The 230,686-nt window shown below is 66.4% G+C and carries 206 protein-coding genes, 1 tRNA gene and 9 pseudogenes (2 of these 216 only partly in view); 123 read left to right on the top strand and 93 right to left on the bottom strand.

Going from position 1 to position 230,686, the window contains the following annotated elements; genetic code table 11:
• Together ACQP1G_RS43245 and ACQP1G_RS43240 are read left to right on the top strand one after the other, a co-directional pair.
• A protein-coding gene (locus tag ACQP1G_RS43245; protein ID WP_433196095.1) for an SPOR domain-containing protein crosses the window boundary here: on the top strand, positions 1–14 show its final stretch. Its footprint begins 184 nt before the window's first position; only the last 14 of its 198 coding nucleotides appear in the window; its start codon lies off the left edge, out of view; its stop codon occupies positions 12–14.
• A gap of 250 nt (positions 15–264) precedes the next feature.
• Positions 265–984, top strand: a complete 720-nt coding sequence (locus tag ACQP1G_RS43240) for a polyprenol monophosphomannose synthase (RefSeq protein ID WP_433196093.1) — start codon at positions 265–267, stop codon at positions 982–984.
• On the opposite strand, the gene ACQP1G_RS43235 is transcribed toward ACQP1G_RS43240, so the two are convergent.
• Both ACQP1G_RS43235 and ACQP1G_RS43230 read right to left on the bottom strand, forming a co-directional pair.
• A complete protein-coding gene (locus ACQP1G_RS43235) occupies positions 981–2,453 on the bottom strand; it encodes an HAD-IB family hydrolase (RefSeq protein WP_433196091.1) in 1,473 nt (490 codons plus the stop codon). The genes ACQP1G_RS43240 and ACQP1G_RS43235 overlap by 4 nt on opposite strands.
• Positions 2,453–4,906, bottom strand: a complete 2,454-nt coding sequence (locus ACQP1G_RS43230) for a glycerol-3-phosphate 1-O-acyltransferase (protein ID WP_433196089.1) — start codon at positions 4,904–4,906, stop codon at positions 2,453–2,455. Before ACQP1G_RS43230 ends, ACQP1G_RS43235 begins: the two co-directional genes overlap by 1 nt.
• Positions 4,907–5,061: 155 nt before the next feature.
• Between ACQP1G_RS43230 and ACQP1G_RS43225 the strand changes: the two genes are divergently transcribed.
• Positions 5,062–5,826, top strand: a complete 765-nt coding sequence (locus tag ACQP1G_RS43225) for a DUF2127 domain-containing protein (RefSeq protein ID WP_433196087.1) — start codon at positions 5,062–5,064, stop codon at positions 5,824–5,826.
• Between the two features lie 104 nt (positions 5,827–5,930).
• Positions 5,931–7,244, top strand: a complete 1,314-nt coding sequence (nbtS, locus tag ACQP1G_RS43220) for a nocobactin biosynthesis salicylate synthase NbtS (RefSeq protein ID WP_433196085.1) — start codon at positions 5,931–5,933, stop codon at positions 7,242–7,244.
• 121 nt (positions 7,245–7,365) lie between these two features.
• Here nbtS and ACQP1G_RS43215 read toward each other — a convergent pair whose 3' ends face one another.
• Positions 7,366–8,985 carry a (2,3-dihydroxybenzoyl)adenylate synthase gene (locus ACQP1G_RS43215; protein ID WP_433196083.1) on the bottom strand — a complete coding sequence of 540 codons (1,620 nt, stop codon included), beginning with the start codon at positions 8,983–8,985 and terminating at the stop codon, positions 7,366–7,368.
• 150 nt (positions 8,986–9,135) lie between these two features.
• On the opposite strand from ACQP1G_RS43215, the gene ACQP1G_RS43210 reads away from it, so the two are divergent.
• From ACQP1G_RS43210 to ACQP1G_RS43195, 4 genes are all read left to right on the top strand, one after another.
• Positions 9,136–12,663: an amino acid adenylation domain-containing protein gene (locus ACQP1G_RS43210; protein WP_433196081.1), complete on the top strand. Its 3,528-nt coding sequence runs from the start codon at positions 9,136–9,138 to the stop codon at positions 12,661–12,663.
• Positions 12,664–12,726: 63 nt separating this feature from the next.
• The gene (locus tag ACQP1G_RS43205) at positions 12,727–13,605 is read left to right on the top strand and encodes an oxidoreductase (RefSeq protein ID WP_433196079.1); all 879 of its coding nucleotides are present in this window, start codon (positions 12,727–12,729) and stop codon (positions 13,603–13,605) included.
• A 138-nt stretch (positions 13,606–13,743) separates the two neighbouring features.
• Positions 13,744–14,214 carry a carboxymuconolactone decarboxylase family protein gene (locus ACQP1G_RS43200; RefSeq protein ID WP_433196077.1) on the top strand — a complete coding sequence of 157 codons (471 nt, stop codon included), beginning with the start codon at positions 13,744–13,746 and terminating at the stop codon, positions 14,212–14,214.
• A 267-nt stretch (positions 14,215–14,481) separates the two neighbouring features.
• Positions 14,482–15,624 (top strand): 3-deoxy-7-phosphoheptulonate synthase, encoded by a 1,143-nt coding sequence (locus tag ACQP1G_RS43195; protein ID WP_433196075.1) that lies wholly within the window; start codon positions 14,482–14,484, stop codon positions 15,622–15,624.
• Positions 15,625–15,711: 87 nt separating this feature from the next.
• Here the strand turns inward: ACQP1G_RS43195 and ACQP1G_RS43190 are convergent, their stop codons facing one another.
• Positions 15,712–16,305, bottom strand: a complete 594-nt coding sequence (locus ACQP1G_RS43190) for a GNAT family N-acetyltransferase (protein ID WP_433196073.1) — start codon at positions 16,303–16,305, stop codon at positions 15,712–15,714.
• A 106-nt stretch (positions 16,306–16,411) separates the two neighbouring features.
• Here ACQP1G_RS43190 and ACQP1G_RS43185 point away from each other — a divergent pair, with 106 nt between their 5' ends.
• The gene (locus ACQP1G_RS43185) at positions 16,412–17,329 is read left to right on the top strand and encodes a sigma-70 family RNA polymerase sigma factor (protein ID WP_433196071.1); all 918 of its coding nucleotides are present in this window, start codon (positions 16,412–16,414) and stop codon (positions 17,327–17,329) included.
• A gap of 50 nt (positions 17,330–17,379) precedes the next feature.
• Here the strand turns inward: ACQP1G_RS43185 and ACQP1G_RS43180 are convergent, their stop codons facing one another.
• The gene (locus ACQP1G_RS43180; RefSeq protein ID WP_433196069.1) at positions 17,380–17,583 is read right to left on the bottom strand and encodes a hypothetical protein; all 204 of its coding nucleotides are present in this window, start codon (positions 17,581–17,583) and stop codon (positions 17,380–17,382) included.
• 174 nt (positions 17,584–17,757) lie between these two features.
• Here ACQP1G_RS43180 and ACQP1G_RS43175 point away from each other — a divergent pair, with 174 nt between their 5' ends.
• Positions 17,758–18,936, top strand: a complete 1,179-nt coding sequence (locus tag ACQP1G_RS43175; protein WP_433196067.1) for a pyridoxal phosphate-dependent aminotransferase — start codon at positions 17,758–17,760, stop codon at positions 18,934–18,936.
• 20 nt (positions 18,937–18,956) lie between these two features.
• Here the strand turns inward: ACQP1G_RS43175 and ACQP1G_RS43170 are convergent, their stop codons facing one another.
• Together ACQP1G_RS43170 and ACQP1G_RS43165 are read right to left on the bottom strand one after the other, a co-directional pair.
• On the bottom strand, positions 18,957–19,607 hold the full coding sequence (locus ACQP1G_RS43170) for a trimeric intracellular cation channel family protein (RefSeq protein ID WP_433196065.1): 651 nt from the start codon (positions 19,605–19,607) through the stop codon (positions 18,957–18,959).
• A gap of 52 nt (positions 19,608–19,659) precedes the next feature.
• Positions 19,660–20,304: a LysE family translocator gene (locus tag ACQP1G_RS43165; RefSeq protein ID WP_433196063.1), complete on the bottom strand. Its 645-nt coding sequence runs from the start codon at positions 20,302–20,304 to the stop codon at positions 19,660–19,662.
• A gap of 304 nt (positions 20,305–20,608) precedes the next feature.
• Here ACQP1G_RS43165 and ACQP1G_RS43160 point away from each other — a divergent pair, with 304 nt between their 5' ends.
• The 4 genes from ACQP1G_RS43160 (at position 20,609) to ACQP1G_RS43145 (ending at position 25,148) form a co-directional block, all read left to right on the top strand.
• A complete protein-coding gene (locus tag ACQP1G_RS43160) occupies positions 20,609–22,267 on the top strand; it encodes a DNA repair helicase XPB (RefSeq protein ID WP_433196061.1) in 1,659 nt (552 codons plus the stop codon).
• A gap of 97 nt (positions 22,268–22,364) precedes the next feature.
• The gene (locus tag ACQP1G_RS43155) at positions 22,365–23,033 is read left to right on the top strand and encodes a DUF3239 domain-containing protein (RefSeq protein WP_433196059.1); all 669 of its coding nucleotides are present in this window, start codon (positions 22,365–22,367) and stop codon (positions 23,031–23,033) included.
• A 39-nt stretch (positions 23,034–23,072) separates the two neighbouring features.
• Positions 23,073–23,708 carry a LysE family translocator gene (locus ACQP1G_RS43150; RefSeq protein ID WP_433196057.1) on the top strand — a complete coding sequence of 212 codons (636 nt, stop codon included), beginning with the start codon at positions 23,073–23,075 and terminating at the stop codon, positions 23,706–23,708.
• Positions 23,709–23,756: 48 nt separating this feature from the next.
• Positions 23,757–25,148, top strand: coding sequence for a M1 family metallopeptidase (locus ACQP1G_RS43145; RefSeq protein ID WP_433196055.1), 1,392 nt, complete (start codon positions 23,757–23,759; stop codon positions 25,146–25,148).
• Positions 25,149–25,161: 13 nt separating this feature from the next.
• Here ACQP1G_RS43145 and ACQP1G_RS43140 read toward each other — a convergent pair whose 3' ends face one another.
• Entirely contained in the window at positions 25,162–25,995 is an 834-nt protein-coding gene (locus tag ACQP1G_RS43140) for a hypothetical protein (RefSeq protein WP_433196053.1), read from the bottom strand.
• Between the two features lie 315 nt (positions 25,996–26,310).
• Between ACQP1G_RS43140 and ACQP1G_RS43135 the strand changes: the two genes are divergently transcribed.
• Positions 26,311–26,838 (top strand): LppU/SCO3897 family protein, encoded by a 528-nt coding sequence (locus ACQP1G_RS43135; RefSeq protein ID WP_433196051.1) that lies wholly within the window; start codon positions 26,311–26,313, stop codon positions 26,836–26,838.
• Here ACQP1G_RS43135 and ACQP1G_RS43130 read toward each other — a convergent pair whose 3' ends face one another.
• Positions 26,839–29,130: a helicase-associated domain-containing protein gene (locus ACQP1G_RS43130; RefSeq protein WP_433196049.1), complete on the bottom strand. Its 2,292-nt coding sequence runs from the start codon at positions 29,128–29,130 to the stop codon at positions 26,839–26,841. It lies immediately after the preceding gene.
• 214 nt (positions 29,131–29,344) lie between these two features.
• Here ACQP1G_RS43130 and ACQP1G_RS43125 point away from each other — a divergent pair, with 214 nt between their 5' ends.
• Entirely contained in the window at positions 29,345–29,533 is a 189-nt protein-coding gene (locus ACQP1G_RS43125) for a hypothetical protein (protein ID WP_433196047.1), read from the top strand.
• Between the two features lie 87 nt (positions 29,534–29,620).
• On the opposite strand, the gene ACQP1G_RS43120 is transcribed toward ACQP1G_RS43125, so the two are convergent.
• Both ACQP1G_RS43120 and ACQP1G_RS43115 read right to left on the bottom strand, forming a co-directional pair.
• Positions 29,621–30,241, bottom strand: a complete 621-nt coding sequence (locus ACQP1G_RS43120; RefSeq protein ID WP_433196045.1) for a resuscitation-promoting factor Rpf1 domain-containing protein — start codon at positions 30,239–30,241, stop codon at positions 29,621–29,623.
• 366 nt (positions 30,242–30,607) lie between these two features.
• Positions 30,608–30,850: a hypothetical protein gene (locus ACQP1G_RS43115; RefSeq protein WP_433196043.1), complete on the bottom strand. Its 243-nt coding sequence runs from the start codon at positions 30,848–30,850 to the stop codon at positions 30,608–30,610.
• A 198-nt stretch (positions 30,851–31,048) separates the two neighbouring features.
• Here ACQP1G_RS43115 and ACQP1G_RS43110 point away from each other — a divergent pair, with 198 nt between their 5' ends.
• Positions 31,049–31,474, top strand: coding sequence for a cold-shock protein (locus ACQP1G_RS43110; RefSeq protein WP_433209317.1), 426 nt, complete (start codon positions 31,049–31,051; stop codon positions 31,472–31,474).
• 128 nt (positions 31,475–31,602) lie between these two features.
• On the opposite strand, the gene ACQP1G_RS43105 is transcribed toward ACQP1G_RS43110, so the two are convergent.
• From ACQP1G_RS43105 to ACQP1G_RS43095, 3 genes are all read right to left on the bottom strand, one after another.
• The gene (locus ACQP1G_RS43105; protein WP_433196041.1) at positions 31,603–32,112 is read right to left on the bottom strand and encodes a DUF2771 domain-containing protein; all 510 of its coding nucleotides are present in this window, start codon (positions 32,110–32,112) and stop codon (positions 31,603–31,605) included.
• Positions 32,109–33,851, bottom strand: a complete 1,743-nt coding sequence (locus tag ACQP1G_RS43100) for an MFS transporter (RefSeq protein WP_433196039.1) — start codon at positions 33,849–33,851, stop codon at positions 32,109–32,111. The genes ACQP1G_RS43105 and ACQP1G_RS43100 overlap by 4 nt, the downstream gene beginning before the upstream one ends.
• A 77-nt stretch (positions 33,852–33,928) precedes the next feature.
• Positions 33,929–34,702 (bottom strand): glutaminyl-peptide cyclotransferase, encoded by a 774-nt coding sequence (locus tag ACQP1G_RS43095; protein ID WP_433196037.1) that lies wholly within the window; start codon positions 34,700–34,702, stop codon positions 33,929–33,931.
• Between the two features lie 17 nt (positions 34,703–34,719).
• On the opposite strand from ACQP1G_RS43095, the gene ACQP1G_RS43090 reads away from it, so the two are divergent.
• Both ACQP1G_RS43090 and ACQP1G_RS43085 read left to right on the top strand, forming a co-directional pair.
• Positions 34,720–37,113, top strand: a complete 2,394-nt coding sequence (locus tag ACQP1G_RS43090) for a DUF3027 domain-containing protein (RefSeq protein WP_433196035.1) — start codon at positions 34,720–34,722, stop codon at positions 37,111–37,113.
• Positions 37,114–37,127: 14 nt separating this feature from the next.
• Complete coding sequence (locus ACQP1G_RS43085; protein ID WP_433196033.1) at positions 37,128–40,283, top strand: sacsin N-terminal ATP-binding-like domain-containing protein; 3,156 nt, start codon at positions 37,128–37,130, stop codon at positions 40,281–40,283.
• A 166-nt stretch (positions 40,284–40,449) separates the two neighbouring features.
• On the opposite strand, the gene ACQP1G_RS43080 is transcribed toward ACQP1G_RS43085, so the two are convergent.
• On the bottom strand, positions 40,450–41,064 hold the full coding sequence (locus ACQP1G_RS43080; protein ID WP_433196031.1) for a TetR/AcrR family transcriptional regulator: 615 nt from the start codon (positions 41,062–41,064) through the stop codon (positions 40,450–40,452).
• A gap of 127 nt (positions 41,065–41,191) precedes the next feature.
• Here ACQP1G_RS43080 and ACQP1G_RS43075 point away from each other — a divergent pair, with 127 nt between their 5' ends.
• A complete protein-coding gene (locus tag ACQP1G_RS43075) occupies positions 41,192–43,252 on the top strand; it encodes a neutral/alkaline ceramidase (protein WP_433196029.1) in 2,061 nt (686 codons plus the stop codon).
• A 17-nt stretch (positions 43,253–43,269) separates the two neighbouring features.
• Here ACQP1G_RS43075 and ACQP1G_RS43070 read toward each other — a convergent pair whose 3' ends face one another.
• Entirely contained in the window at positions 43,270–43,506 is a 237-nt protein-coding gene (locus tag ACQP1G_RS43070; protein WP_433196027.1) for a DUF2530 domain-containing protein, read from the bottom strand.
• A gap of 143 nt (positions 43,507–43,649) precedes the next feature.
• On the opposite strand from ACQP1G_RS43070, the gene ACQP1G_RS43065 reads away from it, so the two are divergent.
• Entirely contained in the window at positions 43,650–44,087 is a 438-nt protein-coding gene (locus ACQP1G_RS43065; protein WP_433196025.1) for a MarR family winged helix-turn-helix transcriptional regulator, read from the top strand.
• Between the two features lie 37 nt (positions 44,088–44,124).
• Here the strand turns inward: ACQP1G_RS43065 and ACQP1G_RS43060 are convergent, their stop codons facing one another.
• The 3 genes from ACQP1G_RS43060 to ACQP1G_RS43050 form a co-directional block, all read right to left on the bottom strand.
• On the bottom strand, positions 44,125–44,553 hold the full coding sequence (locus tag ACQP1G_RS43060; RefSeq protein WP_433196023.1) for a YccF domain-containing protein: 429 nt from the start codon (positions 44,551–44,553) through the stop codon (positions 44,125–44,127).
• Positions 44,554–44,647: 94 nt separating this feature from the next.
• Entirely contained in the window at positions 44,648–45,853 is a 1,206-nt protein-coding gene (locus ACQP1G_RS43055) for a GNAT family N-acetyltransferase (protein ID WP_433196021.1), read from the bottom strand.
• A 427-nt stretch (positions 45,854–46,280) separates the two neighbouring features.
• A complete protein-coding gene (locus ACQP1G_RS43050) occupies positions 46,281–46,865 on the bottom strand; it encodes a helix-turn-helix domain-containing protein (protein ID WP_433196019.1) in 585 nt (194 codons plus the stop codon).
• Between the two features lie 87 nt (positions 46,866–46,952).
• On the opposite strand from ACQP1G_RS43050, the gene ACQP1G_RS43045 reads away from it, so the two are divergent.
• The 5 genes from ACQP1G_RS43045 (at position 46,953) to ACQP1G_RS43025 (ending at position 50,851) form a co-directional block, all read left to right on the top strand.
• Positions 46,953–47,579 carry an SAM-dependent methyltransferase gene (locus ACQP1G_RS43045; protein ID WP_433196017.1) on the top strand — a complete coding sequence of 209 codons (627 nt, stop codon included), beginning with the start codon at positions 46,953–46,955 and terminating at the stop codon, positions 47,577–47,579.
• A gap of 22 nt (positions 47,580–47,601) precedes the next feature.
• Positions 47,602–48,096, top strand: coding sequence for a DinB family protein (locus ACQP1G_RS43040; protein ID WP_433196015.1), 495 nt, complete (start codon positions 47,602–47,604; stop codon positions 48,094–48,096).
• 27 nt (positions 48,097–48,123) lie between these two features.
• Positions 48,124–49,149 carry an alpha/beta fold hydrolase gene (locus tag ACQP1G_RS43035; protein WP_433196013.1) on the top strand — a complete coding sequence of 342 codons (1,026 nt, stop codon included), beginning with the start codon at positions 48,124–48,126 and terminating at the stop codon, positions 49,147–49,149.
• Positions 49,150–49,725: 576 nt separating this feature from the next.
• Positions 49,726–50,529 carry a TrmH family RNA methyltransferase gene (locus tag ACQP1G_RS43030; protein ID WP_433196011.1) on the top strand — a complete coding sequence of 268 codons (804 nt, stop codon included), beginning with the start codon at positions 49,726–49,728 and terminating at the stop codon, positions 50,527–50,529.
• Positions 50,530–50,539: 10 nt separating this feature from the next.
• Positions 50,540–50,851 carry a DUF2537 domain-containing protein gene (locus ACQP1G_RS43025; RefSeq protein ID WP_433196009.1) on the top strand — a complete coding sequence of 104 codons (312 nt, stop codon included), beginning with the start codon at positions 50,540–50,542 and terminating at the stop codon, positions 50,849–50,851.
• A gap of 3 nt (positions 50,852–50,854) precedes the next feature.
• On the opposite strand, the gene ACQP1G_RS43020 is transcribed toward ACQP1G_RS43025, so the two are convergent.
• The 3 genes from ACQP1G_RS43020 to serC all read right to left on the bottom strand — a co-directional run bounded on the left by ACQP1G_RS43020 (position 50,855) and on the right by serC (position 54,513).
• Positions 50,855–51,601 carry a DUF6928 family protein gene (locus ACQP1G_RS43020; RefSeq protein WP_433196007.1) on the bottom strand — a complete coding sequence of 249 codons (747 nt, stop codon included), beginning with the start codon at positions 51,599–51,601 and terminating at the stop codon, positions 50,855–50,857.
• A 447-nt stretch (positions 51,602–52,048) separates the two neighbouring features.
• Entirely contained in the window at positions 52,049–53,188 is a 1,140-nt protein-coding gene (gene sepH, locus ACQP1G_RS43015) for a septation protein SepH (RefSeq protein ID WP_433196005.1), read from the bottom strand.
• A 200-nt stretch (positions 53,189–53,388) separates the two neighbouring features.
• Positions 53,389–54,513: a phosphoserine transaminase gene (gene serC / locus ACQP1G_RS43010; protein WP_433196003.1), complete on the bottom strand. Its 1,125-nt coding sequence runs from the start codon at positions 54,511–54,513 to the stop codon at positions 53,389–53,391.
• 64 nt (positions 54,514–54,577) lie between these two features.
• Here serC and ACQP1G_RS43005 point away from each other — a divergent pair, with 64 nt between their 5' ends.
• On the top strand, positions 54,578–55,222 hold the full coding sequence (locus ACQP1G_RS43005; protein ID WP_433196001.1) for a hypothetical protein: 645 nt from the start codon (positions 54,578–54,580) through the stop codon (positions 55,220–55,222).
• Between the two features lie 57 nt (positions 55,223–55,279).
• Here the strand turns inward: ACQP1G_RS43005 and ACQP1G_RS43000 are convergent, their stop codons facing one another.
• The 4 genes from ACQP1G_RS43000 to ACQP1G_RS42985 all read right to left on the bottom strand — a co-directional run bounded on the left by ACQP1G_RS43000 (position 55,280) and on the right by ACQP1G_RS42985 (position 61,544).
• Complete coding sequence (locus tag ACQP1G_RS43000; protein ID WP_433195999.1) at positions 55,280–55,870, bottom strand: GTP-binding protein; 591 nt, start codon at positions 55,868–55,870, stop codon at positions 55,280–55,282.
• Complete coding sequence (locus tag ACQP1G_RS42995; RefSeq protein ID WP_433195997.1) at positions 55,867–58,563, bottom strand: ATP-binding protein; 2,697 nt, start codon at positions 58,561–58,563, stop codon at positions 55,867–55,869. Before ACQP1G_RS42995 ends, ACQP1G_RS43000 begins: the two co-directional genes overlap by 4 nt.
• A gap of 258 nt (positions 58,564–58,821) precedes the next feature.
• Entirely contained in the window at positions 58,822–59,667 is an 846-nt protein-coding gene (locus tag ACQP1G_RS42990; RefSeq protein WP_433195995.1) for a polysaccharide deacetylase family protein, read from the bottom strand.
• Positions 59,668–60,395: 728 nt separating this feature from the next.
• Positions 60,396–61,544, bottom strand: coding sequence for a citrate synthase 2 (locus tag ACQP1G_RS42985; protein WP_433195993.1), 1,149 nt, complete (start codon positions 61,542–61,544; stop codon positions 60,396–60,398).
• 275 nt (positions 61,545–61,819) lie between these two features.
• Between ACQP1G_RS42985 and pdxH the strand changes: the two genes are divergently transcribed.
• The 4 genes from pdxH (at position 61,820) to ACQP1G_RS42965 (ending at position 65,678) form a co-directional block, all read left to right on the top strand.
• The gene (gene pdxH / locus ACQP1G_RS42980; protein ID WP_433209314.1) at positions 61,820–62,476 is read left to right on the top strand and encodes a pyridoxamine 5'-phosphate oxidase; all 657 of its coding nucleotides are present in this window, start codon (positions 61,820–61,822) and stop codon (positions 62,474–62,476) included.
• A 55-nt stretch (positions 62,477–62,531) separates the two neighbouring features.
• Positions 62,532–63,833 carry an MFS transporter gene (locus ACQP1G_RS42975; RefSeq protein WP_433195991.1) on the top strand — a complete coding sequence of 434 codons (1,302 nt, stop codon included), beginning with the start codon at positions 62,532–62,534 and terminating at the stop codon, positions 63,831–63,833.
• A 138-nt stretch (positions 63,834–63,971) separates the two neighbouring features.
• Positions 63,972–65,273 carry a citrate synthase gene (locus ACQP1G_RS42970; protein ID WP_433195989.1) on the top strand — a complete coding sequence of 434 codons (1,302 nt, stop codon included), beginning with the start codon at positions 63,972–63,974 and terminating at the stop codon, positions 65,271–65,273.
• A gap of 45 nt (positions 65,274–65,318) precedes the next feature.
• A complete protein-coding gene (locus tag ACQP1G_RS42965; RefSeq protein ID WP_433195987.1) occupies positions 65,319–65,678 on the top strand; it encodes an FKBP-type peptidyl-prolyl cis-trans isomerase in 360 nt (119 codons plus the stop codon).
• A 154-nt stretch (positions 65,679–65,832) separates the two neighbouring features.
• On the opposite strand, the gene ACQP1G_RS42960 is transcribed toward ACQP1G_RS42965, so the two are convergent.
• The 4 genes from ACQP1G_RS42960 to ACQP1G_RS42945 all read right to left on the bottom strand — a co-directional run bounded on the left by ACQP1G_RS42960 (position 65,833) and on the right by ACQP1G_RS42945 (position 71,794).
• Positions 65,833–67,005, bottom strand: coding sequence for a hypothetical protein (locus ACQP1G_RS42960; protein ID WP_433195985.1), 1,173 nt, complete (start codon positions 67,003–67,005; stop codon positions 65,833–65,835).
• Between the two features lie 159 nt (positions 67,006–67,164).
• Positions 67,165–69,021, bottom strand: a complete 1,857-nt coding sequence (locus ACQP1G_RS42955; protein ID WP_433195983.1) for an ATP-binding cassette domain-containing protein — start codon at positions 69,019–69,021, stop codon at positions 67,165–67,167.
• 28 nt (positions 69,022–69,049) lie between these two features.
• Complete coding sequence (locus tag ACQP1G_RS42950) at positions 69,050–70,234, bottom strand: type III polyketide synthase (protein ID WP_433209311.1); 1,185 nt, start codon at positions 70,232–70,234, stop codon at positions 69,050–69,052.
• A gap of 90 nt (positions 70,235–70,324) precedes the next feature.
• A complete protein-coding gene (locus ACQP1G_RS42945; RefSeq protein WP_433195981.1) occupies positions 70,325–71,794 on the bottom strand; it encodes a cytochrome b5 domain-containing protein in 1,470 nt (489 codons plus the stop codon).
• Positions 71,795–72,225: 431 nt separating this feature from the next.
• On the opposite strand from ACQP1G_RS42945, the gene ACQP1G_RS42940 reads away from it, so the two are divergent.
• Entirely contained in the window at positions 72,226–73,059 is an 834-nt protein-coding gene (locus ACQP1G_RS42940; protein ID WP_433195979.1) for an LppX_LprAFG lipoprotein, read from the top strand.
• 88 nt (positions 73,060–73,147) lie between these two features.
• Here the strand turns inward: ACQP1G_RS42940 and ACQP1G_RS42935 are convergent, their stop codons facing one another.
• The 4 genes from ACQP1G_RS42935 to ACQP1G_RS42920 form a co-directional block, all read right to left on the bottom strand.
• Complete coding sequence (locus ACQP1G_RS42935) at positions 73,148–74,542, bottom strand: sensor histidine kinase (RefSeq protein ID WP_433195977.1); 1,395 nt, start codon at positions 74,540–74,542, stop codon at positions 73,148–73,150.
• A 7-nt stretch (positions 74,543–74,549) separates the two neighbouring features.
• A complete protein-coding gene (locus ACQP1G_RS42930; RefSeq protein ID WP_433195975.1) occupies positions 74,550–75,269 on the bottom strand; it encodes a response regulator transcription factor in 720 nt (239 codons plus the stop codon).
• 174 nt (positions 75,270–75,443) lie between these two features.
• Positions 75,444–75,830, bottom strand: a complete 387-nt coding sequence (locus tag ACQP1G_RS42925) for a hemophore-related protein (protein WP_433195973.1) — start codon at positions 75,828–75,830, stop codon at positions 75,444–75,446.
• A 146-nt stretch (positions 75,831–75,976) separates the two neighbouring features.
• Positions 75,977–77,974: an AMP-binding protein gene (locus tag ACQP1G_RS42920; RefSeq protein ID WP_433209308.1), complete on the bottom strand. Its 1,998-nt coding sequence runs from the start codon at positions 77,972–77,974 to the stop codon at positions 75,977–75,979.
• Positions 77,975–78,379: 405 nt separating this feature from the next.
• Here ACQP1G_RS42920 and ACQP1G_RS42915 point away from each other — a divergent pair, with 405 nt between their 5' ends.
• From ACQP1G_RS42915 to ACQP1G_RS42890, 6 genes are all read left to right on the top strand, one after another.
• The gene (locus tag ACQP1G_RS42915; RefSeq protein WP_433195971.1) at positions 78,380–82,444 is read left to right on the top strand and encodes an ATP-binding protein; all 4,065 of its coding nucleotides are present in this window, start codon (positions 78,380–78,382) and stop codon (positions 82,442–82,444) included.
• Positions 82,441–82,854: a roadblock/LC7 domain-containing protein gene (locus tag ACQP1G_RS42910; protein WP_011207200.1), complete on the top strand. Its 414-nt coding sequence runs from the start codon at positions 82,441–82,443 to the stop codon at positions 82,852–82,854. The genes ACQP1G_RS42915 and ACQP1G_RS42910 overlap by 4 nt, the downstream gene beginning before the upstream one ends.
• 7 nt (positions 82,855–82,861) lie before the next feature.
• Entirely contained in the window at positions 82,862–83,236 is a 375-nt protein-coding gene (locus ACQP1G_RS42905; protein WP_040686485.1) for a DUF742 domain-containing protein, read from the top strand.
• Entirely contained in the window at positions 83,217–83,819 is a 603-nt protein-coding gene (locus ACQP1G_RS42900; RefSeq protein ID WP_174414979.1) for a GTP-binding protein, read from the top strand. The genes ACQP1G_RS42905 and ACQP1G_RS42900 overlap by 20 nt, the downstream gene beginning before the upstream one ends.
• Before the next feature lie 32 nt (positions 83,820–83,851).
• Positions 83,852–85,390: a carboxyl transferase domain-containing protein gene (locus tag ACQP1G_RS42895; RefSeq protein WP_433195969.1), complete on the top strand. Its 1,539-nt coding sequence runs from the start codon at positions 83,852–83,854 to the stop codon at positions 85,388–85,390.
• A 106-nt stretch (positions 85,391–85,496) separates the two neighbouring features.
• Entirely contained in the window at positions 85,497–86,348 is an 852-nt protein-coding gene (locus ACQP1G_RS42890) for an aldo/keto reductase (RefSeq protein WP_433195967.1), read from the top strand.
• An 8-nt stretch (positions 86,349–86,356) separates the two neighbouring features.
• Here ACQP1G_RS42890 and ACQP1G_RS42885 read toward each other — a convergent pair whose 3' ends face one another.
• Entirely contained in the window at positions 86,357–87,484 is a 1,128-nt protein-coding gene (locus ACQP1G_RS42885; RefSeq protein ID WP_433195965.1) for an NAD(P)-binding domain-containing protein, read from the bottom strand.
• A gap of 90 nt (positions 87,485–87,574) precedes the next feature.
• Here ACQP1G_RS42885 and ACQP1G_RS42880 point away from each other — a divergent pair, with 90 nt between their 5' ends.
• The 5 genes from ACQP1G_RS42880 to ACQP1G_RS42860 all read left to right on the top strand — a co-directional run bounded on the left by ACQP1G_RS42880 (position 87,575) and on the right by ACQP1G_RS42860 (position 92,385).
• Complete coding sequence (locus ACQP1G_RS42880) at positions 87,575–88,300, top strand: enoyl-CoA hydratase (protein ID WP_433195963.1); 726 nt, start codon at positions 87,575–87,577, stop codon at positions 88,298–88,300.
• Positions 88,300–89,442 carry an MBL fold metallo-hydrolase gene (locus ACQP1G_RS42875; protein ID WP_433209305.1) on the top strand — a complete coding sequence of 381 codons (1,143 nt, stop codon included), beginning with the start codon at positions 88,300–88,302 and terminating at the stop codon, positions 89,440–89,442. The genes ACQP1G_RS42880 and ACQP1G_RS42875 overlap by 1 nt, the downstream gene beginning before the upstream one ends.
• A gap of 33 nt (positions 89,443–89,475) precedes the next feature.
• Positions 89,476–89,733, top strand: a complete 258-nt coding sequence (locus ACQP1G_RS42870; protein ID WP_433195961.1) for an antitoxin — start codon at positions 89,476–89,478, stop codon at positions 89,731–89,733.
• Between the two features lie 49 nt (positions 89,734–89,782).
• Positions 89,783–92,092: an ATP-dependent DNA ligase gene (locus ACQP1G_RS42865; protein WP_433195959.1), complete on the top strand. Its 2,310-nt coding sequence runs from the start codon at positions 89,783–89,785 to the stop codon at positions 92,090–92,092.
• Between the two features lie 113 nt (positions 92,093–92,205).
• Positions 92,206–92,385, top strand: a complete 180-nt coding sequence (locus ACQP1G_RS42860) for an antitoxin (protein ID WP_433195957.1) — start codon at positions 92,206–92,208, stop codon at positions 92,383–92,385.
• Positions 92,386–92,470: 85 nt separating this feature from the next.
• Here the strand turns inward: ACQP1G_RS42860 and ACQP1G_RS42855 are convergent, their stop codons facing one another.
• Complete coding sequence (locus tag ACQP1G_RS42855; protein WP_433195955.1) at positions 92,471–93,118, bottom strand: cysteine hydrolase family protein; 648 nt, start codon at positions 93,116–93,118, stop codon at positions 92,471–92,473.
• A gap of 339 nt (positions 93,119–93,457) precedes the next feature.
• Here ACQP1G_RS42855 and ACQP1G_RS42850 point away from each other — a divergent pair, with 339 nt between their 5' ends.
• Positions 93,458–94,642 carry a lipase family protein gene (locus ACQP1G_RS42850; protein ID WP_433195953.1) on the top strand — a complete coding sequence of 395 codons (1,185 nt, stop codon included), beginning with the start codon at positions 93,458–93,460 and terminating at the stop codon, positions 94,640–94,642.
• Positions 94,643–94,709: 67 nt separating this feature from the next.
• Here ACQP1G_RS42850 and ACQP1G_RS42845 read toward each other — a convergent pair whose 3' ends face one another.
• The 5 genes from ACQP1G_RS42845 to ACQP1G_RS42825 form a co-directional block, all read right to left on the bottom strand.
• On the bottom strand, positions 94,710–95,384 hold the full coding sequence (locus ACQP1G_RS42845; RefSeq protein ID WP_433195951.1) for an ammonium transporter: 675 nt from the start codon (positions 95,382–95,384) through the stop codon (positions 94,710–94,712).
• Positions 95,385–95,564: 180 nt separating this feature from the next.
• Complete coding sequence (locus tag ACQP1G_RS42840; protein ID WP_433195949.1) at positions 95,565–96,248, bottom strand: hypothetical protein; 684 nt, start codon at positions 96,246–96,248, stop codon at positions 95,565–95,567.
• A 17-nt stretch (positions 96,249–96,265) separates the two neighbouring features.
• The gene (locus ACQP1G_RS42835; protein WP_433195947.1) at positions 96,266–97,003 is read right to left on the bottom strand and encodes a CbiQ family ECF transporter T component; all 738 of its coding nucleotides are present in this window, start codon (positions 97,001–97,003) and stop codon (positions 96,266–96,268) included.
• The gene (locus ACQP1G_RS42830; RefSeq protein WP_433195945.1) at positions 97,003–99,138 is read right to left on the bottom strand and encodes an ABC transporter ATP-binding protein; all 2,136 of its coding nucleotides are present in this window, start codon (positions 99,136–99,138) and stop codon (positions 97,003–97,005) included. The genes ACQP1G_RS42835 and ACQP1G_RS42830 overlap by 1 nt, the downstream gene beginning before the upstream one ends.
• Before the next feature lie 126 nt (positions 99,139–99,264).
• Positions 99,265–100,731 carry a flavin-containing monooxygenase gene (locus ACQP1G_RS42825; RefSeq protein ID WP_433195943.1) on the bottom strand — a complete coding sequence of 489 codons (1,467 nt, stop codon included), beginning with the start codon at positions 100,729–100,731 and terminating at the stop codon, positions 99,265–99,267.
• A 108-nt stretch (positions 100,732–100,839) separates the two neighbouring features.
• Between ACQP1G_RS42825 and ACQP1G_RS42820 the strand changes: the two genes are divergently transcribed.
• The gene (locus tag ACQP1G_RS42820) at positions 100,840–101,898 is read left to right on the top strand and encodes an AraC family transcriptional regulator (RefSeq protein WP_433195941.1); all 1,059 of its coding nucleotides are present in this window, start codon (positions 100,840–100,842) and stop codon (positions 101,896–101,898) included.
• Here ACQP1G_RS42820 and ACQP1G_RS42815 read toward each other — a convergent pair.
• Positions 101,895–102,674 (bottom strand): metallophosphoesterase, encoded by a 780-nt coding sequence (locus tag ACQP1G_RS42815; RefSeq protein ID WP_433195939.1) that lies wholly within the window; start codon positions 102,672–102,674, stop codon positions 101,895–101,897. The two genes, ACQP1G_RS42820 and ACQP1G_RS42815, sit on opposite strands and share 4 nt — an antisense overlap.
• 180 nt (positions 102,675–102,854) lie before the next feature.
• Positions 102,855–103,292: a MarR family winged helix-turn-helix transcriptional regulator gene (locus ACQP1G_RS42810; protein WP_433195937.1), complete on the bottom strand. Its 438-nt coding sequence runs from the start codon at positions 103,290–103,292 to the stop codon at positions 102,855–102,857.
• 86 nt (positions 103,293–103,378) lie between these two features.
• Here ACQP1G_RS42810 and ACQP1G_RS42805 point away from each other — a divergent pair, with 86 nt between their 5' ends.
• Positions 103,379–104,032 carry a TIGR03086 family metal-binding protein gene (locus ACQP1G_RS42805; RefSeq protein WP_433195935.1) on the top strand — a complete coding sequence of 218 codons (654 nt, stop codon included), beginning with the start codon at positions 103,379–103,381 and terminating at the stop codon, positions 104,030–104,032.
• Positions 104,033–104,412: 380 nt separating this feature from the next.
• Here the strand turns inward: ACQP1G_RS42805 and ACQP1G_RS42800 are convergent, their stop codons facing one another.
• The 4 genes from ACQP1G_RS42800 to ACQP1G_RS42785 all read right to left on the bottom strand — a co-directional run bounded on the left by ACQP1G_RS42800 (position 104,413) and on the right by ACQP1G_RS42785 (position 109,925).
• Positions 104,413–105,204, bottom strand: coding sequence for an RluA family pseudouridine synthase (locus ACQP1G_RS42800; RefSeq protein ID WP_433195933.1), 792 nt, complete (start codon positions 105,202–105,204; stop codon positions 104,413–104,415).
• Between the two features lie 602 nt (positions 105,205–105,806).
• Positions 105,807–106,808: an adenylate/guanylate cyclase domain-containing protein gene (locus tag ACQP1G_RS42795; protein ID WP_433195931.1), complete on the bottom strand. Its 1,002-nt coding sequence runs from the start codon at positions 106,806–106,808 to the stop codon at positions 105,807–105,809.
• A 111-nt stretch (positions 106,809–106,919) separates the two neighbouring features.
• Positions 106,920–109,250, bottom strand: a complete 2,331-nt coding sequence (locus ACQP1G_RS42790) for a galactose oxidase-like domain-containing protein (RefSeq protein WP_433195929.1) — start codon at positions 109,248–109,250, stop codon at positions 106,920–106,922.
• A 69-nt stretch (positions 109,251–109,319) separates the two neighbouring features.
• On the bottom strand, positions 109,320–109,925 hold the full coding sequence (locus ACQP1G_RS42785) for a PadR family transcriptional regulator (protein ID WP_433195927.1): 606 nt from the start codon (positions 109,923–109,925) through the stop codon (positions 109,320–109,322).
• Positions 109,926–110,043: 118 nt separating this feature from the next.
• Here ACQP1G_RS42785 and ACQP1G_RS42780 point away from each other — a divergent pair, with 118 nt between their 5' ends.
• A complete protein-coding gene (locus tag ACQP1G_RS42780) occupies positions 110,044–110,505 on the top strand; it encodes a hypothetical protein (RefSeq protein ID WP_433195925.1) in 462 nt (153 codons plus the stop codon).
• 21 nt (positions 110,506–110,526) lie between these two features.
• Here the strand turns inward: ACQP1G_RS42780 and ACQP1G_RS42775 are convergent, their stop codons facing one another.
• The gene (locus tag ACQP1G_RS42775) at positions 110,527–111,072 is read right to left on the bottom strand and encodes a protein-tyrosine phosphatase family protein (RefSeq protein ID WP_433195923.1); all 546 of its coding nucleotides are present in this window, start codon (positions 111,070–111,072) and stop codon (positions 110,527–110,529) included.
• A 378-nt stretch (positions 111,073–111,450) separates the two neighbouring features.
• On the opposite strand from ACQP1G_RS42775, the gene ACQP1G_RS42770 reads away from it, so the two are divergent.
• The gene (locus tag ACQP1G_RS42770; RefSeq protein WP_433195921.1) at positions 111,451–111,654 is read left to right on the top strand and encodes a hypothetical protein; all 204 of its coding nucleotides are present in this window, start codon (positions 111,451–111,453) and stop codon (positions 111,652–111,654) included.
• Between the two features lie 234 nt (positions 111,655–111,888).
• Here the strand turns inward: ACQP1G_RS42770 and ACQP1G_RS42765 are convergent, their stop codons facing one another.
• From ACQP1G_RS42765 to ACQP1G_RS42745, 5 genes are all read right to left on the bottom strand, one after another.
• Entirely contained in the window at positions 111,889–112,407 is a 519-nt protein-coding gene (locus ACQP1G_RS42765; protein ID WP_433195919.1) for a hypothetical protein, read from the bottom strand.
• A gap of 128 nt (positions 112,408–112,535) precedes the next feature.
• The gene (locus tag ACQP1G_RS42760) at positions 112,536–113,519 is read right to left on the bottom strand and encodes an aldo/keto reductase (RefSeq protein ID WP_433195917.1); all 984 of its coding nucleotides are present in this window, start codon (positions 113,517–113,519) and stop codon (positions 112,536–112,538) included.
• A gap of 87 nt (positions 113,520–113,606) precedes the next feature.
• Complete coding sequence (locus tag ACQP1G_RS42755) at positions 113,607–114,182, bottom strand: TetR/AcrR family transcriptional regulator (RefSeq protein ID WP_433195915.1); 576 nt, start codon at positions 114,180–114,182, stop codon at positions 113,607–113,609.
• Positions 114,183–114,276: 94 nt separating this feature from the next.
• Entirely contained in the window at positions 114,277–115,497 is a 1,221-nt protein-coding gene (locus tag ACQP1G_RS42750; protein ID WP_433195913.1) for a cytochrome P450, read from the bottom strand.
• Positions 115,498–115,551: 54 nt separating this feature from the next.
• Positions 115,552–115,926: a metalloregulator ArsR/SmtB family transcription factor gene (locus ACQP1G_RS42745; RefSeq protein WP_433195911.1), complete on the bottom strand. Its 375-nt coding sequence runs from the start codon at positions 115,924–115,926 to the stop codon at positions 115,552–115,554.
• Between the two features lie 113 nt (positions 115,927–116,039).
• On the opposite strand from ACQP1G_RS42745, the gene arsM reads away from it, so the two are divergent.
• From arsM to ACQP1G_RS42730, 3 genes are all read left to right on the top strand, one after another.
• Positions 116,040–116,849 (top strand): arsenite methyltransferase, encoded by an 810-nt coding sequence (gene arsM / locus ACQP1G_RS42740; protein WP_433195909.1) that lies wholly within the window; start codon positions 116,040–116,042, stop codon positions 116,847–116,849.
• 88 nt (positions 116,850–116,937) lie between these two features.
• A complete protein-coding gene (locus ACQP1G_RS42735) occupies positions 116,938–117,465 on the top strand; it encodes a permease (RefSeq protein ID WP_433195907.1) in 528 nt (175 codons plus the stop codon).
• A 112-nt stretch (positions 117,466–117,577) separates the two neighbouring features.
• Positions 117,578–117,895 carry a hypothetical protein gene (locus tag ACQP1G_RS42730; RefSeq protein WP_433195905.1) on the top strand — a complete coding sequence of 106 codons (318 nt, stop codon included), beginning with the start codon at positions 117,578–117,580 and terminating at the stop codon, positions 117,893–117,895.
• A 602-nt stretch (positions 117,896–118,497) separates the two neighbouring features.
• Here the strand turns inward: ACQP1G_RS42730 and ACQP1G_RS42725 are convergent.
• From ACQP1G_RS42725 to ACQP1G_RS42715, 3 genes are read right to left on the bottom strand one after another with little or no spacing between them, the layout of a single operon-like run.
• Positions 118,498–119,184: a hypothetical protein gene (locus tag ACQP1G_RS42725; protein ID WP_433195903.1), complete on the bottom strand. Its 687-nt coding sequence runs from the start codon at positions 119,182–119,184 to the stop codon at positions 118,498–118,500.
• 8 nt (positions 119,185–119,192) lie between these two features.
• Positions 119,193–120,005, bottom strand: coding sequence for an SGNH/GDSL hydrolase family protein (locus ACQP1G_RS42720; protein WP_433195901.1), 813 nt, complete (start codon positions 120,003–120,005; stop codon positions 119,193–119,195).
• 33 nt (positions 120,006–120,038) lie between these two features.
• Entirely contained in the window at positions 120,039–120,719 is a 681-nt protein-coding gene (locus ACQP1G_RS42715; protein WP_433195899.1) for a hypothetical protein, read from the bottom strand.
• 67 nt (positions 120,720–120,786) lie between these two features.
• On the opposite strand from ACQP1G_RS42715, the gene ACQP1G_RS42710 reads away from it, so the two are divergent.
• Positions 120,787–121,287, top strand: coding sequence for a MarR family winged helix-turn-helix transcriptional regulator (locus ACQP1G_RS42710; protein ID WP_433195897.1), 501 nt, complete (start codon positions 120,787–120,789; stop codon positions 121,285–121,287).
• 1,076 nt (positions 121,288–122,363) lie between these two features.
• Here ACQP1G_RS42710 and ACQP1G_RS42705 read toward each other — a convergent pair.
• The 4 genes and pseudogenes from ACQP1G_RS42705 to ACQP1G_RS42690 all read right to left on the bottom strand — a co-directional run.
• Positions 122,364–122,516: pseudogene (locus ACQP1G_RS42705) on the bottom strand (DUF899 family protein); the annotation flags it as partial.
• Positions 122,517–122,546: 30 nt separating this feature from the next.
• Positions 122,547–123,254 carry a hypothetical protein gene (locus ACQP1G_RS42700; protein ID WP_433195895.1) on the bottom strand — a complete coding sequence of 236 codons (708 nt, stop codon included), beginning with the start codon at positions 123,252–123,254 and terminating at the stop codon, positions 122,547–122,549.
• A 62-nt stretch (positions 123,255–123,316) separates the two neighbouring features.
• Positions 123,317–124,108 carry an SDR family NAD(P)-dependent oxidoreductase gene (locus tag ACQP1G_RS42695; RefSeq protein WP_433195893.1) on the bottom strand — a complete coding sequence of 264 codons (792 nt, stop codon included), beginning with the start codon at positions 124,106–124,108 and terminating at the stop codon, positions 123,317–123,319.
• A gap of 19 nt (positions 124,109–124,127) precedes the next feature.
• Positions 124,128–124,886: an SDR family oxidoreductase gene (locus ACQP1G_RS42690; RefSeq protein ID WP_433195891.1), complete on the bottom strand. Its 759-nt coding sequence runs from the start codon at positions 124,884–124,886 to the stop codon at positions 124,128–124,130.
• Positions 124,887–126,255: 1,369 nt separating this feature from the next.
• Between ACQP1G_RS42690 and ACQP1G_RS42685 the strand changes: the two are divergent.
• Both ACQP1G_RS42685 and ACQP1G_RS42680 read left to right on the top strand, forming a co-directional pair.
• Positions 126,256–126,426: pseudogene (locus ACQP1G_RS42685) on the top strand (hypothetical protein); the annotation flags it as partial.
• Between the two features lie 116 nt (positions 126,427–126,542).
• Positions 126,543–126,725, top strand: coding sequence for a hypothetical protein (locus tag ACQP1G_RS42680; RefSeq protein ID WP_433195889.1), 183 nt, complete (start codon positions 126,543–126,545; stop codon positions 126,723–126,725).
• 229 nt (positions 126,726–126,954) lie between these two features.
• Here ACQP1G_RS42680 and ACQP1G_RS42675 read toward each other — a convergent pair whose 3' ends face one another.
• From ACQP1G_RS42675 to ACQP1G_RS42665, 3 genes are read right to left on the bottom strand one after another with little or no spacing between them, the layout of a single operon-like run.
• The gene (locus ACQP1G_RS42675; protein ID WP_433195887.1) at positions 126,955–127,308 is read right to left on the bottom strand and encodes a YbaB/EbfC family nucleoid-associated protein; all 354 of its coding nucleotides are present in this window, start codon (positions 127,306–127,308) and stop codon (positions 126,955–126,957) included.
• A gap of 52 nt (positions 127,309–127,360) precedes the next feature.
• A complete protein-coding gene (locus tag ACQP1G_RS42670; protein ID WP_433195885.1) occupies positions 127,361–127,732 on the bottom strand; it encodes a DUF6188 family protein in 372 nt (123 codons plus the stop codon).
• Complete coding sequence (locus ACQP1G_RS42665; RefSeq protein ID WP_433195883.1) at positions 127,732–128,586, bottom strand: hypothetical protein; 855 nt, start codon at positions 128,584–128,586, stop codon at positions 127,732–127,734. Before ACQP1G_RS42665 ends, ACQP1G_RS42670 begins: the two co-directional genes overlap by 1 nt.
• A gap of 444 nt (positions 128,587–129,030) precedes the next feature.
• On the opposite strand from ACQP1G_RS42665, the pseudogene ACQP1G_RS42660 reads away from it, so the two are divergent.
• Positions 129,031–130,343: pseudogene (locus ACQP1G_RS42660) on the top strand (IS256 family transposase).
• Positions 130,344–130,585: 242 nt separating this feature from the next.
• Here the strand turns inward: ACQP1G_RS42660 and ACQP1G_RS42655 are convergent.
• Complete coding sequence (locus tag ACQP1G_RS42655) at positions 130,586–131,296, bottom strand: hypothetical protein (RefSeq protein ID WP_433195882.1); 711 nt, start codon at positions 131,294–131,296, stop codon at positions 130,586–130,588.
• 938 nt (positions 131,297–132,234) lie between these two features.
• Here ACQP1G_RS42655 and ACQP1G_RS42650 point away from each other — a divergent pair.
• The gene (locus ACQP1G_RS42650; RefSeq protein WP_433195880.1) at positions 132,235–132,768 is read left to right on the top strand and encodes a hypothetical protein; all 534 of its coding nucleotides are present in this window, start codon (positions 132,235–132,237) and stop codon (positions 132,766–132,768) included.
• Positions 132,769–132,886: 118 nt separating this feature from the next.
• On the opposite strand, the pseudogene ACQP1G_RS42645 reads toward ACQP1G_RS42650, so the two are convergent.
• The 7 genes and pseudogenes from ACQP1G_RS42645 to ACQP1G_RS42615 form a co-directional block, all read right to left on the bottom strand.
• A pseudogene (locus ACQP1G_RS42645) lies at positions 132,887–133,452 on the bottom strand (CHAT domain-containing protein).
• Between the two features lie 60 nt (positions 133,453–133,512).
• A pseudogene (locus ACQP1G_RS42640) lies at positions 133,513–133,617 on the bottom strand (IS5 family transposase); the annotation flags it as partial.
• Between the two features lie 554 nt (positions 133,618–134,171).
• Entirely contained in the window at positions 134,172–134,744 is a 573-nt protein-coding gene (locus ACQP1G_RS42635; RefSeq protein WP_433195878.1) for a TIGR03086 family metal-binding protein, read from the bottom strand.
• Between the two features lie 175 nt (positions 134,745–134,919).
• Positions 134,920–135,339: an ester cyclase gene (locus tag ACQP1G_RS42630; RefSeq protein ID WP_433195876.1), complete on the bottom strand. Its 420-nt coding sequence runs from the start codon at positions 135,337–135,339 to the stop codon at positions 134,920–134,922.
• A 216-nt stretch (positions 135,340–135,555) separates the two neighbouring features.
• Entirely contained in the window at positions 135,556–136,269 is a 714-nt protein-coding gene (locus ACQP1G_RS42625) for a TetR/AcrR family transcriptional regulator (RefSeq protein WP_433195874.1), read from the bottom strand.
• A 224-nt stretch (positions 136,270–136,493) separates the two neighbouring features.
• Positions 136,494–136,643 (bottom strand): hypothetical protein, encoded by a 150-nt coding sequence (locus tag ACQP1G_RS42620; RefSeq protein ID WP_433195872.1) that lies wholly within the window; start codon positions 136,641–136,643, stop codon positions 136,494–136,496.
• Between the two features lie 208 nt (positions 136,644–136,851).
• Positions 136,852–137,322 carry a YybH family protein gene (locus ACQP1G_RS42615; RefSeq protein ID WP_433195870.1) on the bottom strand — a complete coding sequence of 157 codons (471 nt, stop codon included), beginning with the start codon at positions 137,320–137,322 and terminating at the stop codon, positions 136,852–136,854.
• 253 nt (positions 137,323–137,575) lie between these two features.
• On the opposite strand from ACQP1G_RS42615, the gene ACQP1G_RS42610 reads away from it, so the two are divergent.
• The 7 genes and pseudogenes from ACQP1G_RS42610 to ACQP1G_RS42580 all read left to right on the top strand — a co-directional run bounded on the left by ACQP1G_RS42610 (position 137,576) and on the right by ACQP1G_RS42580 (position 141,833).
• Positions 137,576–138,490 carry an NAD-dependent epimerase/dehydratase family protein gene (locus ACQP1G_RS42610; RefSeq protein WP_433195868.1) on the top strand — a complete coding sequence of 305 codons (915 nt, stop codon included), beginning with the start codon at positions 137,576–137,578 and terminating at the stop codon, positions 138,488–138,490.
• A gap of 114 nt (positions 138,491–138,604) precedes the next feature.
• Positions 138,605–139,009 (top strand): Dabb family protein, encoded by a 405-nt coding sequence (locus tag ACQP1G_RS42605; RefSeq protein ID WP_433195866.1) that lies wholly within the window; start codon positions 138,605–138,607, stop codon positions 139,007–139,009.
• Positions 139,010–139,031: 22 nt separating this feature from the next.
• Complete coding sequence (locus ACQP1G_RS42600) at positions 139,032–139,580, top strand: hypothetical protein (RefSeq protein WP_433195864.1); 549 nt, start codon at positions 139,032–139,034, stop codon at positions 139,578–139,580.
• Positions 139,577–139,810, top strand: coding sequence for a hypothetical protein (locus ACQP1G_RS42595; RefSeq protein WP_433195862.1), 234 nt, complete (start codon positions 139,577–139,579; stop codon positions 139,808–139,810). The genes ACQP1G_RS42600 and ACQP1G_RS42595 overlap by 4 nt, the downstream gene beginning before the upstream one ends.
• 258 nt (positions 139,811–140,068) lie before the next feature.
• On the top strand, positions 140,069–140,437 hold the full coding sequence (locus ACQP1G_RS42590; protein ID WP_433195860.1) for a nuclear transport factor 2 family protein: 369 nt from the start codon (positions 140,069–140,071) through the stop codon (positions 140,435–140,437).
• Between the two features lie 149 nt (positions 140,438–140,586).
• Positions 140,587–141,412, top strand: a pseudogene (locus tag ACQP1G_RS42585) (IS5 family transposase).
• Between the two features lie 13 nt (positions 141,413–141,425).
• Positions 141,426–141,833 carry a hypothetical protein gene (locus ACQP1G_RS42580; protein WP_433209563.1) on the top strand — a complete coding sequence of 136 codons (408 nt, stop codon included), beginning with the start codon at positions 141,426–141,428 and terminating at the stop codon, positions 141,831–141,833.
• Between the two features lie 44 nt (positions 141,834–141,877).
• On the opposite strand, the pseudogene ACQP1G_RS42575 reads toward ACQP1G_RS42580, so the two are convergent.
• A pseudogene (locus ACQP1G_RS42575) lies at positions 141,878–142,156 on the bottom strand (DUF4238 domain-containing protein); the annotation flags it as partial.
• A 269-nt stretch (positions 142,157–142,425) separates the two neighbouring features.
• Between ACQP1G_RS42575 and ACQP1G_RS42570 the strand changes: the two are divergent.
• Entirely contained in the window at positions 142,426–142,875 is a 450-nt protein-coding gene (locus ACQP1G_RS42570) for a GNAT family N-acetyltransferase (protein ID WP_433195858.1), read from the top strand.
• Positions 142,876–143,416: 541 nt separating this feature from the next.
• Here the strand turns inward: ACQP1G_RS42570 and ACQP1G_RS42565 are convergent.
• Both ACQP1G_RS42565 and ACQP1G_RS42560 read right to left on the bottom strand, forming a co-directional pair.
• A complete protein-coding gene (locus tag ACQP1G_RS42565) occupies positions 143,417–144,430 on the bottom strand; it encodes a hypothetical protein (protein ID WP_433209560.1) in 1,014 nt (337 codons plus the stop codon).
• A 90-nt stretch (positions 144,431–144,520) separates the two neighbouring features.
• Positions 144,521–144,727: pseudogene (locus ACQP1G_RS42560) on the bottom strand (helix-turn-helix domain-containing protein); the annotation flags it as partial.
• A 306-nt stretch (positions 144,728–145,033) separates the two neighbouring features.
• On the opposite strand from ACQP1G_RS42560, the gene ACQP1G_RS42555 reads away from it, so the two are divergent.
• From ACQP1G_RS42555 to ACQP1G_RS42510, 10 genes are all read left to right on the top strand, one after another.
• Positions 145,034–146,335, top strand: a complete 1,302-nt coding sequence (locus tag ACQP1G_RS42555) for a nucleotide sugar dehydrogenase (protein ID WP_433195856.1) — start codon at positions 145,034–145,036, stop codon at positions 146,333–146,335.
• The gene (locus ACQP1G_RS42550) at positions 146,332–147,360 is read left to right on the top strand and encodes an NAD-dependent epimerase/dehydratase family protein (RefSeq protein ID WP_433195854.1); all 1,029 of its coding nucleotides are present in this window, start codon (positions 146,332–146,334) and stop codon (positions 147,358–147,360) included. Before ACQP1G_RS42555 ends, ACQP1G_RS42550 begins: the two co-directional genes overlap by 4 nt.
• 32 nt (positions 147,361–147,392) lie before the next feature.
• Positions 147,393–148,085 (top strand): polysaccharide deacetylase family protein, encoded by a 693-nt coding sequence (locus ACQP1G_RS42545; RefSeq protein ID WP_433195852.1) that lies wholly within the window; start codon positions 147,393–147,395, stop codon positions 148,083–148,085.
• 4 nt (positions 148,086–148,089) lie between these two features.
• Complete coding sequence (locus ACQP1G_RS42540; protein WP_433195850.1) at positions 148,090–149,319, top strand: glycosyltransferase family protein; 1,230 nt, start codon at positions 148,090–148,092, stop codon at positions 149,317–149,319.
• On the top strand, positions 149,316–150,503 hold the full coding sequence (locus ACQP1G_RS42535; RefSeq protein ID WP_433195848.1) for an N-acetylglucosamine-6-phosphate deacetylase: 1,188 nt from the start codon (positions 149,316–149,318) through the stop codon (positions 150,501–150,503). The genes ACQP1G_RS42540 and ACQP1G_RS42535 overlap by 4 nt, the downstream gene beginning before the upstream one ends.
• Positions 150,500–151,606 carry a Gfo/Idh/MocA family protein gene (locus ACQP1G_RS42530; protein ID WP_433195846.1) on the top strand — a complete coding sequence of 369 codons (1,107 nt, stop codon included), beginning with the start codon at positions 150,500–150,502 and terminating at the stop codon, positions 151,604–151,606. The genes ACQP1G_RS42535 and ACQP1G_RS42530 overlap by 4 nt, the downstream gene beginning before the upstream one ends.
• Positions 151,603–152,352 carry a 5-deoxy-glucuronate isomerase gene (locus tag ACQP1G_RS42525; RefSeq protein ID WP_433195844.1) on the top strand — a complete coding sequence of 250 codons (750 nt, stop codon included), beginning with the start codon at positions 151,603–151,605 and terminating at the stop codon, positions 152,350–152,352. The genes ACQP1G_RS42530 and ACQP1G_RS42525 overlap by 4 nt, the downstream gene beginning before the upstream one ends.
• Positions 152,353–152,419: 67 nt before the next feature.
• A complete protein-coding gene (locus ACQP1G_RS42520; protein ID WP_433195842.1) occupies positions 152,420–153,187 on the top strand; it encodes an SDR family oxidoreductase in 768 nt (255 codons plus the stop codon).
• Between the two features lie 59 nt (positions 153,188–153,246).
• Entirely contained in the window at positions 153,247–154,368 is a 1,122-nt protein-coding gene (locus tag ACQP1G_RS42515; RefSeq protein ID WP_433195840.1) for a glycosyltransferase, read from the top strand.
• Between the two features lie 109 nt (positions 154,369–154,477).
• Complete coding sequence (locus tag ACQP1G_RS42510; protein WP_433195838.1) at positions 154,478–155,542, top strand: phosphotransferase enzyme family protein; 1,065 nt, start codon at positions 154,478–154,480, stop codon at positions 155,540–155,542.
• A 66-nt stretch (positions 155,543–155,608) separates the two neighbouring features.
• Here ACQP1G_RS42510 and ACQP1G_RS42505 read toward each other — a convergent pair whose 3' ends face one another.
• Complete coding sequence (locus ACQP1G_RS42505; RefSeq protein ID WP_433195836.1) at positions 155,609–155,989, bottom strand: DUF397 domain-containing protein; 381 nt, start codon at positions 155,987–155,989, stop codon at positions 155,609–155,611.
• On the bottom strand, positions 155,986–156,858 hold the full coding sequence (locus ACQP1G_RS42500; protein ID WP_433195834.1) for a DUF5753 domain-containing protein: 873 nt from the start codon (positions 156,856–156,858) through the stop codon (positions 155,986–155,988). Before ACQP1G_RS42500 ends, ACQP1G_RS42505 begins: the two co-directional genes overlap by 4 nt.
• Before the next feature lie 249 nt (positions 156,859–157,107).
• On the opposite strand from ACQP1G_RS42500, the gene ACQP1G_RS42495 reads away from it, so the two are divergent.
• From ACQP1G_RS42495 to ACQP1G_RS42455, 9 genes are all read left to right on the top strand, one after another.
• Positions 157,108–157,554 (top strand): hypothetical protein, encoded by a 447-nt coding sequence (locus ACQP1G_RS42495; protein WP_433195833.1) that lies wholly within the window; start codon positions 157,108–157,110, stop codon positions 157,552–157,554.
• A gap of 134 nt (positions 157,555–157,688) precedes the next feature.
• Positions 157,689–158,129, top strand: a complete 441-nt coding sequence (locus ACQP1G_RS42490) for a hypothetical protein (protein ID WP_433195831.1) — start codon at positions 157,689–157,691, stop codon at positions 158,127–158,129.
• Complete coding sequence (locus tag ACQP1G_RS42485; protein WP_433195829.1) at positions 158,126–159,103, top strand: hypothetical protein; 978 nt, start codon at positions 158,126–158,128, stop codon at positions 159,101–159,103. The genes ACQP1G_RS42490 and ACQP1G_RS42485 overlap by 4 nt, the downstream gene beginning before the upstream one ends.
• Positions 159,100–159,324, top strand: coding sequence for a hypothetical protein (locus ACQP1G_RS42480; protein WP_433195827.1), 225 nt, complete (start codon positions 159,100–159,102; stop codon positions 159,322–159,324). Before ACQP1G_RS42485 ends, ACQP1G_RS42480 begins: the two co-directional genes overlap by 4 nt.
• Positions 159,325–159,434: 110 nt before the next feature.
• On the top strand, positions 159,435–159,899 hold the full coding sequence (locus ACQP1G_RS42475; protein WP_433195826.1) for a hypothetical protein: 465 nt from the start codon (positions 159,435–159,437) through the stop codon (positions 159,897–159,899).
• Positions 159,896–160,375, top strand: a complete 480-nt coding sequence (locus tag ACQP1G_RS42470; protein ID WP_433195824.1) for a hypothetical protein — start codon at positions 159,896–159,898, stop codon at positions 160,373–160,375. Before ACQP1G_RS42475 ends, ACQP1G_RS42470 begins: the two co-directional genes overlap by 4 nt.
• Positions 160,376–160,404: 29 nt before the next feature.
• Positions 160,405–160,911: a hypothetical protein gene (locus tag ACQP1G_RS42465; protein ID WP_433195822.1), complete on the top strand. Its 507-nt coding sequence runs from the start codon at positions 160,405–160,407 to the stop codon at positions 160,909–160,911.
• A 125-nt stretch (positions 160,912–161,036) separates the two neighbouring features.
• Complete coding sequence (locus tag ACQP1G_RS42460; RefSeq protein WP_433195820.1) at positions 161,037–161,519, top strand: hypothetical protein; 483 nt, start codon at positions 161,037–161,039, stop codon at positions 161,517–161,519.
• Positions 161,520–161,593: 74 nt separating this feature from the next.
• Positions 161,594–161,800, top strand: a complete 207-nt coding sequence (locus ACQP1G_RS42455) for a hypothetical protein (protein WP_433195818.1) — start codon at positions 161,594–161,596, stop codon at positions 161,798–161,800.
• A 127-nt stretch (positions 161,801–161,927) separates the two neighbouring features.
• Here the strand turns inward: ACQP1G_RS42455 and ACQP1G_RS42450 are convergent, their stop codons facing one another.
• Both ACQP1G_RS42450 and ACQP1G_RS42445 read right to left on the bottom strand, forming a co-directional pair.
• The gene (locus ACQP1G_RS42450) at positions 161,928–162,458 is read right to left on the bottom strand and encodes a GNAT family N-acetyltransferase (RefSeq protein WP_433195816.1); all 531 of its coding nucleotides are present in this window, start codon (positions 162,456–162,458) and stop codon (positions 161,928–161,930) included.
• A 35-nt stretch (positions 162,459–162,493) separates the two neighbouring features.
• Entirely contained in the window at positions 162,494–163,870 is a 1,377-nt protein-coding gene (locus ACQP1G_RS42445) for a hypothetical protein (RefSeq protein ID WP_433195814.1), read from the bottom strand.
• A 659-nt stretch (positions 163,871–164,529) separates the two neighbouring features.
• Here ACQP1G_RS42445 and ACQP1G_RS42440 point away from each other — a divergent pair.
• From ACQP1G_RS42440 to ACQP1G_RS42395, 10 genes are all read left to right on the top strand, one after another.
• Entirely contained in the window at positions 164,530–165,366 is an 837-nt protein-coding gene (locus ACQP1G_RS42440; protein WP_433195812.1) for a cytochrome P450, read from the top strand.
• Between the two features lie 15 nt (positions 165,367–165,381).
• On the top strand, positions 165,382–166,638 hold the full coding sequence (locus ACQP1G_RS42435) for a cytochrome P450 (RefSeq protein ID WP_433209302.1): 1,257 nt from the start codon (positions 165,382–165,384) through the stop codon (positions 166,636–166,638).
• 10 nt (positions 166,639–166,648) lie between these two features.
• Entirely contained in the window at positions 166,649–167,158 is a 510-nt protein-coding gene (locus tag ACQP1G_RS42430) for a hypothetical protein (RefSeq protein ID WP_433195810.1), read from the top strand.
• 154 nt (positions 167,159–167,312) lie between these two features.
• Positions 167,313–169,121: an acyl-CoA dehydrogenase family protein gene (locus tag ACQP1G_RS42425; RefSeq protein WP_433195808.1), complete on the top strand. Its 1,809-nt coding sequence runs from the start codon at positions 167,313–167,315 to the stop codon at positions 169,119–169,121.
• Between the two features lie 28 nt (positions 169,122–169,149).
• Positions 169,150–170,082 (top strand): SAM-dependent methyltransferase, encoded by a 933-nt coding sequence (locus ACQP1G_RS42420; RefSeq protein ID WP_433195806.1) that lies wholly within the window; start codon positions 169,150–169,152, stop codon positions 170,080–170,082.
• 287 nt (positions 170,083–170,369) lie between these two features.
• Positions 170,370–170,846 (top strand): hypothetical protein, encoded by a 477-nt coding sequence (locus ACQP1G_RS42415; RefSeq protein ID WP_433195804.1) that lies wholly within the window; start codon positions 170,370–170,372, stop codon positions 170,844–170,846.
• A gap of 71 nt (positions 170,847–170,917) precedes the next feature.
• Complete coding sequence (locus ACQP1G_RS42410; RefSeq protein ID WP_433195802.1) at positions 170,918–171,817, top strand: hypothetical protein; 900 nt, start codon at positions 170,918–170,920, stop codon at positions 171,815–171,817.
• 15 nt (positions 171,818–171,832) lie between these two features.
• Positions 171,833–172,096 carry a hypothetical protein gene (locus ACQP1G_RS42405; protein WP_433195800.1) on the top strand — a complete coding sequence of 88 codons (264 nt, stop codon included), beginning with the start codon at positions 171,833–171,835 and terminating at the stop codon, positions 172,094–172,096.
• A 535-nt stretch (positions 172,097–172,631) separates the two neighbouring features.
• Positions 172,632–173,006: a hypothetical protein gene (locus ACQP1G_RS42400; RefSeq protein ID WP_433195798.1), complete on the top strand. Its 375-nt coding sequence runs from the start codon at positions 172,632–172,634 to the stop codon at positions 173,004–173,006.
• A gap of 429 nt (positions 173,007–173,435) precedes the next feature.
• Positions 173,436–174,146, top strand: coding sequence for a hypothetical protein (locus ACQP1G_RS42395; protein ID WP_433195796.1), 711 nt, complete (start codon positions 173,436–173,438; stop codon positions 174,144–174,146).
• Between the two features lie 2,474 nt (positions 174,147–176,620).
• Here the strand turns inward: ACQP1G_RS42395 and ACQP1G_RS42390 are convergent.
• Both ACQP1G_RS42390 and ACQP1G_RS42385 read right to left on the bottom strand, forming a co-directional pair.
• Positions 176,621–177,508, bottom strand: a complete 888-nt coding sequence (locus tag ACQP1G_RS42390; RefSeq protein ID WP_433195794.1) for a helix-turn-helix domain-containing protein — start codon at positions 177,506–177,508, stop codon at positions 176,621–176,623.
• Between the two features lie 128 nt (positions 177,509–177,636).
• Positions 177,637–178,467 carry a helix-turn-helix domain-containing protein gene (locus tag ACQP1G_RS42385; protein WP_433195792.1) on the bottom strand — a complete coding sequence of 277 codons (831 nt, stop codon included), beginning with the start codon at positions 178,465–178,467 and terminating at the stop codon, positions 177,637–177,639.
• Positions 178,468–179,746: 1,279 nt separating this feature from the next.
• Between ACQP1G_RS42385 and ACQP1G_RS42380 the strand changes: the two genes are divergently transcribed.
• The 13 genes from ACQP1G_RS42380 to ACQP1G_RS42320 all read left to right on the top strand — a co-directional run bounded on the left by ACQP1G_RS42380 (position 179,747) and on the right by ACQP1G_RS42320 (position 195,312).
• On the top strand, positions 179,747–180,511 hold the full coding sequence (locus tag ACQP1G_RS42380) for a hypothetical protein (RefSeq protein WP_433195790.1): 765 nt from the start codon (positions 179,747–179,749) through the stop codon (positions 180,509–180,511).
• Positions 180,508–181,746: a cutinase family protein gene (locus ACQP1G_RS42375; RefSeq protein ID WP_433195788.1), complete on the top strand. Its 1,239-nt coding sequence runs from the start codon at positions 180,508–180,510 to the stop codon at positions 181,744–181,746. Before ACQP1G_RS42380 ends, ACQP1G_RS42375 begins: the two co-directional genes overlap by 4 nt.
• Positions 181,743–182,882 carry a lipase family protein gene (locus tag ACQP1G_RS42370; RefSeq protein WP_433195786.1) on the top strand — a complete coding sequence of 380 codons (1,140 nt, stop codon included), beginning with the start codon at positions 181,743–181,745 and terminating at the stop codon, positions 182,880–182,882. Before ACQP1G_RS42375 ends, ACQP1G_RS42370 begins: the two co-directional genes overlap by 4 nt.
• A gap of 427 nt (positions 182,883–183,309) precedes the next feature.
• Entirely contained in the window at positions 183,310–183,510 is a 201-nt protein-coding gene (locus tag ACQP1G_RS42365; protein ID WP_433195784.1) for a hypothetical protein, read from the top strand.
• 606 nt (positions 183,511–184,116) lie between these two features.
• On the top strand, positions 184,117–184,992 hold the full coding sequence (locus ACQP1G_RS42360) for a hypothetical protein (RefSeq protein ID WP_433195782.1): 876 nt from the start codon (positions 184,117–184,119) through the stop codon (positions 184,990–184,992).
• Positions 184,993–185,156: 164 nt separating this feature from the next.
• Positions 185,157–185,936: a hypothetical protein gene (locus tag ACQP1G_RS42355; RefSeq protein WP_433195780.1), complete on the top strand. Its 780-nt coding sequence runs from the start codon at positions 185,157–185,159 to the stop codon at positions 185,934–185,936.
• 70 nt (positions 185,937–186,006) lie between these two features.
• Positions 186,007–187,863 carry a BTAD domain-containing putative transcriptional regulator gene (locus ACQP1G_RS42350; protein ID WP_433195778.1) on the top strand — a complete coding sequence of 619 codons (1,857 nt, stop codon included), beginning with the start codon at positions 186,007–186,009 and terminating at the stop codon, positions 187,861–187,863.
• A gap of 794 nt (positions 187,864–188,657) precedes the next feature.
• Positions 188,658–189,842, top strand: a complete 1,185-nt coding sequence (locus ACQP1G_RS42345; RefSeq protein ID WP_433195776.1) for an AAA family ATPase — start codon at positions 188,658–188,660, stop codon at positions 189,840–189,842.
• Positions 189,843–189,888: 46 nt separating this feature from the next.
• A complete protein-coding gene (locus ACQP1G_RS42340; protein WP_433195774.1) occupies positions 189,889–191,589 on the top strand; it encodes a VWA domain-containing protein in 1,701 nt (566 codons plus the stop codon).
• 131 nt (positions 191,590–191,720) lie between these two features.
• Positions 191,721–192,227, top strand: a complete 507-nt coding sequence (locus ACQP1G_RS42335; protein WP_433195772.1) for a hypothetical protein — start codon at positions 191,721–191,723, stop codon at positions 192,225–192,227.
• Between the two features lie 246 nt (positions 192,228–192,473).
• Positions 192,474–193,289, top strand: a complete 816-nt coding sequence (locus ACQP1G_RS42330) for a hypothetical protein (protein WP_433195770.1) — start codon at positions 192,474–192,476, stop codon at positions 193,287–193,289.
• Positions 193,290–193,405: 116 nt separating this feature from the next.
• Entirely contained in the window at positions 193,406–194,743 is a 1,338-nt protein-coding gene (locus ACQP1G_RS42325; RefSeq protein ID WP_433195768.1) for a hypothetical protein, read from the top strand.
• A 140-nt stretch (positions 194,744–194,883) separates the two neighbouring features.
• The gene (locus ACQP1G_RS42320; protein WP_433195766.1) at positions 194,884–195,312 is read left to right on the top strand and encodes a hypothetical protein; all 429 of its coding nucleotides are present in this window, start codon (positions 194,884–194,886) and stop codon (positions 195,310–195,312) included.
• A 97-nt stretch (positions 195,313–195,409) separates the two neighbouring features.
• Here ACQP1G_RS42320 and ACQP1G_RS42315 read toward each other — a convergent pair whose 3' ends face one another.
• From ACQP1G_RS42315 to ACQP1G_RS42295, 5 genes are all read right to left on the bottom strand, one after another.
• Positions 195,410–196,849 carry a cutinase family protein gene (locus tag ACQP1G_RS42315; protein ID WP_433195764.1) on the bottom strand — a complete coding sequence of 480 codons (1,440 nt, stop codon included), beginning with the start codon at positions 196,847–196,849 and terminating at the stop codon, positions 195,410–195,412.
• A gap of 398 nt (positions 196,850–197,247) precedes the next feature.
• Entirely contained in the window at positions 197,248–198,246 is a 999-nt protein-coding gene (locus ACQP1G_RS42310) for an NlpC/P60 family protein (protein WP_433195762.1), read from the bottom strand.
• A 7-nt stretch (positions 198,247–198,253) separates the two neighbouring features.
• Complete coding sequence (locus tag ACQP1G_RS42305; RefSeq protein ID WP_433195760.1) at positions 198,254–199,273, bottom strand: replication-relaxation family protein; 1,020 nt, start codon at positions 199,271–199,273, stop codon at positions 198,254–198,256.
• A gap of 78 nt (positions 199,274–199,351) precedes the next feature.
• On the bottom strand, positions 199,352–201,892 hold the full coding sequence (locus ACQP1G_RS42300; protein ID WP_433195758.1) for a helicase HerA domain-containing protein: 2,541 nt from the start codon (positions 201,890–201,892) through the stop codon (positions 199,352–199,354).
• Complete coding sequence (locus tag ACQP1G_RS42295; RefSeq protein ID WP_433195756.1) at positions 201,889–202,917, bottom strand: TRM11 family SAM-dependent methyltransferase; 1,029 nt, start codon at positions 202,915–202,917, stop codon at positions 201,889–201,891. The genes ACQP1G_RS42300 and ACQP1G_RS42295 overlap by 4 nt, the downstream gene beginning before the upstream one ends.
• A 283-nt stretch (positions 202,918–203,200) precedes the next feature.
• On the opposite strand from ACQP1G_RS42295, the gene ACQP1G_RS42290 reads away from it, so the two are divergent.
• The 3 genes from ACQP1G_RS42290 to ACQP1G_RS42280 are packed head-to-tail and all read left to right on the top strand — an operon-like array spanning position 203,201 to position 206,290.
• A complete protein-coding gene (locus ACQP1G_RS42290) occupies positions 203,201–204,274 on the top strand; it encodes a tyrosine-type recombinase/integrase (RefSeq protein ID WP_433195754.1) in 1,074 nt (357 codons plus the stop codon).
• Complete coding sequence (locus ACQP1G_RS42285; RefSeq protein ID WP_433195752.1) at positions 204,275–204,598, top strand: helix-turn-helix domain-containing protein; 324 nt, start codon at positions 204,275–204,277, stop codon at positions 204,596–204,598. It abuts the gene before it with no gap.
• 36 nt (positions 204,599–204,634) lie between these two features.
• Entirely contained in the window at positions 204,635–206,290 is a 1,656-nt protein-coding gene (locus ACQP1G_RS42280; RefSeq protein ID WP_433195750.1) for a hypothetical protein, read from the top strand.
• Here the strand turns inward: ACQP1G_RS42280 and ACQP1G_RS42275 are convergent.
• Entirely contained in the window at positions 206,176–206,970 is a 795-nt protein-coding gene (locus ACQP1G_RS42275) for a hypothetical protein (protein WP_433195748.1), read from the bottom strand. The genes ACQP1G_RS42280 and ACQP1G_RS42275 overlap by 115 nt on opposite strands.
• Positions 206,971–207,443: 473 nt before the next feature.
• Between ACQP1G_RS42275 and ACQP1G_RS42270 the strand changes: the two genes are divergently transcribed.
• From ACQP1G_RS42270 to ACQP1G_RS42255, 4 genes are read left to right on the top strand one after another with little or no spacing between them, the layout of a single operon-like run.
• Positions 207,444–208,367: a hypothetical protein gene (locus ACQP1G_RS42270; protein WP_433195746.1), complete on the top strand. Its 924-nt coding sequence runs from the start codon at positions 207,444–207,446 to the stop codon at positions 208,365–208,367.
• Positions 208,358–208,756: a pilin gene (locus ACQP1G_RS42265; RefSeq protein ID WP_433195744.1), complete on the top strand. Its 399-nt coding sequence runs from the start codon at positions 208,358–208,360 to the stop codon at positions 208,754–208,756. Before ACQP1G_RS42270 ends, ACQP1G_RS42265 begins: the two co-directional genes overlap by 10 nt.
• A 5-nt stretch (positions 208,757–208,761) precedes the next feature.
• Complete coding sequence (locus ACQP1G_RS42260; protein WP_433195742.1) at positions 208,762–210,663, top strand: hypothetical protein; 1,902 nt, start codon at positions 208,762–208,764, stop codon at positions 210,661–210,663.
• Positions 210,660–213,662: a PrgI family mobile element protein gene (locus ACQP1G_RS42255; RefSeq protein WP_433195740.1), complete on the top strand. Its 3,003-nt coding sequence runs from the start codon at positions 210,660–210,662 to the stop codon at positions 213,660–213,662. Before ACQP1G_RS42260 ends, ACQP1G_RS42255 begins: the two co-directional genes overlap by 4 nt.
• 495 nt (positions 213,663–214,157) lie before the next feature.
• Here ACQP1G_RS42255 and ACQP1G_RS42250 read toward each other — a convergent pair whose 3' ends face one another.
• Positions 214,158–214,913 carry a hypothetical protein gene (locus ACQP1G_RS42250; RefSeq protein ID WP_433195738.1) on the bottom strand — a complete coding sequence of 252 codons (756 nt, stop codon included), beginning with the start codon at positions 214,911–214,913 and terminating at the stop codon, positions 214,158–214,160.
• Between the two features lie 18 nt (positions 214,914–214,931).
• Between ACQP1G_RS42250 and ACQP1G_RS42245 the strand changes: the two are divergent.
• A pseudogene (locus ACQP1G_RS42245) lies at positions 214,932–215,195 on the top strand (recombinase family protein); the annotation flags it as partial.
• A gap of 835 nt (positions 215,196–216,030) precedes the next feature.
• On the opposite strand, the gene ACQP1G_RS42240 reads toward ACQP1G_RS42245, so the two are convergent.
• The 3 genes from ACQP1G_RS42240 to ACQP1G_RS42230 all read right to left on the bottom strand — a co-directional run bounded on the left by ACQP1G_RS42240 (position 216,031) and on the right by ACQP1G_RS42230 (position 218,638).
• A tRNA-Arg gene (locus ACQP1G_RS42240) sits at positions 216,031–216,103 on the bottom strand.
• A 448-nt stretch (positions 216,104–216,551) separates the two neighbouring features.
• Positions 216,552–217,394, bottom strand: a complete 843-nt coding sequence (locus tag ACQP1G_RS42235; protein ID WP_433209299.1) for a DUF1542 domain-containing protein — start codon at positions 217,392–217,394, stop codon at positions 216,552–216,554.
• A gap of 101 nt (positions 217,395–217,495) precedes the next feature.
• Complete coding sequence (locus tag ACQP1G_RS42230; protein ID WP_433195736.1) at positions 217,496–218,638, bottom strand: acyl-CoA dehydrogenase family protein; 1,143 nt, start codon at positions 218,636–218,638, stop codon at positions 217,496–217,498.
• A gap of 218 nt (positions 218,639–218,856) precedes the next feature.
• On the opposite strand from ACQP1G_RS42230, the gene ACQP1G_RS42225 reads away from it, so the two are divergent.
• From ACQP1G_RS42225 to ACQP1G_RS42200, 6 genes are all read left to right on the top strand, one after another.
• Positions 218,857–219,582 carry a ParA family protein gene (locus ACQP1G_RS42225; RefSeq protein ID WP_433195734.1) on the top strand — a complete coding sequence of 242 codons (726 nt, stop codon included), beginning with the start codon at positions 218,857–218,859 and terminating at the stop codon, positions 219,580–219,582.
• Positions 219,583–219,617: 35 nt separating this feature from the next.
• A complete protein-coding gene (locus ACQP1G_RS42220; protein WP_433195732.1) occupies positions 219,618–220,487 on the top strand; it encodes a hypothetical protein in 870 nt (289 codons plus the stop codon).
• A gap of 762 nt (positions 220,488–221,249) precedes the next feature.
• Positions 221,250–222,407 carry a C40 family peptidase gene (locus ACQP1G_RS42215; protein WP_433195730.1) on the top strand — a complete coding sequence of 386 codons (1,158 nt, stop codon included), beginning with the start codon at positions 221,250–221,252 and terminating at the stop codon, positions 222,405–222,407.
• Positions 222,408–222,516: 109 nt separating this feature from the next.
• Complete coding sequence (locus tag ACQP1G_RS42210) at positions 222,517–222,912, top strand: ArsR/SmtB family transcription factor (RefSeq protein ID WP_433195728.1); 396 nt, start codon at positions 222,517–222,519, stop codon at positions 222,910–222,912.
• Between the two features lie 107 nt (positions 222,913–223,019).
• Positions 223,020–224,039, top strand: a complete 1,020-nt coding sequence (locus ACQP1G_RS42205) for a cation diffusion facilitator family transporter (RefSeq protein WP_433195726.1) — start codon at positions 223,020–223,022, stop codon at positions 224,037–224,039.
• 211 nt (positions 224,040–224,250) lie between these two features.
• Entirely contained in the window at positions 224,251–225,888 is a 1,638-nt protein-coding gene (locus tag ACQP1G_RS42200; protein WP_433195724.1) for a long-chain fatty acid--CoA ligase, read from the top strand.
• 15 nt (positions 225,889–225,903) lie between these two features.
• On the opposite strand, the gene ACQP1G_RS42195 is transcribed toward ACQP1G_RS42200, so the two are convergent.
• The 3 genes from ACQP1G_RS42195 to ACQP1G_RS42185 form a co-directional block, all read right to left on the bottom strand.
• Positions 225,904–226,452: a hypothetical protein gene (locus ACQP1G_RS42195; RefSeq protein ID WP_433195722.1), complete on the bottom strand. Its 549-nt coding sequence runs from the start codon at positions 226,450–226,452 to the stop codon at positions 225,904–225,906.
• 110 nt (positions 226,453–226,562) lie between these two features.
• The gene (locus ACQP1G_RS42190; RefSeq protein ID WP_433195720.1) at positions 226,563–226,955 is read right to left on the bottom strand and encodes an SCO5389 family protein; all 393 of its coding nucleotides are present in this window, start codon (positions 226,953–226,955) and stop codon (positions 226,563–226,565) included.
• 60 nt (positions 226,956–227,015) lie between these two features.
• Complete coding sequence (locus tag ACQP1G_RS42185) at positions 227,016–228,062, bottom strand: NAD(P)H-dependent flavin oxidoreductase (protein ID WP_433195718.1); 1,047 nt, start codon at positions 228,060–228,062, stop codon at positions 227,016–227,018.
• Between the two features lie 307 nt (positions 228,063–228,369).
• Here ACQP1G_RS42185 and ACQP1G_RS42180 point away from each other — a divergent pair, with 307 nt between their 5' ends.
• The 3 genes from ACQP1G_RS42180 to ACQP1G_RS42170 form a co-directional block, all read left to right on the top strand.
• Positions 228,370–229,194 carry a M23 family metallopeptidase gene (locus tag ACQP1G_RS42180; protein ID WP_433195716.1) on the top strand — a complete coding sequence of 275 codons (825 nt, stop codon included), beginning with the start codon at positions 228,370–228,372 and terminating at the stop codon, positions 229,192–229,194.
• Between the two features lie 73 nt (positions 229,195–229,267).
• On the top strand, positions 229,268–230,251 hold the full coding sequence (locus ACQP1G_RS42175; RefSeq protein ID WP_433195714.1) for a DNA-binding response regulator: 984 nt from the start codon (positions 229,268–229,270) through the stop codon (positions 230,249–230,251).
• Positions 230,252–230,494: 243 nt separating this feature from the next.
• Positions 230,495–230,686 carry the 5' portion of an amino acid adenylation domain-containing protein gene (locus ACQP1G_RS42170; protein ID WP_433195712.1) on the top strand. The gene runs 7,224 nt beyond the window's last position, so only the first 192 of its 7,416 coding nucleotides appear in the window; the start codon lies at positions 230,495–230,497; its stop codon lies beyond the right edge, outside the window.

Raw genomic sequence — 230,686 nt, 5'->3', positions numbered from 1 at the left:
ACAGGGAGAAGTAAGCCCATCAGGGGTGGTGTGGGGCAACTGATTTCGTTGCGCGTTCGCCGACTTCGGGCTGGGGTGCTCGGGTGGCCTACCGCGCGATCCGCGAGGTAGTCGGCACATCGCTGGAAAACGGGCGGCAGCGCGAGCGCATATGCGCTCAGGAGCTCTTTAGGTCGATCAAGTACGGTTCTTTGCAATCAGACGAATGCTCGGGGTCCTGTCGTGGGTCAGCGGGCTGGAACAGGTGAGCAGGGAGGGCGACCCTTGAGGGTTACCGTTGTTGTGCCGACCTACAACGAGCGGGAAAATCTGCCGGTTGCGGTGGAGCGGCTGACGGCGCTGCCGGTGCCCGACCTGCATGTGCTCGTGGTGGATGACAATTCGCCGGATGGCACCGGTGAGATCGCCGACAAGCTGGCGGCCGAGCTGCCGAACGTCGTCGGCGTGCTGCACCGGACCGAGAAGGACGGATTGGGCCGCGCCTACGTCGCCGGGATCACCCGGGCGCTGGACGAAGGCGCCGACGTGGTGATCCAGATGGACGCCGATCTGTCGCATCCGGCCGAGGTCATTCCAGCGATGCTGGAGAAGCTGAACACCACCGACGCCGGTGTCGTGCTCGGGTCGCGCTACGTGCCTGGTGGTTCGACCGCCGAGGAGTGGAAGTGGTACCGCAAGGCGCTGTCCGCGTGGGCCAACTTCTACGTGAACCTGATCCTGCGGCTCGGCGTGAAGGATGCGACCGCCGGATTCAAGGCGTGGCAGGCCGACACCCTGCGTGCCATCGATGTGGCCTCGATCCGCAGCAACGGGTACTCGTTCCAGGTCGAAATGAACTACCGGACCGCGAAGAAGGGCATCGCGATCGCGGAGGTACCGATCCGGTTCGAGGAGCGCACCCTCGGCGCCTCCAAGATGAGCCTCAAGGTGCAGTTGGAATCGGCACTGATGCCGTGGAAGTTGCTGTTCGGCCGCTCGGTCTAGTCCGGCGCTGGCCAGTTCAGCAAGGTGTCCAGGTAGCGCTGACGGACGGCCTCGACCTTGTCGTCGAGATCGTTCGGATCCCAGCCGCTGACGTCGATCGGGTCGAGGATGGCGACATCCACTGTGCCCTTGCGCGCGATCATCGAATTGCGCCAGTTGATTTCGCCCGCATTGCGGATCACCACCGGGATCACCGGCACCCCCGCCTGTATCGCGATGTGGAAGGCGCCCTTCTTGAACGGGCCGACACCCGGCGTGTAGGAGCGGGTCCCCTCGGGTGCGACCGCGATCGACAATCCGTCGCGCAATGTCCGCACCACCGGGGCGAGGGCCGCCTTCGCCTGCGCGGTATTCGCGCGGTCGATGAAGGTGACCCCGACGAACCGCATCAACGGACCGAAGATCGGATTCTTCGTCAGCTCCTTCTTGCCGATTCCCGTCACACCACCCTCGAGCACCTTGGGCAGGATGATGACGTCGAATTGGCTCTGATGGTTGAACAGGAAGACGGCCGGCCTCGGCGCACGGGCGTTTTCCGCACCGGTCACCCGCAGCCGGATCCCGGTCGCTCCGAGTGTCGCACCGGTCCCATAGGCCATCAGCGCATCGGCCATCTTCCGGCGCTGACGGGTGTACGACTTGGTCAGCACGCCGAATAGCGCTCCACCCAGCAGTCCGACGAATCCGGCGATGGTGCGCAGATAGTCGCTCGGGCGCGGCGGCTGCCGGGGCCGGAAGGTCACGGTCGGCCAATGCTGTTCGACGGCAGCGATACCGAGCTTGCGATCGGGATTGACCACGACCGGATGCCCGACCACCGACAGCAGTGGCAGATCGGCGATGCTGTCGGCGTAGAAGTAGCTGCGGGTGATATCCAGACCGTGCGCCGCGGCGAATTCGCGGACCGCATCGGCTTTGCCATTGCGCCACAGTGTCTTTCCATCGGCATAACCGGTCAGTACGCCTTCGGTCGTCGCCATCCGGGTGTACAGCACATGCTCGATACCCAGCTCTGCCGCGGCGGGCTCGACCTGGAATCGGGTCAGCGCGGTGACGAGCACGACGGTATGTCCCGCGGCCTCGTGCGTCCGGATCAGCTGCCACGCTTCGGGATACAGGTGTCCGTAGATGGCGCGCCGGAACAGTCGTTGGCCCAATGTCTGCAGTTCGGCTTCCGGCTGGTCGGCCAGCGAGCGCATGGCCTGCTGCAGAAAACGCCCGTATTCGCCGTCGGTGAGCCCGTTGCGGATGCTGCCGAGCAGTATGCTCGCCGGAGTTCGGGCCTCGTCGCGCCGAAATACCCGCCGCGACCACGACGGTCGTGCGAAACCGTCCACCACGGTGCCGCCGAAGTCGAAAACCGCGGCGACTTCCCGTCCCTGTGGACCGGATCGGATCGTGGCGATCGCCGCGGCCAGATTCGCTGGGGCCGCTCGACTCTGCGGCTCCGCGGTATTCGGTACTCCCATCAGGCCCCCGGTCCGGGCCGATTGGACGGATCCAGCGCCGCGGCCTGCGAGATCAGGGCGGCGATGGTCCGCAGCTGGTCGGCGAACTCGATTCTGCGCCGGGTCAATTCGGCCCTCCGCTTGGCCGAATCATGACTCACCCGAGTCAGCAGGCCGTGATTGTCCGCGAGCTTCAGTGCGCTGGTGAACAGTTCGGTGGAGACCGACTCCGGACTGTGCAGCCGCTGCTGCAACATCATCTGCTTGCCGACCGCGACGCATTCGTCGATGAACTCCTTGCGGTCGATCTCCTCACCGCTGTCGCGGGCCGCCAGCCGCTCGGCCACCACCAGTTGCGCGTCGACGAACGGGCGCAGCGCACGCTGGGCCATCATGAATCCGGAGGCGGTGAGCTTGTGCAGAATGTCCTCCCCGAGGGTGTCCTCGGCGGTGTGGGTGTACCAGTCCGGGTCGACCAGCAGCATCTCCGCGGTCATCTGCGCCGAGAATTCGGCCCGTTCCGGGAAGAAGAATTCGAACTTCAGCAGGTCACGCAGCCGGAAGGCCTCGTCCCATCCGGCCCGCAGCTGATCCGGCGCCCGCATCTCCAGCGCTGCCAGGATGGACAATTCGAGGATGGCGCGATTGATGAACCAGTGCACCGTGTTATTGCGATAGAACGCGGCCTCCAGATGCGCACCCGCCTCGATCGAGTACACCGGTTCCAGCCCACCGCGATACACCGTCACGACCTTGGCCAGCGACAGCTGCTCGAGCACGACCGCGAGGCTCTGTTCATCGCGCAACGCCGCCAACTCGCCGTGCGGCAGGTCGCGCTTCTCGATATAGCGCAGCACCGGGGTCAGTACGGTGCGCACCTCGCCGAGGGTGAGCGCGCGCTCGTGTACACCGAGCAGTGCCAGCGTGACCAGCGCGTTGACGGTAATCGGGGTGACCGCGTTGATGCCGACGGCGACCTCGAAGGCCAACCGCTGCACCGCCTTTCGCTCCAGCTCGTCGACGTCGACAGACTCCGTCGCATCGGTCGGCTCGGTCCCGGTCGGCTCGGTGCCGTGCAACGGAATGACCACCGCCGGCGGCCAGAGCGGATCACCGAATGCCGCAAGGCGATCGCGCGCCGACAGCGGGGCACCGAACCGCACATAGACGTGTCCGGCCGAATGCTGTTGGCTGCGAACATAACGCGCCAGCCAGGCCAGCCCCTCCGGCTTCTTCTTCCCGCCCACCTGTTCGGTGGCGATGGCGCCGAGTTCGTTGAGCCGCTCATAGGTGATCGAGACGGGGACGAGCATGACATCGTCGATCCGATTCGAACGGACCGCGGCGGCAAGATAGTTCAGCAGTCCGTAGCGTGGCGGGCGCAGCTTTCCGGTGCGCGTGCGGCCGCCCTCGAAGTACCACTCCAGATTGAATCGCTTGGCCAGCAGATAGGCGAAGTACTCCTCGACCACCGCTTTGTAGACCTCGTCGTCACCGAAGCTGCGGCGAATGAAGACGGTGCCGGTGCGTCGGGCGATCGGTCCCATCGGCCAGAAGCTCAGATTCGCACCGCCGATCACATGATTCGGTGGGAAGTCATTGCGGGCCAGCACATCACCGAGGACGAACGCGTCGACATAGGATCGGTGCGAAGGCAGGAAGACCAGTGGATAGCGCCGGTTGAGCGCGCGCAGTCCGTCCAGACCGGAGTCGTCGGAGTCCACATTCCAGGTCGAGGCGTGGACCGGGCGCATGGCCTGGGTGAACAGATCCGAGACCAGTCTGCTCTGCGCGGCGACGAGTTCGCGCAGCCCCTTCTCGGCCCGCCGGTACACCTCGTGCGGACTGACGCCGAGCTGATCGGCGATCAATTCGAGTCTGCGCAGGAATTCGGGGGAGTCCAGGATCTCCTCGGCCACCAGCCGCGGCACCTTGTACCGGTCGCCGATGACGGAGCGTTCGGCGCGTTCGAGCGCGACCACCGCCGCGCGCACGATGGCGCGGGCGAACGGCTCGGCGGAGCCCTTGAAGAGCAGTGCCGCCGCCTCCGGATTGTTGGCGCGCAGTTCGCTGAGCAGGGCGGGTTGACCGGTGAGCACCACGTGCCGGTCCGGCATGCCGACCAACCGGCGCTGCGCAAAGCGGTTCGGCTTGCGTGGATTGGTCAGCATGGCCAGGTCGGCGAAGGTGATGCGCCGGACCCCGTCGCGCTCGGGCGGTAGCCATAGCACCCGGATCGGCACCACGAGTGGATCGTCGCGCCGCCCGACCAGCCGGCCGCCGATCGCGCCCGCGTCCAGATCCAATTGGGTGACGGGTGCGTCGACGCCGAGTTCGTGCTTGATCCCGCCGTCGGCGAGCCAGGTGCCGACGAGTTCGCGTTCCACTCCGGAGCCTGCGTCGATCAGCGCCACCACCGATTCGGGTGCTGTCGCTCGAGCCGGAGCGGGCGAATCCCCGCGGTGATCGATCATGCTTGTCCTCCGCAACTGCCGATCCCCCTATTGAAGCCCGCCAGGGGATTCCGCGCAGGAACTCCGGCGGGCGAGTTGCCCACGAGCTTTGTGCGCGGCGTCCGACACGAGGCTTTCGATCGCTGCCGATCGTGATCGCGAACTAGGCTGCGCGCATGGATTGGGCGTTACGCGCGTGCGGCTGGCACGGCCATTACACCTACGCGCCGGACGAGCAGGATCTGGCGGATCGTTTGCATGTGCAGACCGTGGCGGGGGTCGCGTGGCGGTGTCTGCGCTGCGGCACCTTCGTGCCGGGCGAACCGGTGGGCACCGGGCCCGCCGACCACGCGCCCGAGGTGCCGCGCGGGCGGCTGCTGCGGGACCGCTGGCTGATGCGGGCGCTGGCGATCGAGCGGTTGGTGCGCGGATTGCTACTGGTGGGGGCCGCGCTCGCCGTTTTCAAATTCCGTTCCTCGCGCGAGACCATGCGGGCGGACTTCGACCGGGATCTGCCCTTGCTGCGGCCGCTGGCCGATCAGATCGGGTGGGATATCGACCGATCCAAGATCGTGCATCTGATCGATCAGGCGTTCTCGCTGTCGAATACGACGTTGCTGTGGGTGGGCATCGGCGTCCTGTGCTACGCGGCGCTGCAGGCAATCGAGGCGGTCGGGCTGTGGTTGGTCAAGCGCTGGGGCGAGTACTTCGCGGTCGTCGCGACCAGTATCTTTCTGCCGTTGGAGATCTACGAGCTGACCGAGAAGATCACCGTCCTGCGCATCGGCGCGTTGCTGATCAATATCGCGGCGGTGGTCTGGCTGATCTACAGCAAGCGGCTGTTCGGCCTGCGCGGCGGTGGGGCCGCGTACCACGCGGAGCACAGTACGGAGAGTCTGTTGAGCGTCGAGCGTTCCGCGCTCGCGGTGCCTGTGGAGTAACGGTTTTCGCGATCGGTGCTGTGTCAGTCGGCACAGTAGCGGCCTAGACAGGTAATGCTAACCTTACTTTTCAAAGTTAGGTCAGCATAACCTTTGGAGGACCGTTGTCGACCACGGAGCGCCTGCGCGTCGAGTATGTGACCGATCCGGCGTCAGCGATGTCCCGGCTGGCGGCGGCCGAGCGCTTCGGCGAGTACGTGATGTACGAGCGGCCCGGCGAATGGGTATTCGCCGCCGATCCGCTCGGCGGCGTCGAACTCGATGCGAACGAACTGCGCGTGAGCTGGGACGGGCGCAGTACGGCCAGTGCGTGGGAGGGCAGTCCGGCCAGCGTCCTCGACCGTGCACTCGGCACGCTGCCACTGGGTGGGCGACAGGCCTACGGCTGGATCGGATTCGAGTTCTGCGCATGGGCATTGAACGCGACCGCATATCTGCATCCGCGAACGACACTGGCCCATCTGATGATTCCGCGCATCGAGGTGCGGGTCGGCGCATTCGGTGTCCGGATCTCCGGTGCGACACCCGCCGAGGCCAATGATATTCACGATCTCATCGCCGCCTCGCAGGACGCCGAACTGCCGCAGGCGCATCCGGTCGATGTGCGCCTCGATCCGACCGGCTATCGCGATCGGGTCACCGAGGCGGTCGCGGAGATCCGTGCCGGCCGCTACCAGAAGGTCATTCTGTCCAGGAAGGTCGATCTGCCGTTCGCGGTCGACGTGCCGGCCACTTACCGGCTCGGCCGCGGCAACAACACTCCGGCACGGTCGTTCCTGCTGCGCCTCGGTGGGCTGGAGGCCGCGGGATTCAGCCCGGAACTGGTCGCCGCCGTCGATGAGGATCGGGTGGTCACCACCGAGCCGCTGGCCGGGACCCGCGCCTTCGGCCTCGGTGCGGCCATCGATATGGCGGCTCGCGCCGACCTGGTCACCGATCCCAAAGAGATCGTGGAGCATGCGATTTCGGTTCAGACCTCCTTTGCCGAGATCACCGAGGTTGCCGATCCCGGCACGCCCGCGGTCTCCGACTTCATGGCGGTTCGGGAGCGCGGCAGCGTGCAGCATCTGGCCTCGACGGTGCGGGGGCGCCTGGCCGCGGACCGTTCCAGTTGGGACGCGCTGGAGGTGCTCTTCCCGTCGGTGACCGCCTCCGGCATTCCGAAGCGTGCGGGCGTGGATTCGGTATTCCGACTCGATGGCGCGCCGCGCGGCCTGTACTCGGGTACCGTTGTGACGGTTTCGCCGTCCGGTGCGCTGGAGGCCACGCTGGTGCTGCGCGCGGTCTACCAGACCACCGAGGGCGCCTGGCTGCGTGCTGGCGCGGGCATCGTCGGGCAGTCGCGGCCGGAGCGGGAATTCGAGGAGACCTGCGAAAAGTTGGGCAGCATCGCCCCCTATGTCGTCAAGGCGCAATAGCGGACCCATCAATATCGGGGTGTGCTCCGAATATCTGCCGGGGCAACCCGGTTTATCGGCGACAACCGGGTATCGATCGGGGGTGGCGTACTTCGGACTCACGCCACCCCCGATCGTCCGGTCAGTTGTGACCGGCGCGCAGAGCCTTCTTGTCGATCTTGCCGACGGCGGTGACCGGGAGCCTGTCGGCTTGGCGCACAAGGTCCGGGAGCTTGTAGGTGGCCAGACCGCGATCGGTCAGGAAGGTCTTGAGCTGGGCCAGGGTCGGCATCTCGCCGTCGGCGACCAGAACGGCACATACCTTTTCGCCGAGCGCGGCATCGGGGATGCCGACCGCGGCGGCATGGCGGACGGACGGGTAGGCGAGCAGATGTTCCTCGAGTTCGTCGCAGGAGATGTTCTCGCCGCCGCGGTTGATGACGTCCTTGATGCGGCCGGAGACGATCAGGTGTCCGCTGGGGAGGCGGCGCACGAGGTCACCGGAGCGGTAGTAGCCGTCTGGGGTGAAGGCGCGAGCGTTGTGTTCGGGGGCACGGTAGTAGCCGCGGATCGTGTAGGGGCCCTTGGTGAGCAGTTCGCCCTCCTCGCCGGGTGCGACATCGTTGCCGTCGGCATCGACGACACGGACCTCGTCGGCGGGGGATAGCGGACGGCCCTGAGTGGTGCAGACGAACTCGGCGGTGTCGTCGAGACGGGTGTAGTTGAGCAGACCCTCGGCCATGCCGAATACCTGTTGAAGTTGTGCGCCGAGTGCTGGTTCCACCTCGCGGGCATTCACCTCCGCCAGTCGGGCGCCGCCGACCTGAAGCAGTCGCAGCGAGTCGAGATCGGCGTCCTCCCATTCGGTTGCCGCACACCAGAGTTGGGCCAGCGGCGGCACGACCGCGGTGACCGTGACTCGATGGCGTGCGATCGCCGCGAAGGCGCTCTCCGGACTCGGATCGGTGGTGAAGGCAACGGCCGCGCCGACCGCCACGGTGCCGAGGATGCCGGGACAGGCGAGTGGAAAGTTGTGTGCGGCGGGCAATGTCGCGAGGTATACATCGTCCTCGGTCAGTCCGCAGATCTCGGCGCTCGCGGTGGCGTTGTAGACGTAGTCGTCATGGGTGCGCGCGATCAGCTTCGGCAGGCCGGTGGTGCCGCCGGAGACCAGCATCAGCGCGATATCGCTCGGGTCGATGGTCGGGAGTGAACCGCCGTCGCGGGGAATCGAATTCAGATCGGTAAAGGCGCCGGGATCGCCGAGTACGAGAATGTGGCGCAGGGTGGGCACGGCCGCGCGGACGGTGTCGGCCAGTTCGCGGTAGTCGAAGTCGCCGAGCCGGTCGGCGACGATGTAGGCGACCGCCTCGGAAAGTCCGGCCAGCTGCTCGATTTCGGCGCGGCGGTGGGCGGGCAGGGTCAGTACGGGAATGATTCCGGCGCGCAGCAAGCCGAACAGGACGGTCAGGAACCGCGGCACATTCGGCAGTTGGACAACCACCCGATCGCCCGGTTCGATCCCGAGCGCGAGTAAGCCGTGCGCCATCCGGTCGGCTTCGGCGTCCACCCACGCGTAGCTGCGTACGCCATCCGCATCGAGCAATGCGGTTCGGCCCGGGTGCTGGGTTGCCGTCGCGCGCAACAGGTCGCCGAGCGGTCGGCCGGTCCAGTAACCGGCCGCTCGATATGTCGCGGCGTCGGCGGCCGGATAGGGGACGTAGCCGTCGCGATGGGTGGGCGAGGTGGGTATCGAAGTCACGGTCTGCCTCACAGATGCCTGGTAAGGGGATCTACTGCATGATCAGGGTCTCATAACATAGGTTAGGCAACCCTATCTCGGTGCGATAGGCTACCGCCGAGCAGTCTCGATCCGCCGGATGCGGCGGCGACCAAGGAGTGGCAGCGCCAGATGGAGCCAGCACAGCGACCGGGGAACGGGGCGGGGACAACGATCGGTCGGGAGGAAATCCGCGCCGCAATCGCGAAGCAACTCGACGTGTCCGTCGAGACGATCGCCGACGGTGACGATCTGATCCAGTTGGGGCTCGACTCCATCCGCACCATGAAACTCGCGGGCGGCTGGCGTAAGCGCGGCATCGATATCAACTTCGCGCTGTTGGCCGCGAATCCCACGGTGGACGGCTGGTACGAGTTGCTCGGCGGATCCGCCGGAGATAGTGCTCAGCCGGGTTCGGAGGTGTCGGATGCGGTCGTGGATCGGGCCGACGATGAGACTCCCTTCGCGCTCGCGCCGATGCAGCACGCGTACTGGATCGGGCGGTCCGAGTCCCAGGAGCTCGGTGGCGTCGCGGCACATCTGTATGTCGAATTCGACGGTGCGGGAGTCGATCCCGCGCGACTCGAGCGGGCCGTCGACGCGCTGGTGCGGCGGCATCCGATGCTGCGCACGCGGTTTCTGCCGGATGGCACCCAGCAGACCATGGCCCGGCCGGGTCGCTCGGTGTGGACCTGCACCGATCTGCGTGATCTGCCGTCGGAGGAAGCCGAGCGCAAGCTGGAGTCCTTGCGGGACGGCAGAACTCATCAGCGGATGGCGGTCGAGGACGGCCAGGTCATCGATATCGCACTGACGCTCTTGGCCGACGGCCGGACCCGGCTGCACCTCGATGTCGATATGCTCGCGGCCGATGCGATGAGCTATCGCATCCTGATCAGCGATCTGGCTCGGCTCTATCACGGCGAATCGCTGCCGCCGCAGACCTATACATTCCGGCGCTACCTCGAGCAGAACCCGAGCGGTACCGGTGCCGAACACGAGCGGGATCGACAGTGGTGGCAGCAGCGCCTGCCCGAGCTGCCCGGCGCGCCCGAACTGCCACAGGCATCCGCGGCTTCGGGGGCAAGCCGCACCGTGCGGCACCACCGCTGGCTCGCGCCCGAAGCGAAAGCACGGGTGTTCGAGGCCGCGCACGCCCGCGGCATCACCCCGGCGATGGCACTGGCTTCGGTGTTCGCCGAGACCATCGGTGGCTGGTCGGCACAGCGTCGGTTCCTGCTGAATCTGCCACTGTTCCACCGGGAACCGGTGCATCCGGAGGTCGACGGCGTGGTCGGCGATTTCACCTCCTCGGTACTGCTCGAGGTCGATGTGGCCGAACCGGCGACCGTCACCGAACGCGCGCGGGCAGTGCAGGAGAATCTGCATGCGGCGGGCGCGCATACGGCGTATTCAGGACTGGAGGTGCTGCGCGACCTCGGGCGCCAGCGCGGTGAACCGGTACTCGCGCCGATCGTCTACACCAGTGCGCTCAATCTCGGTGAACTGTTCGCCGATACGGTGACCGAGACCTTCGGCGATCCCGTCTGGATCATCTCGCAGGGTCCGCAGGTGCTGTTGGATGCGCAGATCACCGAGGTGCGCGGTGGGCTGCTGCTGAACTGGGATGTGCGCGAATCCGCCTTCCCCGTAGGTGTGATCGAGGCGATGTTCGCGCGCTACATCGACGCCATCATGCGGCTGGCCGGAGATATCGGCTCCGGTGAAATATCGTCGGCGGCCGGTTGGGATGCCGAGGCCGCGCTGCGGATTCCGCTGGAGCAAGCCGAAACTCGCGCCCGGGTCAATGCCACCGCCGGACCTGTAAGCGGACGACTGCTGCACACCAGCTTTTTCGCCAATGCCGTGACGAATCCCGATGCGCCCGCGCTGATCTGGGAACCGGGCGGCGTCATTTCCTACGGCAAGCTCGCCGCCGAGGCGCTGTCGGTCGCCGGTGCGCTGCGCGATGCCGGTGTGCTGCCGGGGGATTCGGTGGCGGTACAGCTGCCGAAGGGACCGGACCAGGTGGTGGCGACCCTCGGTGTGCTGGCCGCGGGTGCGGTCTATGTACCGATCGGCTTCGATCAACCCGCCGCCCGGCGCGCGGAGATTCTGCGCACCGGTAACGCGGTCGCTGCCGTGACGGTCGGTGTCGAGCCGATCGCGGAGGTCGGCACCGTCGCTTTGGCGGAGGCTCGCGCCTATTCGAAGCCGTTGGCGCGTCCCATCTTCGGCGATCCGGAAACCCTCGCCTACGTCCTGTTCACCTCCGGATCGACCGGTAAGCCCAAGGGCGTGCAGGTCCCGCATCGCGCGGCCATGAACACCATCGACGATCTGAACGAACGCTTCCTGGTCGGTACCGCGGATCGCGTGCTCGCCCTCTCGGCACTGGAGTTCGACCTGTCGGTGTACGACATCTTCGGCCTGCTCAGCGCGGGCGGCGCGGTGGTCGCGGTCGACGACGCGCAGCGCAGTGAACCGGCCGACTGGGTGGAACTGATTCACCGCCACCAGATTTCGGTGCTCAACTGCGTGCCGAGCCTGCTCGACATGCTGCTCACGGCCGCAGCCGGGGCGCCGCTCGGCTCGCTGCGCACCGTCATCCTCGGCGGTGACTGGGTCGATATCGCGTTGCCGGGTCGGCTCGACGCCGTGGCGCCCGCGGCCCGCTTCGCCGGGCTCGGCGGCGCCACCGAAACCGCCATCCACTCCACCATCTGCGAGGTCGTCGACGGTACGGTGCCCGCGGAATGGACCGCCGTCCCCTACGGCACTCCGCTGCGCAATGTGCGCTGTCGCGTCGTCGGCCCCACCGGCCACGACTGCCCCGATTGGGTGACCGGTGAACTGTGGATCGGCGGCGACGGCGTCGCTGCGGGCTATCGCGGCGATCCGGAACGCAGCGCCGAGCGCTTCGTCGTACACGACGGCATGCGCTGGTACCGCACCGGCGACCTGGCCCGCTATCTGCCCGATGGCGCACTGGAATTCCTGGGGCGCGCCGATCATCAGGTCAAGATCCGCGGCTACCGGGTGGAACTCGGTGAAGTCGAGAGTGCGCTGCGCCAGGTTCCCGGTGTACATCACGCCATTGCCGCCGTAGTGGGTTCCGCCGCACCGAAACTCGTGGCCGCCCTGGTCCCCGGGGCGCAGACCGAACTGGTCTCCGAGTCCGTACTCGCGGCCGCGGCGGAACTCTTGCCCGCCTACATGATTCCGACGCGGCTCGAAATTCTTGCGGAACTGCCGCTGACCTCGAATGCCAAACCGGATCGCAAGGCGGTGCAGGCGGTACTCGAACGCGCCGATGACGCAGTCGAATTCGTCGAGCCGCGCACCGGCTTGGAACGCGCACTCGCCGATATCGTCGGCACGGTCCTCGACACCGCACGGGTCGGTGCCACCGACGACTTCTTCGCCCTCGGCGGTGATTCCGTCCTCGCTACGGCGGTGATCGCCCGCGTCCGCGAGTGGCTGGACACACCGGACGCGATCGTCGCCGACCTCTTCACCGCCCGCACGGTGGCGGGTCTGGCCGCACGTCTGCTCGACCGCGAAGCCGACCAGGGCTCGACCGGAAGGCTGGAGACGGTCGCCGTGATGTATCTGGAGGTGGCGGCGATGAGCGACGACGAGGTGCTGGCCCAGGTTTGATGGTTGTCATCCGCTGCGGCGCAGCGGATGAGACTCACCCCGCACAGGACTAGACTTCCCCGTATGAGCAGGTGGGATACCTCGAACATATCCGACCAGAGTGGCCGGACGATCATCGTCACCGGCGCGAACAGCGGGCTGGGGGCGGCGACCGCGCGTGCGCTCGCGGGGGCCGGTGCACAGGTGATCTTGGCCTGTCGGAATGTGGCCAAGGGTGAGCACGTGGCCGGGGAGATCGGGCCGCTGGCCTCGGTGCGCAAGCTGGACCTCGCGGATCTGGCCTCGGTGCGCGAGTTCGCCGATGCGGTGGACCAGGTCGACGTCCTGATCAATAACGCCGGTGTGATGGCGCTGCCGGAGCAGCGCACCGCCGACGGGTTCGAAATGCAGATCGGCACAAACCATCTCGGACACTTCGCGCTGACCGGGCTACTGCTGGACAAGATCTCGGATCGGGTGGTCACGGTGTCCAGCGGCGCGCACCGCGCCGGGAAGATCGATCTCGACGACCTGAACTGGGAGCACCGCAGGTACCAGCGTTGGTCCGCCTACGGTCAGGCCAAGTTGGCAAACCTGATGTTCGCCTACGAGTTACAGCGCAGGCTCACCTCGGCCGGTTCGTCGAAGATCTCGGTGGCCGCGCATCCCGGTTATGCCGCAACGGAACTGCAGTCGCACACCGAATCCGTCCAGGACACGGTCATGGCGCTGGGGAACCGGCTGTTGGCGCAGAGTGCCGAAATGGGTGCGCTGTCAGAGATTTACGCGGCCACCGAATCGGTCGAGCCGGGCGGGTTCTATGGTCCGGTCGGCTGGGGTGGCCTGCGTGGCTATCCGGGGCGCTCCGGATCGAGTGCAGCGGCCAAGGACGAGCAGGTCGCGCGCGGCCTGTGGGAGTTGTCGGAGAAGCTGACCGGCATCACCTACACATTCGGCGAATAAGGACCTACGGCCGAATCGGTTGCGGTGCGGCACATGGCGTTGCTCACTGCCGTGAGCCACGTCACAATCGGTGATGTCACACTCCGTCGCGTCGCGTCGTCCTCTCTGTGAACCCAACCGAATGGAAAGGCACAGATCATGGAACAGCGCTTCAACCTCTTCGCCAACCCGGTCGCCAGCAGCTTCGTCAAGCGTCTCACCACCGCGGGCAAGGTGGTAGACGGATCCGACCTGCCCGCCGCCACCTACGAACTGGTCAAGATCCGCGCCAGCCAGATCAACGGCTGCGGCTACTGCACCGATATGCACACCAAGGACGCCGCGCACAAAGGCGAAACCTCCGTGCGGCTCAACCTGGTCGCCGCCTGGCACGAGGCCACCGTCTTCACCGAGGCCGAGCGGGCCGCCCTCGCCCTCACCGAGGAGGCCACTCGCATCGGCGACGGTCGCGCCGTCAGCGACGAAGTGTGGGAGCAGGTCCGCAAGCACTACAACGACGATCAGACCGCGGCGCTCATCGCCGCCATCGCGATGATCAACGCGTGGAACCGGCTGAACGTCATCGCCCGCACCCCGGCGGGCGACTACCAGCCCGGTCAGTGGGGGTGAGCCTGCCGGGATCCGCGGCTCGGCGTGGGGCCGGACCGCGTGCGGCAGTGTCGCAGTGCTGAAAATTGGCCCCAGCGTCACCGGGAAGTTGCACCTGGTACTGTCGGCGTCGTGCAGCGCGTCTATTTCTGGTTTAGCAAGCTGGCCCTGGGTGGGCCGGTCGGCAACCAGCTGCGCTGACATCTCTTCCACCCCGAGCCGGATGATGGACCGGCTCGACGGGTTTCTGTCCGTGGGTCGGCCTTGAAGTAAAGGAACCCACCGAAAATGACAACCGCAGCCGACGCCGACGCGCGGCATGCCCACCCGTCGCCCGACCACCACCCCTCATCGAATCGCTCCGCGATGCATTCCGATCTGGACGACCAACGCACCCTGAGTGTGAGCCCGTTGCGCTCACCGGCCGAGGTGCGCCAGGTGCACCGGATCACCGATCCGCTGGCGGACGTGGTCCGTTCAGGTCGCAAGGCCACCATCGATGTGCTCAACGGCGACGACGATCGCCTGATGGTGATCGTCGGGCCGTGCTCGGTCCACGATCCCGCCGCCGCGCTGGACTACGCCCGCCGCTTGGCGGCCAAAGCGGCCGAGCTGAACGACCGGCTGCATGTGGTGATGCGGGTCTACTTCGAGAAGCCGCGCACCACCCTCGGCTGGAAAGGGCTGATCAACGATCCGCACCTGGACGGTTCCTTCGACGTCAACACCGGCCTCGGTATCGGCCGCAAGGTGTTGGTCGATATCACCGCACTCGGCCTGCCGGTAGCCTGTGAATTCCTCGACCCGATCACCCCGCAGTACATCGCGGATCTGGTCTCCTACGGTGCCATCGGCGCGCGTACCGCGGCCAGCCAGGTGCACCGCCAGTTGAGCAGCGCGCTGTCCATGCCGGTCGGTATCAAGAACGGTACCGACGGCGACGTGCAGGTGGCCGTCGACGGTGTCCGCGCCGCCGCCGCCAGCCACGTTTTCCCCGGCACCGATCTGACCGGTCGCTCGGCCCTGATCCGCACCACCGGCAATCCGGACTGTCATGTGATCCTGCGCGGCGGTAGCAGCGGCCCGAACTACGACGCCGCCTCGGTCGCCGAGGCCTGCATCCGATTGGAGAAGGCTGCACTGCCGCAGCGGATCGTGGTCGATGCCAGCCACGGCAATAGCAACAAGGACCACAACAAGCAGGTCGATGTGGTTACCGATCTCGCGGGCCGGTTGGCCGCGGGTGAACCGGGTGTGGTCGGGGTGATGCTGGAGAGCTTCCTCGTCGCGGGCCGCCAGGATCTGACCCTCGGTCACGCCGACGCGTTGACCTACGGCCAGTCCATCACCGATGCCTGCATCGATTGGGACACCACGGCCGCCCAGCTCGACCGACTCGCCGACGCGGTGCAGCAGCGTCGTCGTCGCTGATCTCGGAGCCCGCCGCCCCGGTGCGAGCCGGGGCGCGGCTACGGGTTTCGGTGCGGTTCGGCCCACCCGTCTCCCGGCCGCCACCCCTCATCGAATCGCTGCGCGATGCCGACTGATCTCGGGCGGCCAATCCGCGGCCGGTCCGGGCGGATCGGTGGCCAGTCGCCCGGCCAGCCAGGTATCGCGGCGTACACCGCGCTGCATGCTGCCGAGCCGCGCCATGCCCTCGTAATGAAAGCCATTGCGGCGCACGGCCGCGGCCGACGGATGGTTGCCGACGAAGGCGCGCCATCGGATCCGCGCCAGCGCCAATCCGTCCGGGTGGAAACCGAATTCGCACACCAGGGCGATCGCACGCGACATCAGCCCGCGTCCGCGTTGCGCGGTCCGCAGCCAGAAGCCGATTTCGGAGCCGGATCGGTCATATGCGTTGAGGTCGATCATGCCGACCACCGGACCGTCGGCACTCAGCCGGATCGCCCAGATCGGGCTGCGGGTGGCCCAGCCCGGCGCGACCATATCGTTGAGGAAGGATTCGGCATTCTCCCGGTGATATGGCACCGGAATCGTCACCCACTCGGCGATGGTGGGCTCCTGGCAGCATTCGACGATGTCGTCGATATCGGCCTCGGTCGGCCGCGACAGCCAGACGGTGCCATCGGTGAGCGGGTGATCCTCCATTCGATCATGGTGTCATGCGACTCCGGGGCGACTCATGTGGATTTCGCATAACAGTCTGCCCATCCCGCGATCGGTGGGCAATCGCGCGGAACGTAGAATGGGCGCGATGGTTGCCGCTCTTCTCGCCGACTTGTTCGAATCGCATCGGGCGCATCTGCTCTCGGTCGCATACCGGCTGACGGGCAGCGCGGGTGACGCCGAGGACGCGGTGCAGGAGAGTTGGCTGCGGCTGGCCGGTGCGCATCAATCCGAGATCGAGGATCTGCGGGCCTGGCTGACCACCGTGGTCGGTCGAATCTGTCTGGATCACTTGCGCAGTGCCGCGGTGCGCCGAGAAAGCTATGTGGGGCAGTGGCTTCCGGAACCGGTGGTGACCGGCATTACGGCGTCGAGCACGCCCGACCCGCTGGAAGCGGTGGTGCGCAAGCAGGAATGCAGCCTCGCCGCCATGGTGGTATTGGAAAGTCTGACGCCGCCCCAGCGCGTGGCCTTCGTACTACACGACGGACTTTCGGTGCCCTTCGGCGAAATCGCGGAAATCCTGGATGTTTCGGTGGAGGGGGCGCGCCAGCTGGCCGTGCGGGCACGGAAATCCGTCGCGCAGGCCCCGCCGCCCACTCCGAATGCCGAGCACGCGGCGGCGGTGCGGAAGTTGATCGACGCGCTGTCAGCCGGTGATATCGGCGCGGTAACCGCGGCGCTGCACCCGGATTCGGTCATGATCGGCGATGCCAACGGCACCACCAGCACCGCGGTCAATGTCATCGGTGGCGCGGACAAGATCGCCCGCTTCTTCCTCGGACTGACGCGCAAGTATGGGATGGACGGTTCGGCCGAGCCGACGCTCGAGTACGAATTCGCCACGGTCAATGGGCAATTGGGTTTGGTCGTGCATCGGGTCGGCCCGGGATACGGGCGCATCGAAGGCTCGGTCCGTGTTGTCGGGTTCGCCGTTCGCGACGGATTGGTCTGGGGTGCCTACGATTTCGCGAATCCCCGAAAACTGTCCCGGGTCCGCCTCTGAGGCGGTGCCAGGCCGTGCCCTCATCGCCAGGCCTGACACCGCCGATCGGGCTACGGCGTGGACGAGCCCAGGAACCAGTTCCCGGTGGACGATCCGGTGCCGCTATTGCCGGTCGATGAGCCGTTGAACCAGTCTCCGGTGGAGGAGCCGAATCCGGAGATCAGTTCATGTGCGACATTTCGAAGAAAACCCAGTACGGTTCCGGCGACCTCCGACGCGGCCGGATTCAGTACCAGGTCCAGATACGAGGCCATTAGCGCCCCTTTCGAGATACCGCCTTGTGAGCGGTTTGTGAGGTAGAACACGGCGAGGCTAGCCGCCGGTGGGAAAACGCACAACCATGCAGGTAGAAGCCTCGATCCAAAAGTGAAACATAGCTGTTCGCTATCTGAGGGCAACAATAGCGATCACTGGGCTACGCTCCGGATATGCCCTCGCAACCCGCGACCGTCACTCGCCTGCGCCCCTTTGCCTCCACGATCTTCGCGGAGATGACCGAATTAGCCGTCCGCCACGACGCGGTCAATCTGGGGCAGGGTTTTCCGGACACCGACGGACCCGCTGGCATGCTCGAGGTCGCGCGTCAGGCCATCGCCGACGGGCTCAACCAGTACCCGCCCGGGCGCGGTATGCCGATCCTGCGCCGGGCCATCGCCGCCGACCGGGCCCGCCGCTACGGCACTCAGTACGACCCGGACACCCAGGTGCTGGTCACCGTCGGGGCGACGGAGGCGATCAGCGCCGCCGTGCTCGGTCTGGTGGAGCCGGGCCAAGAGGTCGTGCTGATCGAGCCCTACTACGACTCCTACGCCGCCGCGGTCGCGCTGGCCGGTGCGCGGCGGCGCACAGCCCACCTCGTCGCCGACGGGGACCGCTTCGTACTCGACCTGGACAGCCTGCGCGCCGCGATCACACCCGCGACCAAGATGCTGATCGTCAATTCCCCGCACAACCCGACCGGCACGGTGCTCGACCGCGCCGATCTGACCGCAATCGCCGAAATCGCCTGCGAGCACGACCTGTTGGTGCTCACCGACGAGGTGTACGAACATCTCGTCTACGACGGCAACGCGCACATCAGCCTCGCCACCCTGCCCGGTATGGCCGATCGCACCGTCGTGGTGTCCAGCGCCGCAAAGACTTTCAGCGTCACCGGCTGGAAGACCGGCTGGGCCTGCGGCCCGGCGGATCTCATCGACGGTGTGCTCGCGGCCAAGCAGTTCATGACCTTCGTGGCCGGCGGGCCGTTCCAGCCCGCCGTCGCCCACGCGCTCAGGAATGAACTCGGCTGGGTCGCCGGACTGCGAGATACGCTGTCGGATAAACGACTCCGCCTCGCCGCCGCCCTGTCGGATACCGGTTTCGGGGTCAGGCAGAGCGCCGGCGGCTACTTCATCTGCGCCGATATCACGCCGCTCGGCGGCACCGACGGCCTGGCTTTTTGCCGGGAACTTCCGGCTCGGCTGGGTGTCGCGGCCGTGCCCATCAGCGTCTTCGCCGACCATGCCGAGGCATGGAATCACCTGGTGCGCTTCACCTTCTGCAAGCGAGACGAGACTCTCGACGAGGGCGTGCGTCGACTCCGCGCGGGTGTTCGAGTGAGCTGAGTGCTGGGCGAGCGACTGCCTCAGGCGCGATCTTGCGGCCGACGCCGAGCCTGCGGCGCGTGCCAGTCGTACCGGAGCGCGAGTAACCGAAATGCGATGGCGCCGAGTGCGGCACACCCGCCGGTGATCGGGTTGTAGGCATTGAAATGCAGCAGCGTCGCCGTCGCGGCGGCACCGAAAAGTGCTGGTACCGCGTAGATCTGTTCGGGTATGAGCACACTCGGCGTCTGCCCGCCGAGCAGATCCCGGATCACCCCGCCGCCGATCGCGGTGACCAGCCCGAGCAGCGTGGCCGATGGCGCACCGAGACCGTGATTGTAGGCGATCACCGTGCCGGTGACGCAGAACAATCCGAGCCCGAACGCATCGGCCACCTCCAGCGGTCCGCCGGTCACCCGCGGCGACGGATGCCAGAAGAAGATCACCGCGGCCGCGAGCAGTGCGGTCCACAGATAGCTGAGATCGACGAACGCCGCCGGTGGGGTCCGGCCGATCACCAGATCCCGGATCACACCACCACCCAGTGCCGTACTGCAGGCCAGCACCACGATCCCGAAAACGTCGAACCCCCGCCGCGCCGCGAGCAGTGCTCCCGAGGTCGCGAAGGCGACGACGCCGAACAACTCCCCGATGTGCTGCGCGGTATTCACCGCGGAATCGAAATGCGCCATGCGGACACGATCACATATCCCGCGTCAACCGCCGCACCGGCACCGCGCATGTTCAGGCAGGCATTGGGCGGGCGCGGTCCGTCGCGAGCTGCAACGCTATCGCGCCGAGCATGGTGCCCATGACATAGCGCTGCATCCGCAGCCACAGCGGGCGACCGGTCAGGAACGCGGCGATGGTGCCCGCACCCAGCACGATCAGCCCGTTCACCGTCAACGCCACCGCGATCTGCACCGCCCCGAGGCTCAGACTCTGCAACCACACCCGCCCGTGTTCGGGCACCACGAACTGCGGGATCAGCGCCATGTAAATGATCGCGATCTTCGGATTCAGCAGATTGGTGACCAGCCCCATGGCGAACAACCGCCGCGTCGGATCCGCGGGCAACGCGGCGGGCGCGAATACCGAGGTTCCGCCGGGCCGCACCGCCTGCCAGGCCAGCCACAACAGATATCCGGCCCCGGCCAACTTCATTGCCAGATACAAACCGGGCACCACCGCGAACACCGCGGTGATCCCCGCCGTGGCCGCCGCCAAATACACCCCGAACCCGGCAGCCACGCCCCCGAGCGACACCAACCCGGCCCGCCGCCCCTGCGAAACACTCCGCGAAACCAGATACATCATGTTCGGCCCCGGCGTCAGTACCATCCCCAACGCGGCTGCCGCCACACCCAACACCGCCGCAGTCTCGATCATGCTCCCGATCCTCACGCACCCGCCCTGCACCTGTCTCGGTCCAGTTGAGCGGCGGTGGACCCGGAACAAATCAGGCGGCCTGGACGCTGTATGTACGAAGCCGACGCGAGCTACGCCCGTCGGCATCGGCCGGATCGATGCCGCACCCGATGGGTGTCGGTGGTGTCGGGGAGAATGGGCCGAAGTCGCACGCGCGATCGGATATGGATGCCGAGCGCCGTATACGAGGAGAGACTGTGAGCGAGCGAACCATAGGCGCAGCACTTCCGGTCGCAGCGGAGCTGAGCCCCAGCGAGGCGGAGCTGTGACCGACGGTCCGCTGATCGTTCAGAGTGACAAGACGCTGCTGCTGGAGGTCGACCATGAGTTGGCCGGGGTGGCGCGGCAGGCCATTGCGCCGTTCGCGGAGTTGGAGCGGGCGCCCGAGCATGTGCACACCTATCGGGTGACACCGTTGGCGCTGTGGAATGCGCGTGCGGCGGGGCATGATGCCGAGCAGGTGGTGGATGCGCTGGTCAGTCACTCGCGTTATGCGGTGCCGCAGCCACTGCTGGTCGACATTGTGGACACCATGGCCCGATATGGTCGGTTGCAGCTGGTGAAGAATCCGGCGCACGGGTTGACGCTGGTCAGTCTGGATCGGGCGGTGCTCGAGGAGGTGCTGCGGCACAAGAAGATCGCCCCGATGCTCGGTGCCCGCCTCGATGAGGACACCGTCGTCGTGCATCCGTCCGAGCGCGGCCGGATCAAACAGATGCTGCTGAAAATCGGTTGGCCCGCCGAGGATCTCGCGGGCTACGTCGACGGCGAGGCGCATCCGATCGAGCTGGACTACACCGGCGGTAAGTGGCATCTGCGCGATTACCAGGAGATGGCCGCGGATTCGTTCTGGGCGGGTGGTTCCGGTGTTGTCGTGCTGCCGTGTGGCGCGGGCAAGACCATGGTCGGCGCGGCCGCGATGGCCAAGGCGCAGGCGACAACGCTGATCCTGGTCACCAATACCGTGGCCGGGCGGCAGTGGCGGCGCGAACTGCTGGCGCGAACCTCGTTGACCGAGGACGAGATCGGCGAATACTCCGGTGAGCGCAAGGAGATCCGTCCGGTCACCATCGCCACCTATCAGGTGATCACCCGCCGGACCAAGGGTGAGTACAAGCACCTCGAACTCTTCGACAGCCGCGACTGGGGACTGGTCATCTACGACGAGGTACACCTGCTGCCCGCACCGGTTTTCCGCATGACCGCCGATCTGCAATCGCGGCGCAGGCTCGGTCTCACCGCGACCCTGGTCCGCGAGGACGGCCGCGAGGGCGATGTCTTCTCGCTGATCGGACCGAAGCGCTACGACGCCCCGTGGAAGGATATCGAGGCCCAGGGCTGGATCGCCCCCGCCGAGTGCATCGAGGTCCGGGTCACCCTCACCGATGCCGAGCGAATGGCGTACGCCACCGCCGAGCCGGAGGAGCGCTATAAACTCTGCTCGACCGCACGCACGAAAATCCCTGTGGTGGAATCGATTCTGGCCAAGCATCAGGATGCGCAGACCTTGGTCATCGGCGCCTACCTCGAGCAACTCGACGAACTCGGCGCCGATCTCAATGCCCCGGTCATTCAGGGTTCGACGAAAACCAAAGAGCGCGAAGAACTTTTCGATGCTTTCCGGCGCGGTGAGATTCCGGTACTGGTAGTGAGCAAGGTCGCGAACTTTTCCATCGATTTGCCCGAAGCATCTGTCGCGGTACAGGTTTCGGGAACATTCGGTTCGCGCCAAGAGGAAGCGCAACGGCTCGGTCGGTTGCTGCGGCCGAAACACGATGGCGGCCAAGCCCACTTCTATTCGGTCGTCGCACGTGACACCCTGGATGCCGAATACGCCGCGCACCGACAGCGTTTCCTCGCCGAACAGGGGTACGCCTATCGCATCACGGATGCCGATGACTTGCTGGGACCAACTATCGGATAAGCGGTGCCCTCGGCTGCGCTCGTGCACGCTCAGGCTGTCGACGGCAGCGCCATTTATGCGGAGGAACCGGCTCCGATACGTGTGCTAGGAATAAGACGTGCGACGCTTCGAATTCGCGGTGGACCGTAACCATGCGCATGCGGTCAACGAAGTCTTCGCCGACTTGCGTCGACTGCGCGTCATGGCGATCGCGGCCGCCGTCATCGCCGCGACCGGTACCGCGTACCTGATCTGGCTGAATCATCCGTGGGCCTATCTGCTGGCGATCGCGTTCGCGCTCGGTGCGGTCGTCGCGCTGTGGGTGGCGTTCTGGACGCCGCACCGCTCCAGCATCGACAAGCTCTACGCCGACGGTGAGCTGATCCCCGCGGTCGTCTCCGAGACTCATCCGAGCGGGGTGGTGCTGCTCGCCCTGGTCGATGTCTCGAGACCGGAGACTCCCGACCCGCGCTATGCCCTGGTGATCAGGAAGGTGCGTGATCTGCCGGGACATGAGAAGCGCGCGGGTGAGCGGGTGCCGTCGGTCGCGGTGCGCACGGATCGGGCGCCGCGCCAGGTGGGCGAGCGCTGGCAGTCGGTCAGCGCGATGCCGATCGCCTGGGGCACCCGGGACGGCACGGTGATCGAGCGGGCTCGCGCGGCCATCAGCGAGGTCGAATGGCGGCTGCTCACCGATAACCTCGCGCTCGCGGACAAGGTGCGGCGCACCTCCGCCAAACGGTTGCTGCTCGACCCGCATCAGCTCCCCGGTGACCTGGGTTCCTGATCATCGGAATTCCCTTGCGCCGCCCAATAGACTCGGTAGATGGTTCCGGCGTCAAATCTGCTGGCTTTCACCGCCGCATCGATTGTCATCATTGTCATCCCCGGACCGGGTGTGCTGTTCACCATCGGTCGCGCGCTGGCGCTCGGCCGCCGTGCCGCCCTGGTCTCGGTACTCGGCCATGCGGCAGGCGTTTTCGTCGCACTGCTGCTGGTCTCGGTCGGGCTCGGCACCCTGCTCGCGGCGTCGGCGCTCGCGCTCACCGTGGTGAAGTTCGCGGGTGCGCTGTATCTGATGTACCTCGGTATCCAGGCGATTCGGGAGCGCAAGACGCTGCGTGCGGCGCTGAATGCCAAGGTCGACCCCGGCGATTCCAGAGTCTTTCGGCAGAGCGTCTTCGTCGGGCTGACCAACCCGAAGGCGATCGTCTTCTTCTCGGCGGTGCTGCCGCATTTCGCCGATCCGGCGGCAGGCTCGCTGCAGTGGCAGTTCTTGATTCTCGGCAGTATCTTCCTGGCGATCGCGCTGGTCTCCGATAGTGCGTGGGGCCTGCTCGCCGCATCGGCGCGCGCCTGGTTCGCCCGCTCACCGCAGCGGCTGGAGGCGGTCGGCGGCGCGGGGGGTGCGATGATCTTCGGCCTCGGCGCATCGGTGGCGCTCAGCGGTAGCGCCGACTAAAGCGGCTACCATCCACCGAGGTCAGGTGGGTCGGAAAGGGGTGGTCGAATGAGGTTATCCGGCTTGCTGTGCGCGGCGGTGGTTGGCGCGTTGGTCGTGGCTGCGGTGCCAGCGAGCGCCGATCCGCTGGTCGGCGCGCCCGGAGCGGGAGACCCGTACTACCCGCTCGACGGTAACGGCGGCTACAACGCCGGTCACTACGACGTCACCATCGACTACGACCCGCCGAGCCACCAGCTCACCGGCACCGCCCGGATGGATGCCACCGCTACCCAGGCGCTGCGGATATTCGATCTCGACTTCGATGGCCCGGACGTGCGCATGGTCTCGGTGAACAACCTGCCCGCCGCCTTCGACCGCAACGGCGAACACGAACTGACCGTGACGCCACTGCTGCCGCTGCTGCCCGGCCTGCCGTTCACCGTGACCGTCGACTACGCGGGCACGGCCGCGAACACCGAGGGTGACGGCTGGACCTATGCGCCGAGTGGCGGCGCCTTCGTCTCGGGTGAACCGCATTCGGCAACCACCTGGTATCCGCTCAACGACACCCCACTGGATAAGGCCACCTTCACCCTGCACGCGTCGGTTCCCGCAGAGTGGGAGGTGGTCTCCACCGGGGTGCGGACGCAGAATACGGTCACCGGTGCGAAGCGCAACGTCACCTGGGAGACGCACCAACCGGTGCTCGGTTACCTGACCACCGTCGCGATCGATCACTACAGCTATCTCGAGCAGCGCCGCGCCAACGGTACCCCGCTGATCAGCGCCTTCGCGCCGAATGCGGCGAGCAACTGGGAGACCGAGCAGCGTCTGCCCGAGATCCTCGACTTCGCGGAAGCGCTCTACGGGCCCTATCCGTTCGATACGGCGGGCGGCATCTACGTCGACGCGGATGTGAAGTTCTCGCTGGAGACCCAGACCCGACCGATCTACGCGCCCTGGACCGACCTGCCCACCGTGGTGCACGAGATCGCGCACCAATGGTGGGGCGATTCGGTATCGGTGCGGCAATGGTCCGATATCTGCCTGAACGAATGCTTCGCCAGCTATACCGCCGACTATCTGTGGCCCGAGCGTATGGAAGGCAAGGACATCGACGCCGACTACCGCGAAACCATTCGGAAAAACCGTGATGACCCGAAGTTCTGGGACATTCCCCTGGAGAATCCGGGCGCCGGAAATGAATTCACCTCCGTTTACTATCGCGGCCCGCTCTTCCTGCATGCGCTGCGCAAACAGGTGGGCGATGACATATTTTTCACCGCCGTCCGGGAATTCAATGTCGCACACGCCTACGGCAATGCCTCGATGCCGGAGTTCCGTGCGTTCATGCAGTTGAAATCCCACACCGATCTGACGGGGTTCCTCGACGCCTGGTTGAACAGCACATCCCCGCCCCCGGACGTATACCTGTTCCCCGGCACGCTGAGCGACTGACGCGGCGCCGCTCTTATTCGTTCTCCACCCGCTCGCGGGCCCGTTCCACCCAGCGCTCGACCCGATCGAGTTGCTTTTGGGCCGAACGCAACTGGTCGTGCGCGCCGCGATCGGCGGTGCGCGCGAACTGCTTCTGCTGCTCGGCATGCGCCAGCTCCTCGCGCAGAGCCTCGATACGAGATTCGCTCTCGGTCAACAGGTTCGCCGCTTGGTCCGCCTCGGATTGCGCCGAATCCCGTGCCGCCCGGGCTGATTCGAGAGCTTCGAGCGCATCGGCCAGCTCTTGGCGCGCGTTGTCCTCGGATTCGGCTGCAGTCGGTTCTGCCGCGGATTTCGTTGTGTCCGTTTCCTTCACGGCGGTAAGCGAGGCCCCGCTCGGTCCGAAACCTTCGTAACTCGCCGACGTCGCCAACGTCCCGGTGCGCACCCGATCGGCCACCGTGTCATCGGCCAGCGCCGCTGTCAGCGTCTGTCCCACCTCGCGCAGCGCCCCTTCGGTGACCGAATGTCCGCGGTCGCTGGCCAGCGCACCGGCCCGTTTCGCCAGGGCATTCACCACCTGCTGTCGCTGCGTGGTCAGGGCGCGCAACTGATCGCCCGACAGTTCCCGCTGTGCCGCACGCAAGGCCGCACCGAGCCGCAGCAGCGCATCGATATCATCGGGCGCCGCGCGGGCCAGCAGATTCACCGCCCACGCAACCATTGTCGGCTTGCGCAGTTTGCCGATGGCGGCCGCGAGTTCCTTATCGCCCGCATCCTTGGCCTCGGCGACGCGCACCGCTCTCGCGGCGACGAAGGCACCGGGGTCGAGTCCGTACAAGTCGACGGCGACGTCCTGCAGCGTCATACTTTCCAAGCGTAACGACAAGCCCCCTGGGAACGACAGAGTGCGTGTACTGGACGAACGTCCACGTTTGTATTCGGAATGCGAAAGGCATTGATAGTGAACTATTTAGGACTCCAGGTCCTCGCTAGCCTGATCCCGAAATTCGTCGGCCTCGCGCTGCAGGGGCTGTCCGGACTGTACGGGCTGTACTGAGCCGGGTCTCGCGGTCGCATCGTCACGGTCGCCCGAACTGCCGATGCGGCTCGGGCGACCGTGACGGTATTCTCACCGCGTTCACGACTACCGTGAACGCGTTCGGTGAGAGAGGGTTTCACGTTGAAGTTCCCAGGAACGAGGCTGCTGGCACGTCTTGTGCTCGCCCTCCTGGCGGTGGGCGCATTGGTGGCCGCAGTGACCGGTTGTTCGGCGCTCGACAATGCAAGCAAGTCCGACACCGCCAAGGCGAAGGTCGGTGACTGCATCAATGTCACCGACAGTTCGTCGACGGCCACCAAGTCCGAGCCGGAAGACTGCTCCTCGGCGAAGGCGGTCTACAAGGTATTCCAGACCGCGGACAAGAAGCTCGACTGCGCGGCCGAATACACCACCTACACCGAGGATCTGGCGAGCGGTGGTAAGGCCTACATGTGCCTGGCGCCGAACTTCAAGCAGGGCAGCTGCTATGCCGATGTCGGCACCAACCCGTACAAGTACGCGGACTGCTCCGCATCCGAAGCCACCTTCAAGGTGGTCAAGCGCATCGACGGCCAGACCGACGAGCTGCTGTGCGATGCCAACGCGACCAGCTTCGTGACCGTCCCGGACCCGAAGGTCACCTTCTGCCTCGGCGCGGCCAAGGGCTGATTACTCGAGTAGGGCGACCGACGCGATCCGGTGCAGTGTGAAGTGCCGGACCGCGCCGGTCACCGGGTCCAGCGCGTCGAGCTGGCCGTTGCCGACCTTCAGCGGTTCGACCACGCGCTGCGACGCGACGCCCTGGGCGTCGACATAACCGATATTGACCGACCGCCGCACCCGCGCCGCCAATTGCAGCAGCGCCAGGGTCGCGGCGGTACTGGTTCGGGTGCCGTCGGTGCGCACCGACTGGCCGTGGCGGGCGCTCGCGGCCCGCTCGCCCGCGCGCAGTTCCGCGACCAGCAGTTCCAGCTGTTCGGTGCTCGGCGGCGTCGGACGATACGGCTGCCTGGCATGCGGGCGGACCGCGATCCGGGCGCCGCGCGGGCGCAGATCGACGATGGTGCCCGCCGAATCCTCACCGGCCGGTGCGAATCCGGCCGCGCGCAGCCGTTCGAGCAGTTCGCCGAGCGGCGCTTGGGCGATGGCCACGGTCGGTGCGATACCCCGCAGCGCCAGTTCGCTCGCCACCGGCGAGGCCAACACCTGAGCCAGCAACGCCGGATCGTCACTGCGCACGAACGACTGCGCCATTCCGGCCCGTAGCTGTCCGTGTCTGCGTGCCACGTCATCGATCAGATAGGTCAGCGACTGGGGGATCGGCGTGCGGGAGTGCGTGGTGAACAGCGTATGCAGTTCGGCCGCCGTCATTCCGGCGTCGAGCGCGCGCCGCACCGACGTTTCGCTGATCCGGTAAACCGTTGCCGCGCCGGCGGATTCGACATCGGCGACGAGTGCGACCTGGTTTTGCAGCTCGGGGGTCAGCGGGCCGGGTGCGATAACCGTCAGATCCGCCTGGACCAGCACGTGATCGATCGGTTCCGGCAGGGCCGACTCCATCGCGGTTTCGGCATCGGATGCGCTGGTCGGCAAACCGCGCAGCAGCGCCCTGGCCGGTGAGCCGAGCGCGCCGCGCCCGACGAATCCCAGCGTCGCGGCCTCGTGCAGCGTGTGCTCGACCGCCTCGACGCGAAAGTGCCTGCGCCATCTCGGTTGCCGCCAGGCCAGGATCCGGCCGATGTCGGCGGGATGCAGTTCGGCGCCGGTCGGATATTCGGCGAGCAGATTCAGCATGGTGCGCCGGTCACGCGGTGCGTGTGGGGTGCGCAGTTCGATCGACAGTGCCGCCAGCGGTTTGTCGTTGGCGTCGCGCATGCCGATCATCCACGGCATACGGTCCAGGTCGAGCCAGGCCAGTGCCAGCGCCACCCAGCGACGGGCGGGCGGCGCGTCCCGCCAGCCATCCGCGGCCGGGGTCGGCGCCCAGAAGTCGTCGGTGGAGTCGAATTCCGGCGGCGGGTCCGGCATACCCTTCTCGATGAGCTTGGCCGCGGCGAGCAGTTCGACGAGCAGTCCCGCGCGCGGTTCGTCGATACCGGTCTGTTTGGCGACGCGGCGTAACTCCCGCACCCCGAGCCCACCCGCCCGCAAGGCGGGCGCGGGCGCTTGGCCGAGTGCGTCCAGGATGTCGGCGCAATGCCGGAGCAGCTCGCCCACTTCGCCCGCCGCGACCGCATTCACTTCGGCGGGGGTGCGCTCGGTCGGTGTCGGCTCCGGTGGTTTCAGTGCGTGTGGATGGGTCACCGGCTCCCGGCGCAGCACTTGGCCAACCGTGACCGGGAGTTCGACCGTCTCGTCGTCGATCCAGTGCAACAGTCGGCGACTGAGCAGTTGCTGGATCGGTCGGTCGATGGGGGTGCCCGGTGCGGCGTCCCTGGTGCGCCCGCGCGGGCCGGTGCTGGCCAGTTTGTCCAGCAGCGCTCGTTCGGCGGGGGCGGCCACCGCAAGGGCGGCCACCACCTCGGGCTCGGTCAGCGCATCCGGAATCTCGGTTGTGGCGCCGATCGGCCATGGCAGCGCCTCGGCGGCGGCCGGGATCAGATGTAGGTCGTCACCGTCGTTCCACATCAGCGCGCGATCGGACAGGCGGGTCAGTGCGGCATCGATTGCCGCGACCCGGACACGATCTTTCAACTGCGAGCGCAGCGCCTTGCGACTCATCGGCGTCCCACCGGACCCCGTGGACCGATGCACCGCAAGGGTTTCCACGATCGCGAACTCGAGCGTGTCGAGGTCGTCGGTGGCGCGCAGAACCGACGCACGCTGCTCGGCGCGGGCTGCGAGCACCGCCATCGAGGAGGGCAGCGGTACGGCCAGATCGGGCCGCAGTTCGAGCAGGGCCACCAGCTGCGCATCGCTACGGGCCGCGAACCAGCCCGTCAGTGAATCGGTCGCAGTCATCCGATCCAGCCTACGGTGCTGTCGTTTTGTTTGCCGGTCTGCCTAGACACATCGAACGGCGACGTGACGACTGATTTCGCTCGCACATGGGTAACTCGTCGGGAACGCCGATAACTGGTCCGGCAACCAGCCACCGATCCGCGACGTGACTCGTTGAGCACTTACGACCGGCCAGAGGTTCGGGGAGGTGGGGGAGCCGCGTTAGCATGTGGGCGTGGTGAACAAATCGAAGAAACCCTATGTCGACAATGGCTGGCCCGCAGTGGACGACGGTGGCCACGCGGTCACCGAACTATCGTCGACCCGTTCCGGTGGGCTTTCGCCGTTCGGCGAAGACACCGAGTTTCCGGTCCCGGCCGATCAGCTGCCCTACATGCACCCGAATACGGTGATCAACCGCTGAGAACCCGAACGGAAAACCCGCCGATACGACGAAGGTCCCCGCATATTGATGCGGGGACCTTCGTCGTACGGTCTGCTCTGTGGCGACTCAGGAGGGCAGCAGGCCCTGGTTCGCCTCGTAGAAGTTCACGATCGCCGGGTCGAGCTGAGTGCCCTTGGTGGCGTTGAAGAAATCGAGGGCTTCCTTCGGGATCTGAACGCCCTGCCCCTGCACGACGGCGACGGCGCGGTCGATCGCGTCGAAGACCTGCTGGCTGGGGTCGGCGATGGCCTGCTCGGGGGCGGCCGGGGCCGGGTTCCAGCGCGGTGCGTCGGCGGCGGGGGCGGTGCGCGGGGTGGAAGCGCTGCTCAGGCCGAGCGAGGACGAGCAGGAGGGCCAAGCGCCCCAGCCCTGGCTGGCGAGGACCTTCTCGGCGACCGTGATCTGCTGTTCGCGGCTGGCCTGGTTGGCGGTCGAGGCGAATTCGCCGCCGCCGTGGGCGTTCCAGGTGCTGGGGGAGAACTGCAGTCCGCCCTGGAAACCGTTGCCGGTGTTGATGCCCCAGTTACCGCCGGCCTCGCACTGTGCGAGGCGATCCCAGTCCTGATCGGGTGCCGCGCTGGCGTTTCCAGCGAGAGCAACACCTGCGGTGCCGATGATCGCGCCGGTGACGGCGACCTTGGCTACGGTGCGCCCAGTGGAGGTTGGCTTGCGATGGCGTCCACTCATTGCGGGTTCGTCTGCCTCTCGTACGCATCTGCAAGTGGTCCGGACTGAGAGGTCGTCCGTCCCGCCCCCACCCCTGATTCCGTTGGGGTCCGGTATCCGCGGGGTGAGGTTTGATGCGGCGGGCCGGTGGTTGCCGGTTGTCCCGGCTGGGTAAGACCGTACGACGATCGCCGCGAAAAATCACTATTTGGTAACCGGCGGGTCTGCGCGGGTCTCGGACCGGTATCGGTTGCGGCGGTGATGCTTCCGCGCAGATGAGAGATGGTGCGGCGGGGTCGGTATTGGCCAGCCGCCACTCCGTGACCGTGCTGTTATGTGACGAGGATCACATCGACGGTTCGGTAACGTTTAGCAGGGGTAACCGGTTCACCGCGACCGTCGGCCCGACCACAGCGCGAAGCCGACCGAGCACAAGAACCCGAGCGGCGCCAGCATCGCCGTCAGATACAGCCACAGGGCCGGGTCCGAATCACTGAAAATCGGCGTCAGAAATATCGCGACGATCGCAAGCAATCCGATCGCGAACAGGCCGAGTGCCACGTACAGCAACCGATCACTTGCGTGGCGCGGCGAGTGGCCGGGGGGCGGTGGCGCGGATGGGTTCGTCACTGCTCGACCGTAAAACTGATGTGCTTGCGTTATTCGCACCGGGGTAGACTCGATGCAATCGCGTCCTGCACAGCTGTGGGGCGCGTTCTTTTCGCAAACTGACAGGATCCGTCCGTGCGCTTCGCCGGACGGATCCTGGGCAGACGGATGTGCTCGGGCCAATGTGGCCCGAGTTTCGATGATGAACGGGTGAGCGCAGTGCCGACCGGCAGGGTGAAGTGGTACGACGTCGAAAAGGGCTTCGGCTTCCTTTCCCAAGACGAGGGTGAGGACGTCTATGTCCGTTCATCCGCGCTGCCGGATGGCGTGGAGGGTCTCAAGCCCGGTCAGCGCGTCGAATTCGGGATGGCAGCCGGTCGTCGCGGGCCGCAGGCGCTGAGCCTGAAGGTGCTCGAATCCCCGCCCTCGGTCCGACAGGGCCAGGAGCGCGATCGTGGCGCACACAGGGAACCGGCCGCGCGCAAGCACACGCCGGATGAACTGCACGGGATGGTCGAGGACATGATCACCCTGCTCGAGGCCAAGGTGCAGCCGGATCTGCGCAAGGGCAGGTATCCGGATCGCAAGACCGCGCAGCGCATTTCGGAAGTGGTGCGGGCGGTCGCGCGCGAACTCGATCACTGACGTTCGCGGACACCGAATTTCGCGCGCTGCCCGGACCTACGGGCAGCGCGCGAATCGTTTCGGCTGATCTTTCCGAGCGACCTGCAAGCAGTCGCTACGGACCCTTTCGAGCGACCTGCAAGCAGTCGCTACGGTGCGGTGCTGATCGACCAGGCCGCGTGCGGGACGTAGAACTCCCGGCCGGTGTCATCGCGTGCGAGGATCGGCAGCTGCAATTCGACACCGACGAGCCGAAGTTCGGGCTCCGGCTTCGAGTCGATGGTCACGGCCAGCGCGCCTGCGGGAAAGTCGTTGCGGCTCACCACCCGATCCACCTTTTCGCCGGTGGGCAGGGCGTAGACCAGCTGGGCCAGCCAGGGCGCGTCGGCGATCTTCTTCGGCAGCGACAGCTGCAGCGGATATCCGGCGGGGACGTCGAGTACGACGGTTTCGCCGTACTTGCACTCCTCCAACTTCACCGTGCAGTACAGGAACGGCTCGACCGTGACGGTCCTGCCGTGGGCGTAGGCGGTGACAGTCGGATCGGGGTGGCCGGCTTTGTGGACCAGCACCGTGAGCACGCCGACGAAGGCGACAGTGAACACCAATAGTGCCGCCACGGCTAGCGCGACGACGGTGCGGGTATTTGGCTTGTTCACCAGATCGGGTCTCCTGTGCCTCGTTGCATGTGCTTAGTGTCGCCACCGCGCTCCCTACCGCGTTGCGCGGCTCGGTCGGTGTCGGCGTGTCGGGGTGTCGCGACTTCCTGCTCCGCGTGTTCGGGGCGGTGGCCGCCGAGGCCGGGCAGCAGGGAGTGGCCGCGGTCGCTTATGAAGGTCTGCAGCAGGCCGAACAGCAGGATCGCGGAAATGAACGCGAAACCCTGCCAGTAGGTGGTCGGCAGCAGCACGCCGGCCGCACCGCCGATGACCCAGCTGAGCTGCAGTACGGTTTCGGACCGGCCGAAGCCGGACGCGATCGATTCGGGCGGCAGATCGTCCTGGATGGAGGCATCGAGTGACACCTTCGCCAGCGCGCTCGCGCCCGCCGCGACCAGGGTCGCCAGCGCGGCGCCGAGCAGATTGTTCAGGAAGACCGCGAACAGGGCGACCGCGCAGCAGGCCGCGGTGCAGCCGAGCACGATCAGTGACGGCTTTCCGAGTTGGATCCTGGCGCCGGTCGCGTTGCCGGCGAAATTGCCGACGGCCGCGGCGACGCCGACCACGCCGAGCATGGCCGCCTGCTGCCAGCCGCCGTGCTCGGTGGATTTGGCGACGAAGGCCACATAGAACGTCAGGAACCCGGTCAGCACCCGGATGGCGCTATTGCCCCACAGTCCGGTGACGACCGCGCGGCCGAGTGGCTGCCTGCGCTTGCGCGGCGGAACCGTGGTTTCGGTTGTCGGATCGAGGACTTCGGTATTGGCGTGATAGCTCAGAGTCGCCGGGACTTCGCCCTCGGTGACCTCGACCCAGCGTGGGATGCGCAGGCTCAGCAGGGTGCCCGCCACCGCGATGGCGATGGCGAAGACCAGTGCGCCATTGGACCCCGCGATGGCGGCGGCGAGTGCGGCGACCGAGCCCGCGCCGATGGTGCCGCCGACCAGACCGAAGACGGTGAGCCGAGAGTTGGTGCGCACCAAGTCGATTTCCGGTGGCAGCACGCGCGGCGTCACCGCGCTCTTGAGCACCGAGAACGATTTGCTGCCGATCATCATGCACAGGGCGAGCGGGTACAGCGCCCAGCTGTCGAAGGCGATGATCAGCACCACCGCGACCACCGCGCGCAGGGCGAACGAGGTGGCCAGTGCGAGTCGGCGGCCGCGCTGCAGGCGGTCGAGCATCGGTCCGATGAGCGGGGCGATCACCGCGAACGGGGCGATGGTGATCAACAGGTACAGCGCCACCTTCGTCTTGCTCTCCGCGGTGGCGCTGGCGAAGAACAGCGTATTGGCCAGGGCCACCGCGATCGCGGCGTCGAGGGCGAAGTTCGCCATGGTGGCGTAGGTCAGCGCGGTGAGGCCGGATTTGTCGGCGCCGTCGGCCTTGGCGGCGCGCTGGAAGGAGGCGACGCCGCGGGAGGTGAGTTGGCGGCCGCGCATCGCGGCGACGCGGGTGACGGTCAGCTTGCGTGGGATCCGCTGGGGATCGTCATCGCCGGATGCGGTTGCGGGCTCCGGTTGCGGGGCAGACGGTTTCGCGGATCCGTCGGGCAGTGGTCTGGTGGCGGGTGGTTCGCGGCGTTGTGGCTCGGGCGGCAGCGAAGGTAGCGATGACCGGCGGGGCGGCGTATGGGGTGGCGGGTAGCGGTCGTAGCCGGGGTGACGCTGGATCGGTGGGGACTCCTCGCCATCCCACGGACCGCGGTCGGAACCGGAGGGATCGCGGGGAGTAGTCACGCACTCAATTCTGTCGTACATCGGCGACTTGGGTTCACTTGCCGCTCCAAGCCGTCCGGAAAGGTGACCCGGCACGCTCAGTCCGGTACGAATCTGACCTCGAATATGGTCGGCCAGTATTTGCCGGTGACCAGGAAGTGGTCGGTGCCGGGGAGTTGGGCGATGCCGTTGAGTACGTCGGTGCCCGCGCGGACGGTGGCCGGGAGCAATCCGCTGGCATCGATGACCGCGAGGACGCCCCCGGTTTCCGGATCGATGCGCAGGATCTCGTCGGTCGGATAGGAATTGGCGTAGATCGAGCCGTCGGCGGCGCAATCGAGTTCGTTGAGGTGGACCCGGTTTCGGCCGGTGATGGTGACGGTGCCGGTCGGGGCGAAGCTGACCGGGTCGCGGAAGGTGAGGGTGTCGGAGCCGTTGCTCATCACCAGCCTGCCCGCGCGGGTGCACAGACCCCAGCCTTCGCCGTCATAGGACGCGCGGGATCGTTCGGTCAGTGTGGCCGGATCGCGGGCGATCGCCACCCGGTCCTGCCAGGTGAGCTGCCAAACGGTGGCACCCGCCTTGGTGACGCCTTCGCCGAAGTAGGGCGCGGGCAGGTCGACTCGGGTCAGTTCGTCGCCGGTGTTCAGATCGACGGCGCGCACGCTCGACGCGCCCGGCATACCGGTGCCTTCGTAGAGCACCGTGCCGTCGACCTCGAGGCCCTCGGTAAACGCCTTCACATCATGCGGACGGGTGCCGATCACCTCGATGCGTAGTCGCGGCGGATCGTCGCCGGAGCCGCCGCACCCGGTGATTCCGAGCAGGCTGACCAGGACAACGACGGCCAACGAACGCCGATTGCGCTCCATACGGCAAAATGTAGGCCGTGAGCGCAGTTTCTGTTTCGCAGTCCGGCGTGCGGCCGATCCTTGCCGATGCCGTCGACGTGGCCCGCCGCGCGCTCCTGGAGCTGGAACCCACCGGCGTCGGCGCGCATCTCGGTGTCACGGCGGAGGACGAGGCCGCGGCGACGCACCGATTCGAGGCCACCCTGTCCGGCTACCGCGGCTGGCAGTGGGCCGTCGTGGTGGCGGCCCCGCCCGACGCGACCTACGCGACGGTGAGCGAGTCGGCGCTGCTGCCCGGTCCGGACGCACTGGTCGCGCCCGATTTCATTCCGTGGGAGCAGCGGATCCGCCCCGGCGATCTGGCGCCCGGCGACCTGCTCGCCCCGTCCGTCAACGATCCGCGCCTGGTGCCCGGGTACGTGGCCAGCGGCGATCCGGCCGTCGACGAGGTCGCCATGGAGATCGGCCTCGGCCGCACCAAGGTGCTCAGCCGCGAGGGCCGCGAAGAAGCCGCTGAACGCTGGTTCTCCGAATTCGGCCCAGAAACCGATATGGCCAAGGCTGCCCCCTCCACCTGCGGCCGCTGCGGTTTCTACCTCCCGTTGGCGGGTTCGCTGCGTGCCGCCTTCGGCGTCTGCGGCAATGCCATGGGCGCCGACGGGCGAGTGGTCCACGCCGAATACGGCTGCGGCGCCCACTCCGACGTAGAAGCCCCCACCGGCGGCGGCTCTCCGCTGTACGAGGCCTACGACGACGCCGCCTTCGATGTGATCCCGGCGGAGGCGCTGCGAAAGCCGGACGGTGGTGCCGGTGCGTCCGTGGAATCCGCGCCGGAAGCCGTGACCGACATTGCCGCCGAGGCACCGCAGGGTGCGCCGGGCGCGGGCAACACTGTTGCCGAGTCGAACACGGCTGTTGAGCAGAGCGTCGAGGTGCCGAATGGACAAGATCCTGTCGCATCGAGCGAGTCCGTCGAGGCTGCTCCGGACCTGACCGCGGTCGAGCCCAGCGCTGGGCTCGCGTCAGGTGATGTCGTCGCCGAACCGATCACTGCGGACGAGTCGGGTGCCGAAGCCGTGCAGGGTGATGCTGTGGTCGAGTCGGGCGATGTGCTCGAGTCGGGTGCTGAAGTCGCGCAGGGTGACGCTGCGGCTGAGTCGAATACGGCGGTTGACCAGACCGTCGCGGCGCCAGGCGAACAGCAGACGGTCGCGACGACCGCGGCCAGCGAGTCCGTTGTCCAGGCCGCCGCGGATCCGACCGCGTCAAACACGATCGAGCCCGGCGTGCTCTCTGCATCGGCCGATGTCGTCGCCGAATCCCACTCCCCGGTCGCGCCGAGTGCCGCCACCGCATCGGGTGAGGTTGCGACCGAGTCGGATACAGCAGTTGAGCAGGTTCCTGCTGCGCCGACCAGTGCTGAGGCCGTGGCGGGTCCGGCACCTGCTGCCACGGCCGAGCCGATCAGCGTCGAGGCGGATGTTCGGTCCGCGTCGGGCGATGTTGTCGAGTCGGACGATCAGGTGGCCGATGGTGTTGTGGCCGAGGTGACCTCGGTTGAACCGGGCCCAGCGGCCGCATCCGGTGATGTGGCCGAGTCACGCACTGCGGTCGAGTCCGGAACCGACGCTCTGTCAGGTGGTGCGGGGGCTGGCGCCACCGCTTCGGTTGAGCCGAATGTCGTTGTGCCAGGTGCGGACAGCGGTTCCGATATTGCGCCCGCATCTGATGTGACTAATGGTGGTGAACCTGAGTTGCCCGCTGTGGTCGCCCCAACCAGTGTGGCCCGCGATGCCGTTGCCGAGCCGAGTGCGGCGGTTGAGCCGACCGCGTCCGGTGCTGGCAGTGAGTCGATCGGCGACGCAATATCCGGTCCGGATGCGGTCAACGCTGCTGCCGCGGCACCGACCGCCGGTGTCGAGCCGGGTTCTCGCGTAGGTGGCGAGGCCGAGTCGAACGGTGTTACCGCCGTTGATGCTTCGGCGACGATCGGAGCCGAAGGTGATACCGCTGCGGTTGAGCGGAGTACCGAAGCTGCTGTATCGGAGCCGGTGGCAGTTGCTGACGCGGCGTCGACCGATCGAGACGTGGTCCAGTCGGGCACCGATGCCGTCGTGTCCCAGCCAGGATCGGATGCCAACGCCGTGGGCGATGCTCAGGCTGCTGTGTCGCAGCCGGAATCGGGCGCGGGTGCGGCCGCCGGTGCTGCGGAAGCGGTCTTCGGCGGTGCGGCCGCGGCGGCTGATGGTGAGGGCACGGATGCTGATGGCGAAGCCACGGCTGCTGACGGTGAGGCCGCAGCGGCTGATGGTGAGGCCACGGCTGCTGATAGCGAAGCCACGGCTGCTGACGGTGGCGCATCGGGGGCTGAGGATCGGAGTGGGCCGGGGGCTGCGGGACGGCCGGGGTTCGGGTCATCGTTGCAGGGCTGAGCGGCGGGGGCGGGTTGTCCGATCCGTTCGGGACGTCGCGGCTGCGGGCGGGGGTTCTCGCGGCGTGGCGTGATTCGCCGACTCGATTGCGTGAGGATGCCACGACTGAGGCGGATCTGGTGCGGGCGGGGTACCGGGATCGGCTGCTGACCGAGCTGGCGCAGAATGCCGCGGACGCGGCGGCCAAGGCCGGTGTGCCGGGGCGGCTGGTGGTATGGCTGGTCGACGACGTTGTGCATATCTCGAATACCGGTGCGCCGCTGGATATTTCCGGCGTACACGCGCTCACCGCGCTGCGCGCCTCCGGTAAGGCCGATCCATCAACGAGTGTCGGCCGCTTCGGCGTCGGCTTCACCGCGGTGCGCACGGTAAGCGACGAGATCGAGGTGCGATCGACCACCGGCTCCCTCCGCTTCTCCCGCGATCTCACCGGGAAAGCCCTGCGCGACAACGCGATCACTGTCCCTGACCCGGCCGACACCTTTGCTCCACCGGTCCTGCGCCTGGCCTGGCCGATCGAATCCGTCCCAGCCCCGGGCGCGGACACCGAGATCGTGCTGACCCTGCGCCCGGATATCGATCCCCACTCCTTACTCGCCGAAATGCGTGCCGAAGCAGTGGACCTCCTGCTGGAGCTACCTGCCTTGCAGAGCATCCGAATCGGCGATGACGAGGTCACCGCCACGGTCACCGAGCCGAGTGGCGATGATCGGGCGGGGCTGTGGGAGGTGCGTATCGACGGGCCCGAATCGGAGCGGCGGGTCTGGTGGGAATACCGAACGACGCGCGCGCGCTGGCTGCTGCCGCTGCGCGATGGCAGGCCGGTGCCCGCCGCGCACGATGTGCTGCGCGCACCCACCCGATCCGATGAGGAGCTGTCGCTACCCGCGCTACTCATCGCCGATATCCCCATGCAGCCGGATCGTCGACGCGTCCTGCCCGGTGCCCGCCTTGCCGAATTAGCCGAGGGCTATGCCGATTTCGCCCGCGCACTACCGCCTCGCGACCGCCTCGTCTTGGTCCCCCGTCCGGGGTTCGCCCGCAGCGAGGTCGATGGCCTTCTGCGCGAGGCCCTGGTCCGAGAACTCCAGACCCACCCGTGGCTCCCGATCGGAACCGCACGCCCGAACCCTGTTGGCGGGCCGCTGCTCGGTTTCGATGTGGCGGAATTGTCCGAAGGCCCGGCATTTCTGGATGACTCGTCTGCTGCTGACGCGGTCGGCGGTCCGCTCACCTCATCGCCCACGGACATCGCAGCGGCGCAGGGCATTACGACGCCTCGCGAGAGCGTTGCGGTCGATGGGATCAGCGTCGGCAAGGACGCCGGTCCGCTCGGCACCGCAGTTGCCGAGTCCGAGGACCTGGCTGCGGGCACTCCCGTTGTCACGCGATTGCCCGATAGCCCGGGAGCGACCGCGGTGCCGACGCGCGCGAGCGTATTCACCGGTCTGAGCCGGGAATTGGCCGGGTTGCTCGATGATGTGGTCGGACCGTTGGTGATTCCCGAACTGTCGGGGCGGGCGCACAGCGAAGCGCTGGGTGTGCTGGATGTGCATCGGCTGGGGTTGGCTCGGCTGGCGGAGCTGTCGGGTGGCCTGGAGCGGTCGCCGAAGTGGTGGCAGTCGCTGTACACGGCATTGGAGCCGTTTGTCGTCGATCCATTGGCGGCCGAGGAGTTGGGGGCGCTCGCGGTGCCCCTGGCCGACGGTCGGCTGGTAACCGGTCCGCGCACAGTGGTTCTGGATGACCAGCTCGAGGTCGCGATCCCGGTGCACTGGGCGCGGCTGGTGCATCCGGAGGCGGTGCATCCGCTGCTCGCGCGGCTCGGTGCACGTTCGGCCACCGCCGAGGATCTGCTGACCGATCCAGGTTTGCGCGCCGAATTGGCGGATCAGCCGGGCGATCCGGACACTGTCGACGCTGTACTGCGGCTCGCCGCGCATGCTGATCCGACAGCGCTTCCCTCCTGGCTCGGGCTGCTCGAATTATCGGACAGCACCGGGGAATTGCTGCCTGCCGACGAATTGCTGCTCCCCGATGCCCCGCTGAGCGCATTGCTCGTGGCGGACTCGCCATTCGGCACCGTCGCGCAGGACATCGTGGACCGATACGGTGCCGAGGCGCTGCGGGCGGTCGGCGTGGGGTGGGATTTCAGCATCGTCGTCGAGACCGATCCCACCGGCCCCGACCATCATCTGGATGACGAAGAGCGGTGGTGGTCGGGCCTGCCCGAGGACCCGCCGCAGCTGGCCGCCGTCCGTGACCTGGACCTGGTCGACGAGTCGTGCTGGCCGGAAGCCTTGCGGCAGTTGGCATCCAGCCCACGTACCCGCGCACTGCTCACTGATCCCGAGGGGTACACCGCCTGGTGGTTGCGCAGATACGCGCGCATCGAGGGCACCCCACTCGGCCTGTTCCGCCACCCGGCCGATAGCGAATTCGCCGACCTGCTCCCCGCATTCGAGCTTTCCGGACCCATCCGCTCGGAGTCCGAATCCGAGGGCTTCGACCGCGGCAGCCGGGATGCCGTATCCGAGCGTTTCGGCCTGGGCCGCCCGTCCGAGGGCTATGTTCTGGGCCGCCCGGATGCCGACGCCTTGCGTGCTGTCCTGGCGGATCCGAATGTCATCACCCAGGAATTGGCCGCCGCCCTGCTGGACGCCCTCGCCGATCCCTCGAAATCCCCTACGCCCGAGGTGGTTTCCCGAACCCATGCCCGCCTGGCCGCCGCCGTCGCCGCGGATCACCTCGATCTGACCGAACTCGATCTACCCGACCGCGTGCGCGCCCTGTCTTCGGCAGTCGTCGACCCCAACGATGTCTGGGTACTCGATCAGCCTTGGTTCGGCCTCGCCCTTCCACCGGATCGCCTGGTTGCCGGCGATATCTCCACCGCACCGGCCCTCGCGACCCTGCTCGACCTGCCCCTGGTCTCCGAGGCGATCACCGCCGAGGTAACCAGTCAGGGTCGCCCCACCACCTGGTCGGCCGAACCGCTGGGAATCGTACTGCGCCAACTGTTCACACTGCCCGACCAAGAGGGCGACCTGGTGCTGCACGACGACCTGCGAGTACACCTGCGCGGCGCTGTCGAATCCACAGTGTCGGTCCCCTGGTGGCGCGACGGCACAACCACCCACATCCGAACCCCGTACCACCCTGCCCAGTGATCGGTCACCGCATACGCCGCTTCGGCACCGCGCCGGTGCAATCGTGCAGGTGTGGTCACGAACAGGCGTGTGCCGTACCCGCAAGTGGGCGCGGATTGCCGTGTGCCGGGGTGCGATTCACGTCAAGTGGCCGGCACCCCGCCCCGGCCGGCGCGCTCCTGTCGAGCTATAGCGCGTAGTTGGTGACCATGTCGCTGAGCAGATCCAGTTGCCCGCGCACGCTTTCGCTGTCGTTGTCGACCAGCCAGCGCAGTACGATCCCGTCGATCACGTTGAGGGTGAAACGGCTCAGTGTCTGCACCGGTACGGACCAACGGCAACCGGTGGCGTCGCGGGCATGGTCGAGGATGTCGGCGACGGTGGTGTCGTTGAATGCGTACTGTTCGCGCGCGATGGCGAGTTTCGCCGGGGTCGATTCCCCTTCGCGCAGCGCATATGTGGTGGTTTCGTAAGTGAGTAGTTGTCGTTCCGGTGTGGCTTCAATGTTGAGCCACATCAGTTCGAGTCCGGCGCGCACCAATTTTTGAAGCGCTTCTTTTCCACTTCCGACGTCTTGCCAAACTGTTTCATTGGCATCGACAGAATCGCGTAATTCCATCGATAACGCCTTGACCAGCTCGGTCATCAGCGCGTCCTTGTTTTCGAAACAGTAATGCACCACACCGAGCGAAACACCGGCTGCCTGAGCGACATCGCGCGTGGTCACGCCCGCGACGCCCTTTTTCTCGGCAAGGCCGATGGCTGCCTCGATAAGGTGGGCCCGTCGTTCTTCGACGCTCAATCGGGAGGACACCTCAGGGAGTTAAGTCTCCAACTTGGCCACAGTCAATTCGCAGGGCCGAAAATCTCGACTGGACGAGCGTCCAGTTGTGTGGTTCGCTTCACCACGGGATCGAAGGGAGACGCGTATGCCGCTGTCACGCAGAACGGTGTTGGCCCGAACCGCGGCGGGTTCGGCTGCGCTGGCGACAGCCGCCGCCACGGTGCCAGGTATGACGGCGGCGCTCGGCCCGCAGGCCGCAGCGGCGCCCGGGTCGAACGGCTATCTCATCGGACTCGGACTCTCCGACATCACCGGTCCCGCCGCCGAATGCGGAATGATGGGCTATTCGCAGTTCGAACAGCAGACTGCGGGCATTCATCTGCGTCCACGCGCTCGCGCATTCATCATCGACAGCGGTGCGCGCCGGATCGTGTTCGCGGTCGCGGAGAACGGGATGATATTTCAGTCCGTACACCGCGGCGTCATGCTCGAACTCGCCCGCCGCTTCGGTGATCTCTACACCGAACAGAACGTTCTGCTCACCTCGACGCATTCACATGCGACCTGTGGCGGCTCCAGCAACGATTACGCATACAACCTGTCCATCCTCGGATTTCAGCAGCAGGTCTACGACGCAGAGGTGAACGGCATTGTCGAGGCGATCGCCGCCGCACATGCCGATCTCGGACCGGGCTCGCTCTCGCTCGGCCGCGCGGAACTGCACGACGCCAGCGTCAATCGATCGCGCGTCGCCTTCGAACGCAATCCGGATGCGGATAAACAACACTTCCCGAATGCCATCGACCCGGCGGTCACCGCGTTGTCATTCGTCAAGGGTGGCAAACAGGTCGGCGCCATCACCTGGTTCGCCACCCACAACACCTCGATGACCAACCAGAACCGGTTGATCAGCGCGGATAACAAGGGTTACGCCTCGTTCTCCTATGAGCACACCGAGCACGGCGTCCGATATCTGGACGGCCCAGCCGATTTCATCGCGGCCTTCGCGCAGACCAATGCGGGTGATATGTCCCCGAACCTGAACCTGCGACCCGGCTCTGGCCCGACCGAGGACGAGTTCGACAACACTCGCATCATCGGCGAGCGGCAGTATCAGGCCTCGAAAACCGCACTGGCGGGCGCACAGTCTATCGACGGCCCGGTCGATTCGATGCTCTGTTATATCGACCTGGCCGATACCGCCGTCGACGGCAAGTTCACCCCGGACGGTCAGCCGCGCCACACCGCACCCGCCGCCGCGGGCGTCTCGCTCATCGCGGGCAGCACCGAGGACGGTCCCGGTCTGCCGGGCATCCCGATCCCGGAGGGCGTGCGCAACCCGTTCATCGATGCTCTCGGCGATCCGCGCCAGCCGGCACCGTCCTGGCTCGCCGATGCTCAGGCGCCCAAGGCGATCGTGGCCCCGCTCGGGCTGCTGCCGCCGGTGCCGTGGGTGCCGAATGTGGTGCCCATTCAGATCGTTCGGATCGGTGAGCTCTACTTGGCCTGCGGGGGTGGGGAATTCACCATCGTTTCCGGACTGCGCATCCGGCGCACCGTCGCGGCTGTACTCGGCGTTGCGCTGGAGCAGGTGCTCCTGCAGGGGTATGCGAACGCGTACCACGAATATGTCACTACCCCAGAGGAATACGACGCCCAGCAGTACGAGGGTGGCTCGACCCTGTTCGGCCGCTACACATTGCCCGCCTACCAGCAGGAGTTCACCCGGTTGGCAACGGCTTTCGCTGCTCGCCAACAGATTCCGCGCGGTCCGGCGCCCCGCGACGTATCCAACCTGCAGCCGAACTTCCAGCCCGCGCCGGGCCCGGATGCCACACCCCCGGGGCGTGGCTTCGGTGATGTCCTGACCCAACCCGCCGCCGCCTACCCGCCCGGCACTCAGGTAGGCGCCGAATTCGTCTCAGCCCACCCGAAACACAACCCCCGCCGCAATGGCACCTTCTTGGAAGTGCAGCGCCGCACCGCATCCGGTGACTGGGAGCGCGTCGCCAACGAGGGCGAATGGGCGGTGCGCTTCTACTGGAGCAAACGCGGCACCGCCGAATCCGTGGCCCGTTTCACCTGGGATATCCCCGCCGACGCCACGCCGGGCCGCTATCGCATGCGGCACTTCGCCGACAGTCTGGGCGCTGACGGCGTGCTGCGGCCCTGCACCGGCACCACCGACGAGTTCGACGTGGGCTGACACGCCCAACGTGCGACTTATAGCCCGGTCTGCGCGCCCTTGTCGCCGCGGCGGGCGCCGCGGCGCTGGATCGCGAAGATCGTATAGCCGAGCAACCCCACCGCGACTCCCATCAGACACACCGGGCGCGCCGATTCCCAACGGTCGCTGGTCCACACCACGACGGTGGCGATCAGCCAGAGGGTGCTGCCGACCGCGAGGACCGGCCGAGGATCGGTGAAGCGCGGCGGTATCTGCGGGACATTCCGGGTCACAGCTCCGCCTCGCTGGCGCTCGGCTCCGCTGCGACCCAGCGGGGTGCTGTGTCTTTGGTTCCCTCGCTGCGCTCGATCACAATCACAGCGTAGCCGCGGGAACAGGCGTCCACCGGCCAGCGTGTCCCGTATCGTTCTGCTCTGTGACCACGCCATCGGATGTTCGAGCTCTCGCTGGTGAGCTGTCGCTCGCGGTGGTGCGCTTGACGCGACATCTGCGGGGACGGCGCGCTGACGCGCAGATTTCGCTGACGCAGCTCTCCGCACTTGCCACCCTGCATCGGGAAGGTGCGATGACGCCGGGCGCCCTGGCGGCCAAGGAACGCGTACAGCCACCGTCGATGACGCGCGTGATCGCCTCGCTCAGCGATCTGGAACTGGTTGAGCGCAAACCGCACCCGACCGACGGACGCCAGATCATCGTCTCGCTCTCGGACGCGGGCCGCGCGTTGATCGCCGATGAGACCAGCGCCCGCGAGGCCTGGATGACCGAACAGCTGTCCACCCTGACCGACGATCAGCTGGTCGTGCTGACCCGCGCCGTCGGCATCATGAAGCAGCTGGTCACCGACTCGGAGTAGATGCTTCGATGAACCGGACCCCGGCAGTGCGGGGCCGCTAGCGAGGTACGTACCCGCCGCGTGCGTACTGCGCGCCGAACGGCTGATCGCTGTCGACGATCTCGCGCCCGAGCGGGAACAGCGAGACCGGGATGAGCTTGAGGTTTGCCCAGCCGAACGGGATGCCGATGATCGAGATGAACAGCGGGATGCTGGTGAGCAGGTGCCCGAGCGCCAACCACCAACCGGCGACGAGGAACCAGATGATGTTGCCGATCATCGACCCCACACCGGCGGACGGCTTTTCGACCGTGGTCCGCCCGAATGGCCACAGCACATAGGCCGCGATCCGGAACGACGCGATACCCCATGGGATCGTGATGATCAGGATGCAGCAGATGATGCCCGCCAGGATGTAGCCGAGAGCCATCCAGAACCCGACGAATACTAGCCACAGGACATTGAGCACCAGCTGAATCGGCTTCATAACTCCAGCATGCCAGCCCACCGCGTATCCGGGCATCACTCCCGAGTACGACGGTGGGCTCAGGGACAACCCCGATCCGGAGAATCAGCCCAGCTCAGAAGAACCAGCCCAGTACCGCGTCCCGCTCCGCGCCGAACGCCTCGTCGAGTGCGCGCAGCTGACCGGCATCCTTGGCCTGCAACCGGTTGGCTCCCGCGAAGACGCGCGCCGGATACGCACCCAGGTACATGCTGGCGAGCACGTCGATCCCGAGTTCGAAGTCGGCCGCCCGGGTGGTCGGTGCGCATTCGGCGATACCGTCGCGCACCGTGAGTTCGACAGTGCCGCCCGCATCCCGGAACGGATCCTGTACCGCGAGTACAACATTCAGATCGCGCAGGTACGAACGTGCCATCAGCGCGGCGGGAACGTCCATCAGCCGCAACCACAATCCGTCGTAACGTGCCTGCGTGCGCACCAGCCGGAGATCGGTGAGCAGATACGGGAGCGGATCGTGATCGGTGAGCACCGCCTCGACGTGGCTGCACAGCTCCAAACCGAATAGCGCCCGCCACAACGCGATATGCGCATCCGGGGTCACCGCGCGCATCTCCTCGACCACCGCGGTCATGCTGCGCTCGCGGCGGTTGTACCGGTACAGCGCGTACCCGTCCGGGTGCAGGAACGCGAAAAGTTCGGTGCTTCCGTTACGGAAGGCGGGCGAATCGGCGAGGTCCATTTGCCAGCGGGCCTCGGGACGACGCTGTGCGCCGGGTACCAACCGGCGCCACCGGTCGTAGATCGCGCGTATCGGCTCGCCCGCATCCGCCATGGTGCTGAGCACCACGCCGCCCGGGTCGGGTGCGGACGGTAGGAATTCGACGAACCGCCGATCGATCGAGACCGCGTTCTCGCGAATCGTCGGCCCATATCCGAATCGGCCGTAGATGGCGCCCTGACTCGCGGTGAAAATGGTCAGCGCGAGCCCGGCCGCCTCGGTGCGCCGATGCTGCTCGGTATAGATGGCCCGCAGAATCCCGCGCCGCCGGTGGGTCGGCGCGACGCCGACCCCGGCAATGCCGCAGACCTCGACCGTGCGCTCGCCGGGCACCGTCAGCGTCATCCGGGTGGACCTGGCATGTCCGATGACGCGCCTGTCGTCGATGGCGACGATCGCCTCCTCCATCGGAAAGACCTGCGCCCGCAGGTCCGCATACGCCTCTTCGGTACGTGTGCCGAACGACGTATCGCCGAGCAACTGGATGGCCGCCACATCGTCCTGGGTGGCCGACCGAATGGTGATGCCGGGTATCAGCGTCATCCCTCGACCATCGCACGCCGCCCACCGACCCGCATTCGAATTACTGGGCTCGCACCGGATCCGCGCCCGCTCGGATCGGCCGGTGCCCGGCCCGTACAGCCGGTCGACGACGTCGACCTGCGTGCATACCGGGCGTGATCCCAGCGAGTGCATCAGATTGCGACAGTTGGATAGCCGTCTCGTTCGGCGGTGCTCCGGTCTCGCTCGAACAGCGCTGTCACACAGTGCCACAGCCCTGTCGACCCATCCTTCGGCGTGGGGCGACGAATTGAATTTCGGTCACCCTGGTCGGCCAGTTCGCCGCGCGGGCGAACAGATTTCATCCACGATGAACGCCGAGGGGGTGGGTTGGCGCTGGCGGTGGTCCGGTTGCTGCGCGAACCGCGGGGACCGAAGTAGTGATGCAGTGGTGATCGGTCTCGCGAAATCACGACCGATGCGGGTCGGCGCGTACGTGCGCACGCGTCCCCTGCGTACCGAACAGGATGAGCAGCTCGACCGCGCCGCCGTCGGCGCTGCCCAGCCAGTGCGGCAGGGACGTGTCGAACTCGGCGGCCTCACCGGGCGGCAGTGTCAGGTCGCGCTCGCCGAGCACGAGCCGTAGGCGGCCGTTCAGCACGTACAGCCATTCGAAACCGTCGTGCGTCTGCGGCGTCGGTTCGAGCGGTTCCGGCCGGGCGGGGATGATCATCTTGAACGCCTGCGTCCCGCCTGGCCGCCGGGACAGCGGGACGAAGATCATCCCGAACCGCCGGATCGGCTTCAGGTGTATCCGGGGATCGCCCGTGCGCGGAGCACCGACGAGGTCGTCCAATGGAACGTCGTAGGTGCGAGCCAGCGGCAGCAGTAACTCCAGGGTCGCCCGGCGCTGCCCACTCTCCAGCCGGGACAGGGTGCTCTCCGAGACCCCGGTCGTGGCCGCGAGATCGGCGAGGGTGATGCCGCGGTCGCGCCGCAGCGCACGCAGCCGCGGCCCTACCGCGTCGAGCACATCTTCGGTTCCGCGATCCACGAGACCATCTTGCCAGAACCGCAAGATTTCGTGCCAAATCGTGGTGGGTCCAGCAACACTGGCCGCATCACGACAGAAGGAGCCTCGATGAGCACCACCGATGCGGTCGCGTTCTGGAACGGCGTATACGCGACCCGGCCGGCAGCCACCGACCCGCCGCGGAACGACCGCCTCGCCGAGACGGTCCGGTACCTGCCACCCGGCGACGCGATGGACCTCGGCTGCGGCGACGGTGGCGACGCGCTGTGGCTCGCCCGCCGGGGGTGGTGTGTCACCGCCGTCGACATCTCGGCCGTGGCGGTCGATCGGCTTGTGGCCCTTGCCCGTTCACACGGCCTGGGCGACCGGGTCACCGCCGAGCGGCATGATCTGCGCGAGTCGTTCCCGCAGGGCGCGTTCGACCTGATCTGCGCCCACTACCTGCACACCCCCTTCGACCTGGATCGGGCAACTGTCCTGTGCGTGGCCGCGCATGCCCTGCGCCCGGGTGGGCGGCTGCTGGTCGTCGACCACGGCTCGACCGCGCCGTGGTCGTGGAATCAGGATCCCCACCTCCGGTACCCGACCCCACGGGAGCTCGCCGCCGATCTCGAGCTGGACCCGGCGACCTGGATGGTCGAGCGTGCCGACGCACCCCGCCGGATCGCCACCGGACCGGGCGGGCGCACCGCCGAGGTCACCGACCATGTCCTGCTCATCCGCCGCGCGGCTTGACCCGGCGACGAAGGAGATCACGATGCCCACCGCCACCCGCCGCCCCCGCCGCCGCGATACCCCGCCGCCCCGGACCGGAAGCAGCGAGACCGAGGTCCTACGCGGCTTTCTCGACTACCTGCGGGCCTCGATCGCCGCGAAGGTTGATGGTGCTCCCGAACCACAGGTCCGAACGGCCGCGGTGCCGTCGGGTACGAACCTGCTCGGCCTGCTGACTCACCTCACATTCGTCGAGCGCGCCATATTTCTGGGGGACAAGGTCACCGACTGGCAGACGACGTTCCAGGCCGCACCGGCCGACAGCGTGGCCAACGTCGTCGCCCGCTATCGGCAGACGGTCGAGCGCGCGAACGAAGTTCTCGACGGGTGCACCGACCTCGGCGCACCGGTGCCGCGGCCGGGAGGTTCCGCCCCCAGCTTGCGCTGGGCACTCACCCACCTCATCGAAGAGACCGGCCGCCACGCCGGTCACGCGGACATCCTCCGCGAGCTGATCGACGGCGCGACCGGCCGCTGACTTCACCATCTCCCAGAACAGGACATCATGATCCCCGCACCACGGCCGCCGCGACGCGCCCTGCGATACGCCCGGGCGGTGGCGGCCGCCACGCTCGCCTTCCTGCTCATGATCGGCACCGCGGCCTGCTCCACACCGACCACGGATCACGTTCCCCCGTATGCTGCGGCCACCCGGGACGACCCCCGGTTCCAGGGCACCTTCCGGCACGAGTTCGCCGATGTCGACGGCGTGCGGATGCACTATGTGACCGGCGGCAGCGGCTCGCCGGTAGTGCTGCTGCACGGCTGGCCGCAGACCTGGTTCGGCTGGTTGCCGATCATGCCGGCACTCGCCGCGCATCACACCGTCTACGCCGTCGATCTCCCCGGGCTCGGCGACAGCACCGGCTCTCCGACCGGTTACGACAAGGCCACGCTGGCGCGGTACGTGCACACCCTGATCGCCGATCGGCTCGGGGTGCGTGACGCCGGTGTCGTCGGGCACGATCTCGGCGCCGCGGTGGCGTTCGAGTACGCCGCGCGCTTCCCCGCCGACACCGCGCGTCTCGGTTACCTCGACCTGCCGCTACCCGGGCCGGCGATCGACGCGTCCACCTACCGCGCACTGAGCTGGCATATCGCCTTCCATTCCCAGCGACGGGTCCCCGAGATGCTGGTCGGCGACCACGTCCGCGAGTACCTGGCACAGTTCTATCCCCAGGTATCGTTCGGCGGTACCGCGTTCGGCGGCACCTCGGATCGATCCCCGTTCACCGCCGCCGAGATCGACGAGTACGCACGGACCTACCGCCGGCCCCAGGCGTTGTCAGGCGGCTTCGAGCTCTACCGCGCCCTCGACCAGGACGTCCGCGATACCGTCGCGGCAGCACCGGTACAGGTGCCGACCCTGCTCATGACCGCCCAGGGCCAGCTCGACGCGATCCGGGCGACCGTGGCGCCGCGCATCACCGACATCGTGCGCGCGGTCGACGTACCGAATGCCGGACACTGGCTCGTCGAGGAGAATCCCCAGTTCGTCACTGCGGAACTGCTGCACTTCCTCGACGGATGACACCAGCGTGGTGTAGGGCGCCCGCCGGCGACATCGAGACACGGCGTATGTCAGGCGGCGTCGAGAGCAGGCATGTGGGTCCAGTGGCGTAAGGAGTCGCGCCGAAGGTCCAACGACGTTTGGCTAGATGTCTTGCACGGCAGCGTATTTCGAGCGAATCAGATGGATCACTGTCCGATTCGCCCAATTCGACCTGGAGGATCACACTGCCCGCCGACAGCTATCGGGTCGGGAGCATCGGCCGGAAATCCGGTGCCAAGGAGTCGGCGTGACTCTTCCCGCGAACGGACGAGGCCCGCTGCGACGCGATTCAGAACGTCCGGCGAGCGGCACACCGGTCGAACGTGACTTCGGCCAGGTCCTCGAGGACCCCGGCTACCGGTTGCTGGAGGGCTTTGTCCGCACAGTCCGTCTGCCGACCCGGTGCTCGCTTCCGGTTCATGCTGCCGACCACGCGGCCGCAGCCGGAAATGTCGACCCTGCAGGCCGTTTTGGTGTCGGAGATCTCGGCGACGGGTGTCCATTGAGGATGGATCCGGTTGTGGCGGGCAGCGGTCGGCGCGGCAGGATGATGTGGTGGCCGAAGTGATCGATATCGATGATCCCGCTGACCCGCGGGTTGCTGACTTTCGCGACCTCAAGTCGGCTGATCGGCGGCCGGATCTGCCGGGGCGCAAGGGGCTGGTGATCGCGGAAGGGGTGGTGGTCGTCCAGCGGATGCTGGATTCTCGGTTTCGGCCGGATGCGCTGTTCGGGGTGGAGAAGCGGCGCACCGAACTCGCGGCAGATCTGTTGGGTATCGACGTGCCGTACTACCGGACGTCCGCCGAGGTGATGGCGGCGGTGGTCGGGTTCCATCTCAATCGTGGGGTGCTCGCGGTGGCGCGCAGGCCCGCGGAGTTGAGTGTGGACGAAGTCGTCGAGCAGGCCAGGACGGTGGCGGTGCTGGAGGGGGTGAACGATCACGAGAACCTCGGCTCGATGTTCCGCAATGCGGCGGGACTCGGCGTCGAGGCGATCCTGTTCGGTGATCGGTGCGCCGATCCGTTGTACCGGCGGGCGGTGCGGGTGTCGATGGGACATGTGCTGCGGGTGCCGTTCGCGCAACTGCCACAGTGGCCGGGTGGGTTGGATATGTTGCGGAACAAGGGTTTCCAGATCATCGCGCTGACCCCGGACCCCGCGGCCGTGAACCTGGCGACGGCGATGACGGGGGACCGGGTGGCGTTGCTGCTGGGGGCGGAGGGCCCCGGTTTGACCGAGGAAGCCATGCGAGCCACCGATATTCGGGCGCGCATCCCGATGTCACCGGGCACCGATTCGCTCAATGTGGCGACCGCGGCCGCGATGGCGTTCTATGAACGAGTGAGGACGTCATGAGGGGGAGGTCGTGAGCTATTTCCCGAACGGGGCGTACCGCCCCTATCAGCCCTATCGCGATCCGACTCCGTGGGCCGCCGGGCTCACCGTCGCAACCATGGTGGCATTGTTGACGGCCGTCGCGGTCTACGCCTTCGGCTCGGCACTGGCACAGGTACATCCGTTGCTCGCGGTCCTGGTCAACCTGGTCGCCGTCGGTGGCGCCGCGCCCACCGCCTGGCGCTGGCGCCTGGCGCCGGTAACCCGCTGGGTCATCGGCGGCGGCACGGCCGGAGTGTTGCTCGGCTGGCTGGTCCTGATCATCGACGGACTGTCGGGCTAGACCTCAGGAGACGCGGTCTTTGCCGCGCAACCAGTTGAGCAGGCCGCGTCGGGGTTTCATATGACCGTTCTTCAGCTCATCCATCGGCATCAGGTCGGCGGGGTCGGGGGCGTGGCCCTTCGGATAGAGGGTGAATCCGCAGACCGCGATATCGCGAGGGATCAGCGCGCCGTCCGGGGCGGGGGCGCGATAGTGGAAGCCGAGCCATTCGTTATTGGCGGCGTCGGCGAAATCGGGTGGTTCGAAGGGCAGGGTCTGGGGGTCGGGCAGTTCTCCGGCCCGCCATCGCACTGGATGATCACCCGCCCAATACGAACGCTCCCACACCAGCGGCAGGCCCTCGTCTTCCAGGATGTTCACCCGTGTCGAACTGAACGAGCGCCGGAATTCACCACGTTCCCAATGCGCGAACGCGCCCCAGCCGTGATTGGCGTCGAACGCGACCAGATAGGTGTGCTCCGAGGCCAGCGGGCGGACCAGCAACTCCGGTAGCGCCGTAGGATGCGCCCGCGCCGCCTGCGTCGAGCAGACCACGGTGACCCCGGGATAGCAACCGATGTACACCTCGTCGGCATCCGGCCCCGCGCAACCGCCCAGCGTGCCGACCATGATGGGCAGCACGTCCCGGTCCCCGTGCAGCTGTTTCGCCAGTGCGAGTGCGGCATCCGGATCCGGATCGTGGTTCGCGCGGAGTACCGCCAACGGATCCTGTGCGTCGACGTACCAGAGAGACGAAGCCTTGGACAGCATTTCCGGCACCTCCCGATGGTTGCACCAAACAGCTCCGCGAACTTTGAGCAACCCACGGCGTCCTCGACCGACTTCCCACTACCGTGAACCGCCCGACGTCGACAAACCGAGTCGACGACACACCGAAAAATCTACCCGCTCTGCCGCGTCGGCGATGGACCTTCCGCCTCCGAACACGCCAGCGGGCCCCAGAAATTCGCAGCAAACAATTAGCTGGCAGCCTGCCGATCAAGATCGGGTGGAACCGGCGGTGGGGTCTTCTCAACGGATGCCGCCACCAGTGCCACCTGATCTTGATCGGCAGCTGAGGCAGGTGGCGACTGATCCTGATCGGATACGGAAGGCGGACGGCGGCCGACCTCGAGCGATACCTACGGGGCGCCGAATGCGTCCGCCTTGGACCACCTGCTGGACCCGGACCCGAAACCCGGCTCGCTGGAACCTAACTCAGTGGCCCGAGCTGCGAACTCCGAGCAGCACGTCTTCCCAAGACGGCATCGGCGCCTTGCCTCGCTTGTTCCGCGCCGTCTTCGCAGGCGCTGCCTTGGTCTTCGGCGCTTCTTCCGGGGTGGCGGGCTTCGCCGAGGCGGCGGGCTTGGCCGGAGTCGCGGGCGTGGATGGGGCGGTGCCCGCACCGGTTGTCGGGGCCGGCGGCGCGCCACCGGCGGCAGGGGCCGTGTTCGTCCCCGCGGCGGCCGCAGCGGAACCACCCGCGGCCGGAATGGCATTCGTGCTCGCGGCGGCCGGAATCGCGGCGGCTCCACCGCCGGCACTCACCGACGCACCATTACCACCCGCGGCGACGGAACGCTGCTCGTAGTACTCGTCCAACGTCGGCTGGCTGCGCGCCGTCGTGCGCGCCGGTGCCGCCGCGGTCTCGCGCGCCGGACGCGTCTCGACCGGACGGGTCTCCACGGGCCGAGTCTCTACCGGCGGTTCGGGCGCGACGGGCGCCTCGATCTCGGCCTGCGGCGGGAGGATGGTCGCGAGACCGCGTAGGGCACGGCCGAAGTCGGGATCGATCAGATCCGAGGCCGGATCATCGAGCGGGGAGACCGAACCGCCGTGCGCGTCGGGCTGATAGCGCCAATGCGCGGCGATCTCCGAACGGCCGTTCTGCCACTGCAATTGGGCGACCCAGAAGCCCTTTTCGTCCTTCCAGGCATCCCACTCGGCGTTCTCGAGGGTGTGCCCGCGTTCGGTGAAGGCGGCGGTGACGATATCGATGAGGATTTCCACGGCCGGACCGTCGGCGCGTACCGGATGCGCCTTCTGCGCTAGTTCGGCGGCGCGGGCCCGTTCCAGCAGCACGGGATAGGCGAACCGTTCGACCCGGCTCAGCGGCATCCCGGATTCCGCGGTGACCTGTTCTACGGATGCCCCGGCGCGGATACGAGCTTGAATATCGCGGGGACGCATAGTTGCTTCCATCTCGATCTCAATCTGGCCGAATCGGGCAAGGTCTCCGCGTGCTGCGGCTCGAAGCTTGTCGTCGGCGGGAAGCCGGTACTTGTTGCCGGTCTCGGTGTCGATACACACGATGTGCGTGGAGTCGGGCGTCACCCCGATCACTCGAAGTTCACGCACCGTTACCTCCTTATCGCGTCGGCTCGCGACACCGCCCACTTTCCGAAACAGTAGTGCACTACTGATGATCTCGAGGCGAGACACGCGGGGCGGAAATGTGCGAAAGACCCTCCGCGCCCCGCTAGTCTGCTCTATTCGACACGCCGCACCCTAAGATGCGGCGTGTTGAAAGTGGGCGTGTCGCAATAGCCGAGCTCGAATTACCCCAGTTTTTCGACAACCCAGTCGATGCTACGCGTCAGCTGCGAAACGTCCTCGGGGTCGATGGCCGGGAACATGCCGACACGCAGTTGGTTGCGGCCGAGCTTGCGGTAGGGCTCGGTGTCGACGATTCCGTTGGCGCGCAGGACCTTCGCCACCGCGGCCGCATCGACCGAATCGGCGAAGTCGATGGTGCCGACGACCTGCGAGCGGTGCGCCGGATCCGCGACGTACGGGGTGGCGAAGGAACTCGACTCGGCCCAGGAGTACAGCCGCGACGACGAATCCAGCGTCCGCTTGACCGCCCAGTCCAGTCCGCCGTTGCCGTTGAGCCATTCGATCTGGTCGGCGAAAAGCAGCAGGGTGCCCAGTGCGGGGGTGTTGTAGGTCTGGTCCTTGGTGCTGTTGTCGATCGCGATCGGCAGCGAAAGGAATTCGGGGGTCCAGCGACCCGAGGCCTTGATCTCCTCGACCCGAGCCAGTGCGGCCGGGCTCATCAGCGCGACCCACAGACCGCCGTCGGAGGCGAAGCACTTCTGCGGGGCGAAGTAGTAGACGTCGGCGTCGGTGATGTTCACCGGCAGACCGCCCGCACCGGAGGTGGCGTCGATGGCGATCAGCGCGTTTTCCGAACCCGCCGGACGCTGCACCGGGATCGAGACGCCGGTGGAGGTTTCGTTGTGCGCCCAGCCGATCAGGTCGGCCGAAGGATCCGAGACCGGCTCGGGTGCACTGCCCGGCTCCGAGGAGACCACGATCGGATCGCCGATGAACGGGTTGCCCTTGGCCACCGCGGCGAACTTCGAACTGAACTCACCATTGGTCAGGTGCAGCGAGCGCTCGCGGATCAGACCGAAGGCGGCGGCATCCCAGAACGCCGTGGTGCCACCGTTGCCGAGTACCACCTCGTAGCCGTCGGGCAGCGCGAAGAGTTCACGCAGGCCCTTGCGCACGCGCGCGACCACGTCCTTGACCGGCTTCTGCCGGTGGCTGGTTCCGAATACCGAGGCGCCGACGGAAACCAGAGACTGCAACTGCTCCGGGCGCACCTTGGAGGGGCCACAGCCGAACCGTCCGTCGGCGGGCTTGAGATCGTCGGGAATGGTCGGGAACTCAGCGGTCATGGCCAACAGGGTAGTCGGTGGTATTGCTGTGACTCTGACCACACTCCGGCTAACGTTGACGCCCATGAACCTGGCGTCGGCTAACTCGGGGTGGCTACTGCGCAGTCGGGGGTCACGGAACTTCGCGCTACGCGCGGGCACGTTATCGGATGGGCAGCGGCGGGAGTTGCTCATGCGCGGCGCGGCCGGGTCGGCGACGATCCTCGGCGTGCGGGCCTGCCGCGGTGAACCCGGACACGTTTTCTGGGTCCGCGTGCAGGTGGATGGTGCGCTGCCGTACGAAACCCGGGTCCGGCAATGGATGCGCGCGCAAGACCTGGAGTGGATGCAACCCGGGGATGTGATCTGCTGCCGCGTCGATCCCGGCGACCGGGACCGGCTGGTCCTCTATGTGCCCGATATCGAGGAAACCGGCCGGACGAGCATTTCCAAGATCCTCTCCGACGGCCGTCGCGCCGATGCCATCGTGCTGGCCGCCGCGCCGGTGGCGGCCGATTACGCCGGTCGCGACGATCCGGTGCTGCGCCTGGACCTCGAACTACACGCCTGGGACGAGGCGAAACCGTGGCGTGTGCGCCTGATCCAGCCGGTCCCGCTGGCCGCTATCGGTCTCGTCGATCTGGGGCAGCACCTCGAGGTCGCCTTCTTCGCTGTCGACCGCGGCGAATCCGTTGCCGTCGACTGGCTCGCCTCCCTCGGCGAGGACTAGCGCGTCCAGGCCGGTCGAATGGCGGCTCGGTGCTCATGCCGAGCCGCCCCTCGACGGTTAGCTCTTCGCCTTCACCCGGGCCAGGGCGTGGCCGGTGAGCGCGATGAGTGCGGTTTTGGCGGACTCCCGGTCTCTGGCGTCGATCATCATCACCGGGACGTCGTCGGAGAGCGAGAGCGCGTCCCGGATGGCCTCTTCGGGGAATTTGGGGGCGCCTTCGAATTCGTTCACCGCGACCAGGAACGGCAGACCGAGTTCCTCGAAATAGTCGACCGCGGCGAAACTTTCGTCCACCCGGCGGGTATCGACCAGCAGGATCGCGCCGATCGCGCCGAGGCTGAGGTCGTCCCACATGAACCAGAACCGGTGCTGGCCAGGGGTGCCGAATAGGTAGAGCACCAGATCGTCGGACAGGGTGATCCGGCCGAAGTCCATGGCCACCGTGGTGGTCGTCTTATCCGGGACCGCCGTGGTGTCGTCGATTTCGGAGCTCAGATCGGTCATCAGCGCTTCGGTGCGCAGCGGAACGATATCCGAAACCGCTCCGACCAGTGTAGTTTTACCGACCCCCATCTCGCCGGCTATCACGATTTTCGCCGAGACCGCGCGGGACGTGGCTTCGGGTGGTGCTTGTTCAGGTGCGGTCATCGAACATCCTCGGCTGCAAGGGGTTTCAACTTACCAGTGGCTCTTCCGTCACGTACCCCCCGCTGATACTGGTTCAATCCTGTGCGGATCGTTTCCGGGTTGCGGCGCGTGCTCGCCGCGGATTCCGTTGCCGCCGACCCCGATTCGGCCCCACCCGGCACCAACTGATTCCCTGGATCTCGTTTCGGTAGCCCGGATCTCGTCCTTTCCGTGATCGGCGGATCCGCCGCCCGCTCTGCCGCGGACCAGCCTGCATCCGCCGCCGAATGCCAATTCGTCAAAACCGGTAGCTCCCCTGTAGTCGGATCCGCCAACCACGCCGACATCATTCCAGCGAAAATCGGCGTCGCCGCTTCCCCCTCAGTGTGCTGCGCCGACCCGTTCGAAGTCGATTCGGCGGACTCCGCCGAATCCCCATCTTCGGATTGGAAGAACGAGGTCGCCTTGGCCACACGCTCCTGCGGCCCGGTCGGGGGACCCGAATCGGCGACGCCAGCGGACGGCGGTGCAGTAGCCGCGGTTGTGCCCGGCGTCTTCGCGGCCCCACCCGCTTTGCGTCGACCCTTGCGATTGACGCCCGGAACCCGTTTCGGCAGACCATAACTGGTGATCACCGGCGGTGCGGCGGGCGCATCGTCGGCGGGCTCCGTCGGTTTGGGCAGGGCCGAGGGCGGCGCACCGATCCGCCGTGCCGCAGGGGCGGCCTTGGCAACCGGCGTATCCGCCTTGGCCGCGGGCTTGGCGATACCCGCGCCTGCCTCGGCCGAAGCCTTGGTGCCGAGGGCGTCCCGATGCACCGGAATCACCGGCTTCAGTGTCGCCGGATCATCCGGATCTTGTGACGGCACCTCGATCAGCGCGGGCGGAATGTGCAGGCTCGCGGTGATTCCCGGACTGAGCGCACGATCGTGGGTCCGCCGCAGTCGAACCGTGATGCCGTGCCGCTCGGCGAGTTTGCCGACCACGAACATGCCCATCTGCCTGGTCGTCGCGACAGTGACAGCGGCCGGTGTCGCCAATCGCTTGTTGATCTCGGTCAGTTCGGCCGCCACGATGCCGATGCCCTCGTCGATGACCTCGACCAGCAGGCCACCCTCAGAGGTTCGGCTGTAGGAGAACGTGACATCGCTATCGGGCGGTGAGGCCCGCAGCGCGTTCTCCAACATCTCCGCGATCAGGTGCACCACGTCGGTGGCCGCGATGCCCGCGACCCAACCATCGGGTGTCGCACCGGATTTGACGCGCTGATAGTCCTCCACCTCGGAGACCGCGGCGCGCAGGATATCGCGCACCTCGACCGGCCCGGACCGATCGTGGCGCGACCGCGTTCCGGCCAGCACCAGCAGGTTGGCGCTGTTGCGGCGCATGCGCGCGGCCAGGTGGTCGAGGCGGAACAGGTGGCCGAGCCGTTCGGGATCCTTCTCCTCGAATTCGAGCGTCTCGATCATGCTGAGCTGGCGATCCACCAGCGTCTGGTTGCGCCGAGCCATCGTCTCGAACATGTCGTTGACCTGATCGCGGAGCAGTTGCTGCTGTGCGGCGAGTTTGAGCGCCTGCGCGTGCAAACCATCAACGGTGCGGGCGATTTCGCCGATCTCCTCACCGGTGTGCACCGGCACCGGTTTGACCGCGATGTCCTCGAGCTGGGCGCCGAGCATGATCCGCTCGACCTCGTTCGGCAGGTCCTGCTCGGCGAGTTCGGCCGCGCCCGCCCGTAGCCGGCGCAGCGGTCGCAGCAGCGAGTGTGCGACCAGCAGTGCCAAGCCGAGCGCCGCGACCACCGTCGCGAGCACCACCAGTGAGGCCTGTACGGCCGCCGACCGGGCCGCCGCGACCTTATCGTCGACGTCGCTGATCACGCCCTGCACGATCTGGCGGGTCAATCCGGTGAAGACATCGCGGGATTCGATGGCCATGCGCCGCAGCTCGAACAGGTCCACGATGTGGGTGCGGATTCCCACCTCGATCATGTCCTTGAGCACGATGTTATTGGGGCGCACCACCCGATCGAGATCGGCCTTGGCAGCGGGCATCGCCCGCTCGACCGCATCGGTGGTGGCCAGGAATCGGCCCTGCGCGGTGTGGAAACCCTCGGCCTGCGTCGGCTGCTGGATCGCCTGCACCGCCGCCATCAGCCAGTTGAAGCCCTCGACCTTGCCGACGAGCACATCGGAGAGCTGCGCCTTCGCGACCACGACCGAGCCGACCCGGATCGGCGTGAGCAACTTGTCCACGGTGCCGATCGCATCGACGACGATCGCGTTGTTCAATTCGACGGCCCGCACCGGATCACCGCCGCCCTTGCCGCCCGAGCGGATGACCTCGCTGGTCGCGGTCATCTGCTTGAGCGCCCTGGCGACCGTCGCATCGATGCCCTTGCGTCCGGCGCGCACGGTGGCTTCGGTAATAGCCGTTGACAATTCGACCAGGTCCTGGTCGGTAGTGGTGCCATAAACCTGGCCGCCCGCGACCGTGGAGGCGGCGGATTCGAGCGCGGTGATCGTCGGAATATCGGCGATCCGATCGGCCGCTCCGTCGTATTCGGAGTAGTCGTTGAAGAAGATCGTCAGGCGCAGGCCGCCCAGCAGGATGGCCGCGGCCAGCGGAAGCGCAACGGCCGCGCCCACTTTCCAGCGGACCCGCCATTGCTCGAGGTGCCGCCACCGAGTGTGCGCCAATATGCCCTGCGCCACCCTACCTACCGCCTTCCGCTCGGATCGGCCCGATCAGGTCACTTCGCGGTCGGCGAAATGCCCAGTGATCAGCCACGATCCGTCTCACCAATGTGTTGCGCCCGAACTGGTCGGGCAGGTTTGTTCATGAGCGACCGGCAGGCGGTCGGCTGACGTCGGGATAGCAGTCAGCATCGGTACCATACTGGCTCGCCGCCGAGGGCTGCGCGTTATTGGCGCGATCCTCGGGGCGTCCAGTCCATTCCGTGATCTTTGTGCTCAAAGATGGACAAAAGTGAATCCCGCCGAACGCAGCGCGGGCAGCGCCGCGGTCATCCCGGCGGCCGTCCCCGAGTTCGGCCGGTGCATATGCGCCAGCGAGATCGTGCCGGGTTCGGCGGCTTTCATCGCCTTCTGGACCTGCGCCGCGCTCGCGGTGGCGCCGTAGTCGGCGTTGATACTGAAACCGATGGGCCGCTCACCCAACTCGTTGACGATCGACACCGCGACATCGTCATAGTGTGCGGTACCCGTGCGGAAGAACCGCGGCGGTTTGCCGAGCAGGGTGGTGAGCCGTTCGTGATTGGCCCAGACCTCGTCGGCCGCCTCCTGCGGTGATCCAGTGCCCGCGATGCCGTAGGCGGCCCGGCCGGTCACCGAAAGCGGCTTATGGGCCACACCGTGATTGGCCAGCTCGAACAGCGGATTCGCCGCCAACTGCGCGGCCCGCCCCGGATTCGCGTCGATCCAACGTTTATTGAGAAAGAGCGTGGCCGGAATCTGCTGGGAGATCAGCAGATTGAGCAACACCTCGTCGATATCGTTATTGCCCGGCCCGCCGCACGCGTCGAAGGTCACCGCCATCTGCTTGCCGGTTGCCGCGAAAGTGCTTGTGATGCCGTCCATTGCCATGCCCCACTGCTGCGGCTGCGCACCCGCGTGCCGGGCGGCCACCACGGCGGCCGAATTGGCGGCCTGCTGCTGCGGGGCCTTCGGAATGGCCTGCACGTCAACGGCGTTCGCGGTTTTCGGTGGTGCGACAGTGGTCTTGTCATTGTCCGTACCGCACCCAGCGACGAAAGCCGCGGCTGCGGCACCGAACCCGATCAGCCGCCGCCGCGACATGTTCCTATCCAGCATTCCCCGTTAGCTCTCTCTCACAGCGTCCCCCGGATGCTACCGGTGTTTTCGGCCGCGCGGGCGGCTCTGTTTTTGGCGGCGCGGGCGCCGCGTGTTCGCGGCCCCCTTGGTCTCGCGTCCGAGCCGTCGAGACTCGCGCCTGCGGCGCATCGCTTCGACGACTCGGACGCGAGACGGGCCGCGAACGGGTCGCTCGTAAGACTCGCTCCGTTGGGGTTGGTGAGGTGCGGATCGTTAGCGCCCGGCGTGTACCGGCCCAGTCGTCGGGTCGAGACCTCGGTCATGCTCTTCGAGGGCTCGGGCGTGAGATGGGCCGCGAACGGGTCGCTCGTAGGACTCGCTCCGTTGGGGTTGGTGAGGTGCGGATTGTTAGCGCCCGGTGTGTGCTGGCCCAGTCGTCGGGTCGAGACCTCGGTCATGCTCTTCGAGGGCTCGGGCGTGAGATGGGCCGCGAACGGGTCGCTCGTAGGACTCGCTCCGTTGGGGTTGGTGAGGTGCGGATTGTTAGCGCCCGGTGTGTGCTGGCCCAGTCGTCGGGTCGAGACCTCGGTGCATGCGCTTTGAGGGCTCGGGCGTGAGATGGGCTGTGAACGGGTCGCTTGTGGGGCTCGCTCTGTGAGGTTGCGACGGTGGCGATAGTCGCGGTCGACTGAACACCGTGGCGGGTAATGGATTCCGGCACGGTGTTCGGGTCGCGGCTGCGCTTGTTCGACCTAGACGTGTGCGATGGTGGACCAGCCGGCGACTTCCTGCGGCTGGCGCGGGCCGGGGCCGGTGTAGATGGCGGCCGGGCGGACCAGTTTGCCCAGCTGCTTCTGCTCCAGGATGTGGGCACACCAACCGGCGGTGCGGCCGCAGGTGAACATCGCGGGCATCATATGCGCGGGAACCTCGGCGAAGTCCAGGATGACCGCGGCCCAGAATTCGACATTGGTCTCGATGGCGCGGTCCGGACGACGTTCGCGCAGCTCGGCCAGCGCAGCCTGCTCCAGCGCGGCGGCGACCTCGAAGCGTGGAGCGCCGAGGCGCTGAGCGGTGGCGCGCAGCACGCGGGCGCGCGGATCCTCGGCCCGGTACACCCGGTGGCCGAAGCCCATCAGCTTTTCCTTGCGGTCCAGGATGCCCTTGACCAAAGCGCGTGCGTTACCGGACTTTTCGACGGACTCGATCATCGGCAGCACGCGGGCCGGTGCGCCGCCGTGCAGCGGGCCGGACATCGCGCCGATCGCACCGGACAGCGACGCGGCGACATCGGCACCGGTAGAGGCGATCACGCGTGCGGTGAAGGTGGAGGCATTCATGCCGTGTTCGGCGGCGGAGACCCAGTAGGCGTCGATGGCCTCGGTGTGCCGCGGATCCGGGTCGCCCTTCCAGCGGGTCATGAACCGCTCGGTCACCGTGGTGCACTCGTCGATCTTCTTCTGCGGCACTGCGGGCTGGTAGATGCCGCGCGCGGACTGCGCGACGTAGGACAGCGCCATCACCGAGGCGCGCGCCAGATTCTCCCGCGCGGTCTCGTCGTCGATATCGAGTAGCGGCTGGTACCCCCAGATCGGGGCGAGCATGGCCAGCCCGGCCTGCACGTCGACGCGCACGTCACCGGTGTGCACCGGCAGCGGGAACGGTTCGGCGGGCGGCAGACCGCGACCGAATTCGCCGTCCACCAGCAGGGCCCACACGTCGCCGAAGGTCACCTGCGAGCCGACCAGGTCCTGGATATCGACACCGCGGTAGCGCAGCGCGCCGCCGTCCTTATCGGGTTCGGCGATATCGGTGGTGAACGCCACCACGCCTTCCAGTCCGCTGACGAAGTCGGGGGGTACGGCGGTCTGCCCATTGGGCACCGCGGGGCTGGTAGTCATGTTGTGACTCTCCTTGCACTTCGGTTTCGCATTCCGTAGCGACTGCTTTGCTGGTCGCTCGAAAAGGTCGCGAGCGACGGCTTGCTGGTCGCTCGAAAAGGCCTGTTCTCGTCGATGAGGGTGTGGCTCGCCGAGCACATGCCGATCAACAAAACCTTAGCTCCTTGCTACCGCGGAGTAACGTCTGCCCCATGCGTGACCTGGACAATTCATCTGTCGGTCAGGAAACGACCGTGACCGATCCGACCCTGCTCCCGGCGACCGATCTGGCCGCCATGCGAGTCGACTACGGCGGCATGCCGTTCGGCAGTGGCGAGGACACCGATCTGGACGAGACCTGGCTGGCCGGGGGGTGGGAGCCGCTGTTGCGACATTGGATCGAACAGGCCACCGCCGTCGGGATCGCCGAGCCGAACGCCATGGTTGTCGCCACGGTCGCGCTCACCGATGCCGGTCCGCGCCCGGTCGCCAGGACGGTGCTGTGTAAAGGCCTCTCACCCGAGGGTGTGACTTTTTACACGAATTACGACTCGGCCAAGGGCAACCAGCTGGCCGGTGTCCCGTTCGCCGCGGCGACCTTCGTCTGGCCCGTGCTCGGCCGTCAGGTCCACGTGCGCGGTCCGGTCGAGCTGGTCTCCGCCGAGACGACCGCCGTCTACTGGCGCTCCCGGCCGCGGGATTCGCAGTTGGCCGCCTGGGCCTCGCGCCAGTCGCGGCCGATCGCCTCGCGTGCCGAACTCGATCGCACGCTGGCCGAGACCACGGCCCGCTTCGCCGATGTCGACGAGATCCCGGTGCCACCGCATTGGGGCGGCTACCTGATCCGCCCCGATGAGGTGGAGTTCTGGCAGGGCCGCCGGGGTCGGCTGCACAACCGGATCCGGGTGCGCGTCAGCGCAGATGCCATGACCGTGGACCGACTACAACCCTGAATCGTGATGATCCCAACATTGTTGGGCCGCTGACCGACTCATTACGCTCCGGCCGGTGAAACTGCTCGCCGACACCACCCCGCTGCGCTATCCCGATTTCCGACGGTTGTGGACCAGCAACATCGTCACCGTGATCGGTTCGCAGCTGGCCGTGGTGGCGGTGCCGCAGCAGATCTTCCAGATCACCGGCAGCTCGGGTTACGTCGGTCTGGCCGGTCTGTTCGGCCTGATACCGCTGATCGTATTCGGTCTGTGGGGCGGTGCGCTCGCCGATGTGATGGACCGGCGCAAGCTGATGCTCATCACCAACTGCGGTACCGGCGCGACCGCGCTCGCCTTCTGGGCGCAGGCCGCGGCCGGACTCGACAACGTGTGGATCGTGCTCGGGCTCTTCGCGATGCAGCAGGCGCTGTTCGCGGTGAATCAGCCGACCCGCAGCGCCGCCATCCCGCGGCTGCTCCCCACCGAACACCTGGCCGCCGCCAGCGCGCTCAGCATGACCGTGCAGCAGATCGGCGCCATCGCCGGGCCGGTGCTCGCGGGTGTGCTGATCCCGGTCGTCGGCCTGTCCACCCTGTATCTGATCGACGCCATCGCGCTGCTCGCCACCGTCTGGGCGGTGTGGAAGCTGCCGGCCATCGCACCGGCCGGAACCGCGCGCAAGGCCGGATTCCGCACGGTCCTGGACGGTTTCACCTATCTGGCGACGCAGCGCATCCTGCTCGCCTCGTTCGTCGTCGATGTGATCGCCATGGTCTTCGGCATGCCGCGGGCGCTGTTCCCACAGATCGCACACGAAACCTTCGGTGACCCGACCACCGGCGGTGTCGCACTCGGGCTGCTGTTCGCATCCATGTCGATCGGCGCGGTGTTGGGTGGGGTGTTCTCCGGCTGGATCTCGCATGTGCGCCGCCAGGGTCTGGCGGTGGTGGTCTGCATCGCACTCTGGGGTCTGGCCATGATCGGCTTCGGTCTCGCCGTCGGACTGACCGGCCATGGCCTCGGTATCGGTGCGGGACTGTGGATCGCGCTGGCCTGTTCGGCCTTCGGCGGTGCGGTCGATATGGTCTCGGCCGCACTGCGCGTCGCCATGCTGCAGACTGTCACCACCGACGAGATGCGCGGGCGGTTGCAGGGCGTGTTCATCGTGATCGTCGCTGGCGGCCCGCGCATCGGTGATGTTGCCCACGGTTTTGCCGCGGCCAGCCTGGGTACCGCGGTCGCCGCGGCCGGCGGCGGTGTGCTGGTGGTTATCGGAGTGGTGCTGGCGGCACTGGCTTTCCCGGCATTCGTGCGTTATCGGATCGCCAGGTCGCCCTCGGTGCCGGTGTCGGACAGCGCGACAAACCTCACGTGACGGGAACGCGTTTGTGAGGTCGGCCGGTGGGCACCCTCGTTCTCGGGCCGTGCGAGCAACGACTAGCGTCTACCTGAGTGCACCGCCGTGCCGACCGCACCCCGATGCCGACGGTCCTAGCCTGAGAGGGATCCTTCCGTGCCCGAAAAACACATCAACGACGCCAAGCCGGTGCTGACGTACCCCGGCGGCGAATACGCGATGACGATCGCCGAAGCCTCCGAAGGCAATGACGGCGTCGACCTCGGCAAAATGCTGGCCAGTACCGGGTACGTGACCTACGACCCCGGTTTCATGAATACCGCCCCCACCAAGTCGGCGATCACCTATATCGACGGCGAAGCGGGCATCCTGCGCTACCGCGGCTACCCGATCGACCAGCTCGCAGAGTCCTCGACCTTCATCGAGGTCAGCTACCTGCTGATCTACGGCGAGCTGCCGACCCAGGCGCAGCTGGACGAGTTCACCGATCGGATCCGCCGCCACACCCTGCTGCACGAGGACCTCAAGCGGTTCTTCGACGGCTTCCCGCGCAACGCGCACCCGATGCCGGTGCTCTCTTCCGCGGTGAACGCGCTCTCGGCGTACTACCAGGACTCGCTCGACCCGCGCGATCCCGAACAGGTCGAGCTATCCACCATCCGACTACTGGCCAAGCTGCCCACCATCGCGGCCTACTCGTACAAGAAGTCGGTCGGTCAGCCCTTCCTCTACCCGGACAACTCGCTGAGCCTGGTGGAAAACTTCCTGCGGATGACCTTCGGCTTCCCGGCCGAACCCTATGAGGTCGACCCGGAGATCGCCGCCGCACTGGACATGCTGCTCATCCTGCACGCCGATCACGAGCAGAACTGCTCCACCTCGACCGTGCGCCTGGTCGGCTCCTCGGACGCCAACCTGTTCACCTCCGTCTCCGGCGGTATCAACGCGCTGTGGGGCCCGCTGCACGGCGGCGCCAACCAGGCCGTACTGGAAATGCTGGACGGCATCAAGGCCGACGGCGGCAACGTCAAGGAATTCATCCGCAAGGTCAAGAATAAGGAAGACGGCGTGAAGCTCATGGGCTTCGGGCACCGCGTCTACCGCAACTACGACCCGCGCGCCTCGATCGCCAAGAAGCACGCCGATGCGATCCTGTCCAAGCTCGGCGGCGATGACGAATTGTTCGATATCGCAAAGTCTCTCGAAGAGGCCGCGCTCACCGACGAGTACTTCATCTCGCGTCAGCTGTACCCGAACGTCGACTTCTACACCGGCGTCATCTACAAGGCCATGGGCTTCCCGACCCGCATGTTCACCGTGCTGTTCGCGATGGGCCGACTGCCGGGCTGGATCGCGCACTGGCGTGAAATGCACAGTGAGCCGTTGAAGATCGGCCGTCCGCGCCAGATCTACACCGGTTACGGTCACCGCGACTACCACGAGATCATCGGGCGTTAGTTTTTCCGTCCAATTTCACCGTCACCTATCAGAGGGGATAGCCGAATGACCAAGCCGGAGATCGAATTCCAGGAGGGCCCCGCGCCCACCGAGCTGGTGATCAAGGATCTCACCGTCGGTGAGGGTAAGGAAGCGGTGCCGGGCGGCATCGTCGAGGTGCACTACGTAGGCGTGGAATTCGACAGCGGCGAGGAGTTCGACTCGTCCTGGAAGCGTGGCGAGTCCATCAGCTTCCCGCTACGCGGCCTGATCCAGGGCTGGCAGGACGGCATTCCGGGCATGAAGGTCGGCGGCCGCCGCCAGCTGACCATTCCGCCGGAGCTGGCCTACGGCCCGGCCGGTGCCGGCCATCACCTCTCGGGCAAGACCCTGGTCTTCGTGATCGACCTACTGAACGTCAACTAGGCGAAACCGCTTACCGCGGCCCGTGTTCCACTTCCGTGGAGCGCGGGCCGCGGTCATTTCACCTGCCGCGCACCGATGGCTAGGTTTCTGCGTCCCCGGGACGGGGCGAGGGTTGGGTCCCGCCACCGCCGTCCCGACGGATGCCCCGTGCGACTCAGTTGCGGACGACCTCGACCGGATCGGTGAGTGCCAAGGCGAGGGTGGACTGCTGGCTGGCGCTGCGCTGAGGCAGGGCTGCCACGGCCTTATCGGTTTGGGTGCTGAGGTTGGTCACGATCTGCTGGAGCTGGGTGACGCCGCCGGTGAGTTGGCTTATGGCGCTGACCAATTGAGCGCCACCCTGGTCGGCCAGCTGGGGTAGGCCCTCGGCGAGTTCGGCACCCTTGTTCAATTGCGCACTGGCACTGCTCAATCGGTCGACCACGGTGCGTAGCAGGGTGCCGAGATCGGTGTTCGGGTCGACAGCGCCGCCGACCAGGTCGCCGAGGCCGTCGAGTTGCGATCCGGCCTGCCCCGAAACATTACGCAACCCTTCGAGTTTCGTGATGATGTCGGCAAGCCGTGGATCGCCCGCGAACGGGAGCGCGCGCAGCAGCAGCAGGATCTGGTCCAGGCCGCCGCTGACCGTGCTCGCGGTCTGCTGCACCTGTCCGATTGTGACGCCCGTCGAATCCAGCGCCGAGGCAAGCTGATTCGCCTGCGCGGCCGCGCCGGATACGGTCTGGTTCAGTATCGCGATGGCCGAAGTCAGCTGGGCCGAACCCTCTTTGGCGAAGTTGAGAAAGCCGAGCAGCTGATCCGCTCCCGAGCTGAACTGATCGGCACCGGCGGCTGCGGCATTCACCCCGGCATTGAGCAGCTGGGTGGTGAACTGCACCGAGGTCATCTGCGTACGCACCTGCGCGACCGCGGCAAGGGCGGCGTCGACTCCGGCCGCACCGACCCGATGCGTCACGGTATTCACCGCGCCGTTCACCAGGTCCGCATCGGCGCCCTTGTGCGTATCCACCGTGACCTTCGCCCGTTTCGGCTGCGCGCTGGCCAGCGTGCCCATGGATTCGGTCAGATCGGCGGGCAGGGTGATCACCGCCGCATAGTCGTCGGGATTGATGTCACCGGGTTTGCCGACGGTCCACTCGTAACCGCCGCCCTCCTGCTGCAGACCCTGTGCGATGCGAGCACCAGTTGGCCCGGTATCGGCGTTCACCAATGCGATACCGCTCGGTGAACTCGATGATCGGGTGCAAGCGGTGACGGCGCTCCCGAGCGCCCCGGCGATGAGAACGGCAACGGCGAGCAGGGCCCAGCGGGCGCGATTTCCGATCACGACTGCGCCTCGCTGGCGCTCGGCTCCGCCGTGACCGGCGATGCTGTGTCTTTGGTTCCTTCGCTACGCTCAGTCACACCTGCAGACCCTAGAGGTCCGCAGTGGCCTCATAACTGGCCCAACTGTGAGAGTTCGGTAAGGGCCGTAGGTGAATTCGGGTCACGAAAGCTCGAGGCCGGTGCGCTCCTCGATCGGTGTCACATCGACCATTCGGCCGAAATCGAGCTTGACCAGCTGGTCGGCGCAGTCGAAATACCGGTCGTCGTGGGTGATCACGATGACGGTCTTCCCGCGCTTCTGGAGGTCGACGAGGATCTCCCGATAGAAGACGTCGCGGAACTTGGGCTCCTGATCGGCGGCCCACTCGTCGAAGACATAGATCTGCCGATCCTCGAGCAGGGCGGTCAACAGCGCGAGCCGTTTGCGCTGGCCTTGGGACAGATCGATGGTGGACAACCGCCCGTCCTGCACCGTCACCTTGTCCGCGATCTGCAACTGTTCGAGATGGCGGCGCACTGCACCGTCGAGTCCGGGCCGATCGAAGCCCAGGTACTCCTCGAACAGGTGGAAGTCGGTGAAGATGGCCGAGGAGTTCTGCCGGAACCATTCGATGTTCTGGTGGTCGATCGGCTCGCCATTGAGTGACAGCGTCCCGGACTGCGGCACGTACAGGCCCGTGATGAGCTTGGCCAGTGTGGATTTGCCGCTGCCGTTACCGCCGACGATGAAGGTGATCTGCCCGGGTTCGAAGACCAGGTCGAGCGGGCCGAGTCGGAATCCGGACCCGCCGTTGCCAGCCTCCGGTGGCGGCCCGAGAGGTACCGGGCGGTTGTCGTGCCCGCTGTGGTCGACGAATCGATGGCCGTTGACATCCGGTCGCGGCCCGCCGGGGCGTGGACCACGGCCGGGCGGATGCGCGCCCCGACCCGGTCCGCCGGGACCCGGTGGCGGCGCGCCGGGAGCGGGCGCACCCGGACGAGGCGGAAACGGCGGTGGCGGTTCCATCCGGTAGCTGTAGCTCACATTCGTCAGCGCCAGCCGCGCCTCGCCGACGGCGGGACGCTCGGTGAACGGCAACTGCTCCTCGTTGTGCATGGTCTCCATGGACAGGTTCATGGCGCGGATCTTCGCCAGCGCCACATCACCGCGCAGCAGGTCCGGAATGCGGTGCATGAAATTCTGCATCGGCATCGCCAGGAACGTCGTCACCAGGACGTAGCCGACCATGACATCGCGCGACAGATCGAGCGGTGCGACGAGTACGAACAGGATCAGCGCCATCGTGGTGAGCTGCAACGCCTGCCCGAATCCTTGCGCCACCGAGAATTTGGATCCGGCATCCACGTTCTGCGCGCGCAGTGTCGCGGCCGAACCGAGCAGATGCCGATCCATGAAGTCCCGGCGCCGCCCGCGATGCAGCTTCAACTCTTTGATGCCGAGCGTCACGGCCTGGTACGACCGCAATAGCGCGTCCTCGTTCTCGCGCGCCTCGCGATAGATTTTGCGCACCCGCCCGAGAATCAGCTCGACACAGGCGATCCCGAGCAGCGTGCCCGCCACGGTGACCGCGAACAGCGGACCCGAGACCACCAAGAGGAAGACGAAGCAGCCGACGATGGTGGCCACATCGATGCAGATGCTCGGGATGGCGGTCACCGCTTGCGAGAGCGAGCGCACATCCTCGGTCAGCGTCGCCATCAGGCGATGCATGCCGAGCCGTTCCAAATGCTCGAGCGGGGCCGAGACGATCCCGGAACTCAAATCCGCACGCAGCCGGTAGATCGCGTCCTGGGCGAGGTGGATCAGCAGCACCTGCGATGCCACGCCACTGATCAGAATGACCAGTCCCGTCATGGCGAAGCTCTGCAGGTTGACGTTCGGATGCGGTTCCGGCGATACGACACCCCGGATGAGTGTCACCAGATAGGTGTTGGCCGCACCGCAGATGAGGCCCGCGGCGATGACGGCCGCGATCCGCATCCAGGAGATCGAGATGAGGAATCGGATGAGTTGCATGGTTGCTGCGCTCCCTGAGACCGGTGCGTTACCGGCGAATGACGTCGAAGATCATGCCTTCGAGGGTGACCCCCGGCGCGAAGGAGAACGCCACACCGGTCGAGATCGGCTTCGCCGTCTCTGCCTGCTGAATCATTTGTTCCAGCACGAAGATCAGCGATACGCTCAGCATATTGCCGAACCTGGCAAGGACATCCCAGCTCAGCGCCGCCCGCTCCGGCGCGATTCCCAGTGAATGCACGGACTCCTCGATGATCTTGGGCCCACCTGGATGGATCGCCCACAGATCGACATCGGACTTCCGCAATCCATTGCGTCGCAAGACGTCGGTGACAACGGGATCGACCCCGCTGTAGATGTACTCGGGCAGATTCTCCGACAGCTCACAGGTGATGCCGTTGTGGTTGACGCCGAGCACGATGCCGTCCTCGGCGCCGTCGAAGAGCTGGCTGAAGCTGTCTCGGATCACCACTTTGCCGGGTGCCAGCGGCTGTTGGACCTGACCCGCGCCGATGACGACCGCCCCGCACCCGTCCCCGAACAGGCTGTGGATGATCACATCGTTGACATTGTCGTCGAAGACGGCGTTCACCGAGCTGAGCTCGATGCACACCACCATCGCCTTCTTATCCGGATGCGCCCGAACGTAATCCACGGCGGTGCGAATACCGTTCATAGCGGCCGCACATCCCATGAAGTTCACCACCACCCGGCCCACCGTCGGCGACAGACCGAGCTGCTTCACCATGGCGACGTCGACTCCGGGGGCGATGAAACCGGTGCTGGTCACGAAGACGAGCAACCCGATTTCCGCCGCCGCGTCGTCGAGACCGGCGAGTGCCCGCCCGGCGACATCGACCGCCAGCGGCACCGCGTGCCGGTAGTACAGGTTCATCCGGTCCCGGATCGTGCCGGGATCCCTACTGAACGGCAGGAATTCGGGGTCGAGCGGATCGACGACCATGCGACGGGTGTCGATCTTGGTCTTCTGGTAGATCCGTGAGATCCGTGCCCGCTGCCGCGGATCGGTGAACAGCTCGGCGACCCGGTCGGCGGCGTCGTCTTGATCCACGAGCCGACTCGGTGCACCGGTCGCGATGCTCTCGATCACGCCGACCGTGGTCGGTGGCGCCGGCGGCAGCCCGTGCTCGGCGAGGTTGTGGCCGTGCTCGTTCCCCTGGCGAGCCGCCGACGGTCCCTCATCGATGGTGATAGACACGAAATTCTCCCCGTTCTTATGAAATGGTGATCGGCGCCGCCGTCGGAATGCGGCTCGATCGGTCGATCGGTCAGCGGAATCGGTTCAGACCGTGCCGATGCCGGTGAACCCCTGAACCGTGTAGACCGCGCAGGTCTTCAACGCCGCGGGCGCACAATGCTCGCGGAGGAAGCCCCACTTCCGCTCCTCCGCTTCGTGCGAAGGCGCCAAAAGGTATGTGCGGCAGAGTTTCGGGAACCGATCGGTGAAGAAGCTCTTCGCTGGAAGCCACTCGACACCGAATTTCGCCGACTCCTCACGCAATACGTCCTCGGTGGCGATATTGGCGAATCCGCTGCGCTGGAACGGCAGGACGTGATGTACGCGGTGTGAACTCAGACCTGCCGCGAGAAAGCAATCGACATAACGGTTTCCGATCACCTGGAGGTCGTAGGCCTGCTCGATTTGGTTGACCGCCCAGTCCTCGGTATCGGGAGCCGGGAGTTCCTCGGTCTCCACCTCGAAATCATGGCTCGCGACGACCAGGAAGGTGCTGATCCACAGTGTCATAACGAATTGCAGTGCCCAGGCCCAGAAATCGCCCGCGAGGGTGAATACCACCAACTCGCCGAGCAGTAGTGCGCGCACCCCGAACGATCCGATGAAGTGTGGCAGCGCTCCGCCCCACGTCCCGTACATGTCCTTGATGCCGACTTTTCGAGTGAGTCGGCAGACATCGAGCAGTCGAATCGTCATACCGGTCACCGTGTGCCCGAACTTGTGGATGGTGTGAATAGGCACTCGGTACAACCGGGGCACCCGCATCATCATGGTGAAGACGTTCTTCTTGATATCGACTTCACTCTGGGTATGCGGGTGGTGCAGCAGCGCGTGTCCATCCGCGGTGACGAAAGCCAGTGCCACGTAGTTCAAATCGAAGGCATTCGTATAGATCTTGTTGAGGCCCTTCTGCGCCCGATGGATCGCGTAGTGGCCGAATCCGGCCAGCGAACTGCGCAGCAGCACCATCGCGATCACGAAGACCGGCAACGGCATCCAGCTGCGCTCGAACAGGCGCAGACCCTGTACCGCGAAGTACGCGACAGCCAGCACCGCGACCACGATGTTGAAGATCGTGTCCATGCGCCGCAAGCGCGCGGCCAGCTGCGGCTCTTTCAGGCGAGCCTTCACCTTGTGCAGCAGATCGTCTTTATTGTCGAATCGGTACTTCGGGGTGTCCTGCCAGCTGTCGAAGCCTTCTTTGAACAGGAAATCCGGTGCATTGTTCTTCGGATGGATGTCCTCGGGCAATGCGTCGCGGCCGAGCGCATACCGCTCGAGCATTCGTCCGATGCGTTCCGGATCACGATGGTAGGACCCGATGATGGAGGTGATATCGCGATTTTTCGTTCGCCCGATGAAGAACTCCCCGCCGGGATGCTTGGATATCCAGTCGCTCAGATCGTAGGCTTTTCCGTTGTAAACCCACACATTTGAGATTTGCGGGCCACCAGGAGGCGGGCCGGGCGGTCGACGGAAGTCCCGCTCCTCCGCTTCTGGCCGGCTGTTCGTCATCGCATTCCTCCGTGTCTGATCCGCGGTTCGGTGGCCGTTCTCGGCCCCGGGGTTATGGCGTGTATCGCGGACAGGCGCGGGGGCGCATCACCCGGCGTACCGGATGTCCCCCCGAAGTCGCACGCGTTGCTCGAGTGTTCATGACAGCATCGTGCTTCCAGCGCCTTACATCTCACCAAACAATCCCTTAACCCGGTAACTTTCGCGTCGGATTCCCCCCGATCTCTGCGAGAAGACCGAACCAAGGGTAACGTCGGCACCCGCAGCATGCGCGGTTCGCCTGGACTTCGCCTTGCGAACCGGGTCGAGTTGGCCTGCGGGACAGGCTAATCTGGCGGGGCAAAATGCTGCACTACACCGGGCGGCAGCACCAGCTGTCCCCGTCAAACCACCGGGTCGTATCGACCTCGCACTCTTCTGGGGGCAGAACATTGAGTGATCTGACAGCGCGAGCACGCACCTCGCACCGAATCCGGCTTCGCCGACCGGGACTCGTGCCCGCCGTGGTCGCGGCGTCGATGTTCGCGGCACTGGTGACGGGTTGCAGCTCCAGCTCCGACTCGAAGTCCACCACTTCGTCCGCGCCGCCTTCGGGCCAACTGCCCGATGCGGCGCAGATCGTGCAGGAGTCCGCCAGAACCACCCAGACTCTGCAGGCCGTGCACCTGAATCTGAAGGTGGACAATCTCACCAGCCTCCCGGTCGAGACCGTGTCGGCGGATGTGACCAACCAGCCGCAGGGCGCCGGTCAGGCCATCGGTGAGGCGAAGGTCAGGACCAAGCCCGAGGCCGACTTCATCCAGGCCAAGTTCCTGGTCGTCGACAAGGTCATGTACGCGCAGACCGGTGGTTCCTCCGCCTACGCCAAAGTGGGTCCGGCCGAACAGATCTACGACCCGGGCGTAATCCTCGACAAGGACAAGGGTCTGGCCAACCTCATCGCCCAGGTGAAGAACCCGAAGGTGGAGGGTCGGGAAAAGCTCGATGGCACCGACACCGTGAAGATCTCCGGAACTATCGACTCCTCGGTGATCGATCCCATCGTGCCCAAGTCGGGCGACCCGGCCGGTACCTTCCCGATCACCCTGTGGATCGCGGATGTCGCGCCGCCGTCGGGTTCGGCATCGGCACTGCCGTCGCAGGCCGCCTCGCCCGGCACCGGCCCGAATCTGGTTCAGGCGGTTGTCAAGCGGGATCCGGGCACCATCAAGGTGACGCTGTCGGCGTGGGGTAAGCCGGTCAAGGTCACTGCGCCCCCGAAGTAGGGCATCGACTCGGCGAACCGGCCCGGGAAGTGCGAAGCGGCAATAGTTGTCGCCGGCATCCCGGGCCGGTTCTCGTTTCCCGGTTCGGTCAGACGTTGGTCCGGCGTTCCGGCAGATCCAGCACCAAGCGCACGCCACCGAGTGGACTGTCATCGAAAAAGGCTCGGCCGCCGTGTAGTTGGGCCTGCTGGGCGACGAGGGCGAGGCCGAGACCGGATCCGCCCTTACTGGCCCGACTGCCGCGGAAGAACCGTTCGAAGACGGCACTGCGTTCCTCGACGGGGATGCCGTGGCCGTTGTCGTCGACGGTGATCAGTATGTGGCCGTTGGGAATCCGGTGCGCGGAGACCACTGCCTCGGTCGCGCCACCGTGTTTGACCGAGTTCGCCAGTGCGTTGTCCACGGCAAGGCGCAGTCCCGCGGGCAGGCCGCGGGTGATCAGCTCGGCATCGGTATCGATGCGTACGGTCAGTCCGGGGAAGTGCCGCATGGCATCGTGTGCGGCTTGATCGCACAGGTCGCCGACGTCGGTATCGACGTGATCGCGCTCATGTGTGAGATCGCCCGAAGCCAGACGTTCCAATGCGGCCAAGGTGGTTTCGACGCGGCCCTGGCTGCGCTGCACGTCGGCGAGGATTTCGGCGCGCTGAGCCTCGTCCAGGTCGAGGGTGCGCAACACCTCCAGATCGGTGCGCATCGCGGTGAGCGGCGTGCGCAATTCATGTGCAGATACGGCCGCGAAATCCCGCGCGGTCTCCAGCGCGGCGGCGGTTTCGCTCTGCGCCTGATCCACCCGCTGCAGCAGGGTGTTCACCGCCTCGGCGAGCTTCTCCGCCTCTCTGACTCCGGATCCGTCGACCGGAGCCTGTGGGTTGTCCGGATCGCGATAGCCGCTGCGCGTGCCGACCTGTCGGGTGAGATCGACGATCGGACGCACCGCGCGGCCCGCGAGCAGCCAGCCGAGTGCGGCCGCGGTGGCGATCGCCAAACCGGCTCCGGCCAGGACCCAGCGCTGTTGCTCGGCAGTTGCGCGCGCCGCCTCGGTGGCTGGAATGCCCAGGGAGACAACCCGTCCCGCCGGCTGGTTCTCGGTGGTGGTCAGCACGCGGAACGGGGTGCCGTTCACGGTCACGGAATGCGATCCGATCGGCTGTTCGGGTAGACGGATCGGTGTGCTCGCCACGATCGTGTTGTTATCGCGGACCGTCACCGCCATGTCGTAGGTCGGACCGACCAAACCGAGGACGCCGACGGCCAGCACCGAATCGATGAGCACCAGTCGCGATGCGATGGTCAGTTGCTGATCGGTCTGGGCCAGATTGTTGCGCTCGATGGCCTGCGAGGAGAGCACACCGATGATCGTGACGATGATGATCGCCCCGACCGCGGCTGCTCCGGCCACCCGGGTGCGCAGCGAGAACGTGCGCCGCCGCGGTGTGGTGGGAGTCGTTGTGCTGGAGGATAGCTGAGACTCTGAGGTCATCGCGAGCTCACTTGGGCGCTCGCAGTACGAATCCGACACCGCGGACCGTATGCAGCAGCCGCGGCGTGCCCTCCACCTCCAGCTTGCGCCGCAGATACCCGACGAAGACATCTACGACATTGGTATCGGCGGCAAAGTCGTAGCCCCACACCAATTCCAGTAGCCGCTCGCGGCTCAGCACCACGCCCACATTGCGCGCCAGAGTGGACAGCAGCTCGAATTCACGCTTGGTGAGCTCGATTTCGCGTCCGTCGAGCAGTGCGCGGTATCCGGCGACATCGACCTCGAGCGGCCCTACGGCGATCGCACCGGGGGTGACCGGAGCGGGGACGTCCGAGCGGCGGCGCAGCAGTGCTTTGATCCGCGCCACCAATTCGGCTAGGACGAACGGTTTGGTCAGATAGTCGTCGGCGCCGGATTCCAGTCCGGAGATCCGGTCGTCGACGGAGGCGCGGGCACTGAGCACACAGATCGGGACGTCATTGCCGAGGGCGCGCAATGCCGTCACCACGCCCGCACCGTCGAGCACCGGCATATTCATATCGAGCACGACCGCATCCGGCGCCTGCTCGGTCACGCTGCGCAGTGCCTCGGCGCCGTCCCGGGCCACCCGCACCTGAAAGCCGGACAGGCGCAGCCCGCGCTCGACCGAGGCGAGCACATCCTCGTCATCGTCGACGACGAGGACGGTCGGGTTCGCATTGCGCTCGTTGGTCACATCGTTCATTCTGCTCCCCGCCTCCCCGGATGCTCGTGCATACCAGCAGGTGCCGCTATGTTTGCGTACCGTTCCCGCGTCGGATGCCCCGGGACCATCGGGCGCACCCGACGCGTCACCGATGTCTTGCCGAACCGGTCGGCCGATCGGCATCCGGGGAGTCACTCGGCGTGTCGGAAGCCGTCAGTAGTTGTGGCAGGACTCGGCGACTGTGCGGATCGTCTCGGCGAGACTGCCTGAGCGCTGGTCGTTCTCGGCGTCCTTCGCGGCGTCGGGGTTCGCGTCGATGGCGGCCTGCAGTTCGGCGCGCCGCTGTTCGACCGGCTGGTCGAACTTGCGCTGCAGTTCGGCCTTCTGGGTCGGGTTGGCGTCGAGCATCGCCGCCAGTTGCGGAGCCTTGGCGTGCAGCGCCGCATCGACCTGCGCGAAGGTGCAGTCGGAGTTCAGCAGCGGCCCGGCCAGTGTCATCGGATCCGCGGCCGCGATGGCCGGGGAGAGCAACATGGCCACACTGGCCGTTGCGCCCGCGGCGAGAGCGGCGACGGCCGGGCGACTGCGGAAGAGCTTCATGGTGTGCCTCCAGATCTTTGAGGGTGCTGCGTCTTCGAGAGGTGCTGTGGGGGTCCAGCGCCCTAGACGCTATTGCGCCGCGCTGGCACATGTGTGAGCTATCCCTGAGGATTCCCTAAGGGGTGAAACGCCGCGGCGTCGCAAAGTTATGACGGCACAACGGGATCGCCGTTGGAGGCGACGGCTTCCGGACCCGGATCCTGCGGGCGACTGGCCTGGATCTGCACTTCCAGTGCGGCGAGCACCGAGGGATCTTCGATGGTGGATGGCACCTCGTAGGGGTCGCCCGCGGTGATCTGACGGATCGTCTTGCGCAGGATCTTGCCGGATCTGGTCTTGGGCAGTGCGGAGACGATGACCGCGTCGTGCAGCGTGGCGATCGCGCCGATCTGTTCGCGCACCCGTGCGATCAGTTCCTCCCGCAGGCGGTCCGGATCGATGTCGACGCCGGATTTGAGCACCACGTACGCGATCGGCCGCTGGCCCTTGAGCTCGTCGGGGAGCCCGATCACCGCGCATTCGGCGACCGCGGCATGCCCGGCGATGGCGGCCTCGATGCTGCCCGCCGAGAGCCGGTGTCCGGCCATATTGATCACGTCATCGCTGCGGCCGAGTACGAACAGGTATCCGTCCTCGTCGAAATATCCGGAGTCGCCGGTGAGGTAGTGGCCTGGAAAGGCCGACATATAGGACCGTTGGAAGCGTTCTTCGTCGCGCCATAGGCCGGTCAGCGTGCCGGGCGGCAGTGGTAGCCCGATGACGATATTGCCTTCGGTGCCCGGCGCTACCGGATTGCCCTCGGCGTCGAGCACCCGCAGTCGATAGCCGGGGACCGGCACCGACGCCGAGCCCGCCTTGATCGGAAGCTGCTGGAGGCCGAGCAGATTCGCGCAGATCGGCCAGCCGGTCTCGGTCTGCCACCAGTGGTCGACCACCGGGCAGTCCGTCCGGTCGGCGAGCAATATCTCGCTGGCCCACTCGTAGGTGGCCGGATCGAGGCGTTCCCCGGCGCAGAACAGCGCACGCATACCGGACAGGTCGTGGGCGCGCGCCAGCGCCGCGTCCGGATCGGCTTTGCGGATGGCGCGCAGCGCGGTCGGCGCCGTGAACAGCACCCGGACGTTGTGCTCGGCGACCACCCGCCAGTAAGCACCCGCATCCGGAGTTCCGACCGGTTTGCCCTCGTAGAGCAGAGTTGTCGCGCCGACCAGCAGTGGCGCGTACACGATGTAGGAGTGTCCGACGACCCAGCCGACATCGGAGGCCGCCCACATCACCTGGCCGGGACCGACGTCGTAGATATTGCGCATCGACCAGGCCAGCGCAACCGCATGTCCGCCGTTGTCCCGGACCACGCCCTTCGGCTTCCCGGTGGTACCCGAGGTGTAGAGGATGTAGAGCGGATCGGTCGCGGCGACCGGCACCGGATCGGCGGATGGCGCATCTCGGACGGCGTCGTCCCAATCGAGCCATTGCGCCGCGACGGTCTGGCTGGAACTCGGCAGTGATTCGGTGGCGGGCTGCGGGGCGGGGAAGTGGATCGTCGGGAACTGTGGGCGCTGCTTCACGATCACGTGACGTGGCGCGTTGGTCTCGGCGAGGTCCAATGCATGCAGCACGATCGGCGGATAGTCGACCGTTCGGCCCGGCTCCAAGCCGCCAGAGGCTGTGACGATGAGCACAGGCTCGGCATCGTCGATGCGGGCCGCGAGCTCGGGTGCGGCGAAGCCGCCGAAGACCACCGAATGCACCGCGCCGATGCGGGCGCAGGCCAGCATGGCGATCACGGCCTCCGGGATCATCGGCAGGTAGATGACGACGCGGTCACCCGTCGCGACCCCCAAACGGACCATCGCACCGGCGAACTCGGCAACCTTCGCAAGCAGTTCGGCGTAGGTGAAAACGCCTCTGGTGCCGGTCATAGCGGAGTCGTATATTAGGGCGGGCTGATCGGCCCGGCTCACCTCGTCCGGCGCGGCACCACCGTGCACATGTCGGTCGAGGGCGTTGAAGGAGGTATTGAGGCGAGCATCCGGAAACCACCTGGCCATCGCGCGTGCCGTGGTGTCGACGATCTGGGTTGGCGGGATCTCCCAGTCGATCGCCTCAGCCGCCTCGGCCCAGAACTCAGCGGGATCGACCAAGCTGGTCTGATAGGTCGGCCGGTACTCGTTCCGCCCACTCGTCGCCCGACCACCCCCCGTCGAATCGCTGCCCGATGCTGTGCTCAAACTCGTGCTCCCTAGCCTCGCCTCGATGCCCGCCTCGATAGATCAGCACGATTGTGGCAGACTTCACGCGACGCCCGGGTGGGTGCCGCGACCTTTGGTTTTGCCGACTATCGGCAGGTCAAGGCCCGTAGCTATACTCAACGTCACCCAAGCTGTTATTGATCCGTTAGAATCTGATGTCACTTATTTGGGCCGTCGTAGACGCAATTTCTCGGCCAGCCGCAGTTCCTCGGCCAGCTCTGCCTGTCGAGCCAGCATGCGATTGTCTAGGTTCGCTGATGGCACGTGGTTGGGGCCAGTTTGGAAAGTGAGTGGGAGATGCGTGACGCCGCAAGGTCCGGCAGCAAACGCTGGGCGCTCGGCAACTGGGACCTGCGCTGGAAGGTTACGGCGGTCCTGGCCGTTCCGCTGGCAGTCGCGGTTGGGCTCGGCGTGTCCAGGATTACCAATGAGTTCGCCGCCGCGAACCGCCTGGACGCCGCCGCCGCGAACATCGAGGCGATTCCGGCCGTCACCGCGCTGAGTGCGCAGACGGCGACGACAGCGGGCTCGCAGATGATTTCGATCATGCCCGGTGTGTCGATTGTGTCCGACAAGAACCTGGCCGACCTCGACAAGGTCATCGCCGATGCCGAGCAGTCGGTCGGCAAGGTCGACGGGGTCGCGGGCGCACGTGCGGCGCTGGACAGCATGATCACCCAGGCCAAGGCCGTGCGCGCGCAGGGCAAGAACGTCACGACGCAGACACCGGCCGAAGTCATCGGGATGATCGACAAGGTCCGCAATGACAGTGTGCGCATCGTCGAGGCCACGGTCGGCCAGGTCAGCGACCAGGCGATCGAACAGGCGAAGCTCCGGCTGGTCGACTCGCTGAACACCCGTGCCGCGCTGGTCGGCGAGGTCGCCGCATTCCCCGAGGTGCTGCGCGGTTCGGCGACCGGTGTGCAGAGTGCGCTCACGGCAGCCAATACCGAGCGGGCGATGCTCAACGTGCTCGCCCACCGCTTCGCGGATGCCGATTCCTCGATCGCCGACCTGCGGGCCGGTATCGATAACCGGATCTCGCTGCTGACCAGCCCGGAGGCACAGTCCGGCAAGATCCCGGTCGGTGATCTGAAGAACTCGCTCACGGGCAGCCTCGATGTCTACGAGCGCGTGGTCAACAAGTCGACCAAGGACATCGACACGGCGATGAACTCGCTGGTGTCCACGGCCAATACCGATGCGTGGACCTACACCGCGGTCGTCATCGCGACGATTCTCGCCGCGCTGCTGCTCGCGGTCTTCGTCGCGCGCTCGATGATCGTGCCGCTGCACCGGCTGCGGTTGGCGGCGTTGCGAGTGGCGGAGAGTGATCTGCCACACGAGGTCGCCCAGCTGCGCAACGGCGCATCCCCCGAGGATGTGCCGCTGGAGCCGATGCCGATCCGCAGCACCGAGGAGATCGGTCAGCTGGCCCGCGCCGTCGACGACATCCACGGCCAGGCCCTGCGTTTGGCCAGTGACCAGGCGCAGATGCGTGCCCAGGTCAATGACATGTTCGAAACCCTGGCCCGGCGTTCCAAGTCGCTCGTCGATCACCAGCTCAGCTTGATCGAGGCGATGGAGTACGACGAGAAGGATCCCCGCCTGCTGGAAAACCTGTTCCGGCTGGACCATCTCGCGGCTCGTATGCGCCGTAACGGCGACAACCTGCTGATCCTCGCGGGTACCAGGCAACGGCGCAGCAAGTCCGCGCCGGTCGAGATCGCGGACGTGCTGCGTGCGGCGATCTCCGAGGTCGAGGACTACGAGCGGGTGAAGCTCGGTGCGACACCGCGTGGTTCGCTGGTCGAGCCGGCCGCCTCGGATATGGCACATCTGTTCGCCGAGCTGCTGGACAACGCGCTACGCGCCTCGCCGCCGGAGACCGATGTGAAGTTCACCTTCGCGCAGGGCCACGACCAGGGCATGCTCATCGAGGTCGCGGACCGCGGCATCGGTATGCCGCCTGCCGAGATGGCCGATATCAACCGGCGGCTCGAGCAGACCGCCGAGCCGGGGCCGGATACCGCCCGACACATGGGTCTTTTCGTGGTCGGCCGACTGGCCGAACGGCACGGGCTCACCGTGCGGCTACGTCCGACCTTCGACACCGCCAGAGATCCCGGCGTCACGGTCACCGTGCACGTTCCGATGAAACTCATCGTGCTCGGACAGGGACAGACCACCGCGATGCCGCAGGCGGCGCCGCAGGTCTCCGCCGGTGGGCAGCAGCGGCCGTCGACTCAGTCGGCGATGCAGACACGGGCGATCACCAGGACGCCGGGCGGCAATGTCATGGTCACCGTCGATCCCGGTGTCAGCGGCCCGATTCCGGTCAGCAGTCCGGCGCCGTCCGCGAGCAGCGGGCCGATTCCGGCGGCAGGCGGTCTCCCGCAGCGTTCGCCCGGCTCGACCATGTCCTCTCCGTCCGCGGGGCTGCGTCAGGATTCGGCGCAATCGAATTCGACCCTGCGTCCCGCGTCCGGGCAGGCGCCGAGTGGTCCGCAGCGCGGCAAGCTCGCCGCGGCGAGCCTGCCCAAGCGCAATGTCACTCCCGGCGGTCCACCGCCGAACCGGCCGGGCGCCGAGCCGACCATCTCCGGTGGCGGTCTGCCGCCACGGAATCTGAGTACACCATCGCGCAGCGATTCGTTGGGGGGCGGCGGTCGGGAGACAGGTGGTCTGCCGCAGCGTCAGCCCGGCACGAATGGTGTGCCGCAGCCCGAGGGCGGTCCGGCCGGTGGCGGTCTGCCGCAGCGTCAGCCGGGCAGCAATGGTGCGCCGCAGCGCGAGGGCGCTGGTGGTGGTCTGCCGCAGCGTTCGTCGGGTTTGAACGGGTTGCCGCAGCGGGAACCGGGCGCGGGTGGTGTGCCGCCGCGCGATACGGGTTCCGGCCTACCGCAGCGTGATGCCGGTTCGGGTCTACCGCAGCGTGATTCGGGACTGAACGGTCTCCCGTCGCGCGACACCGGTTCGGGCCTGCCGCAGCGTGATTCGGCTTCGGGTGGTTTGCCCCAGCGCGAGCCCGGTGCGACCGGTCTGCCGCAGCGTCAGTCGCCCGCGGCGAATCTGCCGCAGCGCGAGACGCCGAACGGTTTGCCGCAGCGTGATGCCGGAGCCAGCGGTTTGCCGCAGCGTGATTCGGCGTCCGGTGGCCTGCCACAGCGGGAATCCGGACTGAGCGGTCTGCCGCAGCGTGATGCCGGTTCGGGTCTACCGCAGCGGGACCCCGCTTCCGGTGGTCTGCCGCAGCGTGATTCGGCTCTGGGTGGTCTGCCGCAGCGGGATACCGGCTCGAACGGTTTGCCGCAGCGTGATTCGGCGTCCGGTGGTCTACCGCAGCGTGAGTCGGGTCTGACCGGTCTCCCGCCGCGGGACACCGGTTCGGGTCTGCCGCCGCGGGACACCGGTTCGGGTCTGCCGCAGCGTGATGCTGGTTCGGGTCTGCCGCAGCGTGATGCTGCTTTGGGCGGTTTGCCCCAGCGTGATTCTGCTTTGGGCGGTTTGCCCCAGCGGGAGGCCGGTGCGACCGGTCTGCCGCAGCGTCAATCGCCCGCGGCGAATCTGCCGCAGCGTGAGGCGCCGACCGGTCTGCCGCAGCGGCAGTCGGGTGCGCAGCCGCCGAGCGGTCTGCCGCAGCGCGATGGCTTGCCGTCTCGCGATGGCCTGCCGTCTCGCGATGGCTTACCGTCCCGCGATAGCCTGCCGTCCCGCGATAGCCTGCCGTCTCGCGACGGTCTCCCGCAGCGGGAGCCGGGCGTGATCGGTCTGCCCCAGCGTGAGCCGGGTGCGACCGCACTGCCGCGCCGGGAAGTCCCACCGGGTGTCGCTCTGCCGCGGCGGGATCGCGGTTTGACCCAGCCCGCGGCGAGCGGCGAGTTGTCCGCGGTCTCCGAGGGCGGAACCTCGACCGCACCGCGCGATCCGGGGCGGCACAGCTTCAAGCCGGATCCGGAGAAGGCGGCGTCGTTCTTCCAGACCAGGTTGCAGCCAGCGGTCGATTCTGATTCTGTGATGGGCGGCACCCCGATCTTCGCCGAAATGATGTCGGCGTGGCTCTCCGATCCGAATGCGGACCGGTCCCAAGTGGCCGCCTCGTTCGAATCACCGGGTGACGAAGGATGGCAGGCGGCCCGCCGCGCGAGTGAGGCCCAGAGCGAAATAAAGACGGCTGCCGGGTTGCCGCAACGCAATCCGGGCGGGAGGCTGGTCCCCGGCGGTGTCAACGGCAACGCTGATCGCACGGCGCGTCGCGATCCAGAAACGATCAGGTCCAGCTTGAGTCGTCACCAGCAGGGCGTCCGGGATGGCCGCGCAATGAAGGCAATGAACCTAACCGGAGATAAAGGAGACCGATGAACCCCGATCTAGGTGGTACGAATCGTCAGCTGGATTGGCTGGTTTCGAACTTCGCCAACGAGGTTCCTGGCGTAGCTCATGCTGTCCTGGTCTCGGCTGACGGCCTACTCATGGCGGCGAGCGCGCAGCTGCCGGTGGACCGTGCCGAACAGCTCTCGGCGGTCACCGCTGGGCTGGCCAGCCTCTCAGTGGGCGTCTCGAACCTGTTCGAAGGCGGCACCGTGTTGCAGTCGGTGGTCGAGATGGAGCACGGCTACCTGCTACTCATGGCAGTCGGCGACGGCTCGTATCTCGCGGTGCTGACCAATACGTCCTGCGATATCGGCCAGGTCGGCTACGAAATGGCCTTGTTGGTCGAGCGTGTGGGTCAGACGGTGCAGGCCACGCCACGCGTCACGATGGGTTCCTGATGGTGGGATGGATATAGACGATCACCGCATGGGGAGCGCCGAGCCGAGTCTCGTTCGCCCATACTCCTTGACTGCGGGCCGTACCAGGCCCGCGGTCGAGTTGGCGTTGGAGGCACTTGTCGCATCGCATCCGGTCGCCCTGGAGCGGCAGTTCGAACTGACCAACATCGAGACGTCCATCGTGGAGTTGTGCAGAGAATCGCCGTCCGTTGCTGAAGTAGCGGCGCGTTTGGGTATCCCCATCGGGGTGGCCCGCGTGCTCGTGGCCGACCTCATCGAGGCCGGGCATGTGCGAGTTTCGGCGACTTTGAAAGACGATTCCAGCGACGATGAACGTCGCGAGCTGATCGAAAGGGTTCTCAGTGGACTCCGGCGTATTTGATTCGACGGCACAGGTCGATACCCGCACCAGCAAACCAACTTCGGCAAAGATCGTGGTCGCTGGCGGCTTCGGTGTCGGTAAGACCACGTTGGTGGGTGCCGTCTCGGAGATCGTTCCGCTGCGCACCGAGGCATTGGTGACCAATGCCAGCACCGGAATCGACAATCTGACCGGCATTCCGATGAAGTCGACCACCACGGTGGCGATGGACTTCGGCCGGATCAGTCTCGCCGACGATCTGGTGTTGTACTTGTTCGGCACGCCGGGCCAGTATCGATTCTGGTTCATGTGGGACGACCTGATCCGCGGCGCCATCGGCGCGGTGGTGCTGGTCGACACCCGCAGACTCGAGGACAGCTTCGCCGCCGTCGACTACTTCGAGGCGCGCAACCTACCGTTCCTGGTGGCGCTCAACGAATTCGACGACGCACCGCGGTATCCGATCGAGGACATCCGTCAGGCCCTCGCGGTGCCTGCGGATGTGCCGATCCTGTCCATCGACGCCCGCCGTCGGGAGCCCGCCAAGCAGGCGCTGGTTTCGCTCACCGAATATGCGCTACGCAAGGTCATGCAGGGTTACTGAGCATGTGCGAAGCCGGTGGCTAAGCTCGCTCGGTGAGGATTTCCGCGCGGGAGCTGCTCGGGCAACTGCTCGATTCGGACTCGTATATCAGCTGGGACCGGCCACCGGTAACGGTGGCCGGGTCCCCGCGGTACCGCGAGGATCTGCGTAAGGCCGCGGTGGCGGCCGGGACCGATGAGTCCGTACTCACCGGTGAAGGTCTGCTGCGCGGTCGTCGCGTGGCCGTAATCGCGTGCGAGTTCGGGTTTCTGGCCGGTTCGATCGGCGTGGCCGCGGCGGAGCGGATCGTCGCGGCCGTCGAGCGCGCCACCGAACTCGGTTTGCCCCTGGTGGCATCGCCGACCTCGGGTGGCACCAGGATGCAGGAGGGCACAGTCGCTTTCGTGCAGATGGTCAAGATCGCGGGCGCGGTCGCGGTGCACAAGGCGGCCGGGCATCCTTATCTGGTCTATCTGCGCAATCCCACCATGGGCGGCGTCTTCGCATCCTGGGGTTCGCTGGGGCATATCACCTTCGCCGAACCCGGTGCGCTGATCGGATTTCTCGGTCCACGCGTCTATAAAGCGTTGTACGGCAGGGATTTTCCGGAGGGCGTGCAGGTCGCGGAGAATCTGTACCACAGCGGTGTGATCGATGGGGTTGTGCCGGTGCCCGTGTTCCGTCGGATCGCGCATCGCGCCTTGAGCGTATTGAGCGGTGTCCCGGATTCGGTTGCGACGGAACCCGGTTGGGCCGCACCGGTGCGCGGGCTCACCGGCGGCTCGCGGGTGGCCTCGGCTGATCGGGAGGCGAATGACGCTGTCCCGGCCTGGGATTCGGTGCGGATCTCGCGTCGTCCCGGCAGGCCGGGTATCCGTGATCTATTGCGCCATGTGACGCAACGGGTTCCGCTCAGCGGCACCGGTCAGGGCGAATCCGATCGCACGATCGTGCACGCGCTGGCCCGTTTCCGCGGACAGCCGTGTGTGGTCTTCGGCCACGACCGCTCCGGCCAGCAGGGCGAACACACCATGGGACCCGCCGCGCTGCGGGAGGCACGACGCAGTATGGCGCTTGCTCAGGAGTTGCGGCTGCCGCTGGTGCTGGTGATCGATACGGTTGGCGCCGCCCTGTCGAAGGAGGCCGAGGAGCGCGGGCTCGCACCTGAAATCGCGCGCTGCATAGCGGATCTGGTGACTCTGGACACCCCGACCATCTCGATCCTGCTCGGTCAGGGCACCGGTGGTGGCGCACTGGCCCTGCTCCCGGCCGATCGCGTCCTGGCCGCCACCCACGGCTGGCTCGCGCCGCTGCCGCCCGAGGGCGCCAGCGCGATCGTCTACCGCGATATCGCCCACGCCCCTGAGCTGGCAGAAGCCCAGGGCATACGGGCCGCCGATCTCCTTGTCGACGGTGTGGTCGATCGCATCGTCCCGGAGTTTCCGGACGCCGCCGACGAACCGGTCGACTTCGCCCGCCGCATGGTCGCCGCCATCGCCGACGAGCTGACCGGCCTGCGCGCCCGACCGCTGGACGAACTGCGCGCATCGCGTCACACCCGCTACCGCCGCCTCGGCCTACCCGAACCCTGACCCAGCCCCGATAAGCAGCGAAAATGGTGCTCCGTTCAGCAAACCGGTGGTCAACACGCTGGCGGTATTCGTTGACGACTTGCCGCGGCACTTCTACGGTCGGATTGTGACCTTCAGAAGCGAGACCTGCACCATCCCCTCGATCGTGCTGAACGACGGGAACGTGATCCCGCAACTCGGCTTCGGTGTGTTCCAAGTTCCAGCCGATGACGTCTACCCGGTCGTCACCGCCGCACTGGAGGCGGGCTATCGCAGCATCGACACCGCCGCGATCTACGGCAACGAGGAGGGCACCGGCCGCGCCATCCGGGAATCCGGGCTGCCGCGCGATGAGATCTATGTCACCACCAAGCTGTGGAATTCCGAACAGGGCTACGACTCCACACTGCGCGCCTTCGACGTCAGCATGGCCCGGCTCGGCCTGGACTACCTCGATCTCTACCTCATCCACTGGCCGGTGGCGCAGGCCGATCGCTTCGTGGAGACCTTCAAGGCGTTTCAGACATTGAAGGCGCACGGCCGGATCCGCTCGATCGGTGTCTCGAACTTCAATGTCGCCGACCTCGAGCGCCTCATCGGCGAGACCGGCGAGGTCCCGGCGGTCAACCAGATCGAACTGCATCCCCGGCTGGCGCAGCGCGAGCTGCGCGCCTTCCACGATGCGAACGCCATCGCCACCGAGGCGTGGAGTCCGCTCGGCCAGGGCACGCTGCTCGACGATCACACCGTCGTCGCCATCGCCAATGAGCTCGGCCGCACCCCGGCCCAGGTGATCATCCGCTGGCATCTGCAGCTGGGCATCATCGTGATCCCGAAGTCGGTCACCCCGTCGCGTATCGCGGCCAACTTCGACGTCTTCGGATTCGAACTCACCCGCGAACAGATGGCCGCCGTCAACGCGCTGAACAGCGGATCCCGCATCGGTCCCGATCCGGCCACCTTCACCATGGGGTTGTAGCCCTCGCCTTATTGCAACCCCAGGTATTCGGTGAGTTCCTGAGCGGCAGCACGCCCGGCCCGATTCGCGCCGATAGTGCTCGCGGAGGGGCCGTAACCGATCAAATGGATGCGCGGATCCACCGCGACCTGGGTGGCGAGGCGACCGGTCATGGTGATGCCACCGCCGGGGCCGCGCAGGCGTAGCGGGGCCAAATGGTCCAGGGAACTGCGGAATCCGGTCGCCCACAGGATCACATCGGCGCGCTGGAACGAGCCGTCGGCCCAGCGCACCCCATCCGGTTCGATGCTGGCGTACATCGGGTGCCGCACCAGCGCACCACGGGCCTGTGCGGCGCGCAGCCGATCGTCGAGCCGCAGTCCGGTGACCGAGACCACCGAACCCGGTGGCAGCCCGCGCCGCACCCGGTCCTCCACGATGGCGACGGCGGCGCGGCCGTCGTCCTCGGCGAATGGCGCATCGCGGAACACCGGTTCCCGCCGTGTCACCCATGTGGTGGTGGTGACCTGCGAGATTTCATCGAGCAGTTGGACCGCCGACACACCACCGCCGACCACAACGACATGCTTGTCCGCGAATTCATCGGCGGTGCGGTAATCGTGGGTATGCAGCTGTCGTCCGGTGAAGATCTCGGCGCCCGGATAGCGCGGAATAAAGGGATGCTCCCAGGTGCCGGTGCCGTTGATCAGGCCGCGCGCTCGGATGGTGTACGCGGCATCGGTCTCGACATTAAGCGTCGTGCCCCGGCCTGCCGCGAGGTCCGGCCCCGCGGCACAAGGGGTTCCGTCCGCATTGCGGTCGCAGACCACGCTCACCGAAACCGGTCGGCGGACCCGCAGATCGAACCGCTTCTCGTACAGCTCGTAGTAGCGCGGCACCGCTGTCGCCGCGGGAACGGAATCGGAATCTGGCGGCAAAGTCTCGGCGAATGACATGCCAGGGAGGTCGTGTACCCGATTGACGGTGGTCAAGGTCAGTGATGGCCACCGAAACTGCCAGGCCCCACCGGGTCCCGGCGCGTGATCGACGATGAGGAAGTCCTGTTCAGGGCGCAATCCGAGACGCTGCAGGTGGTACCCGGCCGACAGCCCCGCCTGACCAGCGCCGATCACCAGGATGGAGAAGTCTGTCGGCATAAGCCGAGATCGTATCGGCTTGGTCGGTATGTGCCGCCAACTGTGGCAGAGTTGATGTAACCACTCGAACCGGTCAGTTGGGGAGGATGCATGCTCGGAGTTAGCCGCGATGGCGACGTCGTCACCATCGAACTACAGCGCGAGGAGCGGCGTAACGCGCTGAATATCGAACTCGTCTCGCGGTTACGCGATGCGGTGTCGACCGCGGCCGAGGATGCCCGGGTGATCGTGCTCACCGGTCGGGGCCCGATCTTCAGTGCGGGCGCGGACCTATCCGGTGTCTACTCGGACGAATTCCTCGCGACCCTGCTCGACATGCTGCACACCATCGAATCCGTGCCGGTCCCGGTGATCGCGGCGATCAATGGCGCGGCGTTCGGTGCGGGCGTGCAGATCGCACTGGCCTCGGACCTGCGGGTCATCGAACCCGACGCCTATATCGCCATCCCGGCCGCCAAGCTCGGCATTACCGTTGACCGTTGGACCGTGCGGCGGCTGGCATCGCTGATCGGTGGCAGTCCGGCCCGGACCATACTGCTCGGTGCGGAACAGGTATCGGCCGCCGACGCGTACTCCTTCGGCTTCGCCAACCGGCTCGGCACGCTGGCCGATGCGCAGGCCTGGGCAAAATCCATTGCCCAACTCGCCCCGCTGTCACTACGTCATATGAAGCTGGTACTCAACGACGACGGCACCCGTGACCCGGAGACCACACAGCAGCGTGCGGCGCTCTCGGCGGCGTGGACCAGCCAAGACGCCCAGGAGGGGCGATTGGCCAGACAAGAGAAGCGTGCGGCGAGATTCGTGGGGCGATGATGAAATTCGGGAAACTTATCGGGGTGGCCGCTGGTGCGGTCGGTATCACCTGGGTGGTGCGCGCGGCCTGGGATATCCCCTCCGCGATCGGCGCATCGATCAACGCCATCCAGCCCTACGCCACCGGCGCGGTGAGCTACCGCAATCGGCAGTTCCACAACACCGAGCCGAGCACCCAGTTCGTCTCGGGTGCGGCTCCGTCCCTACTGTTTTCGGCGCTGACCCGGCGCAATGCGGGTCGTCCGCGCGCCGCGGTTCCGTTGGCGACTCCCGAGGTGCCGACCGAGGCCGCCGATCTCGCGGTCACCTGGTACGGGCACGCGTCGGCCTTGATCGAGGTGGACGGGTACCGGATTCTCACCGATCCGGTATGGAGCGAACGGGTTTCGCCGTCCGCGCTGGTCGGTCCGGCCCGGCTGCATCCGGTGCCGACGCCGCTGTCGGAGTTGCCGCCGGTGGACGCGGTGCTCATCTCGCACGATCACTACGACCATCTGGACAAGGCCACCATCCGCCAGTTGGTGCTCGGTCAGGCCGCGCCCTTTCTGGTGCCGATCGGCATCGGAGCGCATCTGCGCCACTGGGGTGTGCCCGAGCATCGGATCATCGAATTGGATTGGGGTGGTTCGGTTTCCCTCGCCTCGCTGGGGCGGGAGCGCGATGGCACCGATCTGACGCTCACCTGTACCGAGGCGCGGCACTTTTCCGGCCGCGGACTGGTTCGCAACACCACGCTGTGGGCGTCCTGGTCCATTGTCGGCCCGACCCGCCGGGTGTATTTCGGCGGTGACACCGGATATACCAAGGCGTTCGCCGAGGCCGGTACCGCGCTCGGCCCGTTCGATCTGACGCTATTGCCGATCGGGGCCTACGACGAGGCATGGCCGGATGTGCATATGAATCCGGAGGAGGCGGTGCGGGCGCACGCCGATCTGAGTGTCGGCGATTCGGGGCACGGGCTGCTGGTGCCCATCCACTGGGCGACCTTCAATCTGGCCTTCCACGGATGGTCGGAGCCGGTGCGCAGGATGGTCGAGGCGGCCACGGCGGCCGGTACCTCGGTCGCGGTGCCGATGCCGGGACAGCGCGTCGACCCCAACAGCGTGCCGACCCGGGATTCCTGGTGGGAGGATGTGGAGTGAGTACCTCGTTCGTCGACAGGAAGGAATGAAGGCATGAGTCTTGCGGACACCCTGAAAGGCCTCGTCGGCAAGGGAAAGGAAGCGGCGGCCAAGAACGCCGACAAGATAAACGAAGCGGTCGACAAGGCTGGCAATTTCATCGACGAGAAGACCGGCCACAAGTACTCCGACAAGATCGAGAAGGGTAAGGAAGCCGCGAAGAATGCGGTGCCGACCGACCGGCCCGCACCGGAGGCGGCACCCGAGCCCGAGCCGAAGCCGCCGACGGAGCCGGGGCAGTCACAGACCTGATGGGTGGCGGGGACCGGTTTCTGTCGGTCCCCGCCCCTAAACTTCAGTTATGGTGACCCGCCGGGAATTCGGTGGCAGCCCGGGCCGGTCGGGCATAGAGGTTGAATTGAGCAACCTCGACAAGGTGCTGTATCCAGCGACCGGAACCACCAAGGGCGAGGTCATCGCCTACTACACGGCCATCGCGCCCGCCATGCTTCCACATATCGCCGGGCGGCCGGTCACCCGCAAGCGGTGGCCCAACGGGGTCGACGAACCTTCCTTCTTCGAAAAGAATCTCGCCGAACACGCACCGTCGTGGCTGGAACGCCACGGCATCGAGCATTCCGGTCGTCAAGTCGTCTACCCGGTCATCGATTCCGAGGCCGGGTTGGCCTGGATCGGACAGCAGGCGGCGCTGGAAGTCCATGTGCCGCAATGGCGTTTCGACGGCGACCAAGTCGGCCCGGCCACTCGGTTGGTCTTCGACCTCGATCCCGGACCCGGCGCCGGACTCGCCGAATGCGCGCGGGTCGCGCTCGCGGTGCGCGATATGGTCGAGGGCATCGGGCTGCATGCGTTCCCGGTTACCAGTGGTAGCAAGGGAATTCACATCTATGTCCCGTTGGACAGGGAGTTGAGTCCGGGCGGCGCGTCCACCGTGGCCAAACAGGTCGCGACGAATCTGGAAAAGCTGCACCCGGATCTGGTGACCGCGACGATGGCGAAGTCGGCACGCGGCGGGAAGGTCTTCCTGGACTGGAGTCAGAACAATCCGTCCAAGACCACCATCGCACCGTATTCGCTGCGCGGCCGGGCCGAGCCGAATGCGGCCGCGCCGCGGACCTGGTCCGAGATCGAGAACCGCAAGAAGCTGCGGCACTTGCGGTTCGACGAGGTGCTCGTCCGCTGGCGCGATGACGGCGATCTGCTCGCCGAACTGGATCCGCCGACGGCCGACGCGCTGACGAAATATCGAGCGATGCGTGATGCGGCGGCAACGCCCGAACCGGTGCCGTCCGAATCCCCGACGCCCGGTGCCGACAACCGCTTCGTCGTGCAGGAACACCATGCGCGGCGGCTGCACTGGGATGTGCGGCTGGAACGTGACGGCGTACTGGTGTCATGGGCTGTGCCGAAGGGCCCGCCGACCTGCTCGGATCAGAATCGGCTCGCCGTGCACACCGAGGATCATCCGCTCGAGTACTTGGACTTTCACGGTGCTATCCCGAAGGGACAGTACGGCGCGGGCGAGATGACCATCTGGGATTCCGGCAGGTATGAGACCGAGAAGTGGCGCGCGGACGAGGTCATCGTCACCTTTCACGGCGAGCGTTTGCAAGGCCGATACGCGCTGATCCAGACCAATGGCACCCAATGGCTGATGCATCTCATGCGGGATCAGTCGCCGCAGGAGAACGGTTCGGGAGATGGGGCGAAGCGGCCTGCCCGTGGTCCGGTCGGTCCGCTCGCCGCGATCACCGTGCCGAAACAGCCAGGGCCCGCGCCCTTTCCGCGTGGCCTTTCGCCCATGCTCGCCACCGCGGGCGAGGTCGCCGAGCTCGACGATGCCGAGTGGTGCTTCGAAACCAAATGGGACGGTTTCCGGCTGATCGCCGAAATCGATTCCGGCGCACTGACTTTACGCAGCCGACGAGGTAACACCGTGACCGATCGGTATCCCCGGATCGCGGTGCTCGCCTCCGAATTGGCCGACCACAATGTGGTCCTCGACGGTGAGGCGGTGGTGTTCGACGATCACGGCGTCGCCAATCTCGGTCTGCTGCAGGCCGATGCGGCCCGAGCCGTCTTCGTCGCCTTCGACGTGCTGTACCTGGACGGGACTTCGCTGATCCGCAAACGGTATTCGGACCGTCGCCGGGTGCTCGAGGCACTCGCCGCGAACGCGCCGTCGCTGATGGTGCCGCCGCGACTGGACGGCTCCGGCGCCGATGCGCTGCGGCACAGCCAGCAACAGCGCATGGAGGGTGTGGTCGCCAAGCGCAGAGATTCGGTGTATCTGCCTGGTAAGCGCGGACATTCGTGGGTGAAGCAGCGCAACTGGCGCACCCAGGAGGTATTGATCGGCGGTTGGCGGCGCAGTGACGCCCGCAACTTCAAATCACTGCTGGTCGGCATTCCGCATGACGGCAGGCTGTATTACGTGGGGCGGGTCGGCACCGGTTTCAGCGAGCCGGTCATGCGAGAGCTGGCCGAGCGGCTCGGCAAGTTGGCGCGCAAGACCACTCCGTTCGACAATGAACTCACCGCCGAGGAACGGCAGGACGCGGTGTGGGTGACCCCGAAACTCGGTGGGACCGTGCGCTTCATGAACTGGACCGAGACCGGCCGCCTCTGGCATCCCGCCTGGGTCGGCTGATCCGTCGGCGAACCGGATGTGACGGCGGTCGCTGATGGTTTGCCGGTCGATTCGGGTGTTCGCTGGGTATCGTGTGTTCGCGGTTGTGTCGGCTCGAAAACGAGGAGTGCACGGTGGATTTCAAGAACCTGGCGAATAAGGCGATGGACCTGGCCCAGCAGAATGCGGACAAGGTGGATACCGCCATCGACAAGGTGGGCGATCTCGTCGACAAGCAGACCGACGGCAAGTTCGCGAACCAGGTCGACGCGGCGCAGGACGCCGCGAAGAAGGCCATCCACAAGGACAGCTGAGCTCGCTGACCCTTTCGAGCGACCTGCAAGCAGTCGCTACGGCGTGGCGGACCGGATATGCCGATCCGCCAGCACACGTGGTCGGTCAGCTGTGTTCGCGGGCCAGCAGCGCAATGATGGTCGCGCTGTCGGTCACCACGGCATGTCCCTGGAACTCGAACTCGTCGTAGGCGCGTGCCATCGCTTCCTTATCGCGGCCGCCGACCGCGTCGCTGATGACCACCGGGATGAAGCCGAGATCGGTCGAATGGGTGACTGTCGGTGCGATGCCGATCTCCAGCGCCACACCGGTGATCGCGTACGCGCCGATGCCGAGATCGCGTAGCACCGCGGCCAAGGGGGTGCCTTCGAACGCCGACATCGAGGTCTTGTCGAAGATCACCTCGTCCGCCGTCGGCCGCAGCTCCGGGACCAGTTCGAAGGCCGGAGTATCGCGCTGCAGGATGAACTTCACGTCGTCGACGGAATCGACCTGCTGCCAGCTCATCGCCATCCGCAGCGCGAAGGTCCCGCTCAGCCGCCGCGGCAGGAAGTAGTGCCGCAGGAAGATAATCGGATAACCGCCGCGCCGCGCCGCCTCGACCACGCGCGCGACCCGCTCGATGATCTCGGGGCCGTCCGGCAGTTGGGAGAGCACGCCGACCTGCATGTCGTAGACGATCACCGCCATGCGGTGCGGCGCACACACATCGGCGAGCCCTTCGGGAATGTCCAGTCCGTTGCCGTGCCGCATGGTCAGCTCACTCCTATTCGATACCCATCACGGCCGGGGTACGGCCCGACGGTGATTCGGTTGCCCGATAGCCACTTTCGAAGCACGCCGGAGCCCGCTTCGACCCCACTGTAACCATGTCGGAAATCGGACACGCGCGGCGTCGCCGATGCCCCCCAATGACCGTTGCCGGGTCTCTGATCAGGCAGTACGGTTGTGGCACTCGAGGATCGGGCGGAGTCGGCGCCGACGCTTTCCCGGCGCACTGTGCATCGCGCCGCGTCGGAACACTTGGAGGCCCCGATGAAATGTCTACACGCACCATTCCTCGGAGGTCGCCGGATATCCACTCCGGCAGCGATGCTGAGCATTCTCGCGGTCGTGGCGTTCGGGTTCGTGCCCGTTGCCAGGGCGGTACCGACCCCGGACCAGGATCCGTTCTACGCGGCCTCGGTCGACCTGGGCGCACACCCCGCCGGTGCGGTTCTGCGAACCCGCTCGATCGCGTTATACGGTCTTCCGCTTCCGGTTTCGGCCTGGCAGGTGCAGTACCGGACCAACGATGCGAATGACTGGCCGATTCCGGGTATGGCCACCGTGCTGGTGCCGAATTGGCCCTGGTTCGGTCCGGGCCAGCGGCCACTGCTCTCGTATCAGATCGCCGAGGACAGTCTCGGCGCCCGGTGTGCGCCGTCCTACGCGCTGCGCGGTGGCGGGGATCTCGGCGGTGTGAATACCTATATCGACACGCCGTTCATAGCCGAGGCGCTGTGGCGCGGCTGGGCAGTGGTGACCAGCGACTACGAGGGTCCGGACGCACGATTCCTGGATGGCGTCGACTCCGGCCGCGCGGTGCTCGACGGGATCCGTGCCGCTCGCGCCTTGGCGCCGAATGGCATCGGCCCGGCGAGTCCCATTGGCGCGTGGGGCTATTCCGGCGGTGCCTTCGCCACCCTGTGGGCGGCCCAGATACAACCGGAGTACGCGCCGGATATCCAGTTCGCGGGGATCACCGCGGGTGGGGTACCCGCTGATTGGCCGGCCATGGCCCATGGCGTCGACGGCACCGTGCAGGCGGGGCTGGCGATGCTGGTGTTGGCCGCGATCGTGAAGAACGAGCCGGATTCCGGCGTGCCGGAACTACTCAATGAGCGCGGTCGCACCGCGGTCGCCGAGGATGCGACGGCGTGCGGTCCGGATTTCGTCATCAAATATGTCAACGCGCACGTCGATGATTTCGCTGCCGTGCCGGATGTTTTGGGCCATCCCGACGTGCGGGCGGCAACCGACCGGCAGGAGTTGGGTGGCGCCGCACCCGTCGCGCCGATGTACCTGTACCACAGCACAACTGATGACGTGATACCCGTCGCGGGATTCACCGACCTGCTCGCCCGATATTGCGCGCAGGGCGCCGATATCAGTTCAGTGCATTCGGCGCTGCCCGGGCACAATGTGACCGCCGTCGGTGAGGCGGCCGGTGCGATGAGCTTCCTCGCCGATCGCTTCGCCGGTGTACCGGTGGCTTCGGGCTGTTACGGCCGATAGATACGAAAAACGCGGCGCGCTGCGAGGATTCGCCGCGCACCGCGTTCGGAGTGCTTGTTTCGCGGCCCTATCTGACCGGCGTGTCCTGCCATTTGGTCGTGCCGGGCGGGGCGGTCAGGGTGCTGATCAGATCGATACCCGCGATGATCAGTGCCGGTCCGCCGACGACGATGGTGCCGATGACACCGCCGATACCGGCGCCAGCGATGACGCTGGCGATCACCGTCGGTCCGCCGATGATGCCGGCGAGTCCGACCAGGGCGCCGATCACGGTGCCGATAAAGGCGCCGATGGCGGTGGCAATGCCGAACTGGGACAGGAAGTTATCCTGTGCGCGCATATTCTCGCGCGGTGACGCGATCGGCGTCGCCACCTGCCGCGCCTGCGCGTAGTCCTTGACCGCGGTCAACTCCAGCACCCGGCCCGCATCCCTGACCTCGTGCGGCAGCGCGAATTCGAATCCGTCCTGTCGGAACGACAGCGGCAGCGTGACAACCGTATTGCCCGCGATGTCCTTGATATCCACTGTGTTCGCGGACATCTGGAACGACCCATCGGTCAACGTGGTGACGATCTTGTCGCCCACCAGCTTTGCCTCGTATCCGATATCGGGCACGGGCGCGGCGCTCGGCTGCGCGTACGCGGTGCCCGCGCCGACCGCTACCGCGGCGATGATCGGAACAGCGCCTGCGGTGATCTTGCGGAGAATCATTCCGGTGGTCCAATCTTCATCAGGTTTCAAGCCGTAGCAACGCTCCGCACGCGAAAAATCCTCCCCCCGGCGCTATGCAGAGTCACGATGTGATCAAGAGAACAGCACTCCGATGACAATGTACCGCGTACGAAAGGTTTCGAGGAGAAATTTTCGGGGTATTCGACCTTGTCCGGATGATGGATCTTGGTATAGCTCTTCGCTATACGATCATGAAACCGGTTGCAGAATGTTGATAGCGCGGGCGATCACCAAGATCACCAGCACCAGTGAGATCGCCGATTGCACCATCATCATCGCCTTCGCCCACCGCGACATCGGCATCACATCGGTCGGGCTGAAGGCCGTCGCGTTGGTGAAAGACAGATACAGATAGTCGAAGAACTGTGGCTCCCATTCCTTTTCGGCCAGCTCCGGACTCTGCATCTGCACGAACAGGAAGTCCGGCAACGGCTTTCGCGCATGCGCGCGGGCCGCCGGTCCGCCGCGATCGAACTCCCAGTACCAGAGCCCGAACACCACCACATTGGTCAACCAGACCGCTCCGCCCGACGCGAGTAGTTCTGCGGGATTGTCAATGGACTCGTGGGTCAGTTCGAACACCAGTCGGCCCGCCGCGATCGCGGTGGCCAGACTCAACAGCCCGGTCAACAACAGGCCGCCCCTGCGCAGCCACGGCTCCTCCCGGTTGAGCCGGTACGGATTCGCGACGACCAGCCCAGCGAGCAACAGGATCTCGAGTGCGGGCAGTAACCAAACGGGCTGCTGCCGGAGAGCCTTCAGCGGCGCGACCTGCACCCCGACGATCGTCAACACGGCCAGCGTCGCTCCGATGCGGGACTCGCCCTCCGTCTTACGCTGCCACGCGGGTACCTCGTCGTCTTGGTCCGGCACCGGGCCAGTATCCCCGATCAGGTGAGCAGATCGAGGACGACCGCGCCGACGCAGACCGCGATGACGACGGTCAGCCCGATCGCATCGTTGCGTCCGGGGGCGCTGGGGCGGGCGGTGAGCTGGCCGGTGCCGCCGCGCGCGGTGATGGCCTCGCCGAGTTCGGTTGCCCGGCGGCTGGATACGGCCATGGCGGCGGTGAGGATATCGACGAGCGGATTAACGGCGGCGCGATAGAGCAGACCTTCGTGCGGGCGCAACCGGCGCGCCGCCCGCAGCACCCGGATCTCCTCCAGCAACAGCGGCAGTCCGCGCAGCGTGAGTGCGATGACCACGGCCCATTCGTCGACGGGCACCCGGAGTTTGCGCAGTGGGGCGCCGAGTTTGGCCAGTGCCGGGGCGATATCGCCCATCGGGGTGGTCCACGCGATCAGGAACGAGGCGGCCAGCAGCACCAGGCCGAAGACCGTGACGTTGATGTAGCGCAGCACGGCATCGGCCCCGATCGGCACATTGAGCAGCGCGCCGATGCCGAGCATCGCCCAGAACCACCACGGTAGGCGCGGAAGTGTGCTCAGCGGGAGTTCGGCCAGGACGCCGATCGCGATCAGGAATACGACCATCAGGCCCAGCACCGGCCAGGTCGGCAGGAACATCAGCACCAGGCTGACCAGGAATACCCCGATGATCTTGGTGCCGGCCCACAGGCGGTGCACCGGACTGGAAACCGGCACCTCGCGGAACAAGACGGTACTCATCAGCGTCCTCCGTTCCCGAGCCGCCAGGCCGGATCGCCCGGGCGCGGTCGCGGTAGCGCCGGGTGGGAATCCGGCTGGTGCGCAGCCACGTTCGCGGCCGCGGTATCGACGACCGGATCGGTCTCCAGGATGCGCCCAGCCTCCAGATGTACGGTGCGGTCGCAGACCGCGGCCATGTCATGCACGTCGTGTGAAATGACGATCAGGGTCAGTCCCGAATCACGCAGGCGGGCGAGCAGTTCCACGACATCGGCCCGGCCCTCGGGGTCGAGTCCGGCCAGCGGCTCGTCGAGAACCACGACCGGCGCGTGGCAAGCGACGATGGCCGCGAGCACCACGCGCTTGGCCTGCCCGCCGCTGAGCTCTTCGATGGACCGCGCGGCGAGTGCACGATCCAGACCCACCGCGTCCAGCGCGCGTCCGACCGCACCGGAACCGGTGGCGCGTCCGCCCCAGTCCGCGATCTCGGCGCCCACCGTCTGCCGCTGCAACTGCAGCCGGGAGTGCTGGAACGCCAGCTCGACCCGGCCGATCTGCTTGGCGATCGGCTTACCATCGAGTTCGCAACGGCCGGAACTCGGTTCGATCAACCCGGCCATGATCCAGGCCAATGTCGACTTGCCGGATCCATTGCCGCCGACCACGAGTAGCGCCTCGCCGCGCCGCACGGTCAGGTCGACACCGTGCAGAGCCGGGGCCGCCCACGGTGTTCCGCGGTTATAGGTATGGCGGACATCGCGCAGCCGCACGATGGTCTCGCCCATCGGGCGACTGCGGATCTCGGGCACCGGCCGCGGCCAGGCGGGCAGGTGCTCGACGGTTCGGCCAGCAGCCAGATGCACCACTCGATCGGCGGCGGCGGCATCGGCCTCGTGATGGGTTACCAGCACCACCGCCATGCGGTGGCGTTTCGGCAGCTCGGCCAGGAGTGCGACCAGATCGCGGCGACCGTCCGGGTCGATCATCGAGGTGGCCTCGTCGGCGATGAGCAGGGCGGGGCGGCGGGCCAGCGCGGCGGCCACCGCGAGTCGCTGCTGCTGACCGCCGGACAGGGTCGCGGTCTCCCGGTCGCCCATGCCGTCCAGGCCGACCTCGCGCAACAGGCTGTCGATATCGACCGCGGCCGCCAGTTCGGTGGACAGGCCCCAGACGACGTCATCGGCGACGAGCACGCCGAGGGTTTGACTCTCCGGCCGCTGCAGCACCAGCGCCGTACCGCCGAGATGGCCGAGGCCAGCGGCACCAGGACGGTCCACACTGCCCGAGGTCGGTGGGCGGCCGGCGAGCAGCCGGGTCAGCGTCGATTTCCCGGATCCGTTGTGGCCGACGATGGCGACGAATTCGCCGAGGTCCACCGTGAGATCGATCCCGGACAGCGCCTCCACCGGCCGGCCCGGATAGCGGAAGCCGACATCGCGCAGCCGCACCGGCAGCGGTGCGATGGGCCGGTCGTCGGGTGGCGCGTCGAGCCGATCCTGGCTGGGGAGCCAGGCCAGCCGGTCGAGTACCGAGCCGAGGACAAACCAGGAGAACACCGCTGTCGCGATGATGCCCGCGAGCACGCCGCCGCCGACCAGGGCCCACCACCAGCGGATCGCGGCGTCGGCGGCATCGGCGATGCCACGTCCGAGCGGTTCCAGCTGTGCCTGTCCTGCCACGACCTGCTCCAGACCGGCCGCGGTGCTGCGGATGGTGTTGAACAACAGCGTCCGCGACCTGGACAGCACCAGCAGGGATCCGACGGCGAAGGCTGCGAACCCGAGACCGGCGAGCACCGATAACCCGACCACCGCGGGCAGTCCGCCGCGTCGCCGTTTCACCGTGCCGATGATGCCCCCGATGGTCGCGGAGCTGAGGATGCCGAACGCGGGTACGAGGCCCGCCGCGACAAAGCTCACCAATGCGGCCGCACCGGTCGCGGTGATCAGGGCGCGCAGCCGGTAGCGGTGCGCGATCATGGCCAGCGGCACCGCGGCGACCAGCTGAAGTGCCGCGGCGAACGGGATCAGCGCGCCGACGGTGACCAGTCCGACCGTCGCGCCGCCGAGCACCGCCCCGGCGGCGAGCTCGATCGGGCGCAGCGGTCCGTGCTCGATCGCTCGCTCGGTGGGACTTGCGCTGGGCTGATCACTCACGAAACAAGTCTGCCAGCTTCGTGTGGAGAGTTCGTGTGGTCTTTTTGTGGAGACCATGTGCCCATGACTGCGCCTCGCTCGCGCTCGGCTCCGTCATGACCACATGGTGGCTGTCGCCGCGCGCGCTCAGGTGACCCGCGTCAGCTCGTAATCGCCGGTCCTGAGCTTGCGGACGCGGCGACGATAGGCGAGTTGCGGACCCGGCCAGTTATTGGTGATGCGACCGGAGGCGGTGCGATACCAGCTGGAGCAGAAATTCCACGGCGTGCGCGCGAGGCGTTCCTGGACCGCGGTATTGAACTGCGCCTCTGCCTCTTGGCGCACCTCGAGCACATGGCCGGGGCGGGCCGCGAGCAGTTGCACGGCCTGGCGGATATAGCGGGCCTGCGATTCGATCATGTAGATGATCGAGCCGACGCCGAGGTTGGTGTTGGGTCCGTAGACCAGGAACAGATTCGGGAAGTCGGGCACGGTGATGCCGTAGTAGGCGTGCGCGCCGCCCTGCCAGGCATCGGAGAGTTTGCGGCCCGCGCGGCCGTAAATGTGCATGGGCCAGAGGAATTCGGTGCCCTTGAATCCGGTGCCGTAGATGATCACATCCGCCTCGTGCAGCGTGCCGTCGGCGGTGCGCACGCCGGTCGGCGCGATCTCGGTGATGGCGGTGGTCTCGACCCGCACGTTCGGCTCGGTCAAGGCGGGGTAGTAGTCGTTGGAGAACAGCCCGCGCTTACATCCGATCGGATAGTCGGGGGTGAGTTCGGCGCGCAGTCGCGGATCCGGCACCTGCTCTTCCAGATGCTTCGTCGCGATCCGACCGACCAGCCGTACGATCCATGGGAATTCGACCAGGCCGAGTGCGACGAATTCGGCGATGGCCCACCAGCCGAAGCGTTCGACGAGCAGTGCGCCGGGCAGCCGCGCGAAGAGTTTGTGCTGGATCGGGGTGTAGTCGGTATCGAATTTGGGCAGCACCCAGGCTGGTGTGCGCTGGAACAGCGTGAGGTGCTCGACCTTCGGCTGGATCGCCGGGATGTATTGAATGGCGCTTGCGCCGGTGCCGATGCAGGCGACGCGTTTACCGGTCAGCTCGACGCCGTGATCCCATTCGGCGGAGTGGAAGGCCTGGCCGGTGAAGGAATCGATGCCGGGAATATTGGGCATGGCGGGCCGGGACAACTGGCCGACCGCGGAGATCAGCACATCGGCGGTGCGGGTGGCCCCGTCTGTGGTGCGCACGGTCCATCGGCCGCAGGCGTCGTCGAATTCGGCGTCGGTCACCTCGGCACCGAAGTGAATGGCCTCGAGCAGTCGGTGGCGTTGGGCGACACCGCGCAGATAGTCATGGATCGCGGCCTGCCCGGAGTAGCGCTGCGGCCAGTCCGGCTTGGGCTCATAGGAGAACGAGTACAGCGGCGACGGCACATCGCAGGCGGCGCCGGGATAGGTGTTCTCCCGCCAGACCCCGCCGATGTCGGTGCCACGCTCCAGGATGGTGATATCGTCGAAACCGTTGCGCCGCAACTCGATTGCCATCCCGATGCCGCCGAAACCGGCACCGATGACAATGACCGACGGCCGCTCGCCAGCTGTCATGTGGCACTCCTCACAACGCAGTGGATGAGTTCCACTCTAGGACTGCGTGACTATGCGTGGCTGGCATATCGGGGAGGCGCATCGAGATTTTCGGCCATAATGTCCGCTGTGGAGCGGGTACAGGATCCGGGAGTCCGCGACTGGAACTTTCCGCGCGGCATCGCCAGCGTGGCGCTGATGGTCGGCTACGCCGGTGAGCACGGCGTGCCCGTCGCGCGCATGCTCGCCGGAACCGGGCTGACCGAGGCGCTGCTGCGCGACCCGGACACGCAGATCGACGCCCGGATCGAACTGGCCGTGATCCGCAATCTCGTCCGCGAACTCGCCGATGTGCCCGCACTGGGTGTCGAAATCGGCCGCCGCTATCGGATCACCACCTTCGGCATCTTCGGCTTCGCCTGCGTGAGTAGCCCGACTCTGGGTGAGGCGGTCTCGTTCGCACTGCGCTTTCTGGAGCTGAGCTTCGCCTTCTGCCTCCCGGTCGCGGAGTGGGGCGAGAGCGAATTCGTCGCCTGGGTGCACGACGAATCCATTCCGGCCGATGTCCGCCAGTTCCTGGTCGAGCGCGATGTCACCGCCATGCACCAGGTCATGAGCGACCTGATCGGTAAACAATTGCCGCTCACCAGGGCCGAATTCCGTTTTCCCGAGCCGATATACGTCGATCGGATCCAGGAAGTCACCCAGGTTCGCCCGCACTTCGGGCGGCCGCAGAATCTGTTCGCCATCGATCCGGCAATGCTGGAACAGCCACTGCCGCAGGCGAATGAGCACACCTGGGCCATGTGCCTCGCCCAATGCCGGGATCTGGTCGACCGTCGCCGCGCCCGCACCGGTATCGCGGCCGAGGTGCGCGAACTCCTGGTCCCCGGCGGTAGTGAAGGATTCGCCGCCCCGCCCGGAATCGACGCCGTCGCACGGAATCTCAATATGAGCACCCGCACCCTGCGCCGCCATCTCGACGCGGCAGGCACCAGCTATCGCGCATTATTGGATGAGGTTCGCCGCGCACTCGCCGAGGAGATGCTCACCGCCACACCGCTTTCGGTGAGCGATGTGGCCATCCGGCTCGGCTACGCCGAATCCTCCACCTTCATCTATGCCTTCAAGCGCTGGACCGGCGCGACACCGGCCGTCTACCGCCGCGAGCGCGCCGTGCACCGCTAGTTCGGCTGCACCCCGATCCGGCCGCTCATCGCAACGCTGCGGAAATGCGTTGTCATACGACGGTTTTCGTCGATCACGTGCAGGGCGAGGGCTGGATCGGGCGCGTAGTCCATGACATGGTCGGGGAGTTCGAGCTCCCATTCACCGCCCAATACCGATGCGGTGCTCGGTGCGACCAGCAGGGGGCGGCCCGCGAAGGTGGTCACGGCCGCGGAATGCGCATGTCCGGTGAGCACGCCGACGATGCGTTCGTCGGCGGCGACGACCTCGGCCAATTTCTCCGGATCGGCCAGCGAGATCACATCGATGACCGGGCTGAACAGCTGGGCGGGCGGATGGTGCAGCGCAAGGAGAATGGGTGCGTCGGCGGGCGCCGCGGCGAGTACGCCGCGCAGCCAGTCGTAGGTCTCCTCGGTCAGTCGGCCACCGGGTTCGCCGGGAATGCTCGAATCCATCAGGGCCACGGTCAGATCGCCGACCCGGTGTGCGTGGTTGATCGGTGCGGTCGACGCGGGTTCGCCGAGCAGCGTCGCGCGGAAGGCAGCGCGGTCGTCGTGATTGCCGGGCAGCGCGTAGACCGGGATATCGGCATCGAGTGCGACGCGGGCCTCGGCGTACTGGTCGGGTTTGCCGGAATCGGTGACGTCACCGGTCAGCACGATGGCATCGGGCCTGCGGCGCAGATCGGCGAGGAAGGCCATGACCCGCTCGACGCGTTCGGCGTTGCGGGTGCCTAGATCGAAATGGGTATCGCTGATCTGAGCCACCAGGATCATCGGCGTTCGCTTTCTCTGGGGAATCGCTCCGTTGCGTCAGAGTGTGCCAACCTCGCGTGCGCGGCACCTCATCAGGCTAGATGAGCTGCGGGTTCCGCGTCGTCATGAGGCTGACCACCGGTAGAAAGCCGGAGGGTCGGTAGTGGTGGCGCACACAGCGATACCGGTGGGTTTCGGATGTCAGCCCTGCTCCTCGATGATCGACGCCCACAGCGTTTGCAGTGACCGCAGGAAAGCCTTGCGCTCGGCGGCGGGCAGTGGGGACAGCAGCTGGTCCTCCTGCTCCTGGATATCGCGTTGCGCGTGGTCACGAGTGGTTCGGCCGGTCGGGGTGAGCGATACCAGCCGCGCGCGCCGATCGGCCGGATCCGGATCACGTCGGATGAGGCCGCGCTGCTGGAGTTCGTCGAGCACGCCGATGATGCGGGTCTTATCCGCGCGGATTTTCTTGGCCAGTGCGGCCTGGGTGTAGACGGGTTCGTCGCCGAGGCCGAGTAGGACCACATAGCCCCACATGGACAGTCCGTGCCGCTCGAGTACCGGCAGCTCCACGGTGGCGAGGGCGCGGCCGAGCGGCACGAGCATCGCGGCGAGATCGGGGCGCTGCACTTCCGGCATGAGTAGAAAATACTGCTTGGCAAGTGATAAGCATGAGCTTACGATAAGCTGACGCTTACTAATTTGGATTTATCGAGAGGACTGAAATGACCACCGATTCCGAAACCAGTGCGGTTACCGCCGGACTGCGCACTCTCAATGAGCTGGGGGCGAAGGTCGATCTCATCGCACTCAACGCGCAGGCCGTGCGCACCAGCATCGATGTGGTTTCCCATGTCACCGCTGCCGATCTGGTCAAGCCGACGCCCTGCGCGGGCTGGACGTTGCACGGGCTGCTGGCGCATATGATCGCCCAGCACTACGGTTTCGCGGCCGCCGCACGCGGCGAAGGTGACCTGTCGCTGTGGCGGCTGCGTCCACTGAGCGAGGACCCGGTCGCGGACTATCGTGCCGCCGCCGAACATGTGCTGGCGTCCTTCGCCGAGGACGGTGTGCTCGACCGGACCTTCCCGCTACCGGAATTCACCCAGGCCTTCGAATTCTCTGGAGCCGAGGCGGTGAGCTTCCACTTCATCGATTACGTCGTGCACTCCTGGGATGTCGCCCGAACCCTCGGTCGGACGGTGAGTTTCGACGATGATCTGCTCGCCGCCGCATTGCCGGTGGCCGAGATCGTTCCCGGTGGCAAGGCTCGCCTGGCGCCGGGCGCCGCGTTCGGTCCGGTGATCGCCTGGTCCGGCAACTCCACCCTCGACGACATCGTCGCCATCCTGGGCCGTTCCCCGAACTGGCCCGCATAGCATCCGTCCCTCCGGTGATCGCCATGTGCACGAATCAACGTGCTCGCGTACGGAATTCGCGGCCATGCCACTCCGTACGCGGCCATGCCGGAACGTCCGCAGCGGTGAGCCCGCAGGCATCGTCCGTGCGAACCGGCGCTCCACATCCGCTCTGGTGATTCGGCGCATTCACCGTTCGATGCGCCGTGCACGGGATTCCGGTCATTCCGTGCACGGCGGGGATGGATGTGCGCAGCGCGGAACCCGAATAGGCTCCGGCCCCTTCGCGCGATCGCCGCTCCAGTGATCGCCGCGCGCACCATTTGTCGTGCCGCGCACGGAAGTGCTCGGTCAGCTGGTGCGCGGCGGACACCAGGGCGCAGCGTCGGACCGGCGGATGGCTATTCGCTTGGGGAGCGCGGTGACCGGATGACGTGCAGCAGGTCGTCGGCGTGCTGGAGGATCGCGTCGGTATCCGAAGCGCCCGGCAGCGGCTGCCAGAAGTCCGAACTCGGCATCGCCCGCAGGGTGAGTTCCGGGGGAGTGCGCCATGGCGCGGTCAGGTCGAGTCGCCAGGAGTGCAGGTAGGTCCGGCCGTAGCGCTCGGACTTATCGAACAGCGGGTCGCCGACGATCGGATGGCCGATCCAGGCCAGGTGCACCCGGATCTGGTGGCGTCGGCCGGTAATGGGGCGCACCGCGAGCAGGGTGTGCTCGTCGGTGCGCAGGACCGTCGCGAACTGAGTGACCGACGGATAGTTCTTGGTGGCCAACAGGTCCGCGTCATCGACGAACCAGCGGCCCGCCTGCTCGCGAATGCGCTCCCGGGGCGCGGCGATCCGCACCCGGTTCTTGCGCCCGACGCTCAGCGGCAGTTCGATGACGCCGCGATCGGGCAGTCCGGTCGACTCGACGATCGCCAGATACGCCTTCTGCGCGGTCTGCTTATTGAACTGCCTGGTCAGCTGCCCGTGCGCGCCCAGCTCCTTGGCCAGCAGCACGAGTCCGGAGGTCACCTTGTCGATCCGGTGCACCGGATACAGCGTTTCCCCCGCCGCGGCCGCCGCTTCGACGATATCGCTGTCGTGCCGCTCACCGGTCACCGAAATTCCCGCGGGCTTGTTCAACGCCAGTACCGCGGCGTCCTCCGCGACGACGCAGCTCTCGCGCAACTCGGCCCACTCGAAATCCACCACGCGAGCTTAGGTCGTGGTCCAGACGCCCATCCAAGCCACCATGGCGCGAGTCTTACGAGTGACCCGTTCGTGGCCCGTCTCGCATCCGAGTCGTCGAAGCGCATGCGACGAGGTTCGAGTCTCAACGACTGGCCCGCTGTACACCTGGTGCTGAACGATCCGCACACCCGCGACCACCAAGGAGCGAGTCTTACGAGCGACCCGTTCGCGGCCCGTCTCGCGTCCGAGTCGTCGAAGCGATGCGCCGAAGGCACGAGTCTCGACCTCTGGGCCCGCGTACATCCGGTGCCGAACGATCCGCACGTCGGCGACTCCGATGGAGTGAGTCTTACGAGACCCGTTCGTGGCCCGTCTCGTGTCCGAGTCGTCGAAGCGATGCGCCGAAGGTACGAGTCTCGACCTCTGGGCCCGCTGTACACCTGGTGCTGAACGATCCGCACACCCGCGACCACCACGGAGCGAGTCTTACGAGCGACCCGTTCGCGGCCCGTCTCGCGTCCGAGCCGTCGAAGCAATGCGCCGAAGGCGCGAGTCTCGACGGCTCGGACGCGAGACCAAGGGGGCCGCGAACACGCAGCGCCGAAGGCGCTGCCAACAACTCAGGCAGAGTTGCGACGCAGGGTGTGCGGGCGCAGGCGATTGAAGCCGCGGACGCGGACGCTGCGCAGGTTGCGGATATCGAACTCCGGATTGCCGTCCAACGCGGCGGCGGCATCGTCATCGACGAGGACGGTGCCCGGGCGGGCGACGCCGGTGAGCCGGGAGGCGATATTGACCACCGAGCCGTAGAGATCGCCGAAGCGCTGCAGCACCGGACCGTATGCCACCGCGACCCGCAGGTCGGGGGTGCCGCCGACCATCATCGTGCTCTCCTGGATGGCCAGTGCGATCCGGGCCGCGTCGGCCGGATCCTCGGCCGCGAACATGACCTCGTCGCCGACGTTCTTGATGACCCAGCCGCCGTTCTCGGTGATCGCGGCGGTGGTGGTGGATTCGAACGCTTCCAGCAGCATCGAGAGTTCGTCCGGATGCAGATGCCTGGTGAGCCGGGTGTAGCCGACCATATCGGCGAAGCCGACCGCCAACTCCCGGACCGCCTCGCCCGCGGTGGTGCCCGGGTCGAGTGAACGCGACAGCGCGGCGGCGAGATGGCGGCGCCAGGCGTAGATATTGAGCTGTTCGAGCGTCGAGATGGCCGCCTCGGTGGCAGCGCGGGCGGTCTCGGCCGGATCGGCGCCCGGTCCGGCCTCGGCCATGCGATCGCCGATCTCGGCGAGTACCAGGTCGACCTGCCATTCCGCGAGCCGTGCCATGCCCTGGCCGAGGGTGCGCGCGGTCGCGGCCTGCTGCCGGGAGTCGGCGGAGGAGAGCACATTGAGCGCGCGGAAGTTGCGGACCGCGGCGATATCGGCTTCGGTGTAGTCGACCGCGGCGTTGTCGACACCGGCCGGAAAGCCGAGCGCCATCCACAGCCGCTTGGTGAGCTCGGTGGTCGATCCGGAATGTTCGGCGACCTGGGTCCGGTTATAGCGGCGCGGTCCGTCGAGCAGATACGACTCCACGACCGACTCGACCAGCTCGGATATCTCGGTGGGGACCATGGTCGGTACCTTACGGGCCGGGCGTGCGCGCAGGGTGGCAACCGACCGGGTGATGGCGACCGCACGGTCGGGTCGGTCGCTGACTGTGGTCGGTCACAATCGCGGGTGGGATCAGCTCAGGTGCAGCCACTGTCCGGTCGATGGCACGCCCTGGTCGTCGACTACGAACACCAGGTACCAGCCCGGTGGCGCGAGCGCCGGGTTCTTCGGCAGCGTAATCGTCACCGAATCCGGTGCGGTGCTGGTGAATTCGAGATCGATCAGGCGTTGCTCATTGTCGGAGGAGTGGGTGCACGCACCCGGGCGGACGAGATTCACCTCGCGAAGTGTGGCGGCGGTGGTCGCGGTAACGGTCGCGCCGTAGGCGACGGTATCGGTCGCCAGCGCGAGCGGCGGTCGCTCGCCCTGGAACAGATACGGCGGCCAATAGGTTTCGATGCGCAGTTCCTCGGTTTTGCGCGCTGGATTGGAGCCCGCGGTGATCACCTTGCCATCGGGGGTGAGCAGGGCGATGGAGTGGTAGAGCCGGGGGACGCGACACGGTGCGGTGTGCATCCAGCTGCCCATCGCGGGATCGAAGATCTCGGCATGCGGTGGCGCGGCGTGTGCCATCTCCTCCATCCCGGAACCGCCGGTGGCGAGCACCGTTCGGTCCGGGAGCAGTACCGCGCTGAGGTGCATCCTCGGGTGGTCCATCGGCGGCGCCGGTTGGTATTCCGGTGCTGCCGCGGTCAGGTCGACGATCCTGGTATCGGCCAAAGCCGGTGCGGGACTGTGCATATCGAAGCCGCCGCCGCCGAGGATCATGACCCGCTGTTGTTGCGCGGGTGGCAGCAGCACGCTGGTCGACTGATTGCGGGACCCCGGATCGGTGAGGCCGGGCACCTCCACGGTGGCACCGGTCGCCGGATCCCAGATCGACGGTCGCATACCGTTGTTCGCGCCGTACTGGCCGCCGGTGTAGAACAGCCTGCCGTCGGCGAGCAGGACGAGATGACCGTACATCGGGATCGGGCCGGGAGACGGTAGCTGCGACCAGGTCTCGGTTTCGGCGTCGAAGAGTTCGGGGATGACGGATAGGAAATTGTCGGTGCCGAGGCCCGATACCGCGACGATATCGCCGTTCGGCAGCGGTGCCAGTGCCGGATACCAGCGACCGAAAGCCATATCCGGCATGGTATTCCAGGTCAACGTGGCCGGATCGAAGATCAGCGCGTCCTCGAGCCCGTAGAACGGGTCGTAGCGTCCGGTGCCGCCCGCCGCGAGCAGTCTGCCGTCCGGCAGGAACGCCTGGCCGACGCAGAACAGATCGATCGGGGTGGCCGGTGCGCTCAGGTCCGGCCGAGGGTAATGCCATACGCGCGTGCGGAATTCGTGCGCGTCGTGCTGGTCCGGATCGTTACCGGAACCGGCGAAGAACAGTACGTCACCGGTGTGCAGTACGGCGGCGTGTACCGGGTTTATCTCGGTGCCGAAATCGAGAATGCGCCACAGGCCCATATGCGGCGCATGCGTCAGATCGGTCTCCAGCTCGAGCACACGCAGGTATCCGGTGTTGGGGCCGTCCGGTGCGTCGATGGTGAATACCACCAACTCCGGTGCCGCGCCCGCTTGTGGCAGCAAAGCCAGTGCCGCGCCTTGGTTTTCGGCGAATCCCCAGTCCGTCTTCGTCCACACGCTCCAACCGTCGACCGCGTGCCCCGACCCCTCCAGGCCCCAGCCGATGGTGTACACACCGGCGTTCACACCCTCGGGATTGTCCACCGCGAAGACGATCAGTTCCGGCCTGCCGTCGCCGTCCAGATCCGCGGCCGCGATGCCCGCGCCCTGGTTCTCCCACCCGTACCAGTCGGGCACCGCGACCCACGGCGTCCATTCGCCGACCGCTCCATCGACGGTCAGTCCCTTGGCCAGCCGGAACTGTCCGCTGTTCGGGCCCGGCGGATTGTCGACCGTCAAGACGACCAGAGTGGTCTGGCCATCGATGGACGTGAGGCAGATATCGGCGCCCTGGTTCTCCCACCCGTACCAGTCCGGCACGGCGATCCACGGTGTCCAGCCGCCGGTCACGGCGCCGTCGGCGGCCAGATCGCGCCCGATCCGGTAATAGCCCTGGTTCTGGCCGGGAGGATTGTCGACGACGAATACCACCAGATCGGGCCGGCCGTTGCCGTTCAGGTCCCCGACGGCGATGCCCGTGCCCTGGTTCTCCCAGCCGTACCAGTCCGGCACCGGCAGCCACGGTCCCCAGCTCTTCGTCGTTCCGTCGGTGGCCAACCCCGTGCCCACCCGATAGGACCCCGTGTTCTGACCCTGTGGATCGTCCACCATGAGTACAACGACATCCGGGTTGCCGTCACCATCGATATCCTCGACCGCGATCCCGCAATCCTGGTTCTCCCACGCGAACCAGTCGGGAACCGGAACGAATTGTCCTGCCACGCAATACATCGTCGCGCCGAACGCGCCATCGCGCGCGTCGTGCGCCGAAGTTGGCCGGTGATGTCCGTGCTAGGGCTGCTGGTACGGCAGCAGGGATTCCCGGGACCAGGTGAGGGTGCCCGTGGCGAGATCGGCGATAACGCCATCGAGCCAACGTAATTCGGCCTCGGTGACCGCGCGCTGATACTCGTCCTCCAGCATCACCACCCGGGGCAGCTGCATCGCGGCGGCCTGCGCCGCATCGGTATCCATCTCGGCGAGCTCGGCGCGCACCGACCTTGCGCGCCGCTCCAGTTCGGTGCGGGCGCCATCGGGGCCGAGCAGCATCAGAAATGACAGTGCCGCAGGGAATTCCGGATATTCGTTGCGCGGTTCGCCGATCATCTCGGCCAACCAGCTGGCGCAGGCCGCGCGGCCCGTATCGGTGATCTCGTAGACGGTGCGCTCCGGATATTGCTGATCGCGTCCGGTCTCGCGAACCGTGACCAGCCCGGCCTCCTGCAACCTGCCGATCGTCTTGTAGAGCGCCGCACGCTGGGCGACATTGACGACCTTGTCCTTGCCCCACTCCTTGATCCGCCGCTGGATCGCATAGGGGTGCATCGGTTCCAGATGCAGGATGCCGAGCAGCGCCATCGCCAGGGGAGAGCGCTTGAACTGCGTCGATGCCGTCATACCGACCATTCTAGTGGTATCCCGACAACTAGGTTCGAAAGTACTAGTTGCAAAGAAACTAGTATGTATGCCACTATTAGTTCATCAGCGGAAGCCACCGCCCGAAAGGATCGAAGAAATGACCGCCAAGACCACCGCCCGGATCCACGTCGACCACGAGACCACCAAGCGCCTCGGCAACTGGACCGATGCCGACACCTTCGACGTCACCGCCCGCTACGGCAGCGTCGTCGTCGACCTGCGCTCGCCGCAGATCACCGGCGACGGCGAGATCGTGGTGCATGCCGACCTCGACCACGCCATGGTGAAGTTGCTCGTCCCCGATGACGCCGTCATCGACCAGACCGAACTGCAGTGGACCGGGCGCGGCCGGGTGAAGGATTTCGCGCGGCCCCAGGACGCCGCGGGTCGTGTCATCCGCCTGACCGGCACCAGCAACCGGAGTGAATTCCGCGTGCACCGTGCGGGTATCGCAGTGCTGTCGGCGATGTTCTCGCGGGAGTTCTTCGAGGATGTGCGCCGGGCGCACCGTGCGGGCACCCATCCCACCGTTGCCGATCCGGCCAACGCGCCACGTTGATCCGCGGCGACGTCGTCGAGATTATTGCCCCGGCCTTGGTGAGCGCCGAGGTTGGGGCACTTGGCATCTGGGTCGATCGGATAAGACCTGTGCCATGCCGAGGCCGGTCGCCAAATAGTTGACGAAGAATGTGTTGTTCAGCGCATACGGTGAGCGCCGCCGCCGGATCAGGGCGATCGCGTCATCGACCGTATAGCCCAGGTCGAGCAGGGTCTGTGCGACCACCAAGCCCGACCGGTTGTAGCCGTAATGGCAGCGCACCATCACCGTGCGGTGCGCGCGGACGGCCGCGGCGGCGATCGCGGCCAACTCACGCGCCGCCGCCAACTGCTCGGCTTGCAGCGCCGCATCCGGAATTGCGAGGTGATGGTGTTCGACCCCCGGACCCGGCCCATGTCCATCGGCCTGGAACAGACTGATCACCACATCGAATTCGGTCCCGACCACCACGGGCACGCGCACTCCGTCGCCATTGCTGTAGTGATGTCCGCCCATCCACAACTGCGGCACGATCTCGTGCCATGGCGCATCCGCATCGGGTGTCGGCATACCCTCGATCCGCACCATTGCTGCCTCCCCGCGGTTCCGGCCGAGACGAGCTGCCGGGTCGGCCTCATTCCACGGTACCGCCGTCCTACTGCCGCGACAGCCGGGAAAAGCGCGCGGACCTGCGTATCACTGCGGTGCAGTGGTCGGTACGGTCTGCCGATGACCACGCTCGGTCGAGCTCCGAAAACACACTGAACCATTGCGTGAGCTTCGGCACGGGGCCGCTATCGCAGGCTCGTCGTCACGGTGAATACCCACTGCCACATGGTGTTTCGAGTACGTGGTGTGCTGGCCCCGGTTCCGGGGGCACGTCTTCTTTGGTCTGTCCGTCGAGATCGTCGGCTCGATAGCGTCCCGATGAACGGTGGCCCCTCGCCGTTCGGAAAGGATCGACATATGCGTACCCGTCTACGTGCCGGACTCTTCATCGGCGCGTTGCTGATGGCCCCCATGGCCGCCGCCGTTCCGGCCTCGGCCATCACCCTCGAACCTGCCGAACCCGTCGAGCAGGCGACCCCGGTCTGGCAGGTCTGCACCACGCCGACCCCCGACCTGACCTGCTACCTGATCACCCTCTCGTCCAGCGGCTCCGGCCGGTAGCAACCCGATCTCCGCCGCCGAAGCCGAGGTCGTGGGAGACCCCGCTCGGTGTTCGGCGTTGCCGACGAAACTCGAACTCGACGACCAGCGGGTCGTGCCACTGCGCGAACCACGAATCGAGGCCAGGGCGGCCGCGGTGCCCACAGCTGGGCTGCTCGTGCCCGTCCGGGCGACTTTCAGCGGCGAACGGGTGCCGAGCCGAGAGGCTCGGCACCCATTCGATCGAGCACGGGGTCAGCTGAAGCGAACCGCGGTGATCGCGACGGAGGCGCCGCGAACATCGCCTGTGAGACACGGTGCGGTCATCGCCGTCGCGTTGATGATGCCGCCGTTGTCGACGGCCATCTGCGTACCGGCGCCGGGGCCTTCGACAATGACCACGGTATTGGTCGATGCGGCACCGACACCTCCGGGGACATGCCAGGGGCCGCGGATCCGACTGACCTGACCATTCGACCAGTTGATCGAACCGTCGATATTGCCGGCGACGTCCAAGCAACTGCCGGTGCCTTCGAAGGTGCCGCTGACCGTAGCGGTGGGTGCGGGCGTGTTCGTGCAGCCGGTGAGATTGCCGCTCCATGTCGCCGTGGTCGGCCTGCTCACCATGCTCAGCGGACTGGTGGTGAAATCGAACTGACCGCCCGAGCAGCCTCCGGCGATCGGATCGGCCGACGCCTGCGCAGCACCGAAGACCGTTGTGGCGAGTGCGGCGACGGCAACGGATGCTGTCGCGACCTTCCGGGAAATTGCCATGTAATTACCTTCTCCTGTTGATCGGTTGTGACCTGATGGAGCGGCTGAGAACAAGCAAAAGCGGAAAGATCGTAATCGGTTCCTCCGACGCGCCGTCCGGCACCCGTCGAAATAGGCTGTGACCAGCGTCAGCGACCGGCGGCCCTCGCGAGGTGTTCCGGATACCGCTCCCCCGCGAATGCGGTTGCCGGGGCGGCGGCGTCGATGCGGGCGAGATCGTCTGCGGTCAGCGTGATCTCGACGGCGGCGACGTTTTCCTCGAGGTAGGTGCGGCGTTTGGTGCCCGGGATGGGGACCACATCATCGCCGCGGCTCTGCACCCAGGCGAGGGCCAATTGCCCTGCGGTGATGTCCTTTTCGGCGGCCAGTTCGCGCAGTGCCGCGACAATGGCGAGGTTGCGGTCGAGGTTGTCCCCGGCGAATCGCGGTAGGCGGCGGCGCATATCGTCGGCGGGCAGATCGTCGGTGGAGGTGATCGCGCCGGTCAGGAAACCGCGGCCGAGCGGAGAGAACGGCACGATGCCGATGCCGAGTTCACGGCAGGTCGGCAGCACCTCGGCCTCGATATCCCTGGTCCACAGCGACCATTCGCTCTGTAGGGCGGTCACGGGATGAACCGCGTGCGCGCGACGGATGGTCGCCGCCGAGGCCTCCGAAATGCCGAGGTAGCGCACCTTTCCTGCTTGCACCAGCTCGGACAGCGCGCCCCAGGTCTCCTCGACCGGAACGTTCGGGTCCACGCGGTGCTGGTAGTAGAGGTCGATGTGGTCGACACCGAGCCGGGCCAGCGACGCGTCACAGCTCTGCTCGACGTACGCCGCATCGCCGCGGGCGCCCATCGACCCGTCCTCGCCCCATACGATGCCGAACTTGGTTGCCAGTACGACCTGATCGCGGCGGTCGGCGATGGCCTTGCCCACCAGCCGCTCGTTGGTCTCCGGTCCGTAGACATTCGCGGTGTCCAGCAGGGTTACCCCCAGATCCAGCGCGCGGTGGATGGTGGCAATGGATTCGTCGTCGTTATCGCGGACGCCGTATGCCTGGCTCATGCCCATGCAGCCCAGTCCCTGTGCGCTGACGGTCAGCTGGCCGAGCTTCCTGGTGGGAATCATGCGGGGCTCTCCTCCTTGGTCGACGATCGAGTGACTCACATCCTCGACGCTACGACCTGGAGTGTGCTCCACGTCAAGGGTGGGAAGTCAGTTCACGAACTCGCCGGTGACGACCGGGGCGACGAACTGTTCGAGCATGGCACGCTCGTCGGCGTCGTCGCGGCCGGGAGCGGTGAGCAGCGACATGATGATGCGAGCCAGCCAGCGAGCCAGGCGGGGACGGTCCGGATCGGCGGTCGGTGGCAACAGACCTGCCGCAATGGCCTCGATGACCTCGGAGGATTGGCCGATTTCATTGGCAATGCCCGCATCGCCCGCGGTGAACCAGGCGATGAGTGTCGGATCGGCGCGGACTTCGCGCAGCGATGCGAGCATGACGGTCACGAGGCGCGCACCCGGATCGGTGATATCGCGAGCCTGCTCGGCGACCGCGACCCCAACTCGGCGAGCCTCGCGATGTACGAATGCGATTCGCAGGGCCTGGCGGTTCGGGAAGTAGCGATACAGGGTGGCTCGCGAGCAGCCCGCGGCCTTCGCGACATCGCCCATGCCGGTATTCGTGACGCCACGCTCGACGAACAGCTGCGCGGCGGCATCGAGAATTTGTTCGGCCGCGATATCGGCGCGCCTGGGGCGCAACCAATCTCCGGGCCCGCCCGTCACCTGGCCACCACCTTCATCGAATCGCCGCGCAATGCTGGTCGCCCACCCGTCTCCCGGCCACCACCGCACATCGAATCGCCGCGCGATGCTGCCATCATGGAGACACCTGGAACGGCACGCGGTCCGGCCAGCGCACATAACTGCCAGGGGCGTAACGGACTCGGTCGATATCGACAACGAAGTCCGGGCAGCGCGAAAGCAATTCCTCGAGCGCGACGCACGCGACCATGCGCGCGGCGGCCGCGCCGAGGCAGTGATGGTTGCCGTGACTGAAGGTCAAGATCTGCTTGGGGCGGCGAAGCACATCGAGTTCGCTCGCGGTCGGACCGAATTCGCGTTCGTCCCGATTCGCCGACGCATACAGCAGCAGCGCACGACGTCCGGCGGGAATCGTGGTGCCGTGAATCTCGATGTCGTGTACCAGGGTTCGCGCCAAGCCCTGCACAGGCGAGGTGAGTCGCAGGAATTCCTCGACCGCGTCCGGAATGAGTGCCGGATTCTCGATCAGCAGCCGACGCTGATCCGGACGCTCGGTGAGTAGTTGCACCGCACCGCCGAGATTGCCGGTGGTGGTGTCATTTCCGCCGGTGATCATGGTGAAGGCGAATCCGAGAATCGAGATGATGCCCGCGTAGTCGCCGTCCGCGCCCATTCCCGAAGCGACCAGGTGCGAGATCGTATCGTCGGCAGGCTCGGCGCGGCGGCGTTCGATCAACTGGGTGAAGTACTGCATCAATTCACCGATGGCCTCTTGGGCATCGAGCGGACTGCCGCCCGCGGAGGCGGTCATGATGAGATCGGTCCACTCGTCGAATTTCGGCCGATCCGGTTCCGGCACACCGAGATAATGTGCGACCACCATGCTCGGCAGTGGTTTGAACAGTTCGACGACGATATCGCCCTCGCCCGCCGCGCGCAGTCGCTCCAGTCGCTCGACGACGAATGCGCGCACCTGTGGTTCGACCGAACGCACCTGGCGTGGCGTGAAACCCTTCATGACCTGTTTGCGGAAGGTCGTGTGGTCCGGCGGGTCGGTGAAGACGAACGGTCGCGGCTCGGGCAGGCCGATTTCGCCGAGATCCTGGTAGTCGACGGTCAAGCCGTTCGCCGAAGAGAACGTCGCGACATCCCGCGCGGCGGCATGCACATCCGCGTAGCGGGACAGGACGTAATAGTCGCTCGCCGGATCATCCTGGGGAACAACGTGATGCACCGGGTCGTGTGCACGTAGCTCGGCATACATCTGCCACGGGTTCCGCCAGGTTTCCGCGGATCGCAACTCGAAATGCGGCAGGTGAGACAACTCTGTCGTCATGCTCCGAGCGTAAGACAAAGCGTCCAATCTGTCTAGAACGTGTTCTATGGGCGCTCAGTCGGCCGCGGTAACAGGTCCGGCGTCTGCGGCGCCCAGGACGGCCGAAAGTCTTTGCAGCACTTTCGGGATCGCCCAGTAGTAAACCCAGGTGCCGCGACGTTCGCAGTCGATCAGGGCGGCCTCGCGCAGCACCTTGAGGTGGTGGGAGATGGTGGGCTGGGACAACTCGAACTGCGGGGTCAACTCGCAGACGCAGACCTCCTTGCCGGGGCGGGAGGCGATCAACGACAGCAGCCGCAGCCGGACCGGATCGGCCAACGCCTTGAACGCCAGCGCCAGTTCCGTCGCCGTCTCGTGGTCCAAGGGGGTGGTCGAGATCGGCGCGCAGCAGTTGGTGGAGCCGATCACCGGCAAATCTTGTTTCGACACCCATCTATATTGACATTTGTCGATTCAGTGGCGCAAGCTGTATTGACATTCATCAATACAGCCAGGTAGAGGACCTTCTGCTACCGGGCGAACCTGCCAGCTAGGGGTGTGTCATGACAGATCAGCGCAACGAACTCCGGGAGACCGTGCGGGCGCGCTATGCCCAGGCCGCGACCGCGGTCGCCGACGGCGGTGTCGCCAACGATTGTTGCGGCAGCGGCTCGGTAGAGGTCGACGCCAATTTCGGTGCCAGCCGCTACGCGGCCGCCGACCGCGACCGACTTCCGATCGCCGCGATCGCCGCGTCACTGGGATGCGGCAACCCGACCGCGGTCGCCGAACTCCGCGAAGGCGAGCGGGTGTTGGATCTGGGTTCCGGCGGCGGAATCGATGTCCTGCTGTCGGCGCGCCGCGTCGGGCCGACCGGCAAGGCGTATGGGGTCGATATGACCGAGGAGATGCTGGCCCTGGCGCGGGAGAACGCCGCAAAGGCCGACGTCGCGAATGTGGAGTTCCGGAAAGGAACGATCGAGGCGATCCCGTTGCCCGCCAACAGCGTCGACGTGGTGATCTCCAACTGCGTGATCAACCTGTCGGTCGACAAACCCGCCGTATTCGCCGAGATGGCCCGCGTACTCGTGCCCGGCGGGCGGATCGGAATCGCCGACGTTGTCGCCGAGGACGACCTGTCGGTGCGGCAGCGCGCGGAACGTGGCGACTATGTCGGCTGCATCGCCGGTGCGCTCTCATTCGCCGAATACCGCACCGGGCTGGCCGCGGCCGGGTTCACCGATATCGAGATCACCCCAACCCATTGCGTGGCGGACGGCATGCATTCGGCGATCGTCAAGGCCGTCAAACCGGTTCGGCAGCCGACCGAGGATTCGGCGGCGCCGTGCTGCGGGCCGTCCTGTTGCTCATGAGGCAACCGGAACTCCCGTCGCTGCTCGGCACGCTCGTGGAACAACTTGCGACCGAATGAGATACGCGCAAGCGAGCATAATTTTGGTTATGACTACGCAGAACGAGGCGGCCGACAGTCGAATGCCGCGCTGGCGGAATCGGATCATTGCACTGCTGGTTGCGGCCGTGGTGTTGGTCGCCTCGTATTTCCTGCTGGCGGCATTCATTCCGCGCTGGTGGGCGCAGCGGATCGCGGATCTCGCGCAGGGGAGTTTCGCCAAGGGCATCGGGTGGGGTCTGACATTCGGCACGTTGTGCACAGCGGTGCCGCTGGTACTGGTGCTGATCGCGACACTGGTCTGGCGTCGGCGATACGGCAGATACCTCGCGGCGGTATCCGCGGCTGCCGCGGTGGCGACCGCGATCCCGAACTTGATGACGCTCACCATTGTGCGGGGCGATGGCAATGGGGCGCATGCGGGCCAGCGGATTCTCGATGTCGACGCACCGGGATTCCGAGGTGCCGCAGCGGTCGGAGCGGTCGTCGCGGCCGTGGTGGTCCTCGGTGCTGGCTTCCTGGCCACACGCTGGCGTATCCGCCGTCGCCGCACCGAGGTGCCGCAGCTCTCGACATAGCGATTCGGCTGTGCCTTTCGAATACGCGCGTGTGCTGCCGAATTGCCAGACACCGCGTGTCGCCACGCCGAGTGAATTTCGCCAGCCGCCCACTGATCCATAGTGTGCCGCTATGACTCTCGGGGAAAGTGTGGTCCTGGCAACCAGGCAGTTGAGTGTCCGCGGCAACATAGTCCGGGTCACTGTCGGTGCGCCACAACGAGATCCGTTCACCGATGTGGACTACGTTTGCCCGGTTCGTATAGAGGGTTTGACGAGCGGGACGGCTCGACTACAGGGCATTGGAAGAACCTCTGCCGAGGCGTTGACGAGCGGTCTGCTGCTGACGAGCGAGAAGGTCGAAGTCGGCCTGACCGAACTGCTTTCCGACGCATTGGTCGGGGTCACCCCGCATCGTGCGAGCGTGCGGCCGCGCAGTCCGCTCCGCTGATCCATCCGCCAGGTGCCCGGCGCGGCCGACGTGCGCGCCGGGCGCGCTGGGTAACCGGTCCGCAAAGCTGGTGCGGTACGAGCGCGCATGTGGACATCGGCATGTTCGGTTATCCGACTGAGGCCACCGGCCGATGTCTTTAGCCCTTTAATTGCTACGAGATGGTCTATGGGGTGAACTCGCCGATGGGTGCGGTACTTCCAGGGGGCAAGCCGAAAGTACCTGTACGTGTGTCCTGGTAAGTGATTCGCTGTCCAGCAAATCGTTCCTCCTTCAATATTCTGAAAGATTGCTGTTCAATTTGCTGCGGCGCTACTCTTTGCGGCTATAGCGCTCGGCTGTGTCCGTATTCGATTGGCACGTTCTGTTGCTGGCCCGCCCCGATGGCATCCCGTTCATCGGCGCTACTGACATTCGAGCGCCGGTCGGGCCCGGTGATTCGCCGGGCCCGACTCGTCCTATTCGATCGAAAAGGCAAGAGGCCGAGATGGACTCGACCATCGCGGATCGATCATCGAGCACGCCGATCTCTGCGGTTCGCGCGCAAAGGCATCCACCTCTGCGCCCTGCTCACACTGCCCCGCACTCACCTCCGCCGATCGCTACGGCATCGGCGCGGTAATGGTGGTGAAGTACTGGACTGCTGCCAACATCGCGACCGGCGCGGCTATCAGCAGCTGTCCCGCGACCGTCCCCAGCGCCCCGATGGCGAGCACGCCACCGAGGCACCCCACCGCCGCCGCGGGCAGGAACGACCCGAACAGTCCGACGATGGTGGCCGCCGCCACCGTCGCGCCCGCCACCGCGCCGAGTGCGCAACCTACTGCCGCGCCACCGATTCCGCCGACCAGCGTGCCCAGCGTGACACCCAGCGCGATGGTGCTCGTCAGTCGATTCCACGCCGCGGTCTCGCGCTGATATGGCGTGGTGAACGGTGCGGAATCCTCGAACGGCAAGCTGACCGGGGCGTAGACCGCGTGCTCCACGTCGAGTCGGGGGGTGAGCGTCACTGTGCGATCGGCGACGACCGCCTCGATCGGGAACGCGAAATCATCTACCCGGAAAGACATTTCGGCCTGTGACAGCGCGGTGTGATCGGGTCCTTCGAGGGTGAGCACACCGTCGCGCAGGATGATCGCACCGTCGCTGATCGTGATCTGGGCCGAATCACCGACAGTGGTGGCGGTGATATCGGTCCCCGCGTCGGGGACCTCCGGCGCGGCGTCGGCCGGGGCGGCGCACACCCCAACCGCGATCACCGACGCGATAAGAAAAGCATTGAATCGCATGGTATCCCTCAATCCAGGCGGGCCAGCTCGGCCAGTACGGCCCGCGCCACGGCTACCTGTCCGGCTGGGGTGAGATGCACCCCGTCCGGTTCGAAGAGCCGCCGCTCGGGCCTGGGACGGGTGGCCGAGAGGGTATCGATCACGACTTCCGGTCGTGCGTCGAGCACCGTCGCGGTCTCCGCGTGATCCTTTGCCCGCCAACTGATCCCGGCTGCCCGGAACGGCGGGAACTCGGCCAGCAGCGCCTCGTCGATATCGGTGGGCGTGAGCCAGACCCAGCGGGCGGCGGCTGCCTGCTTGCGCAGCAGGTCGAAATTCCGCACCGTTTCCTCGGCGCTGACCACCCGTGGCTCGTTCTCGCCCACCCGTTGCGCGTCGTTCGCGCCCAGCTGGCACAACACCCAGTCGGGTCGCTGGAACCCGAGTGCCCCGGAACTCTTCAGAATCTGCGTGGTGGTGGCTCCGGCGATGGCCAGATTGGTGAACTCGATCCCGTCCTCGGGCCGCTGCAGTTGCACCAGATGCCGCAGGATCTCGAACCACGACAGCCGATCGGCGGTACTGCTCTCGCCGAGCGCGACCACCCGCGCCTCCGGCGCGAACGGCAGCCGGTTGACCTGCGTGGCGACCTCCGGCTCGGTGAGCAGATCGACCGCCGCGGCCCGCGCCCGAGTCTCCAGATCGTCCAGAAGGGAACGATATTCGTCGGCCTCGAGCCCGAAGAGCGCCGCGATGTGCGCTGCGGCTATGCCGTTGAGATACGGCAGTGATAGCTCGGGCTTCTGGAAACGGACCAACTTGGCGGTGAGTTCGCTAGTCATGACAACTCCTGTAAATCGTCGGAACGTATCGGATTACGAGCGCGGAAGCCGGAATCCGGCGGTGATCAGCCACGCCATACCCGTGAAGCGGGCGATGGGCAGCAAGAAGGCGGCGGCGGTGACAGTCAGTGCGACGGTGGTGAGCACGGCGACAAAGGCGATCGCCAGCCCGGCTCGGATCAGCCACGGCGCGAGCGCTTTTCGCGGCGACACGCTGATCGAAATGCCAGCGATGAGCAGGCCGGTCGCCATCACATTCGCCGGACCGCCGGACAGGAAGGCGAGGGTGTGCAGCGCCCGCACGGTGGCCGGGTCGGCGGTCACCTCCGACACCGTCAGCACCCAGCTGACCGTGCCCGAGCAGAGCAGGAACACCGCCGCGAGCCCGCCGCCCAATGCGGTCAGGGCGGGTCCGAAGCCCTCGGCGTGCCGCCGCAGCCGGGCGACAGCGGCCGCCACATAGAGCGTGAGCGGAATGGCGCTCGCGTATTGCAGCACCGCACCGGTGCGTACGGCCGCGGGGTGGTCGCGGAAGTAGGTCAGCGCGTCGTCCGCGGACGCGAAAGGCGAGGGAAATGGGCTTCCGCCAGCGCGAACAGTGCTGACGACGAGTCCGGCCACAAAGAGTCCGGCGAACGCGGCCCCGAGCGCGCCGAGCGGCGGTTCGAGGGGGCGAGCGGAGTTCTCGATGGGGGATGCGGCTGCTATAGCCATGGCAATCCATTCTCATAAGTGAATCATTCTCTGAAGTGAACGATTTTCCGATGTGTACGATAACTCCGTGGTCGAGGCGGAGCAAGAGGATTCAGGGAAAGCGCAGCCGAACCGCCCCATGCGGGCGGCGTCGTTCCAACTCGCGCAGCTGGGCGGGTACGCGGGCGGGCGCTTTGCCGAGCGCGTTGCCGAAATCGGCCTCACACCACCGGAAGTCGGCATCCTGCGATTGATCGCGGCCGAGCCGGGCCGCAGCCAGCGGTCACTGGCCGCCGAGTTGGGCGTGGTGCCGAGCCGGGTGGTGGCATTGATCGATCCGCTCGATCGCAAGGGGTGGATCGAGCGACGCCGCAGCGCGACCGACCGCCGCAATCACGAACTACACCTCACCCCGGAGGGCGGAAAGCTGCTCGCGCGCATGGCGAAACTGGCTGTCGCACATGAGACCGAGCTCTTCGAAGGGCTGACCGACGATGAGTACGAGCAACTCGCCGTACTGCTCACAAAACTGGCCGCGGCCCGCGATCTGACTCCGGGCGTCCACCCCGGATACCGAACGCTCGGCTAGCGACCGGACTACGCCTGAACTGCGCAAGCGCGGGTTCCCCAGGTGTCCTCGCCGGGCCGAAGACTTCTCGATCAGTGCGAGATCCGCCATGCGGACGTGGCCGGAATCACCAAAGCCCGCAACCGAACCCGGGTCCGTCTGGGATCATCACACCATGTCCCGCAGGAATGAGCCGGACGCTCAGCGCGCCGTCGAGCCAGCCTTGGAGCCAGGCGAACAACTGCTGACAACGCTCTCGGCAACGGTGTCGAACTGGGGTGACGGGGGTGGCTACTACATCATCTGGCCTGTCTCGTTGTTGCGAGCACTGGGCCGGCGCCGGAGGGCACGAGCGGCGGGTCGATCGCAGGGACTACGACTTCGCCCGGCATTCATTGTTGCGGTGACGTCGCAGCGGGTGTTGTTCTTCGCGGCCCGAAGGGGCTGGCGGCCGGGCGCACCGTGCGGCGAGCTGTCCCGCGATCGCATTACCGGCGTCATGGTTGAGAAAACTATGCTGGCGGGATACCCGCCCCGGGAGGTGTGTTACATCGTGGTGTGTATGTCCAGCGGGCCTGATCTGTCACTGCGGGTCGCGGCTGAATCGGCGCGGTGGCTCCTAGACGAATTCGGCGCCGCTGAACGGAGTCGGTGACGCCGTTCCACCGACTCCCGGACATCGAAACACGCTGCCGCGCAGTCGAACTCTTCGACCCACGAAATCATCCTGCCATGCCGCTGAGCGCGTGATCGGCTGCGGTCGAGAGCGCTGGAGGCAATAGAACCGAGACCGAGACACAAGCCGCCACACCGCCCCCTTCGATCGCCTGCTGCGCCGCGACCGCGCGGGTGTTTCGGAGTCGGCGCGGATCGGTCCCCATTTCGGCAGCGGCACTGACGAATTCGTCGAGTATCCACATCCCGGCCCGGCCGAAGGACTCACCGGACGCGAGCGGATGTCGCCAGGCATACGACCCCGCCCCCGCGCCGACGGCCGATTCAGTGGTGACAGGGTGGCCGGACGGCTCGGTCGGGCCGTATTCGTCGTACCGGTTCAGCCACGAATATCGCGGTACCTGGGGGTATCCGTCGGGGGAGTCCTGGTCCACCTTCAGCCACGGCATCCGCCTGCGGTCCGCGGCCAACGCGTCCCGGGCGCGAGTCAGCTCCTTTTCCTTCGCCAACAGGCGCAGGCGCGCGGCCTCCCACTCCGCCGGCGTGACGACCGGGGCCCGGTAGGTGTTGTTCATCGTGATGTCCCCTGTGAGAAGGAATTCGGATCAGTGGACGGCGATGTCGGCGATGTCGATGGCAACGAAGACGATCTGGTCGTCGCCCATATCGGCGTAGGCCCGTCGGGTGGCGGGGATGATGATGCCGTCGACGTCGCGGTAGTCGGCGGCGTGAAGCTGTGACTCGACCGTACGGCCGACGATGTCGATGGTGAAGTCGTGGCGGCGCAGCAACCCGTCCGGGCCGAAGCAGAACACCTGCGTGCGGGTGTGGCTCCTGATGTGGTCTGGGAAGATCACTTTCAGCCGACGCCATGTTTCACCGTCGACCTCGATCGGGGCGATCTCTTCGCAGACGAAACCCGGCCAGGTGAACAGGAACGGCGTATTCAGGTACGTCCATAGTGCTTCCCCGGTGAAGTACGCGAGATGCAGGTCGTCCCACGGCGTCTCGAACTGGTGGCCGTCGAACGACCGTTCCGGGTCGTCGCGCGCGTCGACAACCGTGCCGACCGGCTGTTGCAGGACGACTCGGTCGGGCTCGAAGACCGACCGTCGGTCCTGACCGACGAAGTCCATCGTCAACAGCTCCCGCGTGGTGTCCACCTCGAAGCGGATGTTCCTCAGCGCGTCGCCTTGTCCTTTGATCTGCCAGAAGGCCCCGGTGATCGCGGCGTCGACGGCGATGGTGTGGATTCGGTTCCACCGGTCCACGCCACCGTGCGCTGCGACGGCGTTCGCGAGTAGATCGTTCATTGCTGTTGCTCCTCTGTAGGGATGACCCCGGCCGCCGGTATCGCGGTCGGGGCGAGTCGGGGTCAGTCGACGATGATTCCGCCGGTCAGGTCGGCGACGGTGCCGGTCATCGCGGATGCCCGGTCGGAGGCGAGGAACACCGCCGCTTCCGTGAGTTCGGCCAGCGTGGTCGGGTGCTTGCGGTGGCTCATCCCACCCGCGAGCGCAGTGAACTGCTCCTTGGTGATCCCCAGCGCGTCGGCGTGCAGCCCGTACACGACGTCGATGACCGGTGTCTCCACCATGCCCGTGGTGCGCAGACAGATCGCGCGAACACCGTGCTGTGCCCATTCGGCCGACAGCGCCCGGTTGAGACCTTCCATCGCCGCCCAGCCGACGCTCATGCCGCCCACCAGGGGCAGCGGCAGGCGGGCCGGTTCGGGTGTGTGCATCATGATCACCCCCGACCGCCGGGCGATCATGTACCGCGCGGCGGATTTCGCGGTGATGAAATGAGCCTGGGCATACGTGGTGATCGGGCGCAGGAAATTCTCGACCGGCAGTTCGGTGAGCGGGATGCCCTGCAATCCCACCGGCGAGATTCCGATCGCGTTGAACGACACGTCGATGCTGCCCGCGTCGGCGACGACCGCGTCCAAGTGCTCGGTCACGACTTTCTCGTCCCCGGCGTCCACCACAGCGGTCTCGACCGCTCCACCCGAGGCGGAGATCTCCTTCGCGACCGTGTCGATGATGTCGAGATTTCGCCCGGTCAGAAAGACCCTGGCACCTTCGTGGGCGAAGCCGCGGGCGACTGCGCTGCCGACCGCTCCGCCCGCGCCGTAGACGACGACGTTCTTGTTTTCCAGCAACATAACCTTCTCTTTCTGTTGTTCACGCCAACGCGTGAAGTCCGTGGCCGGTGAGCTGGTACACCCGGTGCTCGTCCTGGTTGTCGGTGTCCCGGCACAGCCGCGCGATCTCGGCGCCGACGATGGCTGGCGTGAGAAGCGGTTCGAGTGCTGCCGCGAATGTGGTGGCGTCGATTCCTTGGCGCAAGGCGTATGCCTCCACTGCGGCGGCGCCGAGGTCGGTGGCAGGCGTCAGCTGCGGCAGCACGGTGGCGAAGCGGATGCCGAGCTCGGCGCGGCGGGACTCCTCGGCGGCGTATCCGGCGAGAAAGCGGATCATCGCCTTCGCGCCTGAATATCCGCCGCTGAGCGGCGAGCCGCCCAGCGCGGCGCCACTGGATATCGCCACCACCAGGCTGCCCGGTGCCAAAGGGTGGCGTAGCCCCGCGCGGATCCAGTGGAAAGCGTGTTGGGTATCGACCTGCCAGTTGCGGCTGAACGATTCCCACGACTGTTCGTGCACCGGACCGATGGCGGGTGTCGCGCCCGCATTGAGCACGAGCACCATCGGTTGGTGTTGCTCGATCAGAGTGCGGGCGGTCTCCGCATCGGTCGCGTCGGCGGCCACCGGGACGAACGCCGCGCCCAATCGTCGGTGCACGTCCGCGACCGCGCCGGCGGTGCGCGCAACGCCGACGACCTGGTGACCTTGGTCGATCAGCGCGGCGGCGATCGCCGATCCGAAGCCGCGGCCGGCTCCGGTGACTACCGCCGTGGTCTGAAACTGGTGCGATGAGCTCATACCTATACAGAGGCGAGCTGACCGCGAAAGTCATCGCTGGGCTCGGTTGGGGTTGCTGACAGGGGTTCCTCGAACAACCTCAGCGCCATCAAGCCATGCGCGGCGGCGCCGCCCGCACACACCGCCGCGGCGACCATCGCGACCTCCGCGATCTGTGATTTGTCCGCGCCCGCCGCGCGGCCCGCCATTGTCGTGGTGTTGTGCGCTGGTTGGATGGCGGGTGAATTCGGCGGCGGGCGCGCCGCGCGGACTTCACCATCCCCACCTGAGCTTTCGAGGTTTGCTGAATCGGTCTTTGTGGGCCTCGAATGGTAATGCTGCGTACGTTCTGCGTACTCAAGCGCATCCTCGATGGGCTAACCCGCCGGCCCCGATCAACGCCGCTGCGTCCGCGACCACGAAACCCGACCCGACCACCACGAAGCCATCGTCTACATCGCCATGATCGCCGTCATGTCACACCGACTCGCCCGTACCTGGCACAGTTCTCAGACGCTTACTCAAACAGGAAAGTTGTCTTCTAAATGTTCTTGTTCCGGCCGAGATCGTCTGGTAGCCAGCGGTAATGTAACTGACGCCTTCCGCGGTACCAAATGACGTCTTGTTCGGTCCGGTCGATGCTGCAGCTGTCGGCCAGCCTGGATGCGCGTTCCTGTCGGGACGCATCGTGTACTTCACCAAGGAGCGAATCGCGTGTCGCAAGTCGATTCAGTACGTGACGTACTCGCAGCCTCAGTCCGGTAGCTCGGCAGCGCGGCCTACTACGCGGACGTCATAAAGCTCGTTGTAAGGAAGCAAAATGTCTAGCAAGATCGTCAAAACCCTAGCCGCGACTGTTATTGCCGCGCCCCTGCTTGTCCTCGCGGCGCCCGCAGCCACTGCCGATTCGACTGCCGCGGCGCCTCCGTCATCCTCCACCACCCAGGTCCAAGGATCGTTCGGATCAGCTACGTGGTGTTTCCCCCTTGGCAGTGTCGTCTGGTGCATCTGAGCCAGCGTCTGAGAACTCCGGCGTTGGGTGTGACGCTCGAGATTTGAGTGAACTCCTGGTAGAGCAGTGATTGCTGAGATCAATTGCTGTACCAGGGAGTTCATTTGTCATCTGCAGTGTGTCCGTCGTGCCCGACTGGTGGATCGCGTGGGCGATGCTGCCGTCGAGTTCGCTCCGGTCAAGACCGTCTACGACATTTACCGGCGCTGGGTCACCGCTGGGGCATGCAGCGCATCAACGACACACTGCGCGACCGGATTCGGGTGGCCCAAGGCCGGTCCGTCGGATTGGCCCTGGTGAGACGGTGTCAGTGCAACTGTCCGGCGCAGCAGTCGACCGACTCGACCTCGAACCGTCCACCATCGCTATCGACGAGCCATAGCAACACCGCGAAGTCACGGATCTGCCCGCGATACTCGGAGTATCTGGCAAACAGCTGACTGGGAGAAGTCGACGCGTTCGCGCTACAAGTCCGTTGTACGCAAGCACATTGAGCCCGCCCGGGGAACCGTGCGCCTGGCGGACCTGGAACACGACGCCATTCAGGACTGGGTGAACGATCAAGTCGACGACGGTCTTGCGGGTGGCGACTACGCGGTTGATACCCGTCGTATGCGGTACACGGCCGTATCGTTGGCGGTTCAGAGGGTGCTTCAGTGCTTGGCGTGCAACGAATGCTCGGCCATGACCCCAGCACAACACTGGATTACTACGCCGACCGGTTCGACGACGATCTCGACGAAGTGGCGAACCGGCTGAACTCGGCCCGAGCCGACTTCGCTACTGCGTACTCGCTGCGTACCGAAAGCGGTGCAGAGGTGTCCGACCTTCGAGAAATGCGCGGCTGACCTGCGCAAACGATGTGCCCTCGGCAGGGCGCGCACAACATGGGCAACTGAAAAACGCCTGGTCATCGTGGGTACGTATCTTGTCTGAATGATCGCGATGGCTGCGGGATTGGGAATTCGGCCCTGACTCGATGGTGCCCCTGGATCGGGGCTCCGCGCATGGGACGGGGGCTTGACCTGCGATTTCGGATGCCTGCCAGCGCGGCACACGGGTACGTTGCTGACCGGTTCACATCGTGGGGCCGAGGATGTCGCGGATGAATGTCATCGCGGCGGCGGTGGCGGGTTCCTCGGTGTATGGGCGGGTGATTGCTTCGGCCTGGTGCTGTGCGTCCGATTGCGCGCGCTGGATCGTTTCCAGCAGGGCTTGCCTGAGCTGGACTTCTCCGAGCCGTAGAGCCTGCGGAGTTATCCGCAGATCGGTGACTTTGCCGTGCGCGTCCACTGTCGCGCTGAGCTCGCTGTTACGGGAGCCGGCGCGGACTGAGATCTGTGCGAGCGCTTGCTGTAGCTGCTGATTCTTGCGCCGCCAGTCCGCTGCGACACGACGTTGCTCTTCGTTCCATCGGTCCAAATACTCCATCAGGGGCTCCTGAGGTCGTCGACTCCTGGTCGGGGCGTGCGCGTGAGGATGATCAGTCGGCTGTCCAGGTTGCCAGTTCGCCATTGGGCATGCATACGATCCGGTAGCCGTTGGGGCCCACGATTGTCCATGCCTCGTATTCACTATCCGGCGGGACCACGAGTCGGTTCCCGGAGTCGAAGTCGATGGTCAGCGTCCCTGAGGAGTTCACGACAGCGGAGGTGATCGTGCCGTGCAGGACGGCTTCGAGGTCGACTTGTGAACTGCCCCCGCCCGCGAGCGCGACCGACTGTCGGTCGCCTCGGCTGGATTCGATCTCCATATCTCCCTCGATTTGGAGTGCGAATCCGCCGACGGTCGTGATCTCGACCATGTACTCGCTGGCTGCGACCGAGACGCGCTGCCCGGTAAGCGGCAATTCCATTACCATCCTTGTGGCTTGGGGAACGTTCCATCTGGGTTTATAGAAATATGTGTTGTGGTCTTGGGGCCCGGCTTACCTGCGAGATCGACTGGTTGGCCGTGCGAATTGTAGAACCTGACATACCCGTTCGGATACCGGGAGTTCGGCTGCATGACCCGTATGGTGTCGGCATTCCCGGTGGATCCCGGCTTCTGCCAAACCACTCCTTTCCCGTTGTCCGCTGTACGAGGTACCCAGTCACTCGGGACTTCGGGCGGTCGAGAATAACTGCTGGGATTTGTGCCCCCGCCTGCGCTCGTGCTGGTATTGAACTGGGTGGGGTTGGCTTCGAGGAGCGGTTGTAACTCTGTGGCCACCCCGATGGCCGCCGCACCTGCGGCGACGGTCACCCCGGCCGCAACGGCTGCGGCGGTGTCGAATGCGGCGAGTACAGTGACAACGGCGGCGCCGGCGGCGCTGCCCGTCGCGGTTGTCGTCGCTACCGCTCCTGTTCCCGCGGTGAAGAATCCGACCGCGACGCCCGCGAGAAGACCGACCCCGATCGCCCCGGCGAGTATCGCGAGTATTTTCTGATGCGCGTCCTCGATCTGCTGCGCCCAGTCCTCACATGCGCCGCCGAGCTTCTCGTACTGTGTCGCGACCGCCTCGACGCCCATCCACACCGCGTCCATCTGATCGATGGCCTGCGGTAGCTCCTCGGACGCGTTCTCCTCGAGATTCGTCCACGCCTGGCTGGTGCCGGCGCTGGCATCACGTAGTCCCTTGGCGGCGGTACGCCACGCGGTGCCGAGCCTCCTCAGTTTGTCGGGGTCTCCATTCGGCCACGTGTGACCCTGGAGCCAGCTGCTGATCATGCTCCAGCCGAATGGGGGATCGGAGTCACCGCCGAATGCGCCCTTGAATAGCGGGGCGGTCGTTGCCGCGAGAACCGCGGGGGCGGGGTCGGGCGTTTCGGGAGGGTGCTTGTTGAGTTTCTCTGTGTGGCAGGTGTGGGCGGGGCGTGTCGAACATGGGAACGGGGACGACCTGCGGTTTTCGGGTGGGCGGTTGGTGATCGAAGCCGATTATCAGTTATAGGTGGGTGGTGCTGCCGTCTTGCTGTACCGCTTGCCATCGTGCGATCTCGTGGAAGATGTTGGCCTGGGGTCGGGTGAGTGCCTCTGCCTCGGCTCCGTCGGCGAAGACCGAGAAATGATCAAGACCTGTGGATGACGGGAAGGACGCACCTTCCCGGATGATCTATCAGTCCGAAGTCTTGATCATGCCGGCGCGCCAACGCCGGTCGGGAAGGTACGTCCGTGCTTACGGTAGTTCAGAACATCTCCTCCGGCGACGAGCAGGCCGGTGCGGCCCGGTCGCTGCTCGATGAGATCGTCCGCGACGGTGCCCGGCAGATGCTCGCCGCCGCGTTGAAGGCCGAGGTCGCCGCCTATGTCGCCGAGTTCGCCGACCAGCTCGACGAGAACGGTCACCGTCAGGTGGTCCGCAACGGGCACCACGCCGAGCGGGAAGTCCTTACCGCGGCGGGTGCGGTGACGGTGAAAGCGCCTCGCGTGAACGACAAGCGAGTCGACCCGGAAACCGGTGAGCGGCATCGGTTTTCCTCGGCGATCCTGCCGGCCTGGGACGGAAATCGCCGCAGGTCAGCGAGGTGTTGCCGCTGCTGTATCTGCACGGGTTGTCTACCGGGGATTTCGGTCCGGCCCTCGAGCAGTTCCTCGGTTCCGGGGCCGGGTTGTCGGCCGCGTCGATCACACGACTGACCGCGACATGGCAGGACGAAACCCGCTCGTTCGCTTCCCGAGATCTGTCGGGCACCGATTACGTCTACCTCTGGGTTGACGGTATCCACACGAAAGTGCGCCTCGAGCAGGAGAAATTGTGCCTGCTGGTGATGCTCGGCGTCCGGGCTGACGGCCGCAAGGAACTGGTGGCGATCAGCGACGGCTACCGGGAATCGACCGAGTCGTGGGCCGATCTGCTGCGTGATTGCCGCCGCCGCGGCATGACCGCGCCGGTGCTGGCGGTCGGTGACGGCGCACTCGGGTTCTGGCGGGCGTTGCGCGATGTGTTCCCCGAAACCCGCGAACAGCGCTGCTGGTTCCACAAATCGGCGAATGTGATTGCCTCGCTGCCTAAATCGACGCATCCCGGCGCGATAGCAGCGATGAAGGAGATCTACAACGCCGAGGATATCGACAAGGCGCAGATCGCGATCAAGGCATTCGAAATCGACTACGGCGCAAAATATCCCAAAGCGGTGGCGAAGATCGTCGACGACGCCGACGTGCTGCTGGAATTCTACAAATACCCGGCCGAGCACTGGATCCATCTGCGCACCACCAACCCGATCGAGTCGACCTTCGCCTCGGTCAGGCTGCGGACCAAAGTCACCAAGGGGCCGGGCTCCCGCGCGGCCGGAATCGCCATGGCCTACAAGCTGATCGAGGCAGCCCAGGCCCGCTGGCGCAAGGTCAACGCCCCCGAACTCGTCGCGCTCGTCCGCAACGGCGCCCTGTTCCACAAGGGCAAGCTGCTCGAACGCCCCCGCGACATCACCCCGCCGCCGTCAACCAGCCCGGCCGACTCCACCGGAACGGAGGTCGCCTAAAACCTACCGATCCACAGGTTTTGACAATTCCTCCGGCGAAGATGATTTCGAAGTCTGCTGCTGGTCCGTTTGTTTGTCGAGGCTGGCGGTCGGCGAAGTGTGGCTCGACAGGTTCGGTTGCACCGGGCGGCATGCGGGAAGTATCTCGTATCAGCTGGTTTGCGAGGAAGGACACGCTCGAACACTCGATAATGCCGAATATCGCGCATTGGAATAGACCTGATGCCGGACGGGCGCTGTGATCAGCGGTTAATCGCCTCTCCGAGTCTGGCGATCGCCACTTCGATCCTTCGCTGCATGGGCTTCCACCAAGGATTTGCACTCCATTCGGCGATCGACGCGTTGATGAGATGGATGTCCGCGATCGTCACGAGTGAGACGTCGTTGCCTGCATGACGGGTGGCCTTGGTGATCCATTTGTGAACCAGCATCTGGCGGGGGGTGCGTGAGATAAGCGGCCACGGAGACACTTCGGGGATCTTGGGTAAATCGTCGCGGTTGCCGAGGCGGGCGTAGAGGCATCTCCTTGTTCTCAAGCGGGTCCGAACGTTCACAGCAGGCAACAGCAGCACGATTACCAACCACCACAAGGCGACCGCAGTCCACGCCCGGTCGCTTCCTAGTGCGTATCTGAGCTGAATGACCGTGATCACCGCTATCGGCAGCAGGCAGATGAGGGCGGCCCTGGCGATGAGCCAGTCTTCAGAGTCCTCGGTGACCACGTGATCTATGGCCGCGAGCTCGCGTTGCAGCCGGGCCTTCTTCAGACTCGTTTCAGGTGGACAGTTGTCCTCCATCAGATCAATCTTCTTCTGCTCGTGCTCGATTCGGCGCACGAGTCTGTGCTCGGTACCAGTGCCGAATGGAGGTCTCTCAAAACGGAAGGTGCGCAATGCGAGCAATGCGGCAGGAAGCCCTGCGAACAGTGTGAAGATCCATTGCGTAGTAGTCATGTACGGCCGCTCCCCTCGGCTGTGCGGTTCAAAGCTGGACAGCAGCGACAGTGTCCCAGCGGCTACCGACAGGTCCGGCCGGTCGTCCCGGAGGATCGAAAAAGGATCTGAGGTCCGGAAGGGCGTATCACCCTTCGCGGTGGTCCGCTCGCCCGACTCCTCACCGGAAACGGTTAGGAAAACTACTGGCCAGCAGCGCCGATATGGCGTGCTCAAGGTCTTCCGGTGAGAGCCGATACCACCACTCGTCTGAAGGCACATCGTGATCAACCATGTACCCGCGGGCACCCGGGGCTACTTGTCGGACTGTCAGTCCTCGTCTTCTGCTGCCGCCCGGCCCGGACCAAGCTCCGGACGAGAGGGGTCCTCTTGGTGGAGGCCGCGGCTGCTGCTCACCTTCTGCCGCAACATCCCGCCGCCGACCACCGACGGACGCGACAGGCCACGGGCAGTGTGACCTGCACAGTTCACGGCCGGGACGTCGCTGCCGATGGACCGGCCGTACTCAGATGTTCGATAATGCCGCACAGCGCAGGATGAACCGCACGCGGCCCTCCCTTGCGAGGCTTGACGGGTGCCCGCGTGTGGATGTCGATGCGCTTCCCACCCGGAGACACCTGTAGTTGGAGTGAACTTCTCGGTTCGACTTGCAAAGTGCAGAGAAGCACGTTGAAATTCAAGGGCTGGACCATGGATACGTGGCGCGACCTCGAACTCGGAACCCGCCCGTATCTCCACGCGATCGGCTACAGCGCAGAGGAAGAAAACCGGATAGCCCGAGAACCCATGCTGAAAATGGGCGGGCACCGGCAGATGATCTACCCGATCCACGCCGCACGCTGGACTCGGCAACAGTGCCGTCAATATCTCTACGATCTCTTCGGTGTGTGGTGGCCCAAATCGCTGTGCCGACAATGCCTGTACGTATCGAAACGCGAATGGCCCGAACAGCTTTCACGATTCCTCGCCGCCCCGAAGAATCCTACCCGCATCTGGTCGACGAATACTGCACCGTCGCGCTGAACGAAAAATCTGGACTCTTCGGTCCGGACGAAACCTTGACCGAGCGACTACGCGCTGCGGGTGCGCACACGATCCTCGACCTGGCCGAACGTGAGATCTTTCAGAGCCCATGGGCTCTGTATCGGCTGCGGCGAGTCTACTTCGCCCCCGCCACTGCCGACCGATCTGTCGAGGTCGCACTCCGAGGCACCCCCGAATACACCCAGCAGATACGCGACCGCCTCTACACAGCCCTCGACATCCCGACCATCACTGACCGCCGCCACCACACCCGGCTATGGCTGGCACGACGACCACCGCAGTCGAAAAAGTTTCCGCATACCGCCAACCTCGGATATTCCGGCACCGGAAATAGCGGGGACTACTGCTCGACGTATGTCGTTTGCCACCCGTTGTCAGACCACCCGTTGCCGGTAAAAAGACCACCGACAGCAGGTGATCCGCTGTAAAACAGGCTCCAGATCCGTCAGGCGCACCGATCATGGCGAACGGCAGCGGGACGATCGGTAATACCGATTACAGGGCTGTGCGGGCTGGCCACAGTGGGCTGGCCACAGTTGCGACTGCCTAAGGGCCGCTGTGGATGAGTGCTGCCCACAGATCGGGGCGGTCGGGGTGTTGGGCACGCAGGTCGCAGGTGGTGTGGTGCAGGGCGGTAGCGGCGTGGTCGGCGGTGGGTGATGCAGGCAGGTGTTGGTAGAAAGCGGTCGCGGCGGTGGCGGCGACGCGGTCAGCCAGGGGCCAGAGACTGGCGATAACGTGCCGGAATCCGGCCAGCTGGAAGGCAGACGCCGGGTGCAGGGATTCATCGGCATGGCGCCATCCACGGTGCGCGGTGGAGCAGGCCGACAGGTACGCCAGTTCGGCGTGAGCGAGCTCAAGGCCGCTGATCTCGGGCAGCGACAGGGTCGCATCGTGCAGGCGCAGCCCACTGCGGAGGGGGCGGTGAAGTCGATGTCGGCGTGGCAAGCGAAATGTGCCCAGCTGGCCTCAGGCAAGGCGGTCAGGACGCGTTCAGCGGTGGCGGACTCGTCGAGAAGAAGCGGGATATCGGGGTGGTGGGTGTGCAGGGTGGTGGCTTCGGCGACGGTGCCGGGTAGATCCGGCAGACCGGGAGTGTGCTGCAGGGCCACGGTGAGTTGGCGGCGGGCGGTGGCCGCTGGGCGTGTGCGGGCGTGGGCCAGAGCACGCAGGAGTACCAGCCGGCGTGGCCACTTCTCCGGGCGACCGCCCTGATCGGTGGTATTGCCCGGAGGTGGCAGAAGCGGCTCCAGCAGCGCCCACTGCGGGTCGGTCAGCGACGAGGACGGATAGAACGGGCAGTTCGGCGACTCGCTGTGGGCCGGGCACGACGAACACGAACAGGTAAGCGACACTGGCACAGGGACTCTCGGGTCACGACAGGATGGTGTGGTAACCCCAGTCGTACCGGGAGTCCCTCTACATACCAGGCATCACACGCCGCGATGGCGTGAAAGGTGAACATCGGTCACGTCGGGCGTGCTGTGTACCACTCCAGGTGGGTGTGGATTCGTCCGTTATGCGACAGGCTGTGGATAGACGCCACGAGAGTGCGGTCATGGACTGTTTGGGTTGATCTATGCGTTGGGTCCGGTTGGAGATCGTTCTGCGGGTTCAGGGTAGATAGTGATCACTCTCTTAATAGATCAAGAACAAATCGAACGCCCTCCCAAACACTCACTTACGGCAAGCCGTCCCACCAAGACTTGGCGACTCGGGCCATCGGGACGAGGTCGGCGGCGTTTGCCTGGTACGGCCGAACCTATCCGGGTGCCCGTCACCAGCAGGTGTCAAATATCACATTGGGTAATCGGGATCGGGGGGCAGAACCCTATCGGGGCGGTGTCCAGGCGGGATCCCGGCCGGTGAAGGCAACCAGCCGGTCCATGGGTGACGCGGTGGACGTGACGGCGATTTCGGGGCCGAAGGGCATGCCGGGACCGCGGTATTCCGGCTGGATCACGCCATGGAGCACGGCCAGGGCATGTTCGCAGGCTTGCGGGCTCGGATTCCAGGGCCGGCCGGTGGCGCGGGCCAGGTCCCATCCATGGCCGAGCACTTCGAACAGCAGGAGGTCGATGACCATGGCGCCGGGGTAGGTGCCGCCGAGCAGCGGAACGCTCACCTGAGCTGTCGCGACGCCAGCAGCGAGGGCCGACTGGATGGCGCCGACGAGGTGTGTGATCACAGTGTCAGAGTCGTCGGGGCCGGTGAACGCGGACGGATCGGGCCGGTCGGCGCCGGACGGGTCCGCAAGGGCGCTGTCGAAGTAGGTGAGCCAGCCGAGCAGGTGGCGTCGCAGAGTGATCACGTCGAAGTCGTCGCACGGTGTAGGCAGCTTGTCCTGTTCGGCGGGGATGCCGGCAGCCAGCCGCCCTAGATCCTCAAGAGCGGGGTAGATCATGGAGGGCCCTTCTGATAGTTGGCTACATCGAGTGGAAATGGCTGCTGTTGTAGCCGGTGTTCGGAAGTTGATATCAGGTGAGGAAATGTCTTTCGCGGTTGCGGAGCTAGGCGGACCTATGACTGATGGCCCTCCCTCGGTCTTTTCTTCCGCAGTGAAGGCCGGCCCTGTTGATTTATAGAACGGCCACCTGCAGAGCGGCCATCAAAATGTTGAGATCGGCGTTCACCCAGTATTCGGAGATCTTGCCGTCTGCCGTCCTGAGCAGGTCGGTGCCGGTGAATGCGACAGGCGTTCCCGGCTCAGCCGACGCGCCGGGGAAGCCGCCGGCGTACGTTCCGTCAGCGATCCATCGGACTGCGACGAAGTCGTCCTGGGCGATGGGGCCGACATCGATGGTGAAGGTCAGGGTGCTGAACGGCGCCCGGAACTGAGCGATCCATTCGGCCAGACTGTCCGGTCCGGAGATTTCCACGCCCGTGACCATGGCACCATGTACCTGGAATTCCGGGTGGATGAGATTGGTGGCGAGGCTGGGATCACCATTCCACATCTGCTGCCACTCACCGACGAGCCGGGCAATATCCGCACTCATTTTCTTCTGGTCTCCTCAGTTTGCCGCACTGTCGGCGGCCTAGGAACCTGACGGTAGGCGCTTCACGATCCACTTTGGCAGGGCTAGATTTTTCTAACAGTGTCAAGTGGTGTCCGGGGGAGGGGGCCCGTTGTCAGGACGCCGCACGGGCGGCTGTGAGCCAGTGATCTTCCTGCGGCCCTCGGCCTGCGGTTGGTGAGGGATGAGGCTGCGGCATCACGCGCCGGGATCGGCTATGCGACGGCGTGCGTCGGCTAACAGGTTCTGGACGGCGGCGCGGAACAGATCGGGCAGCGGTTCGATGAAGGTGGTGTGGCCGAATGCCTCCAAGGCGATCAGTCCGTGCACGTGGGCCCAGACGCTGGTGAAAAGGGCTGCCGCGGACGGGGGGAGCGCTTCCAGCGCTTCAGGGGGCAGTCCTCGGAGGTGACCTGCCAGAGCTGGACTGATCGGCGCGAAGTCCACGGTGGCCAACTGCTCGGGACTGAGGCCGTGGTAGAGCGCGTGGATGAAGATCGGACCCAGGCGGCGGGCGGCAGCCGTCGTACGACCATCGACAGGGGCCTGGTAGTAGCGCAGCGGTGTGCCGTAGAGCAGTTCGAACAGTCCAGGATTGTTGATCGCCCAGGTCCGGAATCCTTCCGCCGCGGCGACGAAGCGGTCGAGACCGGCGTCGCCGGCGCTGGCCTGCTCGGCTGCTGCCTCGACGAAGTCGGCCAGCTCCGTGTACGCCTGTGTGATCAGCGCGGTGAGTAGGTCACCGCGGCTCGGAAAGTAGTGGTAGAGCGCCTGGACCGTCATGCCGAGACTGCGGGCGACCGCACGCACGGCCAACCCGGCCGGGCCGTGCTCGGCGACGTGCTCGCGCGCAGTGTCGAGGATTTCCTGGGCGGCTGCGGCTCGTCGGCGGTCACGCAATGGCGTAGTCATCAGGCGAGCCTACTTGGCAGTGTTAGGCAAAACTATCCCTGTCAAAGCACCTTGCGTCACAGTCCGGCTGCTCGGCGAAACAGGGCGCGCCCGAGCACGGCCGGCCGCGCCAGCCTCGATGGCGGGTCGAGAAGCGCCAGGACCCGGATGAGCTGCGCTGCGACCGTACGGTCGGTGGCCGCATCGGCCAGCCACGGCGCGCGGGGCGGTTGCCGTCCGGGCGATCACCGCGACCGTGCCGGCGGGCAATGCGGGAAGGATTCGTCCCGCACCCAGTCGTCGATCGGCTCGAGCAGCTCGTAGGTGTCGATGATCAGCACCCGCCGGCGGAAGGTGGCCGGCGCCGGAAGGGATCCCGGCACCAACCGGTACATGTCGGCCGTCGACCCTGACCGGGTCGGCGCCCTCGGCGGGCGGCAACGTCGGCGAGAACGTCGAGCAGCGTGCTCTTGCCGATGCCGCCCGGTCCATGCAGGAACAGAACGCAGGTGGCGCCCAGCATTGACCGGAACAGCTCGATCTCGCCGGTGCGCCCGGCGAACGCGCGCCGTCGTAGTTCATTCAACCGCTGGCCGATGACTGTCACCTGCCGACGTTGTCGCTACGTTCCGCTTCCCACAGTGGCAGGCGGAATGTCGCATAGGTGTATTTGCCGGTGATGCGTCCGGCGTGGTCGAAGTGAAAGACGTCTAGACCGTGCCATTGCAGCCGTCCGCCGTACCGGAGGCCGGCAAACCAGCGGAGCGCCGGTGTCGCCCGGCGGCCGTGAGCACCGGTCAGATCCAGTCGGCACGCCCAGCGAATGGTTGCGCGGAGGCGTGCCTCGTCGATGATTTTGTCGTAGACGTCGAAGGTCATGGCCCCGTATCGCCCGGCGAACTGCGGTGCGAACTCGGCCCGGATTGCGGCGAGCCCCCGCCGTTCCGGGCCTCGGCCGGGCAGGTATCGGGCGTCGTCGGCGAAGAACGACATGACCCGGTCGAGGTCAGAGTCGTTGAAGGCGGCCACGAAGGCATCGATGGTCCGGCTCAGATCAGAGGAATTGTTGGACATGGGATATCGCCGCTCCATTGACTGTCGGGTTCGGACGAACGGCGGCCGGCATTAACGGAACGCCATGCCATCTGACAAGAGAACGATGTTTTGACAGTGTTAGAAAATTCTAGCCCTGCCAAAGCACGGCGAGTCGCCGCTAGCGTCGTGACTCGTGCGGCGTCACCAGCACACGAATGGGCAACCAGTCGGCGACCCTTGCCCTGAATCCGAAGCGAATCCTGGCAGCCGCCCTTTCTGAAAGGAGCTCACCATGGCCATGCACGTCGTTATCGGCGCCGGTTCCATCGGCACGAACGTCGCTCGCCTGCTCATCGACCGTGGCGAGAGCGTCCGCATTGTCACGCGCCGCGGCTCGGGCCCAGAGTATCCGGGCGTCGAACGCGCTGCCGCCGATGCCTCCGATCCGGTCCGGCTAGCCGAACTTACTCGTGGCGCGAAGGTGATCTATCACTGCGCGAACCCGCCCTCCTACACGATGTGGGAGCAGATGTTGCCGCCCATCCAGGATGCGGTGATCTCGGCGGTGAGAGCGAACGACGCAGTGCTGGCAATCACCGGCAGCATGTACGCCTACGGCCCGCAGCCCGGCGGCATGATGAACGAACACACCCCGATGGCCGCCACCGGGCACAAAGGCCGTCTCCGTAAACGGTTGTGGGAGCAGGCCCTGAACGGCGAGATCCACACAGTCGAGGTTCGTGGCTGCGACTACATCGGCCGGGACTCGAACGGTCTGTACTCCGTGGTCATCGAGCCGGCGATGAAGTCAGGCCGAGCGGCCTGGGTGCCCGCCGACCTGGACGCACCGCACACCTTCACCTTCAACGGCGACATGGCCCAGGCCTTGGTCACCCTGGGAAACGATGAGCGTGCGTGGGGCCAGGCCTGGCACGTGCCGTCGCCGCCGGCGATCAGCATCCGCGAGCTGGCGCAGCGCTACGCCGCCGCGGCCGGTCGGCCTCCGGTCAAGCTGATACCGATGCCCCGCGCGGCCATGCGGACAGCCGGGTTGTTCGTGCCCGCAGCCCGGGAAATGGCGGAAATGGACTACCAGTGGTACTCGCCGTTCCTCATGGACGCATCGAAAACAGCTGACACATTCGGCCTCGCCGCCACCGACCTGAACATCATCATCAGTGATCAGGTGAGCGCGGCCAGGGCTTGATTCCGGCCCCGGATAAACCAGCCCGGCAGTGGTTCGGGCGCCGTGCTCGTAACAGAAACCTGCGGGATCGCCTCGAACGGCAATTCCCACCGGAACAAAGCGATAGGAGTATTCGTGATCTACCACATCAACCGCGCCAAGGCCAAGGCCGAGGTCACGCCCGAGCAGATCGAGGCTGCCCTGGAGAGCTGGCGCAACCAGGGACGGTCGAACCCGGCTGTCAAGTCCTTCATGGTTGGTCGCGATCTCGGCGGCGACTTCGACTACAGCTGTGTCTTCGTTGTGGAGGACCTCGACGGCCTCTACGAGTACCTGACCCACCCCGCGACCATCGGGACCGACCACTTGGGGCTGGCGCTGCTGGAGCGCCTCGACATCTTCGACATCAGCGACGACGACGACCCGGACCTGTACGCGAAGATCGAGGAACTGCACCGCCGCCGCAGCGCCCTGAACCCGGAGATTCCCGGCATGCTCTCGGACGTCCCCGACTTCCGCGGCGCCGGCGCGGACGACTGATCCGCACGCTCACGGTCGGCGGGTGCGCGCCACACGGCGCATGTGGGATTCGCCGTTGTCGTGGGGCTGCCTCGTCAGCGGCGCGGTGCTGCTCGCTGCTTTTGTGGTCTGGCAGCACCATGCCGAATATCCGCTGCTGCCACTGCTGATACTCCGCGACCGTGACCGAATCGCCTCCTTTGCCTCGGTGATAGTGGCAGGGATCGGCATGTTTGCTGTTTTGCTGTTCGTGACATATTTCGTGCAATCAACACTCGGATACTCGCCAGTCAGAACCGGTGTCGCCTTCCTCCCGATGATCGCTACGCTAGTTTTGGCCGCGCAGCTGGGAAACAACGTGTTCGTGCCGCGGCTCGGTCCGAAAGTCATGGTCCCGCTCGGCATGGTGCTCGCAGCGATCGCGATGGTGCTGTTCACCCGGCTGCAGGTGGACAGCGGCTACACCGCAGGCCTGCTGCTGCCGCTCGTGTTCATCGGGGCCGGGATGGGAACGATCATGCCCGCATCGGTGTGCAGGCCGCGACGCTCGGAGTGGAGCCGCAGTACGCCGGCGTCGCGGGTGCCCTCGTGAACACCAGCCAGCAGGTCGGCGGGTCCATCGGAACGGCGCTGCTCAACACCGTGGCGACGACCGCCTCCAGCGCCTACGTTGCCGCCCACGGCCCATGGACGACCACGATCGAAGCGGAGGCCGCAGTGCACGGGTACGCCGTGGTGTATCGGTGGTCGGCCGGATTCTTCCTCTTCGGCGGCGGCCTCGCACTCGTGCTCTTTCGCCGCCGGGTCCGGCCCGGCGGATGACGGTCCGCAGTCGTTCCGACTCCTCCCGATCCTCAGATCGACCGCTCCCGTACGAGCGGTCCGCCGGGATACGAGATAGTGGCTCGGCGTGCTCGAAAATCCACGACTTGGAGTCGTGCCCGGCGAAGAGGAACCGACCTCGGCAACTCATTTTATGAGCGCTGCGGAACTGGACCATCGGTAGGCAACTCAGTCAGGGCCCGAGACGGCCATGGCTGGGATCGAATGACAGGCAGCTTTGAGAAGGGGTAATTTTCTGTGCAACCGATCGACGCGGTAGGCCGCCTGCGCGAAGCCATCAATTCGCATTCGGCGCAGCGGGTGGCCGACTGCTTCACCGCCGACTACAGGGCGGAGGTTCCGCACCGTCCCACAGACAGTTTCACTGGCCGGGGCCGTGTTCTTGCCAACTGGACCTTGATATTCACCCGGGTTCCCGACCTGCAGGCAAGGGTTGTACGGACGGCGGTGTCCGGATCCGAGATATGGTCCGAATGGGAAATGAGTGGGACTTCTCTGGAGGGGCTGCCGGCACTTATGGTTGGGCCCGTAGTAATGACCGTCCGCGACGGCCGGATCGACTGGACTCGTTTCTATGTGAGTCCGGTGCCGCCGCTCTCGTCCTGACAGGGCGGTCATGGACTGTTTGGGTTGATCTATGCGTTGGGTCCGGTTGGAGATCGTTCTGCGGGTTCAGGGTAGATAGTGATCACTCGATGGCGTGAAAGGTGAACATCGGTCACGTCGGGCGTGCTGGCTGCCCGGTTGGGCTGGTCATGAGCGTGCGTAAGTCGTATCGCAGCGACGTGACCGATGAGCAGTGGGCGTTGATCGGCCTGTTCCTGCACGCGTGGAGAGCCAAGCGGGTCCCGGTCGCCGGCCGCCAGGGCGAACAGGATCTCCGGGAGATCGTGAATGCGATCTTGTATCAGAACCGGACCGGCTGCCAGTGGGCGTACCTGCCGCACGACCTACCCCAGAAACCGGTGACTTACTACTATTTCGCGGCGTGGCGTGACGACGGCACCGACCAGGTGATCCATGACCTGCTGCGCTGCCAGGCCCGCCAGAAAGCCGGCCGGACCGAGGATCCGTCCGCGGTCATCCTGGACACCCAGTCGGTCCGGGCCGCGAACCACGTTCCAGCCGCGACGACCGGCAAAGACGCTGGTAAACGGGTGCCTGGCAGGAAGCGGGGCCTGGCTGTGGACGCTCTCGGTTTGATCATCGCGGTCGTGGTCACCGCCGCGAGCGTCACCGACAACGCCATCGGGATCACGCTGCTCGACCAGGTCGCCCGGCACACACCGACGGTGACGGCGGCCATGGTCGATGCCGGGTTCAAGCAGGATGTCGGCGTGCACGGCGCCGTGCTGGGCATCGACGTGCAGGTCGTCAAACGATCCGACACCAAGCCCGGGTTCGTGCCGGTCAAGGTGGATAGTGGAGCAGGTCTACGGCACGTTGATGCTGCATCGCCGTCTGGTGCGCGAGTACGAGACCAAGCCCGCATCATCGGTGTCGCGCACATTATGGGCGTCGATGGCGAACATGGCCCGCCGGCTGACCGGCACCACCACCGCGACCTGGCGAAACGCGTAAAAAGGGCCTGCCGGTGCACCTCGCCACGATCCTCGACCTGATCACCGAACGCGAGACCACCGCGGCCACGACCGCCGGACAGTTGCGCGAGCAGATCAGCCTGCTATCGGCCGAACTCACCCGCATCGACCGTGAACTGGCCGACCTGGCCACCACCCGCAGCACGCTGCACGAGCTGGCCGCGACCGAGTTCACCACCGACGACCCGACCATCATCAGCGCCGCCTACCAGCAGATCCTCACCATCCTGCGCACGGCGCCCGACGGGATGCGCGCCAAAGACATCTGCCTCGCCCTCGGCATCGAACCGCTCCCGAAACACGTCGAAGGCACCCGCGCCAAGCTGAAACGTCTGGTCAGCCGCGAAATCCTCACCGAAGACAAGCCCGGGATATTCACAATGATCCAGAAAAGGACGTAATCTCCGTAACCGCCCTCTGAGGCCGCGAACGAGTTGTTGAGCCGCTTCAGGACCGCAGCGCCGCGAGCCTCCACCACGCTCAGCACCTCTTCGAAGGTGGCATCGAGCTGCCCGTCGGTGGCGAGGAATGTGTAGAAGTCCGTGATCCCCACATCGCGGATGTTTCGGATGCCTTCTTTGCGATCATGCTTGGACTTCACCCAGACTCGGCCGTTGCTATCGGCCCACTTCTGCAGCATGAATCGTGGAATGACGTGGTGTCGAGACCCGACCTTGCCGAGGCGATCGACAGTCCGAAACCACTCCTCGTCGATCTTCGTCATCAGATAATTGGACCACTGAGGTCCGACAGAACTCGAACGGATTTTCGCGACGTCTCTTCACACCGACCGTAGCCAATGGCCCTGGCCGGGCAGATTACGCACGGCCGTCCCGACCCTTGATCGCCTCGGCGGCCAGTGTCGTTGTGCGGCTGCGAATCTCGGCTTAAGGTTCCCAAATGGGAAGTCCCGCGCGATTGACTCTGTGTGAGTGGGCAGCCTGTGATCGCGAGACTCAGACCCGGGTGTTTGGCTGGGCTAGTCACGAACTGATGCCCGCCCACGCGTCGCAGGCGATGATGGCGTTGTCGGTGGCGCGGACGCTGCGGCCCGAGATCCGGCTCCAGGACTGCCTGGCGGTGCACAGCTGGGTGGCCTATGACGGTCAGCGGCCGGTGGCGTTTATCTCCGCTGAGCTGTCGAGGTGGCGTCGGCCGGAGGTGTTCTCGCCGAGCGAGTCGTTCAGCGAGCCGACAGGGCCGTGGATGTCCTTCTCGACGCTGGTTGATCCCGAGTTGTGGGGCCGGGGGTACGCGGGTGCAGCCAAGATGGCCGCGTGTGAGCGGCCCATGGCGGCGGCCGCGGAGGCTTTCCACGTCTGCATCCGTGACGACAACGCGCGCAGCCTGTCGGCGATCGTCAAGCTCACCGGCATCGAGGACATCGGCACCTCCGTCGACGACGGTCACCAGTGGCGGCATTTTCGATGGCGACACAGCTGACTTCAGTCAGGGCAAGTGAGCGATAATGCCGCTGAGCGGGTGATCGTGGCGGTTGAGAGCGCAGGGGAGTTGAACCGGCCGCGACTCAATGTTGTTGTTTTGCAACAAGTTCAGTGAAGCGGGGCATCCTTGATCGAAAGGGGGCGGGGTGTGACGCGCTTGCGTCGGTCGGCCCGGTTGTCCGGCGCGGACGGTCGCATTTGCTCGGTGCGCGTTCCCATGTTCGATGTGCCCTACAAGAACAGCGTCTGACCTGAGGTTTCTCAATGCGACTATTCCGGTATTGTCCGGAAAATCCTGTTGACCTGCGGAAACGCTGTCGCAGGTTTGTGCCCTCGGCAGGGCGTGTCGAACATGGGAACGGGGATGACCTGCGGTTTTCGGGTGGGCAGTTGGTGGTCGAAGCGGATTACCAGCTGTAGTGACGGTGGTGCCTGTTGTTCTTCTGGGTTGTCTCGACGGGGTGCTGCTGGCCGAATGGATCGATGCTTGGCCCGCCCAACCGAGGATAGTTCTCAGGCTTGATTCGGATACGGGCCGCTCAGGAGGCGGCGGCTCGGCTGGTTAACGCGTCGAAGCGGGTCCGGAACTCGTTGGCGTCGGTCTTGGCGCTGGCTATGACCAGGGTTCTGACGGGGCGGAGTTCGGACACCAGTCGTGGTGATCTGACCGCGCCTTCGAGCATTGTCAGTGCGGTGAGTCCTTCAGCAACCGCGGTGTGGGTGTCGCCGAGGTGAGCCAAGGAGGCTGCGTAATACACGCGGTAGGAGGCTTCGTCACGTGGTTGTAGTTGTTGGGTTCCGATGGTTTCGTGATAGATCGTGGCCGCTTTGTCGTGCTGGCCGAGGTAGACCCTGGCTTTGGCTTCGGTGGAATGGATCTCGGCCTCGGTGACGTAGAGCAGCCAGGGCGGGTCGTCGGGGTCGTCGAGTCCACGATCGGCTTCGCGCCATGCGTGAGAGATGGCTCGCTCTGCCTCTCGGGAGTCGCCGACAGCTGCGTGGGCGACTGCTTCGCGGGCGGCATAGAGCGCTTGGAGTCGTGACGAGGGGACGTGTCGGCAGATGTCGCTGGCGCGGAGGCTGTATTGAAGCGCTTCTTGCATGCGTCCGTCGCCCCAGGCTTCCAGGCGAAGGTCGTCGACGGAGTTTGCGCGTAGGTCGGCGTCCCCGGCGCGTTCGGAGAGAACTAGCCCGTCGAGGGTGCATGTGCGGGCGGTCTTGAGCCGTCCGGAGTCGAACGCTAGCCATCCCGCGCAGTTGGCGAGTCGCCCCGTGACTCCAGCGAGTTCAGTGCCTGTGCGGGCACCGTATTCGCCGTGGTCGAGCAGTTGTCGCGCACGCCGGTATTGGGTGAGGGCGACGTCGACGAGTCCGCCGCTGCCGCCTGCGCTGTCCATCTCCCACAAATGGTCGACGACGCGGCCGAGGTACTCGATGTGGTCGCTGCCGACCTTTACTGTGTCAGTTGGTGTTGCTGCCCCAGCGACGGCGGGAAGAGCCGTCGCGGCCATCGCTGCGCCGAATAGGGTCATCCCGAATTCTCTGCGGTCCACGTCGTCGACTCCCTCGCTGTCTGTGTCTTCGATGGTGCCTTCATCGGTGGTTCCCAGCAATACGGGCAGTAGTTTCCGCCGGGGAATGCCAAGGGCGTCAGCAACTCGCACAAGTTCGCGAATGTCGTGGAGGGTCTGACGCTCGCCGCGTTCGATCCTGCCTGTGTTGGTGCGGTCCCAATTTACCAGCGCTCCGAATCCGGCCTGTGTCAAGCCTTGTGCCTCGCGGAGCAGCGCGAACGCTGGCCCTAGTTGGTGCTGGGCAAGCAACAGCCGGAACCTCGGTGAGTCCCACATAAAGATTCTGGCCTGTCCGGTCATCACCAGTCCCTGATCTGGATCGATCCTGCTGCACCAAATGTAGGCGGTCGCAACCGAGTAGCGCGCTCAGATGTGCCAATGTGGCACATCGATTTCGGGCCGCAATGGCTGTCGCATCGCCCTCGGGGGTAGGCGCAGCCTTAGCAGATGGAACACGAGCTACTCGCCGTATCCGCCAGCGACGCACCGATGGACGCGGGGTCGAACGATGTCCTGAAAGCTGCGCACTCATTGTCGGAGGTTCACCAGCACCAGATCCTCGGTCCCCCTCATGATTCGGCAGTGCTCGCACGGAAAACTGTTGTAACGCAGGCCCTTTCGGTTGTGGTCGTGGGTCAGGGCTATGTGGGTCTGCCGCTGGCTGTGCTGGCTGCTCAGAGGGGACACCGTGTCGTGGGTCTGGACAGCGACGAGCGGCGGATCGCGACTTTGGCCGTCGGGAGGTCACCGGTCGAGGATGTCAGCGACGAAGAGCTCAAGCCATTGCTGCGCGATGGACGGTATCGGCCTACGGCTTGTCCAGCGGATGTGGCGGGCTTCGATGTCGCGGTGATCGCGGTGCCGACGCCCCTGACTCACGGCATCCCCGATCTCTCCGATGTGCTCGCTGCTGGGCGCACACTGGGACGTTACCTGCGCGAGGGAGCGTTGGTGGTGCTCGAATCCACCAGCTATCCCGGCACAACCCGTGACATGTTGGGCCGGGTACTCGAGGATGTTTCCGGTTTGCGGATCGGAGAGCAGTTCGTGCTGGGTTTCAGCCCTGAGCGCATCGATCCGGGGAACCGGCGCTGGACACTGGCGACGACGCCGAAGATTGTCTCAGGTGTAGATGACCGGTCGCTGGAGCGCACCGCTGACTTCTACGCTGGCTTGGTCGATCGTGTCGTTCGGGTCGGCCGGTGTGAAGAGGCCGAACTAGCTAAGTTGTTGGAGAACACCTTCCGAGCGGTCAACATCGCATTGATCAACGAGCTGGCCGAGCTGGCGCGAGACACCGGGCTGGACCTGCGTGCGGCGTTGACGGCAGCGGCGAGCAAACCGTTCGGGTTCATGCGCTTCGATCCAGGGCCTGGTATCGGGGGACACTGTCTGCCGATCGACCCGGCCTACCTGTCATGGTGGGCGGCCCAGGCACGGGGACAGGGATCTCGTCTGATCGATCTTGCCGCGCAGATAAACAGCGCCCGCCCCAGCTATGTAGCCCGCCGAGTGAAGCAGGGCTTGGTCGGCCGAGGTCAGGACGTGGTTGGCGCGCGGATCCTACTGCTGGGTTTGGCCTACAAACCGGGCAGCAGCGACATGCGCGAATCCCCTGCCCTGGAGGTGGCCCGCCAGTTGACGGCCCTCGGCGCGCACGTGCGCGCGGCGGATCCACATGTCGCTGCGGCTGGCACCGCCGTGTTCGCAGGGATGGTTCTGGTGGAGGCTGACGCGCAGGAGTTGGCGGACGCGGATGTCGTGGTCCTGCTGACCGATCACGACTCCTTCGACTACGAGCGGATCATCGCGCACGCCGGATTCGTGTTGGATTGTCGTGGCCGCCTATCCGATGCCGCGCCTGCGATAGTGGAGCAGCTGTGAGGGCCGGGCTGCGGGTCACAGTTACCGGCGGCGCGGGGTTCATCGGGTCGAACCTGGTCGGGACGCTTCTGCGGAATCCGGCGATCGGCAAGCTCACTGTCATCGATGATTGTTCGACCGGGAACACCCGGTCACTGGGCACCGACCTTACCGAGGTCGACTTCCGGCTCGGCAGTGTCCTCGACGCCGACCTGTTGAACCAGGCGGTGGCCCGCGCGGATGTGGTCGTGCATCTGGCTGCGCTGGGGTCGGTTCCCCGGTCGATGCTTGCTCCACTGAACAGCCACCACGCGAACGCCACCGGGACCTTGCATGTGCTCGAGGCCGCGCGCAATGGCGGTGCCCCTTTGGTCGTGGCGGCATCCTCCTCGTCCGTCTATGGAGCGCAGCCGCAGTTGCCCCGAGTCGAGGACAGCCGACCGATGCCTGTGAGCCCGTATGCGGTCACCAAGCTCGCGAGCGAAGCGTATCTGAGCGCGTATCACGCGAGTTTCGGGCTGGAGGTGCTTCCGCTGCGGTTTTTCAACGTCTATGGTCCTCGCCAGCGTGCTGGTCACCCCTATGCGGCAGTGGTTCCGAGATTCATCGACGCAGCCCTGTCAGGTCAGCCGCTGTGCGTCCATGGCACCGGAACCCAGTCCCGCGATCTGACCTGCGTCGACACCGTCTGTCAGGTGATCACGACCGCAATCATCGACCGCGTGAGTTCGCCATGGCCGGTGAATCTGGCGCTCGGCACGCGCACCACAGTGCTCGAACTGATCGACGTGCTCGCTGAACTGCTCGATGTCGCGATCGAGATCGAGCACGTGGCACCGAGGCCCGGCGATGTGGCCCACTCCCAGTCCGACCCCACTCGGTTACGCGACCTGTTTCCGGGAATCACCGCAGTCCCGCTACGAGACGGTCTGGCACGAACCATCGCCTGGCACCGCCAGCAACGTGCGAACTCCCACGACCTCGCAGCCGGGCCTTCTGCGTCGTCAACACGACCACACACCCAGGGACGCCCATGCACATCTTGATGTATCACCTCGTAGAGGACTTGACCCACCCGATGGCCGTGCCAACAGCCCGGTTTCGCGAACAAATGCAACTGCTGGCCGAGGGCGCGTACCGCGTGCTCACCGAAGACGACCTGCATGCCTTCCTCGACCATGGGATCGAGCCTCCAGCTAACGGAGTGCTGATCACATTCGACGATGGCTACGCCAACACCATCACCACTGCGCTGCCGATCCTCGAAGACCTCGGGTTGCCAGCACTGATGGCAGTGTGCGGGGGCTACCTCACCGACGACCTTCCCCGCCGCGTTCCACACCTGGTCCAAGAGATGGCCGATGTCGCCCAGGTCCAGGCATGGATCGGCTCCGGACGGGACATCGCGGCTCACGGCTACACCCATCAACGCCTTACCGGTGTCAGTGATCTGGCGCTGCGGTGGCAGACCGCAGGAGACCGCGAAGTACTCACTGACGTGCTCGGCCGCACACTCCGAACGTTCGCTTACCCGTACGGCGCCTGCGACGCACGTGTGCAGCGAGCTGTCGCCGAGTTGTATCCGGCGGCACTGTCCACCGACGAGCACCACCGCGTCGACCTGCACCATCCTCACAATCTGCCGCGCATTCAGATCGACCCAGGGTGGAGTCTGACCGCATTTCAGACAGCGCTGGACAGCGACGCCGACCCCGCTACCGCGCAGCGCGCCGCACGGTGCGCTGATACAGCCCGATCGAACCCGGAGTGATCCGATGAATCCCGCCCCACGCAAGGTCGCGTTGTATTGGCACAACGGCCGCAGCCTCGGCCACACCTCGAGAACCGCGAAGGTCGCCCGCTACCTGCTGCGATCCCCCGACCTGTACTCGGTCGCCGCGGTCACCGGCGCCTACCGAGGGCTGGACCTGCTCCCAGCCGAGGTCGACATCGTCAAGATCCCGTCATTCGCGAACTTCGACGACCCGACCGGGTGGAACCTGCGCCCACGGCTGGCCGTCGACCACGACACCCTCAACCGGATTCGCACCGATCTGATCACGACTTTCCTGCGTCACTACCAGCCCGAGGTGTTGATGAGCGACCACATTCCCCGTGGCACCGACGACGAACTCGTTCCCGCGTTGGAAGCTGGCTACGCCCGCCACGCGGTGCTCAGCTTGCGCGGGGTGTTGTTCGACCGGGCCAAAACCATGCGCAAATACTTCGGGGCGCACGGGCGCGGTCCATGGCTCCTGGATCACTACTGCCAGTTCAACGTGCACACCGATCCCGAGATATTCGACCTGGCCGCCTATTACGACATTCCGCAGGAGGCAGCCCAGCGGCTGCACTACACCGGTTATCTGGCCGAACCGGTCACCTACACCCGTGAGCAGGCACGCGCGCTTCTCGACATCGACCCCGACCAGCGGTTGCTGGTTGCTGCGATGGGCGGCGGTCAAGGTGCCGGAGCGATATGGCGGGCGCTGTCCTCGGCGCTGGACGCAAGCCGAGAACTGTTCGATCGGGCGCTATTGGTGACCGGACCCTACCTGGAACCCGCTGATCAGAAGGCCCTGTGCCAGCACTGGGACAGCGATCCAGCAATCGAAATCCGCACCTACGAGCCCGATTTGCTGCCGTGGATGCGTTCGTGCGACCTGTTCATCGGCGCTGCCGGAGCGAACATGCTCGGAGAAGTGCTGGCCACCGACGCCAACGCGGTCGCCATTCCCCGGCAAGTCCGCGAGATCGAGCAGCAGGCACACTCCCAGCGTCTCCACGACCTGGGGCTACTGCGCAAGGTCGAGCTTCCGCAGGCTCTCGGTGGCGCTTTGGACACCCTGATTCCCCGCGCGCTGAACGATCCGCTGATCCCGAATGGAACCCGGTATCTGTGGGACGGCGGCGCCTACGATCGACACCTGCCCGGCGGCCCCGCCGGTACGAGGTGCGCCTGCGCCACAACGGCGAGCGGCCCGCGATTGGGGCCGCCAGCATGAGCGCCACACACAGCGGCTGCGCGATCGTGCACTCCGGCACCGTCATTCACCCAGATCGTGCACATGCCGACCTCGGCGAGGTAACGGTCTGCCGGGGTGTCATCGCAGACAGCGACTGCCGACATGACCCTGTGATCATCGACGCCAGCGACTGCCTGGTCAGTCCCGGCCTGGTCGATGTGCACCTGCATGGTGCCCTCGGCCATGATCTGACCGAGCCCGACGCCGTCATCTGGCAGCAGATCCTCAGCACGCATCTGCTTGCCGGAACCACCACCGCGATGGCCACCCTTGCGAGCACAACACCGGCGATCACGGCTGCGGCGCTGGCCACCGCCGCCAGCCTCCTCGCCGAACAGCAGACCCCAACACTGGCCGGAGTACACCTGGAAGGCCCCTGTCTGGCAACCAGTCAGCGCGGTGCCCACGAACGCACTCACCTGCGTTCGCCCTCCACGTTGCTCACCGAACTCACACCACTTCCACCGGCGCTGCGGATGGTGACCCTCGCGCCGGAACTTCCCGGCGCCGATGAACTGATTACCTACCTGACCGGCCACAGAATCCACGTCAGCGCAGGTCACAGTGCCGCCACCGAAGACCAGCTCGCCCACGCCCAGCGCCTCGGCCTGTCACACCTCGCGCACCTGTGGAGCGGCCAATCCACCTTGACCCGCCCGAGCCTGCGGCGAATCCCCGGCCTGCTGGAGGCATCGCTGGCATCTGAGGACCTGACCGCCGAAATCATCGCCGACGGCCATCACTTGCCCGCCACATTGCTGAAAATCGCGTTGCGCTGCCTGGGACCTCAGCGGTTGTGCCTGGTGTCGGACGCGACAGCCGGAACCGGCCTGCCAGCAGGCCAGAGCTTCCGCGTCGGGGCCACCACGGGGCGTGTCCACGACGGCTACGCCGCCACCGAAGACCACACCAGTCTGTGTGGCAGCGTTACCCCGCTCGCGGTCACCGTTGCTCGCATGCGCACCTTGACCGGCGCCACCGTCGAGGACGTAGTGACGATGGCAACCGCCACACCGGCCCGTGTGGCTGGTCTGTACCCGCGCAAAGGCAGCCTGCACACCGGAGCCGACGGCGACGTCGTCGTCTTCACCCCCGACTTGTCGGTCCGCGCAGTTCTCCTTGCGGGCCGACAAGTCACCACCGACTCGAAGGTCGCCTCATGACTGCCGCGCTGCGGGTCGTGCTGATCGGTGCGGGAGCGCGAGCCCAAAAGCTCTATGTTCCATGGCTTTCCGGGCAACCACCGTTCCCCTCGGATGCTGCGCGCCCGGTGGCCGTGCTTGACGCCGACCTCGACTGTGCACGATCACTGGCCGCAGATCTGCCCAGCGTTCTCGCCACCCGCCCACCTGATCTGGAACGCGTCCTGGCCGACACCCGCCCGGACCTGGTGGTCGTCGCGACCCCAGATGCCACTCACCGCACGTACGCGGAGCGGGCACTGGCCGCCGGGTGTTCGACCCTGGTCGAGAAGCCGCTAGCCACCACCATCGCTGATGCTTCCGCCCTCGTCCGAACTGCCGACGCTTCGCCCGCACGACTGCTCGTCGCCCACAATCTTCGCTTCACCAACATCCACACCCGAGTCCACCAACTGCTGAGGGAGAGACGTATCGGGACCGTGGTCAGCGCCGATTTCCACTACACCCTCAACCATTCTCATGCTTACAGCTACTTCACCCGCTGGCACCGCACCCGAGCTGCTTCCGGTGGCCTAGAAGTCACCAAGGCCAGCCATCACCTCGACCTACTCACCTGGTGGCTCGCCGCGCGACCCGTTGCCGTCACCGCCGTGCTCGAGCACCGCCACTACCGCCCCGGCGCACCGAACATCCCACCCGACAGCGACATTCACGACACCATCCACGCACTCATCGAATACAACTCCGGCGCCACCGTCCATTACGAACTGACCGTGAATGCGCCCCGCGACGGCTACACATGCACGCTGCACGGCACGGAGGGAACCTGCAGGATCCGCTACGACGCCAGATCCGGACCCCACATAGTGCATCTGAACACGCTCACCGACCACATCGGTGTTCGTCACCGGCTCACCCGCGAGGACGGCTCACACGCGGGCGCGGACCGGCGGATGCTCGCCGCTCTTCCCACAGCCCTCGCACCCGACGCCGCACAGCAGCACTTCGCCACCGCCGCTGAGGCGGCAATGGCTGTCGCGACCGGCGTCACCATGCACAACGCCTCCAGCCAGAGCCGCCGCCTTCCCATTCCCCAGCCAACTACCACCGGAGAGCCGACATGAACGCTCGAACCGTCCGTACACCCAACGGCCTGGACCTGACCTCCCACCACCTCTCGCCTGGCCAATGCGTCGAGCTGTCCGCCCGACCGCACCAGGAGACCGCACTGATCCTGATCTGCGGGCAGCTCACCGCCGCACTGCCTGACGGCCAGCACACCATCGACCGGGCAGATCCCTTCACCGCGCCCGCCGTCGGCTGGTATCTGCCGCCCGCCGTCACCACCACCGCAATCGCCGGGGCCGCTGGTGCCGACGTGATCGAAGTCCACGCACCCATCACCGGTCCTGTCCCCGCCACACCAATCACCACGATCACCATGGGCGAAGCGGAGGTGCGCGGCAGCCGATCCTGGCAGCGCCATGTCACCACAGTGCTGCAGCCACCGCAGACATCCAGGCTGCTGCTGGGTGAAACCCTCGCCCTGGACGGCCGGTGGTCGACCTACCCGCCGCACCGTCACCAGCACAGCGACCCGCCACGTGAGACCGCACTGCAAGAAGCATTCGCCTTCCGAGTCCACCCACCCAGCGGCTTCGGTGTTCTTCTCACCTACGACCAGACCGTCGAAGACGCCCGCGCCACCGTCCTCACCGACACCGGCCTAGCGACCGTCACCCACGGCTACCACACCATCGCCGCCGCCGCCGGACACGACCTCTACTACCTGTGGGCTGCGCACGGCAGCACCGACACCCACTTCGCCCTGCACACCGACCCAGCACACGCTTGGCTCCTGGACTGCTGACCACACGCGACCATCACATCCGCGTGAACCGATTCCGATCATCCACTCTCGAAGAAAGGCAACACTGTTGAGTACAAACGCCCCCCGCGGCCTCGCCGTCGTCACCGGAGCCAGTGTCGGTATCGGCGCCGCTACCGCCGAAGCCCTGCACACTGCCGGATACGCCGTAGTCTCTGCGTCCCGCAGGCTCGAGACAATCCCGGTCGCGGCCACCGGCATCACCACCCACCACCTCGACGTCACCGACGCCGACTCCGTCGCCGCGCTAGCCCGCACAGTCAGCGAACACCCCGCGCCGCTGACCCTGCTGGTGAACAACGCTGGCATCCCCACACCCGCCGCGACGATTGCCGACAGCGACGTCGCCGACTGGCGTGCCAACTACGACACCAACGTCATAGGCAGCCTGCAGACCAGCCAAGCCCTGCTGGCTCAGCTGATCGACAACCGCGGCCACATCGTGTTCATCGGCTCCACTGTCGGGCGCGTCGCCTACGAGCGCGGCGCAGCCTATGCCGCCAGCAAACACGCCCTCGCCGCCCTCGTATCGACACTGCGCCTGGAACTAAACGGCCAACCCGTCCGGGTCACCGAAATCGCGCCCGGCATGATGCGCGGCGACGAGAAAGGCGGGGAATTCATGCGAGCCCGCTTCGGCGGCGATCAAACCGCCATCGACGCCGTCTACCAGGGCGTCGAACACCCACTCACCCCCGCAGACATCGCCGAATGCGTCCTCTGGTGTGCCACCCGACCCGCCCACGTCGACATCGACCTCATCGAAGTACGCCCCCTCGCCCAAGCCGCCCAGCACAAGGTGCACCGCACCAGCTGACCTCCAGTGCCGGGGCTCCCACCCGGAGCCCCGGGCTGGCCCAGTCCTCGGAGACCACCATGCCTTCCACACACGTCGTGCTGATCTTGCGCCACTTCACCGTCGGCGGCCTCGAACGCGTCCTACTCTCACACACCCGCCTGCTACTGACCGCCGACTACCAGGTCACCGTATGCGTCCTGGATCCTGGTCGCGACAACGCGCTCGTCGCGGAACTGCCCGCACAAGCCCGCCTGGTCATCGCCCCTCGCAACCGCATAAGCCGCCTGCTGTTCCTCGCCGACCTCGTCCGGGGCAACACCGTCCTGCTCCAATTCGGCGACGGCCGTCTCTACCCGTCCATCCGGCCCGCGCTGCGCGCAGCGCACAGCGTCGTCCGGTTCTGCCACTCCGACTACTCCCACCTGCGCAGCCGCACCAAAAACCTCCTCGACCGCGCCCTGACACGGTACGAGGACCGCATCATCGCGGTCGGGGGCCGCTCCACGCGTTTCCTGCTCGACGACGTCGGTGCCCCGGCAAGCAAGGTCACCACCTTGACCAACGCAACCGAACCACGTAGCGCACCGCCACCAGCACCAGTGTGGCCATGGGCCACCGACCCCTACCTCGTCGCCGTCCAGAGCCTTTACCGTCACAAAGGCCACGACAGCCTGCTACGCGCCTTCGCCCACGTCATCGGCCACACCCAACAGACGCTCCGTCTCGTCGTCATCGGCGACGGAGACCAAACCATCGCGCTGCGCCAACTGGCCGACCGTCTCGGCATCACCGATCACGTCATCTGGCTCGGCGCTGTATGGCGACGAGACCTGGTCGACAGCATCCTGGCCGGAGCGGTCGCATTCGTATCGATGAGCCGGTTCGAAGGAGTCCCGATCTCGATCCTCGAAGCACGTCAGCACGGCCTACCACTGATACTCACCGACATCCCCGGCCATCGCGACGGCGCTGGCACCTCACCAGCTGTCTTCACCCCCGTCGACAACACCGAAGCCTTCGCCGACGAAATCCTGACCCTCCTCGCAACCGTCGGCTCCCCAAAACCGCACTACCCCAACGACACCGAGCAACTCACCCTGGACTGGCAGCGCTACAGCAACAGTTTCCTCACCATCATCGCCGAAGCCAGCGGAACCACACGCGTCCACGCCTCACAACCGAACACCACCCACGCCTGACCGACCAAACATCGACAGCTCGCACCCATTGCCCCAGGTACGCCGGTCCTGACGCGGAAACGTGTAATCTGCGCCCATCCGGCCCCGCCCCACGCCGAATACTCGACCCATGAGGAAGCCCGTGCCACTCACGCCCTTCTCTGACCTCGACCACAACCAACAGCTCGATCTGCTCGAACAACTGACCCGCGCCGTGCTGCCGGAGCACTACGACATCGACGGCGCGGAACTGCTCATGCAACTGCAGCAATACGAGGACAACGCCGTCTGGCGGGTCACCCCAGCAGGTGGCGACTCATACGTGGCACGGCTGTCGATCCGCGACGGCCGACCCGCCCACCAGCAACGCAGCGAAATGCGGTGGCTCGAAAGCATCGCCGCCGCTCATACCGTCACCGTCCCCGAACCGATCATCACCCGCACCGGCCACTACGTCGTTCCCGTCGAGGTCCCCGGCCACGACCAGCCCGCCACCCTCGCGGTGCTCCACTGGGTCCCCGGTACCGCCGAACCGTCCTACCAGCAGCCCGGCGTCGCCGAGGACATGGGTACAGCGACCGCCTACCTGCACGACAACGCAGCGACCGTACAGCTCGCGGACTTCGACCGACCGGTCTGGGATGTAGAGACCATCCTGGTCAAAGGCGCCGCCCTAACCGACGTCGCTGCGCGTGAGCAACTGGGTGCCGACGGCCTCGCGACCCTTCGAGAAGTGGCCGACCGGATCGCACCCGTCTTGTCCGACCTCGCCGGCGCCGACCACACCCGCATCCATGGAGATCTGCACCGGGAGAACATGATCGCGCTGCCCGACGGCGGTGTCGGTGTCATCGACTTCGACGACTGCGGCACCGGCCACCCCATCCTCGACATTGCCACCGTGCTGTCCTCGATCCACCGGATCGCCAGGGCCGAACCCGGCGCCTACGACGAATTCGCGCGCCGCTTCCTGCGCGGCTACACCCGGGTCCGCCCGTTACCCGCCGATTTCAACGCACTGTTCGAGCCGTACCTGCTTCTGCGTGACACCTTCGTGCTCAACTTCGTCACCACCGCGATCACCGTCAACGCGGCCGTCGCGGAATGGGGACCAGCCCGAATCGCAGGGATCCTGGCGAACATGCGGAATTATCTTGCCGGACAGCGATATCCAGGAGCCCTCCCAGAGCACTAACCATGCATGTCGGGTGGCTCTCCGGCCACCCGACACCTACATCCCAGCAGCAGTCGTCGTCGTCAGCTACACCCAGCTAGCAGCGAATTCGCCCGCCGCAGTACCTGCGACGAAGGCATCCCATTCGGAGGCGGCGTAGATGAGAGCCGTGCCCACCTCATCGCGGAGTATGACGTCTCCAGTGTCGGCGTCGTGCTCGACAGTGGGGATGCCGAGTACCGTGTGGTCGTCGGTGAGATCGCCAGTGACGATCCCTAGGAAGTGCGGCCAAGAGTGTGCAGGAACTGCGATGATCGGCTGAAGCGTGGCGGCGCCTTGGTATTTGCTATCGCGGACGAGCACCACGGGGTTGTCGTCGAAGGAAACTTCGACACAGGTTGTCGAGTCCTTGGAGAATGAAGACTTGAACCAGCCGTTGCCAGCTGGAATGACGTTTGTGCTGCTCATGAGGCTGATCCTAGCTCAGCTGCGGCCTGCTCGATCAGAGCGAGGGACTCCTGCTGGTCGAGTGCCTGGGATTGTGCGTGACCGAAGACGGTGGTCAGGTTATCGATCTGTGTCGGGTCTTCGATGACTTCTCCAACGACTGCCGATTCATGCCAGGCCAGCGGCGACACCTTGGGTCCGGGGAAGTCCAGGATATGGAAACCAGCTCCGCCAAGGATGGCCCCGCTTGGGCTGGTGTACGGCAATATTCGAATGTCGAGGGTGTCGGAGTGGCTGTTGATGACCCCGATCAGGTGCTGGAGCTGTTCGCGCAATATGACCGGGTTGCCGATCTGTTGATGTAGCGCAGCTTCGCTGACCACAGCAGCGAGACGCAATGCGTCGGGCTCATCGAGCCGCTCTTGTCGTCGCATTCGGGCCGCAACCCGTTGGCGGACTTCGGGTTTCCGGATGAAAACCGAGTCCGATGTGATCAGATGGCGGGCATAGTCCTCGGTCTGGAGAAGCCCTGGGATGAGCAGGCTTTCGAATGTGCTGATCTCTTCGGCGCCATACTCCAGGCCCCACAATCGCATCTGTTGTTCGTTGAACAACCCCGCGTATTCATCCCACCATCCGCGTCCCTTCGCGATAGCACGGAGGCTGAGCAGTTCATCCTGCTCCTCGCCGTCGAGTTCGAGGAGCTCGATGAGCAGCTTCAACTTCTCCTCGGTCAGGACGCGCTGCTCCTTCTCGATCTTCGGCCAGTACGTGGTCGCGTAGCCAAGTCTCTTGGCGATGGTCGGGCCGGTTATGCCGAGTTCGGTCTGCCGTCGACGAAGCCGTTCGAATAGCTCCCACCGGGCGACGGTAGGCGAGATGGGCGTCAAAGCTGTGGAGCCTCCTTCCGGGATTACACCTTTGTGAGTACGACTCTAACACTCAGTCTACCTGGCGAATCTCAGATGTCATTTCATTTGCTGTCGCATCTTGACAGTGATCTAAGCGTATATTTATCGTCGCATGTGTCAGCGGCCACGTCAGCGGACCGACCACAGCCAGCAAGCAGGGGTGATGACCATGCAGTGCGTTTCAAGACGGAGTGCGGATCCGACTACCGCCGGGCAGGTGAGCTTCGGATGAGCACATCGAGCCATGCAGACAAGGCGATCGAGCTGTGCGGCTATTACCGGCAGGTATGTGGGCTGGATGCGTTCGTGCGTGATGGCGTCGGCCCGATTTTTCTGCGGGTCGGTGGGGCCGGTGCCGTGAGGATGCCCGCGCCGTTGGGGCGGCGGGTCCGTGACCGGCTGGTAGTGCAGGGCCCGATTGTGATCGAGATCGACGGCGGGGCTCGGGCCTGGTGGACGATGCTGACCGGCGCTGTCGGGCATCACTTGTGGGATGTGGCTACCTTCGGGATGCTGTCGGCCGTCGAAGCGTGGCTCGTGCCTTACGGGCACGAGGTCCCGTTGCCGACGCCACGCGACGGCCAGTTCCGGTGGCTGGTGATGCCCAAGGATTCTTATCGGCCGCCGCCGAATGACGTGATTAATGCGGTCCGTGCGTGCAGGGGCGAATGGTGAGCCCCGATACCGGCCCCGTTGGTTTGCGGTCATCGCGGCCGGGGGTGACGACGGCGCCGCCAGTTCGAAGACGAAGCCACACGTCAGACAAGTCCGGCGGGCGGGATGCCGCGCGCCACGTCGTGGAGACCGCGATGTCGCCCACGGATATCGAGACGGCCGATCAGTGCGGTTCGTATCGGCGGGTGCTGGGGCTTCCGGTGGTGGTCGTGCCGCGGTCGAGGTGGATTGTTGTGCGCCGGGTCGATGGTCTGGTGGATGCGGTGGTGATGCCGTCGTGGCTGGGCACGAAGGTCGCGTTGTGGCTGGCCATGGACCAGCAGCTCGGTCCGGTGATCGAACACCAGCAGACGGCGCGGACGACGTTTGTGACCGGTCCGCCGGATGGTTACGAGCACACGATCTTCGCCACTCTTGTGCGCCTGAACGCCGGACTCGGCGGCTCCTACATCATGCTGCCGTCACGGGGTGATGGACCTTCGGGTGACCGGCGTTGGCTTTTCCTACCGCGCAATGGATTTCGACCGGCTATGCGGGTCGTGCTGGACGCGGTGGTGGCGGTGAGCAGGCGATGACGACACCCACATTCGGTTACCTCCAGATGTCACTGGTCGGTGCACGCCGGGCCGAGGTTGAGCAGCACATCGAAGCGTTGGCCGCCCGATCCAGGCGGATGGTGGACAAGATCGCGTGCGAGCCAAGCGCGCCGGTCGAGGTGCTGGGGTCGCTACTCAAGGCGCTGGATCGCCGATCCGGTGGGCGGACACTACCGACCCTGGCCGAACTGGCCCGCAGTCAGGGGGTCGAGTTGGACCGGCTTCTCAGCAGTAGGCCAGCCACGGCGGTGTTCTGGTCGCTGGTGGCGGAGTTGGATCGCGCGGGCGGCGGCTATATCCTCACACCGTCGCCGAGGCACCTGGACGGACTCGGTTCATCGAGATCAGCTCTGCTGCACCGACTCTCGCAGACGCATCCCGCGATCATCGTTGTCTACACCGACCCCGCGCCCGACCAACCCGACGAGCGACCCCCCGAGCCCCTGGACGAGGCCCGCTCCGGCGTGGTGTGCCAGTTCCGTGTGGCGGCGCTGGGGTGTGCGGTGGAAGTCGCCGCTCTGAACGCCCATATCGGCCTGGCGCGGGCCGGGCTCGGTGACATGGTCGATCAGGTCGATGCGTTGCTGCGCGAAATCATCGGCAGTGCAGTCGCATTCGATTCCGAGACGGCACCGGAGGTGGCGAACCAGCTGACGGTCGAGTTGGTTCGCGATCCCGAGACACTGAGGGTGGTCACCCATGAGACCCGCGACCACGCGGGCGAACCGGTCAGCGACGCCATTGCCCGGCTGTGTGACCGGTCGTGTGGGGGTCGTGCCATCAGAACCCGAACTGCTACCGGCGGCACCTTGACCTGCTGCGAGCTACCACTGCGGCTCTATGACCAGCCCGATGAGTTCCGCCGAACCGATTCACCCCCGCGTGGAAGCCCGTTCCCGCCGGTCAGCGGGCGCGCAGCCTTCGTCGGTCGCGGCGATCGCGACCGGGCATGACCGGGCGAGCGCGGGGTGAGGGCAGCGCGGTGAAACCTCCACGGCGTATCCGCCACATCCGTATCGAATCCGGTGCGCTCACCCTGGATTTCCAGGGCTGTGTCGAGCAGATCGGTTGTGTCGCAGACGAACTCGCCGCCATCGACGGTCTCACCGTCACCGTCGATGACAACCTCGCTGCGGATCTGCCCACTCTGCCGTGCGCCCAGCTGTGGACATAACCAATCCCCGGGTCAGCCTCGAGAGCCGCTCGCCTTCTGCCCCGCACCCGCCAAACCCTGCCGCACCTGCGGCCCGAGTGAGAAAGCAATCAACGGAGGTAAGAAAAGCGATGACCACAACCACTGCTGGGATCGACAACATCGACACCGATGCCGTGATCGAAGAACGCCGAGGCATGTATCGAAAAGAGTTCGGGTTCAACACATTCCGTGACAATCATGGCGCTATCTGCATGATCGCGAGCCAGGTCTCGGCGATCGTGACGACCAAACGCCTGGGCCGCCAGATCACCGCGTTACTCGCCGCGCAGCCCACCCCGGTGTTCTCCGTCAATCGCAGCCTGTGGGTGTTTCTGACCGACCCCCCGACGCCCACCGACAACACCACCCAGTTGTCCAACGATCTGTTCCGCTACGGTGCCAGCCCGCTGTATCCCGGCGCGGTCATCGTGCTCCCGACTCCGGGCAGCGACAAGCGGTGCTGGCTGCATCCGCCCGCAGGTGAGTACAGGGCCTCTTTGGCCGCCGTCGTCGGTGTCGTGGAAACCGCAGCAACGCAAGCGAGTTCGCGATGACGACCACACCGACACCACCGCGCCGGTTACTGGAGGACCAACTCGACACCGCGTGGCTGGACTGGATGAGCGACAAACACACACGCCTGAACACGTTCTTCTCACACGACGTACCCGCCATGCCGGAAGACCGCCACTCCACAGCGGGACTGCGGACCGCCGAGCACGCGCTACTGACGCGCTTCGCTACCTTCGCTGACGCGGCCCCCGGCGATGACACCTTGGCGCGTTTCGGCTGCTACCTCGGCGAGGTCTTCGTGGAATCTCTCGACGGGTACTGGATCAACGAACCGTTCCCGAATCCCGCCGTGCCCCGGGCGACGGTGCGTTTCGAGTACACCGACGTCCGGCTCTGCGTTCACGAACACGTCGTCTTGGCCCTGCACCACCGCAGCGGCAGCCACTGGCAGCACATGCATGCAGTGCTGTCGGCCCAGTGCGCGGCGTGGTGGGAATCCGGGCGCAGCACCCGCTGATGAATACCGACCGCATTGGAGAGCCTCGATTGACGACCCTCGACGATAACCGTCTCGCAGTGGTCTGCACTCCACCGCTACCAACAGTGGGCGAGCTGGTCGCAGCGATGAGCGGCGACGTGCCCGACGACCACCCAGCCGGACAGATTCTGCGAGCCGGGTTCCTGCTGGCCACCACCGACGACTGGGTACTACCCGACCGCGTCGTCACCGACCAGGGCGACACCGGATCGCAAGTGCTGTGGCACGTCGGAGTTTTCGACATGGGCGATCTGGTACGCGCGGACCTGATCGACCGCATCAACCGTGCCGCCGCCCGGGGGGACATCGGCCCGGCCGTCGACAAGCTCGCTCGCGCCTGGTGGGAATACCGGCGCACCACCCGCTACAGCGAATCCCCCTTGGACATCCTCCTGCACCAGAAGGCGAGCACCGCGCTCATCCAAGCCCGTGCGCACTACACCCGGCTCCACCACACGGCACAAGCGACCTTTGGCCTTGGCCAAAGACACTCGGTGCACAACAACCCGAGCTGATCAGCCTTTGGCCACGCACGGCCCGACCGACCGATATCCGCAACCGAACTCGCACCCAGCTCGGCGAAGCGTTCATGCCCGGGGCGCGGGCCACCGTCTTCCAGACCCGAGGATTTCCCTACCCAATGACAACGACGCCCGATCCGACACCTGAACGGATCGCCCAGCTGGCCCGCACCGTCCACACCCAGCTGCATTCCTGGGGCAAGATACCGCTGTTCTTCGCCGTGCTCACCGCTGAGACCAGTGATGACTACCAGCTCTGCTTCACACACTTGGAGGAGTACCCGCGTCGCCGCACGTTCGCCGAGATCGCCACCGAGTTCCTGGATTCGATGCCTCGCGTTCGGGCACGGACATTCGGGTTCGGGTGCGTACTCGACGACGAAGACCTGTTGCTGGGCGCCCTCGGTGTGGTCCTGATCGCCGACTCCCACGGCAACCTGTGGCGCACGTTGAGCATCAAACGCTTTCCCACCGCCGACCCCATCGAGCACTACCACTCCGCCGCAACCCCAACCCCCGGCGGCAAATTCACCGACGAGATCCGTGCAGCGGGCAGGGTGGTCTCCCAGTTCCGGGACAACCAGACGTGCCCCGATGATTGATGGCAGTGATTGGCAACACACCGAAGACAAGCCGCCCCAAGGAACGCGTCCGTTAGCGAGGAACGAAAAGGCCCATGGATCAACGCGTTTCGCGCCGCCATCGCGCAGGCCCGGTGCCACCCGTCGGGCAACTGGTGGCGGTCCGCTGCCCCAGTGTGCTGTGCCAAAACATGTTGGTCGCGCTGGACGGCGGGGCCATCGGCGCGCACAGCAGCCTCGCGCACCTCGGGCAATGCACCTGGTCCGGGGTCGGCATCCATGATGACCGGGAGGGTGGCTGAACCTCACGATCAGCGTGCGTGACGGGCTGTGGTTGTGGTTGTGCAGACGGGAGGGCGCGACCTCGCCAAGATCGGCGCAGTGCTTCTGTGCAAATTGACCGTCAGGCAGGGGGATTCAGATCGACGCTCAGGGACCGGTTCGACTGATGCGCTCGGATGGATGAGGGAGTGTCTTGAGGTAGGCGCGGTTGCCGGGCTTGTCTTTGTAGATGCCGAATCCGGCGGTGCGGTGGTAGTTGCACGCCTCGTAAAGGGCGTGGGCGTCGGATTGCTTGCTGCCGGTGTCGAGGATGACCGCGTGGTATCCGGCGGTCTGGGCGTCAGTTTCCAGTCGGGTAAGGACGTGACGTGCGATCCCTCGGCGGCGCACGTGGGGTTCGACGTACATGCGTTTGACCTCGGCGGTGGCGCCGGTCGGGTCCTCGCGGTGGCGTCGGAAGCCTCCGCATCCGATCGGGACACCGTCTAGGTAGGCAACGACGAAGTGCCCTCGGTGCTGTGGGGAGAATTCGTCGGGGGAAAGTGGGGACTGATCCGCATGGCCGTATAGCGCTTCGTTGGCGCGGTTGGCCGCCTCGATCATCGCTGTGGCGGCGGGGGAGTTGTACGGCTCAGCGCGGAGTTCCGCCACCGTGGTGGCTGGTGAAGAATCGTGCATGTAAGCCAGTTTGACTGGCTCGCCAGATCCTAGGCTCAGCAGATCGCTGGCGGTAGCAGTGATTCGGATTTGTCGAAGAACTCACGCACGGCCGCGGTGGTCCGATGTGGTCGTAGTTCGGTGAGGATCGTGTCGATGAGGTGGCGGCAGCGGGCCGAGCCGACGTGCGGTAGCAGTGGCAGTACTTGCTCTGCTTCGTAGCATGCCAGCGCGAGGTCCTGTTGCCCATTGGCGGCGCGGGTGTGGGTCAGTGCTAGGGACAGCCCGTAGAGGACGCGGTCGCGGGTGGTGTCGTCACCGAGGCGGGCGAGCCCGTCGGCGAGGTGTCTTTCCGCGCGTGGTGTATCTCCGAGATGGAGATAACATCGGCCGGCTTCGCTGGTGAGAACGGTCGGATCCATCCAGTACACCCAACTGGGGTCGTTGTCGTGCGGTCCGAGGGCGATTGCTTCGTGGGCGCGGTCCAGTGCGGCGGATGTCTCGGAGACCATGCCGCTGGTGGCGAATGCTCGGGCCTCCCGCATCGCGATGAGTGCCCGCACCCGGGGCGTGGCGGCACTTCGGAGCCCTTGCTGGGCGGTTTCCATGATCGATACGGCGTCGTAGGGGCGTTCGCGCCAGGTCTGCTGAAAGGCGATGCAGCTGAGGATGAGCGCGCCCAGTTGCCGGTCACCAGCCGCGGTGGCGGCACGCAGGCCGAGCAGATACATCCGTTGAGCGGTGCCGTGGTGGGAGAGATCGAAGTTTATCCATCCGGCGAGTTGAGCCATCTGGCCCGCGAGCGACATCAGTCGCCGCCCCACACCGGAAGTATAGGTGGTGTCCCGAAGCAGTTCGATGACCTGCGTCAGTCGGAGGGCTATCGCGCGCATGACCAGCTCACCGCCGCGGCCGTCGTCGAGTCTCCTCAGTTGCGCCAGATCACGGTCGAGGTAGTCGATGAACTGACCGGTCAGGCTGACACGCTGACTGGTTGCCGTATCTGGGATCAGGGGGTGGTCGGTGAATGCCCACGAACGAGCGAACGGTGTCAGCGCGGTGCCTGACACCGCGAAATATGTCGCGGCGGCAGCCTCGGACTTGTCCAGCAGCGCCACCGTGTCGGCGGGCATCCACCGGTCGTCTCCGATCTGAGCGACCGCAGGTAACCACATTTGCGTGGGCATCGCCCGCCGTGGCCACAAGTGCTCGACGGTGACGATTTCGCCTCGCGCTTCGGTCAGCACGCCAGCAACGACCGCAGGCAACGGATCGCGCGGCACTACTCCCTCAAGCCACGTGAACGGAGTAGTGCGGTGAACTCGCCGATCAGCAGACACCACACGGTTCACCTGGCGCGCGAGCTCGCGCGGTGACCAGCCGATCTCCTCCAGCAGACGGCGGAGTTCGGCATTCGGTTGTGTCCCACCCATTCTCGGCAGCGTAGTGGTCCCGGTCCTCGCCCGGGGGGATAGATGACCGTGGGCCCTGTCGAATTCGACCGAATTCGACAGGGCCCACGCACATTTCGACACAGTTCAGCAGCGCTGACGGTGGTCGTTACCTGTGTGCGTCGACTGAGCTTGATGGGACACAAACCGCACCTCTTACTTGTCGACCATCGCGGACCACAGCATCACCTGTTTCCCTCATCGTTTGGAGTGACCCTTTGACGACCCCAGCCCCTCCACCTCAGCGGAGCGCATGTCCGATCAGACACGGACCGCCTGTCGACACCTGCGAGCCCCGGTGCGCGATATACGGGCCGGAATTCGCGGCGGACCCGCAGGCCGCGTACCGGGAATTGCGGCAGCATTTCGGGTCTCTGGTCCCGGTGGACATCGGGGTACCAGCCACCCTGGTCACCGAATATCGCGATGCACTGGAGATCCTCACCCACGAGGAGCGGTATCCGACCGATCCGACGGCCTGGGCGCAGCAGGTGCCTCCCGACTGCCCCGCTCTGCCGATCTTGGGCCCACGGCCGGACGCCCTGCACAGCTCGGGGGCGACACGCTCGAGGTACCGGCTCGCCATCAGCGAAACCCTCGCCAGCATCGACCAATTCGCTCTAGGGGACACAGTCGAACGTGTGGCGGTCGAGCTGATCAACGGCTTCTGTGGAGGGGATTCGGCGGATCTGGTGGGCCAGTTCGCGCGACCGCTGGTTGTCGACGTGGTTCATGAGGTGCTGGGTCTATCGCCGGAGGCGGGGCGGCACGCAGTGAACGCGATCATGACGCTGCGAGCCACTGATCCGGCGTCGGTGAAGCAGGGCAACCGGATGCTTGAAGAGGCGATGAGCGAGACCGTCGCGGTCAAGCGGGCCGCTCCGGGTATGGATGTGACGTCGTGGCTGCTGAAGCATCGGTCGGGGCTGTCGGTTGATGAGGTCATCTGCCAGCTGGCGATGCTGTACCGGTTTACCGAGCCGACGTGGAACCTGATCGCCAATGCTGTGTTGCGGGCGATGACCGACGAACCGTTCGGCGACGATGCTGTTGGTGGGGCACTGTCGCCCCAGGAAGCGATCGAGGAAGTGCTCTACAGCGATCCGCCGCTGGCGATCGCGTTCGCGCGCTTCCCACGGCAGATGCAGATCCTTGACGGCGGCACGGTGCACGAGCACGAACCGGTACTGGTCGGCGTGGCGGCGTGCAACAGTGATCCCGCCGCCGTGGGCGATGAACGCACGGGCCGCGGCAACCGCGCGCACCTGTCTTTCGGTGCGGGAGCACAGCGGTGCCCGGCAGAGTCGCTGGCGACGCTGATCGCGCGTGAGGCGCTCGCTCAGCTGTGGGACGCGTTGCCCGATATCGAGCTGGCTGTACCCGTCGAGAGTCTGAAGCGGGTGGCGAACCCTTTCCTCAGCGCTGTGGTCGCGCTACCGGTCAGGTTCGGCCCCTGCCCTCAGCTCGAGCTTGGATAGGAGACCCCTGCCGTGATGCAGAACTTCCCTGCGGCTGCTGCTCCTGCGCGGGCAGCTTCGACACCGATCGAACAGGTCGGTCCCCGAATCCTGCTGCATACCCCCGAGTTCGCGAACGACCCGCACGCCGCCTACCAGGACATGCGGAACAAAAAGTACGGGTCACTGGTCCCGGTCGAACTCGCACCAGACGTGCCCGCGACACTGGTGATCAAGTACTACACCGCGGTGCGGATCCTCACCGATCCCGAGCACTTTCCCGCCGACCCCCGCGCATGGCAGGACACCATTCCCGCAGACAGCCCGGTTAAGCCGATGTTGGAGTGGCGACCCAACGCATTGCGCAGCGCGGGCCTCGCCCATGCTCTCTATCGCGGTGCCAACACCGCTGGACTCGACGGCGTCGACCCGCACCGCCTGCGCGATCAGGTGATCGCCACCACCACGCCGTTGATCAATAAGTTCTGTCGCGCCGGAACAGCCGATGTCATCGTCGACTACGCACGGCCACTGGCCTTCTCGGTGATGAACACAATGCTGGGCTGCACCGATGACGTCGGAGCCGATGTCGCCTGGGCGCTGGCGAGGATGTTCGACTCCACCACCGACACCGACAAAGTCAACCAGGTACTTGTCCAATCGCTGGGCGGTCATATCGCGGACAAGCGGGCCAATCCTGGTGACGACATCACCACGCGGCTGCTCGCCCATGACTCCGGGTTGTCCGACGAGGAACTCATCAACCAGCTGGTCACCCTCTACGCTGCGGGGATCGAGCCGATGGTGAATCTGATCGCCAACACGGTGCTACTCATGGTGACCGAGGACCGGTTCCTCACTAGCCGCGAGTCGTACGGCACGCCGATCGCGGACGCGCTCATCGAGATCTTGGTGAAAGACCCGCCGATAACGAACCTCTGCCTCAGTTACCCGCCGCAACCCATCAAGGTCGACGGCATCTGGCTCCCGGCAAATCAGCCTGTCGTGATCAGCATGGCCGCCTGCAACAACGATCCCACCGTCAACACAGGCCAGTTCTTCGAGGCCGAATGGCATCTGTCCTGGGGCGCCGGCCCACACGCGTGTCACCGATCGGCGCGAGTTCTGGCACGCATGATCGCCCACACCGCCATCGAACGACTGCTCGACGCGCTACCCGACCTGGTTCCGGCTCGCCCGAAAGAGCAACTCGTGTGGCGTCCGGGTCCGTTCCATCGCGCTCTGGACGCATTCCCGGTCGTGTTCAATCCAGCTCCGCCACTGCACATCTAAGGACAACGCGATGACCATCGACGTACTGCGCCCCCCAGCTCTCGATCGCGACGGCACACTGGCCCCGCACCGATTCCTCGACACCTATCACCGCGAGTTCATCGAACACCACCGTGTCACCGGAAGGCTGAACCAAGAGCAGCTGCAGGCTCTCGATGACGACCCACACTTCTATCTGGAGTTCTTCGCCCAGCAGTTGGCTGCCGCGTGCCGGGCGTGGAATCCGGAGCAGGCGGTGGTGTTGACGCTGACGCTGTGTGACGTCATCGACACCCCCATCGTACGGTTCGACCACCGGTGGTGGCCCCACCCAGGTCAAACCATGGCGACCATGGTCCGCACCGGCGCCATGGTGGCGCACCACAACGAACGGTGGCGCGCCGATTGGAACACTCTGGCCGTGGTGTGCGAATCCTGGCATCCGGAAGAGGCTTTCGCCGTGCTCGGCGCCGTCACCCGCCATCGCGTAGTCGCCCGCGACAGGGTCACAGCCCTCCAAGCCGTCGGTCTCTTGCCCTGATCACACAGACCAGGCGACACAACGTTTCGGCCTACCGATGACATTCCCCGGACCCGAACGCACACGAAAGGCATCGCAACCCAACATGATTCGGCGGCACGCCGCGCGGCTACAGCTGTCGGCGGGTCGCCTGGCGAGGAAGACGAGCACCAGCATGACCATCGATCTCACCACCACCCGTGCCCACATCGGCAGCGAACCTGTCGCGGCGTTGCGGACCGCACTGCTCGGCCCGGGCACCGTGCAACGGGCGCGAGTCCGCGACGCGGTAAGGGCAGCGAAGGACCTCCCGGTGTCGGGCCTGACCTACAGCGAGCACGCAGCGCGCGGGCCGGTCAAGCTGCGCTCGGCGATCGAGGAGCTCGGCGTGCCTGTGCGAGACCTCGCTGCCGACCCCCAGCTGCGGGGCGTGTTGTGCGATGAGTCCGCCGTCAGCGCGACCTACGTGCTGCCGCTTCTGACCGGGGACATCGACTTGGTGGCACAAGCGATTTTGACGCTGGGGACCGGCACGCCGTATCAGCAGCAGTGCCTGGCCGATCTCGACACCGGCGCCGCGGTGGGGGTGTTGTCATTGACCGAGCTCGGCGGCACCAACGGGGCCGATCACCGCAACTTGGCGGTCTGGGATCCCGCGACCAACGGGTTCTGGCTGCGCACCCCCGACCTTCCCGCGTCGTACTCGATGCCCAATGTCGCCGACCCCAAGGTACCGAACATCGTCGTCGTCATCGCCCGCCTGCACGCGCACGGCCATGATGAGGGGGTCCTTGCGTTCCTGCTGCGCCTGCGGACCGTCGACGGCTTGGCTGCGGGGGCGGACGTCAAGTCGTTGCCGGACAAGGACTTTTCGCCGATGGCTCACGCACTCATCCGGTTCCGCAATTGCTGGATACCGAAAGACGCACTGCTCGCGGGGAATTGGGCCCGCATTACCGAAGACGGGAGCTTCGAATGCGACATCGCTGACCCACGCGAACGCTTCCATCGCACTATCAGCGCACTCGGAGACGGTCGCCTCGATTTGGCGAACGCTTCGATGGCCAGCGCTCGCGCCGCCCTGCACGGGGTACACAATTTCGCCCGCCAACGCCGACCCGGATCAACCGTGATGGCCGACCGTGACGCGGTACAAGACAACCTCGCGACCGGCCTGGCCGCGGTCTACTGCGCGAGCATCCTGGGCCGTCATCTGCGCGACATGCGCGCGGCGACCACCAACACCGACCCCGCGATGGGGTTGTGGTCGATGCTCGCCAAGACCGCGATGACACAGCTCGCAGAGCGGGTGCTGCTGATGTGCCGGATGCGCACCGCCTCACACGGCGCGACCGTGCTCGCCCGCCTGAGCGCCTGGCACGAGAACATTTTCGGGGCCATGGTCGCGGAGGGGGAGACACAAGTCCTGCAGATCAAAGCAGGAAAGGCGCTATTGGGTGGCGCCACCCCGCAGTTGCCGGGCACACCGGACGACCTGCCGTGGCCGGTCAAGCTTCTTATCCAGCGCGAGCGGGCCATCGCCGAGGGGCTGCGCCGCGGAGATCTCACGGCGGCCGGGCCGGTCGTGGGCCCAGGCACGGCGGCCATCGCACTGACGGTCGCCGCCGGGGACCGGGCAATGGCTATCGCCCCGATCATCGCCGCATCCGCCACCACCGAGCCCCTCGCGAAACACCTCCTCATCACCGTCGGTGAGACCTTCGCGCTCGGCCTCATCTACTACCTGCACAGTGGCTGGTACAACACCCACCCAGTCCAGGGCTGGGGCGAGCACAACGCCTCGATCGAGGAAGCACTCGCCACGCGCCAGCGCTTCCTCATCGACCACATGCCAGACCTATGCGCCGCCCTCGACGTCCCCGACCTCCCCGGCTCACCGCTGAGCGGTGCCAACTACCTCGCACCCTACGAGGAACTCACCGGCTGGGCGCCCGACACATTCATTACGAGCACCACTGCCTGAACTTCGATGCCGCACCAGAAAGGCGCTCATGACCGCGCACTACCCGGCCGGGGGCACACTCGGCGCTGAGGAAGGGATTCCGCTGCCTGGAACCGCCGCGCTGATCGAGCAGTTAACCAGCGAGCACGGGCCCAGCGCTTCGCTCGATATCATGACCGCGCCCGCATCTGGGCGTCCGCGCACACCGGTCGGTGTCGACGCGGGCAAGCCCAACGCCGCTCGGCTGTGGAACTACCTGCTCGGCGGCAAGGACAACTACGGGGTGGACCAGCAGGTCGCCGAGCGGATGCGGGCGGTCGCGCCGGACATGAGGCGCGCAGCGTGGTACAGCCGCCGGTTCCTCCTGAAGGCTGTGGAAGACGCAGCCAAAGCAGGAATTCGGCAGTTCATCGACATCGGCGCTGGGATACCGCTTTCCACGGGCGGCAACGACCCACATGATGTGGCCGAGAAAATCCAGCCCGGGGTGTCTTTCACCGCAATCGACTACGACCCCATGGTCTTCGTGCACTGCAACGCGATGTACAACCACACACCGAGCACGACAACCGTGAAGGCCGACATCCGTGATCCCGACGCCGTCATCAACAAACTCCGCATGCGCGGAATGGTCGACTTCACGCAGCCGACAGCAGTGCTGATGGTCGGCGTCCTCGACTACGTGACCGACGACGAGGACCCCGCCGGGATCATGGCGCGGCTACGCGCCGCCCTCGCTCCCGGCAGCTACCTCGCCCTCACCCATGCCTCCAGCGGCACATGCCGCGACCTCATGGCGCGGATAGACGCTGACACGGTTGGCAGCACGGCAGAGTCTGTGTGGCGGACCTCGGAGGAAATCGACGAATTCCTAGATGGATTCAACGTCCTCCGGCCCGGTCTTCCGCCCGTCCAGGCTTGGCTCGACGGGGAACTGCGTCCAACACGACTTGAGACGCTGGCCGCCGTCGGCCGCGTGTGAACACCGCATGCCGCGCACTGGAAGATCCGGTGCGCCTGGTCCGGATCCATCGCATGCTCCGGGGAGCCCATGCGCCTCCGGGGCGACCATCGCCGCAATCACACGCGACCACGTTTGCTCGGGACAGACGGGGCGAACTGCTCGCACACCCGCGCCGGACTGTGGCCGACAACTTCCAGGTCGTACACGATGATCGCCGTCGCATGAACGCCGATGGCGATGTTGAGCGCATAGCCGACTGGGTCGGCGTGTCCTTCGGGCGGACAAACATTGGGAAGGGAGCTTGATTGTCCGAAATGAAAAAGCTGTCCGAGTTGAGAAAGCTGGGCTTGACTCTGCCGCGACTGGCTGTCCTGCGCGCGCTCACCCGGACCGCGCGGCCTGCGGGCGAGTTGGCTACCGCCTCCGACCGCCAGCATGGGCAGGTCCTGCGGATACTCGACTGGCTCACTGGCCACGGCTTCGCTGAGGAACAGACCGGGTGGGCGCTGACTGCCATCGGTCACCACACGATCGAGACTGGCGCGCATGAGCGGCTGACCCGGTCGCAGCGCACCATGCTGGAGGGTCTGCGCCGCGTCGAGGGCGCGCGGGCATTGACCGACCTCGCCTCCGGCCGCACCAATACCGCGCTCACGATCACGAGTCAGTGGTTGCACAGTGAGCGTTATGTCCACACGGTTCCGGTGTGGCGGGTCACATTGGAAGGCTCGGTTTTCGCGGCGGCGGACCAGCGTGACGCCGGGAATGGTAAGGACCAGTGACCGATTCGTCGACGCCTCCGCAAGCCGATCCTGTTGCAGGGCTTGTGCATTCGCCCCTGCCGAATTCTGTGTTGCCGACCGTTGATGATCTGATCGAGGCGATCAGCGGTCGAGACACCGATGATCCGATCTCGGCCGCCATCAGTGCGATGTTTGCCTTGAATAAGCAGCGGTGGCTGTCGCTGTCGATGCTTGTCGATCCCAACCCTTCCGACATCGATGCGATGCTGATCGCTGCCGACCGGCTCGCTGCCGCGCTCTCGGAGATCGCGCGATACGTTCACGCGATCGATCGGCATATCACCGCGTCGGTGCGGCTTGCTCCGGTGCCCGATGCCCAGGTGGCCGAGCGCACCATCGGAGAGTTCGCCGCCGCGATCACCTATGCGGCGCTGTGTGTGGGCAGCGAGCGTGCCGCTGGGACGGACCACGGGAGCGCGGCTCGGCTCAGCGGGCTCTGCCGCGCCTACGACGGTTTCCGCGATGCGTTGCTGTCCGGCGCATCGCGGTTGCCGCAGCGTAGGAGATCATCCGATACGGCACATGCGCGGTCGCGCACTGCTGATTCCGCGCCGCCTGTTCGGCCTGCGCTGGTGGGTGAGGGTGCCTGTGTGGCCTGTAAGAAGCTGACTGATACCGGCATAGCTGTGGTCGGCACGGGTGAGTGGCCGGTGGCGATCTTGATGCGGTTGGGCTGGAGCTTCGAAGAGGCGATGGTCCTGATCAGCGACATCACCGGGTGTATGGAATCGCTGTCGGAGACTGCCCGGTTTGCCACGGTGCCGAAGGACGAGGTCACCCTTCTTGTCAGTTTGTGCACCGAGTGCGCTGCGCGACAGGGCAGCTTTCATGTCGAGGCGATAGGCAGCGGGAGGGTCCCGCTCTACAAGCAGACCGACTACTACCAGCCCACGCAGGACGACCTGCCGTCCGGCGAGGGCGAGACCGAAAACCACAGCCCCACAACCTGATCGGAAGGAATTCTAGTGCCCATTACCGTCGGAGCGGCCCAGCTGATCCGGACCGGCACTCAGCTCGCCGATATGCCCACGGGCACCATCGTGCGCACCGGCACGGACTACGTCTGCGTGGTGGATCACGGTCCCAGCGGCGAATGGACCGGCGGCTGGACCCACATCTATCCGCTCGAACCCCAAACCGGGTTGTTGTTCTACCCAGCCAACTTCGATCTGTCCTTACCCCTGGCCGCGTGGGTGCCGACGAGCGACTACCGGCTACCCCGAAGGTGATGATCGAGTAGGAGGGTCGGGTCTCCCAGCCCCCTGCTCACACCACCTGACATGCGGGCCGCCTCTGCGACCACCCCGTTCGTGTAGGTATTTCGGGATGGGTGGTCGGCCCGGGTGCTGGGACAACCGCTCTGAGAGGTTTGCGGAATCCGAATTGTCGCAGTGTGGTCACGCGGTAGCCTCTTGTCGAGGCCCTCGAACTACCCCTTTGGTTCGAGGGCCATCGCCATGTCTGGGTATTGGCGTTGGAGGGCTGGCCACGGTGTACTTCGCTGTAGCGTGCTGGCCACGACGGATACCGAAACATGACCAGCACCGCCCATGACATCGGTGCGTTCGGCCGCCACTGCCGAACGCGCCGCTTGGCTACGGACCTCGGGGCGCGTGCCACGCACGGCGCGCGCCGAGGGCAGCTGAAACCGGTAGCCGCATTGGGCTTCGCGATTGCTTGCTGGTGTCTTGGGTTGGCGCACTGTAGATTTCGGTTGACAAGCAGGGACGGCGAGGCTCGTCGTGAACGTATTGGGGGTTTGGTATGTCTGCCAATTTCGATGTCCGTGGGTCTGACCTCGAGGACGAGCGGATCATGGCCGAATATCGCGGTACCGCCGAAGATGTCAACGACGATGGGGATCTGGCGGAGGCGGGCATGGTTTCCGAGGTAGACCTACGACTGTGGGGCTACCGCAAGCAGGATTTGGAATCGCTTTTCGGTCCTCGCACCGAAATCACGGCAAGTGGTCGCCAGGTATGGAACCTCGACCACGTCCATGCGATTGAAGCCCAACAACTGGCACCGTTTCGCGGACGCATCATGCGGGAACTGCGACACTGCCGCGATATCCAGACCGCCCTCGAAACACTCCAGCACATGTTCGACAAACTCGGCCAGCCCACGACCGAACGGTAGAGGATATCGAGGCAGGGGCAGCGTCGGAATCTGGTGTGTACATCGTCGATCTCCCCGTTGTGCCCGCCCCTCACACCGACGAACCGGACAGGTCCCGCGCCGCGATCGGGTCGCGGGTAACCGGGGCAGCCGAGGTATCAGTTCGGTAACCATGGGCGCGGGTGCCCGCGCTGCGATCGACCGAACTGAACGTCTGTTTCCCCAGCTCTGCGCCGCACGTCGGCGTTAGATCACATTTCGGTATCACCGGGTCGTCGCGGTGGTATGACTCGATCGCGGTTTCCTTCCCCGCCGGTATCTGTCAGGCTGTGGATAACTGTTAGTTAGCTTGTGTATCGAGTTGGTCGCCGCTGACGGTGACTGTTCGTGATCACCTCGACCTCGATTCGCGACCTCAGCCGATCGGAGCATCGGCGCGGAGACACGCCTGTGGTTACTACCGTTTTCTCACCCGATTCGTTGCCTGCCATCGACCCCGCTCCCGTTACCGGCCCCGCGAGCCGATCGGGCAAAGCCAGCGCCCCTCCGGCATCATCGGATGCCGGTCTCGATGATCAACTCCTGCCGCTGCGGATACCGGCATTGGTCGTTGGTGTCGTGCTGATCTGCCTGGGCTTAGCAGCCTTGGGCTGGCTGAATGCTTGGGTACGCGACTACGGGGGCATCCTGGTCGTCCTCGCGTATGTGCAGTACATGACCCTGGCCTCGGCGCTGGAAATATGGGGCCTGCGCATGAGTAGAAACAGCTCCGGCTCACACGCCCAAGGAAGTCCCGCCGCCCAACACCGCGGTCCGCCGATCGAGGCTCGAGGCAGCCAGCCCCGAGACTCAATGCCCGACTTCGTGGACGACGGCCTGCGCACGCACTTGCAGAACAGCCTGCAGGACCATCCGGGATACCGACATGTTCGACATGTGCCCCGCCAGTGTGATCACCGCGTGCGCTGCGGCACGGCGACATTCCTGGAGCAAATCGACGAACGCTGGTGGAAGCATTCCGCTGTCCGGCGGCGGTTCATGGAACACGGTACCCAGCTCGTAGCCGAGCAAGCTGGCAGCAGCCCGCAACGTGTCGTCACCCGCATCGCGGTCGCGATCACCGATCAAGTCATCGCGCAAGTACCCGTAGGCAAGAGGTAGTAATGCAGTCATCATCAAAGCCAGTTCCGCATCGACCGGCCACCGCAGACAACCGCCTGCGCCAGCCGGATGGATATACTCGCCGTGGCCTCGCTCGCAAAGCCGAGCCCGGCATGCAACACCCGTATCCAGTCGATGACCGCGACCCCACTGGGCGTCGCTGCCCGACTCGGCTCCACGTCGTTGTGCACCGCAGAGGTCGCCATCGTCGCTGACGGGCATCAACCACGTAGTGGAACGCTTCCAACCGGCACCTGTGCCCGCCGACACCTCTTACCGTCGTCGCATCGGTGAACAACGCACATCGGCAACGAACGAGTTTCTTCGGGCCACTACCTAGGTAAGTCGGGGCGGATCACCATCGCGTGACCGAGGTTTCTCATCGGCGCTTGACATATCACATCGGCGTGGCAGTGTGCTGGGGTGAGGCCGGGGTCCTGACGAGCGTGAAGTTCGGACACTGGTCGAAACGCCGCAGGCCCAGTCGTGGTGAAACGATCGGTCGGTACTGGGCCTGCGGTGTTTGCTCGAGCACCGGACCGGTAGGACTTCCATAGGCCCGTGCCGTGGCTCGCCCTCATCGGCTTACCCGCCCGGTCGGCGACCTCGAAGCCCTGCACGCCCCCGACATCCCCCGGACCGGGTCCCCGCTGAACGGGGCGAGCCGCGATAGGCTCGGCCAGCCTCGATACAGAGTCGAGGACGCTCCACAGCCGCTTCGGCCCCGGACCTGCACCGGGGCCGAAGTGCTGCCACGACCAGCCTCGGCGAAATCCAGCGGCGCGGCGCGGTCAGTCCCGACTTTCTCGGATAGACGATTTATGACCGTCCGCTTGTTTTGGGCACATCAAACCGACTGTCCGACAGTGTTTTTCATATACTTTGATGAAAGTATGTTGAAGGCTATGGCGCACAAGAGAATTCGTGATCGAATGGAGCGCGTCGCGCCCAGATCTCCACAACACAACACCGGGGGGTGCGGCAACCGCAGGTAGGCAGCGACCCCGGCCCCCTCATCAGACGACAGGGAGGGAGCCGGGGCCCGCTGTTGGGTACGGAACTCTGGTTTGTCCGACCCCGCAGACCCGATGAAGTCGGTGGCCGACCTCTGCCGGTGAGCGCGTATGAACGTCGGCTACGCCCTCGGCTTACCCCGCAGAGCCTGTGAATCAGTATGGAGATCGCCGTACCCCACAATGTGATCGTCCGGCTCAACAGCTGAGCTCGGCGATGGCCGTCACCGCATCCATCCCGCAGGTGAGCATGCCGTCGATCGCGGTCCCGCTCAGCAACTCCTCATGCGGTGGGCAACACAGCGCCCAGCCGGGCCAGGATCTCGATGTGCGACCAGGTTCCAGCTGGGCTCCCGCATCCCTGTCGACAACTCGGTAAGACTGCCCCCCGACCAAATTGACTGGGGCAGACGAAGCGAGTTGTTGACACATCCTGGGTGATGGCCGGGCCGAAATGAGTGATGCCGCCGAGCGTGGAGGGCCCGACGGCATCCGGGCTCGCGACACCTGGAGGGGGAGGGTCGGTGGCCGCGAGCATCTATCAGCCGGGGGGATGGCTGATAGGCGTCGAGCCTAACTGATACACGGTCGCCGCGAGCAGTCAGGGGGGCGATAGTATCGGCGGAAACCCTCGCGGGACAACACTTTTCACGTCACTGGCGGTTCCGCGCCGGTCATGAGGTTACGCAGTGGTCACATCGGGCGCCGTGCTCCTGGGATGGCTTCGGGAGTCTCTGCTCACTTTGTGGCTCGGGGGCTTTGAGGATCCTCGGGGGCTGTGGTGGTCGAGTTCGGCAGGCTGTGCCGCGCTGCCGATGGGTTGGTTTGTGGAGGTTTGGCATGAAAGTATTTGTGTCGCAAGGACTATCAGATCATCGGTGGCGGTGTTCACGCCACGCATCTGTCGAGGGAATAGGAAACGGTTGTTGTTGATCGGCGGGTCTATCGTGGGCGTCATCGTCGTGTTGGTGTTGCTTGCTGTCGCGGCCGTGGCTTTGGATCCACGTGGCCGCGCGGAGCGGCGCGACCGGGTCGATTCCGATGCGCACGAGCAGGTTCGGCGGCAGTCTCAGTGGCCGAGAACTGACCATCTACACCGTCGATGAACCCCTTGCCTGTCCGGCTTCGGTTGTGCCGCTCTCAGATTCGACCGTCTGCAACGATGCCCGCGCGTGCCTGGTACTCGGTGGGCGCGTGGATCGGCGCAGCGTCACGCTGTTGTTGCGGGCACGCATTGCCTGTGCGGCATCAAACCAAACCCGAGTTTCGTCGCGCCCCCCTTTTCCTGCTACGAGTTCCAGCTCATCCCCGACCAGCACCGTGGCTGCGGCGGCTCGGTACGTGGTCTCCCACCCGGCGAGGGCCTGGCTCGACGGGAAGTTACGTCGGTCATGGTTTGAGACGCTGGCCGCCGTCGGCCGTGTGTGAACCCTAGAAGGAGTCCTTCCGGGGGTGGTGCTGTTAGCGGGCGCTGGCCGGTGGGGTGTAGATGCCGTAGGCGACGAGAACGTCAGCGCAGTCGGTGAATTCGCTGATTTCGAGATTGAGTGTGCGGGGTTCGTCGGTGTCGGGTGTGCGCAGGCGGATCGGGGCTGGGCTGGGGCGGCCGTAGGCGACTTGCAGGGTGGTGGATTCCCAGAGGCGGGTGAATTCGGGGTCGGCGCACAGTGTCTGGAACAGGTGTCGCGCCCGGGGGAGGTCGCGGTAGCGTCCGAGTGCTGCGCGCAGGATGGTGACGGCGAGGCGGGCTTCGTCGTCGTAGTTGTCGATGATGCGGCGGGCGGTGGCGGTGAATATCCACAAGGCGAGGTTGTTGCCTGCGTCGGCGAGGCCGGGCACCGTGCGATGGAATATCTGGTTGCCTTGCAGCACGGTCCGGAGGGGATCGATGTAGACGGCGAGGACCTCGCGGGTGTCGAGGTAGTCGAGGTGGGCTGGGACGCCGAGGCTGGTGAGGCGGTGGCGCATCTCGTCGGCGGATGGAAGGTGGGCGGAGGGTTCCCACAGTTCGTGGAGGTAGCGTTGCTGGCAGGGGTCGAGTCCGTAGGAGTGTGCCAGTTTGGTGACGACGTTGCGGCGGGGAAAGAGTTTGCGGTTCTGTGCGAGCCTGTTGAGGTAGGAGGTGCTGATCCCGGCGTGCTGGGCGGCGGACTCGCGGGACAGGTGGTGGTGGCGGCGCAGGAATTCCAGCGAGTCGTGGAAATCGGGTAATCCGGCCGGTATGGGGGCCTGTCCCGTCTCACCTTTCCTGTCTCTGCGGGGTAGCGCGTGCGCGGTTTCGGTGTGCGAAACACGAGGTGCTGGATTGCCGTCGCTGTCGTGGGCGTGCGCGGGGGAATTGCCTTTCATTGTCGGGACTCCTGTTCGGTGGTACGGGCATTCGGGGGTATGGGCCCGGTTTTGTCGAAGGGTGTGATTGCGGCGCGCTGTGCCGCTGATACGGTCCGCTGCGGCGGGAGGTGGCACTGCGCGGCCGGTCACGACAGCGCCGGTCCGTTGTAGGGCTGTCGGTAGCTCATGCAGAATCGGACGTCGGGGGTGCCTGGGACGTAGCCGAGTTGGACTCTTTCGGAGTACGGCTTGCCGGTGTTGGGGTCGCGCAGGTGAACGAGGTCGTCAGGGCGGCGGCCGTAGGCGACCGCGATGCTGCTGTTCCAGAGCGAGTTGAACGTGGCCGAGCCGCGCAGGTTCTGGAAGAGGGCGAGGACGCGCGGGGTGTCGCGATGGCGTCCGAGCGCACCGCGCAAGGTCGCGACCAGGTAGGCGGCAACACTGTCGCGGTCCACGACGATGTGTTCGGAGGCGGGCGTGGTGCCGGGGTGGAAGAACCACAATGCGATGTTGTCGCTGAATTGTTCGATGCTGGGCAGGCCCGCAGTGAACCGATCGTTGGCCAGTACGAGGTTCCACAGCGGATCGATGTAGGCGCACGCGATCCCCCGCTCGCCGAGGCTGGCCAGTCTTACCCAGCGCTCGGGGGTGGCGGTGCGGGTGCGTAATTCCTCGATCGGTGGCAGAGGGACCGGGGGGCGCGCCAGGTCGCGGGTGTAGCGCTCCTGAGCGCGATCGAGGTCGTAGGCGGTGACGATCCGGTCCAGTACCGCTGGCGAGGGCGCGGCCTGGTTGTGTTCGATCTTCTTGAGCATGTCCGCGCCGATGTGAAGGTGGGCGGCGGCGCGCGGGCGCGCGAGCTTGTGGCGGTCGCGAATCTGGCGTGCCCAGCAGCCGAGGTCGGGTATTCCCGAACAGTGCGAACCGGAGCGGTTGCGTCGGCGTGGGTGGTGTGCCGGGTCCGTCGTCCATGTCACTTCTGCCCCTCCTATTACGGTCTTCCGTACTTCCTTCCACGTGGGGTACGTTGAAGGGTTAACTCCCCCGAGTTGATTCGTTCTTACCAGAGAGAGATCATCCCGGCAAATATTATTCTCTGCGAGCTAGCCCATAAATAGCCACAGGTTTCCGCGCGGCAGGCGCGGCGTATTTGCCGTACCCATACACTCAGGGTCACGCACTCGGAAAGTTTTTTCTACTGACACAACTGTTACCCCTTTCGCGCATCGGTGCTGGCCATCATGTCGGGCCGGGGAGGTAATGATTGTGGTAGCACAATTCTTCCCTCTCGAAAGGGTGGCGCGGCAGCGGTTTTCGGGGTTGTGATGGTGGGGCAACTACACCTCCTCCGGTAAGGGAAAATCGTGGACATATACAATATTCTGTCGCTGCTCGACGCGGGCGCATCGCTGGTCTCGAATGTGCTGGCAGTCGCCTCGCAGGCATTGAGCCTGGTCCTTGTGTTCATCTGATCGGCCGGGCCGTTTCCTCTGATATGGGGAATGCGGCGACGAGTCTCCCGGCTGTGGTCGAGCAGTCGGGGGACACCAGCCTTTCTCACGCGTTGTCGCGCGCATTTCCTGATTCTGTTGCTTTCTTTTTCTCTTTCGCGTGAAGGGTTATTTCGTCATGTTCGAAAACGGGAACATATCCCTGGCCGCCGCCGCGCTCCCAGGACACGGTTGCGCCCAGAGGCCACCTGCCCCCGCGTCGTGGGCGAGGGGCGACTGCTGTGGGGTGGCCGCATGTTGGCTGTCGGCGCGGTGCGGTGGCGATGATGCTGACCGAGCTGGAGGCCACCGCTGTGACGGTCGGCCTGATCGCCGACCAAGCCGGGGCCATCACCCCGGTCCAGCCCACAACGCCACACCCGCACCGCCACCACCGGCTGTGCCACCGTCCGAGCCCCACACGGTGCATCCGCAACAGCCTCCCGAAGTCCGCAACAGCCCGGCGCGGCGCGCCACAACCCTCACCCGCTCCTTCCGGTGATGTGAACACCTGAGAAGCGGCCTCCCAGAAGCACTTTCGCCTCTGGGAGAGGCGCCGAGGACACGCGCCCGCCCCCGCGTATTCACCAATCTTTCTCATCTATCACCCTGACCAATGAAGGGTTTATTCGGCATGCCCAAAACACGGAAATCCCCCCGCGCACCTCTGGTCCAGTGCCGTGTAATCGGCGATGCGCGCCGAAACCGTCTGCACACCAGTCTGTCTCGCGGCGGCAGGACGGTTGTCGCTGGTGCGGTGCCTATCGTGCTCTTGCTGTCGGCGGCGACCGCGAGCGCGACCGGTGCGCCCGCGGCGATCACTGATCAGCCCGGTGTCACCAGCCCCGCGCAGCCCGGCACCTCCACCCCATCTCCGCCGGAACCCGTGCCGCCTCCGCCGGTGTACTACTCCCAGCCCCCCGAGATCCGCAATGGATCCGGGACACGCCCCGCGCCGGCGGTGGATGAACCTGTGGAGCCGATCGCGATCGCGGATCTGCATTTGCCCGAACCGGTGGCACCGGTAGCGCCGATCGAGGCGCCGGAGAACACGATTCGAGTCGGGCAGTGGGAAACACCGCGCCCAGACTGGCTCCCCCCGGAGTGCGCGGACGCCATCAACAACACCGCCGCAGGCGCTGAGGCACAGGTCGCCACCGCCCTGGATTCGGTCGGCATCCCCGCCGGACGATCCGACCGGGTCAGCGGAGCCACCTTGGGCGGGGCCGCCCTCGGCGGTGCTGGTGGCGCTGTCGTTGCCGGAGCACCGGCCGCAGCCCTCGGCGCAGTTGTCGGTGGACTCGTCGGCGGCACCATCGGCGGAATCACCGGCGCTCTGGTCGGCACGGTGGTGGCGGTGCCGGTCATCGGCACGATCACCTCCGGTGTGGCCGGTACCGCGTTGGGGGCGGCGGTGGGCGCGGCAGTCGGTGCGGTCGTGGCTGGTGTTCCCGCCGCCGTGGTGGGTGCGGTTGCGGCTGGCACGGTGGGTGCGGGGTTCGGGGCCGGTGTGGGGGTGGGCCAGCCGTGACCGGGATCCGTATTCTCACCGCGGCAGTGCTGGCGGCGTGCACGAGTGTGTTGTGCGCACCCGGGCCGGGATCGGCGCAACCGCCCCCGCCCGGACCGGGGTGCCCTCTGCTGTGGGTGCTCGGGGTCCAGGGCACCGGGCAGTCCTCACCCGGGGCGGACCCACTGGCCGACACCGGCATGCTCGGCGCACTCATCGGCCCGGTGGTGGCCGCTGTCCCGGATCTGGTGGCGCGCAGCTACATCGCCTATCCCGCCGGGTTCGGGGGCGCGGTGGGCACCGGAGGCGGCACCGACGCCTACGCGGACTCGGTCCGCGACGGCGTCGCCGCACTCGAGGCCGCCGCCGAGCGGATCGCCGCCACGTGCCCGGACACCGCATTGGCTGGGGTCGGGTATTCCCAAGGCGCGCAGGTGGTGTCGGAATTCGCGCGAGCTGTCGGCGCGGGCGAGGGACCGGTCCCGCCGGAGCGGGTCGCGGGCATCGCGCTCTACTCCGATCCCGATCGCGCCCCGGGATCGGCGGTGTTCCCCGGCCGCCCCGGCCAACTCACCCCGGACCCCGCTCCGGGCACGTCTGGGGTGGCGGTGTCGGGGGTGGCGATTACCACCGCGCCCGCGTCTGGGAGCGGGATCGCCACGGGCGAGGGCCTCGATTACGGCGCGCTGACCGGGCGGGTGGCCGAGATCTGTGTCGAGGGTGACTTGAGTTGCGCGGCACCCGATCACGCCGCCCTGTTGCGGATGGCCGCCGAGATCGCCGCCCAAGCCGACCTGCGTGATCCCCTAGCAGCGCTCGGCTCGATCCAGGCGCTCTTGTCGGGCGTGCTCGGTGACGCCTGGACCACCGTGGTCAACAGCGACTTCCGGATCGGTCCCGGCGTCGTCGACTACCTGCCCGAAGCCAGCCTGGCCCAGCGGCTCACCGACGCCGCCGACCCCCGCACCCCACCACCATCCCCGGAAGATACGGCCACAGCGACGGCCCGGTGGGCACAGATCACCGCCCTCGTGGCCGGAGACCCGGTCGGGCAGTTGCCGAAACTGGCGGGGCAGCTCTCGAGTGCGTGGGGGCAGTTGGTCGCCGACAACGCCGATCTGATGAATCCGGCTGTGTGGCTTCGATACTCCGACGTGATCGGCCGCCACACCGGTTACGCCGCCGCCGGGCAACTCGCCAGCGGGGTCGCGTGGATGATCGCACTCGCCCACGACCTCGCCGGGAGGCATCCGTGAACAGCGCACCCATGAACAGCGCCTTCTACGATGCGCCGATCCTCGATGGCCGCCGTGCCGGGGACCTGGTGCGGACACGGCCGGTGTTCGCTCCGCAGCTGATCGGGGCGGCCGGAGCGTGGCAGATCATCTACATCTCCACCAATTCCCGCGCCGAACGCATCCCCGCCTCGGGGATCGTGCTGATTCCCGAGGCGGTCGCAGCACCCGGTGCCACCGCGATCCTGGTGTACTGCCCGGAGTTTCGTGGACTCGGCGGGGTGTGCGCGCCCTCGCAGCTGCTGGCGATCGGCACCGAACCCGACACCGCCGGGATCGAAGCGGCACTGGGGCGCGGCTGGGTGGTCGCGGTGCCCGACGGTGAAGGACTCGGCGTCACCGGCCACGGACCGCATACGTTTCTGGCTGCCCGTGCCGGGGGCCGGGTCGTTCTCGATCTCGCGCGTGCGGTCTATCGCGGTGCGAATCTGGGTGCTCCGGTCGCGCCGGTGCTGGCCTGGGGATACGCCGACGGTGGTCGGGCGGTCGCGGCCAGCGGTGAACTGCATCCCTGGTACGCGCCCGAGGTGGATCTGCGCGGTATCGCTGCTGGAGCCGTGGCCTCCGACCTCGCGGCACTGGCACCCGCGTTCAGCCAAGGCGCGGGCGCGGGAGTCGGACTGGCCGCGCTGATCGGACTCTCCCGAGCCTACGAGCACATCCCGCTGCGGCACGTGCTGACCGACGACGGGATAGCCGCCGTAGCCGAAGCCGAACACCTCACCGGAACTGAACTGCTGCAACGGTTTCCGCAACCGCTGGCGCACTGGTGCCAGCGTCCGGACCCGTGGAACGATCAGTGGTGGCGGCGTGTGCTGGCGTTGGAAACCCTCGCCCACACCAAGCCGGTGGTGCCGCTGCATCTGTATCACGGCAGTGCCGATGCGGTCGTTCCGGTGCAGGCCGGGCGTCGCACACTCATCGCCTACCGGCAACGCGGGACCGAGGTCTCCTGGCGCGAGTACGACGCCGGCCACCACGACACCGCGAGCACCGCCACCAGCGATGTCCTCGCCAGGCTGGGCGAGGACATCACTGGCCGGCCGCCGATTACGGCTCGCGTGCCGCCGGACTCCGAGCACGCGGCCCGCTCCTAGACCCTTCCGGGGAACCCTGCCCGCACCCCGGCCCCCTCCACGGGGTGCGGGCAGGCCCCGGGCGAAACACACAGTCCCCCGAAACGCGCGGTCCCGGACGCACTGCGATGTCTGAGCCGTTTGCGGGGCGGAGGTCGCGCTTCTATACCAGTTCGAGATGCCCTGTCCTGCCCTGGTGTCCCCTCCGCCGGGCCGGACAGGTGCCACACAACAATCCAACCTCCCTGTGTCACACAAGGATCCAACGAATTACGGAGGCATCATGACCGATTTCTACAGCGCACCGATCCTCGGGCAGGGCCGTGTCCCTGGTGATCTGATGCGGCTGCGCCCGGCGTTCGTCCCCCCGTTGCCGGGAGGTGGCCGCCCTCGCCACCGTGGGGCCGACGTTGTCGCGCGGTCACCGCGATAAAGGCAGGTGCAAGGTATGAAAAGCTACCGCGTCTTGGTGATTGTGCTCATCGTGGTCATCGCCATCGTGATCGCAGCGTTCGTGATCACTGTTTGCCACGACGACGGCGACCCAGACGCCACCCCGCTGGATCTGCGCGGGATCGCTGCCGGGGCCGTGGTCACCGACCCGGGCCAGCTCTTGCGGCTCGCCGATACCAGCCGGGCGCGGCCATGACCTCGCCGGGCTCCCCGCCGATTCGGTTGTCGTCGGTCGATGCTCGTGATCTGACCGACCGGATCCGGGTCGGTGTCGAGGCGGTGTGGGAGCTGGTCAAACAGGCGTATGTGTCGCGGGCGTGGTCGGTGCTCGGCTACGACTCGTGGGACGACTACTGCACTCGTGAATTCGGGAACAGCCGGTTGCGGTTGCCGCGCGAGGAACGGTCCGAGGTCGTCGCTTCCATGCGCGGGATCGGCATGAGCACACGGGCGATCGCCGCCGCGACCGGTGTCAGTGACATCACGGTTCGGCGTGAGCTGGCAGGTGCGACAAATGTCGCACCTGAGCCGGTCACCGGAGTCGACGGCAAGACGTATCAGCCGAAACCGCCTGCGCAGGAGCCGCAACCGCGCTCGCCTCGTCGGCGTCCGATCACGGATGCGTTCTTCGATGCCGCCTACACCTTGACCAAGGACACGGCGCGGATCGCGCGCCTGGCTGCTGATGACCGGTTCGCAAAGAACTCCGACCAGATCGCTGGCTCGCACTTGAGTGATCTGGTCCGCGCACGCGACGCGGTGCAACGCGTCATCGATCTCCTGACCCCGAAGGAGGATAGTCATGGAACCAGTCCATCCACCCGTCGAGACACCCCCCGATCCGGAGTCGACGCTGCGCCCGGAGGTGGTTGCTGTGGATGCGGCCCTCGCGACGCGGTGGCTGCGCCGCAACACCAACAACCGCAAGGTTCGCGAGAAGAAGGTGGCGCAGTATCACGCCGAAATGATCGAGGGCCGTTGGAAATTCAACGGTGAGGCCATCAAGTTCGACAGTACGGGGAACCTGCTCGACGGGCAGCACCGGCTCGCAGCGCTCGCCTGTACCGCCGGGACCGGACTGGCGTTCCCGATGCTCGTGGTCGCCGGTCTGGCTTCGGATACGCAAGTCACGATGGACCAGGGTGTCAAACGCACCCCCGCCGATCAGTTGGAGTTGCGCGGCATCGGTTCGACCACCACAGCACAGCTGATCGCGGGCACTATCAGGGTGCTCGAGCGGTGGCTCGACGGCAACGTGTTCGGTGATCAAACCCGGGTGTCGGCGTTGTCGGCACCGAGGGTTGTCGAGTGGGCCGAGCGCAACCCGTCCCATGTCGAGATCATCACTGTGTATGCGAGTCGGGGGATCACGCGGATCAAGGCACGCCCGTCGGTGACGGCGGCGGTCGCGGTACGGCTGCACCACATCGACCCCGATGACTGCGCGGAGTACTTCGACCGTGTGCTCAGCGGAGCGGGCCTGGCGCTGGATTCACCGATCCTCGCGCTACGCGAGCGGCTGGACAGGATCGCAACCAACAAGATCAAGACTTCCGATCGGGAGTTCCTGGCGCTGTTCGTCCTCACCTGGAACGCCTTCCGTCGCGGGCGTCCGCTGACCAAGTTGCAGCTACCCAAGGGCGGTCTGACTCGCGCCAACTTCCCGGAGCCGATATGAGCAACCGAACGAACCCGACTGCTCTCCTACCGCCGGACTCCGAGCACACGGCCCGCCCCTAGACCCGGGGAACCCTGCCCACACCCCGAACACCCCCCTCCCGGGGTGCGGGCAGGCCCGGCGAATCAACCGTTGCAAGAACCACTCCCAATGAGCGGAGGTGAATGATGTTCGGCAAGAAGCCCAAGCCCAGTGAGCCCGACCCGTGGGCCTGGCTCGAGCAGCCGCGACTGGCACCGGCCCTGCACCTCGTATCCGACCCCGACCCCAACCCCGACCCTGGTCTGGACTCTGAACCCGAGACCGGGGCCGGGGTCGAGGCGAGTCCGGAACCATCGGCACAGCAGGGCCGCTGGCTGGTGGCGTTGCCCCAGACTCGGGACGCGGCAGACACAGCGGTAGCACGGCCACTGTGGAACAGGGGCGGGTATCGGGTGCCGGGGCGTGTATGGGCCGCGCTAGCGGCCACTGTGGCCGTGATGATCGGCGTGGTGGCCGTATTTGCCGACGATGCACGCGAGAACGGTGATCCAGTGCGTGCCACGGCGGTAGCGCCGAGCGCGACTTCGGCGGCGGAGGGGGCGTGCACCGGGTTGTCGGGCACCCTGGTGACCGACCGCCCCGCAGACACCACCACGACGGTCGCGGGAGTGATCGCGGCGTTCGAGGCGGCCTACTACATCGATCGCAGCGCCGAGGCCGCGATGCGGCTGCTGGCACCGGAGTCCGGGATCACCACCGAGGCACTCGCCGCCGGGATCGCCTCGATCCCGATAGGCAGCACCCATTGCGTGGCGATCACCCCGATCTCGGCCACGACCGCGAACGTGCACGTGGTGCAGCTGGGTCCGGACCGGCAACGGGTGGACTACCTCCAAGTCATCAACACCCGACCCGGTGACGGTGGTGGACTGCTGATCAGCAACGTTCAGAGGCAGGGATGACACCAGCACAGACTCCCGTCCGCCGGATCCGCCCGCCCGACTCTGTCGCGGCGGGTGTGAGGGTGTCCTGGTGACGGCGACACCGGCGGCCTCGGGCTCGCGGGCGCCGTTGCTGATCGCGGTCGCGGGTCTGGGGCCGCGTGCGGGGACCACGACCACGGCGGTGGCTCTGGCCCGAGCCTGGCCCGGTCGCGAGGCCGCGCTGGTGGTGGAGGCCGACCCCGCAGGCGGGCAGCTGGCCGAATTGGTCGGGAGCGACCCGTATCTGGGGTTGGCGAGCCTGGCTCGCACCCTCGACCTGAACGCACCCGTGCAGGCCGACCGAGTGCTCGAGCACGTGCAGTTCCTGTCCAACGGCGTGCCAGTACTGGCCGCACCACCAGGTCCAGACGTGACTCGCGCGGGGGTGGCCGCCTCGCTGTTGGCCGGTACTCACGGGAGCTGGCGAGCCCTTGGGGCGAGTGTGTTCGCCGATTGCGGTGCCCCCGAGCCGGATTCGGTCCTGAACCCGGTCCTGGCTGCCGCCGACGCCTGCCTGGTCGTCGTCCGCGCCGACTACATCGACCCCGCACGCGCCGCCCGCCGCATCCTGCGGCTCACCGAGGGGTGCCGTCACCGTGGAGTGCTGCTCATCGGGGCCAGCCCGCACAACGACTTCGCCACGGCCCTCGCCCTACCGGTGTTGGGAGCCCTGCCCAACGCGCGAGCCTCGGCCCAAGCGCTGCTGCACGGGACTCGGCAACCGCGTCGCGGTCCTCGTTTGCTCCCGGCCGCCCGCACCATCGCCGCGGCCGTGTGTGAGCAGCTTCGTCCGACACGACCGGCCACGACCGGCCAGCAACGGCGCACTCGCCCGCCGAGCCGCCACGCCGCCGCCGCTCGCCGCCGCTCGGCCCCGCAACCCACGGTGTACCGGCTCGACCCAGCCACCACCGCACCCGCACCCACACCAGCACCGGTGCGCTCGCAACCGGATACCGATGCTGCCCGCCCCCGAGGGCACACCGCTCCCGCACATGTTCCGGCACCTGGCGACACCGCACCTGGCGGCAGCGCACCTGGCGGCAGCGAAGAGCAGATCCGCCCGCGCGAGGGCGACCGAGCCACCGATCCTCCTGCCGCCCAACACGACCCGGCACTGTCGAGCCCGTCTGGCGAGCAGGCCGAGCCGGTGTTGGCGATCAGGGTGTTCGGGCCGACCCGGGTCCTGTGGCGTGCACCCGAGGGCGGTGAGAGTGTGGAGATCACGTGCCAGTTGCGGCCACGCAGCCGGGAGGTTCTGGCTGTGCTCGCCCTGCATCCGGAGGGACTGAGCAGGACAGAGCTGATCGATGTGCTCTGGGGCGCAAATCCCCCGGCCAAGCTCACCGCCGCGCTGGCCAACACCTTGAGCCGGGTGCGCACCGGTATCACCACCGCGACCGGCGGGCAGGTCAGCGCGCCGCTGGCCGATGACCACCTGGGCTACCGGCTCTCGCGCGAGGCGATCACCGTCGACTATTGGGAGTTCACCGCGGCCGTGGCGCAACGCCGCCGCGCCAGTAGCGAGGAGGATCAGGTCGCCGCGTGCGAGCGGATCGCGGGTCTGGCCACTACCGTCCTGGCCACCGACCTCACCGACACGTGGGTCGAACCATTGCGCGAAGCCGCGCGCCGCGACGCCCTCAACGCGCTGGGCTGGCTGGCCGCCCGCACCACCGACAACGATCCCCGCGCCACCCTGGGCCTGCTCGAGACAATCATCGAGATCGACCCCTACAACGAAACCGTCTGGCAAGACATTCTGAGCCTGCACGCCCGCCTCGGCGAACACGCCGCCCTCACCCGCACCTATTCACTGCTCACCCATAAACTCGCCGAAATCGACCAGACCCCGAGCACCCGAACACGCCAACTCCTCGAACACCTGAACCGCACCACGAAATAGATGTCGAGTCGGCCCGGCATGACCATACGAGGCGCGAGAAGAACACGATCGCCTCTCCCGGATCGCGATTGTATGAATTAATCAACCGGGGGTGGTCTGAATATCGCGTATATGATGGAAATAGCGATGTATCGCGGCCCGTGGAAATACGCGAGCGACATGTTTTATGGCACGGAATACTTGCCAATTTCCTATTGCAATGGGCTTCGGAGCCATATCGGATAGTGCACGGAATTTCTCGTGATCTTGAAGAGTCAGATGCGGGGGGTGTTCGATGGTGGTATTCCGTGCGGTGTTCGATGGCGTGATCAAAACACGCCACCCCATCACGGTAAAACTGCTGGTGAGACGGTACATATCCGGGCGGGTGTCATCCAGGATTGTCTATATACAAAGCTATATAGACATGCGTCACCGGCACTCGTCGGCGGTCTCTTGATGTCTGTTCTGTGCGTTTTGCTTACCTGTGGGTATCTCCGTTTCCTCGTCTTCTATCCTTCTGTGTCATTCTTCTATTGCCTTTATCGGTTGTGTCGGTGGTGTCGTCGTCTCGGTCTGGCCCGGCCGTGCGCATTTCATTCGTGCCTTGCGTTGTCGAATAGGGGGCTCGCGGAATTGATTCCGGAAATTGCCGTGTTTTCGGGTTGTGGACTCGCTGTGAGCCGAGCTAGCGTCGATACGTGCCCCGGAATTCGCCGGGGGATTCACGGAAATCCCATTGGTGGCCTCGCCACACGTATGCCACGATCCGCGTGGTGTGTACGTGAAATTGGGTTCGACTTTCAGGAGATGAAATGACATCACCCGCTGCCCCGGTACCCGCTTCCGGTGCCCGTCTGGGTAATGGTGAATTGCGGCGCATGGTCGCCGGTGTCCTGGCCGATAATCCGGGGCGCGAGTATTCCCCCCGCGAGATCGCGAAAACCCTGGCGCGTTCCTCCGGTGCTGTCGGCAACGCGCTCGAGGCGCTGACCGCCGCCGGGCACGCCGACCGCACCGGAAGCTCACCACGCCGCTACCGCGCCAACTCCCACACCGCCGCCGCTTCCGCTTCCGCTTCCGCCGCGCCTGCCCCGGCGGCCCCCGCTACGCCCGCTGCCTCTGCCCTAGCGGTCCCTGCCGCACCGGTACCGGCGGCGCGGCCCGCTACCGCCCCGCGTAGGCCCCGTGCTGTCAAACCGACGAGCGGGCCGGTGGCGCGTCCGAACGGGCAGATGTATCACCCGCGCAAACTCGCCGGTTCCGCTGATGTGGATGTGCTGCGCACCATGCGCGCCGGTGAGGTCCCGGTGCTGCTGTACGGGCCGCCCGGCACCGGGAAGACCTCGTTGATCGAGGCCGCGTTCGGTGACTTGCTGACCGTGCAGGGCGATGGTGACACCACGGTCGCTGATTTCGTGGGCGAGTACACCCAGGCCCCGGATGGCACCTTCGTGTTCGTGCATGGGCCGCTGGTGAGGGCGATGCGTGAGGGTCGGGTGCTGTTCGTCGACGACGCGACCCTCATCGCCCCGAGTGTGCTGTCGTGTGTGTATCCGGCGATGGACGGCCGCCGCGAGATCGTGATCAAAGCCAACGGTGGCGAGGTCATCACAGCCGAGCCCGGGTTCTACATCTGCGCGGGCCACAACCCTGGGGTGCACGGGGCGATCCTGTCGGATGCGTTGGCGTCGCGGTTCGCCTTTCAGGTGCAGGTCTCGAGCGATTACGACCTCGCCGCCAGCCTCGGGGTGAATCCGTTAGCGGTGCGGGTGGCCCGGAATCTGTCCACCCGTCAATCCAAGGGCGAGATCGGGTGGGCACCGCAACTGCGGGAACTGCTGGCCTTTCAGAAGATCGCCACCGCGACCAGCGCACTCACCGCCGCCGCCAACCTCATCGGCACCGCCCCGGAAGAGGACCGCGCCATCGTCGCCGAGGTCGTCAAAACCGTTTTCGGTGCCACCCTCGAGCCCTTGTCTCTGGGCACCCGCCTCTAAAACCCACACCCCTGCACCGCTATCGCCAGATAGGACACCCCCCGCCATGACCGCCGCCTCGCACGTGATCACCACCCCGACCTCACCGACCGCCGTGCCGCCCGCCCGTACCGGGTGGGAGACCCTGTCCGATGCGATGACCGCTGAAACCCCGGCGATCGCCGACCGTGACGACCTCACCGTGGTCATCGCCCCCGGCGCGGCCGACGGGGGGCTCGCGATGTTCGTTCCGGCCCTGGCCACCATCGCTATCGAGGGCGCGCACCTGGGCGTCGACCCTGCCACCGCCCGCCCGTGGCGGCCTGCCGACCGCAACCGTTACGCCCCCACCTGGGGCGCGCTCACCCACGAATGCGCTCACGCCACCCACAGCCGCTGGACCCCACCCTCGAGCGCGCACCCGGAAATCGTAGGGGCGGCAATGCTGTTGGAGGAGTCCCGCATCGAAGCCGCCCAACTACGCCGCCGACCCACCGACCGACACTGGCTGCGCGCGAGCACCCGCGAGCTGGTCTTCGCCGACACCGGCGGCGAACTGGCCACCGCCCAGCTTGCGCCCACCCCGTATGCCGCCGCCCACACCGCCGCGCTCATGCTGGCCCGCATCGACGCAGGCGTACTCGACACCACCGAATGCGCACCCGCCACCACCGCCATCGAAGCCGTGCTCGGCCGCGACACCCTCCGCCAGTTGCGGACGCTGTGGCGCATCGCGCACCGGCTCTCCGACACCAACACCACCGGCATGCTCGAACTCGGGCGACGCTGGGCCGCACTGGTCGGCCCCGAACCCCACACCACCCCACAACCAGGCTCCCCACTCGGCGAAGCCGTCACCGGCGCACTCGGGAACGTCGCGAAAAACGTTGCCGCGCACCAGCTCCCACCCGACCCGGCAGACGTAGCCGACCGTGCCGCGCGGGAGGAGGCCCGCCACACCGACCGCGCCGACACGACAGCGGCGAACGTGTTCGGCAAACGTCCCCGCACCGGCCGCAGTACCGGGCGCACCACTCGCGTGCCTCGCGACGGGGAACGCGCTGCCGCGCGGGTGCTGGCTCGGGCGCTGAATACCGCCAGCCAGCGCGAGCGCGCGGTCACCAAGACCACCTCGGCGCTGCCGCCGGGCCGGTTGCGGATGCGCGGGGTGCTGGCCCGCGAGGCTCAACGCGCTGCTGGGGCGGTCCCGACCGCGCAACCGTTCACCCGCTCCACCCGCAAATCCGTTCCCGTGCCGCCCCTGCGGGTCGGGATCGCGTGCGACGTGTCCGGGTCGATGGACGACTACACCGCCGATGTGGCCTCGGCCGCCTGGATCATCGCCACCGCCGCGAAACTCGCCGTGATGCCAGCCGAAACGGCCACACTGACCTTCGGTGAGAAGGTGCTGCCGGTCACCTACCCCGGCACCGCCCCGGCGAAGGTGACCGACTTCGCCGCCACCGCCCTCTACGAGGCCATCGACACCGCCATCGATGCCCTCGACGGTGCCCTCGGACTATCCCGGCCGGAGAACACCCGCCTGCTGGTCATCATCTCCGACGGCCGCTTCCGTGCCGAGCCCCGCGCCGCCGCACAGAAGCGACTGGATCGGTTGCGCGCCAACGGCTGCGCGGTGCTGTGGCTGACCCCGGACGAGGCATGGTCCACCCCCTTGACCGGCGCGACCGTGCACGAACTCACCAACCCCGCCGACACCGCCGCCGCCATCGCCCACGCCGCCGTGGCAGCCGTACGCACCGCATAAACCCCGCCACCGTGGCGCGGGGCACCCAACCCCGCGCCACGGCAGCAGCCCGCCCGTTTCAGATACCCGCTGAATCTCTGGTCCCCGCAATCACTTTCGACAACAAACGCAATCCCGGAAGGAAACCCACAATGACAAACGACGACACGACAACCGCCCCCGCAACCACCCTCACAGCCCCCGGTGCCGACTGCCCGATCCGGGTGGGGGACGAGGTCACACTCGCCGATCAGCCCGACCTACGCGCCACGGTCACCGATGTGCACCTCCACGACGGCATCCTCGTGTGCCGGGTGCGAACACCGGAAGGCGCGCGTGGTCGGGCTCATCCGTGGCATCTGCTGCCCGCCGACGGCGGCAGCGAGCAATGGCACCAGCAGATGCGCGAGCTACTCACGGCCCAGCGCGCCCACGCATCCGACCTCCTCGAGTCCCGGCGTGACCAGCTCGCCGACCAAGCCGAGGCACTCGCCCACCGGCTCGCTGCCCTGGCCACCACCCTGCGCCACGGGCAGCTACCCGACATCGGCGACGACCCAGCCGAATTCGACGCCCGCGAACTCGACGCCGACCTCGCCGAACTACACGACCTGCACACCGACCTCACCGCCGCCGACCTGATACCCGGCGAGGACTGACCACAATCCGGAAGAGTCGAATTCCTCTCGCAGTATTCGAATTCCGGCGACAGACGAGAGGAATTCGGGCGTGGATCATTGTTTTCACGTTCCGCTTGACATCGGCACGGGTATCGAGCGTCCATAGTGATGGGAACGACGCCGAACCCCCCGGGGGGATTTTCCCCGATACGGCGTGGTTTCCGTCCCGGCCGGGACATGACCGAAACATCCACCGAAATCCAGTAATTCATGGAGGGACCCGTCATGTCCGCACGAAAGAAAAACAAAAACACCACCACCGACCCGACCACCACCACCACCACCACCACCACCGCTGCGGGTGGCGATCCGGTTGCGGGTGCGCCCGTGCTGCGCACCGACACCGAGAAAGCGCTGTGGGCGGCGTTGGGCAACAATCCCGGATTCACCGCCGACGAGCTGGCGGGTGCGGCCGGGATCGGCGGTTCCACCACCCGACGCATCCTGTTGGCTTGGGAAACCGCCGGGGCCGCCCGCTCCCACCGCGACCCCGACTCCCCGCACTCGGCCAAAACCTGGACCACCGTCGGAAAGGCCACCGCCACCCCCGCCGAACCCGCCGAGTCGAAACCGGTTGCCGTTGAGCCGACCGAACCCGCCGCCGTTGAGGAAGCGGAACCCGTTGCCGTTGAGGCGAGCGAACCCGTGATCGGTTCGGTGTCTTCGCAATCCGGCGCGACGACGCAGCCGGACAACGCGCCCGCCGACCCCGAGCCGGACACGGGGCAGCCGGAACCGGCCGTAGCCGCCCCCACGGGCGACGAACCCGCCGACCCTGCCCCCGACGCGCAGGCCCCCGGTCCCGATGCGGCAGCGGCGCAACCCGAGTCACCGCAGCGGCTGGCTCCGGGTGCGCTGCGGGGACAGGTGGAGGACTTCCTGCGCGATCACCCCGACGCCGAGTTCAGCCCCCACCAGATCGGCAAAGCCATCACCCGATCGAGCGGGGCCGTGCACAACGCATTGGTCAAGCTCACCGAAACCGGTGTCGCCACACAAACATCGGCCGCGCCGAAGAAATTCCGCTTCGCCACAACGTAACCCAGCGACACGCGTGGCATCGGGAGAGCTGAAACGACCGATGCCACGCGTTTCGCCCCACATTCGCACCCTTATCGAATCCTCTCGACCGATCCACCGATGACAGGAGACTCTCAATGACGAATTCCAGCCACCCGCCCGACGGGCAGGCGCGCGCCGAGTTGACCAAATACGCCGACAGTAAAAGCACTGCCGAACTCGGATACACACTCGAATTCTTGGATCAGCTCGAAGAATTCAACCGTGTGTTCCTCCAAGAGCCGGGCGGGCTGAGGACCAACGAACGACTGACTCGTGAGGTCATCCTCGACACGCTCTGCCAGCGCCACCCGGAAATCGCTGCGGCATACCAGGCGTGGAAGCAGGACACGGCGAGCACGGAAAAGACCGGCGACATTGTGGCCGCTGCTATCCGAGGCTTGGGTCCGCGCTACACCTACCGGGACAACGGTGAGGTGGTGTGCGGCACCCTCGCCGAATACGCGGTTGCGTGGCAACACGCGCAAGCGATCACCGGGCCGCACGCGACACTGTCGCCCGAGCTGACAACCCGAGACGGTCACCGTGTCGCGGTCGAGATCGATGAGCTCGACGGCTACGACAACGGCATCACCAGCGGAGTCGTCTACCGGTTCACCGCAGGCGACGACGTGATCGCCCACCACGTACCGGACACCCCAACCGCACCCACCGATGCCGTCGGTGCTACTGACGCGGGAAACAACGAACACGACGGCCAGGTGCTGATCGCTCGCCTGGACGAGTCGTTCACCTACTTCGACACCGGAGAACGAGTGCAGGCCACCCGCGATGTCCGTCTGCGGATCGTGCCGCCCACCGTGTGTGGCCATGACAACGGCACCATCTGCACGACGTGCGCGCCGTCGTGGCAGCTCGATCATGATTTCGACGACCCGTTCCCGTTCCCGCGCACCCGGCGGGTAACCATCCGCGAGCTGCTCGACACCGGACAACTCGAGCCGGGCCAGACCCTGACAATGCCCGATTCCAGCCTCTCGGCTGTCATCACCGCGCAAGGACTGATGCTGCCCGACGGCCGTGTCTTCGACAACCCGTCGGCCGCCGCCAACGCGGTCATGAATTCAACGCCAACGGCTCCTCGAATGCCCTTGGGAGACTTGATAGCACCCGATGAACCGGCAATCGGCACACCGCCGGGTCGGTCCCCGGTCGGTTCGCCCGAGGCACCGTCGGTGAGCTGGGATGTCGAGCGGCTCAGCCACGACCCCGGCTGGCCCGACCGTGACCGAGTCGTCGTTGTGGCCATCGACGCCAGCAACGCCGAACAAGCCGAGCGGCGAACCCTTGAATGGGCTCGACACCCCTCCAGTCCGCTCAGTGTGCATATTGACGACTTCACGGCCAAAGCCATCGATCGCATAGGCCCGCACCGGTGGACGGTAGCCCTGGCCCCCAAAACGGATCGACGATGAATTCCACAACATTCGCCCTCGCCACCGCCTGACCGCTGCCTTGTGCGGCCCCGGGGGACCCAAGGGCTCGCCCCGGGGTCCCGGGCACCGGTCATCTCGTCCGATCTCGTTTGTCATTTCATGGAAAGGCTTTGCCGGTCATGATCAACACTTCCACCCCGGCTGTCGTCGCGGCGGCGTTGCATCAGGTGTTCGCGTCGTCACTGCACGCCCCGGACAGTCTCGAGATGTGGCTGGCGGTCACCGCCGAGGCCACCCGCCAATTCACCACCCCCACCGAACCCGCCGGACCCGGTGTAGCGGCAGCGTGGGTTCCGGTGTTCACCGTGTACCGCAACCAGCGCACCGACGCCGACTACCACCCCGTCATCGCCGCCGTGCGGATCACCACGGGACCGCTGACCGGTATCACCTACACCGACCCCGCCAGCGCTGCCCGCGCGGTCACCACCACCTATCCCGACCCCGCCCCCGACGACCCGGTCGCGCTGGTGCCGACGTGGCGGCTGCGCGTCGACCACGCCCCAGACCCGCACACACACTCCCGCCGCGACCCGATGAACTACTAGCCCGCCCGCACCCTGAAACGGCCGGTGGGGCCGAGCAGAAGATCTGCTCGGCTCCACCGGCCGTTTCGTCGTCTGACTGTCCGTTGTGTCCGGGGGCTCAGTTCGTGTTGTCGATGGCGTGTTCGAGCCAGTCGAGCAGCGCGGTGGTGGCGGTGGCGTAGCCGTTGGCGTGGACCCCGGTGGCGGCGAATCGGGCCGCGTCGCTGCCCTGGCGGGCCAGATCACCCAGCGCGGTACTGGTGGCCGGGCTGGTGGTGGCGGTGTAGGTGTGGGCGAGCGAGCCGAACTGGGTTCCGGTGAACGCGGAGGCGGTGGCCGTGAGGATGTCGGTGGCGACGGGCACGACTCCGGACAGCGTGAGCAGCGCGGCGAGAGGGTCACCCGCGGCGAGTTTCTGTAGGGCGTTCCAGGCGATTTCCTGTGCTTGGCCGATGTCGGTGGCGATCCGCGCGATATCGAGGTTCGCGAGGAGCCCGACGATCTGAGCGGCCACCGCGACCCAGCCCGAGCCGTCCAACGGCGCGGCCAACGTCAACGCGCGAGCCACCAGGTGCAGGTCGATTCCGGCGACCATGCCGACGAGGGGGTTGAACTGGTTGTTCAGGTCCCCGGCGACTCGGTGCAGGCCGGGGATGTCGCCGGTGGTGACGAGCGCGGGCAGTTGGGCGAGGTCATTGATGATGGCGGGCACGTTCGCGGCGAACCCGGCCAGCCCGCCCAGCACGGTGACCACCTGCGCGAGCACCTCGGACGGATTCAATTGCCCGGTCGAGGCCGGGCTCGTGGCCGGTGCTGTCGCGCCCGTGCCCGTGCTGGGCACCGCCGCCGATGTCGAGTCCGGGACCGGGGTGGAGGTGACGGCGCGGCCGACCGCGGTGAGGGCCGGTGATGCCTGGGGTGAGGTGGAGCAGTAGAGGTCGCCCTCGGCGCAGAGAGTGCGGACGCGGTCGGTGAGGTCACCGAAGTCCTGGGAGCGGGGACCGGCGATGCCTTGGCCGGACACTGGATTACCGAGCTGGGTGGTGGTGGGGTCGCGGCGCGGGTCGGAGACGAGTCCGACCGCGACGACTCGGGAGGCGGGTATCGGGCCTCGGTGGTTGCCGATCGCGGTGGCGAGGTCACCGACGATATCGGCGCCTTGGGAGTAGCCGGCAAGAACCACCCGCGTGCCCGAGCACAATCGGGCGAGGGTGGCCGTGAGTGCTTGTGCGCCTTGGGTTTGCGAGCTGCTGTAGGGGGCCGCGTCGACGGTGTAGGCGAGAGTGCGCACGTCGATGGCGCTGCCGTAGCGCGCGGCCAGGGCCTGGGCGAGTGGGGCGAGCATCCCCACCGGCCGCGCCGGGTCGGCGGTCGGGGTGGTCTCGGATGTGCCTGGTACCAGCAGCGCGGTCCAGCGCGGGCAGTTTCCGGTGGTGGGGGCCGGTGTCGGGTCTGCGGCGGCGACACCGGCCCCGACGACGGTCGCGGTGGCGAGGGCGGCACACAGCAGCGCACGAGCGAAGCGTCCTGTGCTGATGAGCCGGTGGTGGGTGTGCATGGTGTGGATCTCCTGTCAGGTTCGGGACGGGTATCTCGATGCCCGGAATTCACGGCCGCCGAGACGTTTTCGCAGAGCCGGGGTTGGGTTCGGCCGTCGTAGAACAGCGAGCCCCGGCCTCGCGCTAGGGTGAGGCGCGGGAATCGCTCTGTGCCGCAGGGGGTGTAGGTTCTCGCCGGACTTTGCGGTCGGGCGCTTCACGACCTTTGGATTCGCCGAGGTTTCTCACCGACTTTGCGGCGGGGATTCCCATCGACTTTGCGCATTCCTCAACGAGCAGGTGTCCTCGTCGGCCACACTCGTTCTGGCGCAAGGCATGACGAGCTGCTGACCTGCCGGTTTGCGATCTGCGCATCTGAATGACGCAGAGCCGACGCAAGATTGGTGAGAAAGCGCAATCAGTCATGGGAACCTACAGGGGGAATGGCGGCGGGGCGAGTAGCGGCGTAGTAGTCGTCGCCGGGATAGCGGTAGTCACTGACTTGGACGGGTGATCCCACATCCGGCGCGTGTACCATCCGCCCGGCTCCCAGGAACAGGCCGACGTGGTGGACGTTGTTGTCGGTGGTGCCGTAGAACACGAGATCACCTGGAGCGAGCTGGTTTTCGGGGATGCGTGCGCCGGTGTGGATTTGGTCGTAGGTGGTGCGGGGCAGGGTGATCCCGGCGGCGGCGTAGGCGGCTTGGGTGAGCCCGGAGCAGTCCCAGCCGCCGTTCACGTCGGGGCCGTTGCCGCCCCACACGTAGGGCTGGCCGAGCTGGCCGCACGCGAACGAGATCGCCTGCGCGGCAGCCGGAATCGTGGCTTGGATGGTTCGGCAGTCACCGCTTCCGGGTGGGGTGGTGGCGCGGTAGCGGGCGGCCTGGTCGAGGACCTGGTCGACGTAGGAGTCGGCGTGGTTGTAGGCGAAGACCGCCGCACGCAGATCAGCGGGCGCGCCGGAGTCACACAGGTAGTGGGCGGCGGCGTGGATGGCGTCGCTGGGGTTGTAGCGCGAGGGCGGACTCGCCCCACCCGCAGGCAGCCGGTGTCGGGCCACCACCCCCTGGAAGGTCGGTTCCAGGAACTGCATCAGGCCCCCGGCCCCGGCCGAGTTCTCCGCGGAGCGCACGCCCGGCAGCGGTGAGCGGCCGTGGTCGGTTTCGATCTTGCCGATCGCGGCGAGCACCGACCAGTCCAGACCGGGACAATCACCTGCGGCGTTCTGGTAGAGCACCAGCAGCTGCGGTGGGATGTCTTCTCGCGCAAGCGGGCTCGGGGCGCTTCCCACCCCCGTCGACGGTGCGGAGGCGGGCAGTGGCTGGTCGTAGATGATGACGGTGGTGACTACGGCGGCGATGACGACGATGCAGAACACGAGGGCCGCGCTGCCCGCGCCGAGTGCCTTGGCCAGCATCGGGGTCTCACCAGGACTCGAGTGTGGGCGGGCGTAGTGGCGGTGGTGGCGCGAGCATGCTCTGTCCGCCGAGGGTGGCCGCGCTGGGCTCGGTGTCAATATCGGGGTCGGGTGGGGTGCGGTGTGGCCACACGTCGGCCAGTTCGTGCAGGCGCAGACGGTTTGTGCCGGTGGTGTCGAGGGGTAGCCACACTCGGTCGGCGGGGCTCGGGTGGTCGAAGGGGGTGAGGAGTTCGGCGGTGGCGGTGGCGACCGGCACCGTCTCGGGGTCGGGCAGCCGCTCCCAGGTCTGGGCCACGGCGTGGCGGGCGTTGCTCTCGCGCAACGCGGTCGGTACCCAGAACAGGACGGGGGTGATGAGGCCGGTGGTGCGTGCCAGTTCGCTGTAGCCGTTGAGTTTGGCGGCGACGCGGGGCAGGGCGGTGGTGGCGAGGTCGTATTCGAGGAAGAAATCCAACATCACCCCGGTGTGGGTGTAGCGGCCGAAGGCGTCGGGGCGGGCGAGGTCGCCCCAGAGCCGTTGGCAGCGGGTTTGGGACCACCACGCGGTGACTTGCCCGCCGCCGTCTTCCTGGTAGTGGTGGCGGTAGTGGCTGGTGAGGGTGGTGAACCAGTCGTTGACGCCGAGGGTGTGGGTCAGGTGCAGGCTGTGGGCGACGGCGAGGGTGCGTTGGTGGTTGTAGCCGAGTTCGCGCACGCTGGTTCCGGCTTCGGCGGCGAGCACGGCGGCTCCGGCGGGGGCCAGGACCCAGTGGGAGGGGGCGCTGCCTCGGGTGCGTAACGGCCGGAACCGATCCAGGACGCGGTAGTCGTGCAGGCGGGACAGGCGGCGCAGGGCGATGGTGCGGGTGGGGAAGGCCAGTTCGGCGAGGTGGTTGGTGGTCAGGACGCGGTGCTCGTGCAGCATCCGCAGGATCCAGCGGTCACGCTCGGTCAGCCGCGCCACGAGTTCGACGGTCTCGCCCGACCGGGGCCGGTCGGGGCGTGGTGCGCGTAGATCGGCTTGCCGATCGGGGTGGGCGATCATCAGTGCGGGGAGCCTTTCTCGGGGACGAGGACGCGGGGAACGGCGTCCTCGTCCCCGGGGTGGGTGGGGTGTGGCCCTTTAGGGCAGCCGGGGGTCGCGTCCGGCGGGTGCCGCGCCGGTGGGACCGGCTTGTTTGTGGCCGGGTGCGGGGCTGGCCGGGGTGGTGGTGAGGTGGGCGCGGGCGGCGGCGGCGATCTCGCGGGCGCGACCCGGGGTCGGCGGAGGCAAGGGCCGGGTGGTGAGGGTGAACGGGCGGGCGTTTTGTCCGTCGACCAGCAGGCGGGCGGCGGCGTGGAAGGCGTCGAGGTGGGTCAGGTCGTGCTCGGACAGCCACGGGTCGGTGTGGCGGGCCAGATCACGGGCGTCGTCAGGACTCACGGCGAAGATGATTTTGTTGCGGGCGTTGGCGGAGATGCCGTCGCGTAGTTCGCGGGAGAGCTGTCCGAGGTTCTGGTGGGCGAGGGACAGCGACAGGCGTAGTCCGCGGGCTTCGGCGAGCATGTCCTCGACGGGGGTGGACAGGTTGAGGAAGTTCTGCGCCTCGTCCAGCACCAAACTCGCGTCGGGGCGGTCGGTGGCGGGGATGCGGGCGCGGGCGGTGACGGCTTGCCAGGTGCGTGCGACGAGCAGGGAGCCGACCAGGCGGCTGGTCTCTTCCCCGAGTGAGCCCTTCGGCAACCGCGCCAGGCAGATCCCGCCCTGGTCGAGGATGTCGGCGAACTCGACCGTGGACGGGCCGCCCGCGATCGCCGAGCGCACGAACGGCCGCAGCAGGAACGCCCGCAACTTGTTGAGGAGCGGCCCGATGAGTTGGGCGCGGCCGGTGTCGGTGAGTTGTTCGTAGCTGTCCCAGAATCCGCGCAGCAGCGGGTCAGCGGTGACGCGGGTGACCCGATGGCGGAACGCGGGTTCGGTGAGCAGGCGCGGCAGATCGGCCAGGGTGGCGGTGCCGGGTTGAGCGCACAGGGTGAGCAGGCTCGCGCGCATGATGTCATCGGTGCGCGGCCCCCACCATTGGCTGAAGATGCGGTGGAACACGGTGACGAGGTTGTCCACCGCCAAATCCAGACCCGCCCGCCCGATCCGCCCGATGTCGAGAGGGTTCACACACGGCGGTGGCGCGGTGGAGTCGGCATCGAAGAGCACCACCCGGTCACCGAAACGCGACGGCAGGCGGGACAGGACGTCGGTGACGAGATCGCCCTTCGGGTCGATGACGATCACGCCGCGACCGGCGTCGGCGTCATCGAGGATCATCCGCGCCAGCAGCGTTGATTTCCCGACGCCGGTGGGGCCGAGGATGTGCAGGTGATGGCGGGCGTCGGAGACCTTGACCGCGACCGGGCGGCGACCACCGGTATCGGCGACACCGAGGGGTTTCGTATGTGGTCCGGCGGTGGGGATCTGCGGTGCCGGGGACAGGGCGCGGGCTCCGGCGCGTTGCAGCCCGGGTAGCCCATCGTCGGTGGGCAGGTGCGCGATCGAGGCGAGTTCGGGCACCGACAGCACGTCCCCGTGCCCGAGTCGCCGCTCGCCCATCAGCCGGGCGAGCCGGAGGCTGCGGTGTCGCCGGTAGTAGTTGTGGTCGGTGCAGGCCCCGAACACCGTCGCCAAAGCATCCGCCCGTCCGCGTGCCGCCGCGCGTGCCTGGGAGACCGCAGCCCGGTCGGGATCGTCGGCCACCGGGATCGAGACCGCGTAGCGCACGACGGTCTCCCAGTGCGGGCCGCGCGCTTTCACCGCCGCCGCGCGTGCGGCGGCGGTGTACTCCATCGCGGTCTGCCGGTCGGCGGCCCGCCCGTCCACCGCGCCACTGGTGCGCGGGGAGCGGGTCACAGGGCCGGGGGCGAGCAGGTTCAACACATCGCGCAACAGCGCGACCACGAACCCAGTGCTTGCCCCGGCGGCTCCGGCGGCCCCGGCGGTGCGGGTGGCGCGGGCGACGCGTCGGCCGGTGACCGGGCGCGCGAGGATCTGCACGCACGCGGCCTGCCCGGCGGCGAGGTCGTCGGCGGCGGTGATCAGATCCCGCACCAGCTCACCGGCGTAGTCGGTGCGCAGCGGCAACCCTTCGCGGCGGCCCAACCGCAACTCACCGCCCGCCAGGATCCGCCGGGTCCCGTCCGTGCGGTCCGGCAACGGGGGGCGGACGGCCTTGCTCGTGTCGGTGTGCGCGCCGGGCCACGCGGAGGCGACCGCGCGTTCGATCAATCCCGGTGGAATGGCACCGGGGACCCAGAGCCGGATCGCGGCCCCGTGCTCGGGAGTCACGGTGTACTCGAACCCCAGATGCGGCTGACCGAACAGCAGCCGCGCCCACGGCGGGCGTAGTTGCCCGATCAGGTGCGACCAGAACGCGAGTGCGCCTTTGGCGTCGACCTCGGGTGGGGTGAGCACGGTGACCTGTCGAGCACGGGCACTCAGTCGGCGTCGCCGCAGCCTCGCCACCGCCCGCACCGCGGCGAGCACCCCGGCCACCCCCAGCAACGCTGCGATCGCGGCAGGCGAGAACACGGTGTGCCCGATGGTGTCGGCGAGATCACGCAGTACCGCACCAGGTGTGAGAATGAACCGGCCCAGCCACCCCTGCTCAGGGCTCGCAATGATGGTGGTGTTCACGCGGCCACCGCCCCGGACTCGCCAGCGGTCGCGCCCGCGCCCCAGAACGGGGCTGAGTCATACTGGAGTACCGCACGAGAACCCCGGGATTGCTTTGTCGCCGAGCAGTTCTCAGGCTTGCGGAGGATGACGACGTCTTCATGCGCGATCAGGTGCATCGGGAGCCCGGCGGCGCGGTTCTTGACGATGAAGTCGCGCTGGAAGAAGCTGCTGCGCGCGACGAGTTCTCCGTCAGCGAGTCGCCCCAGCAGCGCGACGCATCGCTCGACCGGGACCAGCCCGGCCAGGGTGCCGCAGGTGATCAGGTGCGCGGGCAAATTCACCAACTCCGCGTGCTGCCGCCACGGCCGCGCGGTGATCACCACATGCCCGCCCGGGGCGAGGAATTCGGCGGCCCCGGTCAGGATGCGGGTGAACCCCGACAGCAGGCGGCCGAGCCCGACATTGGCGAGGTTCCCGCGATCGAGCACCGCACCGTAGCGGTGGTTGGATTTGTGCACACCTTCGCCCGCGCGGACACGGACGTGGCCGTGGACGGAGTCGCCATACGGCGGAGAGGTGATCACCAGACCCACCCGCCCCCGCAACTCCGGCGGTAGCAGGGTGGGGAGTTTGCGGGCGTCACCGGTATAGACGGCGGCATCGAGATCGATCCCGGCCTCACGGGCGAGCCCGATATTGGCGCGCGCCAACTCGGCCCACCGTGTCTCGTATTCGACACCGACCGCGCGGCGGCCGAGGTGGAGGGCTTCGATGAGGGTGGTGCCGATCCCGCACATCGGGTCCAGCACGAGGTCACCGGGGCGGGTGTAGGTCGCGACGGCGTGTTGGACGATCGCGGGGAACATCTTCGCCGGGTGGGCCACGCTGTCGGGGTGATAGCGGCCCCGCCGCTGTACCGTGGGCGCGTTCTGGGCCGTCGCCCACACCGACACCGGCACCACGGCGGGACCGGTCCCGGTCGCGGTGCCGGAGTCGACTGTGCCGGGGTTTGTGGTGTCGGGGGTGGTGGAGTCGAGAGTCATCGGGGTCCTTCGCGAGATCGGTCGGTTGGTGGCGGCTGGGTGTGGCTGCGACGTCGGTGGCGGGGGTACGGGGCTGGCGGGAGGTGTCATTGCGGGAGGGACTCCTCGCAGAAAACTCGACATCACTTGAGTTCGATCTGGTTGGTGTCGTCCGCGGCGTGCTGGCCAGGGGTTTGCTTGATTCGGGTGGGTCTTGCGGCGTGTTGAGGTTGATTCGGGATTTCTGAAGTGGTGTCATCGGTGCCGATCTCCTCTCATGTGTTCCGAAGGCAAGGGGCGTGGGTTGGTTGTTGCTGTGGTCCGGGATCTGCGCGTGCATCGATCGGCGGCGTCGCCGGAGGAGCTCGAGGCGTTCGAGACCGATGTGCTTGCCGGGCTGGTGCTGGCACGCGCGGCGGCGGGGTTGACCGAGTCCACGATTCGTGGGGATGTGGGCAATCTCGAGCAGATCCGGGACTGGTTCGGTCGCCCGTTGTGGGAGATGACCCCGCCGGACGCGGACGCCTATTTCGGGCGGGTATTGCGCGGGGCACCGAGTGGCACGCGGCTGGCGCGCTCGGCGGCGTTGTCGGTGTATTTCGAGTTTCTGGAGTTGCGGCACAAGGTCGAGTTGCACGCGATGACCGGGCGGGTGGTCGAGTGCCCGCTCGATGAGATGAACCGGCCGCGGGGCCGCAAGGACGCTAGATTGCGTATCCCGCCATCGGTGGCCGAGATCGATACGCTGTTCACCGGGTGGGCCCAGGAGCTGGCGACGTGCCGGAAGTTCGCGCCGACTGCCCGGAACTATGCGGCGGCGCGGTTGATGGCCGATGTCGGTGTGCGGGTCAACGAGGCCCGCCATTTGGATCTGGCCGATATCCGCTGGGAGCTGGGACGGTTCGGCAAACTGCATGTCCGGGTCGGGAAGGGTGCCCGAGGGTCGGGGCCCCGAGAGCGGATGGTGCCGTTGATCAACGGTGCCGACCGCACCCTGCGCTGGTATGTCCAGGATGTGTGGGGTCAGTTCGGTGATGACCCTGCCCGTCCGGGCACCCCGCTGTTCCTGTCCGAACGCACGGCTCGCTCCGGGTGCCACAACCGGGTCGGGTACGACGCGCTGCGTGCAGGGCTGGCCGACGCGACCGCTGCCCATCTGCCGTCGTGGACGGGACGGTTGACTCCGCATGTGCTGCGGCATTTTTGTGCGTCGCAGCTGTATGTGAACGGGATGGATTTGATGTCGATCCAGGAGATGTATGGCCATGCCTGGGTGTCGACCACGATGCGGTACGTCCACGTGCACCGCTCCCGGGTCGAGGATGCCTGGATCGCTGGTCAGCGGCGCGCCGCGACCCGGTTGGAAGGACTGATGTGAATGCGGTGGAACCTGCGCCTGGCCGCGGCCAACCGGGGCATCTGGCAGGCATCGGAGTTGCAGCGGCTGCTGGCCGAGCGTGAGCTTGTGATCTCGGCGGGCAAGATGTCGCACCTGTGGTCCGGACAGCCCGCCTCGATCAAACTCGCCGATCTCGACGTCATTTGCGCCGTCCTCGGCTGCGGAGTCGATGAACTGTTGATCCCCGAGCCCGGCACGGTGGCGCAACCCAGGCCGGACACCGCCGCCGACCCGGCCGTGGTGAACGCGCCACCGGGCGTGGTCCCGCGCCGCCGGGACGGCCGCTCGATCCCGCCGCGCTAGCCGGTGGCCGCCCGCCATGGCACCATCGCCCGGTCGGTGACCAGCTGCGCCGACTGCCTGGCCTGGGGTCTGACCTACGCGCGGGGAATGTGCATGGCCTGTGACAACTTCGCCTCGAGGCAGTACCGCCATCTGGTCGGTGACTGCGGAGCCTGTCGGCGCTGGGTGCCCCTCAAGAACGGTTACTGCCGGCTGTGCTGGTGCCAGGCCAAACTGGACCGTGCGCTCGTCACCGATCACCTCAACGAGCCCCTCGCGCCGTATCTGCCGCACGTGCGATACCACCAGCTGTTTCTCGCCGATCTGTACAACCGGCGCGCTCGCCCGCCTGTCCCCGCGATGCCTCGCCTGACAGGACGGGCACACACGCCACTGGTGGCGCACGACCCTCGCGGTGACGGTGCGCAACTGGCGTTGTTCACCGACCTGCCACGCACCTACCGCCCCCGGAGCATCGATCTGAGATCGGTGGCAGTGCCGGACAATCCGTGGCTGGCCTGGGGGCTGCACCTGGCCCACGTCCTGGGCGAGACCCGCGGATTCGGCCCCTCGGTGCGAAGCAGGATCAACCGCCATCTGGTGACGCTGCTGGCCACCCACCACGACGGCGACACCGTGCGGGTCTCGGAGTTCGCCCACGTGCTCCATCGCCACGGCGGCGGCGTGAACCACGTGATCGACATCCTGTCGGCCATGGGCGTGCTCGTCGACGACCGCCCCAACGTGTTCGACACCTGGCTGGCGGCCAAGCGTGAGGGCCTGGCTCCCGCCATCGCCGACCACCTGGACGGCTGGGCCCGTGTGCTGCGCGACGGCGGCCCTCGCAGACACCCCCGCCAGCACGGCACCATCGTCGGCTACGTCCTGGCGGTGCGACCGGCACTGCTGAGCTGGTCCGAGCGCTACGACCATCTGCGGGAGGTCACTCGCGCCGACGTGCTCGCCTACCTCGACACCCTGCGAGGCACGACTCGGGAGCACACCCTGGGCGCGCTGCGGTCGCTGTTCGGCTGGGCCAAAAGCGAGGCCGCGATCTTCGCCAACCCGTGTGCCCGGATGAAAATGCCCAAGGCACCCTCGCGGATCTGGCAGCCTCTCACCGGCGCCGAGATCGCCGCGACCATCGAGGCAGCCGACACTCCGCAAGCTAAGGTGTGTCTCGTCCTGGCGGCCGTGCACGCCGCCCGCTACGGCCATATTCGAGCCCTGCAACTCGACGACGTCGACCTGGGCAACCGGCAAATCGTCCTCGCCGGTCGGCTCCGTCACCTCGATGAGCTCACCTACCGGGTGCTCGCCGGCTGGCTCGATCATCGGCAGCGGCGCTGGCCGCATACTGCCAACCCGCACTTGCTCCTGAGCCCGGAAAGCGCACTGCGACACGGCCCGGTCAGCGCCCCCTACATCCTGAACCTGCGAGGCCTGCCCGCGAACCTGGAACGGCTGCGCATCGATCGGCAACTCGAGGAAGCCCTCGCCTGCGGCGGCGACCCGCTCCACCTGGCCGCCGTGTTCGATATCGACACATCGACCGCGATCCGCTACGCCACCAACGCCCGGCGCCTTCTCCACGACACTCATGCCGCCGTGTCCCCGGGTTGCTCGCCAACCCAAGTGCCCGTCCCCGAAGATGAAGCCGGTCCACACTCGGGTTCCGCGCGAAAACCCTTGGGTTCCAACGAACTCCCGTAAGTCCGAGGCAGCAGGAACGCGAACAGGTCGGTGTGCGCGACGGTGTGCGCGACCGGAGGCTGATCGGCGCCCGAGTCGGGTGCGTCGGCGGGCGGTGTGGCGGTGATGGTGGTGCCGGTGACGGGGACGGCGATGATGTGCTGGAGGTAGAGCAGGTCGGCGGCTTGGGCGGCGGCCACGACCGCACCGGCCGGGTCGATGAGCACCCCGGAGCGGCTGTGGCGGCAGCGACCGAGCACGACCAGCAGTCCGCCCATCGCCAACCGCTCCACCGCGAGCGTGGCGATCTGTTCGGCGGCGGCCACCGGGTCGAGGTGATCGGCCAGCAGACTGACCAGAACCAGATCCACCGCCTCATCCGTGCCGGTCCCGGTGCAGGGTTCGTGGTGGGCGGTGCGGCCGAGGGCCTCGACGCTGACGCACGCCGCCGCCGTGTCCGCCGCGACCGCGTGCAGGCCACCACGCGTCGTGGGGGCGGGCCAGCCCAGCAACAGCACCCGCCCACCCGGGGCGGTGAACTCGCGCACCGCGCGAGACACGATCGGTTGCGGCCATCGCTTGCCGGGATCGAGCGGGTCGCTCCCGGCGGCCCACACGGTCGAGGGGACCACCGCCGAGGCCGAGGCTCGGGTGTCGCCGGTGGCGGACCCGGACGGACGCTGACGGGATTTCGCGGTCATAAGGGGGGTGCTCCTGACGGTCGGAGAAAAGGTGTCTACTTATCTACTTCCGCCGAAAACGCGTTTTTTGGACACCGCCGACCAAACTTTTTCGAACAATATTTTTCCGGCGACAATCGGCCATGCAATAGCCGCCGGTACGGCCGGAAGCGTCACTGATGGCGCAAGACCGATTCCTAGATTTTTTGGACTTTTTTTGGATGGTTTGCCGAAGGCGACGGATAGTGATATCCGAAACATATCCACTTCATATTCGAGCCATATCCGCCCTGTTCACAGGCTCGTATATCCCGTTCCTGCCTGCTCCGAGTGGTGGATGCCAGGTAATTTCCTGATCGGCGTGGATATGGATTGGATATGTTTTGGATAGGGTTCGGGTGTGTTTTGGGGGTGGTTTGGATATGTTTCGGATATGGGTGTCCGGTTCCCTTGTTAGGTCGGAATCTTTCGTGATTCCACCGAGCAGGGAGTTGATGGTGACGAATTCGGAGTTCGTGAATTCTGCGGGGCCGCGCGGTAGAGCGCGCACGCCGTTGGGGGTGGTGTCGGCGGCGTTCGACCGGATCGCCGGGCAGCCGTTGCCCGCCGATCCGCGCCCGGTGCCGGGACCGGGGAACCGGGTCGAGTCGTGGGAGGGGGTGCGTGCGTTGCTGCGCGATCCCGGCGTGGGGATCGCTGCGGTCGACGCGATCTGGGTGTGGCTGATCGAGCGGTCCCGCACCCACGGTGGGGACGCGACATTGGTGTGCGCGAGTCTGGCCGAGCCGATGCTCGCGGGGATGGCCGGTGTGTTCGCAGCGCCGGGCAGCCCTCATCGCGACGACTTCGAGTCCGAGGTGCTGACAGGGTTCCTCACCCATCTCGGCTGCGTCGAGCTGGATTCGCCGGGCGTGTGGCACCGGTTGCGGTGGGCGGCCTACCGCGCGGCGATCAGAGCAGCGAACCAGCAGCAGTCGCAGGTGGTCGTCGCTGACCTCGCCCGCGATCTCTCCCCGACGGGTGAGAAGCGGCTGCTCATGATGACCGGTCCGGGTCACCCCGAGACAGTGCTGGCCGAGGCGGTCGCGGAAGGGGTGATCAGCGCCGAGGCAGCGGAGTTGATCGCGGTCTCGCGGTGGGAACGTCGCATGATGACCTCGCTGGCCACCGAGCGCGGGCAGTCGCTGTGGAAGCTGTTCAAACTACGCCGACGCGACGAGGCCCGGCTCGTGGCCTGGCTGGCCGACCGCGCCCACGACCTCGGTGACACCAGCATCGTCGAAGCCCACGCGGTGAACACCCTCGCACGGGTCGAGGCCACCGGGGGATCACCGGAGCGAGTCCGTCAGCGAAGGAAACCACCACTGCGACCGAGTCGATCGGGCACCGGGGACGGGGAGGTGCGCGCATGCGCGTGACTCGACTCCCCGACACCGCCACAGCACTCTCACGTCGCGTGCGCGTTCGGCGATTCGCGAGGATCCTCGCGACCGTCTGCACCGTAGCGGTCGTCGCGGTGGTGGCGGCCGGGTCGGCGGCGGCCACACCACCGCAGCCGCCGGTGCTGGCGATCGCGTCCTCGCTGGACCAGGTGCTCACCAACCTGCGCAACTGGCTGATCGGCATCCTCGCCGCTTTGGCGACGGTCTGCCTCACCGTCGCCGGAGCCCGCTACCTCATCGGGGCGGGTGACCCAGCCGAGATGGAGAAGGCCAAGAGCGCCTTCCGCGCGGCCTGCCTCGGGTACGCGCTGGCGATGCTGGCACCGCTGATCGTCGCGGTCCTCCAATCGATCGTGGGGGCCTGACGGTGATGAGCGTCCCGGTTCCCGCCCGGCCCACCCTCGCTTCGCTGCGGCGGGCACAGCGCACCCTCCCGGCCGCTGCGGCCACGGTGGCGGTGGTGCTCGCGGCGGTGCTGATCACCCTCACCGGTGTGATGAGTGCCACCGCGCAACCACCACCGACGCCGCCCGCGCCGGTGCCCTCGGCTCCGGCGACACCCGCACCCACCACCACGACACCGGCCCCGACCTCGACGGTGCCTCCCTCGCGTTGGATCACCCCTCCACCCACCACCAGCCCGACCTCGCCCACCCCGGGCGTTCCCGACTCGACGGTGCCCGCCCCGGGCTCGCCGGGGTCGGGGCCGGGGGCCGGCGAGTGCGGGGTGAGCAACATCTCCGGCTGCGTCGCGAAGGCGATCGACGGGTTCTTCCAACGTCTGGTCGACTCCGCGCTCAACCCGCTGCTCGAATTGGTGTCACACACCCTGCTCACCACCCCCGAACCGGGCGATCTGCCGCAGGTCGGCGCGTTGTGGACGCAGTCGTGGCAGCTGGTGCTCGCGATCTATGGGCTGCTGGTGATGGCCGCCGGGGTGCTGCTGATGGTGCGCGAAACCCTGCAGACGCGATGGTCGTGGCGGGAACTGGCACCACGCCTGGTGGTCGGGTTCATCGCCGCGGCGATGAGCATGGTGATCGCCACCACGGCGATCGGGTTCGCCAACGCGCTGGCCCAATCCCTCGCCGGTGACGGTGTCGACTCCGACTCCGCCGTAGCCGCGTTGACCCAGCTGGCCGCGACCGGCGGCACCGCGCCGGGGACCTTCACGATCCTGCTGCTGGTCGCACTCGTGGTCATGCTGGTCGTGCTGCTGATCTCCTACGTCGTGCGCGTCGCGGTCACCGCCATCCTGATCATCGCGGCCCCGCTGGCATTGATGTGCCACGCCCTGCCCGGCCTCGAGGTGGTGGCGCGCTGGTGGTGGCGTTCGTTCGCGGCGTGCCTGGCGATCCAGGTGGTGCAGTCGCTGACTCTGGTGACGGTGCTGCGGGTGTTCCTGTCCCCGGGCGGATGGAACTTCTTCGGCCCGAACGCGAACGGGATCGTCGATCTGATCGTCGCGCTCGCATTGATGGGTGTGTTGATCAAGACACCGTTCTGGCTGCTGTCGGTGCTGCGGATCGGCCAAGGCCGCACCCTCGTCGGCTCGCTCGCGCGCAGCTACGTCGTCTACAAAACCTTCGGCCTGCTCAAAGGCGGCGGGGGCACAGCACGCGGGCGCGGCGGTACGGCCACGCCCACCCAACTACGACAGCGCGGGCGGCGCACCGCCGCGACCGGGCCGCCGGACCCGTATGCGCGGGTGCGCGCCACCCGCGACGGGCAACTGATGCTGCCCCTGGAAGGTGTGCACCGAGTCCGGCGGCAACCGTCCCTAGCAGCCGGACAACCCACTACCACCACCGCGACATCCAAGGCCGCGCCGAGGCGCGCCTCGCGCGAGAGGCAACTCGCGTTCGACTTCGATCCGCCGGACCCCTACCGGGGGATCCGTCCGGGACGCGGCGGCCAGTACCCGCTGCCGATCTCGGCGACCCGGGTCCGGCGCAGCTCACCGGCCGAACCCTCACGACCACCAGCGCGCGTCACCCCGCCGCGAGGCCGCCGATCCGAACAACTCGCGTTCGATTTCGAGACGCCCGCACCGGCGGACCCCTACGCCCGCCTCCGGCCGTTGCGTAGCGGTCAGTACCCGCTGCCGATACCGGTGATCCGCATCCGGCCCGCGCCACCACCGACGACACCACCCCAACCAACCGCACCTGCGCCGACGCGGCCGGTGGGGCGGCAACTGCATCTGCCGTTGCCCGACCTGCCGGTGCGTCGCCGCGCGCCGCGTGCTCCCCGAGGAGGCAAGCTTCTATGACAACGATCGTGCGTATCCCCGCCGATTTCGAACGCAGTGACCGGCTGATCGGGCCGTTCACCGCCCGCCAACTCGCCATCCTCGCCACCACCGCCCTGCTGCTGTACTCGGTGTGGATCGCGACCCGGGCCGTGGTCGCGCCCCTGGTATTCCTGGCCGCCGCCGCCCCGATCGCGGCCGTGGTCACCGTCGCGATCCTGACCCGCCGCGACGGGCTCCCGGCCGACCTGCTGCTGTGGGCCGCGATCGGCCACCGCCTCCGCTCGCGGCACCTCGTGACCGAATCCGAGGGTGCCGTGCTCGCGGCACCGAGATGGATCACCGACCGCGCCGCACGAACCCGTCCACGCCCGCCGGTTCCGACAGCGTTGTCACCCCAGGAGTTGCGATTACCGGCGTCGGCCACACCGGGCGGCGGCGGTGTCGGGGTCATCGACCTCGGGGGCGACGGGCTTACTGTCGTCGCGGTCGCGGGCACCCTCAACCTCGCGTTACGCACCCCGGCCGAACAAGACAGCCTCGTCGGGCAACTCGCGGGCTGGCTGCACACCCTGCGCCAACCCGTCCAGATCCTCCTGCGATCTGCCCGCCTGGACCTCACCGCCCACCTCACCGGCCTGCACACCGCCACCGCCGACATGTCCCCGGACCTGGCCGCCGCCGCCCACGACCACGCCGCACACCTCGCCGAACTGGCCGCCGGGGACGACCTCACCCGCCGCCAGGTGCTGCTGGTATGGCGCGAACCCCTCGACAACCCCGCCGCCGCGACCGCGCCGGGCATGAGACTGCTCGGAGGTGGTCGGGCTCGGCGTGGCCTGTCGGCCGCCGCGCGCCGTGGCGCGGAGTCGCGGCTGCTGCGCCGCATGAACGAGGCCGCCGACACCCTCGCCCCGTTGGGGATCACGGTCACCGCCCTCGATGACGTGCAGGCCACCGCTGTCCTGACCAACTGCACCAACCCCGAAGGGCTCGTGTCGGCCGCCGCCGATGCCGCACCCCTCGACGCCATCATCACCGCCGCCGGATTCGCCGATACCGACGCCGACACCGATCCGGACTCCTTCCCGTCCGATCCGTTCGCGCCCGAGGGCGGGGCGGGGTTCGCACCGGAGTCGCTGACGATCGGCACCCGCCACCTCGAGATCGGTGGCGACTGGGCGGCGACCCTCGCGGTCACCGGATATCCGCGGGAAGTGACAGCCGGATGGCTCGCACCACTGCTGACCCATCCCGGGCGGGTCGACGTCTCGGTGCACATCGACCCCGTCGACCCGGTGACCGCCGCCACCCGGCTCCGCCACCAACTCGCGCGACTGGAGTCCTCCCGGATGCACGACACCGGCCGGGGCCGCCTGCCCGACCCCCACGTCGACGTCGCGGTCGAAGACGCCGCCGAACTGTCGGCGCGGGTGGCGCGCGCGGAGGCGCGGCTGTTCCGGGTGGGGGTGTACCTGAGCGTGCACGCCGACACCGAAGCCGAACTGGCCGACGAAGTCGCCGCCGTGCGAGCCTTGGCCGCGAGCCTGCTCATCGACACCTGCACCCTCGCCTACCGCGCCGCCCAAGCCTGGGCCACCACCCTGCCCCTCGGCCTCGATTTGATCCGGGTACGGCGCACCTTCGACACCACCGCCCTCGCCGCGGCATTCCCCTTCGACTCCCCGCAACTCCCGGTCGCCGACCCGGTCCGGGCCGCCCGCCCCGAGGGGGTGCTCTACGGCCGTGACGCCGCCTCCGGTTTGTTGTTCGTGGACCGGTTCGCCCCCGAAACCCACAACCACAACATGGTGGTGCTCGGCCGCAGCGGGGCGGGCAAGTCGTATCTGGTCAAGACCGAGATCCTGCGCTCGCTGTATCGCGGCATCGAGCAAGTGGTCATCGACCCCGAAGACGAATACCGCCGCCTCGCCGAAGCGGTCGGCGGCACCCACATCCGCCTCGGCGCCCCGGGCGAGCGACTCAACCCGTTCGATCTGGAAATCCACACCCGCCCCGACGGCCGCCGCAGCGCCCCGTCCGACGCCCTGACACGACGGAAACTGTTCCTGCACACCCTCATCCAGGTCCTACTCGGCGACCAGACACCTACACAGCGGGCGGCCCTGGACACGGCCCTGACCGCCACCTACACCGCCGCCGGTATCACCGACGACTCCGCCACCTGGATTCGGCCCGCACCGACGATGAGCGGATTGCGTGACCAACTGACCCGGCTCGGAACGCCCGCCGCCGAGGAGCTGGCCGCCGGACTGCATCCCTTCGTCGGCGGCGGAGCCTATGCCGGGCTGTTGGACGGCCCCACCACGACCGACCCCGAGGACGCGCTGGTGGTGTTCTCGCTGCGGGAACTGCCCGAGGAGTTGAAGACGATCGGCACCTTGCTGGTCTTGGACGCGACCTGGCGGCGGGTGTCCAACCCGGCGACCCGACGGCCCCGGATGGTCACGGTGGACGAGGCGTGGCTGCTCATGCGCCAGCCCGCCGGAGCGCAGTTCCTGTTCCGGGCCGCGAAGAGTTTCCGCAAACACTGGGCCGGACTCACCGTCGCCACCCAGGACTGCGCTGATGTGCTGTCCACCGAGTTGGGCCGGGCGATCGTGTCCAACGCCGCCACCCAGATCCTGCTACGCCAAGCCCCCCAGGCCATCGACGAGGTCGCCGCCGCGTTCCACCTCTCCGATGGGGAACAACACTTCCTGCTGTCGGCCGCTCGCGGGAGCGGCCTGCTCGCCTTTGGGGGCACCGACCGCGCCGTCTTCGGATCGCTGGCCTCACTCACGGAAGACGCTTTGATCACGACTTCTCCGGAGTTCCTCGCCACCACCGGCGATGACGGCGACACCGACATCGACCTCGGCCAGTGGCCGCTGCTGGCCCCACTCACCGAACCCGACCCCGGCAACGCCGGTGACGTCGGGACCACACTGGCAGACCTCGGCGGCGACGACATCGCCGACAGCGGCGAAGAGGTAGTGCTCGACGGTCGGTCGGCGTGAGAGCGGATGTCCACACCATCGCGATCCGCGGAGGGAGGGCATGCCGGGGCGGGCCCGTCCCGTATCCGACCCAGCCCGTACAACGATCACCCGCCGCGCCGCCCCGAACGCGCGCCTGCCGCCCTATCACGACGCGACCGAAACCACCGGTGCCCGAACACGAATCGGTGGCGCTACGGCCCGACACGAGTCGCGTCGAACATTCCGCAACAACACCCGCGCGGTGGTACCGGCGAATCGGGGGTTCGCTTGACGACGGCCGGTGTAGGGAGCGTTCATGGACCCGCATTCAGGCACGGCGGACACGACATCCACAAACCGGAGAGGAGATGAAATGACCCACACACCAGAGGAACCCGACCCATCGAAGCTTTCGCCCAAGTCGCTGCCGTCGCGCCGAAACACAACCGCACCCGGGGCCTGGGTCGCCGGAGTTCCGGAGGCGGACATCGAGATTCGGATCGCCGAGGGCGCGGACGGTGAGAGGCTCGCCGATCAGCAAGCTCGGATTCTATGGGAGATAACCAAATGGCAGATGGGCCAGAACAGTTCAGACAGTGGGCAGGAGAAAAAGGCGGCTTGACGTCCTCGCCCTACCGAGCCGACGCCGATGACGTGCTGTATCGGATCGCGTTCGCGGGCCGTACCTCCACCGCCGATTTGCAGGACCCGACGTTGTCGATCCCGCGTCAGTTCAGCAACTGCGGACTCGTGATTCCCGACGGCGGAGTGATCACCGCACATTTCTGGGACGTGGAGTCCGGGCGCAAGGATCTTGCCGATCGCGGTCACGCCACCACGCACGAGCAGTTCGACATCCCGGTGCCCCGCGACGGCGGTATCGCGGACCTGTTGGCCGAAGCCGAGAAACCGGGTCGCCGTTTCGACTACGTGCTGTGCGAGTCCATCGAACGCATCGCCCGACGCACCTACACCGGTACCGATATCGAACATCGTCTCGAACGCGCCGGGGTCCGGCTCCTGGCCGCCGACGAACCGTTCCGGCTGAAACACACAGGTAACCGGAAAGAGAAACGAGCCACCCAGGTCCTGACCCGCAGGGTCAAGCAAGGCATCGCCGAGTTCTACGTGCTGGAACTGTTGGAGAAATCCTGGGACGGATACGCCGTCCACACCGAGGCAGGATTCAACATCGGCAAAGCCTGCTACGGCTACCGCGCCAAACTCATCGCCCACCCCGTCCCGGCCAAACGCGCCAAAGGACAGAAGAAAACCGTACTCGAACCCCACCCCGACCAAGCCCCGGTCGTGCAACGCATCTTCGCCTACCGCGTCGAGGAACGACTGTCGTTCCAGGCCATCGCCGACCGCCTCAACCCCGACCTGTCACTCAACCCGCCACCGACCCCGGTCGACCCCCGCCGCGCAGTCGGTCGCTGGACGATGTCGAACGTGCGCGAGATCCTGGGCAACCCCAAATACACCGGACACATGGTATGGAACCGCCGCGCACGGAAAACCAACGGCGGCAAAACCAATCCACCCTCGCAGTGGGTATGGTCCGAACAGCCCACCCACGAACCACTGATCAGCCTCGACATGTTCCTGGCAGTACAGCGACCACGCACCCAGCGCGACAACTCCCGCCGCACCACCGGGATGAACACCCACCCCGACACCAAACACTCCTACCTGTTTCGCACCTACCTGGCCTGTGACCACTGCGACCGACGCATGTTCGGCAAAACCCGGCGCACCTCGCTCTACTACGTGTGCGCGCCGAAGAAGAACTACATCCCCGAAGGCCACCCCACCGGCGGGTCCTTCTTCGTCCGCGAAGACCACCTGATCGACCACCTCAACGAGTTCCTCAACCACCACGTCTTCAGCGACTACCGCCGCACCCTTCTCGCTGGCCGTGATCTCGGCATCGCCGCCGCCCGCGACCACGAAGAAAAACTCGCCGCCCTGCGGCGCGACATCGCCGAGATCGACCGCAAAGCGAAACGACTCGTCCGCAGCCTGGAACTCGTCGATGAACCCGATCAGGAACTCATCCGCGACATCAACACCCGCCGTGCCGAACTGCGCGACCAACAAACACAGCTACGCGAACGGCTCAGCGGGCTGGAAGACGAGCAACAACTCATGCCCAACCCCGACCTGATCGAATCACTCCCCACCGGATACGTCCGCGTCGAGCAGATGCCCGAACAACTTGCCCGGACATTATTCGAAGCTCTACGACTCGAAATCCGCTACAACAAGCTCCAGCACCGAGTGACCTACCGCATCACACTCTCGGGCTTCACCCTGGCCGCTGCGCAACGCACCGCCAAAACCGCCATCACAAGAAAACGCCAGCGACACCAAATACCCAGCACCGCTGGCGTTCCCATGTTTGATGTGCCCTCGGCAGGATTCGAACCTGCGACACCCGCTTTAGGAGAGCGGTGCTCTATCCCCTGAGCTACGAGGGCTGGTCTGGTGGGCGCCGGGGCGCCTATCGGGACTTCGGGGAGTCTACCGGGTCGGGTGCGTGGGAGCCGCATCGATTTGGATGGGGGCGTCATCGGGTCGACCCCGGATTGGGGTGACCAGGAGCGGGAAGCTGTCTGAGACTGCTGGTGTGGGCTCGGTCTGTTTCAGCGGGCTCGCTGCGTATGACGCAAGCTGGAGGTGGGCCGGGCCGGGATGTGGTCCGAGAAGCGCGCTGCTTTTCCTGGACGAGCTGGCCCGTTACGGCGACCGCATCACCGTCCGCGCCGACGATGTGGACCGGCTGCCCGGTGGGAAAGCCCTGCGTCGCAGGTGGAAACCGGGCACTGCGGTCTATTCCTTCGGCCTGCCTGCGATGCTCGGTCCATGTCGCGGACAATTAGTCGCCGATCGAGGCTGCGCCGGGGAGGCATGCACACGGCCAGGCGATCAGAACCCGCCGTCGAATCCGCCTCCATCGAAGCCCCCGCCATCGAAGCCCCCGCCGTCGAAGCCCCCGCCGTCGAAGCCGCCTCCATCGAACCCGCCGTTACCCCCGTCGTACCCACCTTGATCGCCGGAGTCTCCACCCTGATCACCCGAGTCGTACCCCTGATCCCCGCCCGCCGCGTCGAGCGCGTCCTGATACCCCTCGCCGTAGCCGCTTTCGAACCCCTGCACGTCATACCCCACCCCGGACATTCCGGAGAACAGCGACGAGAACAGTAGTGCCGAACCCAAGCCCCAAGCGCCAGCGATCAATGCGGGCCGCCACCACGGTTCGGAGTACCAGCCCGCCGGTACCGGCCGTCCCGCGACCCGGCCGCCCGGGTAGTAATTCGGTGTCTCCGCGGAGGGATTCGGCGAAGCGGCGACCTCGCGGCCCTCGTATTCGACGAGCCGCTTCTCGGTGACCCGCCCGGCGGTGTCCTGACCGTCCAGTGCCGGAATCACCGGGCCGGGGTCGATGCCCATTGCGATGCGCGCCGCCCGGATGTAGTACATGCCCTCGGCCGCGGTCTGCTTCGCCAGTCGCGCCTGGGCGGGTGTGCGGGCCTGCTCGATCTGCGATCCGGCCGCGATATGCCGTTCCGAGGCGTCCGCGAGCGCCTGCTCGGCCGCCTCGTTGGTACCGCTGAGGTTGTAGACCTGGCCCGCGAGCCGTTCGATCATCTGCCTGGCCTCGGCGGCCGCGTCGTCGAATTCTCGCGCCGCGCGCTGTTTGGTCTGCTGCGTCAGGAAGACGACGTAGGCCGCCGCCAGCAGAATGACAACGCCGATCAGTAGCCACAGCACCGCTCGCGCCCCTTTCGTCCTCGTTCCAGGTCATCCCAGTTTACTGGGGACTTGCTGAAACCCGGCTGAGCCGACGGCGGGGAGGGGACCCGCCGCCCCTATTGTCCGGCGAGTTGGCGGGCGATGACCAGGCGCTGGATCTGATTGGTGCCCTCGAAGATCTGCATGACCTTCGCCTCACGCATATAGCGCTCCACCGGGAAGTCCTGGGTGTAGCCGTAGCCGCCGAACACCTGCACCGCGTCGGTGGTGACCTGCATCGCGGCGTCGGTGGCGATCAGCTTGGCGACGCTGGCCTGGCGCGAATAGGGCAGCCCGGCATCGCGGCGGCGGGCGGCGTCGAGGTAGGTCGCGCGCGCCGAATCCACCGCCGCGGCCATATCGGCAAGTAGGAAGCCGAGGCCTTGGTGATCAATAATGTTGCGGCCGAAGGCTTTTCGTTCCTTGGCGTAGGCGACGGCGTCGTCGAGGGCGCGCTGGGCCAGACCCGTCGCGACCGCGGCGATGCCGAGCCGCCCCGAATCCAGAGCGCTGAATGCGATCGAAAGTCCTTGTCCCTCAACGCCTATCAGTCTTTCGACGGGTAAAAAGGCATCGTCGTAGGCGGCGGTGGTTGTCGGGATACCGCGCAGTCCCATCTTCTCTTCCGGCCTACCGAAACTCAGGCCTTCGGTATCGGCGGCCACCAGGAAGCACGAGATGCCGCGCGAGCCCGCACCGGTCCTGGCGAAGAGTGTGTAGAAGTCGGCGCGGCCGCCATTGGTGATCCACGCCTTCGACCCGTTGATCCGATACCCGCCCTCGACCGCGCTGGCCCGGCAGCGCAGCGCGGCCGCATCGGATCCGGCGTGCGGCTCGGAAAGGCTGTACGCGCCGACGGTCTCGCCGGAGAGCATGGTCGCGAGCCAGCGCTGCTTCTGCTCGTCGGTGCCGAAGGTGAACAGCGGATGGCAGGACAGGCTGTGCACGCTGACCGCGACGGCGACCGCCGCCCACCGGCTCGCCAACTCCTCGAGCACCTGCAGATACACCTCGTAGGGCTGATCACCGCCGCCGAATTCCTCTGGATACGGCAGACTCAGCAGCCCGGCCGCGCCGAGTGCGGGAAAGACGCCGTCGGGGAAGGTTCCGGTCTTCTCGGATTCGACCACGCGCGGCTCGAGCACCTTGTCGGCGATATCGCGAGTGAGCTCGATCAGGTCGCGGGCCTCGGGAGTCGGCAGCATTCGGTCAACAGGCATGTCACCTGTTCTACCCGGTTGGTACCGGGTAGCGACAGGGTGGTCACCTGTGTCCAATTGGACACAGCACCGTATCGGACGCGACGCCGGTAAATGGCGCGTCGGCAATCAGCGGAAATTGATCTCCGCTGTGTAAAACTTGGCTCCGCACAGCTGACAATTTCGAGCGACATGCAAGTAGTCGCTAGGCCGCACTCCTCACCCTCGGAGGACTGTCCATGAAGAATTCTGTTGCGTCACTGGAGCTGCCCGAACCTCTGGTCATAACGCTGGGAAATCTCAAAGGCGGCGTCGGCAAGACCACATCGTCGTTTTTCTTGGCCGCATATTTCGCACAGGTCCATGAATTGCGGGTACTGGTAATCGACGCCGACCCGCTCAGTCAGACCGGATATTCCTGGTATCGGCGGCTGGTCAAGGGCGGGATCGGGGTGCCCTTCGAGCTGATCGCGTTCCCGTCGCGGCACGTCAACGACTGTATCGCCGACAATGCCGGGAAATACGACGTGATCATCGTCGACGCCGGAGGTGAGTCGGCCGAGATATTCAAGGCCGCCATTCCGCAGAGCGATGAATTGATTCTGTTGACCAGCGTGAGCCCCTCGGAAGTGAAGCGTGTGCCGAGTACGTACAAGGCCGCGGAGGAGGCCGCGGTGGATAGCGGGCGCGAGATCCGGGTGCGCGTGCTGATGACCAAGGTGCCCGTGACGATGAAGAAGGGCGTGAACGTCTCGACCGAATATCGCACGCAGCGGGGAAATCTGGTGGATGCGGGCTATGACGTATTCGAGTCCTATTTGAGCGCGTGGAAGTGGTATCGGGAGGCGGCCGACGGTGAGGTCGGCGACGGTGCCGAGAATCCGATCGCGGACCTGGGGGAGTATCTCCAGGTCGGCGATGAGTTGGTGAGCCCGTATCAGGCCTCGGTGGAGGTGCCCGCCTGATGCCTCCACAGCGTAGAAAGGGTTCCATCGGATCCGTGGGCAAGGGCTCGATCGGTGGCGTGAATCCGTTGGCGGATAGCGCCGAACACACGCCGCCGGTTTCGCCACTGCGTGATGCCGAGTGGCGCACGGGCGCGCTGAGTGCCGTACCCCTGGATGTGATCGCACCGGTCACGGATGTGATCACACCGACCGCGACCGCACCCGTCGCGGATGCCGCCGCCGGTGCGGATGTGCTGACGATGCCGCTGCCCGCGCCGAGCGAAGCCGCGTTCGCAGGTCCGCTCGACGATCGGGAGCGAGCGCAGCTGACGGCCTGCGAATCGTCGATCGACGGTCTGCGCGTTGCCTTCTGGTCGGCCGGGCGGGCGCTGCAGATCGTGCGGGACGGGCGCCTGTACCGCGATCGGCACGCGACCTTCGACGAATACGTCGAGCAGCGCTGGGATATGCAACGGTCGTACGCGCACAAGCTGATTCGGGCCTGGCCGCTCGCCGCCAAACTGCATCCGGTCGCCCCGGCCATCAATGAGGGCCAGGTCCGCGAGTTGCTGCCGGTCGCGGTGCAGCACGGTGAGGATGCCGCTGTCACGGTGTATACGACGATCGCGAGCACCGATGCCGTGAAGGTCACCGCGGGCAAGCTCCGGGAGGCCGTCGCGTTGCTGCCCGAGCGGTTCGACAAGGCCGAAGTGGTCGAATTGCTGCAGGCATGGATGCGCGGGGAACTGCGCGACGAGACGAACGGCCGGACCATTGACCTGTTCGCCTCGGTGGAATCGCGATTCGCCGCGCTGACGCGACGAGTTGTCAAGGGCTCGAACAACGATCCGGCGGCGGCGCGCGAATTCGCCGCGAAACTACGGACGCTCGCCGAACAGATCGAGGAACAGATCACCGCGTGACTCGTTTTGTTTGCCGAAATGCCCCATCGCGAAAGTGGTTCCGCGATGGGGCATTTTCATTTAGTTACAGTTTTGTTATCTCGATTTCGTGTGTCGCTCCGAGTAATTAGACATTATTGCCGAAACATGGGCGATCGGATCCGCTGGACTACAGATCACCGTGATGGTTTTCGAATCAATTCGAGGTCTTGGTGAAGTCCTGGGCGCCAGAACAGTGCGGCGTCGCACGGCCAGCCACGACCTTCGATACGAGCATCGGAGGACCGGATCATGGCATCATCTTCGGAGGGTCGATATTCTCGCTTCCTGCGGCGCGTGCTCCCTTGGGCCGTCGGCGCAGGAATCATCGCAGGCGCGGCCATCGCCGCGACACTGCTGGCGGGAGGACAGGCCGCGGCGCAGCCGCTGACGATCCCGGGTATCGGGACATATGAAATCCCGGACGAGTTTTCGATTCCAACCGCTGTTCCCGGCATCGAGGTTCCGACGGAGGGGCATTCATCGCCCGCTGCGGTTCCCGCGGTTGCGGAATCCACTTTTACTGAAATCGCTCCTGCTGAAGTTCTGGGGAAGGAACTTTCGGCACCACTCGCCGTTCCGGGCGCGGAATCGCCTGTGCCGAGCGCGGAACTTTCTGTGCCCCTGTCAGTTCCGGGTGTGCAACTCTCGGCACCATTCGGATCTCCGGCAGCCGCGCGTTCGGCATTTCCTTTGATTACCGCGATCGGCGATTCTGTCGCTCCTTTTGGTATTGCGCCTGCTGTGGTTTCGGGTAAGGAGCTTTCGGCGCCGCTCGCGAATCCGGGTATGGGATTCGCGGTGCCGCTGCGTGTTTTGGGGATCGAGCGTTCGATGTTGCCTTTGGTTCCTGCGATCGGCGATTCTGTCGCTCCTTTGGGTATTGCGCCTGCTGTGGTTTCGGGTAAGGAGCTTTCGGCGCCGCTCGCGAATCCGGGTATGGGATTCGCGGTGCCGCTGCGTGTTTTGGGGATCGAGCGTTCGATGTTGCCTTTGGTCCCTGCGATCGGCGATTCCGTTGCTCCTTTGGATATTGCGCCAGTTGTGATTCCGGGTAAGGAACTTTCGATGCCGCTCGCGGTTCCGGGCGCGAAATTCTCGGTACCGCTCGCGATATTGAAATTCGCGCCGTCGGCGCCTCTTGCGGAGCGTTCGGTGCCGCTGGCGGTGCCCGGTGCGGAACGTTCGGTGCCGCTCGCGATCCCCGGCGTGGAATTCTCGGTGCCGCTGGCGGTTCTGGGATTCGAGCGGTCGGCGCCTCTTGCGGTTCCTGGTGCGGAGCGTTCGGTGCCGCTGGCGGTGCCCGGTATAGAACTTTCGGTGCCGGCGACTGCGGTCCAGCCGGGGGTGCCCGGGGCGGAGCGTTCAGCGCCCCCGGCGGTTCCGGGCTCCGAGCGTTCGGTGCCCCTCGGGGTTCCGGGTATGGCCCTATCGGTGCCTGCGACTATTCCGGGTACCGGGATTCCATTGCCCGCCGATGTGGTCCGTAGCCAACTCGCGTTCCTTGCCGATGTTCTCGGCATCAGGCCACCTCCGCCGCCCGCACCCGCGGTGGAGCGGACCCATGGCGCGATCGCCGTCGACGCCGCGCGCGGCAAGGTCGGCACCGATTACAGCATGGGTGCGACGGGGCCGGATGCCTTCGACTGCTCCGGACTGGTGCAGTGGTCCTATAAGCAGGCCGGGGTGAAGGTGCCGCGCACCAGCTATGAGCAGCTGTCCGCGGGTACTCCGGTCGCCGAGGACGAGCTCGAGCTCGGTGACGTGGTGTCCTTCTACGGCGGCGGCCATTCGGCCCTCTACGCCGGTGACGGCAAGGTCATCCACGCCTCGACCTACGGGACGGGTGTGATCATGTCGCCGATGTCCTCGATGCCGTATGCGGGGGCTCGGCGGTACTGACTGTTCGAAGCGGGCGGACCGGTTCGTCGGTGGGCGTGCAGGGTATCGCCGCTGGACCGGTCCTGAAGGAGCCATTTCGTTCCCCGCCCGGCTGATCTATTATCTGCGTATGAATGCAGATAGCGATCCAATGCGGTCGCCGCTCGCGGAGGACCAGGTCGGGCTGGTTGTCGAGGTCTTCCGGATGCTGGCCGATTCGACCCGCGTGCAGGTGCTGTGGGCGCTGGTGGACCGGGAACTGTCGGTCAACGATCTGGCCGGCTATATCGGAAAGCCCGGACCGTCGGTATCGCAGCATCTGTCGAAGCTGCGGATGGCCCGTTTGGTCCGGACTCGCCGTGCCGGTACCACGATCTTCTACAGCCTGGAGAACGAACACGTCCGTCAGTTGGTCGTTGACGCGGTGTACAACGCGGAACATGCGGGCCCCGGCGTACCTGCGCATCATCGCGGCGACGATGCGGTGCGTGAACTGCCGTTCCGCGATCAGGCGGTGTCGGAATGAGTCACGAGCGCAATCCTGGACGGTGGCACGGCATTTCGGATGCATTCGGTGACGAGGTCCGAAATATCCATGCGCACAGCCATACTCCGAGCGTTGGGGACGGTCGAGTGGCCGGCGACGATCACGCAGCCGACCACGGTCACGGGCATACGCACGGTGCGGACCATGACCACGATCATCCGGGTGGTCTACGCGGCGTCCTGCGCGAGATCTTCGTGCCGCACAGTCACGATGCCGCCGACAGCGTCGATGATGCACTGGAGGCCAGTGCTGTCGGCATCCGAGCGGTGAAGATCAGCCTGGTGGTGCTCGGGCTGACCGCTGTGCTCCAGGTGCTGATCGTGGTGGTGTCCGGATCGGTCGCGTTGGCGGCGGACACCATTCACAACTTTTCCGATGCGCTGACGGCGGTGCCGTTGTGGATCGCATTCGTACTCGGTCGCCGGGCCGCGACTCGGCGGTATACCTATGGATTCGGGCGGGCCGAGGATCTGGCGGGATTGTTCGTAGTCGGCATGATCACGTTGTCCGCGATCGTTGCCGGGTACGAGGCGGTGCGCAGGCTGATCGATCCGGTTGAGATCCAGCATGTGAGCTGGGTTGCGGCGGCGGGGCTGATCGGGTTCCTCGGCAATGAGACCGTCGCGCTCTATCGGATCAGGGTCGGGCGGCGCATCGGCTCGGCCGCACTGGTCGCCGACGGATTGCATGCGCGGACAGACGGATTCACCTCGTTGGCGGTGCTGATCGGCGCGGGTGGTGTCGCGCTGGGCTTCCCATTGGCCGATCCGATTGTCGGACTGCTGATTACCGTCGCGATCCTCGCCGTGCTGCGATCTGCCGCACGAGATGTGTTCCGTCGCTTGATGGATGGCGTCGAACCGGCGCTGGTGCACACCGCCGAACAGGCGCTGGTCGCCGAACCCGGCGTGCTCGGCGTGCGCAGCCTCCGGATGCGCTGGATCGGCCACCGCCTACACGCGGACGTCGAACTGGATGTCGCCCCGACCATCACCCTCGCCCAGGCCCACCGCTTGGCCCACGGCGCCGAACACACCCTTGCCCACGCCGTCCCCAAACTCGACACCGCCCTCGTCCATGCCTACCCCGCCCACTCCGCGGTCTGAACCTCCGTCGATTCGAGTCATAGAGCCCCCTGTGGGAACGACCATTTGACTCGCCTCGCGACGTCGCGGGTGGGCGACTAACTGAGGGCAGCTGCCTGCTGATGGGATTTGTGGGTGGGGCTTCTGGGCGACCTACTGTTGGGTAGCATCCGGGGTGTGATGTGGCTCATGGTCGGCAGGCCGACGTAGCCACCGAAGAAAAGGAGTACCGATGTTGAGCACCATGCAGGACGAGCCGTTGTCGCTGGCGACGTTGCTGCGCTACGCATCGACGTTCATGGGCGATTCCACCGTCTCGACCTGGACCGGCACCGGCGTACGCACCATGACCTATCGCGAACTGGGCGCCGAATCGGCGCGCTTGGCAAATGCGTTGCGCGGCTTGGGAATTGGTGCCGGCGATCGGGTCGGCACGTTCATGTGGAACAACAACGAGCATATGGTCGCCTACATCGCGGTGCCCGCGATGGGTGCGGTGCTGCACGCGCTCAACATCCGGCTGTTCCCGGAGCAACTCGTCTTCGTGGCCAACCACGCCGAGGATCAGGTGGTGATCGTCGACGGCACGCTGGTGCCGATGTTCGCCCAGTACCTGCCCAATCTGAAGACCGTCCGCCACGTCATCGTGGCCAATGGCGACGCCGCCGCACTGCAGGCCCCCGAGGGCGTCCAGGTGCACTCCTACACCGAACTGCTCGCCGCGCAGCCGGACACCTACGACTTCCCGGTGATCGACGAACGATCCGCCGCCGCAATGTGTTATACCTCCGGCACCACCGGTGACCCCAAGGGCGTGGTGTATTCGCACCGCTCCAACTGGCTGCACGCCATGCAGGTCTGCCAGCCGACCAGTATGGGCTTCTCCAATCGCGACTACGTGCTCGCCATCGTTCCGCTGTTCCACGCCAACGCCTGGGGTCTGCCCTATGCGGCGCTGATGTCCGGCGCGAACGTTCTCATGCCCGACCGCTTCCTGCAGCCCGGCCCGCTGCTGGAGATGATGGCGTCGGAAAAGCCCACCTTCGCCGCCGCGGTCCCGACCATCTGGGGCGGTGTGCTCGCCGGACTGGCCGCGAACTCGCAGGACATCTCCCATCTGCGTTCGGTGGTCGTCGGTGGTTCGGCGGTGCCGCCGTCGATGATGCGCGCCTTCCAGGAAAAGCACGGCGTCCGAATCCTGCACGCCTGGGGTATGACCGAGACCTCCCCGCTCGGCAGCGTCGCCCACCCGCCCGCCGGAGTGACCGGCGAAGACGAATGGGAGTACCGCTTCTCGCAGGGCCGTTTCCCCGCCAGCGTGCAGGCGCGCCTGGTCGGCGATGACGGCAGTGTGGTCCCCAATGACGGAGCATCCCTGGGCGAGTTGGAGGTTCGCGGCCCCTGGATCACCGGCTCGTACTACTCCCCGGACGGCGCGCAGATCGACCCCGATAAATTCGACAATGGCTGGCTGCGCACCGGTGACGTCGGCAAGATCAGCGCGGAGGGCTACCTCACCCTGGTCGACCGTTCCAAGGACGTCATCAAGTCCGGCGGCGAATGGATCTCCTCGGTGGATCTGGAGAACGCGGTCATGGGCCATCCGGCCGTCGCCGAGGCCGCGGTCATCGGTGTGCCCGACGAGAAGTGGGACGAGCGCCCCCTCGTCGCCATCGTGCTCACCGATGGCGCCGAGGTCAAACCCGAGGAGCTGCGCGAATTCCTCGCCGACAAATTCGCCAAATGGCAACTGCCGGAACGATGGACCTTCATCGCGGAGGTGCCCAAGACGAGCGTCGGCAAATTCGATAAGAAGCGGCTGCGCGCGCAGTACGCCGACGGCGACCTCACGGTCACCCACCTGTCCTGAACGACCGGCCCCGCGTCACCACTTCAGCATGGGCAGTGGTGACGTGGGGTTGGTTCGGATCCGCTTCGCCGCCAGTTGCGCCAACCGGCGGTGGAAGCCCTTGTCGGGGTAGCGCTTCGCCAACTCGCGGTAGGTCGAGCGTGGTACGCCGAAGCGGCCGAGTAGGCCGTACTCGACGTCGATCGCGTCTGCTCGGCGGAAGATCTCGATCGGGTCGGTACTGTCGCCCGCGGGGCGAATCTTGTGGTGCTGGTCGATCATTGCGACGACCAGGTCGGCCAAGTCGGCGCGATCGATCTGGTCGAGCCACTGCAGGGCCAGGTCGGCGGAGGGCGCCAGGTAGTCGAATGTGCCCGCCGTCCAGATACCCAGGTCGTGAAAGGCCGCAGCTGTCAAGTACTCCTCACGGGTGCTCGGCAAGGACACCGAGTCAGCGGCAAGGAGGTCGCACAGCTCCAGCACCCGCAGCGTGTGATGGGTATAGGCCACGCGATCCGAACCGAGTTGAGGCAGCCAAGGATTCAGCCGCCGGTCGACCTCGTCACGAAGATCGTTGCTGCTCATGCACGTTCACATTACGCGCGTCACTGCCCATCCGGTGGGAGCGTCGGCTGTCCAGCAGCACCTCGGCGCGGCCGGAAAGTCCGTGCCGCGCCGCGGTTTCGTGGTGCTGATCAGCAGTTGCGGAGTTCCGGGCTCTGGTTCAACAGTTGGGCGCGAGTCCCGATGAAGGTGGAGTAGGTGTCGCTGCCGACCGCCGACAGCGGGAAGGCCGCTACTCGGTGGCAGTTCTGGAAGGCGAGTTTCACGTTGAAGTGGCGTTCGAGGCCGCCGCGGATGGCGTCGGAGGCCATGGCGCGCAGCAGTTGTCCGCGGGCCACCTCATCGGGCGGCGCAGCGATATTGTCGGCGAATTCGGCTGTGCCGGAATGCAGCTCACCGGCCACCCGGCTGACGACCTCCCAGGCGTACGGAAGGGAGACCCGGACAACCTCGACGAAGTCGGCGTCGTCGACCTCGCCGCGTTCGGCGCGTTCGAGTAGGGCGGTGGGAACATCGAGGGACATAGCGCTCTCCTGACGTGGATGGCTGTTGCGATGCCCCTCGATTCTAATCGGAAACTGTTGTCAACAAGACTGGATTCGTCCCGAAAGTGCTGTGGTCAGCGCGGTTTTCGCATCCGCCGCCAACTTGCCCACCAGTTCACCAGCCGGTAGCTCGGGTGTCAGCTCGTGGGTCTGGCCGGCCCACAGGTTCACTTCGTCCGGGTCGCCCGCCGCTCGTGCGGCGGCCCGCAACGGCGCTGTGGCGTAATGGATTTCCGGGTAGGCGGCCGGTGCGAGCGCCGAGTATTCGTCCATGAACCGATTGCGCAGGCCACGCGCTCGGCGGCCGGTGAAGGCGCGGGTCAGCATCGTGGGGGTGTCGGTGCCGAGTGCGGCGCGGTGCACCGGATTGGTGCCCGCCTCCGGACAGCGCAGGAAGACGGTGCCGAGTTGGACGGCCGCCGCGCCCGCCGCGAGTGCTGCCGCGATGCCAGCGCCCGTGGTGATGCCGCCGGTGGCCACGATCGGCCGGTCAACGGCGGCGGTGAGAAGTTGCAGCAGGGCGAGCAGTCCGAGTGGATCGGTGACGTCATCGGTGACACTGTCGACGAAGGTGGCGCGGTGCCCGCCCGCCTCCGCGCCCTGGGCGATGAGCACATCGGCGCCCGCCTCGACTGCGATCCGGCCCTCGGCGGCCGAGGTGACCGTCACCCACACCTCCGAACCGGCCGCGTGCAACCGAGCGATTTCCGCCGCGCTGGGGCAGCCGAAGGTGAAGGTGACCACCGCGACCGGCGTGTCGACGAGCAGCGCCAGCTTCGCGTCCCAGTCGTCGGTGTCGTACTTCGGCGTGCCGAGCTCATGGGTGCGACCCACCTCGGCCAGGTAGTCGGCGAAAACCTCGGGCGGTGCGGCGGGCCCCGGGGTGAAGAGGTTCACCCCGAACGGCGCGCTGGTGAGTTCGCGCGTGGCCGCGAGTTTTGCCGCGGTATCGGCGACGGTCAGATATCCGGCGGCCAGCAGTCCGAGTCCGCCCGCCGCGGAAACCGCCGCGGTCAACTCGGGAGTGGACGGTCCGCCCGCCATCGGCGCCAGCACGATCGGAACGCTCGAGTCGTCGAGGATCATGGATCTCAGTCTGGCCCATCGGCCATCGCTGGCGACCGGCGCGGGTCGCTCGAAAATCACGACGCTGTGACCTCCACCCAGGCGCCTGACCAGCCCCTAAACAGGGACTTTGGCCTAGAAGGTTGCGGAATGGTCACGACGGGGTAGAGTTCCCGTCACAACAGATACCGAAACGTTACATAGTTCGGAACCGGCGAATCGTTACGAAAACGGTCGGTACCGACTCGGAATCCGTTGAGCCAGTGTAGGTCGAGCGCTAGGACCAGCTTTGTCGCAGCATCGGGTAGGCCCCAGTTCCATAACCGTCATGAGCCTGATGGGTGACGGCGTTGCGGGTCGGCCGACGCGGCATCGCGCCCAGTCGTCGACCACCGATCGGGTGAAGGTCGCGGCCGGTGTCGCGGTCGCCGCTGGTGCCCTCATCGGCACCGCCGCCCAGGTCGCTCCGGCCATTGCCGCCCCGCTGCTGCCGGGTGCGCACGACGGGGACGAGGAAGCCGCCGCGCCCATCACGTTCAAGGGCACGGCGGAGCTGCCCGTCGAAGAGGTCAAGGCCGCGGCTCCGGTCGCCGAGGCCGCGCAGGCCGTCGCCACTCAGGTGGCCGCGCCGATCGCGGCTCCGGTCGCCAACCCGTTCGGCATCGGCGGTCTGCCGCCGGAGATCGCGGGCCCGCTGGCCCAGGTCGAACAGATCCTCAAGGGCGCGCAGCAGCAGATCGCCCCGGCCGCCGCGGTGCGCCCGGTCGCCGGTGAGATCAGCTCCGGATTCGGTTCGCGCTGGGGCGAATTCCACTACGGCCTCGACTTCGCCGATCAGCTCGGCGCGCCCATCCACTCGGTGAGCAACGGCACCGTGATCGAGGCGGGCCCGGCCTCCGGCTTCGGTCTCTGGGTGCGGGTCCAGCAGGACGACGGCACCGTCGCGGTCTACGGCCACGTGAACGAGATGTTCGTGCACGAGGGTCAGCGGGTGAACGCGGGCGATGTCATCGCCACCGTCGGCAACCGCGGCAATTCGACGGGCCCGCATCTGCACCTGGAGATTTGGGATCAGGGCGGCAGTAAGGTCGATCCGATGCCGTACTTGGCCGCCAAGGGTGTCCCGCTGCAATGGGGCCCGTCGGCGCACTGATTTTGTTGCCCGGCTTGAGATTCCGACATTCGCAAGGCCCCCGCGGCGACCGGACGGTCGTTAGGCTCGGGCCGTGACCGCGCTTGGCGATATCTTCGAGCCTGGATCACCGCATGGGCGCACTTACGCCGTGCTGGTGCATCATCCGCGATCCAGTCTGGCCGAGATCGCTCGATATCTCGATATCTCGACCGAGGCCGCGTCCGCGTCGCTCGAGGTGCTGACCGGGCTGCAGGCCGCGGTCAGCCAGCTGTCCGCCGATGGCGAGGCCATCTGGGACGCGCACGCGCCCGAATCGCTGTCGGAGGCCGAGGCGCGGCGCAGGCAGCACGAGATCAACCAGATGCATGCCGCGGCGGCGCGGCTCAGCGAGACCTTCCGATCGGTGCGGCGCTCACCGCGCACCAATGGCGCGATCGTTCCGGTCTTCGAACGCCTGGAGATGCTGGCGGATTTCGAAGAAGTGCAGACCTCGGCCCGCACCAGCGTCAAGGTGATCGAACGTGGCCCCTACCTCAGTGAGCCGGAACGCGAGCGGCAGTTATTCCTGCTAAAGCGCGCTCGGATCGGCGACGGCATCAAATATCAGACGCTCTACCAGGACACCATCTACCAGGATGCGGAGCGCTTACGGCACGCGCTGTCCACGAATGCCAGTGGTGCCCAGGCGCGTACGCTGCCCGAACCGCCCTTCAAACTGATCATCAGCGACGATGAACGGGCCAGCCTGGTGCTGCACGCGGATGAGCGGCGGCCGGATCCGATGGGGCTGCGCATCACCGGATCGCCGGGACTGCGGCTGCTGGTGAAGACCTTCGACGTGCTGTGGTCGCTGGCCGCACCGATTTCGGTGAATCCGGCGGCGGATGAGCTCGACGAACGGGATAAGGCGATCCTGACCCTGATGGGTTTGGGTGCGACCGACGACACCATCGCGCGCAGACTCGGCATGTCCCGCCGAACTGTGGTCCGGCGCACAGCGCGGTTGCTGGAGCGCCTCGGCGCCAGCACCCGCTTCCAGGCCGGTGTGCAGGCGACCAGGCGTGGGTGGCTGTAGTCGGGCAACTGAACTGCTCGAGTGGACAACATGGGACGAATGCTGAACGATCAATGACCCGGGAAGTTTGAGGGCTTGTGTCGCAACAGATTCGGAGGTAGCAGTACGCCTTCGTGATTGCGGAAGGTTAGCCCTCCACACGATGACCCGATTGCGTTGCGCAGCAGCGAGCGCGGCGGCGGAATTCCGCGTCCGGCAGTTCGACTCTGCGACTTGTTTGATGTGAAAGGCGAATGGTTTCGGATGGATAGGGCGCGTCAATCTGTTCGGACCAGCCGTCGCCGCCGAGCCAGCGCCCCACTGTTCGCGCAGTTGCTCACGGCCGCCGTCGACGCCGCCGCCGATGCCGTTGCCATCCGCTTCAACCCGACGGGTGATACGGCCGAACAGCGCGAGCTAACGTACCGCGAATTCGATGAGGCGTCCTCGCGTCTG

The sequence above is a fragment of the Nocardia sp. CA-107356 genome (genome assembly GCF_050946365.1).
In the GTDB taxonomy this organism is placed as follows: Bacteria; Actinomycetota; Actinomycetes; order Mycobacteriales; family Mycobacteriaceae; genus Nocardia.
Note: the sequence above shows the minus strand (reverse complement) of the source record. Positions and strands in the feature narration are given on the sequence as shown.

What these genes read in the sequence shown, in the direction of transcription:
- ACQP1G_RS43235 (WP_433196091.1), bottom strand. Translation starts at nt 2,453, where the DNA reads ATGGGAGTACCGAATACCGCGGAGCCGCAGAGTCGAGCGGCCCCAGCG.
- ACQP1G_RS43230 (WP_433196089.1), bottom strand. Translation starts at nt 4,906, where the DNA reads ATGATCGATCACCGCGGGGATTCGCCCGCTCCGGCTCGAGCGACAGCA.
- ACQP1G_RS43225 (WP_433196087.1), top strand. Translation starts at nt 5,062, where the DNA reads ATGGATTGGGCGTTACGCGCGTGCGGCTGGCACGGCCATTACACCTAC.
- ACQP1G_RS43210 (WP_433196081.1), top strand. Translation starts at nt 9,136, where the DNA reads ATGGAGCCAGCACAGCGACCGGGGAACGGGGCGGGGACAACGATCGGT.
- ACQP1G_RS43205 (WP_433196079.1), top strand. Translation starts at nt 12,727, where the DNA reads ATGAGCAGGTGGGATACCTCGAACATATCCGACCAGAGTGGCCGGACG.
- ACQP1G_RS43200 (WP_433196077.1), top strand. Translation starts at nt 13,744, where the DNA reads ATGGAACAGCGCTTCAACCTCTTCGCCAACCCGGTCGCCAGCAGCTTC.
- ACQP1G_RS43195 (WP_433196075.1), top strand. Translation starts at nt 14,482, where the DNA reads ATGACAACCGCAGCCGACGCCGACGCGCGGCATGCCCACCCGTCGCCC.
- ACQP1G_RS43190 (WP_433196073.1), bottom strand. Translation starts at nt 16,305, where the DNA reads ATGGAGGATCACCCGCTCACCGATGGCACCGTCTGGCTGTCGCGGCCG.
- ACQP1G_RS43185 (WP_433196071.1), top strand. Translation starts at nt 16,412, where the DNA reads ATGGTTGCCGCTCTTCTCGCCGACTTGTTCGAATCGCATCGGGCGCAT.
- ACQP1G_RS43180 (WP_433196069.1), bottom strand. Translation starts at nt 17,583, where the DNA reads ATGGCCTCGTATCTGGACCTGGTACTGAATCCGGCCGCGTCGGAGGTC.
- ACQP1G_RS43175 (WP_433196067.1), top strand. Translation starts at nt 17,758, where the DNA reads ATGCCCTCGCAACCCGCGACCGTCACTCGCCTGCGCCCCTTTGCCTCC.
- ACQP1G_RS43170 (WP_433196065.1), bottom strand. Translation starts at nt 19,607, where the DNA reads ATGGCGCATTTCGATTCCGCGGTGAATACCGCGCAGCACATCGGGGAG.
- ACQP1G_RS43165 (WP_433196063.1), bottom strand. Translation starts at nt 20,304, where the DNA reads ATGATCGAGACTGCGGCGGTGTTGGGTGTGGCGGCAGCCGCGTTGGGG.
- ACQP1G_RS43150 (WP_433196057.1), top strand. Translation starts at nt 23,073, where the DNA reads ATGGTTCCGGCGTCAAATCTGCTGGCTTTCACCGCCGCATCGATTGTC.
- ACQP1G_RS43145 (WP_433196055.1), top strand. Translation starts at nt 23,757, where the DNA reads ATGAGGTTATCCGGCTTGCTGTGCGCGGCGGTGGTTGGCGCGTTGGTC.
- ACQP1G_RS43140 (WP_433196053.1), bottom strand. Translation starts at nt 25,995, where the DNA reads ATGACGCTGCAGGACGTCGCCGTCGACTTGTACGGACTCGACCCCGGT.
- ACQP1G_RS43130 (WP_433196049.1), bottom strand. Translation starts at nt 29,130, where the DNA reads ATGACTGCGACCGATTCACTGACGGGCTGGTTCGCGGCCCGTAGCGAT.
- ACQP1G_RS43120 (WP_433196045.1), bottom strand. Translation starts at nt 30,241, where the DNA reads ATGAGTGGACGCCATCGCAAGCCAACCTCCACTGGGCGCACCGTAGCC.
- ACQP1G_RS43095 (WP_433196037.1), bottom strand. Translation starts at nt 34,702, where the DNA reads ATGGAGCGCAATCGGCGTTCGTTGGCCGTCGTTGTCCTGGTCAGCCTG.
- ACQP1G_RS43075 (WP_433196029.1), top strand. Translation starts at nt 41,192, where the DNA reads ATGCCGCTGTCACGCAGAACGGTGTTGGCCCGAACCGCGGCGGGTTCG.
- ACQP1G_RS43060 (WP_433196023.1), bottom strand. Translation starts at nt 44,553, where the DNA reads ATGAAGCCGATTCAGCTGGTGCTCAATGTCCTGTGGCTAGTATTCGTC.
- ACQP1G_RS43055 (WP_433196021.1), bottom strand. Translation starts at nt 45,853, where the DNA reads ATGACGCTGATACCCGGCATCACCATTCGGTCGGCCACCCAGGACGAT.
- ACQP1G_RS43045 (WP_433196017.1), top strand. Translation starts at nt 46,953, where the DNA reads ATGAGCACCACCGATGCGGTCGCGTTCTGGAACGGCGTATACGCGACC.
- ACQP1G_RS43040 (WP_433196015.1), top strand. Translation starts at nt 47,602, where the DNA reads ATGCCCACCGCCACCCGCCGCCCCCGCCGCCGCGATACCCCGCCGCCC.
- ACQP1G_RS43035 (WP_433196013.1), top strand. Translation starts at nt 48,124, where the DNA reads ATGATCCCCGCACCACGGCCGCCGCGACGCGCCCTGCGATACGCCCGG.
- ACQP1G_RS43020 (WP_433196007.1), bottom strand. Translation starts at nt 51,601, where the DNA reads ATGCTGTCCAAGGCTTCGTCTCTCTGGTACGTCGACGCACAGGATCCG.
- serC (WP_433196003.1), bottom strand. Translation starts at nt 54,513, where the DNA reads ATGACCGCTGAGTTCCCGACCATTCCCGACGATCTCAAGCCCGCCGAC.
- ACQP1G_RS43005 (WP_433196001.1), top strand. Translation starts at nt 54,578, where the DNA reads ATGAACCTGGCGTCGGCTAACTCGGGGTGGCTACTGCGCAGTCGGGGG.
- ACQP1G_RS43000 (WP_433195999.1), bottom strand. Translation starts at nt 55,870, where the DNA reads ATGACCGCACCTGAACAAGCACCACCCGAAGCCACGTCCCGCGCGGTC.
- ACQP1G_RS42990 (WP_433195995.1), bottom strand. Translation starts at nt 59,667, where the DNA reads ATGTCGCGGCGGCGGCTGATCGGGTTCGGTGCCGCAGCCGCGGCTTTC.
- ACQP1G_RS42985 (WP_433195993.1), bottom strand. Translation starts at nt 61,544, where the DNA reads ATGACTACCAGCCCCGCGGTGCCCAATGGGCAGACCGCCGTACCCCCC.
- pdxH (WP_433209314.1), top strand. Translation starts at nt 61,820, where the DNA reads ATGCGAGTCGACTACGGCGGCATGCCGTTCGGCAGTGGCGAGGACACC.
- ACQP1G_RS42965 (WP_433195987.1), top strand. Translation starts at nt 65,319, where the DNA reads ATGACCAAGCCGGAGATCGAATTCCAGGAGGGCCCCGCGCCCACCGAG.
- ACQP1G_RS42955 (WP_433195983.1), bottom strand. Translation starts at nt 69,021, where the DNA reads ATGCAACTCATCCGATTCCTCATCTCGATCTCCTGGATGCGGATCGCG.
- ACQP1G_RS42945 (WP_433195981.1), bottom strand. Translation starts at nt 71,794, where the DNA reads ATGACGAACAGCCGGCCAGAAGCGGAGGAGCGGGACTTCCGTCGACCG.
- ACQP1G_RS42935 (WP_433195977.1), bottom strand. Translation starts at nt 74,542, where the DNA reads ATGACCTCAGAGTCTCAGCTATCCTCCAGCACAACGACTCCCACCACA.
- ACQP1G_RS42930 (WP_433195975.1), bottom strand. Translation starts at nt 75,269, where the DNA reads ATGAACGATGTGACCAACGAGCGCAATGCGAACCCGACCGTCCTCGTC.
- ACQP1G_RS42925 (WP_433195973.1), bottom strand. Translation starts at nt 75,830, where the DNA reads ATGAAGCTCTTCCGCAGTCGCCCGGCCGTCGCCGCTCTCGCCGCGGGC.
- ACQP1G_RS42915 (WP_433195971.1), top strand. Translation starts at nt 78,380, where the DNA reads ATGCGTGACGCCGCAAGGTCCGGCAGCAAACGCTGGGCGCTCGGCAAC.
- ACQP1G_RS42910 (WP_011207200.1), top strand. Translation starts at nt 82,441, where the DNA reads ATGAACCCCGATCTAGGTGGTACGAATCGTCAGCTGGATTGGCTGGTT.
- ACQP1G_RS42905 (WP_040686485.1), top strand. Translation starts at nt 82,862, where the DNA reads ATGGATATAGACGATCACCGCATGGGGAGCGCCGAGCCGAGTCTCGTT.
- ACQP1G_RS42885 (WP_433195965.1), bottom strand. Translation starts at nt 87,484, where the DNA reads ATGCCGACAGACTTCTCCATCCTGGTGATCGGCGCTGGTCAGGCGGGG.
- ACQP1G_RS42880 (WP_433195963.1), top strand. Translation starts at nt 87,575, where the DNA reads ATGCTCGGAGTTAGCCGCGATGGCGACGTCGTCACCATCGAACTACAG.
- ACQP1G_RS42875 (WP_433209305.1), top strand. Translation starts at nt 88,300, where the DNA reads ATGAAATTCGGGAAACTTATCGGGGTGGCCGCTGGTGCGGTCGGTATC.
- ACQP1G_RS42870 (WP_433195961.1), top strand. Translation starts at nt 89,476, where the DNA reads ATGAGTCTTGCGGACACCCTGAAAGGCCTCGTCGGCAAGGGAAAGGAA.
- ACQP1G_RS42865 (WP_433195959.1), top strand. Translation starts at nt 89,783, where the DNA reads ATGGTGACCCGCCGGGAATTCGGTGGCAGCCCGGGCCGGTCGGGCATA.
- ACQP1G_RS42855 (WP_433195955.1), bottom strand. Translation starts at nt 93,118, where the DNA reads ATGCGGCACGGCAACGGACTGGACATTCCCGAAGGGCTCGCCGATGTG.
- ACQP1G_RS42850 (WP_433195953.1), top strand. Translation starts at nt 93,458, where the DNA reads ATGCTGAGCATTCTCGCGGTCGTGGCGTTCGGGTTCGTGCCCGTTGCC.
- ACQP1G_RS42835 (WP_433195947.1), bottom strand. Translation starts at nt 97,003, where the DNA reads ATGAGTACCGTCTTGTTCCGCGAGGTGCCGGTTTCCAGTCCGGTGCAC.
- ACQP1G_RS42825 (WP_433195943.1), bottom strand. Translation starts at nt 100,731, where the DNA reads ATGACAGCTGGCGAGCGGCCGTCGGTCATTGTCATCGGTGCCGGTTTC.
- ACQP1G_RS42815 (WP_433195939.1), bottom strand. Translation starts at nt 102,674, where the DNA reads ATGATCCTGGTGGCTCAGATCAGCGATACCCATTTCGATCTAGGCACC.
- ACQP1G_RS42810 (WP_433195937.1), bottom strand. Translation starts at nt 103,292, where the DNA reads ATGCCGGAAGTGCAGCGCCCCGATCTCGCCGCGATGCTCGTGCCGCTC.
- ACQP1G_RS42805 (WP_433195935.1), top strand. Translation starts at nt 103,379, where the DNA reads ATGACCACCGATTCCGAAACCAGTGCGGTTACCGCCGGACTGCGCACT.
- ACQP1G_RS42795 (WP_433195931.1), bottom strand. Translation starts at nt 106,808, where the DNA reads ATGGTCCCCACCGAGATATCCGAGCTGGTCGAGTCGGTCGTGGAGTCG.
- ACQP1G_RS42785 (WP_433195927.1), bottom strand. Translation starts at nt 109,925, where the DNA reads ATGACGGCATCGACGCAGTTCAAGCGCTCTCCCCTGGCGATGGCGCTG.
- ACQP1G_RS42780 (WP_433195925.1), top strand. Translation starts at nt 110,044, where the DNA reads ATGACCGCCAAGACCACCGCCCGGATCCACGTCGACCACGAGACCACC.
- ACQP1G_RS42775 (WP_433195923.1), bottom strand. Translation starts at nt 111,072, where the DNA reads ATGGTGCGGATCGAGGGTATGCCGACACCCGATGCGGATGCGCCATGG.
- ACQP1G_RS42770 (WP_433195921.1), top strand. Translation starts at nt 111,451, where the DNA reads ATGCGTACCCGTCTACGTGCCGGACTCTTCATCGGCGCGTTGCTGATG.
- ACQP1G_RS42765 (WP_433195919.1), bottom strand. Translation starts at nt 112,407, where the DNA reads ATGGCAATTTCCCGGAAGGTCGCGACAGCATCCGTTGCCGTCGCCGCA.
- ACQP1G_RS42760 (WP_433195917.1), bottom strand. Translation starts at nt 113,519, where the DNA reads ATGATTCCCACCAGGAAGCTCGGCCAGCTGACCGTCAGCGCACAGGGA.
- ACQP1G_RS42750 (WP_433195913.1), bottom strand. Translation starts at nt 115,497, where the DNA reads ATGACGACAGAGTTGTCTCACCTGCCGCATTTCGAGTTGCGATCCGCG.
- arsM (WP_433195909.1), top strand. Translation starts at nt 116,040, where the DNA reads ATGACAGATCAGCGCAACGAACTCCGGGAGACCGTGCGGGCGCGCTAT.
- ACQP1G_RS42735 (WP_433195907.1), top strand. Translation starts at nt 116,938, where the DNA reads ATGACTACGCAGAACGAGGCGGCCGACAGTCGAATGCCGCGCTGGCGG.
- ACQP1G_RS42730 (WP_433195905.1), top strand. Translation starts at nt 117,578, where the DNA reads ATGACTCTCGGGGAAAGTGTGGTCCTGGCAACCAGGCAGTTGAGTGTC.
- ACQP1G_RS42725 (WP_433195903.1), bottom strand. Translation starts at nt 119,184, where the DNA reads ATGCGATTCAATGCTTTTCTTATCGCGTCGGTGATCGCGGTTGGGGTG.
- ACQP1G_RS42720 (WP_433195901.1), bottom strand. Translation starts at nt 120,005, where the DNA reads ATGACTAGCGAACTCACCGCCAAGTTGGTCCGTTTCCAGAAGCCCGAG.
- ACQP1G_RS42715 (WP_433195899.1), bottom strand. Translation starts at nt 120,719, where the DNA reads ATGGCTATAGCAGCCGCATCCCCCATCGAGAACTCCGCTCGCCCCCTC.
- ACQP1G_RS42700 (WP_433195895.1), bottom strand. Translation starts at nt 123,254, where the DNA reads ATGAACGATCTACTCGCGAACGCCGTCGCAGCGCACGGTGGCGTGGAC.
- ACQP1G_RS42695 (WP_433195893.1), bottom strand. Translation starts at nt 124,108, where the DNA reads ATGTTGCTGGAAAACAAGAACGTCGTCGTCTACGGCGCGGGCGGAGCG.
- ACQP1G_RS42690 (WP_433195891.1), bottom strand. Translation starts at nt 124,886, where the DNA reads ATGAGCTCATCGCACCAGTTTCAGACCACGGCGGTAGTCACCGGAGCC.
- ACQP1G_RS42675 (WP_433195887.1), bottom strand. Translation starts at nt 127,308, where the DNA reads ATGGAGTATTTGGACCGATGGAACGAAGAGCAACGTCGTGTCGCAGCG.
- ACQP1G_RS42670 (WP_433195885.1), bottom strand. Translation starts at nt 127,732, where the DNA reads ATGGAATTGCCGCTTACCGGGCAGCGCGTCTCGGTCGCAGCCAGCGAG.
- ACQP1G_RS42665 (WP_433195883.1), bottom strand. Translation starts at nt 128,586, where the DNA reads ATGATCAGCAGCTGGCTCCAGGGTCACACGTGGCCGAATGGAGACCCC.
- ACQP1G_RS42655 (WP_433195882.1), bottom strand. Translation starts at nt 131,296, where the DNA reads ATGACTACTACGCAATGGATCTTCACACTGTTCGCAGGGCTTCCTGCC.
- ACQP1G_RS42650 (WP_433195880.1), top strand. Translation starts at nt 132,235, where the DNA reads ATGGCCCGAACAGCTTTCACGATTCCTCGCCGCCCCGAAGAATCCTAC.
- ACQP1G_RS42635 (WP_433195878.1), bottom strand. Translation starts at nt 134,744, where the DNA reads ATGATCTACCCCGCTCTTGAGGATCTAGGGCGGCTGGCTGCCGGCATC.
- ACQP1G_RS42630 (WP_433195876.1), bottom strand. Translation starts at nt 135,339, where the DNA reads ATGAGTGCGGATATTGCCCGGCTCGTCGGTGAGTGGCAGCAGATGTGG.
- ACQP1G_RS42625 (WP_433195874.1), bottom strand. Translation starts at nt 136,269, where the DNA reads ATGACTACGCCATTGCGTGACCGCCGACGAGCCGCAGCCGCCCAGGAA.
- ACQP1G_RS42620 (WP_433195872.1), bottom strand. Translation starts at nt 136,643, where the DNA reads ATGTACCGGTTGGTGCCGGGATCCCTTCCGGCGCCGGCCACCTTCCGC.
- ACQP1G_RS42615 (WP_433195870.1), bottom strand. Translation starts at nt 137,322, where the DNA reads ATGTCCAACAATTCCTCTGATCTGAGCCGGACCATCGATGCCTTCGTG.
- ACQP1G_RS42610 (WP_433195868.1), top strand. Translation starts at nt 137,576, where the DNA reads ATGGCCATGCACGTCGTTATCGGCGCCGGTTCCATCGGCACGAACGTC.
- ACQP1G_RS42570 (WP_433195858.1), top strand. Translation starts at nt 142,426, where the DNA reads ATGCCCGCCCACGCGTCGCAGGCGATGATGGCGTTGTCGGTGGCGCGG.
- ACQP1G_RS42545 (WP_433195852.1), top strand. Translation starts at nt 147,393, where the DNA reads ATGGCCGTGCCAACAGCCCGGTTTCGCGAACAAATGCAACTGCTGGCC.
- ACQP1G_RS42540 (WP_433195850.1), top strand. Translation starts at nt 148,090, where the DNA reads ATGAATCCCGCCCCACGCAAGGTCGCGTTGTATTGGCACAACGGCCGC.
- ACQP1G_RS42535 (WP_433195848.1), top strand. Translation starts at nt 149,316, where the DNA reads ATGAGCGCCACACACAGCGGCTGCGCGATCGTGCACTCCGGCACCGTC.
- ACQP1G_RS42530 (WP_433195846.1), top strand. Translation starts at nt 150,500, where the DNA reads ATGACTGCCGCGCTGCGGGTCGTGCTGATCGGTGCGGGAGCGCGAGCC.
- ACQP1G_RS42525 (WP_433195844.1), top strand. Translation starts at nt 151,603, where the DNA reads ATGAACGCTCGAACCGTCCGTACACCCAACGGCCTGGACCTGACCTCC.
- ACQP1G_RS42515 (WP_433195840.1), top strand. Translation starts at nt 153,247, where the DNA reads ATGCCTTCCACACACGTCGTGCTGATCTTGCGCCACTTCACCGTCGGC.
- ACQP1G_RS42510 (WP_433195838.1), top strand. Translation starts at nt 154,478, where the DNA reads ATGAGGAAGCCCGTGCCACTCACGCCCTTCTCTGACCTCGACCACAAC.
- ACQP1G_RS42505 (WP_433195836.1), bottom strand. Translation starts at nt 155,989, where the DNA reads ATGAGCAGCACAAACGTCATTCCAGCTGGCAACGGCTGGTTCAAGTCT.
- ACQP1G_RS42495 (WP_433195833.1), top strand. Translation starts at nt 157,108, where the DNA reads ATGAGCACATCGAGCCATGCAGACAAGGCGATCGAGCTGTGCGGCTAT.
- ACQP1G_RS42490 (WP_433195831.1), top strand. Translation starts at nt 157,689, where the DNA reads ATGTCGCCCACGGATATCGAGACGGCCGATCAGTGCGGTTCGTATCGG.
- ACQP1G_RS42485 (WP_433195829.1), top strand. Translation starts at nt 158,126, where the DNA reads ATGACGACACCCACATTCGGTTACCTCCAGATGTCACTGGTCGGTGCA.
- ACQP1G_RS42480 (WP_433195827.1), top strand. Translation starts at nt 159,100, where the DNA reads ATGACCGGGCGAGCGCGGGGTGAGGGCAGCGCGGTGAAACCTCCACGG.
- ACQP1G_RS42475 (WP_433195826.1), top strand. Translation starts at nt 159,435, where the DNA reads ATGACCACAACCACTGCTGGGATCGACAACATCGACACCGATGCCGTG.
- ACQP1G_RS42470 (WP_433195824.1), top strand. Translation starts at nt 159,896, where the DNA reads ATGACGACCACACCGACACCACCGCGCCGGTTACTGGAGGACCAACTC.
- ACQP1G_RS42460 (WP_433195820.1), top strand. Translation starts at nt 161,037, where the DNA reads ATGACAACGACGCCCGATCCGACACCTGAACGGATCGCCCAGCTGGCC.
- ACQP1G_RS42455 (WP_433195818.1), top strand. Translation starts at nt 161,594, where the DNA reads ATGGATCAACGCGTTTCGCGCCGCCATCGCGCAGGCCCGGTGCCACCC.
- ACQP1G_RS42450 (WP_433195816.1), bottom strand. Translation starts at nt 162,458, where the DNA reads ATGCACGATTCTTCACCAGCCACCACGGTGGCGGAACTCCGCGCTGAG.
- ACQP1G_RS42445 (WP_433195814.1), bottom strand. Translation starts at nt 163,870, where the DNA reads ATGGGTGGGACACAACCGAATGCCGAACTCCGCCGTCTGCTGGAGGAG.
- ACQP1G_RS42435 (WP_433209302.1), top strand. Translation starts at nt 165,382, where the DNA reads ATGCAGAACTTCCCTGCGGCTGCTGCTCCTGCGCGGGCAGCTTCGACA.
- ACQP1G_RS42430 (WP_433195810.1), top strand. Translation starts at nt 166,649, where the DNA reads ATGACCATCGACGTACTGCGCCCCCCAGCTCTCGATCGCGACGGCACA.
- ACQP1G_RS42425 (WP_433195808.1), top strand. Translation starts at nt 167,313, where the DNA reads ATGACCATCGATCTCACCACCACCCGTGCCCACATCGGCAGCGAACCT.
- ACQP1G_RS42420 (WP_433195806.1), top strand. Translation starts at nt 169,150, where the DNA reads ATGACCGCGCACTACCCGGCCGGGGGCACACTCGGCGCTGAGGAAGGG.
- ACQP1G_RS42400 (WP_433195798.1), top strand. Translation starts at nt 172,632, where the DNA reads ATGTCTGCCAATTTCGATGTCCGTGGGTCTGACCTCGAGGACGAGCGG.
- ACQP1G_RS42390 (WP_433195794.1), bottom strand. Translation starts at nt 177,508, where the DNA reads ATGAAAGGCAATTCCCCCGCGCACGCCCACGACAGCGACGGCAATCCA.
- ACQP1G_RS42365 (WP_433195784.1), top strand. Translation starts at nt 183,310, where the DNA reads ATGAAAAGCTACCGCGTCTTGGTGATTGTGCTCATCGTGGTCATCGCC.
- ACQP1G_RS42360 (WP_433195782.1), top strand. Translation starts at nt 184,117, where the DNA reads ATGGAACCAGTCCATCCACCCGTCGAGACACCCCCCGATCCGGAGTCG.
- ACQP1G_RS42355 (WP_433195780.1), top strand. Translation starts at nt 185,157, where the DNA reads ATGATGTTCGGCAAGAAGCCCAAGCCCAGTGAGCCCGACCCGTGGGCC.
- ACQP1G_RS42345 (WP_433195776.1), top strand. Translation starts at nt 188,658, where the DNA reads ATGACATCACCCGCTGCCCCGGTACCCGCTTCCGGTGCCCGTCTGGGT.
- ACQP1G_RS42340 (WP_433195774.1), top strand. Translation starts at nt 189,889, where the DNA reads ATGACCGCCGCCTCGCACGTGATCACCACCCCGACCTCACCGACCGCC.
- ACQP1G_RS42335 (WP_433195772.1), top strand. Translation starts at nt 191,721, where the DNA reads ATGACAAACGACGACACGACAACCGCCCCCGCAACCACCCTCACAGCC.
- ACQP1G_RS42330 (WP_433195770.1), top strand. Translation starts at nt 192,474, where the DNA reads ATGTCCGCACGAAAGAAAAACAAAAACACCACCACCGACCCGACCACC.
- ACQP1G_RS42325 (WP_433195768.1), top strand. Translation starts at nt 193,406, where the DNA reads ATGACGAATTCCAGCCACCCGCCCGACGGGCAGGCGCGCGCCGAGTTG.
- ACQP1G_RS42320 (WP_433195766.1), top strand. Translation starts at nt 194,884, where the DNA reads ATGATCAACACTTCCACCCCGGCTGTCGTCGCGGCGGCGTTGCATCAG.
- ACQP1G_RS42315 (WP_433195764.1), bottom strand. Translation starts at nt 196,849, where the DNA reads ATGCACACCCACCACCGGCTCATCAGCACAGGACGCTTCGCTCGTGCG.
- ACQP1G_RS42310 (WP_433195762.1), bottom strand. Translation starts at nt 198,246, where the DNA reads ATGCTGGCCAAGGCACTCGGCGCGGGCAGCGCGGCCCTCGTGTTCTGC.
- ACQP1G_RS42305 (WP_433195760.1), bottom strand. Translation starts at nt 199,273, where the DNA reads ATGATCGCCCACCCCGATCGGCAAGCCGATCTACGCGCACCACGCCCC.
- ACQP1G_RS42295 (WP_433195756.1), bottom strand. Translation starts at nt 202,917, where the DNA reads ATGACTCTCGACTCCACCACCCCCGACACCACAAACCCCGGCACAGTC.
- ACQP1G_RS42285 (WP_433195752.1), top strand. Translation starts at nt 204,275, where the DNA reads ATGCGGTGGAACCTGCGCCTGGCCGCGGCCAACCGGGGCATCTGGCAG.
- ACQP1G_RS42275 (WP_433195748.1), bottom strand. Translation starts at nt 206,970, where the DNA reads ATGACCGCGAAATCCCGTCAGCGTCCGTCCGGGTCCGCCACCGGCGAC.
- ACQP1G_RS42270 (WP_433195746.1), top strand. Translation starts at nt 207,444, where the DNA reads ATGGTGACGAATTCGGAGTTCGTGAATTCTGCGGGGCCGCGCGGTAGA.
- ACQP1G_RS42265 (WP_433195744.1), top strand. Translation starts at nt 208,358, where the DNA reads ATGCGCGTGACTCGACTCCCCGACACCGCCACAGCACTCTCACGTCGC.
- ACQP1G_RS42260 (WP_433195742.1), top strand. Translation starts at nt 208,762, where the DNA reads ATGAGCGTCCCGGTTCCCGCCCGGCCCACCCTCGCTTCGCTGCGGCGG.
- ACQP1G_RS42255 (WP_433195740.1), top strand. Translation starts at nt 210,660, where the DNA reads ATGACAACGATCGTGCGTATCCCCGCCGATTTCGAACGCAGTGACCGG.
- ACQP1G_RS42230 (WP_433195736.1), bottom strand. Translation starts at nt 218,638, where the DNA reads ATGCCTGTTGACCGAATGCTGCCGACTCCCGAGGCCCGCGACCTGATC.
- ACQP1G_RS42225 (WP_433195734.1), top strand. Translation starts at nt 218,857, where the DNA reads ATGAAGAATTCTGTTGCGTCACTGGAGCTGCCCGAACCTCTGGTCATA.
- ACQP1G_RS42210 (WP_433195728.1), top strand. Translation starts at nt 222,517, where the DNA reads ATGAATGCAGATAGCGATCCAATGCGGTCGCCGCTCGCGGAGGACCAG.
- ACQP1G_RS42200 (WP_433195724.1), top strand. Translation starts at nt 224,251, where the DNA reads ATGTTGAGCACCATGCAGGACGAGCCGTTGTCGCTGGCGACGTTGCTG.
- ACQP1G_RS42195 (WP_433195722.1), bottom strand. Translation starts at nt 226,452, where the DNA reads ATGAGCAGCAACGATCTTCGTGACGAGGTCGACCGGCGGCTGAATCCT.
- ACQP1G_RS42190 (WP_433195720.1), bottom strand. Translation starts at nt 226,955, where the DNA reads ATGTCCCTCGATGTTCCCACCGCCCTACTCGAACGCGCCGAACGCGGC.
- ACQP1G_RS42185 (WP_433195718.1), bottom strand. Translation starts at nt 228,062, where the DNA reads ATGATCCTCGACGACTCGAGCGTTCCGATCGTGCTGGCGCCGATGGCG.
- ACQP1G_RS42180 (WP_433195716.1), top strand. Translation starts at nt 228,370, where the DNA reads ATGAGCCTGATGGGTGACGGCGTTGCGGGTCGGCCGACGCGGCATCGC.